Below are 230686 nucleotides of genomic sequence, written 5' to 3'. Positions count from 1 at the left end.
GCGGTACATGGAGGCCTCAGAAGCAAGGTATTTTCCTTGATCCGCCAGCTCGGCAACAATCTGGTGAGGTGTTTTATCCCTGAATTCTGCACTGCTCAGAACTTTTAAGATCCTTTGCCGCTCTATTTCGCTGATCTTATTGCTTGGGAATATATGGAGCCTTTACGCTTGTCCTCGATTGTTTCAGGCTGCCGCCAGCGCTGGAGAGACCTGACTGAAATGCCTAATATTTCACAGGCTTTTTTCATTCTGGCTCCAGCCCTACAAGCCTCGTCTATCAAGGTAATCGCATACTTCTTCATTTCAGGGGGTATCAATCGTCCTCGTTGTCCCCCCAGATTGCATCGGCTTTTTTTTTCAGCACCAACAAGGCGCTGGTTTCAGCAAGGGCCTTATCTTTTCGATTTAATTCGCTTTTGAGTTCTTTGATCTCTTTTTTCAGTTGTTTGGATGTTGCCTTTTCGGCGCTAGGTTGTTCTTGGGCAAGTTCTTTGCGCCATTTTTCCAGATGGTGGGTGTGTAGTCCTTTTTGCCTACACCACGCCCCCAATTCTTCATCAGAGAGCTTAGCCGCTTCGAGAAGGGCATTGAGTCGCTCTTCCCTGGTCCAATCTTTGGGGCGCTTTTCTTTCTGGGCCATGCCAGGGGCTCCTGAGTTTTTTGCATTTTTGATCCAGCGATTTAGACTGGACTTTAACCGGTCAGCCGATTTTTTTCTTAAAAGCGCAATAATACCAGCTTGTTATTTCGATAGGCCCTGGTCGCGATAGGAACCGCCCTTTCGGGCGGCCCCCCGCACAGATCCCAGCGTGCGGAACTACCGCACTGGGCTCCTACCTCGGGTATTTAGCGTAGAAACGCTCGTTTGGATACGGATGCATGACTCTGGGTCTGGATATCCACCTTTTCACGATCGGACCGTAGCCCCTCCAGTTGATTCGCCGCTTCTGGCCCCGTCGCCGTAGCACCTTATACCAATAGCGGACGAGATCATCACGGAAGGCTCTCATAGCATCAAGATTTCCCGGAACAGCGTGGTATCTATAATAGCCGAGCAAAACGCGCTGCAGCCACTCACCTACGTCGTTGATGGGATCATGCATCCGGCTACGTAGAATCGTCTTAACCCTTTTCAGTGCCGCCCGTAGCCGTTTCTTCACCGTCTTGCGGCGCACGAGGAACCTCTTTCGTATCCTGGTTATCCCACACATATGGGTAAATCCCAGAAAATCGAATGTCTCCGGTTTGCCCTGTCCCCGTTTGCGCCGACTCTCGGTAGCAAATCGACCGAATTCGATAAGCCGGGTCTTTTCAGGATGCAGGGACAGGCCGAAACGATCTAGTCGTGCTTTGAGATCAGTGAGGAAGCGCTCTGCTTCGTGGCGGTACTGGAATCCCAAGACATAATCATCGGCATACCGCACGATGATTATGTCACCACGGGCGTGTCTTCGCCTGTGGTGTACCCATTGGTCCAGGACGTAATGGAGATAGATGTTCCCCAGAATCGGCGAGATCACCGCTCCTTGGGGAGTGCCCATACTTGTCTGGGACCATACACCGTCCTCCGATACCCCAACCCGGAGCCATTTGCGCACCAAGCGAAGTATCCGAGGATCGGCAATCCGGTGCTCAAGGAAACGGATCATCCATTCATGGGAGATGGTATCAAAGAATCCCTGAATGTCCGCATCAAGCACCCAGCTCACCTTCCTGTGGGTCAATCCGACATTTAGGGCGTCCAGGGCGTCATGCGCCCCTCGCCTTGGCCGGAACCCATAGGAAAAGCCGAGAAAATCCTCTTCGTAGATAGCTGAAAGCACCTTTCCAACTGCGTGCTGTACGATCTTGTCTTCCAGCGCCGCGATCCCAATTGGACGTTTGTGCCCATCGGGTTTCGGAATATGGATTCGCTTTGAGGGTTGTGCTCGATACGAACCCCTATGCACCCTCGCATGCAATTCTTTCAGCCCTTCGCGGAGGCCATCCTCATATTCTGCACAGGTGAGACCATCAACGCCCGGAGTTGCTTCTCGCTTCAGTTCGCGGAAACTTTGGCCGAGCATATCAATACTCACATGGTGCAAAAGCGCAGTGAACCGTGCATCCTTATCCTTGCGAGCCATATCTCGCACGCGTTGCAGTCCGATTGACGCAGCTGTCCGGCTCTGTGTCCGGACTGCGACCGCCTGCCTCGCGTTCCCCTTGGTTGGCCGCCTTCCCTCCACCGCCTCCGCAGACAGGCTTCCCATGCCCTTGTTCAACGGCTTTCCCGGTACTATGCAGCCATCCGACTTCCCAGAAACATGTTTGTCGGGCTTCTGGCCACCAGCCTTCCCCGACCGTCCATCTCCACCATCAGGAGAAGGAGTTCCCGGGACCTCCCGGTTCCCGCGCAAGGAGTTTCCGCACGTGCACAGGGTCTTCGACTGCGCGGGACCCTCGGACGGCTCGCGCATATCGCCATCCTTGGTGTTGCCTTCCGCTTGTCTTAACAGCGTCGGCGTCCCGGACCATTTTATTTCGCAGCTCAATGGCTGGCCCGTGCGTGCCCCTGTCAACGCTTCGCCGCCGACCTTACGGCCGTCAACGCATGACTCGGGGTCGGTGTGGGGCGCTAACCCTTCACCGTAAGGCTCTTTCATCCTCAACTCCTTACCGGTGTGACCGGCGCTCTAAGACCCCATTGCGAATTTTGTAGCCAAAAGACTTCAATATCGCCGCTTGCTCCTCACTGGGTTCTTCAATGATTCGAGTTGGCTTCCGCTTGCCCTTGCTCCAGCATAAGCAGCTGGAAAGATTGCGCATTGATTTCATTGCTTGATCTACGGAATAATTCAGTCCAGCTTTTTTCAGGTGCAAGGCGATCAACTGCAAATAGGTCTGTGCGATAAGGCAGGCGAACAAGTGGCAACGGATCTTGCCATCCGTCCAATGCCATACGGGACGAAAATTTCCGAATTCATTGCCCTTGGATTGGCGAAAGGCATTTTCGACTTGGTAACGATCCAGGCTGGCCTGTACAATGGCCTCTTTATCCCAGTCATCATGTGACGTAATGATGATATTTTTCCCGAAGCGTTTGACATGTTTGCTGATTTGATAGTGATCCTTGCGAAAATACATTTTCAGCTGTTTGCCAGTGGTCACAAATTCGATTTTGTAAAGATTCTTGGGAAGATATAGCGATTCGCAAAGGTCTTTGTACCTGGCTTTAACCTGCTCTTTGCTTTTCAAGGCCTTATTGCCTGCCCGGACTCGAGCGCGTAGCTCGAAAAGACCATTTTGGAGCTTGCCGAGTTTTTGATCGAAGCGATACCGCTGTTTTGCCGCTGTCCTGGGGTTGTAGGTAACCACCACTGTTCGGGTGGCGCCCCAGAAGAACCCAGTGGTTCGCCAAGCCACCATCTGATCGTCTTGGCGACCCCTTGCAGCGAGTTCGCGGTTTTTCCGGGTATCAACAGGAGCAAAATTTTCCAGGTCGGTTTGGGCTAAATCCTCAGCGAAGGCAGGAGAATAGGTGGTCACAAAGTCCACTTTCGCTTGTTTGTCGATAGCCTGCATATTCGCCTCGGAATTCATCCCCTTGTCGACGACCACGGTCAACGAATCGGTTCCTCGGCCCAGGTCCTCCAAGGAGGCGAAAATGTTTCCCAGTAGCCGGTTAAACAGCTTGGAGTCGTGGCAGTTGCCCTCGTATTCTTTATAAAAAAGAGGCAACTGCGAGCCCCTTGAGACAAGCAACGCCAAGCCGACCTGTCGGAGCCAATTTTTGCCGTCTTTGTTCCGCCCCCGCTGGGCTAGCTGGGACGAAGTCTTGCTGTCCATGTAGTTGAAGTAGTTGGTGGTATCGAAAAGAAAACAATCCGATTTAATGGGATCTAATTCACTAACTTTTTTGAATAAAGCTTTGGAAATATCTTCAATAGACTCCTGATCAACACGCTCCCAACGCTTCCAATATCGCTGAGAAGTCAAGGCACTGGTATCCACGGGTCGAATCTGATGGACAGCGAAATCTTTCAACCAATCCGAAAGGCTATGCTTGGAGCAAGGGTCGATCATACGGTTAAAGGCCGCATACAGAAAAAATTCTCCCAAACTCGGACCTGAATCCCTGGGATCTGGCGGGATGACTGAATCGATAATCTCCACGATCCCAATTTGTTTTTCCATGAGGTTAGCCAGAAAAAGAGAACCGAACTCCTGGACTTGGATTCTGCTCAGGTCAGCTTTTTCCTGGCCCATGGCCATTTCCATGATGCGCTCAACAGACCCCAGATAGATCTGGTTAACGACTTTGGGCTTCCCGTTCACCCGGGCCATCTCCCGGATATAGTAGTAAGGCTTGCCCTGTTTAACTTTTTTATGCAGGTGTGCCATGGCTTCCGGTTAAGCCAAAAGGGTCTTACAAGTCAACCGATTTGCCCTAATTTTGTTACCTGGCATGAGAAAAAAGATAAAAGCAAGGCTTTAAATTAGGGTCTTACATCTCGCGACAGTGTAACATTTTGAAATAACGACGATTTCTCGAAAAATCCGGGCTGACCTGCTAAAGTCGAGTTAAAGTCAAAGCTCGATCTTGGGACCCTAAATACCTGTTCACTGATTTTTGGGCTAATCGAGTTTTACAGCAGGCTCTTCAATCCAGCTTTTGGGATTGAACCCCGATAATGTGCAGAAAATTTAGAGCGTTATGACAACAAGGCTATCTCCGAAAGTTGAGTATACCCCAATAAGTCATTTCAGCTTGTTCCCAGTCCTCCTGTGTATCAATATCTATAGCTAAATATTTTGAAATAATAATAGGGGAAACTGATTCAGTGTTATGACTTGGTTCCATCAAGGAATCTACATGATACCAGTGAAACTGTCCGGCGTTGTAGTATACTTGGAAAAAATCCTGGGATCGAGTTTTGAAATTTTCCGGCCATATCATTTCCAGATGTCCTTTCCTGTTAATTTTTAAAGCCCGAAAGATGGGTGAGGGGAAAGGAGCAACTGTAAAAGCCCTTTCAGATTTACCTTTGCGAATCATATCATACCCTTGGACCAAATGTTCTTTTTGAACAAAAAGGGCTGTTGCATACATGCCGCATATGAACTTGGGATCCATTTGATTATTACGCATCCATTGCACTACATGCTGAAAGACATTTGTCACCGGTGTAAAATCATCCGCCAATTCTTGTGGGCGGAGAAAAGGGGTTTCGGCACCGGTCTCGCGGGCTATGGCAGCAATTTTCTCGGAGTCTGTGGAAACGATAATCCGGTCAAAAAGGTTTGAGTCCCTGGCCGCCTGAATCGGATACCAGATAACCGGCTTGCCCAAAAAAAGACGGATATTTTTGTCTGGAATCCTTTTGCTGCCGCTTCGAGCGGGTATAATGCAGACTGTTTGTGGATTTTCCGTGTTTTGGCTGTCGGTCATATTTTTCAGCAAAAAAAACAGTTAGATGTTTTCATGTACGAATCTTTACTGTACTCACAGCCTTTTCAGCTATAGCCACAGCCTCATCCCTGGTATCGGCAAAGGCCATTACGCTGGCGATCCTTTCGCCCATGAAGGTCGGGGCAGGAATGACTGTACCCATTGAAAGATTGCGCCAGCGGGGTTCTAACTGGACAAAATCAACCCCGGGAATGGAACGCGCCTCTTCAAAGCCCTCAATGGACACAACTCTACCTGGTTTAGGCCAGACGTAGCGCAAGGCCACGCCTTGATTATGTTTGGGCTTTAGTGCTTCTGGTGAGACCGGAAACCCCACGGATAGATCCATGGTAGCTTCCAAGAGATTAATTCCATTATGCAAGGGTATGGTTTCGTAGCAAAAATAGTCACCTGATAGCCTAGCCGCCATCTCCAGCACGCGGATACCTTTTTGAGGATCGATGATGATATCCCCTTTGACCGGCCCCCAGTCAATGCCCAGCGCATGGACAGCCTTGGTTGCTTCGGCCTTAACTTCCTTGATGGTTTCTGGACCAAGGTTTGAGGGCATGGTGTCCCCGTCTTCCAAAAAATAGGGGGGATAAGCATGTTTGTGGGCATAATTTCGATCTGAAAGTCCAGCCCAAATTACCCGACCTTCCAGAACAATCCCTTCAATACTATGTTCTGTCCCGGATAAATACTCCTCTATAAGACATTGCGGCAAAGTTGAAACCGAGCTAATTTCGTCTAAAGCGGATTTCATATCTTCTGGCGAATCAACTTTCTGTACTCCTCTGGAACCAGCACTATCTGCCGGCTTGACCACGACTGGCCAACCAATTTTTTGAGCCTCTCTACATGCTTCATCGAATCCACAGGCAAATGAAAATTGCGGGGAGGAAACCCCATTTTCCTTAAATAATAATTGCCGCTTGACTTTATTAGTGGCATTTTCAGCAACAGTTGGCGTTATCCCAGGAAGCTCCAATGCCTCGGCAACTCCGGCTATTGTCATGGCGCTTTCCGAAGCCATGGTCATGACCCCGTCTATTGGCTTTTGCTTATGTATCCGTTTGGCAAAGGCGATGGTCCCTTCAATGTCACGGGTGCTGACAAGGCCAGTTTGATCGGAAAGAAGAAAGCCCTCGGCTTCAGGGTCCATATCAGTTGACACCACATAATAGCCGCGCTGCTTTGCGAGGTTGATCGCTGGAAGCTGGTTAGGGCCGGCGCCTATTATTAGAATTACCTTGTTAAACAATTGATATTACTCGATTAAAATTGTTAAAACTTATGTTAAAAGATTATATGCAAGTTCAACATACCGGCCTAATTTTTTTTGAAGAATCGAAACATTGTCGTTGATTTTACTGACTATGTGCTGTTTGTTTTGCAATACTCCCATAATCTTATTAAATATTATTTCTGATTCTTCATCCCATTTTAAAGCTAATTCAGGACAATTTAGTTGTCTAAAAAATCCTTTCACTTTATCTTCATAGCAAAGACCTATAACTGGTGTCCCCATTTTAGCTGAAAATACTGAACCGTGAAGTCTTGTTGCTAGTGTTATATCAGCTTCACGGTATAGACATTCAATGTCTGGTGCTTGATATTTGTTTTTAATATGAAAACATCTATCCGGAAAGTTGACTTGTTTTGACAATTTATGAGCAACATATCTATCATCTGTTAAGCTATTTTCAACATCATAGGTACATTGTGGAATAAATAGAATAACATTTTGGTTATCGCTATAAAGCCATTTATCTATAGTATTCTTGAGATTTTTTTGATATTTCTCATCCGCATTCATCCAGGATAAATCTCTAATTGATATGGCTAAGACCTTTTTGTTTGATAAGTCAATATGTTCATTGCGAAGTATTTCTTTACTTCGATTGATATTTGCAACAGGAGAGCCAAGGGCAGCATCAGGCAGTAATTCGTATTGAGGAAGAGAAACATCGCTACTTATTAAATTTTCAACTGCATTTTTTTCACGAAATGTTACGCATGATGCTCGATGAAGCATCCATCCGGCCGCCTTGGCTGTCCAGGGATTTTTCAGTTTATTCGCACTTAATCCAAAAAGCATACAAGGTGTATGGCACATATCTGCAATTAAAGTCAGTACTACAAACTGTGCAAAATGCCCTCTTAATACATCCAATGAGACTTCAGTTATAAAATTACCAGCACCAAGGATGATTAAGTCCGATGCTGAGATTTCTGTAGCTATATCAAGCAAATCTTTCCTATTATCAGAAGAATTCAACCCCCTCATCCATCTTCCAGACGACAACTCTTTTGTTTTGTATTCAAAGTTTTGTTTTGTTTTTACATTATAATATGTATCAAATTCTGTATTAGGATGTCGGCAAAATACAGTAAATTTAATATCCTTGTCAGTTTTATTTTTAAGCTGTGTGGTGAGAAAGTGCATTGGTGCATCATCGCCAGCACTCCAAAGAGTATATCCACCATATAATAAAATATTATAGCTCATATGCAATACCCTTTATTTGTTAATCTTTTATTGACAGACTCCATATATAATTGCAGTCCTTCCTACATTGCATTCAGAGTAAAAATGTTCCAATTGCCTTTTTAGTTGCGATAGACCTGATTGGACGAGGGTCTGTTCATAATTTTTTCTACGAGTATGACATTCTCGACCCAAAGAATCATTGCCAATATAATTATCACCCATTAATAAAAATAGCTCCATTGGAAACGAAGCTTCCTTTCTTAAAATATTATAACCTACCTTTTGTAGTAATGCAGTCAAGGAATCGAAATCAAAATAGTTGATATGATGCGGTGGAGCTACCCACCATGGGTCAAATCCACATTCGACTCTAAGAGCGTATTGTAATGGGTTATAATCATTTGGGACACTTATGCATATTATCCCCCCGGGCTTCAGCAATTGATACATATTTTTCAACATTTCTTCAGGATCGGGAATATGCTCTAAGACTTCGCTTGCGTGAATAACATCGTACTGATTGAATTTTGGGAGGGATTTTTGGTCCAGAAAATCTTGATAAATCTTTGATCCCAGTGAGCGACTGTGTTCGGCTGCCTGTCCGGAAGGTTCAATGCCTTCAACATGCCACCCTCTTTGTTTCCCGCGCAGCAAAAAATAACCAGGGCCTGAGCCGACATCCAGAATATTTCGCCGTTCGTTGGGCAGCTCATTTTCAAAAAAATCATACCTTTGGTCGTAGACTGTGTTCCACCAATCAAGGTCTTCCTGATGCCTTTCAAGATATAACGGCTTTTCTGTACTATAATAATCGTGCTTATAAACTTCCTCAAGTTCCTCGATTGTGGGAATTGGGACGATATGCTTGAACCCACATGATTCACAGTCAATCACGTGAAACCCATCCTTAACATCAAAAATTTTTCCACGATGACCATCTTTTTCGAATATGCCATCAGTAGGCCAATTTACATTCAATTTGTCATCTCCTGCTTTGAATTGCCAGGTTTGAATAAATTAAGAACCGAGCTAACTGAAAACACAACTTGATCAACCTTTTTGCCTACGCGATACTCGACACTGGATAGGTTAAGCCTTTTTCCCTGGCCATTCATAAGCTTGGAAAACCGGGACGAGATGAGGTTCTGGTCAACATTTCTGTAAAAACCAATATGCTCAGCGGCCCTATAGTTTTGGACATACTGTTCCGCTGCTTTTGCGTTTAATTCTGAGCTGGAAATAATACAGACCGGCAAGCCGGTATAGGCCATTTCATAGGTTGTCAGTCCGAGACCGGAAAAAGCGAGGTCAGCAAGGCACATTCTCCTATACAAATCTGAAACATTCTGACTGACATCGCCGTTTAGTCCTGACGCTTTCAGACTTTTCTGAACAGATTCGAAATGGAAGCATGCAGAGCCTAGAACCACATCGACATAGCCTTTAAAGTTCGTCTCAGCCAAGGCTTTGACAACCATTTCCGTGAGATTGGGCTTGTCCGCACCACCCATGGCAATCAGGACCCTTTGGACACTAGATCTTATCACTCGCTCAGGTGGTGAGCCTTCAAATCCTGGAATAAAATATTCCAAACCATCAAGACAGGCCGGGTGTCTATTGGGATCGTATCCATTATATTCCGGATGGGGCAGAGCGTTGATCAAAAGATCCCCCATCTCCCATGAGGGGGGCAGGGGATTGTCCATGAATATAAGCTTTAGGCCGCTTTCTTTTATGGCTTGAAAATAAGTGGTATATCTTTCCAGATCCTCTTTGCAGAAATTGATGACCACGCCTGACAAGTCTGATTCAAGCTTCTTTTCAACCAATCGGCCGATATCATCTTCGGGTGATATTTGTTTGGGCAGTACTTCCATGGCGAAGCCTGCCTCGTGGATGAGATTTTGGGTTGCCTGGTTTTCGCGAACCACGAATTCCACCCCGAGACCAAGCTCTTTGCTCAGCAACCTAGCCAGGCGGATGGAGCCCACAACATGCCCAAGACCTATTTCCGTTCCACCGTCACATCGAAATCCCAGCCGAGCACGCTCGTGTCTTGTGCTTTTGCGGCCACTTGAGGCGTTTATGCTTTTAAGCTCCGGTTTTCTATTCAGCACCTCCACAATATCTTGCGGGGATATTGTGGCGATATTTTCTTCCTGTAGCTCTTGAAAGAGCGTTTCAAAAAACTCAAGATCAGCGGGCGTATCAATGGTCAGCCTGATATCCCCGCGGCGCAGTTCAGGGGCGCTTTGAACGTATTGGACCTTATATCGGTCAGGATGCTTATAAAGGAGGCTGGTGACATGCTCTCTATCCATGGACGTCGGTTCAGGATCATTTAAAGCTCGCAGCAAGGCATCGGCTCTCACCACCTCCAGCCCTTTGTCCACATATTCATAGCCGGGCTGGTAATTGACTATATCGGCACCTGAATTGAGTAGCTCAGTCAGCATATTGTGCATGGCGTCAATATTGACAAACGGGCAATCTCCTGTAGCGCGGACAATGATATCTGCACCGGTTTCATCAATGGCAGTCTTGAACCTGGACAAGACGTCATCTTCTGCTCCCCTGATGATTTTAACCTGCGGCCAGTGGACAGCTACATGATCTACCAAGGGGTCATTGTTTTTTTCAGTAGATGTAGCCAGGACCAGGGAATCAAGCATGCCCTGGGGGCGCAAGGCAGTGGATAACCGCATCAAGACATAGTCAATAATTGGCTTGCCTGCCAGGGGAAGCATCATTTTGCCGGGCAGTCTTGAAGAGCCCATACGGGCCTGGATGATGGCGATTACAGAACTCATATATTTATTTTAGCTCTTGCTTTAATTTAGCTACCTGATCTTGAAGATCTTGAATCTCTTGTTTTAAATTAACGATTTCTTCTTGGGGGTTAAAGCCAAGTTTTTGTCCAAGTCGTAAGACCTCAGCAGCATTTTTTGTATTTCTTTCTCCTTCAATTAGGACTTCTTGAACAACAAGACATATATCGCCTGTTTTTATCCAAGCATGTCCAGATTTTGTGATGCGCACAACTTGCCCTGGAGTACAGTAGTAAACAGGACATTCTGCTGCAGAAGCTTTGGAAATGACAATCTTCTGGTTTCCAAAATAGGTGAAGGCACCGGGATATTTTGGTAATGGCAAAGCTGCTACCAGACCTTCTATCCGGGATGTAGGCCATTCCCAATTTATCAGTCCGTCTTCTGGTTTCCTTTGCGGCACGTAGGTGGCTTTGGCCTCATCTTGAGAATGTGTTTTCCACTGTCCTGTTTTCAAATAATCGTTAAAAACATCTAAAACACAGGATGCTTGTACCTCGGCAAGTTCTTGATGCAAGTCATTAATAGATTTGTCTTTTGATATTTTTATTTTTCTTTGGGCGAGCACGTCGCCAGTATCAAATTCTTCTTCCATAAAATGCACTGTTAATCCGACATGTTCATCACCATTGATAATGGCCCAGGCTGTAGGATGAACCCCCCTCCACCGTGGCAACAAGCTCCAATGTGTATTTATACACAGATATCTTTGAAGATACTTTTTGGATATAATTTTAGGGTAATTGGCTGCCAATATGGTATTTGGACGATATTCATTAATATCGGAAATCTCGTAGGTCCAAGGCACTTCAGATTCATGAATAGCCTCTAACAACTCGTCATTTTTATAACCTGCTTCTTTGGGTAAAACAGCTATACATATCCAACCTTTGGTAGCTAAGGCTTTAAAGGTGGGTACCGCAGGATGAAATGTCCCGAGAAAAGCAACTCTGGGCATTTTGAATTGATTTTTATGGGTCATAAATCTATCTCTATATCATTTCTGAATTTCTTCAGGGGCCTCAATCCATCTTCCGGATCTGCCCGCCAGTTTCGATCATCTGCTTCACTTGCCATTGGTTCTTTTCGGCCATTGCCATCAGCTTGAAAACCTTTTTGCACTGTATCAATCACAGGCTTTATCTCATCAGGCAGCCAGCAATGCCCAGCGCTGTATTCCTCCCCTTCGCCTTCCAGATCCAAATGAAATTCGATCATCTTCGCTCCCCATCGGTGTACGGCTCGGTGTATGACGCCCGGCGAAACACTGTGGTCTGACCAGCCGACCTGGATCGAGGCCGGTGCACCGATGTCCGGTGTCCGCGGTCCGTGGTCCGGGGTTCGAGGACAGGGTTCAGAGAGCTGCGCATAGGCGTTTCTTATGGTTTCAATGGCAGCCAGGTTGCATTGGTTCGGAGGTGCAGGATAGCCGGATACGCAGTGAAGCAGGGTCAAGGGGGGGAGGTCTGTAGTCCGAAGTCCGTGGTCCGGGGTCCGCTGTCCTGGTTCCGCAGTCTGAGGTGTAGAATCCAGAATGACATTCACGGCGTGTTCGATTTCCTGCATGGTGGCCATGCCAGTAGAGAGGACAAGCGGTTTGCCCGTTTGAGCGCAGGCCTTGAGCAAATCATCCCACAATAATTCATACGAGGCTATTTTGTAGAAATCCACATAGGGAGACAGCTCTTGTACGGCCTGCAGGTAAAAAGGAGTGCAGGAAAAAGAGATTTTGTTATCATGACAGCGTGTGGCCAATTCAGGCAAAAAGGCTACAGGTAGCTCCCATTGTCTGCGTTTGGCTACATCGGGCTTTGCTTTAAATACCTCTGGTGCAAAGAGTTCGTCCACCTTGAAAAGCTGAAATTTGACCCCTGAACACCCAATACGGGCCGCTTCATCAATAAATTGAAAACAGCGATCCAGGTTTTGATGATGGTTGCTGGAGACTTCGGCGATGAATTGTACTGACATAAGCATCTCTTAGGGCCTTATTGAACTTGGCGGCCTGGATATAGTAGCGGTGGCTTCAGATCGTGCGCTTTCTTGGACTGCTTCAGCCATGGCAGTCGCCCACCACGCGTCTTCCAGAGAAGGCAGTGCAGCCTTGGGCGAATGTTCAGGGTCATATAGGTAAATCAGGCTGTCCTCCAGAAAAGACGCTCCATATCCGGAAAGGCCGGCAGGGGTTTCCTGCAAGAAATAGGGATTGGCATAAAAATACCCTTGCGGACCAAAATTGGACATGCCTCGGCGCATACCGTCCAGTTCCAGTTCACCCTCCTGGAAATGCAGAGTCATGCGTTGCTTGGTCAGAGCAGGTACATTTTGGGGAAGATTCCAAGCCAGCAAAAAGGATAGTGAAGCGTTGTTTTCAAAAATCATATCCGCTTTTATTGCGTCTGGTACGTTGTATCCCAAATCGCGTAGCTTTCCATAATACTTGCGGGCATATACTGAAGATGGGTTCAGGCCGGTAATATACCTGAGCAAATCGTAAAAATGAGTCCCCAGAAACCAATTGGCATCGGTCAAGGCCGTCATATCGGAGGTAAAATACGAACCTGTCGGCACGGTTACAGGATTGGAAATTTCCGCCCAGCCCATCTGCAAAGGGCCGTAGGCACCGGGCCGGGCAATTTGCCTAGCCTCGATCCACAATGGATCGGCGCGTTTATGATAGAGGGTTATGACTTTTCTGCCGGTTTTTTGGGCCTTTTCCCAGATTCTTGAACACTTATCGGTACTTGTTGCCAGGGGCTTTTCCACTATGACATGAGCGCCTGCATCCAGAGCCATCAGGACATAATCGGTATGCAGCGAATCAGGAGTACACACGGCCACGACGTCCAGACGTTCCTTGCGCAACATTTCCGAATAATCCGCATAAGCATTTTGTATTCCATATTCAGCACACCATTGTCTGGCTTTGTCCAGACTTCGGCTGCAAAGAGCGCTGACCTGAACAAAAGGCTTGAGGCGCGATCCCAGATATACTGGGAGGTGGCCCTTTCCGGCCCAGGTTCCCAGGCCGACAAGCCCCAGCTTTAATTGTGGCCTGGCCATCAGCACGATCCCTCTTGGAGCATGGCCAGCAATATGAGGCCTGCGGCCTTGAAAATATCTTCGACCTGAACGAACTCGTCCGGGCTGTGGGCATGTTCCAAAGCTCCGGGGCCGAAGGTCAGCACATCCGGACATTGTCTGGCGTAAATGCGGGCATCGCAGCTCGCTTGCCAGCCCTGAGATTGAAGAGGTTTTTCTAGGCCTAGCAAAAAATCGGCAGATTTAAGCATTGAGTGCGTGCCAAGAGCTTCTAGGTCGCTGCAAAAGGCTTCGTTATGGATTTTATCAAATCCGACCTGCACTTGAATATCCTCCTCGGAATAACCCAACGCATTGCAGGCCCGTTTTGCGGCCTTGAAGACGGCCTTTTTCAATCTGTTCTGGATTTCCTGCATACTGTGCCTGGGAGTGAATCCCTGCCCGCCTTCAATTGTCAAAGGAGAGTGGCCAATCCAGGATATATCGCCGTACTGTTTTTGTTTGATTGCGGAGATCAAAAAGGCGGATTTGGTGAGAGCATCGGTGTCCCTGGTCATTGACCCCATATGGCCGCTATCCGCTTGAACCTGCACCCTGTACCATCCGCTATGACTCTGGTTTTCAGGTTGGACCCGGACGACGCCCTTGTGGATTTTTAAGCCATTTTTTTGGGCCTCATTATACAATATTTCATTTAATTTAGACGTAATGTCCTGTTTGTTCAAGTTGAGGTGATTGTCTGGAGCAAACAAAAATTCAAAAAAACTGCAGGCCGAGGCTGGAAAATCACCCCAGTCTCCCCAAATTCCGAGGCAGGTCTGCACATGTTCAGGGCAGAAAAGTGGGTGAACACCTTCATGGCGAAGTTCTTTTCCAAGCCATTGGATTTCCATTATTATTTCCGCGGCAACAAGCACCAGGGCTTGGTCCCCGACTCGGGATTCAGGATCTATGGAGATCTGAAACCAAAGCGCACCACGATTTGCAGGATGCGGCAGAAGCCGCGTTGGCTCCAGGACAAGTATTGTATCCGGTGTTTCAGCAAGACTTGTGGCCAGGGCCAAAGAACCGTTGCCCCCTGCTTCCTCGTCAATGGTGAATGCCGCGTCTATAGGCGGGAGTTCTTTGAATCCCAATTCCCTTAATTCATGTAACCAGCGCAAAACCAGGCCAATGGCGGCAATACCGGCTTTATCGTCTACTGCTCCGCGCCCGAAGACCTTGGAACCGTCTATTTGTGGCGGTATATGTGGCGGGACGGTATCAATATGAGCGTGCAGCATCCAGCGATGTTTTTTTTGCAAGTTGCTTTTTTGAGAAATTAATAAATTATAACGATTGTTGTAGACATAATCAAAATTTTTATATTCTGTCCCGGAATAACGAGGCCATGTATAATAGGAATCAGAAAAGACAGCTGACTCTATTGCGGGTTTCTCTATACCGTGAGAATGAGATACATAGGGCTTGAATGAACTTATAATGCACTGAAAAGTACGCTCCTCATTTTGTCGAACGGCTGAGACATCCTCTTTGAGGGAAGTATCTATAGAGCACATTTCTAACAAAAAGCTTGTTACCCACGTCCATTCTGGAAGTTTTTCCAGCTTTGTTTTGACCCAGCCGCGGATATCAAATTCTGTTATTTTGTTTTGAGACGAACAACTATTCATTTATGCCTCGCTGCAGCACAAAGGCTTCAGCAGCCTGCCTGCCAATCGTTCTTCCCCACTGCCTGGCCCTGTCTCGAATCCCTGCAAAAGATCTGGGATGAGGATCTTCGCAAATCTCCGTAGAATAGTGAGTAAGCAAATCCATCTTTTCTTCCAAAACATCACTGATATCCACAAAAACATTGGGCACAAACGGCTCTTTTTGAAGGGGGGTGCCCCAATCCGTGGACGAAGGCATTTCAATGCTGTAAATGTTATTTATAGATTGATTTGCGGACGGTCTGGAAGCTGTAATAACAGCTTCAAAAGTGCGACGGTGATCAATATTTAAATCGCCTGGGTGGTGGGTATAGATCGTTTTTGGTCGATGCCTTTTGAAGATTGTTTCTATAACCTTTACCAAATCCAAGAGATCATGCCTGTCGAAACGATTGTCTTCAAATCGATAATAATACCAAGTTGTTAGATTAATCTTGTCAACAACTGTTTGCAGAGATGAACGAATTTCTTTCCTGGCGGTAATAATAAAATCTTGGCCATCTTCTTCCCTTTTTCTACTGCTTACCCCTTCGCCCAGGATAATCAAACCGACTCTCTTGCCAGCCTTTATTTGCTTTAAAAGTGTGCCCCCGCCCCCGAAAAGCTCATCTCCGGGATGGGCTAGGACGTAGACAATGTCCAGCTGCTGATTGCCCTTTTCTTCTTCCAGCTGTTCCAGTATATTTGCGATTCGCTTTGCCCCACATCCATCCACTATAGATCTTCCTTTATCAGACATTTTTGCTGCAGCCTCATTATCTGATAGAAAATGAGCAACTTTATTTGTAAGAGAAACCGGATTTATTTCATATTCCGCACAACCAAGGTAAATACAGCATCCCAGTTTTTCAAAGAGTTGAGCTGAAGGGGACTGCCATGTATAGTGGGTAAAGACCATGGCTGGCAGACGCTGACTCATCATTTCATACGCAGTGGTTCCAAAGGCGGAAAAACCAAACGCAGCCTGCCTCATTCTGGACCGCATGTCTTTTACGTCGCGTTCTAGTTGGACAGAGAAAGCATATTGAGAAGATTTTTGGCGTAGATTTTTTTCATTAATCTCAGAATATCCAGGTCCCAATATGGCTCGAACTTTCCCCTTAAAGCTGGCTTGATGTAAAGAGTCAAGAGCCATTGCTGTTAAATCATGGGGATCGCTGCCCCCCATGCAGACTAAAACTTCATTTGCATTCTGAGCATGACCTGGGTCTTCGCTAAACTCGGGTCTCAGGATGAGAAAATCCGGGCCCTCAAGATAATTGGCTGCATAGATTGCCTGATGGGGGTAGAGGTCTATAACTGTTCTTATAAAATAGGCATTTTGAGAAATATGACCCAAGGTAACGATATTTATCCCTGCTTCGTTCAATTCTGATAATTTTCTTATATTACAGTTGTTATACAAAAATGGTTGAACAGATTGCGGAGTGTCTAAAATTAATGTATTAATATTTTCAAGAAAATTATTTGGCAGCAGCGTATCTGACAATACATAATCCGTTGTTAGAGAAAACGAATTACATATCTTCCGTGACAAATCATTGTCATCTGTAACTATACATACTGTTCTTTCTTGATCTCGAAAAATTCGAGCCAAAATTAAACACCGCTGGAGATGTCCAGTTCCCATAAATGGACTACAAGATGCTCTAAACACAATCATAAATTTGCAAATAGTTTTATATATAAATCGTAAAATTTATTTATATTTCAACAAATAAAATAAAGTATTATTTTAAGATATTTCAAGACAAAAAACTTAGAAATTGTTTATTTATGTGCCATTCTATCTATTTTGTGAGCAATTTTTTTTAAAGCATTCACGACTTGATTTTGTGTTTCCTTGGTCATTGTCGGAAACAAAGGTAAGGTTATTGCCTCCCAGTAATATTTCTCAGCCGAAGGAAACATTCCCCAGTCAAAACCTATTTTGCGGTAATAAGGCTGGGTATGGACCGGGATATAATGCACGTTTACGCCAATGCCCTGTTGGCGCAAAAAGTCGAAAACTTTTCTACGGTTCGGTTCAATCTCCTCAAGATTGAAGCGGATTATATAGATATGCCAAGCAGATTCGGTATCGGGATTCTGCCAGGGCGTATGAAAGGGCAGATCGGCCAGCAGCTCGTCATAGCGGTAAGCCAATTTCCGGCGCTTGGTTACGTAGGTTTTCAGGCGCTCCAGTTGCTTGAGGCCCAAAGCGGCCTGGATGTCGGTCATGCGGTAGTTGTACCCCAAATCGATTTGCTGGTAGTACCAAGGTCCGTGGTCCGGAATCCGGGGTACGGTTTTCGAAGTCGAATATTGGACGTCAGCAAAAAGGTTTGGGTCTCGAGTAATGCCATGACTGCGGAGTAATTCCATCTGTTGGGCTAGGCCCGGGTTATTGGTAACCGCCATGCCGCCCTCTGCGGTGGTGATGATTTTTACCGGATGGAAACTGAAGACCGTAATATCACTGTAGTGGCAATTTCCGACAGGCTTCTGCTGATAATATCCGCCTATGGCGTGAGAAGCGTCTTCGAGCACAAAAAAGCCGTACCGCCAAGCCAATTCTCCAATCTCCTGCATCTCGCAGGATTGCCCGCACATATGCACCGGGATCACCACCTTGGGCAGGGTCCCGGTACGTTCTGCCGCATCCAGCTTGGCTTCCAAGGCCTGGACGCTCATATTATAGGTATTGGGGTCGATATCCACAAAATCGACCTGGGCGCCACAATATAAAGCGCAATTAGCCGAGGCTACAAAGGTGATAGGCGAAGTCCAGACCCGATCGCCCGGGCCGACCCCAAGTGTACGGCAGGCCAGATGCAGCGCGGAAGTGGCGCTATTGGTGGCCACGGCGTGTTTTGCACTCACCTGTTGCGTCACAGCGCGCTCGAACTCAGGAACCTTAGAGCCTTGGGTGATCAAATCCGAACGCAAAACCTCGACAACAGCTTCAATGTCCGCTTCTGTAATTTCCTGACGTCCGTAAGGGATCATGCTTGCGCCAAGTGATTGTATTGTTTGATGGCTTCGCTATCAAGAAAATAAGAATTATTGCCAGAGTTATATTCAAAACCCTGGGCGACAGGCTGTCCCTTTTCCTCCAGAGCATTTATCGTGTACCCATTGCTCTGACCAAAAAATTTGATGGACGGGGAAATGACATAGTGGTTGTTGAACTCGAAAGTCAGGTGGGAATCGTCGCTGGGGCACATGACCTCGTGGAGCTTTTCACCGGGCCGGATGCCCACAAATTTGTGGGGCAGATTCGGGGCCATGGCCGAGGCCAGGTCCACGATCCGCACCGAGGGGATCTTGGGTACGAAGATTTCCCCTCCCTGCATGCGCTGGAAATTGGTCAGCACGAAATCCACGCCCTCTTGGAGGGTAATCCAGAACCGGGTCATGTCCTTGTGGGTGATCGGCAGGTGATCGGTGCCGTTGTAGATAAGCTTTTGGAAAAACGGCACTACCGAACCCCGCGATCCGACAACATTGCCGTAACGGACCACGGCAAAGCGGGTGTCGCGCCCGCCGGCAAGATTGTTGCCGGCCACAAAAAGCTTGTCTGAGCAAAGCTTGGTCGCACCGTAGAGATTGATTGGGTTGGCGGCCTTGTCCGTAGACAGGGCAATAACCTTCTCCACGTCGTTTTCCAGGGCGGCGTGGATAACATTTTCCGCGCCCTGGATGTTGGTGCGGATGCACTCGGTGGGGTTATATTCCGCAGCTGGAACTTGCTTGAGCGCAGCGGCGTGGATGACATAGTCTATGCCGCGCATGGCCATAGATAAGCGCTCTTTATCCCGCACATCGCCGATAAAATAGCGCATGCATGGATCATTAAACTCTTGCTGCATATCGAATTGCTTAAGCTCGTCACGGGAATAGACAACAATTCTGCGGGGCTTATAGCGATCAAGAATAGTCTTGATATATTGCTTTCCAAACGAGCCTGTGCCGCCAGTGATGAGGATGGATTTGCCGTTAAACATCTATCGATTTTCCTAAGGTTAGTAACTAGTAGAGCCGAGGCAATTTTTTTGCCCACACCAAGTCTTTTGGCAAAGCCACCTCGTACCGGAACCAATCTAATGCTGTGGCTCACCAAAAACCCTTTTTTCTACCTCTTATTTCGACATTGCCCGCTCAATCTTTACCCTGCTCAACCTGACAACAACTCCAAATTTAATATTTTTCAGTAACTATTTCGTGAACATAGCAAAATGAGCATGGTTTTTCTCGACGCAGCATGCTGCCTAATCAGCATGCTAAGCAAATATCAAGCCACCCCTCTCTTCTGAAAGACTCATAACCCTTTCTCCACTAGGCAGACGTTTTTTCATTCGGCTTCCGAGCTTTCAGGCCCTCCCTCAATAAAACCTCTTGAGCTGAGTCAATAACATACTGTTGCAACGAAACAGCAACTCCGGACCATCCCCATGTGTCAGGCTAGTTGTCGTTTCGGGGCGCTACCGGTTTTCCGGCCCTTCGTGTGTCATCCTCACCGACACCGCAGGACAGAGGGTTGCTAGTATCGCATCCTCCGTCACCTATGGGCACCCGGACATTGACAGCACCCCCGAAACTGCCTACGAAAAAAACAATCGACATACATTGCAAGCGACATGGTGAGCCATGCAGGGTATTTCCTCCCTCAATGCTTTTTTGCGCATGAGCGCCAATACGAATGCCGCAACTCAAATGAGCAGCGGCTCAATGCGTTCGACGCCAAACGAGTTCCCAGTGGCGCCGCCTTCTGGCAGTACCTCCCAGGACGCCTCGCGTAGACCTTCGGCAACTCCGACATTCCGGCCGAATCTATCACCGCAGTCGGCCTCTCCTCCCTCTCCGCACGGAGACAAAGTCCACCTCTCCAAGCAGGCCCAGGAAACCAGTCAGGGCGACCCCCCGACAACCGCCAGCGCGCAAATGAGTCGGGCTGAGCGTCAGATTTTGGATCAACTCCAAGCCAGGGACCGGGAAGTTAAAACTCATGAGCAGGCCCATATCGCTGCCGGTGGGCCGTATGTCAGTGGTGGAGCCAGCTACTCCTACCGCATTGGTCCGGACGGCAAGATGTACGCCGTGGGCGGTGAAGTTTCCATAGACGTCTCGCCAGTGCCAGGAAACCCTGAAGCGACTATTGAAAAGGCCCAGGCCATACAGCGTTCTGCCACCGCCCCGGCCGAGCCCTCGGCGCAGGACGCTATTGTCGCATCCAAGGCCCGGGCCATGGAAAGCGAGGCTCGAGCGGAGTTGCGGCAAGAAGAACACAGCGAAGCCCCGGATTCTACTTCTGTAGCAAATGAGAGAACAGGGCGTGTCGCCGCTGGTGTTTCGGCAGGATCGGATGTGGCGCCACTGAGTGAACTCGCCCCCTCTGCCGGGCCCCAGCGTGCCACAGAAGCCAACTCCCAAAGGCCGGACAGACTCGAGGCTTCCGACCTGGAACTCCTCCTGCAAGCCGCCGAGAGCTATACATCCATGGCGATCCCTCCTGCTCACCTTCCTTCAGCCGGACTCAGCCTCCACGCCTAACTGATTGTTGAAAAAGACTTTATAACGCAGGTCGTTCAAAAATCCCAAGGGACGGCGACACAAAGTTCAAGGTTGCAGCGTACGTATTCGTACGAAAGGGGTGGAGCGTCTTACATCTTTGCTGCCATTGGGACATTTTCAACGGCCTGCTCCGTTGCTTTTCTTCCATGCCCCCGCTTATCGTTGCCTTCGACCGTGTCAAAATGCCGTCAACAAAAACCGGGTCGTCCAGGCTTTTCGGCGCTTCGCCCAAAGGCACCACAGGCCTCAAAGCCAGCCGCTTCGCCCTCCATCGGGCGCTGGCCACCTCCCTGACCATATGCAAAACAAGCCACTTTCGCCAAGCACAAAGGGGCTGTATTAGCGGGACGAAGAACTGGCAGTGAGCGTGCTTTTCCAGTTTTACAAACGGGCCCAGTGTAGCAGCTTCTATATCACGAAATCGTGGTACTATACTTTTCCCCGGGTGCAAATCCGAGCTCGGTCAATGGCTTTTCGCCGTGCTCCCGGGAGAGCCTATGGTTTGTCTGTCACGAGGCGCTGCAAAACGCCCTCAGGATTTCGCGAAATGCTCCGCTGTCTCCAGCCCACTGCCGACAAGCCTATCGCAAAAATTCTTTTTTTCATATGTGACCTTCGCGGAAGGATCGGAACGCCGCAGGGAAGACAATAATTTGACAGGCGCCCTCGGAAGAACTCGCACGTTGTGTTGAAATTTGAGCCCAGGTTTTTGTATTTCTCACCTTGATGAGAAAGATCGTAATGACGACCCTAAACCCAACTGGGTATGGCTCCCACGCTTGCCTCGGCTGTCGCTCCGCTCTCAGCCGACCTACGCGATCGTCCCTACTGTGCTGAGATATTCCCAATATGCTGCTCGCCAAGACCAGCGCCGGATTCTTGATACACCCAGCCCGAGTCCACCACAAAAACCACCTGCCATCGGAGCTTACCAACACGTAGGTCGGCTCCGGCAAAGCTGAAGCCGACCTTCCACCGGGCCTATACAAAACCCAATACCCCCAGCTCAACCTCGGGCTCTCTTGCCTTGCCGCCGACCGTCCACCATTTACCGCCCCCCTGCCCCGACCGATAAAGAATTCCCCCTTCCAACCGATACAAAACCAGGACATCCGAACACCGAAACTTTACTGCAAGGACTCCCGTATGGACGGTCTGTACATTTCCGCGCAGACACAACCAGCCCAACCCCAGGCTCCGGCATCCAAGGCTTCGGCCTCATCGTCAACGGACCGCTTCCAACGCCTCCTGGACGAGGCCCAGCCGACATCGGCGGTTCAGCCAGGCAAGGCAGAGGTGACCAATGAAAATCTGGTTGCCCTCGGTCGCCTAAACCGGGCCGCGCCGACAGTCTCCCATCTCTTGGTCCAAAACCCCGCCACCCGGGAGCAGGTCTGGGACATCGTCCACAGCCAAGCCAACCAGACCAAGGACTTCCGACACATCACTACCGGCGAGACGATCTATCTCGATACAGCGACCCAGGAGATCGTCTGGGGCCAAGAGGTCCCCAGCCACGCAACTGCCGTTGCGGCCCCAAGCTCGCTACCCGAGGAACACCCTTCTGCCTCCCCACCTGCCCTAGCCGGCGCACCCGACCAGGCCCCGCCCCAAGCCGCGACGCCCGCTTCCACGCAGCCAGAGCAGAGCAAACCGGCTTCAGCCGCCTCCCTGTTCCGTGCTGCTGGCGCCGAGCGCTTTCTGGCCGCGGCTTTTGATTTCAGCGAGCCCTATACGGCGCAAGCCACACAGCACGCCGGCTCGAGCCAGACTCTGCCCGAACTCAACCAAGCCGTGGCCGCGTATTGCGGCAACTCCTACAACCAAATGGACTGCTATGAACTGGTTGTGCAGGGGCTCAAGGACCTCGGCGTGGACTACGGCGGCCGGGAAGGTTTGCAGCAGGCCTTAATGGCCAAGGCCGAACAGGAAGGGCGCCCGAGCAACGCCTATCTGACCGGCGAGGGCCTCATCAGCGCCTCGGGCCGGCATGTGTATCAAGCCGCCTTCCATCCGCCCGAAGACCCGCAGGCCAAAGCCGACGCCTTGTTCGCCGAACTCAGCGGTAACTTGGAGCCGGGCATGGTCCTGTCCTTCTCGACCCCGAATCGGGGTCATACCGGCGTGATCGGCAAACAGGGTCAGGCCTGGACATTCATCAATTCCGGCGTGATCGACAATCCTGTCGGCCAAGCCGGAACCGAATACGGTGTTGCCGAGGAAGATTTGCGCAAGGAACTCGCCAATTGGCTGCGGCGTAGCGCGGCTGACGGACAAACGCTGCAGGTCAGCGTCGGCGTCCTCGATCCAGGCAAACTGGCCGCGTTTCAGGCGGGCCGGGGGATAGAGGAGAGAGTTTGAATTGGTGCGTATTACGCATGAAGAAAGAAGGGAGATTCGAGAATCGGTTTATAAACGAAATCGGGAGTAAACTTCACGTTCCAGCCCACTTGGGGTAAACGAACATCGCTACCATGCGGGGCGGTCAAGCCTGACAAAAGCAAACCGGGTAGAATGCCGGACCACCGGCTCTTTTTCTTGCCCGCCCTCTGCCACCAAACAAAAAAACCGGCGAACCACTATGGTCCCGCCGGAAATTGCCGTTCACAAAAGGGAACAAGATTACGCGCCAGTCGAGGAAACCGTTTCTGGCTCTTCTCCTTCTTTGTGCACTGGAAGTGGCGTACGGGTGGAAAACTCTGTTGTCTCTAAGACCTTCTGGAAAGCGCACTTGGTGTCCGGGGCGTATAACACTGGGGCTGCCAAATTGACAGTGATTGAGTCATCCCCGTGCACAGTGATCATAGCCAAAACAACAACGGACGCATCAGCACCCACTCCGAGGACCTGCCGCTCAGCTTGAGCAACACGCACCGTGTACGACGGGAAAAAGTGCCCGACGTCCGCAAGAAGAAAAGCAAATGCGCCCTCATCCACACTTTGCAAGCATACCAAGGGCTCATCCTCTTCACGGGGCATAACTACAAAACGCCGTAACTGTTCAAATCCCACGAGGCCCTCAGGGAAATGAACGATTTCTTCGGGGGTGTACTCAACCCACCCAAACCTGGTCTCAATCTGTTCCACTGCTGGACGCCTTTTTCGGTGGTTTCACGAGCTGCTGGGCTAAACTCCGCCAGTCATCGGCCTGCCACTGACTCGCGTGTTTGTTTTCCTGACGGATTCGCTCGTAGACTTCTTCGCGGTATATTTTTTTTTCCTTCGGCGCCTCTATTCCGACCCGAATCCGCCCGTCATTGTCCTCCAGTATGCGCACGGTGATATCATCACCTATCAAAAATCCCTCACCGGGCTTGCGCGTAATAACCAGCATAGGCCCTCCCTGGCTTCCATGGCTCTGTCTCGATTCTGGCCAGGGAAGAATGCGCCACATTCCTACATATAGTCAAGCAACGACAATTGCCCGATTTTCGTGGTCACGGCCAAGGCGGCCTTCAAAGAGGTCTCTTGCTGCATCAATTGTGAGGAAACCTCAACGATGTCCGCGTCTTCGTAGTCGGATAAAAATTCCTTCATATCCAATACGGCTTTCTCCCGATAGGACACCGCGGACTCGAGGCGGTTGATTCTGGTCCCCACATCTGCCCGCGTCGAACTCACGGTATCCATAACTTCCTGGAGAGATTCAACATCATTTGAATCTATCTCTATCGCAGGATCCTTCATTGCAGTCGAAATATTCTGCAACGTTTCGAAAATATTGTCTGGAGTTGTAGAAGCGAACACCTCTTTTCCTGAAACGGAAATGTCGACTTCTTCCCCGGGAGCGATCTCAAGTGTGCGTGTATTGTCATCGCCGTTAAACGTTCCATCATCCGCAAACGGCTTGGTGTCTTCTTCATACCCGGCAAAAATGTACCGCCCGTCACTCTGGGAATTGGCAACGCCGAGCAGTTCCTCCCTTAGCCCCTCCACAATCTTGCCCATAGTGGCCATATCTTCATCACGCAATGCCCCGTTCCCTGCGGCCACAGTTTGCTCTTTGGCCTGCACCAGCAAATCAAAGGCCCTTCCCAATTGGTAATCGTAGTTCTTCAATCCGGTTTTGGCCGCATCCATATTTCTTGTATAACGGTCACTGCTTTCAATCTGGGTCCGATAATTGAGAATTGGGCGGACTGCGGTGGGATCATCCGAAACCTCATTGATTTTCTTGCCCGTGGCTGCCTGCTTTTGCAGATCTGCCGTCTTTTCGTTGATCCGCCCGATTTCAGTTTGCATGAACTGAAAGGAACTGGCTAGGGTCACGCGCATGGCTACCTCTTGATATTGAGCAGGGTTTGCATCATTTCATCAGCGGTGGTCAAATATTGGGCAGAGGCCTGAAACGCTTTCTGGTACCGCTGGAGCTTAATCATGGACTCGTTGATCGAAACCCCGGAGATTTCCTGACGCCGGGCCTCGAGCTGGTCAACAGTATTTTGGAAGCTGGAGCGGTTGAAATCATTCTGTTGCCCCGCAACACCCACGTCCGCGGCCACCTTTCCGTAGAAATCAATAGCCGTATAGCGGCCGTTTACCATCTTTTCATTTTTCAGACCGGCCATCTTTTGGGCATTGCGGTTGTCACCGGGCGCATCGCTTTCGCCAGCGGCTATGTCACCAGTGTTCTCAATGGCAAGCTGTAGGCCACTGTCACCACCGCCCCCATCTTGCGTCCAAGAAAGCAGAGGCGATTGTAAATTACTAGATGGATTCGTGATCGTGGTTATCGTCGTATCCGGGTCCGTTGAGGCGATTCGCAGTTCATAATCACCGCTCGTTCCTGCTACCGTCGCCTTGACTCCAACATTGGCGTCATTGATAGCTTCAGCAACACCCTCGAAGGTCGTACCGTCTGGTATGGTTATTGATTTGTCCGTGCCATCACTAAACTCAACCTTCACATCCGAATCAGACCCTGTTGTGTTTGCAGGAGCGGTTTTAGTCCCAAAAGACGCACTCTTAAAATGCGTGACCGGCTCAAAAAAATTATTCCCCGTATCTCCATCTAAATCTGTTCCTTGCGTATGCTGGCCGTTTACGGCCTGGATCAGACTGCTGCGCAAATTGACCATCTCATCCTGAACGCCCGTCACCACCTCATCACGCACATTGAGCAGCCCACCAAAGCCGCCGCCGAAATCTTCCCGGGACAAGTCGATCGTTGTGCTGCCAATCTCAAGGGAAAAATCCTGGACCACGCCGCCGCTGTTTGCGGCTTGCAGCGTAAAGGCCGAGGTGTCCTGCACCAATGTCTGCCCTCCGGCCAACTGCACGGAAACAGCGCCGTTATCCCCTTCCACCGCTGTCGCCCCAAGGCGTTGGGCGAGTTCTTGGAGCAACACATCGCGCTGGTCCAGGGCTGTATTAGGATTTTTGCCCACGGCCAAACCTTGCTGTACGGTCGCGTTCAACTTTGCTACCTGTCCCAACTTCGCATTGATGCCCGCTATTTGCGTATTGAGTTCGCTATCTATGGATTGACGGAGTTTATCAAGAGAGGTCATTTTTTGATTGAATTCGGTCTGCAGCACCTCGGCACTGCGCAACACGATTTCCCGTTCTGTTTCCCCTCCGGGGTTCAGGGAAAGGTCTTGCCAGGCTCCAAAAAAATCATCAATACTATCCGAAAGCCCCCCCTCATCAATACTCAATATCCGCTCAAGGTCGGTGAGTGGGGAGGCTTTGGCCTCGGCATTCCCCAATTGATCAGCAGCCGCACGCAAGCGCTCCAGAATAAACATATTCGATTCGCGCTCGATACTGGATACCTCCACCCCTTGACCAAACGACAAACCGCCGCGTTGCAGCGTGGGCAAAGCAGAAGATTCGATCGTTTGTCGCGAGTATCCTTCCGTGCTCACGTTGGAGACATTGTTACCAACGACCTCCAACGCCTTTTGACTGGCTGCCATGCCCGTCTGGCCCAAATGGAGCGCACTTAAGATCCCAGCCATGCTCACACCTTCCCGTTAACAAGACTGCCACTACTGCGGCTTTCAATGACATCCCCGCCATACCCATACGCCGGCGGCTCCGGACTGCCCTGGATGAGATCCAGACTGTCCTGCACCCATTGCAGAGTAAAGGACAAAAAATAGGCATTGCGCTGGGTCTCCAGGCGCACCATCTCAGCCGCGTCACGCTCTGCATCCGTCAGCGGAACTGTTTCATCTTCCAGCGTGGCCAGCAAATCGGTTTTAATCTGGGTGGCGGCCTCCAAGGCTTGCCAGTCCAGAGATTTGGCTGCCTCGCGCTCTTCACGGGTCACGTCGATGACGCGCTGGAGCCGCGACAGACGGGAATCCGGCGACGACATAGTGCTATTCTCCCTTAGCGATGTGTGTCAGCAAACTGGCCGCCACCTTGTTCATATCCGGCTGGTAGGTACCGTTTTCTACTTGCGCCTTAAGCTCTTGGACACGCGCGGCGCGCTCCGTTTCCGACGCCTGCTGCACATCGGCAGAAAGTTGGACACTGTCACTGGGCTGGCTTTTTTCCGGCTTGGGCACTTCCTGAATCCGGTTGGCCTTTCGAGGCCCCTGAAGTTGGGTTATGCGCGGGTCGCCATCGATTTTGATGGTCATGGTCTACTCCTGGAACGCGTTCTCGGCGCCTCGTCAGGCGCGGTTGTCTTCCGTGACAAGCCTCAGTACTGATATGGCTTATATATTGTATCGGCTGCCGAGGCTAGGGGTTTAGCTTCAGGGATACAGAAATGCGGGGGACAGGGAATTGGGGTGTTGAAAAATTGCGGAATTTCGGGATCCAGGGATGGAGGGAGTGAAGAAAGAAGAAACAAAATACATCAATTGGTGAAGCTGGTGCGGCGTCTGCGGTCCGAGGCGGGAAACGGAGGACGGAAGGCCGAGGACGATAGCTGGCAGGAAGGATGAGGTAGCTTCCGTAAGGAAAACTTGTACAAATCAAAATCGGGATCAAAATCGGGATCAAAATCGAATATTCATCACCCTGGCTTATGGCATTAAAAAATTGCGAAATTAAAGAATTTCGGGGTTCCTCACACAAATCTGTGCCTGACTTGAGGCCAAAAACTTGAAAAGCATGAGCCCTCTCGGGTAGTTAGGTAGTTACCACACAAACCTATCACCCAGGAGGAACTCATGCTCGTGTCCCAGTTAACCAAATTGACGCTGGATATTCAAGGATTTCGTGTCGGTCGGGTTCAGGGTGATACGAGCGGGATCACCGTAGATATAGCCCCAGACCGGCGTCATCTGCTCTTTTGCAGCCGCTGCGGTAGCGCTGCCAAGTATCGGGATACCCTTACAAGTCGCTATTTTCGCCATGTCCCTCTTTGGGGGATCCCTGTATGGCTCCGGTACAGCCCCCGCAGAGTTCGGTGCGGACATTGTGGCGTCAAGGTGGAGTATTTCCCCTGGAGCACAGGCAAACATCGGTTCACAACGGCTTTTGCCCACTTCCTGGCTTCGTGGGCCCGGTTACTGCCCTGGAAACATGTAGCACAGCTTTTTGGTTGCTCCTGGGGTACCGTGGCCGCTGCTGTTGACCAGATTGTCGAGTATGGTCTGGCCCATCAAGATCTCTCGAATCTGACGCACATTGGGATTGACGAAATCTCCCGAGAAAAGGGCCAAGTATACCTAACCAATGTCTACGACCTGAATACCTCCAGACTCGTATGGAGCGGGGAAAAACGGACAAAGGCAACAATTACCAACTTCTTCACCTCGCTTGGCCCTAGCAAGATCGATAAGCTTGAAGGGGTCTGTTGCGACATGTGGGAGCCGTATACCCAGGTCATTCAAGACAAGGCCCCGAAAGCGACGATGGTCTTCGACAAATTCCACATTGTCCGGCATCTCAATGAAGCCGTTGACCAGGTCCGTAGAGACGAGATCCGGGAGAAGGGCCAAAAGCACAAGGATCTGGTTAAAGACACCCGATATATCTGGCTCAAGAACCCGTGGAACCTGACTGACAAGCAGGCATCTCGGTTGAATGCACTGGAAAAACTCAATCTCAAAATCAACAGGGCGTATTTACTCAAGGAATCATTTCGCCAGTTCTGGTCGTATGAGTGCAGGACTTCAGCCAAAGATTTCCTCGACAAGTGGTTCTGGTGGGCGACGCATTCCAGGCTGAAGCCAATGCGAAATTTTGCTTGGATGCTGCGCCGCAAAGAAGAAAATATTCTCAGTTATTTCGATATGCCCATCAGCAATGGCTCGGTGGAAGGCCTCAACAATAAGGCTAAAGTCATTAGTCACAGAGCATACGGGTTCAGGTCGGCCAAGAACTACATCCGGAATCTGTACCATTGCATGGGCGGGCTACCTGAACCCCAAATTATGCACAGATTTGTGTGAGGAACCAATTTCGGCATCGAAGGATTAGGAAATTGCAGAGGTGAGAAACAAGATACATTAATTGAAAATTGATGACGGCGCCTGGCGGTCCAAGAAAGAAAGATGGTGGACGGGAGAGGGAAGCCAGAAGACAATAAACAGCATCTCGTGTTCATTAGACGGAATCTATATAAAAATCAAGGAATGTGAAAACATATCGAGCAGCATCAATTCACCCTTTAAGTTTATCAAATTCAATAATTTTTCATGTCTTTAATTCTTGAATTCCTAAATTCTTCAATCCCTCAATACCTCAACCCTTCGACTCCTCAATTTGTGTATTCCTCAATAACTCCCCAAAAAACCGCTCCCGGCGTCGCCAGAAGAATCAGGGCCTCCGGCCATTTCCCCATAAAGCGCCTCGGCCAACCCAACGCCGCGGCCGGTGGACACGGATTGAGCCACTTCCACGTCAAAGGCTTCTTCAAACCATTGCTGCCCATTGCTGCGCTCGATGAGCCCTCCCTCGGGAACCGCTGCACGCATGGACTTGAACATGGACTGAAGGAAAAAGGCTTCAAACTTCTGGCAGGTCTGTTTGAGTTGTTCGGCACTGTTTGTATCGGCCTGCCGTAGCTGACTGATCCCAATTCGCGGGTCTATGCCAAGTCCCATTTATTCCTCCTTCGGCCGGAGCACCACCGGCGTCGTATGCCTGACTGGCTACAGCAGCACTAATTCCGCGTGCAATGCCCCAGCTGCCTTGATGGCTTGGAAAATAGCGATCAAATCCCGGGGCGTGGCACCAATGGCGTTCAGGGCGGCGGCCACATCACCGATATTGACGCCCTTGTTCATAACCATCAAGCGAGCCTCTTCTTCCTCAACCTGCACTTCCGTGCGCGGCACCGTGGTGGTCTCTCCCTGGGAAAAGGGTTGCGGCTGCGAGACCTGCGGCATTTCTCGAACCATGAGCTTCAAGTTGCCATGGGCTACCGCCACCTTGTCCAAGCGCACGTCTTGCCCCATGACGATTGTGCCGGTGCGTTCATTGACCACCACACGCGCCTTGCTGTCCGGCTGGACCGTCAGCCGCTCCAGGTCGGCGATAAACTTTACCCGGTTCTCAGCAAAAGCATCGGGAATTCGCACTCGGAAACTGGCACTATCCATGGCGTGAGCCGTTTTCTGCCCGTATTCCTCATTGATCACGCTTGTAATCCGCGAGATGGTCGTGAAATCCGACTCTTGGATGTGATAGGTCAAAGGACCTTTTTGCGGAAAACTATACGGCACTTCCCGCTCCACCGTGGCACCATCAGGAACCCGGCCAACTGTAGGGTGATTTTTCTGGACCTGGCCAGCTTGGCCACTAACGGAAATACCGCCTACAGACAGCGGGCCCTGGGCCACAGCGTAGACCTTGCCATCCGGCCCGCTGAGCGGGGTTTGGAGCAAGGTGCCGCCTGACAAGCTCTCGGCGTCGCCGATGGAAGACACCAACACATCCACAGGACTTCCAGTTTTGACAAAAGGCGGCAATTCCGCAGTGACCATAACCGCGGCCACGTTGCCTACATTAATATCCTCGCGGTTGGACGAAATATTCAGCCTTTCAAGCATGTTGGCCAGGGTTTCTTTGGTAAACCCTGTACCGGAACTGTCACCGGTGTCGTTGAGGCCCACCACCAGACCGTAGCCAAGGATCTGGTTCGTGCGCACTCCTTTGAGATCGGCGATATCCTTGATACGCGCAGCTGTTGCCGGCAAAGTCCAGACCATCGCCAGACAGAGCACAAGTATCGCACCTATGAAGCGGCTCCAGGAGAGCATGGGAAGTATCCTTTCCAGGTTCACGGATCCTGAGGGCAACTAAAACGGCCAGACATTGTCAATCAGCCGCATCAGCCAGCCGGGCTTTTGTTTGTCGCTGATAGCGCCTCGACCAGTATAAGTGATCTCAGCGTCCAGCACATAACTTGAATCGACCACATTCTGAGCACTGATATCCTCGGGGCGAACAATTCCGGACAAACCGATAAATTCTTCTTCGTTATTGACCATGACCCGCTTACGACCGAAGATTCGCAAATTGCCGTTCGGCAATTGTTCAATAACCTGGGTGGCGATCGTGGCCGATAAATTCGCATTCCGGCTAGTTTCGCCGCTTCCGACAAAAGAATTGTTGAAATTGGCACCGACCAAATTTTTCAAATCCACATTGGGATTGCTCAACAGAGCTTGCGAATTGGGGATCCCAAACAAGTTGTTAATACCAGCATCGACACTCGATGTGCGTCCAGTATCAGTGGTGGCGTCTTTGCTGGCCTGCGCCTGTTCAGAGATAGACACGGTAACGATATCGCCGGGAGCTTGCGCCTTATTGTCCGAAAAGAGGTTGGCCTCACCTGTATTCCACAATGAACCCTGACTGGCACGTTGCGGCTTTTGGGGCACGACTTTTTGGGGTGCATTGGCCTCCGGCCCCCATTGCGGCTCGTGCTTGGGTGCGCACCCACATGCCAAAGCGAACACACAAAAGACTATAATATATTTATACATCAAAATCGAACCCTTACAGTGTCTGCCGACACAACGGTACCGAAAATTTCTTTTCCAGTGCGTCTATTTTCCACCCGTATAGTTTCTTGCAATCCGCCGTCTTCCTGGGCCACGCCACTGGCGGTGATCACCAGGGCCCCTCTGACAGCTTCCAAAGTCACTGGCTTGCCCCGCTGAACGAGAATAGGGGCGGCCAGGACCGAACGATCCAGAACCTCCCCGGCCCGCACAGAGCGTACCACACGCTGGCCCACGGCAACGGAGGCTTCGTATACCGGATCGTCCAGGCGGGACAATTGCCTGCTTTCCCGGCGCAGATCACTGGCCTGCACAATACTTTCTCGGTCCAGATTGCGCCGGGCTGTGACGATCTCGGCTTCGGCCCGGACACGCCCAGAGACAGAGACCTTGTGCACCAAACGCCCGTGCCGGCGGAACAAAAGAGTAAAACGCCTGGCGGACAAGACCTGAGACGATGAGGGAACAACCTCACACTCCCATTTCGCGTCAGCTACGGTGAACGCTTGCGGAAGCCTGCCGGGCTCGAAACTAACCGAGGTGATCTCTGGCCGGTCCAGACGCTCCCGGAGAAAATCATTGACCACCTGCACCATATCCTCTTGGGCAATAATAACCCCGTCGCGACGGACACGAACGTGTTCAGCACCCTTCCACGCCACTTCCGCTTCCTGGGGGGCCTGCTGCTGGATATAGGCTTTCAGGGTTTGCGCACGGTAGGTGCGGACGCTGCCGTAGTCCGGCACCTGAAACAAGGCGATCTCCCCCCATTCTTCCGCCCTCCATTCCGGGGTGATCCGAGCCACATCACGCAAATGCAATGTTTCCCCCTGCACGGTCGCCTCAGGCAAAAATGTAATCTGCACCGGAGGAGCGGCTACGGCAGGGACAGCCAGCCAGCAAAGCAGCGGCACAATGGCCAACAGGAAAATTTGCAAACGAAGGGCGGCAATCATACTCATGCTTTTAGGCGAGTTGGTTGGTCATCTGCAGCATTTCATCAGCTGTTTTGACTGCTTTGGAATTAATCTCGTACGCCCGTTGGGCTGAGATCATATTCACCATTTCCTGCATGGTGCTCACATTAGAGTCCTCCAGAAAATTTTGCGCCAACGCTCCAAGTCCGTCTTCACCGGGCAAATCAACGATAGGCGCTCCGGAGGACTGCGTCTCCAAGTGGAGGTTGTTACCGATATTTTTCAGTCCGGCCGGGTTGCTGAAACGGGCCAACTCTATCGTACCCAGATCACTTGGCGTGGCCGCTTCGCCCTCTAAATAGGCCTGCACCGTGCCATCCTTACCGATAACTACATCAGTGGCATTTTCCGGGATGACGATCTCCGGCTCCAGGGGATATCCGTCAGAGGTCACCACTCGGCCGTCTCCATCTTTCTTCAACGCTCCGGCCCTGGTGTAGGCTGTTTCCCCATCTGGTAAGGTAACCTGAAAAAATCCATCGCCTTCAATGGCCAAATCCAATTCATTGCCCGTACGGTTGATGTCACCGATAGTGTTGATCTTATAAACAGCTGCCGTACGCACCCCGTGTCCGATCTGCGTCCCGGTGGGCACATCGTTTTCTTGAGTCACTGCACTACCAACATTCCTGGCATCCTGATAGAGAAGATCCTGGAAATCGACCCGGCTTTTCTTGAAACCTGTAGTGTTCACGTTGGCCAGGTTATTAGCGATGACGTCGACAATGGTCTGCTGGGCTTCCATGCCGGTGGCGGCTGTGGACAAAGCGGTGGTCATATGCGTATCTCCTTATGGATGGGAATACGTGCTTTCGTTTGCTCGAACAACAACTTACCCGATCCGGCCGACTGTGTTCGTTTTCTGGGCAACGGTATCGTAGGCTTTTATAGCTTTCTGGAAGGACTGAAATCCTCGCTCAGCTTGAATAAGCTCCGTTGTCATTTCAATGGCACTTACGTTGGAAGACTCAAGCTGGCCCTGGTGCAAGGTACTCTCAGCGACGACTCTTTCCGAAACACCCTCCGGGCGGCGCCAGAGATTCGCCCCTTGTTTTTCCAATTGCTGGAGATCGTCAACGGTGTACAAGTCCAGCTGCCCCTGCTCCACACCGTTTTCCCCGAAAACAGAGCCTTCTTCACTGATCCGGACATTGCTGTCCGTGAGATTGACCGGACCGGTCTCCCCAACCACTTGCTCCCCAGTGGGAGTGACCAAGGCACCGTCTGGCTGGAGCACAAAACTGCCGTGACGGGTATAGGCAAAGCCATCATCAGTAGCGACCTTGAAAAACCCCCCGCCTTTGATGGCCAGATCCAGCGGGCGTCCCGTGTGCTGCAGCCCCCCCTGGGAAAAGTCGGTGTGCGTGCTCGTCATCTGGAGCCGGCTGGTCCCTTCACCCGTCCTGCCAGCCTGGGCATTGTCCAATTGCGTTTCAAACAGCAGCCGGTCCTGCTTAAATCCGGCATTATCGATATTGGCCAGATTGTTGCTCAAAACCTGCAGCCGGGTTCTTTCTAAAGCGGCCCCAGACAACGGGGCGGCAAGTCCGGAAAAAATGGGCATCGTCAGTTCCTGTGCGCTGTGGTCGAAATATGGAAAACATCTGTCACCAGTGACCGAAAACGGGCGACCGATTCAGATATCGTATCGGATTGCCGGGGATGAACTTTAGGTGGATGGATGCGCCGCAGGCAGACAGGACGAGGCCCGGGACGGCGTGGCAGCAGGGTCTACTCCTAATGGCCCCACCCTTGCCCAGAGGCATCCTGCCCCATAGGCTGAGAAATCTGGGCCAGGGAGGCCAATTGCTGGGTTTCGTGGGCCGAGAGGCCGAGCATCTCAGCGATCTGTTCCGAATCCATACCAGTGCCGGCCATATTCACAGCCGCCTTGTACCGGTCTGGCATCTGTTTGGGCTGATTCTGGACCATTTCCAAACGGTTCTTGATCTCGCGCTCGGCCACCACCGATTCTGAAGTTGAGCGCGCTTGCGGAACAGGGCACGCTTCAAGGTCCGACACCTCTTCGGCCAGTTGACCAAGACGCTGCCGGGCTTGCTCCACTTCCTGTCGCAATGTCCTGTTTTCAGCCTTAAGCCGCTGTTGAGCACGCCAGAGCAAGACAAGACCGAGGGCCAGAACTGTATTCATCCCCAATAAAGCAGCGAGCATGAAAAGTAACATCACAAGCGCTCCATTTTGACCCGCAGCTTGGCTAAGGCTTGGCTGTGGAGTTGCGATATCCGTCCCTCGGTCAGACTAAGCACGTCGGCAATCTCTTTTTGACTCAGTCCCTCGTGGTACAAAAGGGCGATGACCTGCTGCTCCTTTTCGGAGAGTTCGTGCAGCATGCCGGCCACTTCCCGAGTTAATTCGGCCTGCTCAACAGCTTCTTCCGGGGGCATCCCGTCGGTATCCTCCAGAACGTCCAAAAAACTTTGCCCGGTGTCGCTGTCGCTCAAAACTTCCTGGAGACTCATACACCCGAGATGGCTGACTTCACCGAGCATACGGTGGTACCCAGTCAGGTCCATATCCATGGCCGCAGCAACTTCGTTTTCGTTTGGCGCGCGCTCCAGTGAAATCTCTAGTTCACGGATGGTCTCGGCCAACCGCTGGTGCTTGTCGCGCATGGAACGGGAAAACCAATCCAAACGGCGCACCTCATCGAAGATTGCGCCTCGAATGCGGTGTTCAGCAAAGGTCTTGAACAGCACCCCTTGATTGGGATCGAAACGGTTTGCAGCGTTAATCAGACCCTCCATGGCCGCACTTCTGATTTCGTCGCGGCTCATAAACGCTGGGACCTGTGTAACCATGCGCTCTACCCAATAGGAAACCATATTCATGTGCTCCCGTATCAACTGAGTGCGCGCATCTTCACCGTTTTGAGTGTAAGTCCACAACATAGTGCCCTCACCTCTTGCGATCGCACAAGTTGAGGAGTTTTTCCCAAAAAAATTGCGGTGTGCCTTTATCGGGCTGGACTGCACTTTCATTTTGCAGATTGTTCGCCACCGCCAAGCAGGCCTCAGTCAATTTGGCCTTAGGAAACATGTCAATGTACGGCTTTTGTTTTTTCAACGCGTCGTTAATCCGCTTATCAAAGGGCAACCAACCAGTGAATTCCACGGAAACATCGAGAAAACGGCTGGTGACAAGGGTCATTTTCTCGTAGACCTGGAGTGCTTCACGTTGCGAACCAACCGAATTGACCAGCAGACTGAAGTTCTTTTCCTGATATTCCAGGGCCAACAGTTTCATCAGAGCGTAAGCGTCGGTGATGGCAGTGATCTGCGGCGTGGTGACGACCATAATGGTCTGTGCTGCAGTGCTGAAATAAGTTACGTTCTCCGAAATCCCCGCCCCGGTGTCGATAAGTACAAGGTCAAAATCTTCGTTCAGCGCCTCAAGTTCCTGAAGAAATCGCAGTCGCTGTTCCGGACTTAACTTGGTCATATCCTGCATACCGGATCCAGCGGGCATGACCTTAATACCGTAGGGCCCTTCGGTCATAACCTCGTCCAGTCGGCGCTGTCCCCTGAAAAAATTGTTCAATGTATAACGCGGCGAAAGCCCAAATACGACATCAATATTGGCCAGCCCCAAGTCAGCGTCAATAATCAGCACCCGTGATCCTTGCTTCGCCCACGCCACGGCTAAATTCGAGACCACGGAGGTTTTACCCACCCCGCCTTTGCCGCTGGTGACAGAGATAACCTTGGTGTCCCGCCCTGTCTCCGCAACAACTGCTTGCGGCTCAGGAGAGCGCAAGCTGCGCAAAGTTTCGGCTTGGTCGCGGGGACGCTCGTCAGCCATCATAATACACTTCCTTCTGAGGGTTGGTGATCAACTGCGAGAGTTGAACCGAATCAGCCGGCAGCAGATCTTCCGGAACACGTTGCCCGTTCGTCAGGTAAGTCAGCGGACATCCTGTTCGGTGCTGCACGTTCACAATGGAGCCGTAACTTTGCGTTTCGTCGATTTTGGTGAAAATCAATCCGTTGATTTCGAGGTCACCGAAACGGTCTACGATGGACTGCATGTCCTCATCCCGGGTGGTAGCAGAAAGCACAAGATGCTTGTCAAAAAGTTGGCTGTCGCCCAGAAACGCGTGCAGCTCCTGCATTCCAGATTCGTCTCGCGGGTTGCGCCCGGCGCTGTCGATAAGCATCAATTTTTTGTCTTCATGTCGCTGCATCACTGTGCGCATCTGTTCCGCCGAGGTGACCACCTCCAGGGGCACATTCATGATTTCCGCATACACCCGAAGTTGCTCCGCCGCAGCAATGCGAAAATTATCCATGGTCACCAACAAAAGGCCCTGCCCGTACCGCCGGAGATACTGGGCTGCAAGTTTGGCGATCGTTGTGGTTTTGCCCACTCCGGTAGGGCCGACCAAGGCGATGCGCTTCGGGTGACGCAGCGATTGGGCCATCCAGTCATCGGTGCGTAACCATTCAGCCAAAGCCTGCTGGCAATGGGCGACGGGGTCGCCAATCTCACCGCTTTCCCCAGTCACGGCTCCGATTTGATCCAAGACAGCCCGCGCTGCCTCCGGCTGCACACCGAGCCGCCCCAACACATTTGCTTCCGGAGAGCCAAAATCTTGTCCTCCCTCTGTCCCAGGTCGCTTTAACGCGGCTTTGGTCAAATTCTGCTGGGCGGCGATCAGTCGTTTGATCTCCCGAACCTCACTGCGCAAGTGGTCCATTTCAGAGATGTCTGTGCCCGCGTTTGAAACAAAGTCTTCTTTGTCTGGTCGCGGCATGGACAAGGACGTTGGTCGCCGCGGGGCGGTTGGACTGGGTTGAGCCTGCTTTGCTGATGTGGACAAGGACGCGGAATCCATGGATTCGGCCTGGGACATGAGTTCCTGCAAAAACCCATCGCCGTTTTGTCCATTTTCCTGACTTTTTTCGAGGTGGCCCTTTTTCTCCCCTGCCTGTTGGCGATCCTTGGGCTCCACTGCCGCAGTCACCTCCAGTTCCGGGGGGCGCAAAAAACCGAATCGTTCTTTACGCACGGTGCGGGTGGACAGAATGAGGGCGTCTGGCCCAAAGGTCGCCTTGACTTGCTGCAAAGCGCTCTTCATGTCCTTGGCGCGAAAAACTTTAATTTGCATACAAGCTGACCGTTCCTACTGATCGGACCTTCATGTCCGGTGAGATCTCGGCGTGGCTCAAAACCGCGAGCCGGGGCAAATACCGTTCCGTCAACTTACGGACATACAGTCGGATATTTGACGGACAGAGCAGGACCACCGGAGCGCCCTGCCCCACTTTTTGTAAATGTTCACTCACCTGCTGAATGATGCTCTGTGCCTTTTGCGGATCCAAGGCCAAAACCGGACCTTGCCCGGTCTGCTGCACGGATTGGCGCACCGTTTCTTCAATATCCTGGCCCAATGTGAGCACCGGGATGGTATTATCTGGCTGGGCAAATTTGCTACTGATGTGACGGGCCAGGGCTTGACGAACAAATTCGGTCAATTGATCCAGATCTTGAGTATGTCCGGCGTGATCAGCCAAAGTTTCCAGAATAGTTCGCAAATCCCTGATGGAAACGTCTTCTTTGAGCAAGTTCTGCATTACCCTCAGGACCCCACCCAAACTGAGGAGATTCGGCACCAACTCCTCCACAAGTTTGGGATAGTCCTTGGCAACAGTATCTAGCAAATTCTGTACCTCTTGCCGCCCAATCAGCTCGTGGGCATAGGCCTTGATGACCTCGCTAACGTGAGTAGCCATGACCGTTGGGCAGTCAACCACAGTGTATCCAGCCACTTGGGCGCGTTCACGCTTGTCTTCGCTGATCCAAGTCGCCGGAAGGCCGAAGGCGGGTTCTGTGGTCTGCGTGCCCTGGATCTTCTCCGTGGCCGTGCCCGGATCCATAGCCATGAATTGCCGGGGATAGACCTCCCCCCGGGCTACCTGTTCGCCTTTAAGGTTGAGCACATATTCATTGGGTTTCAGTTGCAAATTGTCCTTGATATGAATGGGCGGCACGATGAATCCATGCGAGAGCACAAACTGCTTACGGATAGACTTGATACGTTCCAACATTTCGCCGCCCTGACTCGCGTCGACTAAGGGGATGACCCCGTAACCGATCTCCAATTCCAACATTTCCACCTGAAGCATGTTCTCGTAGTTTTCCTCTTGCTCCACCGCTGGCGCCTCTGGCTCGGCAGCTGCTTCCAACGCCTCAGCCTGCAGCGCCTGTTTATGGAGGGTATAGCCCAAAAAGGCCAAAAGCCCACTCAAAATCAAAAAGGGCACAAAGGGCAGCCCCGGAATAAGGGCGAACAGCAACAGGATGCCAGCAACAACCCAGATCGCTCGGGGGTTGAACGTGATCTGTTTGGACAGTGCCGAGCCAAGATCCCCAGTGCCACCAGCCCGAGAAACCAGGATGCCTGCTGCAGTAGAAATGATAAGCGCCGGAATCTGACTAACTAGACCATCGCCTACAGTCAGGGTGGTGTAGTTCTGGGCCGCCTCCATCATGGGCATGCCTTTCTGGGCCACGCCAATAATGAACCCGGCCACGATGTTGACCATGGTAATAATAATCCCGGCGATGGCATCGCCACGGACGAACTTGCTCGCCCCATCCATGGCTCCGAAAAAATCTGCCTCCTGCGCGATATCCTCTCGACGACGACGGGCCTCGTTCTCATCGATCAGTCCGGCATTGAGATCGGCGTCGATGGCCATCTGCTTCCCAGGCATAGCATCCAGGGTGAACCGGGCCGACACCTCAGCCACCCGGCCCGCCCCCTTGGTGATAACGATAAAATTGATAACCACCAAAATCATAAACACGACGATTCCGACAACATAATTGCCACCAACCACAAACTGGCCAAAGGAATAGATGACTTTGCCTGCGGCATAGGGGCCGGTGTCCCCATAGAGAAGGATGAGTCTGGTCGAGGCCACGTTCAGAGACAGGCGAAACAACGTTGTGGCAAGCAACACCGTGGGGAATATGGCAAATTCCAGGGAACGGTGGGTGTAGAGGGTGATAATCAGGATCAACAGGCCGGCGGTGATATTCAGTGACAAAAAGAGGTCCAACAGCATCGGCGGCAGGGGGATGATCATGAGCATCAAAATGGTCACCAAACCTAAGGCGACCATAATATCGCTGCGTAGCAGAATCTCCACCCATTTATTGTGCCGAAGCGCCTCTATCATGCGGTTTTTCCTTTCAGGCTGTAGACATAGGCCAGGATCTCGGCCACAGCCTTATACATGGATTCCGGGACTGTTTCCCCGAGCTCAAGACCGTGCAACACTCGCGCCACCGGCGGATTTTCCACCAGAGGCACCCCACTTTCTTCGGCGATCTCTCGAATGCGTTGGGCGACGATATTGCTCCCCTTGGCGGTCACCTCCGGGGCTTCCATGCTTGAGCGGTCATAGCGAAGGGCCACGGCGTAGTGGGTTGGGTTGGTGATAACCACATCCGCCTGGGGCACTTCAGCCATCATCCGCTTGCGGGCCATGTCCCGTTGAATAGAGCGCATGCGCTGCTTGAGCTGCGGATCCCCCTCGGTTTCCTTATGCTCATCCTGCAGCTCTTTTTTGGTCATCTTCATCTGTTCTTCCATTTCCCATTTGGTATAGGCAAAATCGATGACCGCGATAAACAGCAGAGCTATGCAACACTTAAGCAGGATCTCCGCCGCCGTCCAACCGATAAAGACAAAAATACGCTCAATAGGTTGGCCTATCAGCTGGATAGCTTGCTCAAAATGATCCGACAGTGTCCAATAGGCAACTGAGCCCACCACCGCGACCTTGGCCAGGGATTTGAGCAACTCCATGGCCGAGCGTTTGGAGACAAATTTTGCTGCGCCCTGGATGGGATCAAGCTTTTTTATATCCGGCTGCAACGCTTTCGGGCTGAAAAGCCACCCGAACTGGATATAGCTAGACAAAAAGCCGACGACAATGGAGAGAATCAGTATCGGCGACAAAAGCAGACCGAGATGGATCAGCCCCTTGCCCAACCAGCCGACAACAGCTTGGGGAGTTACGTTCCAGTAGCCGGCCTGATCCCAAAACCCAGCCAAAAATCGCTCCAACCCCTCCACAAAATTCGGGGCGTACCAAAACCACAATAGCAACGCCGTGGACAGGAGCAAGGCGGTATTAACTTCCTTGCTCTGGGCAACCTTGCCTTCTTCTCGAAACTCCCGCCGGCGTTTTTCCGTTGGTTCTTCTGTGCGTTCCTCGTCACCTTGTTGCGCCATCACTGCCTCACGAGTTCGAAGAATTCCACCAAGCGCTGGGCAAGGCCGTTAAACTCGGAAATCAAAATACTGACGATGAACTCCGCCGAAAGGCCCAAAAAGAAAAAGGCCACACCGATATTGATGGGGAACTTAAGCATAAAAGCGTTGAGTTGCGGAAAGATGCGGGACATGATCCCCAGAATAAAATCCGATAAGATCAAAATTACATAAATAGGGGCAGTGAGTTGCAAACCGAGTACGAACATCTCTCCGGTCATAGCCACCATGCTCGGCACCGCATCCTGCAAATGCAACCCACCACCCGGGGGAACGACCTCAAAGGAACGGGCCAAGCTACGCAAGAACACATGGTGACCATCCACCGCCAGGAAAACAAGCGATGCCAGCACATTCTGGAACTGGGACATGAGTTGGATCTGCTGTTGGCTTTGGGGGTCTAAAATGTTGGCCGCAGCAAACCCCATTTGGAATCCCAGAATCGTGCCTCCGAATTGGGCAGCCAAAAAAAGCAGACGGCCGATGAAGCCGAGCATGAGCCCCAACAGTACCTCTTGACTGCCCAGCACGAAAAGCCGCAAGGGGGCAAAGTTGATGTCCGGGATTGTTCCGTCAACGGCAGGAAAGATGATTACCGCCAGCACCAGGGCCAGCCCTGCCCGGAGCCGCGCCGGGGTCTGCCCTCCGGACAAGACCGGCATACTGCCGATAATCGCGGCCACGCGAATAAAACAGAGCAAAAAGGAGGGCCAGTGCTGGCTGAGCAGCGCTTCTAAATCCATGTTCAGCCCTCACCATCCGCGCCCGGTGGCAAGCGGCGACCCCAGCTGCTCATGCCCCAAGGCCAGCAGACTGCATTTTTGCGATGCTCCCTCTTGACGGGCCACTACCCTCCGCCCCCGATGGAGACCGCCATACGCAGTACTTCTTCGGTGTAGGTCAAAACGATTTTGATGATCCATGGGGCAAAAATCGTAAGGGCCACCATAACCGCAGCGACTTTCGGGGCGAAGCTCAGCGTCTGTTCTTGGATTTGTGTGGCGGCTTGGAATATACTGATCAAAAGTCCCACCACCACTGCAGAAATCATCATTGGGGAAGTGACAAGCAGGATTGTTTCCACACTCTGTCGCGTCAGCGCAACGACAAAATCAGGTGTCATTGAGACTCCTTTGCGCCATGATTTTCATGACACCTCACAACCAAGGGGGCCTTACTGGAAACTGCGTACAAGTGAACCGACCACCAAATGCCAGCCGTCAACGAGAACGAAAAGCAAGATCTTGAACGGCAAGGAAATGATCACCGGCGGTAGCATGAGCATCCCCATACTCATAAGTACACTCGCGGTCACCATATCAATAACCAGAAAGGGCACAAAAATTAAAAAACCGATCTGGAAGGCCCGTTTGATCTCCGAGAGCATAAATGCTGGCACTAACAACATGGTCCTGATCTCTTCCCGAGTCTCGGGTTGATCTGATCCGGAGATGTCTACAAAGAGCTGCAGATCCTTCTGGCGGACCTGGTTGAACATGAATTCCCGCATGGGTGAAACCGCCCGTTCGATGGCCTGGGCGTCCCCAATTTCCTGGTCCAGATACGGCTGTAAAGCGTCCTGGTTCATCTGACTCAGAACCGGGCTCATGATAAAAAAAGTTAAAAACAGGGCTAAACCGATGATGACCTGGTTCGGGGGCATCTGCCGCACGCCCATGGCTTGACGAATAAACGAGAGCACAATCACGATACGAATAAAACTCGTGGTCATGAGCAAAATGGCTGGCGCCAAAGACAAGACAGTGAGGAGGAAAAGGATCTGGATGCCGGTAGCCACCTGATCCGGATCGTTGGTACCGTCTACCCCTAAGGTCAGGCGCGGGATTTCAAAGCCCCAGCCCGCCTGTGGCAAAAGCAGAATTCCCACTGCCGTCGCGAAAACGACCCCAAAAAGTGCCCGGGACATGGTCATTGGGAATGGCGATGTTTGAGTTCAGCGTCAAAAGAGGAAGTTTCATGGTTCTCCTCGGTGACCTCGAGGTGACACAACGGCTCGATACGATCCGGCGTCACCCCCAAGAGCACCTCACGTCCCCGAACCTCGACGAGACACAACATGCGCTTGGCGCCCAAGGGACGCGATTCCTTGATGGAGATAATTCCCTGCCTGGAATTGCTGCCGCCAAATTGCCAGCGCCGCAACAGTGCCGAGCCCATGTACAACAGGCCGAGAATGATCAAAAGCCCGGCCACCATTTTGATCATGGCGGGCCATACTGGCTCTGTTGTCAAACCAGCTGTCGCATTTGAAGCGGCAGCGGTTACGGCATGGGCCACAGTCATCGATACCGATATCATCCGAGCTTCTCCAAGCGCTCCGAGGGGCTCACCACATCAGTGAGCCGCAGGCCGATCTTTTCATTGACCACCACTGCCTCGGCCCTGGCGATCAGCCGGGAGTTGACGAACACATCCAACGGTTCGCCAGCGAGTTTTTCAAGTTCGATCACCGAGCCCTCGCGCAATTGCAGCAGATCCTTCACCAGGATTCTGGTCGTACCCAACTCAGCCGAAACTTGCAGCGGCACATCAAGCAGCAAGTCCAAGTGACTCAAATCATTGCCGAGTTGACCTTCCTGTTCGTGTGTTTCAGCGCTATTTTCCGGTTTTTCATTCACTGCCATTCTCGTCTCCGTATTGGCCTGTGGTCCCGGTAATGCGCACTGCCTTTTTGCCTTTGCGCGTGCCGGCCACGGCCTGAAATTTGGGTTTCTGCTCCACGAGCACTCGTTGCCCGGCCTGTCTATCCATATTGAGCTCGATGATGTCCCCAGCCTTGAGGTTGAGGATCTCGCGGATGGTCAGCGAGGCTGTGGCGAATTGGGCCCGGACCTCGGTCTCCATTTCCATCATTTCGTCGTGAATGGTTTTCGTCCAGGCCTGCCCCCCAGAAACAGTAATGACGTCGAACATCCTGTTTTTCAATTTTTCCTTATAGGGCTCGATGGCAAAAAATGGGATGACCAAACTCATTTGGCCGAAAATATTCCCGGCCTTCACAGAGAATCGAGAGACCAAGACCTCGGTCTCCGGACTGACGATGCTCACCAATCGAGGATTGATTTCGGCCTGAACCAAATTCGTTTTCAATTCGTCGAGGGGTTCAAAGGCGGCCTCCCAATCTTGACAGGAGTCGCGCATAACATTTTTGAGCACATTGATCTCGATGGAGGTCAGCTCCCGGTCCGGGATGGAGATACCGGCTTCGCTATTGCCACCGAACATGACCTCCAAGAGACAAAAAGAAAGGGGGCAATCGAAGATCAACAATCCCCCGCTACGCAGCGGTTCAAAACTGACAATGCCGATCAGTGACTGCTCCTGCAGATCCTGCAGGAAATTCTCAAACGTCTCCGTCTCGATAGCCACTCGCTTGACTGAAACGCTCCGTTTCAGCCTGTTGGCCATAGAGATGCCGCTGTTACGGGCAAAGGCGTCCAAAATAATGTCGAAATTGGCTACCCGCCAGCGGGCTGACGTCTGGCCGCGAAATAAATCCAGGCGCTGTAAGTCCCGGTTCGAACTCGAGGGCTCGTCCGCTTCGGCGTCAATATCAACCTCACCGCTTTCAATGGCCTCGAGCAGGTCGTTGATTTCGTCCTGGGTCAGCAGCTTATCCACGTCGGGCTCCTATTGGACCACAAATTCCGTGAAAAAAATGCGTTGCACAAGCCGCTGGTCGACAATACCGTTCAGTCGCTTGGTCAATTCTGCCCGCAATTGTTTCTTGCCCTGCAAGTCACGAACTTGATCAAAGGTTTTCGTCCCCAGGTGAAAAATGATCACATCGCGGATCTGAGGAATACGTTTATTGAGCTCGTCCTGACTCTTCTTGTCTGTCGCCTCCACTGTAATGCTCGCCTTCAGATATCGAGTCTGCTCTCCATCAGCGATATTGACTAAGAAGTCATCCATTTCCACAAGGGGGCCAAGTTCTCCCTTGCTGTCAAACGAAACGCTTTCGGAAGAAGGAGTGTTTTCCTGTGCCGCTTCACTCTCACTTCCCCATTGGGTGCCGATGTAATAGCCTCCCGCCCCTATAGCTGCGAGCAGGAAAACACTGGCCACAATCAGCAAAAGCTTGAACTTTCGATCGCCTTTTGCACCCTGTTTTGCAGCGTTCTCATCTTTTTTCGCCATGTATGGGTCCTTCGTGTAGGTATTTCGGTCAATGGTCCGGTTTTATTGTCGCTAAAAGAATGATGCTTCCAGAATATTGAGCCTCTGAACTACATGCAGCTAAAAGGGGTATTGTTCGCGGGAATCGATCAGATACGGCAGTTGCTCCCGATAATGTTCGTCCTGCTCCAGATAAAAATCCACCCGCCGATTCTTAGCCCGGTTCTCAGGAGAATCATTGCGCACGAGAGGACGCTGGTCTCCGTACCCGGCTGCGGAAAGTCGACTGGGGGGCAGTAAATCACGGCTGGTGAGGAATTTGACCACAGAGACCGCCCGTTCAATGGAAATGTCCCAATTGGAGATCCCGGGCCGAGAAACGGGGACATTATCGGTGTGTCCCTCTACGCGCATGTCAAGATGCAGGGGACGCACCAATTGAGCAACCTCGCGAAGCAAGGGAGCGGCGCGCGGCTTCAGGGCAGTCTCCCCGGAGTCGAAAAGTAACGAGTCATTCAAACGCAATACCACCGCTCCACGGTCTTTAACCAACTTGATGTTTTCGTTGACTTCTAAGTTGTCGATACGGTTTTTGATATTTTGATACACGCGTTGCAAGGACTCGTTCAGATTATTTTGCTGAGCCATGAGGTCCAGCGGCAGCACGTCTTCATACTCCTTGCTGTCCAGAACCCCGAGGGCTCCTCGGAGAGAGCCGATGGCCTTGGTAAACTTAATCTGGTTGATATCCGCCATGGAGAGCAAAAGAACAAAAAACGTCAGCAACAGCGTCACCATATCACTGTAGGTGACCATCCAGGCCGGACTTCCGCCGCCTCCGCCGTTTTTTTTCTTTTTTCGAGCCATTTTTCCAATCCGCCTTAGCGTTTTCGCTTATTCGAAGCGCTCTCCCGCTGTTTGGGCGCCAAGAAGGCATGAAGTTTTTGTTCCATAATCCGCGGATTCTCGCCTAATAAAATTGATTTCATCCCCTCGAGTACCAAGGATTTTTTGAGCACCTCCGCTTTGGATTTATTTTTAAGCTTCCCGGACATAGGGATGAAGATGACGTTGGCCATGACGGAGCCGTACAATGTAGTCAAAAGGGCCATGGCCATGGCTGGGCCGATAGTTGATGGATCCTCCAAGGTCTGCAGCATCTGCACCAAACCGATGAGGGTTCCGACCATGCCCATCGCCGGGGCGTACATGCCCAGCGAAGAGAAAATTTCTGCACCCTTTTCGTGGCGATCCTCAATATACTCAATTTCCCGATCCAGGGTATCGCGGAGCACATCCGGCTCGTAGCCGTCGGCAGCCATTTGCAATCCTTTGGCCAAAAAATTGTCAGAGGCCTCGTTGGTGGCCTGCTCAAGGGCTAAGAGTCCCTCTTTGCGGGCCCGAGTGGCATAATCCAGCAGCATGGCCATAACTTCGTTGGGGGCGGCTTCGCGGTACAAAAAGGCGTTTTTGCCCACAGAAAATGCGTTGGCCACATCTCGTAGCGGATAGTGCACCAGCAGGGCGCCAAAAGTTCCGCCGGTGACAACAAAAAGCGCCTGGTAATCAATGAAGACTTCCAGGCCGCTACCGGACATGATGGCATACCCCATCAGGCCGAAGGCGCCGATGATGCCAAGAAAAGTCGCTAGATCCAGGGTTTTCATGTACGTTCCCGAAACAGTTTTACTGGGTCTTATAGCATAAATTATGCCAGCGCCGTGATTTCCCGCTAGCACCTCCAACACGATGACGGTAAGCGAACGCCTCCCTGCAGAGCCTAAATATAGGGGTCGCACTCTCGCGGTGCGTCTGCTCCCCATTGAGTCCGACCGCTTTTGCCTCCTACATATCTCGCTCTTTCAGCCCTTCCCCTTGGCCACTGAAGCCACTGGAAATGCGCTTCAACGCGACACATGCGCACTGCCAAAATTCTGACTATTGTCCACTGCTCTGATGTCGGAAGGGCACTTCAATCACCTTGAACGCAAAAAAGCCGGCCTTCGACAGGCCGGCTCAAAAGCAAGTCAGGAAATTGACAAGCTTAGCGCTTCAGATTGACCACTTCCTGGAGCATATCGTCCGTAGTGGTGATGGTCCGGGAGTTGGCCTGGTAGGCGCGCTGGGTGGTGATCATGTCCGTGAACTGCTTGGCGATATCCACCGTGGACTGCTCCAAGGCGTTGGAGCGGATAGTGCCCACCCCGGCGCCGGGGGTGCCGATGGCCGGCAGGCCGGAGGCATTGGTGGCCTCGAACAGGCTGTTGCCCACCTGGGCCAGGCCGTTGTTGTTGGCGAACTTGGCCAGGCCGAGCTTGGCCAAATCTTTACTCTCGCCGTTGGAATAGCTGCCGATAACCATGCCTTCCTGGTCCACTTCAATGCCGTTTAAAGCTCCGGAGCTGAATCCGTCCTGTTGCTTGGACACGAGTTCGGATTGCCCGGCGTATTGGGAAAGGTTGAATTCCACATCAAAGACGTGGCCATCAGACCCATTGCCCCAATTAATAGGATTCCCAGTATTTTTCACAGTTATAACATTATTCCCTTCCTGCCCAGCAGGGATTTCCCCTTTTTCGTTCATATAAGAGTTCCCATCAACCTCTTTGAGATATCCTGTACTAGTAAATTTTATTTGATGACTTTTAAGTACCGTATTTGTGCCACCAACATCGGCAGTAACATGATAATTCCAGGCATTGCTTCCAGCTTTTGTAAAATACACGTTTGCTAAATGCGATGTCCCAAGAGAATCATACACATTAATCGATGTAGAAAAATTTGATGTCCCAGCGGGATCATTTATATCAAAAGATGCGCCAACTTCAGCTGACGCATTCAGATTCGTACTTAATGAAGCCCTACCTGTTTCTTGCGCCGGGACCGATCCACTCAAATCCGTATAGATATCTTTGAGGTTACCCACAGTGTTGCCGTCGCCATCCACATCATAGCCCTGCACCCGATAGCCCTGGGGATTGACCAGGAAGCCCTCGTCGTTGAAATTGAATCCCCCGGCCCGGGTGTAAGCGTCCGCTCCAGTATTGGGATCGCTGACCTTGAAAAACCCCTCTCCCTCGATGGCCAAGTCCGTACTCGATTCCGTGGGGTTGAAGCCGCCCTGGGAAAAGACCGTGTCCACGCTGGCCAGCCCGACACCCGTGCCCACCTGGGAAGTGCCGCTGGACGAGGAGACATCGCTGGCCAAAAGATCAGAGAACAGCGTCCGGCTGGCCTTGAACGCGGTGGTGTTACTATTGGCGAGGTTGTTGCCGATGACATTCATGGCCTCGCCCGTGGCGCCCAGGGCGCTCACGCCGGTATACAAAGCTCCTTGCAAACCCATATTCCTTCCTCCTTACTGGGACGTCGCTTGCGTTACGTTGCCAATATCCGCAAGGGCGATACTCCCGGCGGAGGTGAGCAACTTTTGCCCGCCGGAGCCGTAATCCACGCCCTGCACTTTAGCCATCACCTGCGGGGTGGGCTGCAACACATTGCCCCCCGCGTCCTGGGCCCCGACCACGAATTGGTATTCGCCTGCCGGGACACTCTTACCGTCGGCATCCGTGCCGTCCCATTGGACAGTGTGTTCGCCCACTGTCCCTTGCAATCCCTTGATGGTATCCACTGTTTTGCCGCTGGCGTCCATAATTTGGATTTCAACGCTTTCTGCGGCTCGCTCAAGATTGTAGCCCAATTGCACCGGCTCGTTCTGAAACGTGAAGGTGTTGCCCTCCAACTGGACATTTCTGCCCAGCATGGACAGGGCCGCGTTTTGCTCATAGGCCGTCTTCATGGCGTCCAGTCCTTCCATGGACTCGCTGATATTCGTCAATTGCTCCAGTGAGCTGAACTGGGCCAACTGCGCGGTCATTTCCGTAGGGTCAGAAGGATTCATTGGATCCTGGTTCTCCAGTTGGGTGACCAGCAGATTGAGGAAATCCATCTTGCCCAGGGAATCATCTTGGGACCCAGTACGCTCCGGACTCTGAACGGACTGCGCAGCTAGCGAACTATTAACACTTGGAATCGCGGCCATATCGGTCTCCTTGACTTATATACGCAGGCTCAACGCGCCGGCTCTACTCCCCCACGCTGCAGCCCGCGCCTGCCTATATTGCTCGTCATGATCGTCTTCGTTGGCGGCGGCTTCCGGTTGCCCCTTAGTCCTGGAAGCGCCGTCCTCGGCCGTCTGCCATTCGGACTGACTTTCTTGGCCACCGGCGTCGTCGCTGCTCACCAGCACATCGTCCAGGTCAATTCCCTGTTCAGCCAGGGCCTGGCGCAGTTGCGGCGCATGGCGCTCCAACACATCGTGCACCTGCTGGGACTGAGCGTGGAGATGGGCCCGCAAAATCCCATCCTCAGAGGTCAGATTGAGTCGGACTTCGCCCAGTTCAGGCGGCCGCATGCGCACCACGATTTCACTTTGCCCCTGCCGAGCCCCGGATTGGACCCGCACACGGATCTGATCCAGAATCTGGGTTTCAAAAGCGGAAGCCCCCTGATAGGCTCGTCCGCCCCCCCCCGTTTGGACCACACGGTTGGCCTGGGTGGCCTGTTCACCAAAACCAGTACTTGGCGTGCTGTCACCGTTGCCATGCGTTGAACCGCCTTGCCCCGAACTGCTCCGTGCCTGCCCTGCGCCATCCTGCGCTCCATGCGCTGCGGCTTGCGATTTCTGTTTACCCTCTGCCAACATGGCCGCAAGGGCTTGCCGCAACTGCTGTCCGCTTTGTCCCTGCTCCATCAAGCCCTGCTCAGCGTTTTGCTGCATGAGGCCGGACAGGGACTGCTCACCTTGAGTGTTTGCGCTGGTCATAGACGCAAAAGAGGCCAATTGCTGCCAAGGGGCATTCTTCAACGCCTCTTGCCCCCCTTCCGCCCGCACGATTCCCTGCTGCAGGGCCCGCACAATAGCGGCCTCGGGAGAGGCGGTCGCCTCTGCTCGGGCGCCGCTCAAAAATGATTGTATCTGGGAAGCAGATTGCCCCCATGCCTGCGAGGAATCGGCAGACCGAGCATCAGTTCCCGATGCCCCCTGCCCGTTTTGGGGACCCCCTTGGCTCGACTGGGCTGAAGCAAGCAACTGTCGTAATCGGGCCGCCACCTCAGCAGAGCCGGGGCCCTGTCCTGCACCACTGGCACCGCCCTGTTGCAACAGGGCCAACTGCTCCAGCAATTGCTGCGCAGCTGCTGCGCTTGTGTAATCAAACCCCAAACGTGCTGTTTGGCCCTGCAAAGACTGCAATTGCTGCAATAGCGACTGCACTTCGACTAGGGCCTGTGTCTCAAGAGTGCCTTGCTTGCCCTCAAGCGTCGCCTGCAACGCAGCCAAAGCGGAAGCAAGACCCTCCTCGGAGGCGGAAGCCAAATCTTGAGCAGCAGCCTGCTGCTGGGGCGGGAGATGAAGAAATGGATTGCCGGCAAGCACTTGTCCCACCAGACTTTCCAGCACGGTTCCTGAATGACCAGAAGCCTCTTCCGACGTTTCACGGCCGGTCGCGCCTGTCCCCCGTATCCCATCTGCCCCTGGAGTTGATGTCAAGGATCCGGCCTGGCTCCGGGAACTTTCCGTCGCGGGCTGGCCCTGCACGGTCTGCAATTGGCGCAAAAAACCAGAAGCGTCTGAAGATTGAGTTGAGGAGGTTGTCGAAGGATGCTGGGGGGAGGTATGCGGAAGTATAGTGGTCGTGGGGGGTGCTTGGCTCATGATCGTGCTCCGGGCCTGCGCCTTACGGCGGGCTGGCAGTGTCGAGTCGGGTAAATGCGCGGCTTAGCTCCGCGGCCTTCTCTTTCGACATTTCATTGAGTATTTCTCCGGCGCCTTTGCTTCGCATTTGGGACAAAATGCCGATGGCAAGATCCTGCTCCATCGTATCCAAGGCAGCCGCTGCCCGGCCTGGGTCCATGCGCTGATAAATACTGCTTAAATCAGCGACCCGTTGGCCTTCAATGCGCTCTTTCTGGTTCAGGAGCCCCTCCAGGGCGACACGGGCCTTCTTTATCCGGGCAAGCTTCTCTTCGACCTCGTTTTGCAGAATCTTTAGCTCATTTTCCCACTCATCCAGCCGAACCTTGCGCTCGGAAAGCTCCTCACGCTGCTGCTGGAGCAAAGCAATGATTCGGCGCTGCTCCACAGTCTCCGGCTCCTGAGGCAGCCCCTCTGCACCTTCTTGGGCAAAACCTGAAGAGACCGCCACGATTGTAAGCGCAACGATCACGGCTATAGCCACCATGCCAAATCGCTCGCCTCGTAAGATCATTGCTGCTCTCCTGTCACGACTCTTTTTCGAGCCACCACACCGCTGGCAATCTCGTCCATCAGATTTTTTTCCGCGCGGCGCATTTCTGCAGCCCATCGTTCCAGATGCCGCTCGTGAAGCTTTTCGACAACTTTTTTCTCCCGGCATGCCGCAGAGAGATGCTCCTGACGCTCTTGAATCACTACCTCGGCCCGGGCCAGATCCTGGTTCAAATCCAAGCAGTATTGGCGGCTGCTTTGAATGCAGTGCTCAAAGAGTTGCAGGGTCTGAGGGTCCACTCCCTTCGTTTGCAGGTGGTGCATATCCGTATGCAATGAGGCCAAGCGGTCCTTTTCGGTTTCAAGCTGCGAACAAATCTCTTGTTGCAGACGCTGAGCTTGAGCCAAATGCTGCTGGGCCTGATCTTCACGTTGTTTGCGGACCCGCCATACAGAGTGCAATCGGAATTCACTCATATAGTCTCCTATTTCTGGTACCGTACTCTCAAGAATAAATATGGCATCCCACCATTGCCTGTACCAGCCACCCCAGGTGACTTTTCATCTCTACAGACATATAACAGTACAGTCTCTTGTATGGAGTCTAAACATCTGCCCAATTTACCGAATTCTATCAAGAACACACCTGTTGCATTACCGCCCTTGTTTCCTCCAAAGAAACATGCTCATCCTTGTCCTGAGTCAGAAACTCATTAACCGATTCAATTCGGTTCAGGGCATCGTCAAGGGCTCTATTCGTCCCTGGAGTGTATGCCCCGATTGTCACCAAGTCCTCGGATTCACGATACGTAGCCAAAACATTTTGGATCTGCGCACTGTATTGCAAGTGTTCTTCATCCACCACTTGGCGCATAAGTCGACTAGCGGACTGCAGGACATCGATGGGCGGATAATGGTTTTTGTTCGCCAGCCGCCGGTCCAAAACGATGTGCCCGTCCAAGATGGAGCGCACCGTGTCCGCGACCGGTTCGTTCATGTCATCGCCCTCAACCAGAACCGTATACAGTCCTGTAATGCTACCACCTTTTTTAAAATTTCCAGCACGTTCCAAGAATTTTGGCAACTTAGCAAACACAGATGGTGGATATCCCTTGGTAGTTGGAGGTTCACCTACAGCCAAACCAATTTCCCTATTGGCCATGGCGTAGCGAGTCACAGAGTCCATAATCAACATGACGTCTTCACCCTGATCCGCAAAATGCTCGGCCACAGCCGTGGCCGCAAAGGCGCCACGCATGCGCAGCACTGGTGATTGATCTGATGTCGCGACTATGACCACGGAACGCTTGAGGCCTTCAGGTCCCAGGTCATTTTCAATAAATTCACGAACTTCACGCCCCCGCTCACCAATAAGTGCGATGACGTTGATAGAAGCCTTGGAATCCCTGGCGATCATCCCCATAAGTGTACTCTTGCCCACCCCAGAGCCCGCCATGATGGCCAAGCGCTGTCCCAGCCCACAGGTAAGCAATCCGTTGATGCTGCTCACACCAACATCCAGAGGAACGCTGATCTGCGCCCGTTCCATCGGCCCCGGAGGCTGGGCGTAAATCATGCGAGATCGGGGCAACGATAGCGGGCCCTTCCCATCAATGGGATAGCCCATGGCGTCCAGTACTCGACCGAGCATGTCCTCGCCCACAGGAAGTGTGGCGCTGGAATCCAACACCTTGATCAGGTTGCCTGGGGCAAGACCACGTAATTCCCCCAAGGGCATGAGCAAGGCCATGGCGTCACGAAACCCAACCACTTCGGCTTGAACAGGGCTTTCTCCACCCTCAGGTACGATCTCACACAGTGAGCCAACGGAAACATTCGGGCAATAGCCTTGGACCAAAACCCCCACAATATTCGTCACTTTACCCCATACCTGCATCGCAGGAGCTTGGCGCACGACATCAAAAAGTGATTGCATCATCATTGCCGTACCGCCCCTTGCAGTTGGGCTTCTATGCCAGCCAAACGGGTTTCCACCGAGGCATCGACTTCGCCCATATCCGATTCGATAACGCACCCCCCGCGGCTGACATTTTTGTCGGCCTCCACAGAAATCTCCTTGAGGCCGTGGACATTGGCCAGAAAAAGCGGCCTGTGTTCCTGGACCACTGCGAGATCGTCGGGATGGACTCGAATATGATGCGAGTCTGTCTCCAAGGCGGACTTCAACGCGTTTTCGACCACTCCGACAATCACCTCTTCGTTTGTCTGCAATTCCTGTCCAATGACCTGCTTCGCGATGACCAAGGCCAAACTGATCAGATCGTCTTTCTGACGTTCATAGAGAGTAGTGCGCAATCCATCGAATTTCTTGGCCGCATCCAACAAGAATTGAGTGGCGCTATGGAGTTCATTGTGTGCCTCTTCCCGGCCATGAGCCAGCCCGATTTCATAGGCCTCCTGACGCTCGGCCTCAACATCCACTGCAAGAAGAGATTTTTCGCCCCCAGATTCTGTTTCCGACTTCGATTCCTCAGTGGGCCCGCTTTCTCCACGAAAAGAAGTCGTATCAGAGGGAAACTTCCTTTCCTGCTGTGGCATCGCTGCAGCTTCGAAAATTCCTTCCTCCGTCTCGTCCGGCAAGGCATCCAAATCCCGTAGTTGCAGGGGCTGGGCCTGATATTCACTTCCGCGAAGAATTCTAGACAAGGACTTCCTGACCTCCGCGTCCGGGGATAACTAAACGCCCTTCCTCTTCCAAACGCAGAGCCTGCTGGACAATGCTCTGCTGGGCCGACTCCACCTCGGAGAGGCGTACAGGCCCCATGCTTTCTAAGTCGTCCTGGATCATTTCCTTGGCGCGTTCACTGATATTGTTGTAAATCTTATCTTGGATTCGCGGCGAAGCGGTCTTCAACGCCAAGGTCAGTGTTTCATTACGAACTTCACGGAGGATGAGTTGCATCCCGCGATTGTCGATGGATTCCAGATCCTCAAAAGTGAACATTTTCTTACGGATCTCCTCAGCCATATCCGGATCCTGAGACTCAATCTTTTCCAGAATTTTAAAATCCCCGCCCTTATCGATTTGAGACAATATGTCCACAACCTTGTCGACACCGCCGACTTGCTGCTGCTCTTTATTCACCACACCACCGATCTCCCGCTGCAAGGCCTCTTCAATATGCGAGAGCACATCCGGAGAGACCTTGTCGATCTTGGCAATACGGTAGACAACATCAGCCCGCATCATCTCAGAAAAAAAAGATAAAATGGCTCCGGTCTGGTCCGCCTTCTGGGTCGAAAGGATCAGAGCTATGGTCTGCGGGTGTTCGTTTTCCAACAAACTGGCGATGGTGCGTGGATCCATCATGGCTATAGTCTCCAAAGGCCTGTCCTCCGAACCGAGCATAACCTCTTCCAGAAGGCCGTCCACACGTTCTGGATCCCCGGTTCCGTAAATCGCCTTTTGCATGAAATCCCCGCCGTCCACAAAAAAACCGGCGTATTCCTGCATGGACTCCTTATAGCGGTCCAGGACTTTGCGGGCCATGTCCGCCGGCACATGATCGATCTGCATCATGCTTCGGCTAATGAGCCGCACTTCGGTATCGGACAGTTCTTTGAATACTTCCGCGGTGGTTTTCTCACCCAGACAAAGCAGGAGAACTGCAGTCTTTTCTACCCCGGACAGGTTATCAAAATCGCGTTTACTCATGCGTTTTGTGGCCATACTACCGCCCAATAACCGCTGATACGCTTGTTGTAGTTCTCTCGCTCCAATCCATATTTCTCTCTACGAAAGCATGTATGGGAAAAATCTATCCAAAATCAAAAGAAAACGTTCTACTTCAGTTCTCTTTGAGCCAAGCCTTAACGATTTGTGCCGGTGTTACCTCCGAATGGTTAATCTCCTGCCGTAATTGTTCTGTGGGATCAGTGACCTTCTCTCTATATTCTCCTTCTAATTCATCCACAGTCTTATAATGCTCAGTGACTTCGCTGCGAAAGGTTTGCAAAACAGGCCGCACTAACAAAAAGTAGGCAAGAATAAATCCCAGAGCGATGAGTCCGTATTTGACGAATGGGAGATAGTCGTACAGAGAAAACCCTGCATTCGCACTCGTGCCACTGGACAGCCCCGCCTGTTCCTGAACAGGCATGGCCACCACTTCGATACTGTCGCCTCGGTCAGGCTGCAGCCCCAGGGCACTGGAAACTAAACGCTGCAAAGACTCCACACTATGTCCTTCGGCGGCCCCGCCATTTCCCTTGTTTTGAAGGAATTGCTGGCCCACCAAAACGGCCACAGAGAGATTTTTTACCCCCCCCATAGTTTTAGTAATTTCGTTCACTGTCCGGCTTATCTCATAATTCACTGTTTCCGTACTCTCACTGGAGCGCTGCCCCCCGGCATTCCCTTCCGTTTCTTCCCTCGCAGTGGTTCCAGAATTGCTTTCGGAGGTCTTCTCACTACGCGGCACGATACTGTCTGGGTCGTAAAGTTCCTCGGTGGTATGCTTGGAAACAAAATCAATAGCCGCGGTCACTCGAACAAGGGCCTTGTTGGGCCCGAAAACCCGATCAAGAAGCGCTTGAGCTCTTTGTTCGTACTGACCCTCGACTGCCTGCTTGTATTCGAGTTTTTCCGGCGAGATGGGGGAGCCACTATCCTCCTCTTCTCCTCCAGAGAGGACATTGCCCTGAGAATCCACCACGGTCACATTATTCGCCGCCATCCCCTCCACACTGCCGGATACCAAGCGGATAATCCCCTTGATCTGATTTGAATCTAGTCCCTGGCCTGGAGCGAACTCGACGACCACTGAGGCTTTGGCTTTTTCCTGCTGTTCCCGTAGAAATTGCCTTTCCGGCAACACTAAATGGACCCGGGCGCTTTGCACCGATGTTAAAGTTGCTACGCTACGGGCCAACTCTCCTTGCAAAGCACGCTGGTAATTCACCTGCTGTGTGAACTGAGTCACCCCAAAGCGCTGCTGGTCAAAGATTTCGAACCCCACCCCCTGGCCCTGGGGCAAGCCATCACCCGCCAAATCCAAACGGGTTTTATAAACTTGTCCGGCCGGGACATAGATTGAACTCCCCTGATCGCGCAGTTGGTAGGAAACATTGCTGTCCTGAAGCCAGTCCACAACAGATGATGCTTCCTGTTGCGTCATATCGGCATAAAGCAACTGGTAGTCAGCCACCCGCGCCTGGAGAATCAAAAAAGTAAAAACCGCCACACAGAGCAGCCCCACAACCAGCAAACTCAGTTTGCGTCTACGTGGCCAATCCTGGATGCGTTGAATCAGGGACGGCGAGGAAGAAGGGGCTGTCTGCGATTGCTGCGCTTCATTGGCCATGTGTCAATCATCCGACTCATTGGATTTGTGAAAAATATCTGGTTGTTATCGCCTCGGGCGCCCGATGCCCATTGCATCGATCCGAGAGCTCATAGAATTGTCGAGCCATTAATGCAAATACCACGCCATACCCCATCCATGGGCAAGAGAGACTCTGCCTAAACAGTACAAGGCGAGCAACCCAGCCCCATTCCCTGCTCGAGAGCTAAATTCAAGGCTTAGCCCCTACCAACTCAAAAAGGTTGGGCCAGCTTAAGCGACCAGCAAACATGAGCAAAAAGTGCTCCAATCGATAAAGACAAACGACGAGCCATTTTTCTGACACTTCTTCATTTCATCGCTCCATCGAAACCAGAAATGAGCTATCACTTCTGAAAAACAACAAATGTTTGTCTTTGGCTACCAACCCTTCTCCCTCTGCCCCCCCTACGAAATATTGGCCAACCCCTTCCCGACACGAAGACTCGTCGACGCAGATCCTCTCGCAAGATCAAATTGTTATCCTCACTTAAAAAAACAGCGCTAGCCGCACAGTGCAACATCATGGGGAGCAAAGCTTGGTAGTGTTCAGGCTTTGTCTCTGTCTAGAACAACGCCGTGAACAAGCTCAATTCCAACTCATTATTTATTCTCGACATGTACACGTTCGAAGTGCAGGTGATGGTTATGGAGCGGTGTGTGTAGGGGGGAGGGGGATAAGCAAGGCAGAGAACACCAAAAAAACACAGGCGGCGTGGCCATTCTGACCATACCTAACTGACCGTAAAAACACACCTATGTGCGCCGGCTTCCTTGCTAAGAGAACTTCTTGACCAACTGAATTCGACTTGTTAAGGCATCCAACATATAAAGAATACGGAAAAACGAATAGTGAACCTTACAGGATAAGCTAGGTTGCCGAAAAACTGGTGACCCGGCTTTTTTTTGCCTGCGCATACCTACAAAGTTAAACTTACGGCCTCTTCCCCAAGGTAACCGGATTTGGCGCAGGTCCTGACACTAAAACCATCGAAAAAAAATGCCTATCTTCAAAAAAATGCCCTAACCTGTTATGGTAGAGAACCGGAACACTTGAAGGAACCGAGAAACGAGCCAAAAAAAGGATGACAGGCAATTTATATTACAACCCAAACACCCTCTCATTTCCTTTATCGGCAAAGTGGCAATGCCCTTTAGCCGATATGGAACTGTAGCTTGTCAAACTAGGCAAGAAATCCCCTACCTTTGCCGCAATTAATGAACCGAATTCCTTACCTGAGCGCATCCTCCAGCTAGGAACAACTTCCCGCATCGAGCGGTGTCGTTGGATTTGGTATTACATGAAGGAATACAAGTTTTATGAATATACCCTCCTCCCAGCACACTCTAATCATTACCGACAACCACGCCGAAGGGGATCGGCTCAAAGAAGTATTGCGTCAGCTCTTACCCGGAACAATCACCATAATGCCTCTATCCACGCCGCACTACAGGGTGTTGCGCGAACAAAATCCAGACTTGCTGCTTGTCGCCCTCCAGCAGGAAAACCCCTCCGGCTTAAGACATCTGCATCGCTTCCACACGGAAAAAGAGAATAGCCTGTCTATTGCCATCGTGCCTGAAGGAGATCGTGAACTAACGATTGAAGCCATGCATTCCGGGGCTCAGGCCCATATAGCTTCGCCTCTGCATCCGGAAGAGGTCGAGCTCGTCGTTTCTCGAGTAATGCCCCGCACTCATCTCGTCAGCAAATCAGAAATACCGGCCCCAAAGCTCCGAGAAAGTGATGGTTTCCACGGCATAGTCGGCAACACCACCGTCATGCGTGAACTTTTTGACCTCATCGATCGCATCGGCGAGGAAGGGGAGAGCACGATCCTGCTGCAAGGGGAAAGTGGGGTCGGTAAAGAATTGGTCGCTCAGGCGCTGCACGCCTGCAGTCCACGCGCCGGGCACAATTTTGTCCCCGTCAATTGCGCGGCCATTCCGGACAGCCTTCTGGAAAGCGAACTCTTCGGCTATGAGAAAGGCGCTTTCACTGGCGCGACCCAGGCGAAGAAAGGACGCTTCCAACACGCAAACGGCGGGACTCTGTTTCTCGATGAAATCGGAGAAATGCGGCCGGAGTTGCAGGCCAAGCTTCTGCGGGTCCTGCAGGAAAAAGAATTCGAACCTGTCGGCGGCATGAAGCCGGTCCAGGCTGATGTGCGCGTCATTGCCGCCACGAATATCAACCTTGAACTGGCAGTCAACGAAGGCCGGTTCCGCACCGATCTCTACTACCGGCTCAATGTGGTACCCTTAGAAATACCGCCGCTCAGGGATCGGGTTGAAGACATACCGCTTCTGCTCGACAAATTCACCCGGCTGTTCAACAGGGGCAAGCAATCACAACCGAAGCGGTTTTCGGCCAATGCGCTCAAGGCGCTTCAGGAGTATCCATGGCCGGGTAATGTCCGGGAACTCAAAAATATCGTCCAGCGCTTGTGTGTCCTGCACCGCAAAGCAGTGGTCAGGGTCCAGGACCTCCCGCCCCAAATCGTCTCCGATCCGGAACTGCTTCATACCCCCGAGGAGGAGGAGGAAGAGGCCCTTTCCGCGGCTGTGCAAGATCTTCCGGACATGCCGGATATGGAAGAGGAAACCGATTTCAATACCCGGGTCAGCGAATTTGAAGACCGCCTTATCCTGCAAGCGCTGATCGCCACCAATGGGAACAAAAAACAAGCAGCGGAAAAATTGAATCTCAAACGCACGACCCTTCTTGAAAAAATCAAGAAGAAACAGCTTGATAAAGTCTTCAACTCCCTGCAGAAAAAGCAGGCCTGACTCTCGACGTCCCCGCTGCGGGCCTGCAGCCAGAGCACGTTGTCGCCCCTAGAGACGCTTCTTTACGCGGCCACTCGCCCTGAGCCAGTCGAACCACGTCAGGTTCATATGCGCATCACTCGGTGCTCCCCCCCACTCCTTCCAGCAGCTCAAATCCCGCATTCCGCGCGATACGTATCCTGTTTCGCCTGTTCCAGCAGCCTCTCCCCCTGACGCGTGTTCAACACAAGCCGTAAGTTCTCCAAGACTCTGCCGTCGTATATGGTTCCGGCATGCTGTTCTAAAACAGCCAAGGCTTGGCCGACCTGCATGGCCGGGCGGTAAGCTCTGGGACGGATCATGGCGCAAAAGGCATTGGCAACCGCCAGTATTCTGGCTGGCAAGGAAATCTCCTCTGCCATCTTCCCGGATGGGTAGCCGCTGCCGTCCAGATGCTCGTTCATTTGGGCGAGCAGGTCCAGAACCGGCATCTCGAAATCGATCCCACACAGGATGCGCTCAGCATGTTCGACATGCTGCTGCATGATCTCACGCTCCTCGTCGGTCAAGGTCCCGGTCTTGGTCAAAATAGACTCGTCGATGAACAACTTCCCGATCTGAGAAAGATTCGCCGCCATTTCCATTGCCGTCCGATCAGAAGAGGAAACCTCCATATAATCTCCCAGAGCGACGGCCAATGCACCCATCAATCGGGAGTGGCCCGCCAGATAGGGGTCACTCATCTCCACGGTCCGGACCAGGGCTTCAACGGTTTTGCGCACCAATCGCTCATGGCGCTCCTGAGCAGCCACCATGGCAGTGATATCCTTGGCGATGGAGACAATACCGACGATATTCCCCTGGCTGTCGCGGTGAGGCGCTTTGGAAAACTGGAGGGTATGTGCCTGGGATTGGAGATAGACCTGTTCGATGACGCTGACATCCTGCCCATGAGCGTAGACATTGTGGTCTGAACGTTCCAAACGTTTGCCGGTATCATACCCGAACAGGGCCACATCATCCTGACCGACCACCTGATCGGCATCACGCCCCAACGCCCCAGCCATGGCCGGATTGACGTATTCATACGTTCCCTGGGCGCTTTTCAGAGCAATAAAATCCGGAGCGGTTTCATAAATACTTTTCAAAAGCGACCGCTGACGCTCTAACTGGCTGTTGAGATCTCGAAACCAGGCTCGGATGCGTTCACTTTCGGCAAAGCTCAAACGCCACCAGACCGCGCCAAACGCCGTGCCCAAAAGCAGGGCCCCCAGAATAGTCATAAAAATGGCTGTCCGCCGATAGGAGTGCAGGTCGGCGCGGGCGACACGGTAATCCTGCTCCTGGATGATCCACCACCCCGGTTCCGGTACTTTGACACCCAAAGAATAGACCCGTTTGCCGTTTTCGATTTCCTGACGCACGGCAAAGGGAATCTCTTCACGATTTTCAGCCGCGGGCAAGGAGGGAATAGGGCGCAGCCTGTCGGGCAACCAGGGAACAATCTCCTGGTGGACACCGTTGTTTGTCTGGACAAGTCGCGTCTGATGCCCCTGATCCGTGTAGGGAATTCCAGCCAGAATTTCGGAAATCTTGTCCGTTACCGCACGATTGAGCAATAACGCCGCCACCGGCTTGCTTTCGGCAAACCGGTTGTGTTGTTGCGGCGGAAAAATGGGCAGGGCCATATCCAGAACAAGGCCGCTGGCTGTAAATCGCAGAGGAGCGAACACCCCCCGCTTTTTCTCCAGACACTGCGTCACCAGATCCTTTTGATTTCCAGTCAGGGGAGCTATGGAAGATTGCGTTGAGACATAGGCTTTGCCGCTGCGGTGGACCACGCGTCCGGCCAGAAAACCGGAATACTCCACGAATTCCTTAAGTAGCGTCTCCATCATCGGCAATTGGGCCGCCAATTGCTGCAGCCCATCGCTGCCACTTTGCAGTGGAGCCCCCCCGACCAGGCGGGAAATATCCTCTTCAATGGCATCGGCTTCGGCTGCGTACAATTGGAAGACTTCCGAACGGACCACTCGATCTCCCTGTCGCTCCAACCCGCTCAGCCACGTGGAGATGACCTCCACCCGTCCCTTGCCAAGAATCTCCAGGCGGGTTTCCAATTCCTGTTCCAAACTGGCTTCTTTCTCAGCGGTACTCCATTGGATGAAGACAATAGCGCCGAGGAGAACAAGCAACAGGAGAAAGATACCCAATTTAAGGGTCTTGGTCTTAATGGCCGTTTCTTTTCCCATAAAAGCCTCACCGCGGTCTCAAGGTAGAGAGGGAGGTGGGGGAATGCTGACGCGGAATGACATGTGCCCACCGGTAGTGTTCATTCACTGAATATTGAGGGTGGTAATGGCCATATTTGTCCTGAGACACAACGAGATCTGACAAATTGTCGAGGATCACGGCCTTGTCGGCAAGCTGGACGCGGAGCACCGCATGGGTGACATTCCGGATTGTATCCCGAACCACGACAATGCGGAGCCTTTCAACCGCAAAGCCCATCTCCCGTAGCGCATAATATTTGACGATACAGAAATCCTCGCAATCTCCGGATTGACGGAGGAATTCCAGCGGCGTCGCCCAATAATCAAACACCCCATAGGCTTCAGGATCCATCCGATAGGGCCAACGGTTCAGTCGGGCATTCACCTTTTGGAGTTGTTGTCGTTCAGACAGATCGTTCCCCTGTTCCAGGAGTGCCTGCCAGGTTGTGGCCGCATCAGGGCAGCCTTGAGCGCCCACAGTGCAATTTCCGAGCAGGGACACCTCTTGCGGAGCTTCACGGACGACCCGTTTCCATTGCGGCAAAGCGCTCAAGGAGCCACGAAAGGACAAGGCGCCCAGCACTCGCCCCGCCGTTTTTGGGGCCGCACCGGCTGTGTCGGCCAGACCCAAGACGCCCAGAAGAAGGAGGACCCACACAATATGCTGCGTCAAAAGTGAAACAATCCGTTGCGGTTGTTGCTGAGCACCCATGGAGAAGGCCCGTACGCCAAGCTCACCGCTCTCGCAAGGCGTTTTGTTTGGCCTTGAAGATCGGCTTGAGCAAATAGTCGAGAACGGACTTTTTCCCGGTTAAAACATCTACTGTGGCCGTCATACCCGGAATGATGGGCAAAGTGTTGCCCCTGTACGTCAACGCATTGGTTCTGGTCCGCAATTTGACCTTATAAAAACTCTCCCCTTCTTCATTGGACAGGGTGTCAGCGCTTATTTGCTCTACCACACCTTCAAGACCGCCGTAGATGGAAAAGTCATACGCCGAAACCTTGATCATCGCCTTTTGCCCTGGATGGATAAAGGCGATATCAGCCGGGCGGATCGATGCTTCGACCAATAAGGTGTCATCCACAGGAACGATTTCCATGATGGGTTCGCCGGGTTGGATCACGCCTCCGATCGTGTTCACGAGAAGTTGCTTAATAGTACCGCGCACGGGGGAACGGACATCTGTGCGTTGGACACGATCCTCGCCTGCAGTCAGCAGTTCCTGAAGGGAATTGAACTGCACCCGCTGCCGGTTCATCTCCTCCAGCGCCGCGGCCTCAAATTCGGCTCGACGCTGTTCAAGACGTTCGCGGACTTCGATTGCCGCATTATTGGCCCGGGGAATGGAAAGTTCCAATGTCTCCAGGTTGCCGCGCAGGCTGATAATCTCCCGTTCAAGCTGGAGGAATTCTACCCGGGGGTAAATCTGTTTTTTAACCAGCGGTTCTGCGATATCGCGCTGCTCCAGGGCCACGGCAAGATTCGCCTCCATTTGCTTTTTACGGCTTTTCATCTCGGCAACTTCTTGGAGCTTTTGCGTATATTGGGAGCGCAAAACGCGAACTTCCTGCTCTAACTGCCGTTTTCGCGCTTCATAGATGGCGCGCTGGTCCTCGACAATATCCGGGGCTTCCCGAAGCAACTCTTCTGAGAATTCAGGCTCTTTTCCCTGAACCTCTGCTTGCAGACGAGCGATTGCGGCGCGGTGTTGCAGGGATTGGTGGTAGGCGTCCTGCACTTGGCTGACGGCCGTCACATTGCTCAGTCGCACGAGGACATCGCCCTCATCGACAAGCTGATTTTCATCCACCAGGATATCTTCAATAATCCCCCCCTCAAGATTCTGGATAACCTGTGTTCGTCTCGACGAGACCACCTTCCCGACGCCGCGGGTGACTTCATCAAGGATGGCGAAATGGGCCCAGGCAATCAGGGCGCAAATACAAAGGATTATGGCCGCAGAAAGCACGTACGCCGAGCGGTATCCTTTTCTGTGGATCGCCGCATCACCGACATGGAGAAAATCGAGCTCGCTCGTTTTCGGTGCAACCGCTTTTCTTCGCTTTCTGGTCATCATATCCCCAAACAATATAGACAGATGGAACTATACTCCAAAGGCTCCTCTGCAGCGGGCCTGAGACAACCGTCGGTCGAACACAGGCATAATAGGTGGTGAGCAATTCCAAAAAGATGACAAATGCCTATTGGGCCCATTTCAATCCGCTTGCGTTCGGCCGGTTTTCGGAGGACGCATCAAAGCCCCTTGCTGCAAGGCGCGCAAAATTTCTTCCTTGGGGCCGTCAGCCGCGACACGCCCTTGATCCAGAACAACCAGCCGGTCAACCAGCGCCAGCATGCTCCGACGATGGGTGATAAGGATCAGCGTCTTATCGGGGAGAATCTGCTGCAGGCGGGCCTTGATTTGGGCTTCGGTCCTGTTGTCCATCGAACTTGTCGGCTCATCGAGCACCAAAAGATCCGGATCTAAAACCAACGCCCTGGCCAAGGCCACGGACTGCCGCTGTCCGCCGGACAAATACCTCCCCTCTTCCCCCACCGGAATGCCGAACCCGGCCGGATGCTTGTGCACAAAATCCAGCACCCCGGCCAGCGACGCGGCCCGCAAGACGCTATGATCGTCCAAAGCAGGCATGCCAAGCACAATATTGTCCCGAACACTTCCATACATCAGCCGGGGGTCCTGGGGCACGTAGCCGACACGGCGACGGAGTTCGGAGGGATCCAATTGCCTGATGTCAATCCCTCCCAGCCGTATAGATCCTTTCTGGGGCTCGTAGAACCCCATGAGTAATTTTGCCAATGTGCTTTTTCCCGACCCCATGGCCCCGATAATACCGACCCGTTCCCCGGCCTGGATATGAAACGAGACATCGTGAAGGGATTGGATCTGTGTCCCCGGGTATTCAAATTCGAGCGAATCAAAACCAACGCTGGGTTCGAGTTCGCCGGCGGCCAGAGTTTCCTTTTCTGCAGACCGTTCATTGGGCACGCGCATGAGCATGTCCAGACTCTTGAGCGCCATGCGTGACTGTTGCAGACGCGTCAACATGGCGGCAATCGCGCCCAGGGGAGCCATAGCCCGTCCGACCAGAATATTGCAGGCAATCAAACCGCCTAGAGTCAAATCCCCCTGGGCAATACGATAGACCCCCCAGACAATAATGCCGATACTCGCAAAATGGGCGGCAAACTGGGAAAAACTGATCGAAAAATTGGACAGGGATTTCGCCTTGGCCGACGAGACCGCGCTCATGCCCACCGCTTCTTCCCACCGCCCCTGAACCTGGCCCTCGGCCATATTGGCCTTGATGGTCTCCATGGAATTCACGGCTTCGACGATAAGAGCATTTTTTTGAGCATTTTCTTTATAGCTCTGGGCCACAACACGCTGAAAGGGCTGCTGTATGACGACGCCAACAAACAAAACAATCGGCACAGCCACTGCTGGAGCGATAGCCATCGGTCCGCCGATATACGCAATAACGACAATGAACAGGGCGATAAACGGCAGATCGATCAAAGCAAGAAGGGTTGTTGAACTGAAAAATTCCCGCAGGGACTCGTATTCTCGAATATTGTTCGCCAATGTCCCGGTCGATTCCGGGCGATGGTCCATACGCATGGCCAATAGCTGCTGCATGAGCTTGCTGGCAATAAGCACATCCGCATTCTTGCCCGCAGTATCGACAAAATAGCCACGCAAGATGCGCAGCAAAAAATCAAAGCCATAGGCGACCGCGACTCCGAAAGCGAGGACCCATAATGTGTCCAGGGCCGCATTGGGCACTACCCGGTCATAGACGTTCATTATAAAAATAGGGCTCGCCAAGGCCAGCAGGTTGACCATAATACTGGCGGGGACCACATGCTTGTAGATCGGCCAGAACCGCTTGATGGTTCCCCAAAACCAATCCTTGGTCTCCAACAGCTTGATATCACTAGCCCGTTTATCGGCCCGGTAAGCGAGCTGACAAAATATGGCATAGCCGGTGTACTGCTTTTCGAATTCTTCCAACGGCAGTGTCTGCGTCGCTTCCGGAACTTCAGGGAAAATCGCCTTGACCCTCCCGTCCTCAATGCCAGTCACAACAGCGGCATTGCCTTCCTGCAAAAGGGCAACGCACGGCAAGACCAGGGAAGAAATCTTGCCCAAATCCCGGCGGACAAGACGGGCGTGCATGCCGGCCTGCTCGGCAGCCCGGATACACTGCGAAACGGTCGGGTCCTGAGCCTTTTGGGGCAACCCTGCCTTGAGGACATCCTGGCGAATGGGACGCCCTAACTGGGAGGACGCAATGGACAACGCCTGAACAAGTGGAGATTCATAATCAACGGTTCCAGGAGAAACCACATGCTCTCGTTGCTTACGCGACGTCCCAGAAGACTGGGCGTGGATTGCGGCGGAAGGGGAAGCCTTTTGGGTCATACGATACTGCAAGCTCCTGTGATAAAGGATATGCCTTTCTAAAGAGCAAAAAAACGGCCTCCTGGCAACGGGAAAATACGCTTTTCATGGTAAAAATCTTTTATTTTTCCATACGTTGTCCGACAGATACGTTCGCATTCTCCCCTAAAAGCACATAACTCCCAGACAATACAGATCAAAAACATGACTATCGAAAATTTCTACCCTTTTGCTGAGCGCAACCTTATTAATCATCGTGGCCGGAATCCCTGCATTTGTCCAAGTATGTAAATTCATTCTCTTCAATTCTTTTAAAACAAAATCGGTGGTTTCTGCTTGACATTTTCCCCCTGCTTTGTAGTGATACCATCAGATACAGAAGCCACATTTCTTCACTGGAAATGAAAAGAGGCAAAAATAATGGGGAAAGGGGTTGCACTTAAAATTAATAATGATTATCAAAATAATCATGACACTGACTTACCGGCTGTCATCACGCAGCCGAGTTGTCTTGAAGCCACGTCTCGACCGTGACCGCCTGCTTTGCGGGTGAGACCGGCGGCAACTGAATAGCTCCGGGGGTGGGTTATGGCCGAAAACACAATGAACGTAGCGCAAATGGAAGGGCAGATCGAGGAAGGGGGGCGCGAGACATCGAACGCCGCGGCCGAGAATCTTCAGACCTCGCAACAAACGCAACAACCGATCCCCGTCCCTGAAGCGGGAGAAACCCGTGTTGTTCAGGTCGCCCCAGGTGATGTTATCCAACTCGGTGCTGATGTCACCGAAGCTGAACTCATTCAGCAGGGGGGAAGTGTCCTCCTCCGTTTTTCAGATGGAGGAGACCTGCTTTTGGAAGATTTTATCAATCAGACAGACGCGGGCGAACCACCCACGTTGATTCTTGCTGACGGCTCTGAGGTAACCGCCGACCAGATCATTGCTGCCATGACACCAGCACCTGATGCGGCTCCTGCTGCCGGAGAAGGGCCGACCAGCGGTGGAGCGGGCGAATATAGAGAAGATGTTGGCAATCTCATAGAAGGCGTAAACCGGTTGGACGGCCTCGGACCGGATGCCTTGGCAGCCGATGCCGCTTTGGTCCCAGAGGCAGAAGGAGAGGGGATTCTCCCCGAAGTGGAGGAAGACGCCCTTCCTCTGGCCGCTGATGACGCCTTTACTATTGAAGAGGACCCGGAATCTCCTTTGGAAGGCGATCTGAGCCTCAACGACGATCCTGGTGATGCCCCGGCGACATTTGCCATTTTGGACGGCCCCGAAAACGGCACGGCGACCGTCAATCCGGACGGGACCTTCTCCTACACTCCGAGCGACAACTATAACGGTCCGGATTCGTTCACCTATACTATTACTGACAGCGATGGTGATACGGATACAGCCACCGTGACCATCGAGGTTACACCGGTCAACGACGCTCCCCAGGCCCTGGACAACGAGTACAGCACCGACGAAGACTCCAGCGTGGGTGGCAATGTCATCACCGACACCGGATTTGATGATGAGCTCAATGTCACCGGCGTCGATTCCGATCCGGAAAACGACCCCCTCACCGTGACCGCGGTTAACGGCACCGCCATTGAGTCTGGCGACACCATCACGCTCGCCAGCGGCGCCCTGTTGACCATGAACAGCGACGGGACTTTCACCTACAACCCCAACGGGCAATTTGAGGGCCTTGGCGGCGAAGGCAGCGAGAATTCCGCCGGTTCAGACACCTTCACCTATACCATTACCGACGGCGACGCGACTTCGACCGCTGACGTGACCATCAATGTCAGCGGCCTCAACGACGCTCCCCAGGCCCTGGATAACCAGTACAGCACCAACGAAGACTCCAGCGTGGGTGGCAACGTCATCACCGACACCGGATTTGATGATGAGCTCAACACCACCGGGGTCGACTCCGATCCGGAAAACGATCCCCTCACTGTGACCGCGGTCAATGGCACCGCCATCAACTCCGGCGACACCATTACACTCGCCAGCGGCGCCCTGTTGACCATGAACAGTGACGGGACCTTCACCTACGATCCCAACGGGCAATTTGAGGGCCTTGGCGGCGAAGGCAGCGAGAATTCCTCCGGTTCAGACACCTTCACCTACACCATCACTGACGGCGACGCGACCTCGACCGCTGACGTGACCATCAATGTCAGCGGCGTCAACGACGCTCCCCAGGCCCTGGACAACGAGTACAACACCAACGAAGACTCCAGCGTAGGTGGCAATGTCATCACCGACTCCGGATTTGATGATGAGCTCAATGTCACCGGGGTCGACTCCGATCCGGAAAACGATCCCCTCACTGTGACCGCGGTCAACGGCACCGCCATTGAGTCTGGCGACACCATCACACTCGCCAGCGGCGCCCTGTTGACTATGAACAGTGACGGGACCTTCACCTACGATCCCAACGGGCAATTTGAGGGCCTTGGCGGCGAAGGCAGCGAGAATTCCTCCGGTTCAGACACCTTCACCTACACCATCACTGACGGCGACGCGACCTCGACCGCTGACGTGACCATCAATGTCAGCGGCGTCAACGACGGTCCCCAGGCCCTGGATAACCAGTACAGCACCGACGAAGACTCCAGCGTGGACGGCAATGTCATCACCGACATCGGAGTTGATGATGAGCTCAACACCACCGGGGTCGATTCTGATCCGGAAAACGACCCCCTCACTGTGACCGCGGTCAACGGCACCGCCATTGAGTCTGGCGACACCATTACACTCGCCAGCGGCGCCCTGTTGACCATGAACAGTGACGGGACCTTCACCTACAATCCCAACGGACAGTTCGAAGGCCTTGGCGGTGAAGGCAGCGAGAATTCCTCCGGTTCAGACACCTTCACCTACACCATCACTGACGGCGACGCGACCTCGACCGCTGACGTGACCATCAATGTCAGCGGCGTCAACGACGCTCCCCAGGCCCTGGACAACGAGTACAGCACCGACGAAGACTCCAGCGTAGGTGGCAATGTCATCACCGACACCGGATTTGATGATGAGCTCAATGTCACCGGCGTCGATTCCGATCCGGAAAACGACCCCCTCACCGTGACCGCGGTCAACGGCACCGCCATTGAGTCTGGCGACACCATCACGCTCGCCAGCGGCGCCCTGTTGACCATGAACAGCGACGGGACCTTCACCTACGATCCCAACGGACAGTTCGAAGGCCTTGGCGGCGAAGGCAGCGAGAATTCCGCCGGTTCAGACACCTTCACCTATACCATTACCGACGGCAACGCGACCTCGACCGCTGACGTCACCATCAATGTCAGCGGCGTCAATGATCCGCCTATTGCAGTAGACGATGTACCTTGTCCTGAGTCGGAAGACTTCACCGCCAGCTTGTTTTTAAACGAAGGTCAAAACGGCTCCAGTGCTTCAAATTGGTCAATGACAAATCTGTCTATTATTGCCTACGAATTCAACGGAGATAACGAGTCGGACACTTTAGCATACACCCAACAAGGAGTTGGTGTCCTGAGTGATGGGGAAAACAACCCTCCTAATAGATTCAATGAACTGGATTATAACAGAGGTGAAGACAAATCGGAATCGCTACAAATAAAATTCGATGGCTTTGTCAACACCTCGACTGTTACATTAGGCATGTTTTTTGAAAATGAAGGCCCCAATAATGGTGAAGAAATAGGGCATTGGCAGGCATTATTGAACGGACATGTGATTGCTGAATCTGACTTTGACTCCACAAATGACTCATCTGGCACAAAATCCATTACTATAGACACCGGCGACAAGCTATACAACGAGCTTATTTTCACAGCTAAAGAATATAGTGAAGGAGGGGGAAATCTTGGTGTCAATTCAGACAGCTCTGATTACTACATTAAATCCATTTATTCCTCCGGCCCATGTGACTGTAATGGCCCCTTAGCCACAACCGAAGACGCTCCGACTTCATCTTTAACTACACACATTCTTTCCAACGACTCTGATCCTGAAAATAATACGCTTTTTATCACTAACATCGATACCAATCTAACGAACGGCAAGGTTTCCTTCGATGTCGACACCGAAGGAAATATAACCAATGTCGTCTATGATCCTGATAATTATTACAACTACTTAAATCCTGGCGAAACTGCAACTGACACATTTTCATACACTATCAGCGACGGATATGGGGGCACTGACACAGCGCAGGTTACAATCAAGATCATTGGTATCAACGACTACCCCTCAGCTGAAAACGATATGCAATCTCTCAACTATGGCCACCTCCTTGCTACAAACAATACAGGGGCTACGATACTCTCCTCAGTCAATCTAGACCCTGATGCAGAGACAACATATACAGCTATAAACGAGGACATAGGCATCAAACCCGATGAAATGGCCTATGATGGATCTGGATTACTTTGGGCTTTCGACAATTCCAGCAAAAACTTTTACACCATCAACCCGTCTAATGGCGATATAAAATTCCAATACGAAGGAGTCATACAATCTGATGTCGACGGCATATCTTTCCTTACTATAAATGGCTCCGAGTATATGTTTGTTCTTGCAGGAAAAGATCTGTACACTCTCAATCCTGACAATGGCAACACGATAATTCCAGAAAGCTACTCCATAGAAGGAGCTTCTAGTAATCTTGCAGACTTAGTTTCTCTCAACGGTAAATTATACACCTATGCTTCTAATAACAATCTTTTTGAAATATCGCTTAATCCAGACGGAAGTGTTGATTCAGTAAACACCTTTTCTTTACCGAGTACTATATCCAGAGTCGACGGAATGGTTGGCGGTGACGACGGTAGCCTATACCTTGTTTCCTCAAAAGGTCAGAGTGGTGGGACAGTGACCCCTCTAACCATAGATAATGATGGAAATATCACCATTGAAAGTCCTTTCGATATAGATGGGGCGCCACTTGGCAATCTCTGGGCCATGGCTGGGATGATAAATTTCAACACAGAAGTTAATGGAAACGTTTTAGACAACGACACCGATCCGGAAAACTCATTGTTGGAAGTCACTCTGGTAGACGGCCAAAGCGCGAACGTCGGTACCACTGTTGATGGTGACTTCGGCTCGTTGACCCTGAACAGCGACGGGACGTACACCTACACACTGGACACGGATATAACCGCAGCCGGCCAGGACAGCTTCACGTATACCATTTCTGACGGATACGGAGGACTTTCCAGTGCCACGCTGACCTTCAACGTCAACGGTTTTATCCCAACTGGTTCCGGCTCGGTAATCACCGGGGACGAAAACGACAACATCCTTACCGGCACAGTGAACAATGACATCCTGTTTGGAGATGAAGGAAACGACAGCCTCACCGGCGACGATGGCGCTGACACCTTTGTCTACAGTGCTGATGGCGGCGAGGGTCAGGACACGATCCTCGATTTCAATCCTGGAGAGGATATCATCCGCCTGACCGATGTCCTGGATAGCGATACGGACGGACTGCCGGATCTCAATGAACTGGCTGGATCAGCGCAAGAAGTAAGTGTTGCGGTCAATGGCAGTGATGTCACCCTGACCATCGCGGGAACAAATGGCAACATGGACAGCACCGTCACCCTGGACGGGATCAACTCGGGAGCCTACGACTCGTACGACGGCGGAACGCTCCAGGACCTCATCGACAACGACCTGATCAAGGTCCAATACGAATCCGGTTCTTTTGACAGCTAATACCTCGGGAGGGGACTCCCCCCTCCCGACTTGTTCTCAAATTCCATCTGTGGGGAGGCTCCTATGAACACAAAGGAAATATGGAAATGGATTGGTTTGGCATTGATCGGGTGTTTTCTTCTGCCCGCCGCGGCGCTTGCCCAAGATGGACAGATGCAGACCCCGCTGAACAAGAGCGTGGTCTCCACGCTCAAAAACAACCCGCGCCTCGATGTCCTCAAAAACAATCGTGAAGCGGTCAAGCACGATGTGCGCAAAGCCAAGGGCGGCTATCTCCCTGATCTCGACGCCCGGGTCGGCTTCGGTGTCGACCGTCACAGCGACACCGTGAGTCGGGCTACTGATTACTACAACGATTGGGACAAACGTGAGGAATACAGCCTGGTCCTGCGCCAACTCCTCTGGGACGGCTGGGAGACCTCAAGTTTTGTCGGTGTGAGCGAGTCCAAACTCGATTCTGTCCAGCACCGGGTTTTTGATAATGCTGAATCCCTGGCCCTCGACGCGGTCATCGCCTACCTCGATGTCTACCGCCAGCGAGAGTTGGTCCGTTTTGCTGAAGACAATATGGATGCGCACAAGCGTATCCTGCGCTCCCTGCGCGAGCGCCAGGAAATGGGAGCTGGCAGCCTTGCTGATGTCCGCCAGACTCAGAGCCGTCTGTCCCGCGCCCGTTCCTCCCTGGCGGATGCCCAGGGCGGACTCCGTGTTGCTCTGGCAAATTATCGCCGGGTTGTGGGAGAAGCCCCTCCTGAAGACATGATTCTCCCGGTCAAGCCGATAGGTGCCGTTCCAGAGACACAACAAACAGCTTTAAAACGGAGCCGAACCGGCAATCCCAAACTTTCGGCAGCGACCTCGGACATCGAGACCGCACGGCAGAATATGCGACTGAGCCAATCCAAACTCTATCCCAATGTCTACGCCGAGGCGAGCACCTCGTACGATCATTGGGTGGAAAGTTCTCGAGACTGGGAACACAACACCGCGCTTATGCTGCGGATGAACTGGAACCTGTATAATGGCGGTTCGGATGTGGCCGAACAGGATGCAGCCATGTACCGTATGCGCCAGGCGGCTGCCGACCGCTACGACCTCATGCTTGAAATCGAGGACGAAACCAGAGCGACCTGGAGCCGGTATCAGACCGCCCAAGACAAGATACAGAACTTCCGTCAAGCCAAGAAATACAACCAGCAAACCCTTGAAATGTACCTGGAACAATTCAATGTCGGCCAGCGGAGTCTGCTGGATGTGCTCGACGCTGAAAACGAATACTTCCAGACTTCCGGTCTGCTGGTCACTTCCCAGGCGAACGAGATCATCGCTGCTCACAGACTCCTGGCCCTGGAAGGTTCATTGCTCTCCGCTCTGTCCGTCGACCCCGCTTTATACACTGGACCACCGAATAAATAGCTTGACCCGCTGAAAAGAAACAAGGCGCCCCTGGAAGACGACAGTTCGTTTCCAGGGGCGCCTTTATATGGCAGAATGGTGCAATTGGAACCCACCCGGACAAGAGTCCCGTGACCTCAATCCGTGCCCGAGGCCAGTCATATGGCCGGTGGACACATCCAACGTCGCCACTCAACCGTCGCCAGAGCCGTACCCCCCACCTCCCGGGGTCACAATCCTGACCTTGTCGCCTGTGCTCAGCCGGGCCTGAAATTTTCCGGGCATGGTCTGCGTCCGGCCATCCGCGCGGAGAATGGTGTTCGCGCCGCAGGCTCCTGGACCGCCACCTTGGAGTCCGTACGGCGCATGCCGACGTCGCTCCGAAAGAACCGTTATTTCAGCTCCGGACAAAAGTTCGATTTCCCGAACAAGACCATCGCCCCCTGGATGCCTTCCCGGGCCTCCGGTTTCCGGGCAAATCGCATACTGCAGCACGCGGAAGGGATAGGTATACTCGAGGGCTTCGATGGGCGTATTCAAGGTATTGGTCATATGTGAATGGACCGCGCTTTCACCAGGAACGCGCTTTGAGGCCCCCATACCGCCGGCCAGGGTCTCATAATACGAAAAAGGACGTCCGTTGCGTTCATCCATGCCGCCAATGGCCACATTGTTCATCGTGCCCTGACTGGCAGCCGGGATTCGCTCAGGGAGTGCCCGCGCCAAAGCTCCCAACACGACATCCACGATTCGCTGGGAGGTTTCCACATTCCCCCCGGCCACCGCAGCCGGATAGGTGGCGTCAACAATGGAGCCGGGACGTGTCGTGACGGTCACTGGTCGCAGGCACCCGCCATTCGTGGGGATGTCCTGGTCGATCAGCGAGCGGACAACATAGAGTACTGCGGAAAGCGTGATGGAGCGCACGGCGTTGATACTCCCCCGGACCTGATCGGCGGTATTGGTAAAATCAAGTTGCAGTTCACCGCCCTGCACCATGGCCACCAGATCGATCAGAATATCCTCAGCCCCGGCCCCATCGTCATCCATGAAGTCCCCAAAACGGTACTCCCCGTCAGGAATCGCGGCCAGGGTCTTGCGGGTCACGGTTTCAGCATACTCCATCAGACCAGTAGCGTAGCGGGTGACCGTGTCCAGGTCGTACTTTGCAATGAGTTCACCGATACGTCGAACGCCGGTCATATTGGCCATGACCTGAGCAGCAAAATCTCCCTCGCGTTCCTGCGGAGTACGGACATTGCTCAAGATGAGCTGAAACAATTCCTCGTTGCGTTGCCCCTTCCGAATGAGCTTCAAGGGCGGGATGATCACCCCCTCTTGATACAAGGAAGTCGACAAGGGCATGGAGCCGGCGCTCATCCCACCGATATCGGCATGGTGGGCCCTGTTGGCGACGTAAAAAACCGGTTTATCGCTCGTTTGATGGAAAACAGGCGCCACGAGAGTCACATCGGGCAGATGCGTGCCCCCCTGAAAAGGATCGTTGAGAATGACCATATCCCCCGGTTCCATCGGGCAGGCTGCTATGGCCGACTGCACCGACAGGGGCATTGAGCCAAGATGGACCGGAATATGGGCCGCCTGGGCGATCATCTCTCCCTGGGCATCAAAGAGGGCGCAGGAGAGATCGCGGCGCTCCTTGATGTTCGGCGAATACGCGGTCCGGGTCAGCGTGACCCCCATTTCTTCGGCGATCGAGGTAAACCTGTTTTTAAAAACCTCAAGTAAAATCGGATTGATATCCATACAATCTCCAGCGTTTCGATCTGGATGCGAAAATGTTCAGGCCGGAAATATGGACCCTGAATCTCTATTCATGCCCACGTATCAAGACGTCACCAGTTCTCCAGCCCAGGTTCCACGCAGGCGCCTCACCCTGGTAGAAACTGTAGCAACCTGGCGTCAGGAGCTGTCAGGAGCGGATATGTAAAAGCAGATTGCCGAATGGATCGACTTCAGCGCAGGCAAAAGGCGGCACGACGATCGTCGACGTGTATTCAACGACAATGGCGGGGCCCTCAAAGCGATTGCCGGGCAGAAGCCGGTCGCGCTGGACGACCCATGTCTGCCGGGACTGCCCCTCAAAAACCACGTCAAGGGTATCCAGCCAGGCTTCTTCCGGGATGCGCTCGCTCAACTCTGTAGTGGCCGAAAAAACAGGTTTTTCTGGCACGCCCCTGGCCCGAAGACGCAGATTGACAATCTCGGTCGGTTTTCCCGGATGGCAATAGCCGTATTTTTGTTCGTGCATTTGCCCAAATCGCTCCAGAAACGCTTCATCAAAGGGAACGATAATCTCAAACGATTGACCTTGATAGCGCATGTCAACGAATCGCTCCAGATACAAGGAAGCCCCTGCAAAGCCCTCATCGGCCATTTCCGTCGCGGCCTGCTGCTCCAGAGGCGCAAAAGCGTTTTCCACGTCGGGACCGCTATGGGTCATCCCGGGGAGCATGACCGTTTGGGAATAGTCCTTGATGACATCTGCCATGGACATACCCACAGCAGACAGGATGCCTGGATTTTTAGGAATCAACACCCGGGGCATGGAAAGGAGTCGGGCCAGAAAGGCGCAATGCAATCCCCCGGCGCCCCCGAAGGAAAACAGGGTAAATTCCCGAGGGTCAAAGCCACGCTCAACGGAGATGACCCGGATGGCCCGTTCCATATTGGTATTGGCCACATCCAGAATTCCCTCCCCCAAAGCCAGGGCGGAGAGCCCCGCCTCTTCAGCCATGTCGGCAAAGGCCGCGTCCATCCTTGCCCCGTCCAGTTGCATTGCCCCGCCGAGAAAGCGGTCGGCTATCAAACGGCTCAGAAACAGGTTGGCATCGGTCACTGTGATCTGCGCCCCTTTGCCGTAACAGATGGGGCCGGGGTCTGCTCCGGCACTTTCCGGCCCCACTTTCAGGGAGCCCCCGGCATCAAGGGTAGCAATGGAGCCGCCCCCAGCCCCCACGGTATGGATATCCAGCATAGGGACCTTCAGGGGATAGCCTGACAAGGTAGTCTCCAGCGACAAGGGCAATTCGCCGTTAATGAGACTGACGTCGGAAGAGGTGCCTCCCATATCAAAGGTGATCAACTTTTCGAAACCGGCGGCCCGCCCCAGTTCCAATGCCCCAACAACCCCGCCGGCCGGCCCGGAGAGGATTGTGCGCACCGACTCTTGCATGGCTGTATCCACCGAGATGCTTCCGCCGTTGGACTGCATGACGCGCAATCCCTTTTCCCCGGTGAACTCCTTCAACACATCAAGATACCGGGACATCTTCGGCGAGACATAGGCGTTGACCACCGTGGTCGACAAACGCTCGACCTCGCGAAACTCAGCCAGGATCTGGTGCGAAGCTGAAACCGGGATTTCCAATTCCTCGAGCACGGATTGAACGGCCTGTTCGTGGCTCGGATTGAGGTAGGAGAATAAAAAACACACGGCCACGGATTCAATTCCAGAAGACTGCAATTCCTGCACAACCTTTCGTGCAGCCTCCAAATCCACGGGGTCACGTTCCTCCCCGTTGCTGTCGATTCGTCCCGGCACCCCATAGCAGGCACACCGATCTACAATAGGCGCGGGCTTGGTGTAGGACAGATCATACAGATCACCCCGGTTTTGACGCCCGATATGCAACAAATCTTCGAAGCCGGCATTGGTCACAATCGCTGTGGGGACACCTTTACGCTCCAAAACAGCGTTGGTGGCTACGGTCGAGCCGTGCACCACTTGCATTTCCCGCCCCTGGGCTATGTGTTTCAGCCCCTCAATAACGGCACGGGCTGGATTGTCCGGAGTCGACAATGTCTTGTAGACTCCCCACTCGCCGTCTTTCTTGTAGATGAAATCCGTGAATGTCCCTCCGGTATCCACACCGATAATGACCATGTCCTCTCTCCGTTGTACTCAATCCACATCCATCTGTAATGGATTGTATGTTCAGTTGTATTTCGAGCCTGGCAGACCTGATCAGCCACCAACCATTTTGGCTGGGAGATAAAAAACAAGTTCCGGAAACAGGGTTACCAGCACAGCCATAAAGATCATTATCAGAAAAAATGGGAACGTCGCCTTAAGAATTGTCGGCAAATCCTGCTGGGAAATATGCTGGATAATAAACAAACTGAAACCTACCGGTGGCGTAATCTGGGACAACTCGACCATAAAGACCAGGTAGATCCCGAACCACAGCGGTGTAAAACCGGCCTGGACCACGATGGGCAAAACAATCGGCAAGGTCATAACCACAATCGATATTCCGTCCAGTATCATTCCCAGAAAAAGATACATGATACCGATTACAAGGATCAGAACATACGGCGACAGATGGAGAGAGGCGATGTATTCGCTCAACGCCCTGGCGATTCCCACAAAGCCGACAATCTGGGACAAAAATGCGGCTCCGGCGATGATGAAACAGATCATGGCGCTGGTGCGCACTGCAGCCAGGCACGCTTCTTTGAAGCTTTCCCAGGTCAGATTCCGGAAATACAGGGCCAGAGCCAAAGCCCCGACCACGCCGATGGCGGCCGCCTCCGTCGGTGTGGTGATCCCCATATAGATCCCGCCGAGCACGAGCGCTATAAGCAGAAAAACGGGCAGGATCTCTCTCAGCAGGCCAAGGCGCTGTCCCCAACTGTACGATGCCTCTTGCTCTTCTGGAACATACTCAGGGTGCAGGAGGGATTGGCTGATGATGTAGAGTGAATACAGCAGGGCGAGAATAAGGCCTGGAATGATCCCGGCAATAAACAATTTGCCGATCGAGGTGTCCGACAACACACCGTAAATGATCATGATCAGGCTGGGAGGAATGAGAAAGCCCATTGTCCCGGCGCCGGCCAGGGACCCCAGAGCGAGACTCTTGTGATAACCGCGCTTCGTGAGTTCATCGAGGGTGATTTTGCCCACCGTGGCCGTGGTCGCTGCACTGGATCCGGAAACAGCGGCAAACAGAGAGCAGGCCACGACATTGATATGGTACAGCCGCCCTGGAATGCGTGTCAGCCACGGCACCAACCCGTTGAGCAGTTTGGTGGAGATCGCCGTGCGATACAGGATCTCACCCATGAAGACAAAAAGCGGCAATGCTGAGAGCGCCCAGGAATTCATTGAATTCCACATGGAGTTGGCCAACAGATCGCCGATCTTGTCCCAGATGGACAATGTCGGCGGCAAATTCAGATCGTACATCAAGAGCCCGGCGATCCCAGTCCCGATCAGGGAAAAGCCGATCCATGTGCTGGACAGCAATAGGACAAACATGACCCCGACCATGGCCAGGGCGAGCACAAGAGGATCACCGATCATGACCGTGCCCTCCTGACGAGAAAAGCGAACAATTGCAGGGCAAACAGTCCCAATCCGACCGGAATGACGGCCTGAGGCATCCACAACGGTGTTTCAGCCACGGTGTCGGCACGCATTCCCAGCGATCTGGTGTCGAGGACCATAAGAACCGTAAAATACAGGGCGAATAAACACAGACAGAGGCCGAGGCTGCCGACAACGAGATCCAGACGCTTTCGTCCAACTGGCCCCAGGCGTCCTCGCAAGAGTGTGATACGGATATGCCCTTCGTGATGCAGGGTGTGACCAAGCCCCAGGACGACCAGAGCCACCAGAAAATAGCCGCTGAATTCGCTGGTGATCATGGTCGAGGTGTTGAAAAGCGATCGCATTACGACTTCGATCATGATCAAGATTACGATCCCGATCATAAACAGGGCCGAAAAGAAGGCCCCTGCAGTGCAGAGGCCTTCCACGAAACGACTCAAGCGCTCCATGCTTACATCCCGATGGCCTGAAGGGCCTTTTTGGTATCTTCGTCCGCCTCGGCTTTGAATTCCTCAAAAATGTCCGCGGCAGCCGCGTCCAATTTTTCGGCCAGAGCCGCATCCACCTCAGTGATTCGCAGGCCGTTGTCCTCCAAGACCTTCAACGAGTCACGATTGCTCTTTTTCGAAGCTTCCCACTGGAAGGACTCGGTCTCTGCGGCCGCTTTTTCCAACGCCGACTGCTGTTCAGCGGACAAGGCGTTCCAATAGTCCATATTGATGGTCAGCATATTGAGCGGATACGCGAAATGCAGCGCGGTGAAATGGTCCAGGACTTCCCAGAACTTGCCGTCCTTGCCGGAGGTAGCCGAGGTCAAAACGGAATCGATCAGACCGGTATTCAGAGCCGACGGCACCTCGCCCCAGGGCATGGACACCGGGTTGCCGCCAAGCTTCTTCAAGAATTGCGCTCCATTCTTGTCGTAGGTCCTGGTCTTGAGTCCATCGATATCCGCAGCGGATTGAACCTTGGACTGGCTGAAAAGACCGCTGGGCGGCCACGGAGCGGCGTACAGGAATTTTTGGTTCCATTTTTGGCAGGCTTTTTTGTACGCAGGCAATGCAGCCTCATACAATTCCCGTGCCTCGGCATACGAACTGACGATCCGCGGGTATGTGCTCAAACCGAAAATTTCTTCACTGCCGGCAACCACGCCCATCAGGATATCCGACATGGGCACGGAGGCGTCCTTGACAGCTTTGAGCAGTTCGCTGCCTTCAAACCCCAGACTCCCGCCGGAGTGGACCGTGATCTGGATATCGCCGTCAGTATATTTGTGGACCAATTCGGCGAAATGCTCAGCACCTTGGGTGTGGAAATTCGACGCTGGATAAATAGCATTGCAATTCATTTTCATGGCGGCGCCATACGCTGGGGCGGCTAACGCGAGGCTGATTCCGAGAAAACAGATCAATTTCCGCAACATGCTCGACCTCCTGGTCTCAAGGTGGCTTGGGGTGAACAGTAATTGAGCCAACGGCGTCTATAGAGCACTGCCTGATTTGTGGTCAAACTGGTTCGCTCGGCCCTGGCTCACAGACTTTGCAAACACGTACAAATCGTGTTCCACATCAAAATAAATATTATATTCTAGATGCTTACCTAGAAAAACACCCTCTAAAACCTCCCGCGCAGAGATGACATTTTCACAAAAAAAGAAAAAAAGGCCTGCGGCCCGTCTACTGAAAAAGGCTCAAAATCCAGTTTGTTGGCGCCCCTCAGCCTCCAAAAGACTTCAATCACCAAGTAACTAGATTTACCGCAAATAAAAAGAAAATCTTGCGGGACGCACCCTGCTCCATCCCCCATTTTAGCCCCCAGGGATGGCCTGAATTTTCTGCACCACCCATTTTTTCACCACCTGAGGCAGAATTCCATTTTTGTCATCGTCTGGGATATCCAAACACGTTGGGACGTCCGCAAGCTCAAGGCCACAACGCCACAAAAACGCCCCGGCACAGATCCAAACAGTGCCGGGGCGTTTTTGTGGCCAAAGGCCAGCAAGCAGTAAAGCAGCCCTGAAGCCCTCAAATCCCTTGCGATACCCTGGAGCCAGAGCGCCGCTTCGGGCAAGCGCAACGGATTGTGTTCTCTAGAGGATATACCGCGTCAAATCACGATCTTCTTCGAGTCCTTCCAGATGCTGACGGACATATTCCGCATCCACGACCACTTCGATTCCAGCCTTGTCCGGGGCCTCAAAGGACAAGGTGTTCAAAATCTTTTCCATGATCGTATACAACCGGCGCGCCCCGATATTCTCGGTCTCTTCATTGACCCGCTGGGCAAATGCCGCCACTTCCTGCAAAGCGTCGTCCGTGAAGGACAGGGCAACCTGCTCCGTTCCTAGCAACGCCTCGTACTGGACGGTCAGGGCGTTTTGCGGTTCGGTCAGGATGCGATAAAATTCGGCTTTTTCCAAAGCCGCCAACTCCACGCGCAAAGGGAAACGCCCCTGAAGTTCGGGAATCAAATCAGAGGGTTTGGCATAGTGAAAAGCGCCGGCAGCAATAAACAGGATATGATCGGTGCGGACCATGCCGTGCTTGGTGTTCACCACACATCCCTCGACCACCGGAAGCAGATCCCGCTGGACGCCTTCCCGGGAAACATCGGTCTGGCCACCTTCGCGCTGACTGCAGACCTTGTCGATTTCATCAAGAAAAATAATCCCGTTTTGCTCGACACGTTCCCGTGCCTTCTCACTGACCTTGTCCATATCGATCAGCTTGTCGCTCTCCTCTTGGACCAGATGCTCGTAGGCGTCACGGACCTGCATTTTCCGGGTCTTGCTCTTTTTGGGCATGATCTTGCTGAACATGTCTTTGAACTGCGTCTCCATCTCCTCCATGCCGGGCATGGAGGCCATTTGCAGCTGCGGTCCCTGAGCCTGAACCTGGACTTCGACCAGACGGTCATCGAGCCGTCCCTGCCGAAAAAGGGTCCGGAATTTTTCCCGTGTGGACTGTTTGGCGCCCTCACCGCTCGCGGCTGCATCAGAAAAGGTCTGCCCCGATGGGGCCGTGTCCTCTTTCCCACCGCGGGGCAGGAGCAGATCCAGGAGTTTTTCCTCGGCCTGCTCTTCAGCCTTGCCGCGCACGCGATCCATTTCTTCCTGACGAACCAGGGTGATTCCGATTTCCATCAAATCCCGGATCATGGACTCGACATCACGTCCCACATAGCCCACTTCCGTGAACTTCGAGGCTTCCACTTTAAAAAAAGGCGCCCGAGCCAACTTGGCCAGCCGACGGGCGATCTCGGTCTTGCCTACCCCTGTGGGGCCGATCATGATGATATTTTTGGGGGCGATCTCTTCGGCCAGTTCCGGATCCAATTGCTGCCTGCGCCACCGGTTGCGAAGGGCAATAGCCACCATGCGCTTGGCCTCATCCTGACCAATCACGAATTTATCGAGTTCGGCAACAATTTCACGCGGGGTAAGGGGGCTATTGGCACTCCCTTCCGACTCAGTCGGCCCCAAAGCTATCGTATGAGATGTCTCGGTATAGTCCATGCCATATTCTCCATCGCCTCTTGGCGTTCAAGTCGTATTTTCCGTGCCGCTTGTCGGGGTCCTGAGAGCGGACCGTGGCGTGCACTGCGATCAAACAAGGGGGGCAATACACACAAAGTCTTCGCAGGCCGTTGGAATTCTCCCAATGACAGCAAAGCTGCAATACGTTCAAACTGGTCCCCACGAATCAGTACGCTGCGACCTTGAACTTTTTATCGCTGTCCCTTGGGATTTTTGAACGATCTGCCTTAGAAGGAATTGTTCAACAGTCAGGTAGGGGCACCTGTTTCAGCGCCCTGAGGCACTCAGGAACCAATCGTCTCCAATACCAGAGAATCGTTCGTATACACGCACAATTCCGCCGCGATATGCATCGCCTGCTCGGCGATATCCTTGGCCGGCAATTCCGAATGGCGCAGCAGCGCTCTCGCCGCAGCCAGGGCATATGACCCGCCGGACCCAATGCCCACAACGCCATCATCAGGCTCTATCACGTCACCGGTTCCGGTCAGGACAAAGATATTCTCCGCGTCGGCCACAACCAGCATGGCTTCCAGGCGACGAAGGTATTTGTCCGTTCGCCATTCCTTGGCCAATTCGACACTCGAGCGCAGAAGATTGCCTCGAAACTCTTCCAGTTTGGCTTCGAAACGCTCAAAGAGCGTGAAGGCATCGGCCGTCGAGCCGGCAAAACCAGCCACGATTTTCCCATGGTACATCCGCCGGACCTTTCTGGCCGTGTGTTTCAAGGCCACGGCCTGTCCCATGGTCACCTGGCCATCGCCGGCCATGGCCACGCCATCACCCCGTCTCACAGCCAGGATGGTTGTTCCTCGTAACCCTCTCTCCACGTTTTACTCCTCATGTTCAGCACCGATCAGGCGCTGGGCTTCATTATACCACACCGCGTAGGATGGGTTTGAATACAGGTACAAAGCGACACTGGAAACAGCATCGCGCTCTAAGGCGGCGACAATGACGGGAATGGCGATTGCCGCGGCACGCTTTTCCGGAAATCCGTACACGCCGCAGCTGATGGCGGGAAAGGCAATACTCTGGATCCCCTGGTCTTTGGCCACCTGGAGACAATTGGCATAGGCCCGTTCGAGCAGGGCCTCCTCATTGTGCCCGCCTCCACGCCAGATGGGGCCGACCGTATGAATCACCTGCGACGCCGGTAACGCAAAACCGGGCGTCACGACGGCATCTCCAACAGACAGCGCACCATGCTCTCGAACATATTCCTGGCCCGCCTGCAAAAGCTGCGGTCCAGCTGCCCGCTGGAGCGCACCGTCTACCCCGCCGCCGCCAGCCAAACGAGAATTAGCGGCATTCACCACTGCCCCAACTTCGGCGGCGGTGATATCACCCTGCCGAATCTCCAAACGGCCATGACTGAGAGCAAAACAAACAGCTGGCATGGGCCTTACTCCTTGCACATTCCACCCTCCGGCACACGAAAGACTGCGGAGGACCTGAGTAACCGTGAGCCGAAAGCGTGGCGTGGTGAAAGATGTGGTGAACCGATTCCAATAAAATATCTTTTCTAAATGGACATTTCCGCTGTGCTGTCAAGACCCGATGCCCTTTTTCGATGCTCAAACAGCGGGACCAGCCCCAATTCACTCAAGCGCAACCACCCCTGAAAACACTCTCTCGAAAGGCCCCTGACTCCAGACACGGTTCAAAAAAATGAAAAAACGTTAAACTCATCCTTGACACCCGAAACCGAGAAACGTATAAGCCATTTTCTCGGACGCGCCAGTAGCTCAGTTGGATAGAGCGCCGGACTACGAATCCGTAGGTCGGGAGTTCGAATCTTCCCTGGCGCACCAAAAAAAGCAAAGAGGTATGACCCCCGGTCATACCTCTTTTTTTTGCCCTTTTGCAAAACGCCTTCTTCAGTAAAGGTCGATTTCAAGAATCGAACCCGATACCGATCCCGATAGCGATTTGGATTCGGCACCCTCAGAGCGTTCCTGTATTTCCAGCGCCTCAAACACACCAACCAACGCTTACGTCGGCTGACGCTCCGCTTTCAGCCGACCTACGTGAATGAAAACGCTTTACGCTTCAGATAGTAAACACCAAGGAAGATTGGAAAATTGAAAAAATGTAGAGCGGAAAAATCGGACACGAAAAACAGCCCCTCCTCTCCAAATCGGGATCGAAATCGGTACCGGGACCGGAGTTGCTGATTCTTGCCACGTCTTTATCCGTCTTTCGTATTCCGGCAACCGTCTTCCCTCTTCCGGGCCCGCCAGGCGCCGGCCTGGCTCTAAAAAGATGGGGAACTGCAACGGACCACCATGTCCTGGACCAAGCACTCCTGAAAATCAGCAAAGTAACGAATAACGTACCTGCTGAAACGGGAAAAAACGTTGGGCCCTACTCGTTGGCCAAAACGTGATCCTCCAGGACATAACAGGTGAATTCGCCTTCGAAGACGGTACTCTGCGCCTGGAGCACCTCAACCTGTACTTCGTAACGGCGCCCGGTCACCGTTTGCACCTCAGCCCGGGCCAGCAGGCTCTGTCCGACCTGAACCGGTACAAGAAATCGGGAAGCGGCCTTGCCCAATACGACATTTGGATGATTGACGGCCAGCATGGCCGCATAATCCGCGAGCCCGAAAACAAATCCGCCATGCACCAAACCGGTAGCATCGGCAGCCATGGTCTCGCTGGCAATCAGCTCCACTTCGCTTCGTCCTTGTTCGACAACGAGGGGTGTGCCGCACAACGAACGGTCAATTTGGGAATGAGTGGCAATCTCCATGGTCATCCTCCGATATATTGCGGATCCTTGGAGTTCAGTGCATTACAGAAACCGATGTGCTCAGCGCCAGCCCCACCCGGGGCACACCTTGCCCAGGGCGCTGGCTTTCTATACCATTTCGCGGACGCGAGCTTCTCCACCTCTCACGCCCAAAGACAAACCAAAACCGCATGGTGAGCTGAAGCAGAGTCCCGGACCATCTTTCCGCCGCATTCTTTTTCTGTTATGGGGGCTGTATGTCAACCTCAAGATCCTCGCCATACATCCATCCAGGCCGATCCATGGGTCTGATCCTCTGCCTGGTTCTTGTCCTTGCCGCAGGAGGCTCATCCTCTTTTCGTGCGCAAGCTTCCGATGAGCCGATACGCCTCCAACGTATAGCCTATGACCGCAACGCCACCGCACAGACCGAACAACTCGGCTTTGTCTTTTCGCGTCACATCATTCCAACATTGCACAAACTCGCCGGCGACAAGCCGAGACTGTTTTTTGATATTGCACCGGTCACCTCGTATACTGGCCCCGAGGAGAAAAAACTGCAAGGGCCGTGGTTACGGTCTGTGCGCGTCTTTCTCCACGAACCTGAAAACCGTCTCCGTGTCGTCCTTGATGTCAATCCGGAGACCTCCTGCTCGGTAGAGCAGACGTTTGTTGAGGACAAGAACCTCTTCCTGCTGACTATTTCCGGCGTGCAATAAAGCGACCTCAAAGGTCTGGGCAAGAAACACCGGTTCCTCACACAAATCTGTGCATAATTTGGGGTTCAGGTAGCCCGCCCATGCAATGGTACAGATTCCGGATGTAGTTCTTGGCCGACCTGAACCCGTATGCTCTGTGACTAATGACTTTAGCCTTATTGTTGAGGCCTTCCACCGAGCCATTGCTGATGGGCATGTCGAAATAACTGAGAATATTTTCTTCTTTGCGGCGCAGCATCCAAGCAAAATTTCGCATTGGCTTCAGCCTGGAATGCGTCGCCCACCAGAACCACTTGTCGAGGAAATCTTTGGCTGAAGTCCTGCACTCATACGACCAGAACTGGCGAAATGATTCCTTGAGTAAATACGCCCTGTTGATTTTGAGATTGAGTTTTTCCAGTGCACTCAACCGAGATGCCTGCTTGTCAGTCAGGTTCCACGGGTTCTTGAGCCAGATATATCGGGTGTCTTTAACCAGATCCTTGTGCTTTTGGCCCTTCTCCCGGATCTCGTCTCTACGGACCTGGTCAACGGCTTCATTGAGATGCCGGACAATGTGGAATTTGTCGAAGACCATCGTCGCTTTCGGGGCCTTGTCTTGAATGACCTGGGTATACGGCTCCCACATGTCGCAACAGACCCCTTCAAGCTTATCGATCTTGCTAGGGCCAAGCGAGGTGAAGAAGTTGGTAATTGTTGCCTTTGTCCGTTTTTCCCCGCTCCATACGAGTCTGGAGGTATTCAGGTCGTAGACATTGGTTAGGTATACTTGGCCCTTTTCTCGGGAGATTTCGTCAATCCCAATGTGCGTCAGATTCGAGAGATCTTGATGGGCCAGACCATACTCGACAATCTGGTCAACAGCAGCGGCCACGGTACCCCAGGAGCAACCAAAAAGCTGTGCTACATGTTTCCAGGGCAGTAACCGGGCCCACGAAGCCAGGAAGTGGGCAAAAGCCGTTGTGAACCGATGTTTGCCTGTGCTCCAGGGGAAATACTCCACCTTGACGCCACAATGTCCGCACCGAACTCTGCGGGGGCTGTACCGGAGCCATACAGGGATCCCCCAAAGAGGGACATGGCGAAAATAGCGACTTGTAAGGGTATCCCGATACTTGGCAGCGCTGCCGCAGCGGCTGCAAAAGAGCAGATGACGCCGGTCTGGGGCTATATCTACGGTGATCCCGCTCGTATCACCTTGAACCCGACCGACACGAAATCCTTGAATATCCAGCGTCAATTTGGTTAACTGGGACACGAGCATGAGTTCCTCCTGGGTGATAGGTTTGTGTGGTAACTACCTAACTACCCGAGAGGGCTCATGCTTTTCAAGTTTTTGGCCTCAAGTCAGGCACAGATTTGTGTGAGGAACCGAAACCAAGTGTGATGGAGACCATTCGCTGACAAGCATAAAGAGAGACTTATGGAACAGGAAATCGCCAAAGCCAAAATCCTTTTAGAATCCCTTCCGTATATCCGCGAATTTTACGGGCAGACCATCGTCATCAAATACGGCGGCCACGCCATGAAAGACGAGACCCTCAAACACGCCTTCGCCTTAAATGTAGTCCTGCTCAAATATATCGGTTTGAATCCGGTCATCGTCCACGGTGGCGGCCCTCAGATCGGACATATGCTGGAACAACTTCAGATCGACTCCCAATTTCGAGAAGGTCTGCGTATTACCGATCAAGCAACCATGGATGTGGTGGAAATGGTTCTCGTGGGCAAGGTCAACAAGGAAATCGTCAATCAGCTCAATCTCAGCGGGGGCAAAGCGGTCGGCCTTTCCGGCAAGGATGGCGGCCTGATCCAGGCCAGACAACTGGAAATGGTCATCTCCCGGAAAGACGCGCCCCCGGAGATCATCGATCTGGGCAAAGTCGGGGAAGTCGTGCACATCAACACCACGCTGATCGACTCCCTCCAACGCGACGGTTTCATTCCCATCATTGCCCCGGTGGGCGTCGATGCCCACGGCGAAACCTACAATATCAACGCGGACTCCGTGGCCGGGGCTATTGCCGCTGCCATCAACGCCAAGCGTCTGGTGTTGTTGACCGATGTCCAGGGCATCCTGGATCCTGCCGGCACACTTATTTCCTCGTTGACCAGAAGACAGGCCGCGGAAGCCATCGACAACCATGTCGTCCGTGGCGGGATGATCCCCAAGGTCAAGTGCTGCCTGGAGGCAGTCGAAGCCGGCATTGAAAAGGCCCACATCATCGACGGCCGGGTCGAAAACTCCCTTATTCTGGAGCTTTTCACCAAAGCCGGCAGTGGTTCCGAGATTGTGGCCTGACAAAGCGCAAAAAGCGTGCGCGGGAAATCGCTCCAGGCCACCCCGTGGCAGCGTGTTGCTCCCGACGCACAAACTCGCAAGGAGGAGCTCCATGGCAACCCAAAAAATTCTCATGCTTGTCGGTGACTATGTCGAAGACTACGAGGTCATGGTCCCGTTTCAGATCCTGAACATGATCGGACACACCGTCCACGCCGTATGTCCGGACAAGAAAGCGGGAGAAACCGTGGCCACCGCCGTCCACGACTTTGACGGGGCGCAAACCTACAGCGAAAAGCCCGGGCACAATTTCACCCTGACCGCCTCCTTTGATTCCGTGCAGGAAAGCGACTACGACGCTTTGGTCATCCCCGGCGGCCGGGCCCCGGAATACATCCGCCTCAATCCCCGGGTATTGGAAATCGTTCGCCATTTTGCTGCCAACGACAAGCCCATCGCCTCCATCTGTCACGGACAGCAGGTCCTGGCCGCCGCCGATGTGCTCAGGAACAAATCCTGCACCGCCTATCCCGCCGTGCGTCCTGACGTAGAGCAAGCCGGGGGCACGTGGGTCGAGGTCAATGCCACGGCCAGCAACGCCGTGGTCGACGGCAATCTGGTCACAGCCCCGGCCTGGCCGGCGCACCCGGAATGGATGCGCCGCTTCCTTGAGGTTCTGGGCAGCACCATTGCCCCTTGAAGCTTCGCCTTGACAAGGCAAAGCAGGCCAACCTAAAAGACCATCTTCCTGGCCCCAGTAGCTCAGGAGGATAGAGCGCGGGATTCCTAATCCCGGAGCCGGGGGTTCGAATCCTCCCTGGGGCACCACAAAAATCAAGGGGTTGCCGCGCACGCCGTGGCAACCCCTTTTTGTTTTGCTCACCTATTCCTCACCAGACCGCAAATACAACCAATCCCGAGCCTGGGAACGAAGCAAAAAGACGCGTTGTGGTGCCGCTTGGACCGGGCGTGTGGCGCACGCCCATTTTCAGGCGGAAAACAAGGGTCCGGAATCAGATCAGCCCGTAGCCTTTGAGTTTGCGATACAAATAGCTCCGCTCCAGGCCGACCTGCTCGGCGGTCTGGGCCACGTTGCCCCCGCATTGTTCGAGCTTCTGGGTCAAAAAATCCTTTTCAAAACGGGCCCGGGCATTCTTGAAATCATCGTCCCAGCCGACACCTCGTTCATGTCCACCGGCCATTGGCGCTTCCACATCGCCGGGAAGGTGCTCCGGACCAACCTCGTCTCCGGCGTACATAATCAGCATGCGTTCCACAAAATTCTTGAGTTCCCGGACATTGCCCGGCCAGCTATAGGACTGTAACCGTCGCAGGGCCTCCGGGGTGAACGAGAGCGGTTTGAAGCCGTGCTCCCGGCTCAAAAGCGCTACAAACTCCTGCAACAGATCCGGGACATCCTGCATACGCAGTCGCAAAGGCGGAACTTCCAGGGGAAAAACTTTGAGCCGGTAGTACAGATCCTCGCGGAACCGGCCAGCCTGGATCTCCTGAGGCAAATCCTTGTTTGTCGCGGCAATGACCCGGACATCGACATTGAGGGTCTTTCGCCCTCCGACCCGTTCAAAGGATTGCTCTTGGAGGATTCTGAGGACTTTGGCCTGGGTCTTCAGGCTCATGTCGCCTATCTCGTCCAGGAACAGCGTTCCCTTGTGGGCCAACTCAAACTTGCCCCGCTGAGCCTGTTCCGCGCCCGTGAACGCCCCTTTTTCATGTCCAAAGAGTTCGCTTTCTATGAGTTCTTCGGGGATGGCCGCACAGTTCACGGCGATCATCGGGCGCTTGGCCCGCCGGCTTTTAACATGCAGCGAGCGGGCCACGATTTCTTTGCCGGTTCCGTTCTCGCCGCTGATGAGCACCCAGGCATCGGTGGGCGCCACCCGATCGATCTGGGCGCGCAAGGAGGCGATGGCCCCACTGCTACCGCTGATCTCTTGGACGACATCGGTTTTTACCCGTGAACGCAGATCCCGATTTTCCCGTTTGAGTTTGCTGAATTCCAGGGCCTTGTTGGCTGTGATGACCACTTTTTCCAAAGAAAGCGGTTTTTCGATGAAGTCGTGGGCCCCGTTTTTGATCGCGCTGACCGCAGTCTCAATCGTGCCGTGCCCGGAAATCATGATCACGGGAATATCTGGCCACTCCTGGCGCAAACGTTCCAGTACAGCCAACCCATCCATGCCCGGCAGCCAGATATCCAAAAAAACAAGATCGATTTCCTTCCCGGCCATCGCTGTCAGCCCGGCTTCGCCGCTGTCGGCCTCCATGACGGTGTGCCCTTCATCTTCAAGAATTCCGGACAAAGAGACGCGGATATCGAGTTCGTCATCAACGACCAGGATACGTGCTTGCATGCTGTACTCCTCACAAATAGCAAATTCGGCGGTTTCGCAGCCCCATTCTTGGATCAGACAAGCGGCAGTTCAACCACGAAGACGCTGCCGTGTGGGGAATTGGGTTTGATGCGAACATAGCCGTGATGGTCGTTGACCAAGGATTTGACGATCGTCAGCCCCAGGCCGGTGCCCCCTTTCTTGCGGGAAAAATAGGGTTCAAACAGACGCGAACGTTCTTCTGGCGAAAGTCCCGGCCCATTGTCCGCGATCTGCAAACGGACCCATCCGCTGCTGACATCGCAATCGACACTGATGTCCACTGTTGAGCCGTTGCCGCCTTGAAGGGCCTCAGCCGCGTTGGTCAGCAGGTTCATCAAAACACGCTTGATCGCCTCGCGATCGAAACGGAAAGGAGGGGTCTCGTCCTGCTCCTCCACTGTCCACTGGATGGTATTGTGACTTTGGCGAAAAAGCGCCACCACCTCCTGGACGAGCGGGGTGATCTCGTCTCGCTTCGGGTGCACTTCCGGCAACTTGGCGAAGGCCGAGAACTCGGAGACCATCTGTTGCAGATGCTCGACCTGCCGGATTATCAATTCCGTGGATTGGGTGAAGACCCCGTCTTGAACCTGGTCACCGAATTTCCGCTGCAGGCGCTGGGCCGAGAGCTTGATCGGGGTCAGGGGGTTCTTGATTTCATGCGCGATACGCCGGGCCACTTCGCGCCAGGCGGCCATGCGCTGCATCTTGTCCAGCTCGGTCACATCTTCGAACACCGCCACCAATCCGGCCCGTTCCCCTTCACCTGTTTGCAGGACCACAGCATTGACCAACAGCTTGCGCACCTGGCCACCCAATTCCAGATCAAGCTGCCGCTGCCATTGGGAATGGGGCGCCTGGGTCAGCTGACTGAGCATTTCCTGCACCAACTCGGCCTGCTCGCCCTGGAGCAATTCCAGGGGATTTTGCCCCACCAACTGCTCCGCTGCAGTCCCTAAAATGGTCTCCGCCGCGGCATTGACCGTGTTGATCTGCCCATGACTGTCCAGGGAGATGACCCCGGCCGTGATGTTGTTCAGCACGGCTTCCATATACCGGCCCCGCTCTTCGAGTTCGCGGTTTTGCCGCGCCAAGCGGTCATTGGCCAGCCGCAACCGGTCCTGACTCTGCTCCAGGTCACCGGCCATCTTGTTGAACGATTGGACTAAAAGCCCGATCTCATCTGAAGATTGGTCCTCAAGGCGAACACTGAGGTCACCGCGGGCAATGCGTTGCGTGCCCACGGCCAGGGCCTGGACCGGAGCGGAAATCTCCTTGGCCAGCCGAAAACCGAACCACATCGCCCCCAGAAGAATCAGCAGGGTCATGACCGCCAGGATGAGGTACAGGGCCACCTTCAGGGGGAATTTGAGGGTTTTCAGTTGCTTGTACTCGTCCATGCCCTGGATGATATTGTCCAACTGCCGCAATAGCCCCTTTTCCATACTCCGGCCGACAACGAGAAAACCGGTCTTGGCTTCGTCCACCGGCACGATTCCCACCACCAGATCGGCCTCCGGGCCGGGTCGCATCCCGGACCAGAATCGGGGATTTTGGCGCAACGTCTCCCAATCGACCGAGTCTTCAAACGCGGACCACGACTGTTCCCAATTTTCGGAGCCGTGCCAATTTTGTTGTTGCAAATCATCCTGCAGGACGCCGACCAACGACAGACCGTATTCATGGCGCTTGAATTTCAGGAAATCATCCATGCCTTCCCCGCCCCAGGCAAATTCCCGGCGCCGGATCGACTCCAGAATGAATACCCCTTGTGTTTCCAATTGGTTCTGCATTTGACGGTAGTATCCTTGGCCAACCTTGACGGCCTGGTCCAGGGAACTTTCGATCTGGCTTTTGAACCAGAAATCCACAGAGGTCTGCACGAAACGCACCGCCACCAGAAACATGAGGATGGTCGGGATAAGGGACAAGGACATGAAGGCGAGCACCAGACGTGTGCGCAATCTGGCGCCGAGGACTCGTCGTCGCCGCTCAAGCAGCAGTTTGACCCCGTTTCGCAACACAAGAAACAGGATCAGCAGCAATAAGATGAGATTGAGATTGAAAAAGGCGAGAAAAAGGTAGGAATTGACACCGAAAAACTGGAGCTCAATCCAGGTCAGAAGGACGATCAGGCCGACAGCCCCGGCCGCCAACAGCAGTTCTCGTTGCCGGCGGCGCCGTTCCCGCGTATCCGGGCCGCTGATGCGGATAGGGTCTTGGGCCATGGATCAATACCTGAAGCGCAGTCTATATGTCCGCGGCGGCAGGACATCCCAGGACCAGAAGAACAGGGCCCGCCGCAGCCAGACCGGGACATCGGCCCGATCACATTCTATTCGCAAGTCGACAACATACTCGGAACCGGGCTGGAGTTGGTGCCACGCCCCCAGGTCCATTTCCAGGGTCGACCAGGCCTTGTCCAGCAAGGGCGCAAGCTCGGTTCCGACCAAAGGCTTGTTCAGGCCTTCGCCCTTGAGCTCATATTCCTGACTCAGTGCCCGGCTTTTGAGATAATACAGCCGCCGCGCCACAGCCTCCTGCTTCTCCCAGAGCAGGAGCCGCTCCCGGCGCAACGCGGCTTCGAAGCCGACCCGAACCGTCGCTCCCTCATCGGTCAGCAATTGCTTCAACGGTTCAACCGGGCATTGCACCCCGAACCGCACCCGAACGTGACCGCCTTGGCTGCTGTCCAGGACGAGGTTGTCCAGTTGCCATTGCTGCCCGAACGCTGCCGTGACCCCACCGGCAACACACGCGGTCAGGATCGCCACGAAAAGCCAGCATTGGACCGTGGTCCTGATAGTCTGCACACCCACTTTCAAATATATTCCTTGTCGTTAATGACGGCTCAGTAAGCCTATCGGCAGACACTATCGCGCTGCCACATCCGAATTCGGGTCAACGGTCCCGCTGGGCGCGGCCTCCCAGAAGGGGGACAGGCGCGGCGGCGCCAAGGTTTATAACGGGTTGTCCTCTTTTTCCCAACCACTCACAGAGGGGACTGGAAAAGGCTTGAGAATCGACCCTGGCCTTCTGGCTGTACTGAAAGCACCGCATTTTGACAACCACTGCCCTTTGCAGTAACCGCTTTTGGCTATGAAATGCAACGAACACCAAAGCAAGTCCTTGTTCAAGAGCTGCGGCATTCCGGTGCCACAGGGGGATCTGGTCACCCCGGAAATGGCTGCCGTCTACCGCCCCGATTTTGCACCGCCGTTTATGCTCAAGGCCCAGGTCCTGCGCGGGGGGCGGGGAAAAGCTGGGGGGATCCGCAAAGTCACGGCTCTGCAGGACTTGCCCGGGACGCTTAAAGAAATCTTCGACATGCGAATCGGCGACGAGGCGGTGCCGCTGGTGCGCGTTGAACCCGCTGCCGGTATCGCCAGGGAATTCTATCTCTCCATCAGCATCCAACGCGCTCTTGCCGCGCCTGTGTTGACCGTGGGGCGTGAAGGGGGCGTCGACATAGAAGCCAGCGGAGCGGACAATCTTCTCATTCAACCCCTGGACCCCTGCCTGGGGCTCCGGGCCCACCATGTCCGCAGCGCCTTCTTCCATCTGGGGGTCGACAACGATCACTGGAAGGATTTCGAAGCCCTTGTACACCGGCTCTATGAGGCGGTCTCGCACCGCGGGGTGACCTTGGCTGAAATCAATCCGCTTATCCTCACTGATCACGATCACTGGCTCGCCCTCGACGGCAAGGTCGAACTCGACGACAATGCCGTCGAGCTCCAGCCGGAGCTGGCCTCCCTCTATCAACCCGAGCACGCCACCGACCAGGAGAATACCGCCCGGAACGCCGGGCTGAGCTACCACACCCTCAATGGGCGGGTTGGGCTCATGGTCAACGGGGCGGGACTGGCCATGGCCACCATGGACATGCTCAATTTTGCCGGTCTTCCGGCGGCAAACTTCTTGGATGTCGGAGGCGGGGCCGATGAAGAGCGGGTCGGGGCCGCGCTGGACCTCCTTTTCGGCGATCAACGGGTGCAAACGGTCCTGATCAACATCTTCGGCGGCATTCTGTCCTGCAGCAAGGTCGCCAGCGCCTTGATTGCGGCCTTAGAACACCGGGAGGTGGTCAAGCCGCTGGTTGTGCGCTTTGACGGCCACGGCGCTGAAGAGGGGCGGCAGCGGTTGCGCCACGCGGGACATGCGACCGTCACTGTCGTGGAAACTTTGCAGGACGCGATGGACGCTTTGACCCGCCAAACAGGCCAGAGCGATGCCGCTGAACGTCTCCTGCCCCCCCAAGCCTATCCCGCACGGCCGCCGGCCAAGGGCTCGGCCGCCCTGGTTCCGCCAAGCGATCCGGGGCTTGCGGCCCTTAGCCCCAACGCGCCAGTCCTGGTCCAGGGCCTCACCGGCCGTGAAGGGCGTTTGCACGCCAGGTTGATGCGTGAATACGGCACAAATATCGTCGCCGGAGTGACCCCGTTTAAGGGAGGAGGCACTGTTGATGGACTGCCTGTCTACAATTCCGTGGCTGAAGCCACCCGTCACCACAGTATTGCCGCCAGCATCATTTTTGTCCCCGCCCGCTTTGCCACAGAAGCGATGCTCGAAGCACGCCAGGCCGGCATTCCGTGGGCCGTGTGCGTGACAGAAGGCATCCCGCAAGCCCAGATACTGCCTGCTTTGCCCCAGCTGAACCAGGGTCCGACACGATTTATCGGCCCCAACACGCCGGGCTTTATCCGGCCGGGGCATATGAAAGTCGGCATCATGCCGGTCACCGCTTTTACGCCGGGTCCGGTGGCGGTCCTCTCCCGCAGCGGCACCTTGACCTATGAATGTGTCGCCCGTTTGACCCAGGCCGGACTGGGCCAGTCGTTTTGTTTCGGCATCGGTGGCGATCCCTTTGTCGGCAGTTCTTTTGTCGATCTCTGCGCCTTGCTGGAAAACGACCCGCAGACTGAAGCCGTCCTTATTCTTGGAGAGATCGGCGGACAGGCCGAACAGGATCTGGCTGCCTGGGTCCAGAAAACAGGCTTTCCCAAACCTATTGTCTCCTTTATCGCCGGTCAGACAGCTCCCCCCGGGAAAAAACTCGGCCATGCCGGAGCCATTCTGGAAGGAGCCCAATCCAACGCCGAAAAGCTGGAATCCATGCGGGCAGCGGGCTTCGGCATCTGCCCCGATCTGGCCTCCATCCCGGAAGCGCTCCGTCAGGCTTTGTCATGAACCGCCTGAAATGCATCTGGACCGGAGCGATGAAAAAAGGCATCTGGCGTGACGCAGCCGAACTCTACTGGAAACGTTTGTCCGGCTTGTACACCAGTGACTCCGTATGCGTAAAAGACGGGCCCTCCCATTTGGCACCTGGCCCGCGCAAAGAAGCCGAGGCCAAGGCCATCCTGGCCAAAACCACCCCCCGCGACCGCGTCATCGTCCTTGACGAACGAGGGAAATCCCGCACATCTGCCCAGTTGGCCCAGGATCTCACCGGATGGTTGGAGGATCCGGCCAGGCAGCCCTGTTTTATTCTCGGCGGGGCATACGGCCTGGCGGATCAGGTCCGCGACCGCGCTGACGATCTCTTGGCGTTTGGCCCCATGACCCTGCCCCATGAATTGGCGCGGGTTGTCCTTTTCGAGCAGCTGTACCGCGCCGCGACCATTCTGAAAAACATCCCCTACCACCACTGAGCCCGGCAAGCTTGACGCGGGGAGCGGTTTTGCCGGATACTTTCTCCGTGGAGCCGGCGATTGCCGGCTTCGCTTGTTTTCTGGACCGTTTCCAGGATCCCGGCCCCGAAAAGGCACGAGGCGTCCCTTGCCCTGTTGCCCTCAGCCGAACCGTTCTGGTTTCCCAACCGCATGCCTTGTTATGGAGACCCTCTGATGCCCAACGAACTCTTGTGGATTGGATTTGCCCTGCTTGACCTCAGCCTTGTGCTGCTCGTTTTTCGCCTCTTCGGCCGCGTCGGCCTCTACGGGCTGATTGTTTTCAACCTCGTTATTTGCAATATTCAGGTCTTGAAAACGATCCATCTCTTCGGCCTTACGACCACCCTGGGCAACATCCTTTACGCCAGCATCTTCCTGTCCACCGACTTGCTGAGCGAATTTTACGGCAAAAAGGAAGCCCAGCGCGGCGTCCTTCTCGGATTTTGCTGTCTGATTCTGGCCACATTGTACATGCAGATCGCCTTGCAATTCGCGCCGGGCCCAAACGACTTCGCCCAACCCCACCTGGCAGCCATATTCGACTTCATGCCCCGTGTGGCCCTGGGCAGCATGGCCGCATATCTCTTGTCCCAATGGCATGATGTCTGGGCCTTTCATGCCATCCGGGCTAAAACCGGCGAACGGTGGCTCTGGCTCCGCAACAATGCCAGCACCCTTGTCAGCCAGCTGATCGACTCCAGTGTCTTCTGCGTGATTGCGTTCTGGGGTGTCTTCCCCTTCTCGGTCTGGCTGGAGATCCTTTTGACCACCTACCTGATCAAGGCCTTGACAGCAGGCCTGGACACCCCATTTATATACTTGGCCAAGCGTTTGCAGCTTGCCCCTCAGACGCAAACCGCAACCCAAGGAGAAGCCCGATGAAAAAATACGAAGTGGCCGTAGTCGGACAGGGCCCGGCCGGTCTGTCCGCCGCCATCTACACCGCCCGGGCGGGCATGAGCACGCTGGTGCTCGGGTGCGAGCCCAAGGTCTCAGGGGACTACGATATCGACAATTACTTCGGTTTTCCGGAAACCATCACCGGTCGCGAACTCTTGGAACGCGGCAAACGGCAGGCCAAGCGGTTTGACGTTCAAATGCGCTGCGACCGGGTTTTGGGCATCCATCCCACTGAAAACGAAGAATTCGAAATCAAAACCGAAACCGGCAAAGTCCGGGCCTGCAGCGTTATTCTTGCCACAGGAGTTTCCCGCATTCGGCCGGGGATTGAGGACCTGTCTGAATACGAGGGCAAAGGCGTCTCCTATTGTGTCAGTTGCGACGGATTCTTTTTCAGAAACAAACAGGTCATGGTTGTGGGCGAGGGCATTTTCGCCGCCAACCAGGCCCTGGAATTGACACAATACACCCCACACGTCTCGGTCTGCTCTCAAGGCAAACCTTTGACCATGACCGAGAGTTTTCAAGAAAAACTTCAGGAGGCGGGCATTCCTGTCAAGCAACGCAAGATCGAGCGCGTTGAAGGCAACGACGTCCTGGAACGGGTGATCTATGACGACGGCAGCGAAGAAGCGGTGGACGGGCTGTTTATCGCCCTGGGCGAGGCGTCCTCACTGGATTTCGCCTATTCCCTGGGCGTCATGCGCAACGGCGTCTTTCTCCAGGTCGATGAGGAACAAAAAACGAGCTTCCCCGGTGTGTTTGCCGCTGGAGACTGTGTCGGTCGCTTTTTGCAGATCAGCGTTGCTGTCGGCGAGGGTGCTATTGCCGGCCGGTCAGCCATCAATTTCGTCAAGAAGCAATGCCGTGAAAAAGGGAAATCTTGACAAAATCTCTCTGTTGGGGTAGTCTGAGAGTTTATGTGAGTGCGGGCAAAAGGCATTCCCATCGTACGGCGACACCACCAGGCATGGGCCTATAGCTCAGTTGGCAGAGCCACCGGCTCATAACCGGAAGGTCCCAGGTTCAAATCCTGGTAGGCCCACCAAATAGAAGTACGTCCTTGACCCGATCCAAAGGCCGTTTTTCGGTCCCATGCTGTTTGACGCTTTCCGACGGTGCTTCCTTGCCCGCCAGCAGGGAAGCACTTTTTTTTCAAGCGTGGCTCCGGCTTCGCCGACACGGAAAAAGGGGCACGTATGCGAGTCCAAGACCTCCTGGCGCACATTGAGACGGTGGCTCGGCCGGACCTGGCGGCCTCCTGGGACCAAAGCGGGATCCAGATTGCAGGCACGGCCCAACACATCACCAAGATGGCCGTGACCCTCGACGCTGTTCCGGCGACAGTCACCGCTGCCCTCGACTGGGGGGCCGACTTCATTCTGACCCATCACCCGCTGAGCCTCAAACCAACCCTCCCCAGTGCCTGCGACGCCTATCACAGGATTCTGCGCTCGACCCTTGAGGCCGGTGTCTGGATGTACGCGGCCCACACAAGCCTTGACGCCCAGCCCAATGGGCCCGTGGCTTGGCTGGCGGACGCGTTGGGCCTGCAGCAACGAAGCGTTGTTTCACCGAGTTGTACGGAACGGGCCCGCGTCTATCAGATTCACGGCTTGTCCAATGGATCCGGGCTCGAGGAACTTCCGGGCGTTTTTGATATCCGCCAGACCGGTACCAGTGAGTGGGAGGTTACGGCCTGGCCGCAGGCTGAAGCCGCCATCAGCGCTCTGCCCGCCAGACGGGTACATGTTCAGGAAGCGCTGCATCCCTGCAAGGTCTACGGTTTTGGCTGTGCAGGACGCCTTGCCACCCCGGTTTCTGCGGAAAGATTTACCGAACAGGTTGCGGCCCTTCTCAATATCAGGGGGTGGAACGAAATTGGTCTCCGCCCGGAAACTCTCAGTACAGTCGCCTACTGCCCCGGTTCCGGGGCGGATTTCGCCTCAGCCGCCTTTGGCGCCGGGGCCGACGTCTTCCTCACCGGTGACGTCAAATACCACCAAGCCCAACAGGTGGAATCCCTGGGGTGGACTCTGGATGTCGGCCATTTCAGTCTCGAGGAGCATATGATGTCTTCCTGGGCCGAACGCCTGAGCGAAGAACTCCTGGACGAGCATATCGCCGTGGCCTTTTTTCCAGGGAACAACCCCCTTACATTGTCTACAGGATAACACGCGCCGCGAACCGTTTCGGCAAACGGACTTTGTTGCCTGGTCGCGAGATCGGCATTGTCGCCCTCTTGCTTCCTGTCTCAAACAGCCGTTGCCGGTTCCCTCTATTTGGATATGCACCGCCACTGCCATCGGCCAGTATCGAGCCGTGGGAAAGGAGGTTTCCCTTGAGTCTGTATATGAAACAAATCGAACAATTGGTGACCCTGCAACGGGTCGACGATGAAATCGTCAAATTGGAACAAACCCTGGAAGCGACTCCCAAAGAGTTGGCCCGGCTGGAAGAAAAGCTCCAGACCCTTCTTGATCAGGAACAAAAGATCAAAGACCATATCGATATCCTTGAAAAACAAAAAAGCAAACTCGAAACCGATATCGAGGCCGACAACAGCAAGATCAAAAAGAGCAAAAACAAGCTCATGATGGTCGAGAACACCAAAGAATACCACGCCATGCTTCGCGAGATGGACAATCTCGAAAAGACAAACCGCATGCGCGAAGAAGAACTCGCCTCCTTGGCTGAAGACCTGCAAACCCAGAACAATCTTTTACAGGGTGTCAATGAGCAGGTGGAGAAAATGCGGGCCCAGGTTGAAGACAAACGCGAGCATATGCAATCCGAACTTAAAGAAGCGGACCAACAGCTCTCCGGGCTCCACGATCAGCGGGAAAACGCCAAAGAGGTTGTGCCGACCCCCATTCTCAAACGCTATGAATTTATCCGCTCGCGCCTGAACAACCCGGTTATTGTCCCCGTGGCCGAAGGGATCTGTTGCGGGTGCAACATCTCCATTCCCCCGCAAAAATTCAATGAGCTCCAGCGCGGCGAACAGATTTTCAATTGCCCCAACTGCCAGCGGCTGATCTATTGGGAGGAGCACTTCCCCAAAAATGGGGATCAGTAGCACCGCGGCAAGCGGGGAACCCGTTCAGACCGCTTTTGGCATTTTGAACTCGATCCGTTCCTTTTTTCCCGTAGCCGAAGAAAGCGATTCGGTTTTTCGCGACCCTTTGTGCAATCACGGTTGAGGGGGAAAACAAGCGCCCCTGCTATGAGCATAAGGCGTGGCGAAAATCCCGAACTCGGATCACGGAACGCTATTTTTGGAGTTGGGCAGACCGTCGCTGCCGGTCGCGTTCGCGCGGCCGGGGGAGGAAAGTCCGGGCTCCGCAGGGCAGGGCGCTGGGGAAATCCCAGAGGGAGTGATCCCTGGACAGTGCCACAGAAAACAGACCGCCCGTACCTTGGCTCGCGCCAGGAAGTGCGGGTAAGGGTGAAACGGTGGGGTAAGAGCCCACCAGTTGTCGCGGTGACGCGGCAAGCTCGGTAAACCCCGCCCGGAGCAAGACCAAATAGGGGAGTGTTTGAGGTTTGCCCGACCGAAACTCCCGGGTAGGTCGCTTGAGGCAGGGAGTAATCTCTGTCCTAGAGGAATGACGGTCCTCGATACAAAACCCGGCTTACGCCCAACTCCATTTTTTCAACGTATTTGCTCCCAGGAGCGCGACAAACACCCATGTCCACCTGGACCATCATCCTCGCCGGCGGTAGCGGCTCACGCCTCGCCGAAGCCACAAGCGGGGTCAAGAAACAATTCCTGCACTATCTTGGCCGGCCGCTATTGTGGCACAGTGCCGCCACGTTTGCCGCCATGCCAAGCATCGAAGGCATTGTCATGGTTGCTCCGGCAGAGGAATTGGAAACCGCGCGCGCGCTGTTCAACGAGTGTGCGGCCCAATCGCCCCTGGGAGTCCCGGTGCGGTGGACCGTTGGCGGCAGACGCCGCCAGGATTCCTCGGCCCAGGGGCTGGCTTCCCTGCCGGCCGAGTGCCGCCGCGTCCTGATCCACGACGCTGCCCGCCCCTTTGTCAGTGCCCCCCTCACGCAACGCGTCCTGGACGCCTTGGAATGTTTTGACGGTGTCGTGCCCGGGATTCCAGTCACCGACACCATCAAACAGGCCCAACAAGACTTGGTCAGCACCACCCTCCCTCGCCATGAACTCTTTGCAATTCAAACCCCTCAGGGGTTTCGCACCGCTGCGCTTGACCAGGCCCACAAAACAGTCGCTGACCACGGCATTGACGTTACCGATGACGCCTCCATGCTCGAGTATAGCGGCGGTCGTGTCGGGGTCGTTGCCGGAGAGCGGAGCAATTGCAAAATCACCACCGCCGAGGACTTGCGTATGTTGACCGCTTCTCCTTCGACCCGGATCCCGTGCACCGGTTGGGGCTACGATGTACACCGCTACGGAGCGGGCAGGCCCATGAAACTCGGCGGGATCCCGATCACCAATGGCCCGGAGATCATCGCCCATTCCGACGGCGACGTCCTGCTCCACGCTCTGATGGATGCCCTGCTTGGATGTTTGGGGGCCGGAGATATTGGCGAACATTTTCCCGACACGGACCCCCGGTGGGACAACGCCAACAGCAGTGCCCTGCTTACCGACGTTTTGGACTGGTGCCGTTTCAACGGACTCATCCTGCGGCACGTCGATATGACTGTGGTTTGTCAAACCCCGAAACTGCAACCCTGGAAACACCAGATCCGAAAAACCGTGGCCGCGCTCCTCGGTCTGGCTGAACACCATTGCAATCTGAAGGCGACTACTGAAGAAGGGCTCGGATTTACTGGACACAAAGAAGGCATCAAAGCGATCGTCCTGGTGACAGGAGAACGGGAAACCCCGACCCACGAATCCACTTTTCCAGAGTCCCGGTAACGGCCAACTCCCTGGAACACGTCCAGTCTCGGCCGGACCTGCGGCACCCATGAGCGACAAGAAGGATAGTTGAGATGCAATTATACAACTCCATGACCCGGCAGAAAGAAGAGTTTATCCCCCAAACCTCCGGTGAAATCTCCCTCTACGTCTGCGGCATCACCGCCTACGACTACTGCCATATTGGCCATGCCCGTGCCGCTGTTGTTTTCGACGTCCTGGTACGGTATTTTCGCGACCAGAATTTTGCTGTACATTTTGTCCGCAACTTCACAGACGTGGACGACAAGATCATCAAGCGTGCCGCGGAAGAGCACCTTGAGGCGGACGAGGTGGCCCAAAAATATATCGCCGCCTATTACGAAGACATGGAGCGTCTCGGGGTCCAGCCCGCCAATTTTGAGCCCAAAGCGACAGAACACATTCAGGACATGATCGGCCTCGCCGAAAACCTTATCGCCAAAGGACACGCCTACGCCACCGCCTCAGGCGATGTCTATTTCCGGGTTCGCTCCCTGCCGAGTTACGGAAGCTTGTCTGGACGGGAATTGGACACCATGCGTGCCGGAGCCCGTATTGCGCCGGGTGAAGAAAAAGAAGATCCCCTGGATTTTGCGCTATGGAAGCGGGCCAAGCCGGAAGAGCCTTCCTGGCCCAGTCCGTGGGGCAATGGCCGTCCGGGCTGGCATCTTGAGTGCTCAGCCATGAGCGAACGGTTCCTGGGCCTGCCTCTGGACATCCACGGCGGGGGGCAGGATCTGGCCTTCCCCCACCACGAAAACGAGCGGGCCCAATCCTTGGCCGCCAGTGGCAAGGAATTGGCCCGATTCTGGGTCCACAACGGCTTTGTTCAAGTTGAAGCCGAAAAGATGTCCAAATCGCTGGGCAACTTCATTACCATCCGGGACATTTTGTCCTACTATCTCCCTGAAGTCCTGCGCTATTTTCTGGTCACCAAACACTATCGCAGCCCTCTGGACTTCAATTGGGAGGTCATGGACGAAGCTGAAAAAGGACTGCGGCGCCTGTACCAGACGAGACAACACATTGCCGAGGCCCTGTCGCGCAGCAATTGGTCCAAAACCGAGCTGCCCTCGGAGTTGAGCGCTGAAATCGACGATCTGGATGCAAAATGGCGCCAGAATATGGAAGACGATCTCAACACCGCTGGTGCTTTGGGCCATGTCTTCACGCTCAACCGGTTGGCCAACCGCATCCTGGAAGACAAGACCTGGCGCAAAGCCGAAGCTGGGGGGAAGCTCCTCGAACGGATCCAGAGCATCTTCGAGCATATCGGCAACGTCCTGGGCTTGTTTCAACAGACTCCAGATGCCTTTCTCGATGATCTGCGCACCCAAAAGGCAAAGCGCAAAGGCATAGACACCTCCGCGGTGGCCCAATTGATCACCAAGCGCCAGGAGGCCCGGCGCGCAAAAGATTTCACGACCGCTGATTCCGTCCGCCAGCAACTGGAGGAAATGGGCATCGAAGTCCAGGATACCCCCCAGGGGCCGGTTTGGGACATCCTGTAGGTAAACGGATCAACGAAATCGACTGAGTCGTCGAACCGTGTTTACCGGGCGTGCCCGGATAGTAGAAACCCCAAACGTCGCAGCCAAAGAAAATATCCCGGAAATGGGGCAGGAGTTTTGACGACTGGACACCTTTTGGGTATGCAGGGTACTGTTCAACCGACCAGTCCGGTCAGCCCTGCTGGATAGCCATTTCACTCCCAACGATAGAAGGGGAACGTCATGTCCAAGACTGCAAGCAACGACGTCCAATCCACACGCCGCTCTTGTCTGAAATTCCTTGGTCTCGGCGCCTTGGGGATCGCCACACCTATGCTCGCCGCGCGCCCCGGACAAGCGGCCCAGGATCTGCCTCAGGCGCAAAGCACTCGTCCCTTGATGGGGACCATGGTCACGGTCACGGTTCTGGATTCCTCCCGTGACAAGGCCCATGAAGCCGCGCAAAGCGCCCTGGACACCATGCAGGCCCTAACCCCGGTGCTGGACCGCCACGCACCCGGGACACCTTTGAGTGAACTCAATGCCCAGGGCCGGTTGAAGGATGTGCCGCCGCAACTCGCCGCCGTATTGTACCAGGCTGGCTATTTCTATACTGTCAGCCAGCGGGCCTTTGATGCGAGTATCCTGCCCCTGTTGACCCTGACCAAAGAGACCTTTGCGAACCACGGTGAGGCCCCCTCGGAGACGGCCGTACGCCGGGTCCGCGACCGTATCGGGTTCGATAAGGTCCACATTGGCCCCGACGGCGTGCAACTCCAGGACGGCATGCAGCTGACCCTGGACGGTATCGCCAAAGGGCATATCATCGATCAGGCGGCCAATACCTTACAACAAATGGGGATCCGCTACGCCCTGATCAACGCCGGAGGCGATATCCGGGCCCTGGCTGGCAAAGGCCCCGGTGCAGCGTGGCGGGTCGGGATCAAAGATCCACGAGGCCGCAAACCGTTTATCCAGACCATGGCTCTTAATAATGGGGCTCTGGCGACGTCCGGCAACTACGAACACTATTTCGACCGCAATAAGGCCCACCACCATATTATTGACGCCAATTCCGGCCATTCCCCGCGGGCAGTCAGCAGTGTCAGCGTGGTCGCGCCTACAGTGGCAGAAGCCGACGCCCTGTCCACCACCCTGTTTGTCAAACCGCGTCCAGAGGCCGTCGCCTTTGCCAATTCGCTTCCGAATACCGAGGCCCTGCTTCTCGACGACGAACTGCGTGAAACGCACACGCAGGGATGGCTGGGGGAGTGGGCCTAATTCGTCTCCCAACTCGCTTGACGCCAAAAGCCCCTGCCATGGATCCATGGCAGGGGCTTTTTTTCTCTTTCTGTCGCTCGGTGGGAGAGTCAGGACGCGATGGGCGCCTCGTCTTCCGTGGTTTTTGGGGGGCTTGGATATCGCTCGATAACCACCGGCCGATACTCCGCGTCAGATTCGAGGCGATTTCTGCTGTACCACCGGATCCCGATAAAGGCCGCCAAGGTTGCGGTAAGGCTTAAAACCACTCCTGAAAGGTCAGCGCTGCCAAAAAGCGCCAACTCATTGCCGATAATCGCGCCCAGTAAAAATGCCAGAAGCGGAACGCCATATAAAACGGCCATGGCCAGTTTGCGGCCCGTTGCTTCAAAGGCCACGTCGACCTCATCGCCGACCTGGGCCTGGAAGGCATCATGGGCGGAAAAGGCCATTTTCTGCGTGCCGACGGGGTTGCAAGTGCACCGCATTGAGCACCCCTTGCAGGCATCGTTTTTATCCACCTTGACCTGGACTGTTTGCGGTCCAAGACGCTCGACCACGAGCCCGCGTTCCGTGCGCGAATTATTCAATGACCCAGACCGTGACGTTTTTGAGGTTGTTGACCACTTTCTGCGACACACTCCCCAGGACGAATGCCGAGGCGGCGGACAGGCCCCGTTTGCCGACCACAACCGTATCGTAGTTTTCACTCTCGGCTTTGGCCATAATATCCCTGGCAACACCCTGACGCTTCTTCTCGGTCACAGACTCCACATTCTGGATGCCGGATTGCTGCAGGATTTTGGTGCACTCCTCCATGGTCTTGGTCAGGATCTGCTCCTGCTGGGCGTCCAGCCCCTTTAAAACCCCCATCTTCTCGGCGAACAAGGGATGGTAGAGTTCACGCTCCATCTTGGACGAAACACTCGGCAACACGGAAAACAGGGTCACTGCCACATCGGGACGCGCCACCGCAGCGACGTATCGCGCGATTTTCAATGCATAGTCGGAGGGGTCGACGGCGACGAGGAGCTTCATACCTGTTCCTCCTGGGTTTCAGAGGCCGTTTCGGATTGAACGGCATGCATCGGGTGCTGCCCTTCCGGGAGCAAACTGCGCATCACGCCCGTGGGACAGACCTCGATACAGGCACCGCAACCGGTACATTTTGCCGGATCGACCACTGCGAGGAAGTTGTCCATGGTGATGGCCTCTTCCGGGCACTCTTTCTTGCATTTGGAACACCCGATACACCCGGCACTGCAAACGCTTTTCACCACTTTGCCCATGTCGTGGGAGCAACACAGACACGCGGTCGATTGGGATTCTGGAGTCAACTTCGGGATGTCGCGCGGGCAGATCTCAACGCATTTGCCGCACCCAGTACATTTGACGGGATCGACTCCCGGCAGTCCGTTGTCCTGCATGTACATAGCGTCAAACGGACAATTCTTCACGCAGGTGCCCAGTCCCAGGCAGCCCCAGGAACATGCCTTATCCCCACCGGCAAGTCGGGCGGCAGCCCGGCAATCCTCGATGCCGTCGTAAACGAACTTGCTTTTCGCGGCATCGCGAGTGCCTACGCAAAAGATCTTGGCGATCTGCCGTTCCCCCATGGCCGCCTCGAGACCGAGGCATTCACAGATGGCCGTGCAGGTCGCCTCTCCGCCGGCAGTGCATTTATTGGCTTCGACCTCGCCACGGACAACCGCCGCTGCATAGTCGCTGCATCCCGCATACCCGCAGCCCCCGCAATTCGCTCCAGGCAGGCAGTCAGCAACCTGTTCGATACGCGGATCCACGTAGACATAAAAGACTTTGGCCGCCACACCGAGCACAGCGCTCAGGCCCAGTCCCAAACCGGCCATGGCCAAAATCGCAGTTATGGTACCCATGTTGTTCTCCTTAGGCCAAACCGATTAAGCCGAAGAATGCCAAACCCATCATACAGGCCGTCACCAACGCGATAGGAAACCCCTGCATCGCCTGGGGTATCCGCGAGATGGTAAACCGCTCGCGCAGTCCGGCCATAAAGATCAACACCAGGCTGAAGCCAAGTGCTGTGGAAAAGGCATACACCACGGCCTGCATAAAGGTATGTTCTTCACGGATATTGAGGACGGCCACACCGAAGATCATGCAGTTCGTGGTGATCAGCGGCAGATAAATACCGAGAGACCGGTACAATGGCGGCGCAATTTTCTGCAGGACAATCTCAACCAATTGGACCAGTGTGGCGATGACCACAATAAAGGCCAAGGTCTGTAAATACACGAGATCCAACGGGACGAGCACATATTTTTGGATAATCCAGCAGATGGAACTGGCCAGAACGTTAACGAACATGGCCGCAGCAGACATCCCGATTGCGGAGTCCATTTTGTTGGACACACCCACGAACGGGCACAGTCCGAGAAACTGCAACAGGATGATATTGTTGATGAAGACCGCGGATACGATCATCAAAAGGTATTCTTGCATGCGTCTACCCCTTTACGCTTGAGCTGTTAGGCGGTCTTCCTGGCATCAAGCCGTGCGGAAATGACATTGATCAAGCCCAGCATAATCCCCAAGCACACAAAGGCACCGGGAGGCCGAACGAGAAACTCGAAACCAAGATACCATCCCGGCATGACCTGCGCCCCGAACCATGTCCCGGCACCGACAATTTCCCGAAATGAGGACAACACGACCAGGGAAAGGGTGAACCCCGTGCCCATGCCCAAAGCATCGGCCGCTGCCAAGTGGACGGGATTTTTCCGGGCAAACGCCTCGGACCGCCCCAGGATGAGGCAGTTGACAACGATCAATGGAATCCAGATGCCCAAGATTTCATAAATGCCGTAAAAATAGGCATGCATCACCCGTTCAACAATAATAACCCCGGAGGCGATGATACTGATAAAAACCGGAACGCGCACCTTGTCCGGAATAACATTGCGCAACAGGGAGACCAGCACGCTGCTCATTGTAATAACGAACAACAAGCCGCAACCGAAGCCGAGGGCGGACGCGACACCGCTGGTCACGGCCAAGACCGGGCACAGCCCGAGAACGACCCGAAACGGCGGCAACTCCGCCCAGAGTCCTTTTTTGAATTCTTGCACCACACTCGCCATGGCTCACTCCTCCCCCGGGCTAACCGAGGATCTTCGACTTATTGGCTTTGTAGATTTCTATCGCTTTATCCACGGCCTTCATCACCCCATGCGACGAGAATGTCGCTCCGGAGATGGCATCGACGGTGCCGCTGCCAGGCGCAAAGCTCTGATCGATGGACTTGCCCTCGAACTGCTTGGCGAAGCCGGGGTCCTCCTTGACCTTGCTCCCAATACCGGGAGTCTCGGTATGGGTGGTCACGGCAACCCCCTCCAAAGTATCCTCATCCGGGTCAAAGGCCACCATCACGCCAATATCGCCGTCATAGCCGCCGCCATAGGCTTCCAGGGCCACGGAAATAAGGGTCCCATCTTTTTTGGCATAAAAAACCGGACGTTTGATGGGCGTGCCCCGTTCGTCCTCGCCAACAACTATTTCCTTGCGATCCGTCAAGGGATCGTTCGTATAGCCGGACAGAACCTGTTTCAGTGCCGGTTCCTTGACGTTCTTCAACTTCTGGTACTGAATTTGTCCCTCTGTAGCCATTTTGACCAAGGATAAGCCGCCGCCGCAAACGGCGGTGACCACCGTGAGTACCAGCATCATGCGGAGAATTTCACGTACTGACACGGCCCTACCTCCCGTAAACTCGCGGCGCGATTTTATCCAAAAGCGGTGTGAGCATGCTCATCAAAAAGACCGCAAAAAAGGCTCCATCCGGCCATTGTCCCCAGATACGGATGACCACGGTCAACACCCCGGCGCTAAAGCCGTAAAGCAGCATGCCCGTTTTGGTCACCGGGGAGGACGGAAAATCCGTGGCCAGGAAAAAGGCCGAGATCATGGTCCCGCCGGCCACGAGATGGAAAAGCGGCGAGGCATGGGCCTCAGCATTGATCGCCCAAAACAGCCCGGCGAAAGCCACCACCCCAGCCAAAAAGCTGACCGGAATATGCCAGGTGATCACTCGGCGGTAGAGCAGAAACAACCCGCCCAGCAGGAGAAACAGGGCCGAAGTCTGCCCGGCAAAGCCCACTGTGCGGCCCATAAGCAGATCGGAAAAACTGAAAAATTCATTGACAAAAAACGGCCCGTCTTCCTGGAGGACCTGAAGCGGGGTATTGATGGTCATCAATTCCCCAGGGGGGTAGGCCCATGAAGACATCGCTGCGGGAAAAGAAATCTGGAGCACGACCCAGGCGATCAATACGCCGTTGAACGGGTTGTTGCCGTATCCGCCGTAGATTTCCATACCCAGCAAGACCATGGTCAGGGTCCCGACGCAGACGGCCCACCAGGGCAATCCCGGGGGCATGATCATGGCCAGCAAAAGCGCAGAGACCACTGTAGTCATATTGGCAAGACAGACCGGCTTATGCATGGCTTTTTGTAAAAGCACCTGCCAGACCAAGGCCGACACAACCGCTATGGCTGCCACCTGAACCACGCCGAACCCATAATAGGCCACACCTATAAGCAAAGCCGGAATCAGCGCCAGAAGGATCTGCCGCATCATCTTCTGCAGGGTGTTGCCGCTGTGGGCATGGGGAACGGCGGAGACGACAAGTTCCGGAGTGTTCATTCACTGCTCCTTTCAGCTCTGATCTCGGATTTACCCAGCTGAATCCATTGGACCATGGGGATCTGCGCAGGACAGACATAGGCGCAACAGCCGCACTCGACACAGCTCAATATGCTGTTGTTCTCAGCCAGATCAAAACTGTCCGCCTGGGAAAACCCGGCTATGAGAAACGGCATGAGATTCATCGGGCAGACACGGACGCACGCTCCGCATTTGAAACAATCTTCCGGCAACGCCCCGCCGCCGACATGGTCTCGGTCTAAAACATACAAGCCGTTGGTTTCCCATGTCACCGGCATATCCAGATCCGGCAGAGGCGGCCCCATAAGCGGCCCACCAACAGCGATCTTGGCTACCCGAGTGGGGTCAATCTTGCAAAAACGCAGCACCTCGCGCACGGGAGTCCCCAGGGGCACGGCCACATTTGTTGTTTCCGGAACAGCAGTGCCGGTCACCGTGATATACCGGTACTGGCATGCCTGTTTGTCAACCACGGCCCGCTTGGTGTGCAAGGCGGTTTCAAGGTCCAAAACCAGTATCCCGAGATCATCTGCCTTGCGCCCGGCCGGGATTTCCTTGCCCCAAAGTCCTTTGACAAGCAATTCATCAAGGCTCTGCGGGTGCTTCTGAGGCAATGGCGTCACCTCAATACCCTCTCCAGCCTCGGCAACCCCCTTTGCGGCGGCCTCCGCGCCCGTGCTGACAGCCAGCATCACGGTCTCAGCGCCGATCGCGTCCTTCAAGACACCAATTCCCTGAGCGATTTCCTCAGGAAAAGCGCGCATGAGGCTCCGTTTGCTGCTCAGGACCGCTTCCCACTCCACACCGTTTATAAGCAATGTCGAGCAGCCTTTTTCCTTGGCCCGCATCAATTTCGTCGACAACGGTTCCGGGCTCCGGCCACTGTCAACAATGCCAGCCTTGGCAGCCAACTCCGAGGGGGCGTCCCCTTCGAGGGGAACAACTGGGCTGGATTCAGCCTCTCCCCGCGCGATAGCCACCGCCGGAACGACTGTGCCGTCTAATTTGGGGAACTGTTTGATGACGTCCGTGACCGAACCGGCCGCCGGGGAATACAGGCACAGGGTCTCACTTTCTCCAAGGAGATCTCCACCTTGAAGTTCCGCCTTTTTCTTGACCCCGGCCTTGAGAGGAGTCCCATCGTGCTGTCCCATAGGGACGACCAGCTTTTCGGCAAGGGGAACCGTCAGAAACGATTCCGTCACGCCGGCGTCGCTGGCTGGCCAACGCAAGCCTCCGGCAAAAGTTTCACCTTTCATTGCTCACTCTCTTTTCAAGATCGTCTGTGTGACCAATCATTCCGACCAAACTGCGTCCTGGAGGACGCAATTTGGTCTTTTACAGAATCATGTAACAAAATCAACCCCATTGAAATCACGCCTTTTGGAGGTCGTGCTAACACAGAACCTCGCTTATCGCCAGGAAAAATTTGAGGGCAAGAAAAGGGGGAAGACAATGTTCAGGCAGGGATGGAACAAAGTTTTTCAGCGGGCAAAATAACCGTAACCGCATCCCCGGGGGAGCACCCGAGTTCTCTGTATTCCCGGGGACTGAGATGCGCGGTCACTTCGCCCAGGGCGCACTCGACCCTGACCGCACAATGGACCCCATGATACGTAACCGCGCTGATGCTTCCCGGGTAGGCATTGGAACTTGGGGCGCCGGGATGGGGAGGGGCAAGCAGAACGTCTTCCGGACGGATGCCGAGGACCTGGTTGTTCGTCTCGCGACCGGGCCCAATCGTGCGGACCACGTGCCCTGCGACTAGGACTCCGTCCTGCGTCGGTGTTGCGGCAAGCAGGTTTTTCATGCCCACGAAGCGGGCCACAAAAGGGGAACGAGGCGTGGTGAACACCTCCTGAACCGCCCCTTTTTGCAAAAACCGCCCTTGATGGATGACGGCGACCTGCTCGGCCAGCATGACGACTTCCTCGAAATTGTGGGTCACCATGAGCATGGTCAACCCCATCTCCTGATGCAGGCGCTGCAACAAGTACTGGATTTCTTCACGAAAAACCGGATCCAGGGCGGAAAGCGGCTCATCCAGAAGCAGCACCGAGGGACGCACGAGCAGGGCCCGAACCAGAGCCACCCGTTGGGTCTCTCCGCCGCTGAGGGTCCGGACATCGCGCTGGAGCAAATGGGTGATCCCCAGGCGTTCGCTGAGTTCGTTCATTTCCCGGACGACTTCAGCCTTGGCAAGATCCGTGTAGCGCCGTGCAAAAAGAAGATTCTCGCGGACGTTGAGGTGGGGGAACAAGGCCGCGTCCTGGTACACCAGACCGAAGCCGCGCCGTTCCGGAGGTAGCCTGGTAATCTCGCCCCGATGGTTGAATATCTGGCCCCGTTTCACAGGTTGCAGGCCGGCCAAAGCCTCCAGGAGGATGGACTTGCCGGAACCGGTCGGTCCGATCAGCGCACCAAATGCGCCTTGCGGCACACAAAGCGAAATATTCTCCAGGGCAAAGCCGGGCAAACGCACATCAAGATTCTGGACCTCGATCATGCCCGCCCCCCGAGATTCGGACCACTGCGTCCAGCCATTCCTCCCCCTCTGGCAGTCACAATGCGCAGCAACAGGAAAAGGAACAGGGAAACCAGAATAAGCCAGACCGCCACCGGCTGAGAATACTTGAGCCCATAAGCAGTGAATCGTTCATAAATCAGCACCGGAGCGACCATCGGATGATACGCAACGATGACAACTGCTCCAAATTCACTGATTGCCCGAGCCATGCACATGATTGTCCCTGCAAGCAGGCTGCGAAACGCCAATGGCAGAGTCACCCGATAAAAGGCGCTGCTCCGGCTCGCGCCCAGTGTTCGAGCCACATGCTCCAGGCGGGCGGGCACAACCTCAAACCCGGCCTTGGCAGCGTTGACGTAAAAGGGCACGCCGACGAAGGTCAAAACGACGACAATCCCCGTGGTCGTCCCCATAAGCTTAACGCCCAGTGCTTGGAGCACATCCCCGAGCCAATGGCCCCGTCCGGCCAGACTCAAAATGGCAATGCCAATAACCGGATGCGGGATCATAATCGGGAGATCAATGACGCTCTCCACCACCCGTTTGCCCCAGAAATCCTTGCGGGCCAGAATATAAGCCAGCGGCGTGCCAAGAACCAAGGCAATCACCGCCGCCATCCCGGAGGTGAACAGGCTCAGACCAATGGCTTTGCGCACCGCGGGGTCACGAATGGTTTCGGCCATATCCGGCAATGACGGCTGCACGACCATCTGAAGCAGAGGCAGGAGGATAAACAGCAGGATCGTGCTTCCGGAAAACCCGACAGCGAGGGAAAATGGATCGCGTTTCAGCATGCTCTTGGGGGTGAAAAAACAGGCGCCCGGCGAGGCCGGACGCCTGTTGGCTCATGTTATTGTTTGACCACAACCTTGTCCTGCAGGGATGTGGGCAGGATGTCGTACATCTTTTGGCTCGGCACACGGGCCGGGACAAAGGGGGGCTGGCCGAGTTCCTTGAGGACTTTGAGTCCGCCCTCTTTGGAAAACAGGTATTCCAAAAAGGCTGTCGCGGCTTCAGGATTCGGGGCATCATCGGTCATGGTGATGCCATACGTGATAGACTTGCCGGTGCGAAACATGGTTTCGCCCGGCTCTTCGCCGCTGACTTCAACCTTGGCCTGTTTATAGAAAGGATCGAATTTGTAATTCCCGAGGTTGATATGGTCGTCCAGCGTCACGAATTGCAGATCATGCTGAACGGCTACAGAGCGGTACTCCCAGGCGTAATCCATGTTGCCGGTTTTCAGCAACGAAACCAACTCCACCGATTTCGGACGGACATTTTCTTCGGGACGGTTGGCGATCAGGCGGTCGTACAGCCCGGGCTTGTCATGGAACTTCTCCGCAAGCTGCAACACCATCAACGACCGGTAGCCACAAGGATCGAGGTTGGGGTCCGAATGCCCCCAGACCACACCGTCGCGTTGCAGGATCTCGTACCAGTTGTCAGCCGTGATCTCGTCGGCATATTGGCTCTTGTCCGTATAGCACAGCACCAATTGGTTGCTGGCGAAACGCACGTTCCAGGAGGCAAAATCCGGGATCAGGCTCTTGTCGATGACCTGGTAGTCAGCAGAGGCCATAATGTCAGCGGTTTTGCCCACGTCGGAAATCATACGGGCCATTTTGGTACTTCCGCCGCCTTCGCGCAGGATATCGACTTCGGGATGCGCGGCTTCAAATTCCTTTTCCATCTTAGCAAACGGCACGGTCAGGCTGCCCGCATGAAAGATGATCACATCACCGCTTGGTTCGGCAGCAACCGGACCAGCAGCGAGGCACAGGCACAACGCCGCCATAAGACCGAGAGAAAGGGAAAGACATTTTCGCATGGCGCAAACTCCTTTGCTAAAAAAGACATATATACACTTATACATAGCTTTTCCACCGGTACGCCAAAGCGAAAACCAGGTCAATATCACCCCGAATTTTTTCCTTTTTCCCACAAAAAAGGGAGGAATTATCTCCCCTCCCCTTCAGCTGCCAGCTGAAGCCGCCGGTATCGGCTGATGGCCGCCAGGACCTCCTGAGACCGGACCATGGCCAGATCCCCGGGATGTCTGCCCCTCTTGGCCCCCAAACTGTCCACCCCCTGCTTGACCACTTGCGCCAGGATCTCCTCCACGGCTTCTCGAATTTGTCCCCCGTTTGGCTCCAAAAAGGCCGGCAACATCCTGAGGATAGCGGCGACCGACCGGGTCTGACTCGGATCGAGCAGTTGCTCCACACACGCCAGGTCAATCGAGGACTTGCCAAAAGTAACCTGGGAGGTGCCCTTGCTCCGGACCTTGTCTCGGGGCCCCAATGCCAGACAGGCGGAGGCGACCAGACGAGATGATCTCCGCGTGAGGGGTGCAGAAATCTCACGGCGCCGTTGTCGAGGGAAGCGGTCCATGACCGCCCGGGCCTCTTCGGTCACCACGCTGGCCTCATAGGTCTGCAGCTTCAAGACCGTGTCCGCTTCGCTCAGGTAGTCCCCAGAGCCCCCCATGACCAGAATCGTGGAGACCCCGAATGCCGTATACAATTCCTGTATCCGGTCAAGAAAAGGGGTTATCGGTTCCTGCTCCTTGGCTACCAGGGCTTGCATCCGGCTGTCGCGAATCATGAAATTCGTGGCGCTGGTGTCCTCGTCGACCAGGAGCAATCGGCTCTGGGCTTCCAGGGCTTCCATGATATTTGCGGCCTGAGAGGTGCTGCCGCTGGCATTGGAGGTGGCGAAAGATCGCGTCGACTGCTTGTTGGGCAAGGCGTTGATAAACGGACTGATATCCACGCCGCGCACCGCCCGGCCGTCCTCGGCCCGGATCTTGACGGCTGTGGGCTCGGTGACCACCAGATCCCGTCCGTCCCCGGGCACATGGTTGTACACGCCCCGTTCGAGAGCTCGAAGCAAGGTCGATTTGCCATGATAGCCGCCGCCAACAATGACGGTGACTCCGGCCGGGATCCCCATGCCATATACCCGCCCGGCATGGGGCAGATCCACGGCGAGTTCCAGTTCAGGCGGGCTGGAAAACGGCACAACCTCCTCGCCTTGCATGGGGGCGTCGTTGACGCCGCTGGACCGGGCCAATCGAGCGCCATTGCCGACAAATCCGACGCAGCCCAGCTCGCCGATACGTTGACGCAAGACCTCCTGATCTTCGGCCCGCCAAACGTGCTCGAAGGCCGTCTCCTCGTCCAATCCGGAAAAAACCAGCCCCCTGAGAGCGATTCGGGGCAGAAGAGCAGAGAGAAGATATGCGGCCTGACGCCCCAGAATGCGGCGCCCCCTTGCGGGCAGCCCCACTGCCAGCCGGAGTTCTATTGTTTGTGCATCGATCCGTACCGCGGTCCGCTCCAGAATTTCCTGCCTACCGACATCGACCTCTATGCGGTCCTTGTCGCCTGCCTCCGCCTGGATGACGCGGGCAACACTCCGTGACAGATAATCCTCCAACGCGATATGACGGACCCGATTGGCCAGCAATTCCTCGGGCAGGCCCGCCCGGTGCCGGTCCATGACCACGCAGACCTTGCTCGGCGGGGCATAGGGGTCGCTTTGGACATGGTCGACAACGACCCGGCACTCCCCAAGATCATATTCGCCGCGCAAATCCTTATACGCGCCGTATCCCTTGCCATCGAGCCGTTCACATTCGTTTTTGAGGTGGTTTTGCGTTGTCATTGCGGCTCCCTTGTGCGCATTGCCTGAGTTCTCCCTGTTGGCCCTCTGAAAGGGGGCTTACGCCCGGGTGACAGCAGGCCCAGCCACCTTGCCGATGCTTTCGCTTTCGTCTACATACGGACTCCGCTACCGAATCGGCGACTTCCAAGGAGAACACAATGACCGAAGCGCTTGCAACAACAGCCCGCCTGCTCATCACCTGTCCAGACCGGCCCGGCATTGTGGCCGCGGTGACCGGTTTCCTCTACGCCCACGGCGCGAATATCAACACCCTGGACCAGCACACGACCGATCCGGAGGGCGGAACCTTTTTCATGCGTCTCGAGTTCCAGACCCCGCATCTCGATCTCTCCCGGCCAGCCCTGGAGCACGCTTTTGCCGAGGTCGTGGCTGAACGTTTTGCCATGGATTGGCGTATTGCCTATGCCGCGGACCGCAAAAAGACTGCCGTCCTAGTTTCCCGGCACGAACACGGCCTCATGGACCTCTTGTGGCGCTGGGTTCGCGGCGAATTATATACGGATATCAGCATGGTCATCAGCAACCATCCCGATTGGCGGGAAGCCGTGGAGTCTTTTGGGGTTCCCTTTCACCATATCCCGGTCGATTCCGCCTCGAAGGAAGAAGCCGAACAGCAGATGCTCGAACTCCTTGACGGTCAGGCCGATTTGGTGATCCTCGCGCGGTATATGCAAATCCTGAGTCCAGACTTTGTCGCCGCCTTCCCCCAGCGGATCATCAACATCCACCACTCCTTTTTGCCCGCCTTTGCCGGGGCCGATCCCTACCGGCAGGCCGCTGAACGGGGGGTCAAATTGATCGGTGCCACGGCCCATTATGTCACGGCCGAGCTTGATGCCGGTCCGATTATCGAACAAGATGTCATCCGCGTCAGCCACCGGCACACCACGGCCGATCTCAAAGCCCTCGGGCGAGACATCGAGCGCCAGGTCTTAAGCCGAGCCGTGAAATGGCACCTCGAAGACAAAATCATCCCCTTCGCCAATCAGACCGTTGTTTTTACCTAGACAACCGCACGGAGGTTGTATGACCATTACCCTGACCACCCCGGCTTTGCTCTTTCCAGCCATCTCCCTCTTGCTTCTGGCCTATACCAACAGATTTCTGGCCCTTGGGGCCCGGGTCCGGGAATTGCACTCCCAATACCGGGACACCCCGGACATCCAGCTCCAGGGGCAAATCGCCAATTTGCGACACCGGGTGGTTTTGATCCGCAACATGCAGATCCTGGGGGTCAGCAGCCTGTTTTCCTGTGTTTTCTGCATGCTGATGCTTTTTGCCGGGTGGGAGATTTTGGGCAAGCTCGTCTTTGCCCTCAGCCTTGTGCTGATGATGTCCTCGCTGACGGTTTCGCTCCGCGAACTCCAGATTTCGGTTCGCGCCCTGCACTTGCACCTCAGTGACTTTGACGAACTCACACCGACCTCCAACAAGTAAGACGCCATGACACATATCGGTTCATTTCAGATCCACCACACAGATGGTCCCGCCCGGAGCGGCGAACTGGTCACCGCACACGGCGTGGTGCCCACGCCGATCTTCATGCCGGTTGGTACCCAGGGGACCGTGAAGAGCCTGAGCCCGGACGACCTTGAAAATCTCGGGGCCAGAATCATCCTCGGCAACACCTACCACCTCTATCTCCGTCCCGGAGACGAACTTGTGGCCCGGCGTGGCGGCCTGCACCGTTTTGCCAATTGGCCTCATCCCATCCTCACCGACAGCGGGGGCTTTCAGGTTTTCAGCCTGGCCGGACTCCGGGAACTGTCCGAAGAGGGCGTGACCTTTCGCTCCCATATCGACGGCTCGAAACACTTTTTCTCTCCAGAAAAAGTCATCGATATCCAGCGCAATCTGGGCTCGGACATCATGATGGTCCTGGACGAATGCGTTCCCTACGGCGCTGACCACGCCTACACCGAAAAATCCCTACAGCTGACCACACGCTGGGCAAAACGGTGCCGTGAGGCCTATCCCCGCGGGGCAGGCGACCAATTGGTGTTCGGAATCGTTCAGGGAGGATTTTTTGAAGACTTGCGGCGGCAAAGCGCTGAACAGATCTGCGCTTTGGATTGTGAAGGGTTTGCCATTGGCGGTCTCTCCGTCGGAGAATCCAAACAGGAAATGCACGACATTTTGCAGTGCACCGCCCCCCTGCTTCCGTCGGCCAAACCCCGCTATCTCATGGGCGTCGGCACACCGCTGGATATCCTCAACGGCATCGCCGCGGGTGTGGACATGTTCGACTGCGTCCTGCCCACCCGCAACGCCCGCAACGGCACGTTGTTCACCTCCCAGGGCAAGGTGAATATCAAACGCGCCGAATATCAAGAAGATGATTCACGCCTGGATCCCGCCTGCGGCTGCTATACCTGCCGCACCTTTTCCAAGGCGTATCTGCGCCATTTGTACACAAGCCGGGAATTGCTCTCCTACCGACTGAACACCATCCACAACCTGACTTTTTTTCTCGATCTCGTCTGCGGCGCGCGGGAAGCGATTGCTGCGGGGACCTTTGCAAGCTACAAAAAAGGATTTGAAGCGGTCTACGAGACCTGATCCGTCGGCATCCCGGACCTGAGCGTAGACCTTCGCAACCACGATGCGTTTTGCACGCAGTCACGACACCGCCGTGGGCCCGCAAAGGAAACGATGAACAGGCAATCAGTCCCAGCTGCTCCAGAACTTCTCGCCGTAGACCTCGGCCTGCGCATGGGCTGGGCCCAATACGGTGCCAACGGTCGGCTCCTGCACTACGGAGCCCACAATTTCGGAGCCCGCAAACGTCTCCGCAGCGGGTGCAAATGGCTGCTGAACCGGTTTCCCGGAACCCAATGGCTTGTTCTTGAAGGCGGCGATGCCTCCAGCCGGGTTTGGAAAGCCGAGGCCGAGCGCCGGAAAATCCAGACCCTGCACGTCGGAGCCGAAACGTGGCGGGAGGTGTTGCTCCCCTCCGGCAGCCCCCAGACTGGTGCTGTAGCCAAGGGCCGAGCCGACACCCTCGCCCGGTCCATCATCGGCTGGTCGGAGGCCAAGCGCCCCACTACGTTGCGCCACGACGCGGCCGAAGCCATCTGCCTGGGCTTGTGGGGCGTTCTGGAAATCGGCTGGCTGGACGAACATCCCTTTTCATTCCCGGGGCCAAGCCAGATTCTGTAAAGCTCCCCTCCCCCCAACCCCTTGCGGTCTCAGCCAGCATCGGCGCATCGCCGCGTCCCGTCTGAAGGGCCGCCCAAGGCACGCGCGCCCTCGGCTTTCCCGGCTCTTCAAAACCCCATTCCGGACCCAGGGTCATCCGAAAAGCGTTTCGTCTCCGGGGAATCAATGTCCCCAAACTTACATCATCAGGACCCGATATCCCGCGTCCTGATACATCCCCACCGCTGGATGTCCCTGCATTTCATCAAGCAGGGGAATATTGTTCGCGCGCACCGCGCCCAATACCCCCATTTTCCCCGAGCAGGCTCGGCAGGCCCCAGCCAAGAGACCGGCATCCACGACCTTGGCATACAGGGCGTGCATAAAATGCGTCTCGTTCACCAATTCAGGCAACAACGCCGTGGCCTTTCCTTCGACGACCACCCGGACTGTTTCACCGCGTTCATGAAGATCCCAGGCATTGAGCAGGACATGCATAAAACACATCGGCTCGCCGTTAAAGGCAAAGAGCGCTGTTTTGCTCATGGCGCCTCCGTAGAGAGATTTTCCAACGCCTCGATCAGTGGTTCCAGGCGCGGCCGGCTATTGATGTCATGGACATCGATGTAGCGGATGATTCCCTGGGTATCGATGAGGAAAAGGGCCCGTTCCGTAGTCCCGTCCGAGCGCAGAACCCCGAAACGGGAAGCGGCTTGGCCATGGGGCCAGAAATCGGACAGGACCGGAAACCAGACCCCGCCCATTTCCTGAACCCAAGCATATTGCGACGGGGTGTTGTCTGCACTGATTCCAAGAATAATGGCATTGTGGGCCGTAAAAATATCCTGCATGAGATCATACCCGGGCCACTGGTCTGAACACACCGGGGTGAACGCGGCCGGGACAAAGGACAGGATGACGTTTTTCTCCCCTTCAAAGGAGGACAACCGCACTGTTTCGCCCTGCAGATCCGGCAAGGCGAAATCCGGAGCGGCGTCACCGACAGCGACTTTGAGTTCGCTGTCCACCGGCTTGAGCTGGCCGACCGAATACACCGTTTCCACCTGGGCAGGAACGGATCCAGCGACCAGACAGGCGCAGACGAAAACACCTATCGCGACCATCATTTTGCGCATCGTTTTCTCTCCTCTCTCAGGCCACCCGGATCCGCAAACCGTTGCGGTATTGTTCCCGGATTTTTCCGAACACAACAAACCACCTACAAGTGGGTCGCCTTGAGGATACGGTTCCAAAATGCTTCCGGAGATTCAAACGGCCCCAGATGTGAAATCCGCACCCGCAGTTGATCGCCATCTCGTTCCAGAACAAAGAAATACGGGGTCCCGACTTCGCCAACAACCTTGTGCCATGTGTAGTCCCGGTCGGGAAACAAGGGAAACGGGACGCTGAACTTGTCCCGAAAGATCCCGACCTCATACGCTGAGTTCCCGGGGCCAATGCCGAGCATCTTGATGGAATCCCCGAGCCCTTCCTCCTGGATACGCTGGAAAAGAGCGTTGACTTCCGGGGCCTCCCGCTGACAGTACGGGCAATACATACTGAAGATCTCCACAACAATGACCGGGGCCTTGAGATCCTGGAGCCGGAACTGTTCCACCTCTGGCCCCAGGCCGAGGTAAGCGCGCTCTTTTTCGGATTGCGGCGCCTGCAATGCCTGTTCAGGAAAAGCGTCGCCAGCCTGGGGCGGCGAGGCGGCCCACACCCACGTGGATGTCAGCAACAAAACGGCAACCAGACAGAGAAGTCGTGCGGTTCGCATACAATCCTCCTTGTATCCGGCCGGGGCTTCAGGCAAACGTGGCCAGAAGATCCCGCACCGTGGTCTGCCCGGGATTGGGATGGGACAACGGTCCCTTGGACAATACCGGAAAATGGTCTTCAAACGTTGGACGATCGGTGGCGTGGTACACAAGGCCAATGGGGATCGTCTCTCCCCATTGCCGGGCGATCTGCATGGCCTGCGCCCAATCCGTAGGGTCATGATCAGCGGTGAGTTTCGTGCACCGTTTCTTGTACCACCCATACGTATTGGCTGTATTGAAAGAGACACACGGTTGCAAGATATCCACCAGGGCGAATCCGGGATGGGCAATGGCCTGCTGGATCAAATCGGCCAGGTGCTCCTGTTCTCCGGAAAATCCCCGGGCCACGAATCCCGCCTCCATGCTCACGGCCACCGCCAGAGGATTGAAGGGCGCCGAAGGAGCGCCGCCAGGCTGGGCCTTGGTCGTGTGTCCGGTTTCGGTGGTCGGGCTCGCCTGACCTTTGGTCAGCCCATAAATCTGGTTGTCATGGGCTAAAAGGGTAATATTGACGTTGCGGCGGATGGCCGCAAGAAAATGGTTGCCTCCCTCACCATAATTGCAACCGTCACCGCTCTCGGCGATAACCGTCAGCTCGGGATTGGCCAGCTTGATCCCGGTGGCCGCCGGCAGGGCCCGGCCGTGCAGTCCGTTAAAAACATTGGCCCGCAGATAATGCGGGGCTTTGGCCGCTTGGCCGATCCCTGAGGCAAAGACAACCTCATGGGGCGCGATATCGCTTTGCGCCAGGGCCATTTTCACGGCCTGCAAGATAGAATGGTTGCCGCATCCTGGACACCACGCGGTGTCAAATTCACCGTAGGCTTCGATAGATCCCATGCAAGGACTCCTTTGGCAGTCTGCAATAACACCTTGAGCGTTCGCTGAGAACACGTCCTTCCTGCCGGTTATGCTCCGCTTTCAATCATTCCTGCCTCGGCGAGCTGATTCCAGATAAAAGCGGCTGTCAGCGGCAAGCCGTCATACCGCAAAACTTTCCCGGAAACCTCGATCCCCATCTCCCGTCGCAACAGCGCTGCAAATTGTCCGGTGGCGTTGCCCTCGACCACGACCACCGATTGCGCCTTAGCCGGATCGACAGGAAAGGTCTCCGGCACAAGCGGCCAGACCTGGGAAAAATGGAGCACTCCGACTCGTTGTCCGGCTTGGCGAAGCAATGTAGCTGCCTCCAGCACCGGCCCCTTGCTCGACCCCCAACAGATCAAGAGCATGCCACTCTCCAGAGGATCCCCGGTATAGGTCGGGGGCGTGACCTCCTGCTTCAACCCTTCACGTTTGCGGAGCCGTTTGTCGACCATTGCCACTCGGACCGCGTGATCTTCGGTGATATGCCCGTCCGGGGTGTGTTCATCGCTGTCATTGACGACCAGGGCTTCGCTTTGGCCCGGCAGACACCGCGGCGAAACACCGCTTTCGGTAACCGCATACCGCTCATAGGAGTCCGCCGCCACCTGGGCGCACGCCGAGTCAGACGGGGGGTCGGCTTCGTATTCCAATTCTGGAGCTGAAACGGTTTGCCAGGCATCAGCAAGATACTGATCGGAAAGAACAAACACCGGACTCTGCCAGCGTTCAGCCAGCCCCATGGATTTCCGGGTGAGGTGAAAACACTCCGGGATGTCGCCGGGCGCGAAAACAGCCCGGGGGAATTCGCCATGTCCGCCGAAGAGCACGAATTCCAAATCTCCCTGTTCCGTCTGGGTCGGCAAGCCGGTCGCCGGCCCGGGGCGCTGGGCTACGACCAATACGAGGGGCAATTCATGCATGCCGGCCAGACTGACGCCTTCGGTCATCAGGGCGTAGCCTCCTCCAGAAGTCGGCACCAAAACCCGGGACCCGGCATAGGAGGCGCCCAGGGCCATGTTCACTGCCGCGATCTCGTCCTCGGCCTGTTCGGTGACCACGCCCATGGCCTCAGCCTGGGCGATGAGGTTCAAAGCCACTCCTGTGGCCGGGGTCATGGGATAAAAGGAACAGAATCGAACGCCCCCGGCCAGGGCGCCAAGCGCGACCGCCTCGCTGCCGTTGAGCATCAGGCTGGATTCAGGCGGTTGTGCCGCCGGCAATGGTGGAAAATCGCCACGATTCTCCTCGACCCATGACAGTGCCGCCTCCAAGACACCAAGATTGCTGGTGATCACCTCTTCTTTTTTCTTGGCAAACTGTTCCCGCAACAGGGCTTCAAGAGTCTGGGGACGCACACCGAGCAGTCCCCCCACAACCCCGAGGGCCGCGGTATTGGCATACAACGGTTTGCTGGCCAAATCAGACGTCGGTACAGCCAGATGGGGAAGTTCCCCGAAATCGAGGTCGGTATCGCCAACCAGGCACCCCCCTGTGGTCAATGCCGGTCCGTCCTGCTCGATGGTGTCCTGGTTGAGGGCGACCAAAACATCGCAGTCCTCGCGCGGCGACAAAACAGGTTCGGTGCCGACCCGGATGGAAAAGGTGTTGTGCCCTCCCCGAATACGGGACATATAACTCTGGCTGACCAGAATCCAGTATCCGTCGCGAACCAGGGCCTTGGAGAGCAAGTGCCCGATTGTCACCAGGCCTTGCCCTGCTTCACCGCCAATACAGATCTGAACGCTCGGGTCGTGGTCGTGCATATCATCTTCCTTGGCTTGCCCAACGACAGGCGGGATTCAAAAAAAACAGGGCGGTCCTGTCGAACCGCCCTGTTGGAAACTCACTCTGTGTTCACCGGGTTTTCCTCTTACTCTTCCGTCGCCGAGGGCATGGTAAACGTGCGTTGCCCAAGCTCACGATCGATCATGAACAGGCCGCCGGTCGCCTCACCCATGAGCTTGAGCTTGTCGACGACAGCTCCCACACTGTCTTCCTCTTCGACCTGTTCAGCCACAAACCATTGCAGGAAATTGTTAGTGGCGTGGTCTTTGACTTCCAACGCCAGATCGACCAGCCCGTTGATCAGGCTGGTGACCTTTTGTTCGTGGGCCAAAGAGGCTTCGAAAACCTCCAAAACCGAACCCCACTCCCTTGGCGGCGTTTCGATCGCCTGCAACTCGACCCGGCCGCCACGCTCGTTGACGTAGTCGAAGAATTTCATGGAATGAAAGAGCTCTTCCTGGGCCTGGGCTTTCATCCACGCCGCGCACCCCGGAAGGGACTTGTCCTCGAAATAGGCCGCCATGGCCAAATAGAGATACGAAGAATACATTTCGGCGTTGATTTGTTCATTCAGGGCTTTTTCCATTCTTTCCGTAAGCATGCTTTTCTCCTTGTAGGCGGTCATATGAGTATGGAAGTATTGAAATCACGATCGGGCTCGCTGTCAAGGAGCGAAGTGCTACGCAAGACACCAAGTCTTTTCGTCTGTGGCTGTTTTTTCTTGCCCCAACAGCCCGATACCGGCCACTGTTGGCATGCAGACCGACTCGCGGCACACTCAAAAAAAAGGCCGGGCGTACGCCCGGCCGAAATGGTGCTAATGCGTGGGAGGCAAGGATTCCTCCTTGCGCAGTCGCCGTGCCAGAGGAATATTTTCGTCGTCACGACCGCAGAAAAGATTCTCTGCGGGACTGTCCAGCAGGGCCAGAGGCAACACATCATCCATGTGTTCCACGGGCAGAATCTCCAGATCACGGCGGATCGCTTCCGGGACCTCCTTGAGGTCCTTTTCGTTATCCTTGGGGATCAACACGGTACGAATCAGTCCGCGGTGGGCGGCCAAGAGCTTTTCCCGCAAGCCGCCGATGGGCAGCACCCGGCCCCTGAGGGTGATTTCGCCGGTCATCGCCACATCATTGCGTACCGGAATGTGCAGCAACGCGGAGATAAGGCTCGTCGCCAGAGTAATTCCAGCGGAAGGGCCATCCTTGGGCGTGGCCCCCTCGGGCACATGGACATGGACATCAATCCCTTCGTAAAAATCAGAGCGCAACCCAAACAGATCCGAACGTGACCGGATATAACTGAGTGCGGCCCGAGCGGATTCCTGCATGACGTCACCGATCTTGCCGGTAATTTCTACCTTCCCTTTGCCGGGCATGAGCGCGACTTCGACAAGCAGCAATTCGCCGCCCATCTCCGTCCAGGCCAAGCCGGTGGCCACACCAACCTGGGGTTCTTTTTCTCGTTGGCCATAGCGATAATCCGGGACTCCAAGCAAACTACCGACAGAGGTTTTGGTGACCTTGGAGGAACGGATCTCCCCTTTGCCCTCAACCTTTTCCTTGGCCAGCTTGCGGCAGATAGAAGCGATTTGCCGCTCCAGATTCCGGACACCGGCTTCCCGGGTATAGCGACGGATCACTTCCAAAAGCGCTCCGTCCGAAACGGAAACCTGTTCAGGGTCAAGTCCATTTTTATGCAATTGTTTGGGAAGCAGAAATTTCCGGGCGATCTGGAGCTTCTCCGTCTCCAGATATCCGGAAAGCTTGATGATCTCCATGCGATCTCGCAAAGGAGCCGGGATAGCCTCCAGATAATTCGCCGTAGTGATGAAGAAAATATGCGATAAATCGTAGTCCAGATCGAGATAATGGTCGTTGAAGGCCACATTCTGTTCGGGGTCCAGAACCTCGAGCAGGGCTGCCGACGGATCGCCCCGGAAATCCATACTCATCTTGTCGACTTCATCGAGACAGAAGACCGGATTATTGGATTGCGCCCGCTTCAGGGACTGGATGATCTTGCCGGGCAAGGCTCCCACATAGGTCCGCCGGTGCCCCCGGATTTCGGCCTCGTCGCGCACGCCTCCAAGGGAGAGGCGCACGAACTCTCTGCCCGTGGAACGAGCTATGGACTTGGACAGCGAAGTTTTTCCCACGCCAGGGGGCCCAACAAAACACAATATCGACCCCTGCATCTTCTCCACCAGGGTCTGGACGGCAAGATATTCGAGAATGCGTTGTTTGGGCTTTTCCAGACCGTAATGGTCTTCGTCGAGAATCTGCTCCGCCTGTTGCAGATCGAGTTCGGTCTGCTTGAGATGATTCCAGGGCAGGTCTAAAATCCAATCGATATAGTTGCGAACCACAGTGTATTCCGCGGATGAGGGCGGCATCTGCCGCAATTTTTTGATCTCTTTTTCCGCTTTCTCCCGGGCGTGGTCCGGCATATCCTTGGCTTGCAACCGTTCGAGAAGCTCATCGAGTTCGGCCTGAGGGTCGTCCTCCTGGCCCATTTCCTTTTTGATGGCCTTGAGCTGCTCATTGAGATAATAATCCCGCTGATTGCTCTGCATCTGGTCTTTGACCCGGCTCTTGATCTGCCGTTCCAGGCTCGAGACCTCGATCTCCCCTTCCAGCAGAGCATAGGTCTGTTCCAGACGTTCGAGCGGGTCCTGGACCTCCAGCACAGCCTGCTTCTGGGTATATTCGACCTTCAAGTGGGGCATGATGACATCAGCCAGGCGCCCCGGGCGATCAATGGACGAGATGGCCATCAAGGTCTCTTGGGCCAATTGTTTATTGATCTTGCTGTATTTCTGAACGGCTTCCTGGGTGGTCCGGATCAAGGCCCGCGCTTCAGGATTGTCCGGATCATTCTCTTGCAGCATCTGCACTTCGGCCAGGGCCACACTTTCACCTTCAAACGAAAACCGGTCCTCGACCGGACGCCAATAGGCCCGATTTTGCCCTTCAAAAAGGACTTTGACCGTCCCGTCGGGCAGACGCAAGAGTTGCAGAATCTTACAGATCGCCCCCATGGCAAACAGGTCGTCCTGCCCAGGGGTTTCCACTTCAGGTTCTTTCTGAGCCACCAGGAGGATACGTTTGTTGTATTGTTCCAAAGCGTGTTCGACAGCTGCAATGGAAGCCTTGCGGCCCACAAAAAGCGGCACGATAGCCCTGGGAAACATGACCACTTCCCGTAAGGTCATCACTGGCAGTTGCATCCCACCAGTCCCTGTCGTGTAGGTATCCGGCATATAGTCTTCCTCCTCGGCCTCGTTCCCGGCTGCTGTGCCTCCGGAAACGCTCAGCCCAAAGGGGGTTGCGACACCCATCTTTGCCCGCGGGCGAGGCGTCGGGACGACCCGCGGGACTGCATTGCGATAAAACGGGATCAGGCTGTTTTGACTGCCTGGCGATAGAAGACCATGGGATCCTTGCCCTCTTCGACCACCGCCTTGTTCACCACACACTCCTTGACATCGGTCATGGATGGGAGTTTGTACATCAGATCCAGCATGATGGTTTCCATAACGTTGCGCAGACCGCGTGCCCCGGTTTTTTGGGCCAGGGCACGTGTGGCGATGGCTTTCAAGGCGTTGTTTGTGAACCGCAAATGGACTTCATCCAGTTCGAAGAGCTTCTGGTATTGCTTGACCAGCGCGTTTCTCGGTGCCGTCAGGATGTGGACCAGATCGTCCTCGCTGAGTTCATCCAGCGTGGCGACCACCGGGATACGCCCGACAAATTCCGGTATCAGGCCGAATTTGAGCAGATCTTCGGGATGGACCTGGCGCAGGACATCCCCAATGCTCATCTCCTTCTTGCCCACGAGACGGGCCCCAAAGCCCATGGAACTGCCTTGAAGGCGCTGCTGGATGATATCCTCCAGCCCGACAAACGCCCCGCCGAGAATAAACAGGATATTCGAGGTATCCATGCGGATAAATTCCTGCTGGGGGTGCTTGCGGCCGCCCTTGGGCGGGATATTAGCTTCAGTGCCTTCGATAATTTTCAACAAGGCCTGCTGGACCCCTTCCCCGGAAACATCACGGGTGATGGAGGGACTGTCCGATTTGCGGGCGACCTTGTCGATCTCGTCTATATAAATGATGCCCTTGGAGGCCTTCTCAAGGTCATAATCGGCGTTTTGCAGCAGCTGCACCAGGATGTTCTCCACATCCTCGCCGACATATCCGGCCTCGGTCAGGTTCGTCGCATCGGCAATGGCAAAAGGGACGTTCAGGATGCGGGCCAGAGTCTGGGCCATTAACGTTTTCCCCGAGCCGGTCGGTCCGACAAAGAGGATATTGCTCTTGTCCAGTTCCACATCGTCACTGCCGCCAGCATAGTAAACCCGCTTGTAGTGATTGTGCACGGCCACGGCCAAAACCTTTTTGGCCATATCCTGGCCCACGACATAGTCGTTCAGGGCTTCCTTGATCTCCGCCGGAGGCAGGAGCTGCCCCTCCTCAACGCTTTCACTGACATTGTCCTGGGCGATGATCTCGTTGCACAGTCCGATGCACTCGTCGCATATATAGACATCCGGACCAGCAATCAGCCGTTGCACATTGTCCTGGGATTTCCCGCAAAAAGAGCACTGCACGTCCTGGCTGTGCTTGGTATCGTCACTCATGGTTGTCCTTTTCTCCTTATCGCTGGGTGGTCTTTGCAAACAGGTAAGACCTCCAGTCGTTCTGTCCAGTGGCTATCCGGTCATTTCCCGCCGCGACGCCAATACTTGGTCGATCACGCCATAATCGGCGGCTTCGGTCGCGCCCATGAAATAGTCGCGATCAGTGTCCCGTTCCATCTTTTCCAGCTCCACCCCGGTATGCCGGGAGAGGATCGAATTCAAGGAACTCTTCAACCGCAGGATTTCCCGGGCCTGGATATCGATATCGGTGGCCTGACCTTGAAACCCACCCATGGGCTGGTGGAGCATGATCCGCCCGTGCGGCAGGGCATAGCGCATTCCGGGTTCGCCGGCAGCGAGGAGCACGGCGCCCATGCTGGCAGCCTGCCCCAGGCACAAGGTCGCTACGGGAGCGGAAATGTATTGCATGGTGTCATAAATCGCTAACCCCGAGGTCACGGAGCCTCCCGGGCTGTTGATGTAAAAATTGATTTCCTTGTCCGGGTTTTCCGATTCCAGGAAAAGAAGCTGGGCGCAGATCAGATTCGCCACGTTGTCGTCGATCGGGGTGCCCAGCAGGATGATCCGGTCTTTAAGAAGCCGGGAATATATATCATAGGCGCGTTCCCCGCGTCCCGTGGATTCAATGACAATAGGTACATTCATGAGCGGTTTCTCCCATATGTCCCGCTGTGAGCGGGGCCGGTTGTGTTCAAGGGGCGGCCACCCCGCAGGAGGTGGTGGAGTCCGGTCGACAGCACCGCACAGTCCGTCGGGATACGGACTTCTCTGTAGATCTTGGGCTAATGGTACAGGAAGCAAAGGGGCGGTTCAAGTAGGCGGGGAAGGGACCCGGGGCGCCTGAGACGCCCCGGGGTGGTCAAATTTTATTCGTTCTCAGTCGCGGCCGAGTCATCCTCATCGGAGGATTCCTGATCAGATCCACCGGCAGGGACTTCGGTGACCTCGGCATTGTCATAGATCAGCTCCATGGCTTTGTCGGCAAGAAGCTGATCCCGCAAGGCGTACATGAGGTTATTTTTCTCATGGTATTCCTTGAGGGTCTGGAAATCCTGGCCACTTTGCACCGCCATCTGATACAGGTGCTGCTCGACCTCCTGCGGCGAAACCGACAACTCCTCTTTATTGGCAATGGCCAGCAAAACAAGGTGGGATTTGACCAGGGATTCGGCTTCGGGACGGTACTCCTCGCGGAGTTGCTCTTCACTTGTTCCAGTCGACTCCAGGCTTTTGCCCTGGCGCTCCAGCCGCTCACGCTGCTGTTTGATCTGGGCCTGGATCTGATTTTCTACCATGGACGGCGGTAAGGGAAAGTCGACCTGCTCAAGAATCTTGTCCAAAATCGCCTTCTGGGCTTCGGACTTGGCCACCTGGTTGCGACTGTTTTCATAGGACTCGCTGATTGCCTTGCGCATTTCCTCGGCGCTACCAAAACCGCCAGCCTTTTCAGCAAAATCGTCATCCACTTCCGGCAAGACCCGCTGCTTGATCGCCTTCAAAGTGACCTTCATGTTGACGGTCACATCGGCCAGATCCTTGTTCAGGAAATCGGACGGGAAAGTGATATCCTCTTCAGCCTGTTCCCCAGGAGTCAGGGTTTTGACCAGCTCCTCGAACTCCGGCAACGATTGCCCTTCACCGAGAGGAAGGTCAAAGTTCTGGGCCTCCCCCCCTTCCACGGGCTTGCCGTCATACTCGGCGGTAAAATCGACAACCGCTACTTCGCCGTCCTTGGGAGTCCGGTCCTCATCTACCTCTTCCATAGAGGCCATGTTCTGGCGTACGCGGTCCAAGACTTCCTGAATATCCTCTTCCTTGGCCTCGACCTTCTCTTTGGTTCCGCTCAAACCTTTATATTCGGGCAAATCAATGTCCGGGACATTTTCAAAGCTGAAGGTGTAGATGTAATCCTGGTCCCGGACCATCTCCTTGGCGTCCACATCTAGTCCGGACAGGGGCTGCAGATTGAGTTCGCCCATGATCTGGTTGATATGCACGTTGAGCAGGTCGTTTGTGGCTTCCTGATAAATCTGGCTCTTGAATTTGCTCTCGACAATGGAACTCGGGACCTTGCCCTTGCGGAAGCCGTCGATCTGGACATCCTTGCGATACATGGCAATGGCCGCCCCCAGAGCCGCATTGACCTCCTCTGCGGGCACCGTCACCGTGATCTTCTTTTCCACCGGGGAAATATTCTCCACCTGGTATTCCATTTCCACCATCCTCCTTGGCTCGGACATAAAAAGAAAGCCTGGCGAGCCAGGCCCTCTACAATACCACACTCAAATTACAACAAAAACGGTCGAAATCGCCCGTCATCGCATCAGGGACTCCGCCCTGCTGAAAACAACTTGGTGCGAGAGGGGAGATTCGAACTCCCACGGCTCGGCCGCTGGATCCTAAATCCAGTGCGTCTACCAATTCCGCCACTCTCGCAAAAAGGGAAACGAATAGGTAATCACTGACCAAAAGGGCTGTCAATAGGGAATGTCGTTGGCCGCGTCTTGGAGCCGGTAACGGAGGTGGGTATAGCGCTCTGCGCCCCGTTTGTGGTTCAGGGCGATGCCCAGGGCCTTACTGCTGCCAACAAGCACAGCCAGAGACTTGGCCCGGGTCAGGGCGGTATAGATCAGATTGCGCTGCAAAAGCATGAAGTGCTGGGTCACGACCGGCAGGACAACGGCCGGATATTCACTGCCCTGGGATTTATGCACACTGACGGCGTAAGCCAAGGTGAGTTCATCAAGTTCGCCCTGTTCATAGGTCAGATCACGGCCCTCGAAATCGATCTGCATGGTCTGCGAGTCGGCGTTAATCGCCGTAATCCAGCCCAGATCTCCATTAAAGACATCTTTTTCATAGTTATTGCGGGTCTGCAGGACCCGATCTCCCTGGCGAAACATCCGGTTGCCCCGCGTCAGGGTCGGCCCTGAGGGATTGAGTTCCTGCTGCAAAAGCGTGTTGAGCTGCTGGGTGCCGACTTCCCCTTTGTGCATCGGGCTCAACACCTGGACGTCGCGCAGGGGATCAAGGCCGTAAATTGCCGGAATCCGCTCGCAGACCAGTTGCCTGATGATTTCCTGAACCCGGGCCGGGTCATCCTGTTCGACCCAGAAAAAATCGGCCTCCGGGGGCTCCTTGGCTGAGGTCGTGGGAAATAAGCCTTCGTTAAAACGGTGGGCGTTGACCACGATCAGGCTTTCCTGGGCCTGCCGGAAAATGTGGGTCAGATGGCGACTGGGCACGGCGCGGCTCTCGAGCAGGTCTTCCAGGATGTTGCCGGCCCCGACGGAGGGCAGTTGGTGCACATCGCCGACCAGGATCAACCGGCACGTCAACGGCAGGGCGCGCAACAGGTGAACGCACAGCTGGCAGTCCAGCATGGAGGCCTCATCGACCACCAGCGCGTCGACTTTAAGCTTCTTTTCCTCGTTGTAGGCGAAGGCGCCGTCCGGGGAAAATCCGAGCAGGCGGTGCAGCGTGCTCGCCGAGGCACCGGTCGCCTCTGAAAGCCGTTTGGCCGCTCGTCCCGTGGGGGCTGCAAGCTTGATCTTGTACCCCAGTTTCCCCAACCCGCGGACCACGGCCTGGGTGATGGTCGTCTTCCCGGTTCCCGGGCCGCCGGTCAAAATAAACGTCTTGTTGGCACACGCCTCGAAAACGGCTTCCTTTTGTTCAGAGGACAAGGCCACGCCGATTTTCTGCTCCAGCCCCGGTAAAATAGAATCCAATTTTCCTTCGTTGACCGGTGCCGGATGGGAGACCAAAGCGGTGAGCCGGGAAGCGATCTCGGCCTCCCAATTGTGGAAATGACGAAGAAAAACAGCCCGAAGGACCGCCTGTTCCGGCAGATCCTCTACGACAACCCGCTTTCGCTCCTCCAGTCTGGCCAGCGCACCGTCGACCTTGCCGGTATCGCCGACCCCCAGGGTCTCGGTCACCTTGTGCACGAGTTCATCGCCGGGGTAGAACATATGCCCCTGCTCAGCGAACTGGAACAGGGTGTAGACCAGACCGGCCTCCAGGCGTTCGGGGCTGTCCTCCTGAAAACCGAGTTTCAAGGCCATGGTGTCCGCGGTCTTGAAACCGATGCCCCGGATTTCGTAGGCCAGTTCGTAGGGATTTTGCTGCAATTTCTCCACGGCCTGATTGCCGTAGCGGGCGAAAATACGCCCGGCATAGGTCGGGGGCACATCATGGCTTTGCAAAAACAGCATGACGTTACGCACTTCGCGCTGTTGATCCCACGAGGCCTTGATTCCCTCCAGCGTCTTCTTTCCCAGCCCCTCGACCTCCAAAAGGCGCTCCGGGGCGTTGTCCAGGATATCCAGCACGTCTTTGCCGAAAAACTGGACCAGCCGTTCGGCCATCACCGGGCCGACTCCCTTGATCCGCCCCGAGGCGAGATAGCGTCTGATCCCGTTGATGGTGGCCGGCAACTCCCGGGTATGGGACACCGCATGGAATTGACGGCCGAATTTGGGGTGCTCCCGCCACTCCCCTTCCAGGCGCACCTGCTCCCCGGGCATGACCTGGGGCATGATTCCTACCACGGTCGATTGACCGGGTTCCCCTTCAGCCCGGGCCCTGGCCACAACATAGTCATTTTCCGGATTGTGGAAGACGATACTGACGATTTCAGCCTGGAGGGTGGTAGCAGACATGGGGCCCTCAGAGGGATTGGCGGTACTGCATGGATTGTTTCAGGGTCTCCCGGTCCATGAACTTCAGGTGGGCCCCCAGCGGAATCCCCTGCGCCAGGCGAGCGACACGGAGGTCGGGATACTTGCGATGCAGGAGGTTTTTGAGGTGGGATTCAGTGGCTTCGGCCTCTGTGGTCGTCCCCAGGGCCAGGACAACCTCCCGGATTTCGCCCTGATCCAGCCGCTTCTCTAGGCGGTCCAACTCCAGTTGGTCAGGATTGACGCCGTCCAACGGCGAAAGCAGTCCGCCGAGCACAAAATACTTGCCCCGGAAGAACCCCGCCTCTTCCATGACCAAAAGCGAATCCCAATCCGGGATCAAACAGAGCACAGAACCATCGCGGGCAACGTCGGCACAAATAGCGCAGGGATTCTGGTCCGTCAGGCTGGCGCACTGCTCGCACAGACACAATGTCCGCCGCAGCTGCTTGATCGACTCGCCCAACCCTTCGGCCTTTTCCTGGGGCCATTTCAAAAGCGTCAGCCCCATGCGCAAGGCGGACTTGGGGCCGACTCCTGGTAATTGAGCCAACTCGTCGACTACCTTGCGCAAGGGGGCAGGGAGTTTATTGCTTTGCATTCTAGAACAGGCCCGGAATGTTCATCCCGCCGGTGACTTCGGACATGGAATCTTCCATGAGCTTTTTGGCTTTTTTCATCGCCTCATTGACTGCGGACAAGACCAGGTCCTGGAGCATGTCCACATCGTTGGGATCGACCACGGAAGGATCAATCGCGATGCCGGTGACTTCCTGGTTCCCGGTCACCGTGACCGTGACCATGCCGCCGCCGGCGGAGGCCTCAACAGTCTGGTTGCCAACCTCTTCTTGTATTTGAGCCATTTTCCGCTGCATCTGTTGCGCTTGGCGGATCAGATCATTCATACTCGCTTCTCCTGGGAGCTTGTTCAGTGATGGGGCGCGGGCGCTGGTCCGGTGTGGAGCGATCGGCCGCGTCCCCTGGTTCTACCTGCCGGATTTTGGTCGCACCTCTACGAGTTGCGCCTGGAAGGCGCTCAGGGCTTCTTGGATGGCCGGATGCTCCAAAACCTCTTTTTTGAGTGTATTGCGATCCGGTGGTGCCGACTCCTTCGGCTGGTGCACCTCGAGTTCCATATCGGTTTCGAAATACTGGCAGGCCAGATCGTGCAGAAGATTTTTTTTTTCCGTTACAGCGAACCGCTCGGCCTGGACCCGGCTTTGGCACTGGATGCGCAAGCATCCACCGTCGATTTCGCCCTGGACATGGTTGAGGCCAGGCAGTTTTGCTGCCTCACCTTCCACGGCCTGCTGGCAATAGCGGACAAACCCCTCCCAGGTCTTTTCCTCAGAGGATTCGGCCGCGGATTGAACGGGAGATTGCGGCTTTTGGGGGGCTGCTGTCTGCGATCCGGCAGGGGCTGCCCCTGACGCCCGGCGTCCTGACGTGCCCCCTGCGCTTCCCGGGGCCGGACCAGAGGATCCCGATCCCGGTTGCCCAAGCGGCACCAGATCCTGCATAAACGCCAGGTTGAGCAGCAACAGTTCCAAGGCCAAAGCGGGTTCGACACTGGTCAAGACCCGGCGTTGCCCTTCCAGGGTCATCTGCCAGCAGGCGTGGATGTGGCTGGCGCTGAAGGCCTCAGCCCACTGCAACCATTCCCGCGCCTCTTCCTGGGGCAGATCAAGAAGGGAAAGGGCGCCCTCTCCAGACTGTTTGAGCAAAAAGAGATTGCGCCATGTAGCTGTCAGCTCCCGCAGAAAAAACGCGAGATCCAGCCCCTGGTCCAGTACCGAACGCAAGACGGTGTTGATGGCGATGCAATCTTGGTCACGCAGGGCTTCGAACAGAGACAGCAGGGTCTCCTGCCCGGCCAGCCCCAGTACCTCCCGGACATGCGCACTCTCCAATCGGCGCTGGCCCAGGGCCAGCACCTGGGCCAGCAAGGACATGGCATCCCGGACGCTGCCGGCCCCTTTGCGGGCGATCAGCCGAACCGCTTCCGCGTCCATCTCAATCGCTTCATTCTCCAGAACCCGGCGCAGATGATCGGTGAGTTCCTCTTGGCGCAGTCGCTGAAAGATATGGTGCTGACAGCGGCTGATGATCGTCGCCGGAAAACGGTGTGGCTCGGTGGTGGCCATGATGAAAATGGCCTGGGGAGGCGGCTCTTCCAGCGTCTTTAAAAGGGCATTGAACGCCGCCTTGGACAACATGTGCGCCTCATCGATAATGATGACCTTGTAGCGGCAGGACAGTGGGGCATACCCGACATCCTCCTTGAGCTTGCGCACATGATCGACTCCGGTGTGAGATGCCCCGTCGATTTCGACCACATCCACGCCAGTGCCCTGGGTGATCTCCCGGCAATGCCGGCACTGGTTGCAGGGCTCGCTGGCCGGTCCCTGTTCGCAATTGATGGCCTTGGCCAGGATACGCGCGACTGTGGTCTTGCCCACTCCCCGCGTGCCGCTGAACAAATAGGCCGGTGCGACCTGGTTTTCAGCTGCGGCACGGGAGAGGATCGTACGCACTTGCTTTTGGCCGACAACAGTGCTGAACGTCTGCGGCCGGTAGGTATGGGTCAACGGTCCTGGAGACATGACTGCCTTCCGTCCGGATTAGCTGTCAAAGTGGTGCAGCCACCCGGCGTATTTCAGATTTTCCCCGCGCACGACGCGAAAATATTCCTGCTGGAGCAATTGGGTTACCGGCCCGGCCTGCCCGGCTCCGATCTGCCTGCGGTCCACTTCACGGATCGGGGTCACTTCGGCGGCGGTGCCGCAGAAAAAGGCTTCTTCAGCATTGTAGAGCTCATCACGGGTGAAGCGCTGCTCGATAACGCTATACCCCATGTCCCGCGCCAGCGTGATCAGGCAGTCCCGGGTGATGCCGCCCAGGATGGGTCCCAGCGGCGGCGTCTTCAATACCCCGTGCTTGACGATAAAAATATTCTCTCCGGTGGCCTCGGCGACGTAACCGTCCACGTCCAGCATCAGGGCCTCATCGTAGCCGTCGGCCACGGCCTCGCGCTTGGCCAGCACGGAATTCACGTAATTGCCGCAGACCTTGGCCTTGGTCATCATGACATTGACATGATGGCGGCTGAAACTCGATGTCCGGACCCGAATCCCCTTTTGCAGGGCGTCGTCTCCAAGATATGCCCCCCAGGGCCAGGTGGCGATGATGACCCGCACCGGATTAGAGCCGGGATGGACTCCCATGACCCCGTCACCGATAAAGGCCAGGGGACGGATGTAGCCTTCCGCAAGATTATTGACCTGCACGGTCTGTTCAATGGCCTTGGTGATCTCGTCCTGGCTGAAAGGAATCTCCATTTCCACGGCCCGAGCTGAATCGAACAACCGTTCGACATGCTCCCTGAGGCGCACGATGCCGGGACGCCCATCCGAGCCTTTATAACACCGGATGCCTTCGAACACCCCGACGCCGTAGTGCAGGGTATGGGTCAGGACATGGACCTGCGCCGCATCCCAGTCCACTAATTCCCCGTCGAACCAGATCTTCTCCGCTTTCTGGACCATCATCTTCTCCTTGCTGTGGCTGTTCGTCTTGGACTCTTTTCGCGCCAGGACAATTTTATCCGCGGCTGGTACGAAAATATAATTGAATAGGGGTCATACGTAATTGAAATCGCTTTCGCAATTGTTTTTCGAGATACCGCGCGTAAGACGGCTTGACCAGATTTTTGTCGTTCACAAAAAAGACAAACGTCGGCGGTGTGGTCCCGGTCTGGGTCAGGTAATAAAATTTCGCCCGCCGGTGCTTGACCACGGGGGGCTGATGCCGGCCGATCATGTCTTCCAGACCGCGGTTGAGCTGACCAGTCCCGATCCGCGTCGTGCATTCGCTCCACAGCTTTTCCGTCAGCGGCAACAATCCGCCGAGCCCAGCCTTGCTCACCGCCGAGGTATAAATGCGAGGCACATGGGAGAGAAACCGCAGTTCGTTTTCAAAATATTTCTTGAGTTGCCCCAGGCGATCACTCGGCACCAGATCAACCTTGTTCACCGCAACAATGAAGGGAATCTTTTCCCGGTCCAGAAACGAAAGGAGTTTTTTATCCTGCCCCACGACCCCCTGCAGGGCGTCCAGGCACAGGACCGTAACCTGAGCCCGCTTGCTGTTGCGCAGGGCCCGCAGGACACTGAAGCGCTCCAGACTGTCGTCGATTTTGGAGCGGCGCCTGACCCCGGCGGAATCGAGAAAAATATAGCGTTTGCCCTTTTTTTCAAAGAGGACGTCAACGATATCGGTAGTCGTACCAGCCTCCGGGCTGACCACGAGCCGTTTTTCCCCCACTAACGCGTTGATCAGTGAGGATTTGCCGACATTGGGCCGCCCCAGCAAGGCCAAGCGCAAGGTGATATCATCCTCCTGTTCCCCCTCCTCCACCGGCACGGCCCCAAGCCCCTGGAGAGTCTCCTCGATCTCCTCCTGCAGGGTCAGCGTCCCGTAGCCATGGGCTGCGGAAACCGCACTCAGGGGAAATCCCAGGGCATAGAATTCCGCACTCAGGGTGTCTTCGAGTTCAGCCCCGTCGACTTTATTGATCACCAGACGGACCGGTTTGTCTGTCTGGCGCAAAAAAGCGGCCAGTTGTTCGTCGATGGTGGACACCCCCTGGCGCCCATCGACCACAAACAAAATAAGCTGCGCCCCTTCCATGGCCTCCCGGGCTTGTTCGAAAACGTCGGCTTCTACCCCGTCGCTCTCGTCCAAAACCAGCCCGCCGGTATCCACCAGGGCAAAGGGCGGCTCACCGTGGGGCACTTCGGCATACAAACGGTCCCGGGTCACCCCGGGACGGTCGTGGGTCAGAGCCTTTTGCTTGCGGATAAGGCGGTTGAACAATGTGGATTTGCCCACATTGCGGCGTCCGATCAGTGCGACGGTTGGGAGCATGGAGATATTCGCCTCGATGGGTTCACACGGTTGAGGAAAAGGCGTCGGCAATGGACTGGGCGAAAGGCGGGTTCAGAATCCCTCTTTCGGTGACGATGCCGGTAACAAATGATGCCGGAGTAATATCAAACGCAAAATTCAGGGTGGACACCCCTTCGGGGACGATCTGCTGCCCTCCGTAGCGGGCCACTTCCTGCTGCGGCCGTTCTTCAATCGGGATCTGGGCCCCGGAAGGACATTCCCGGTCGATGGTTGATAGAGGCGCAGCGACATAAAAGGGCACGCCGTGTTCCCTGGCGGCCAGGGCCACGCCGTAGGTGCCGATCTTGTTCGCTATGTCGCCGTTGGCCGCGATGCGGTCCGCGCCCACGACCACCGCGTCGATCTTGCCCTGGGCCAGCAGCAAAGCGGCCGCATTGTCGCAGGCGACCTGAACCGGAATGTCGTCCCAGGCCAGTTCAAAGGCGGTCAAACGGGCTCCCTGCAAAAAGGGGCGGGTCTCATTGGCGATGACCCGGATGGTCTTGCCCTGTCCCACACCAGCGCGAACCACACCCAAAGCCGTGCCGTAGCCGCCGGTGGCCAGAGCGCCGGCATTACAATGGGTCATGACCGTGGCAGTCTCGGGGAGCACCGCGGCCCCGTGACCGCCGATAAGCTTATTGATCCGGATATCTTCGGCGTGGATATCTTTGGCCATCTTCAGCCAGACCCATTGCAATTCCTCATTGGCCATTTCCGGATCCGCCTCCTGGGCAGCGCGCATCCGGCGAATGGCCCAGCGCAGATTGACCGCCGTGGGCCGGGCGTCTTCGAGGCGTTCCAGCAAACGGTCCAATTCGACCCGCCAATCGCCGTTGCTCGTCAGCTCGGCCACCTGCCGGGCGCCGAGAAAGCAGCCGTAGGCCGCACAGACACCGATAGCCGGAGCGCCGCGGACAACCATCTCCTTCAGCGCGGTGATGACGTCCTCCACCGTGCGGCAGACAAACCACTTTTCCTGCAGGGGCAGGAAACGTTGATCCAGCAGCAAGAGGGCATTTTCATCGTCCGAAAAGCGAATATGGCGTTTCATCAGCTCACCCTCCTCGTTTCTTGCCTGAACCCTTGAAAATCTCTTGCAAAAACCGCTTGCGAGAGGTGTGCCGCGTTCTGCCGCCTTCCCAGCACGTCCCGAGGGCACAATCCTGGAACCGGTTCACGAATCCAGCCGCTTGGCCAAAAGCTCATTGACCAGCTTGGGATTTGCCTGTCCCTGCGTCTTGCGCATGACCTGGCCGACAAAAAAGCCGACGAGTTTTTTCTTGCCGCCCTGATAGGCTTCCACCTCGGCGGGGTTTTCGTCGATGACCTCCTGGACCACGGCCTCCAGGGCGCTGGTATCGGAAATCTGCACCAATCCTTTGTCCTGGACATATTGCTCGGGATCCAGTCCCTCCCGGAAAATTTCCGGATAAATATCTTTGGCGATCTTCCGGCTGATGGTCTGCTTCTCGATCAGATCCAGCAATGCGGCCAGTTGTTCAGGCCTGAAACAAACCTCGCCGGGGGCCAGCCCGGCTTCCCGAATTTCGCGCAGCATCTCCGTGAGCATCCAGTTCGCAGCTGCCTTGGCCGAAGCACCGGCGGCGACAACCGCCTCGAAATACTCGGCTAATTCCCGTTCACCGGTCAGGGTCTGGGCGTCATCGAGGGAGAGTTCGTAGTCATCGAGAAACCTGCGCCGTTTGGCTTCGGGCAATTCCGGAAGCTCTGCCCCCCACGTCGTCAACCAGCTTTCGTCAAGGCACAAGGGCACCAGATCAGGGTCCGGGAAATACCGGTAATCATGGGCTTCTTCCTTGCCCCGCATACTCCGGGTCACGCCTTTGTCGACATCAAACAGCCGGGTTTCCTGGACCACGGCATCGCCATCGTCAAGGATATCTTCCTGGCGGGCGATCTCGTATTCCAAGGCCCGTTGCACATGACGGAACGAATTCAGATTCTTCAGTTCGGTCCGGGTGCCGAACGCTTCCTGTCCCTGCGGCCGCAAAGAGATATTGGCGTCGCAGCGAAAGCTCCCCTCTTCCATGTTCCCATCACAAATATCAAGATAGACCAGGATGGCTCGTAACGCCTTCAGATACGCCACCGCCTCTTCCGGAGAGCGCATATCGGGTTCGCTCACGATTTCCAGAAGCGGCACCCCCGTACGGTTGAGATCCACATAGCTTGTCCTGTCCCCGGTGCCGTGCAGGGATTTACCGGCATCCTCCTCCATATGGATGCGGGTGATGCCCACCTCTTTGATCGCCTCGCCCATGGAAATGGACAACCGGCCGAATTCCGCCAGCGGCTCTTCGTACTGCGATATTTGGTACCCTTTCGGCAGATCGGGATAAAAATAATTTTTTCGTGCAAATATGGAACGCGGATTCACCCGGCATTCCACTGCCAGGGCCATCTTGGCTCCGAATTCAACGGCGCGCTTGTTCAGCACTGGCAGGACGCCGGGCATCCCGGTACACACGGGGCAGGTGTTGCTGTTCGGCTCCCTTCCAAAGGCAGTGGAACAGGAACAAAATATCTTCGAGGCGGTCTTGAGCTGGGCGTGGACTTCCAGCCCAATAACGGGCTCGTACGCGGACATGGACTACTCCTTCACATCCGGTTGCGTGGCGTTGGTGGCGAGTAAAAAGAAGATGCGGCCGCGGTCCTTGAGCCGGCCGGCCAAAGCGCCGGCTTGATCCCCGCTGCCGCAATACAGATCGAAATGGTGGCCGGTGATTGCTCCGCCCACATCCTGGGTCAGTCCCAATGAGGTGAAGGGGACTGTACTGTTCGACTGAGCAGCTGGCAAGTCCGCATTCCAGACGGTCAGCCCTCCCAGGGGCAAAACGGACCGATCCGTGGCCAGGCTGACAAAGGGGGTCAACCGTCTGCCCATGGCCCCATACGGCCCGTCCGCGGCCTTCTCAAAAAAGACATAGCTCGGGTTGGTGTTCAAAAGAGACTGCCGTCTCTCCGGATGGGCATTCAAAAACCGCCGGATGGACTGCATGCTGACGTTTCCGGAATCCAGCAGCCCCTTTTCGATCAGGACCCGCCCCAGGGAGACGTAGGGGCGGCCGTTGGCTCCGGCGTAGCGCACATGCTGGATGCGACCGTCGGGCAGACGCAGCCGTCCGGATCCCTGAATCTGAAGAAAAAAGACGTCCACAGGATCTTTGGCCCAGGCCAGTTCCAGCCCCCGTCCGGACAACGCGTCCTGGCTCTCGATCGCCTGGCGGTCAAAATAGGGCGCGATGCTTCCGTTGACCACTCGGTATCGCAAGGTTTGCCCGTCCCAGCGCGGATGGAAGCGCCCCAGGTCCACCTGTTGCAGATCCTCGGGACGGCGGTAAAGCGGGGTTTCGTAACCGGGACGCTTGTCCAGGGCCGCCTGCAATTCCGGTTCGTAATAGCCGGTGAACAGCGGCCCCGGGCGCAGGGCGTACCACTCGAAATGGCGGGCCAGGAGCTCTGGCTGCCGCGCGATGCGCGGCAGCAGCTCCAGAAAAAGCTCCAAAGAGCGCTGCAGGCGGTGCCAGGTCACGCGCAGGTTGGAGGTCTCCAGAGCCATGGCCCGGGGCGGCCGGGTCCGGACATAGGCCAAACTCCGGCGTGTTGCTGTGGCCAGTTCTTCCTCGGTGGTCGCCGCCAATAAGTACTGTACCGCCTGCCGGCTCAGGGCCGCAGCCTCATCCCGGGAAACGGCGACATACCCCTTTTGCAGGGGAGGCTCAGGGACCGGCCCGCGACACCCGCTCAGGACCAGACTCAAAGCACAACACCAGATCCCCACAGCCATCCACCGCAGTACGCGGTGTTCATACCATTTCGCAGGACGCATGCGCCCTCCTTTAGCGACCGATCGAGGCGTTGATCCGGGCATCGAAGAATTTTCCCACGCCGTATTCCCGCCGCCGAAAAAACTTCTCCGGATTGGGGCCGATGATCTGCAGCTCCGGATGCTGTTGTTGCACGTCCAAGGCGATGTGCATTTCCTTGGTGCACCCCGTGGAATAGGTGGCGTCCTTGCCGCTCCAGGCCGCCGGGACTTTCTCACCCATGAGTTCAAAACTCGTCTCGATATCTTCCACAGTCTGAAAGCGCCAGACATCAATAAGTCCGCTACGCTGCACCCGTTCCCACATATACATCAAATCATCGGCGTCCATGCCGTGCTCGAAGTACTCGGCTGGATTGATGATCAGAGTATTTTCCAGACGCTGGCGCAAGTAGGCCACAAAGGTGTTCAAGATCTCCAACGCCTTGCGGGTCTGCCCGGGAAGACTCCCGATAATGGCGCTGTAAAACATGACCGACTTGCCGCGGGATTTGGCCTGACGCATGCTCCGGATGATCCCTTCGCTGAGTTCTAAAAGCTGCGATTCCGTAAACTTGAAAGCCGAATCGCTTTTCGGTTTATGGACCAATTGGAGCGGCTCGCCGTTTTGGCGGTAAAAGCAGAGCACGTCCCGGCTCAAAGCGTGGCCGTTGCCCACCAGACGACGATAATTGGGAATGCCGCGAGCCATGACCAGGTCGGATTCCTTCCAGGCCCGGGCAAAGGTGACACTGGTACGGTAGAGATTGAGGCGTTCGCGGGTGCCGTCGGAGATGACCACAAACTGGTTCTCCCGCTGGACTTTGAGCAGTTCGTTTTTCGTGACCTGGCTGTTGTTCAGGAAATGGGCCCCTTCCAGCGCCTGAGCCAACACCTGATCGTGCTCAATATCCCAAAACGTCGGCGAATAGAAATCAAAGCCTTCCTTGAGCGCTAGAATGACCCGGTGGCGTTGCTGCAGCAAGGTTCTGATGATCAGCAGATCGAAAATGATCCCGCCGCTGTCATGGGGCAGATACAAAATCTTCATCGGTTCCCGGCGCGCCGGGCCGAAAACCTCGGCCAGAAGGTCGTCGGCCTCGGGGCACACGGCCTGCAGATTGTCTTGCTGCAACGGGGCTTCACTGCAATCCGGGGTCCGCCAGATCGTCTCCCATGTCGCCAGGCACAGCAGGCGTCGCAATTCCAGGCGGTCCAATTGCCAGCGCAATTCGGAAATATGCGCGCAGCCCATCAAGGCTGACGGGCAGGCATTGAGGGTTTCATTCAAATCAGGACTGTCGATAAAGTCCTGTGCTCGTCGGTTCCAAAGCTGTTTGTGTTCGCGAAGAGGGTCCTCGACCGCGGTCTGGGCCAGGAAAATCGTCAACAACTGCTTGAGAAGGCGCGAGGGGATAGTAAACGAGGCGTGCAGGGACTGGCGAAATTTATGGCGACACAAGGCAGCCACTCGTTTGCGCAAATAGGGGTCCGGAACGTGGTCATGGATCAAGCGGACTAGCGCCCGCCACACAGAGCGATACTCTGAGAGCAACCGTTCGGAGAGGTCGTTTTGCAAAAGCTCCCGAAGCATTTCGTCGGAGCAGGGAGCGAACACCTGTCCTTCATCCAGGACAACCATGAACCGCAATTGTTCAAGCGACGCGTTCTCTTCTGGTTTTGTAAAATATTCCAGGTGGTTTTCGATCATGAAATGCAAAAGCCAAGCATCCAGGTACGGATCCCGGCCGTAGCGCAGTTCCAACACAGAAGAAAACGAGGGGAGTTCAGGCATAGTTCCTCACTGGCCACCGTCGACAATCGCCCGTCAGCGCCCGGGTTCCTCCGGCCACGAGACGAACAGGAGACCGGGACCACCACGCCCTGGTCGGGCTTGGAGGGACAACAGGGTTAAAAATACCCTTTCGAGCGCAGCTTGTCCAAATAGGCTTTGGGGTGCAGGTTGATAAACCGGGCATCAAATGCGGAGCGCTGGAGATGGATGGCGTCCCCGGGCAAAAGGTCGAAACCGACCTGACCGTCCAGGGTCAAACAGGCCTCCGCGCTGTGGGAAGTGATATCAATACGGATACGGTGCCCAGCGTCGAGCACCATCGGCCGGATATGACTCATAAAGGGACAGATCGGGGTCATGCAGATCGCTTCCAATTCGGGGTGGACCAGGGGGCCGCCGGCGGAAACGGCATAGGCCGTGGTTCCCGTCGGGGTGGCCACCACGATCCCGTCGGCCCGAATCGGCCCGACGGGCTGGCTGTCAATGGAAATGTCCAGCCCTATCAACCTGGCGATACGCCCCCTGTTGACGACCACGTCGTTCAGGGCCCAGCCGCTGTGGATGGTCCGGTCGCCGCGCTTGACTTCAAATTCCAGGGCCATGCGCTGCGAGATCCGCCCCTGCTGGGCAAGCAATTGTTCCAGTGAAGGGTGCCAGTCCTCTTCTTCGACTTCAGTCAAAAAGCCGACGTGACCGAGATTGATCCCCAGCAAAGGGATCTGATGGCGGCGTAGCTTTCGGGCTACGGCCAGCAGAGTGCCGTCACCGCCGAGCACCAGGGCGGCATCCGGAACAAAACCGTTGAGATCCAGATTGTCCTGGTCCAAGGAATTTTCGACCAGCAAGGTGCGCACTTCTCTTTCGCGAAGCCAGAGCTGGACCTCCCGGGCGGTTTGCTGCGCGTCGTCCTGACCAGGCTTGGTCACCAGAAGTAAGGCGTGTACAGGGTGTTGCATCCGCATGCCCCTAGACGAATCAGGCGCTGCCTTCAAGTGCGAATCAGACGCCGTGAGCAGTTCCCGGGCCCAATGCCCTTCGTGAGAAAAAGTTGCCTTGCTAATAACCTCGAATCAAAGATGAATTTCGTTAACGCCTTCCTACAACCCGGATCGAAAAAAAACAAGCGCCTCCCCCTTGACAGAACGTCCATAATACCGCAAATAAAGAGATCTCGCGAGCGGGCGTAGCTCAGTTGGTAGAGTACAAGCTTCCCAAGCTTGGTGTCGCGGGTTCGACCCCCGTCGCCCGCTCCAATATCTCTGCCAGAATGATAAGGGGTGGACCTTCTGGTCCACTTTTTTTTTGTGTTCGCCCGAACTGTCCGGGCGATATGGTCCGTTCAGACCGCGAGCCACACAGCGAGTGATATGCACGAAAAATTATACGAACGCCTGAGTGAACTCATCAAGCCCCTGGCTGCCTCCTGCGGCCTGGACGTGTGGGGGATGGAAATCCCGGCCTCCCGGGGCGGGGTGTTGCGCGTGTACGTTGACAGCCCCAACGGGGTCTCTATTGATCAGTGCGCGACCTTGAGCCGCCACATCAGTGTCACCCTCGACGTCGAAGATCCCTTGCCGGGTCCGTATACCCTTGAAGTCTCCTCTCCGGGGCTCGAACGTCCCTTTTTCACCGTCTCGCAATTGCCTCCCTATATTGGACAGCCTGTCGCCCTCAAGCTCCAAGCTCCCATGCAAGGCCGCAAAAAATGGCGGGGCGTGTTGATCGAAGCCGAAGGGGACCATCTTACCCTTGATGTCGATGGTGTCGAACACGTGTTCGCCTGGGAAGATGTGGAAAAGGCCCGTCTCGTTTTTCAGGAGCCCCCCGCGTCGGGGAAATAACCACGCCTTGCCGCCCTCAAAGGGTGGCGCCTTTCGGGCATCGATGGAGAAACGGTCCATTCTGGGGCCGTGTGTAGCGTATTTGGAGGTCGCCAATGAGTATGGAATTAAAAAAAGCTATTGATCAGATCAGCAAGGACCGGGGCATCGATCGCGATTTGCTCATCGACACCCTGGAAGAAGCGGTCCGGTCCTCTGTAAATAAAAAATTCAAAAACAAATTGGACATCGAAGTCTCGTTTGATGAAGAGGCTGGGGACATCGAAGTCTATCAATTCAAGGTTGTTGTCGAGGAAGTTGACGACCCGAATACCGAGATTTCGCTGGACGAAGCCCGCATCGAAGATCCCAATGTCCAGTTGGAAGACGAACTCGGCTTCCGCATGGAAATTTCCGACTTGGGGCGTATCGCCGCCCAATCGGCCAAGCAGGTTATCATCCAGCGCATGCGCGACGCCGAGCAGGAAATCATCTACGAGGAATACAAGGACCGCCGCGGAGAGATCATCAGCGGCATCATCCAGCGCCGCGACCGGGCGGGATGGATCATCAACCTCGGGCGCACCGAGGCCATCCTCCCCAAGCAGGAACAGATCCCGCGCGAACGGTTCCGGCGTGGCGACCGGGTCCAAGGGTATATCATCGATGTCCGCAAGGAAGGCCGTGGTCCTCAGATCGTGGTCTCCCGCTCCCACCCCGACTACATGGCGGCGTTGTTCAAACGCGAAGTGCCGGAGGTCGGCGACGGGACCGTGACCATCATGGGCGTCGCCCGCGATCCGGGCAAGCGGGCCAAAGTGGCTGTGCTTTCTCAGGATTCCGATGTCGACCCCGTGGGCGCCTGCGTCGGTGTCCGGGGATCCCGGATTCAGAACATCGTTCAGGAATTCAAGGGAGAACGGATCGATATCGTGGTCTGGAACCACGATGTGGCCACCTACGCCATGAACGCCCTTTCCCCGGCAAAAATTTCCCGGATGACCGTCGACGATGTCGAAAAAACCCTGGAAGTCGTCGTGCCAGACGACCAATTGACCTTGGCCATTGGCCGCAAGGGGCAGAACGTCAAGCTGGCTTCCAAACTTCTGGGGTGGAAGATCGATATCATCACGGAAAGCCGCTACGGGGCGGACCCGAGCGATCAGGCCGATCTCGAACAGGCAGAACATGTGACCGGGATTCCGACGGACCATTTTGTACAGGCGGGCCTGGGCAGCTTGGACGCCTTACGCGAGGCCAGCGACGAGCAATTGGCGGCCGTAGACGGCATGGACACGTCCAAAATGGCTGACTTGCGGGCCGCGCTGAATCTGCTGGCCCCGAATCGGGACACGCGTGAGGACGACGGAATCCAGGCCTCCACTGCCGACGCGCCCAGCCACGATACTGTTGTGGCCCCGGACGACAGCACCGAATAACCCGGCATCCGGTCCTGAACCGGTTGCCCGCATCGTGAGACAATACAACACCAGCGGTCCGATAGAGACGACGTTTCGTCGGACCGCTTCACTCGGTAGCCGCAACCGACACCGGTTCGGGGCCGGGTTCCAGAACAAATGACCAGGCGAGTATAATGCAAAACCAGCCCGTGAACCATTCACGACAACACGGCCACCAGCCAGAACGCATGTGTGTCATCTGTAGGCGCCGTTTCGCCAAACATCAGTTGCACCGGCTAGTGGCCTCAGCGGACTGCGACCGCCTGCTTGACGATCCGAAACAGACCAGGCCTGGGCGTGGATATTATATCTGCCCAGACCCGGCCTGCCAAAAACGAATTTCCAAATTCCGGGGCTGGCGGAAGAAGTGCAAGGGGGGACGGCATGACAACTAAAATGCGCGTGAGAGAATTGTCCAACGAATTGGGCCTCTCCAATAAGGAACTTCTCCACCTGCTCAGAGAACTGGGCATTCAGGTCAAAAGCCATATGAGCGGGCTTTCAGATGACGAGGTGGATCAGGTGCGCCAACGTTTCCACGCAGGCAGCCAGAGCCAGGATTCGGTGCAAAAACGGACTACCCGCTCCGGGGTCATCGTGCGCCGCAGACGGCGCGCTGCGAAAAGCGAATCCGAGCCCGAGCCGCAACCGGCCGAAGAGCCGGAGGCCGAACCGGAAGCCGCGGCAGAGGCCGCGGCAGCGGAACCCCAGCCCGAACCCGCTCCCACCGCCCGGATTGTCGAACCGCCGCATGCGGACGAAGAGCCCGAGGAAGGTGAACCGGAAGCTGAAGAACCGGAAGCTGAGGAGCCCCAACACCCGGAGGAGACGACTCAGGCGGAACCTGCACAGGACACTGGCGTAGCCCAGGAGCCTCAGGAGACCGAAGAGACCATTCAGGAGCAGCCCGCCGAGGACTCAGAAGAGCCCTCTGAGACGGAAGCCGGGAAAAAGAAGAAGAAAAAGCGGAAAAAGAAACCGGAATCGCCGGCAGTCAAGGTCATCTCCAAACCCGAGGTCACCGCTGAAGAGCCGGCACCAAGCCCTGCTCCTGCCGAGGCAGCCGATACCGAGGCCGCTTCAAAGAAGAAAAAGAAAAAAGACAAGCGGGTAGTCGATTTCAGCAGCACGCCTGCCGAAGCCGAACCGCAAGACAAACGCAAGGCCTCGACCCAGTGGAAGAAAAAGAAAAGCGCCGGGGTCAAGGACAAAACCGGAGGCAAGGAACGTCGCCCGGGGCGCAAGCGTCAGCAGCAAGGCGGCAAGGCAGAACCGGTTCGCCCCACGACCCAGCCGACCAAGGCCTCAAAGCGTAAAATCAAGATCGACGAAGCCATCCGTTTGGGCGACTTGGCCAGGCAGCTGGGCGTCAAGGTGCAGGAACTGATCAAGTCCCTGATGCAACTCGGCATCATGGCCACTATCAACCAATCCTTGGATATCGAGACCGCCACAGTCCTGGCTGAAGAATTCGGCTACGAAGTCGAAAAGGTCGGTTTTTCGGAAGATGAATTCATCCTGCCCAAGGAAGAAGACAACCCCGAAGCTCTTGAACCACGCTGGCCGGTGGTCACCATCATGGGCCACGTCGACCACGGTAAAACCTCGCTTTTGGACGCCATCCGAGAGTCCAAGATCACGACAAAAGAGGCCGGCGGCATCACCCAGCATATCGGGGCCTATTATGTCGGCACGGATCGCGGCGAACTTGTCTTCCTTGATACGCCCGGCCACGAAGCTTTCACGGCCATGCGGGCCCGCGGAGCGCAGGTCACGGATATCGTCATCCTCGTGGTCGCCGCTGACGACGGGGTCATGGACCAGACCCGTGAGGCCATCAACCACTCCAAGGCCGCTGGCGTTCCGCTTATTGTAGCGGTCAACAAGATGGACAAAGAAAACGCCGACCCCGAGCGCGTCAAGCGCGAACTCGCCGAGTTCGATCTGGTCCCTGAGGAATGGGGCGGCGACACCATTTACGCCTATGTCTCGGCCAAGTCCCACTCCGGTCTCGACGATTTGCTCGAGATGGTTCTCCTGCAGGCCGAGGTCCAGGAACTCAAGGCCAACCCCGCCAAACGGGCCCGGGGCCACATTGTCGAGGCCAAACTCGATAAGGGGCGCGGCGCGGTCGGGACTGTCCTGGTCCAGGAAGGGACCCTGCATCACGGCGACGCCTTTGTCTGCGGTCTTTACCACGGGAAAGTCCGGGCCTTGTTCAACGACCGGGGCAAGAACATCAAATCAGCCGGCCCCTCCATGCCGGTTGAGGTCCAGGGATTTGACGGCGTCCCCGAGGCTGGCGACGAATTCGTGGCCGTGCAGGACGACAAGGTTGCCCGGCGCATTGCCGAAGAACGGCAAACGAAGCAGCGGGAAAAGGACTTGGCCAAGGAAACCAAGGTGACTTTGGAAAGCTTCATGGCCGCCAAGGCCGACGAAGAGGTCAAATCCCTGAACCTGGTCATCAAAGCCGACGTCCAGGGTTCCTTGGAGGCCTGCATCGAGGCGGTTCGCAAATTGAGCACCGACGAGGTCAAAGTGGAAATCATCCACGGCGGTACCGGGTCCATTTCCGAATCGGACATCATGCTCGCCTCGGCCTCCTCCGCCGTCCTGATCGGCTTCAACGTCCGTCCCACGGCACGGATCAAGGATATCGCCGAGCAGGAAAAAGTGGACATCCGCTTCTATGACGTCATCTATCAGATGGTCAACGAAGTAAAAGACGCCATGGCCGGCATGCTGGCCCCGGTGGTCAAGGAGGTCTACCTTGGTCAGGCCGAAGTCCGGGACACCTTCAGTGTGCCCAAGGTGGGCACTGTGGCCGGTTGCATGGTCGTGGACGGCAAACTCCAACGCAACGCCCACACACGGCTGTTGCGCGATGGAGTGGTCATCTACACCGGCAAAATCGATTCTTTGAAACGCTTCAAAGACGACGCCAAGGAAGTCCAGAAAGGCTTCGAATGCGGTGTCGGCCTGGAGAATTTCAACGACATCAAATCCGGCGACATCATCGAGGCTTTCGAAGAGGTCCAGGAAAAAGCGACCCTGGATTAGACGCGCCAACCACCAGAGAACAACGCCGGCCGCTTGCCCTGCGAACCAGGGCAGCGGTCAGCACGACATCATATGCATATAGGCCTTCTCAGCATTGAATTTTATCTGCACGGCATCGGCTCGCTCAAGGATAAGCGTCGCATTGCCAACAGCTTGAAACAGAAGTTGCGCAACAAATTCAATGTCGCCGTAGCCGAAATCGACACCCAGCACAGCCACACCTGGCTGAAACTGGAGATATTGACCCTGGCCAATGAACGCGCTCGCGTCGAAAGCGTTCTGAACAAGGCCCTGGCTATGGTCGAGGCCATCTCTGACGAAGAGATCACCGACGTGCACACCGATATATTTGGAGTCTAAGGCATGCATCGAGGGACAACCCGCCGCGCCCAGCGCATGGGCGATACCATCATGCGTGAAATCGGGCACCTGCTCGTTGAAGAAGCCAAGGACCCGCGCCTGCAATTGGTGACCATTAGCGGTGTGCGAATGAACCGGAACCTGCAGGTCGCCGAGGTCCTGTTCACGCACCCCGAAGGACGGGACAAGGAACAGGAGATCATTACCGCCCTGGAATCGGCCAGCGGATTTCTGCGCACCGCTCTTGGCAAACGATTGCGGCTTCGCTTTGTCCCGCAACTCCGTTTCACCTGGGATACGTTCCTTGAGGATATGGTCTATGAGCACCCCACTCCGGTTGGTGACCCAGACACTGACCCAAGCTGACACATTTCTGATTGTCTCCCACGCCCATCCGGATGGGGACGCCATTGGTGCTTCCGCCGCCCTGGGCTGGCTGTTGCAACGGCTTGGCAAAGAGGTCATCCTGTATAACGAATCGGGATTGCCGGAACAATTCGATTGGCTGACTCTGCCCGATCGGGTGGCGACCGAACTGCCGCCCAAGCCGCCCCAGGTCGTAGTGGTCCTCGATTGTGGAGACAGCTCCCGGGTCCATACTGACGGCAGTTTTCCCTTTGCCGAGTCCACGGTCGTCAACATCGACCACCACCTTGGCAACCCGGAATTCGGAGATATCAACTGGGTCGAACCCCACCGTTCCTCGGTCGGGGAAATGATCGGCCTGCTGGCGCAAGCCTGCGGAGTCTCCCTCAGCGGCGCTCTTGGCGAATGTGTCTATCTGGCCATGATCACGGACACCGGTTCTTTCGGCTTCAGCAATACCGGATCTGACACGTTGCGCCTGGCCGCGGATATTGTAGAGGCTGGAATAGATCCCTCGCGGATTCAGGCCCGGTTGCAAACCCAATTGACCCTGGCCAGGGTGCACCTCCACGGACTGGCTTTGCAACAGGCTCGGACTTACGCTGGGGGACGTCTGGCTGTGGTCAGCACGAGCCAGGAGATGTTCGCGGCCACGAACACGACAGCCGCGGACTGCGAAGGTTTGGTCACGGCCATGCGCAACATCAAGGGGGTCTTGGCGGGCATCAGCCTCCGGGAAACTCCGGAGGGACAAATCAAATTCAGTTTGCGCTCCTGGGGCGAGACTGACGTGCGCTCCATTGCCGCCGCATTCTCAGGCGGCGGCCACCGCAACGCTGCCGGCGGCCATCTCGACGGCCCCCTGGACACTGCTGAGGCCCAACTGATCACCCACATCAAAAACGCCTGGGGACTCGACGAAGGACGGAATACTGTTTATGGCTAAAAAGAAACCGGCCTTTCCCCAGCAACACGGCTTGCTCATTCTGAACAAACCCCAGGGACCGACCTCCTACGGCTGTCTGGACCAGATCAAACGCCATCTCGGACAGCGCAAGATCGGCCACGCTGGGACTCTCGACCCCATGGCCAGCGGGGTCCTGGTTGTATTGCTCGGGCAAGCCACCAAACTCGCCTCCTATATCAGCGGCGGGGACAAAATATACCGCGGTCACCTGCGTATCGGCCTGGCAACCGATACGTACGACATCGAAGGGGCCGTGGAACACCAATTTCCCTGGGAACACATAACACCTGAGGATGTAGGCAAGACGGTCGCCGAATGGCGCGATCTCCTGGAACAGGAGGTCCCAGCGTATTCGGCGGCCAAACACAAGGGCAAACCACTGTACGAACTCAAGCGTACCGGGCAGGAAGTGCCGGTGAAGACCAAGCCGGTGGAGATCTTTGACGCCCAGGTCCTTGACATTGCCCTGCCGGATGTCCAATTTCGGGTCTCGTGTTCCCAAGGAACGTACGTGCGCTCCCTGGCCCACAGCCTGGGGAAGCGACTTGGCTGCGGCGCGACGCTTACCGCCCTGGTCCGGGAATTCAGCCATCCGTTCGCTCTCGAACAGGCCTATTCGCTAGAAGAGGTCCTCGGCGAACCGGACTCTCTGGCTGAGAAGATCCTGCCTCTGGACAAATGCCTGCCGCACTGGCCCTCGTTGCCTCTGGACGGAAGCCAAGCCCGGGAAGTCCAAAATGGGACTCGTTTGCTCGTCCGGGACGTGACAGCCGATTTTGCTGTCCACCCGGGGGACCGGGCCCAGTTTGTTGACGCCACAGGGCGTTTATTGGCGCTTGTCGAGGCCAAATGGGAAGGACCAGTACTGGTCTGGACAATCCTGCGCGGGTTCCAGCCGCCCAAAAAACATGACGTCGCGCCCGAACGAACAAACCACGAGTAGGAGGAACCGCTGTGGCTTTGACGCAAGAGAAGAAGACAGAAATCATCGAGCAATTCAAGCAACATGAAGGCGACACAGGGTCGCCCGAAGTCCAGGTCGCTTTGCTCACTCACCGCATCACCTACCTCACCGAGCACTTTAAAGAGCACAAGCAGGACAATCACTCCCGCACAGGCTTGCTCAAGCTGGTAGGAAAGCGGCGCAAACTGCTGGACTATCTCCGGCGCAAGGATGTCCATCGCTATCGCGATCTGATCAAGCGCCTCAATCTGCGCAAGTAGACGCATAAGCGCCGGAAGCCACGACGCTTCCGGCGCTTTGCGTTGCGCCATATATTCCTGACAGATAGGAATAACACAAGATTACAAGGATTTACATGACTATGAGCAATATATTTGGCAGCACCAGCGTCAGCACCACATTGCAGGGACAGGACATTCTCATCGAAACAGGACGCTTGGCCAACCAGGCCAACGGTGCCGTCTGGGTCCAGAGCGGAGGAACCGTGGTCCTGGTCACTGCCGTGACCCAGCCCGTCACTCGCGACATCGACTTTATGCCGCTGGTGGTGGACTACCAGGAAATGTCCTATGCTTCGGGCCGTATCCCCGGCAATTATTTTCGCCGCGAAATCGGACGGCCCAGCGAGCGTGAGACTCTGGTCTCACGCCTGATCGACCGCCCCATCCGTCCCTTGTTCCCCGCCGGATTCCGGGATGAAGTGCAGATCATCGCCACCGTCCTTTCCGCAGCCCCGGAGGTCAATCCCGATGTCCTGGCTCTGACCGGGGCCTCGGCGGCGATGCACATTTCTGACATCCCCTTTGACGGCCCTATCGGCGGTATCCGCGTCGGCCAGGTCGATGGCGAGTTCGTGCTCAACCCGTCACAAAACGAGTTGGAAAACAGCGACCTCAACCTCGTCCTGGCTGGAAGCCGCGACGCGGTGACCATGGTTGAAGGCGGCGGCAATTTTGTTCCTGAAGACCGCATGGCCGAAGCCATCACCTGGGGCCACGAACAGGTTCAGGCGCTGCTGCAACTCCAGGACGAGTTGCGGGAGAAAATCGGCGCACCCAAGATTGCCGTTCAGGCCCCTGAGGCAGACACCGAACTCGAGTCCCGCGTCCACGACCTGGCCGGTTCCGAATTGGCCGAAGCCTTGCAAGTTCCCAACAAATTGGAGCGCAAGACGGCCAAAAAAACGGTCAAAGACAAGGTTATGGCTACCCTGGAGCAGGAATTCGCTGAAGAGCCGGAACGCTTGAAAGGCGCAGGCAAGATCTTTGAAGCCCTGGAAAAAGATATTGTCCGCAAACGGGTCAAAGAAACGAAGACCCGCATCGACGGCCGGGACCTGACCACAGTCCGGGATCTGAATATCGAAACAAGCTCTCTGCCGCGTACCCACGGCTCGGCCATTTTCGCCCGCGGCGAAACCAAGGTCCTTTCCGTGGCCACTCTTGGCAGCTCCCGCGACGAGCAACGCATCGAGATGCTCGACGGCGAACTCAACAAGCGGTTCATGCTCCACTACAATTTCCCGCCGTATTGCGTGGGCGAAGTCAAAATGATGCGCGGTCCGGCCCGTCGGGAAATCGGACACGGAGCCCTGGCCGAACGCGCTCTGACCCCGGTGTTGCCCACGGAAGATGAATTCCCGTTCACCATGCGTGTCGTGTCCGAAGTCATGGAAAGCAATGGCTCTTCCTCCATGGCCACGGTCTGCGGCACCAGCCTGTCCCTCATGGACGCCGGTGTCCCGGTCAGCGCCCCGGTGGCGGGCATCGCCATGGGCCTTATCAAGGAAGAGGACGAATTCCTTGTCCTCACGGATATCCTGGGCGACGAAGACCACCTCGGTGATATGGACTTCAAAGTCGCCGGAACAGCTGAAGGAATCACCGCCATCCAGATGGACAGCAAAATTGCCGGGATCCCGCCCGAAGTTCTCAAGCGGGCCCTCAACCAGGCCATGGACGCCCGGTTGCACATCCTGGACAATATGAACACCGTCTTGCCGGCGGCGCGGGCTGAACTCTCCGAGCACGCCCCGCAGTTGGAAATCGTCGAGGTGGACACCGAGCGGATCAAAGATGTCATCGGTCCCGGCGGCAAGAACATCAAGGCCATCACCCAGGCCACTGGCGCCTCCATCGACATCGAGGATTCGGGCCGGATCTCGATCTTCGCCCCCAATCAGCAGGCGTTGCAGGAAGCGGTGGACATGGTCCTGTTTTACGATCAGAAGGCCGAAGTCGGTAAAGATTACGAAGGCACGGTCAAGCGCATCATGAACTTTGGCGCGTTTGTGGAAATCCTGCCCGGTCTGGAAGGCTTGTTGCACATCTCGCAGCTCGACCAGCAGCGCGTGGAACAAGTCGAGGATGTCGTCAAGGTCGGCGACTCCGTGAAGGTCAAGGTCATTGAACAAAGCGGTGACGGCAAAATCCGGCTGAGCCGCAAGGCGGTTCTCATGGAAGAACAGGGACTGACCTTTGACCTCGCCGCAGAGGCGCGCCCCAGCGGCCCCAAAAAAGGCCCCGGAGGCGGAGGCCGCGGCGGACGGGACAACGGTCCCCGCGGAGGCGGCGACCGCCGGTAATTCCGCCAAAGGCGTCATCGCGGCTTTCCAAGAAAACCAAAGGCACAATTGCTCAGGCAGTTGTGCCTTTTTTTCCCATTGCCAAAGGAGTCACCGTGACCGCGACACCGACCGTCTGGATCAGTGCAGTGGAAACCTCGGCAGACATGCACGGAGCCAGAGTCATGCGCAGTCTGCAAGCCCGGTACCCCGGCCTGCGCTTTCGCGGAGTCGGCGGCCCGGCCATGCGCCGGGCCGGGCTCGACGCCGTGGCCCGGGCCGAAGACTTGTCGGTCATGGGGCTGACCGAAGTCCTCGAATTTCTGCCACGGATTCTCAAAATCCTGCGCCGCGTCAAACGGGAACTGGCCGCCACAGCCCCGGTGGCCGTGGTCTGCATCGACGCGCCTGATTTCCATTTTCCGGTGGCCAAACGGGCCGCACGCCTCAAACTCCCAGTGGTGTATTATGTGGCGCCCCAGGCCTGGGCTTGGCGCAAAAATCGGGTCACATTCCTGCGCCGGTACGTCGACCGGCTCATGTGCCTGCTCCCTTTCGAGGAATCTTTTTTCCGTGACTACGGGGTCAACGCCCGATTCGCCGGGCACCCCTTGCTGGAGGACATGGCCGAGCACAACGCCGCTCCTGGCCATCCGGAGTCTGCCGTCCTGGCAATTCTGCCCGGGAGCCGGCACAAGGAAATCCACTCTCTGCTGCCCCCCTTTCTGGACACGGTCCGCCGCCTCCACCACGCCCACCCGGATCTCTCCTGCCGCCTCATTCAGGCACCCGGCATAGCCGCAGAAACGTTGCTCGAACACTGGCCGGAATCTGTGCCGGTCGAACTCGTTACAGCCGAGGCGCGGTGGGCAGCTCTGTCCACGGCCACTGTCGCCCTGGCCGCATCAGGCACCGCAACCCTGGAATGTGCCCTGTTGGGCCTGCCCACGGTCGTGGCCTACAAAGTGTCCCAGGTGAGCTACGCCATCGGCAAACGATTGGTTGACGTCCCCTATATCAGCCTGCCCAATCTGATCATGGACAAACCGTTATTTCCTGAATTTTTGCAGGACGATGTCTGTGCCGACCAACTCAGCCAAGCGCTCGAACAGTGGCTGGTCTCGCCAGAAGACCGCATGCAGACCCGCTCCGAACTCCAAGGGTTGCGCCACAGACTCGGTGGCAGGACCGCCTCTGAGGAGGTGGCCGAAGCGGTCCTGGAAGTCGCCGGACTGGCCACACCCGGCACAAGACACCCCTAGTTGAGCGACTCGTCTTTGGACGACACACAAAAAAAGGCCCGCTCCGGGCGAATCCGGTGCGGGCCTTTTGTATTACGGTCGTCCTCGACCTCGCCAATTGTCAGGAATCGGGGTTATTGCAGATAGCGCAAGAACTCGTTCTGATTGTCCATGATCAACCGGGTGCTGTTGGAGAGCCCTTTTTCATAAGCCTCCAGACTCCGGACAAAGGAAAAGAATTCCTTATCCTGGCCCAGGGCTTCGGCAAAAATACGTGCCGCTTCCGCGTCACCTTCACCGCGCAGGATCTGGGCCTTGCGTTCGGCCTCAGCAAGCATGATCGTCCGATCCTTATCAGCCACGGCTCGGATTTTCGAAGCCTCTTCGTGCCCTTCCGAACGGTACCGTTTGGCCTCACGCTCCCGCTCGGAGCGCATGCGCCCGAAAATGGCCATCTGGTTCTCCTCGGGCAAATCGGTGCGTTTGATGCGCACGTCAAAGATCTTGATGCCGTATTCGTCAAGCAGGGCATCCGCTTTGTCCCGCACAGCGGTCATGATATCCCCACGTTTCGAGGAGACCACTTCATTGAGCGTGTATTGTCCCAACTCAACCCGCAATTCGGAGTACACGATATCGTCAATCCGGGACACACCCTGACTGACGGTTCGTACGGTACGGTAAAATTTGAGCGGGTCTTCGATACGCCAACGCGAATAATTGTCGACAACCAGATTCTTTTTATCTTCGGTCAAAATCTCGGCCGGATTGGCATCATAGTCCTGAATCCGGTGATCAAACAACAACACATTTTGTACAAAAGGCAGCTTGAAATGCAGTCCCGGACCCACGGTTTCTCCAACCGGTTTTCCTAACTGCAGGATAACTCCACGCTGCGTCTCATCCACGGTGTAAAAGCTCTGTCCTATGCCCACGAGCAAGAGGACGAGCACCACCGCCACAGCTATTCCAGTACGCTTTGGCATACTTATTTTCCTCCCCCGGCTTGGGTGTTGCGGCCGGAACGCGGCAGTCGTTCCAGCGGCAGATACGGCACCACGGATTCCATGGCGTCTTTGGAAATGATGGTTTTTTCCGTACTGGGGTTCGCCAGAACTTTTTCCATCGTTTCCAAGTACAGCCGTTCCGAAGTGATCGCTTCAGCCTTTTTGTATTCCGCGAGCAACTTCAGAAAACGGGCCGAATCACCCTTGGCCTGACGGATTTTCGACTCTTTAAAGGCCTCGGCTTCACGGGTTATTTCAGCGACATCCCCTCGGGTACGAGGAATAATATCATTGCGATAGGCCTGAGCTTCGTTGATAAAGCGGGTCTTATCTTCCCGAGCACTGGCCACGTCCTTAAAGGCATCCACGACCTGATCCGGGGGATGGACATCCTGCATCTGCACAGCCACGACACTGATACCGCTGTTATAACTGTCCAGGATCTCCTGAAGCAGTCCCCGGGTGTCGTTCTGGATCTCGGTCTTGCCCTCGGTCAGAGCAGTATCGATCCGGTTGCGACCGATAACTTCACGCATCGCTGCTTCAGCGGCGTCCTTGACCGACTTGTGTTGCTCGACAATATTAAAGAGATAATTTCTGGCGTTTTTGATCTGGTACTGGACGATAAACTGAACGCTGATAATGTTTTCATCCCCGGTCAGCATCAAGGCCTCTTCAGGGATTTGCCTGAATTGCGTTTGACTATAGGAGCCGGGCTCACCCGCACCGCGAAATCCAATTTCAATGCGGTTGACTTGACTCACAGCTGGAGTCTGTACCGTTTCAATAGGAAACGGCAGATGGTAATGCGGACCAGGTTGGGTCATACGGGAAAACGCCCCGAATCGCTGGACAACCCCTACCTCTGCCGGCTCGACGATATAAATCCCGGTGGTCGCCCACAGCAACAGGGCGAGCAATATGCCCACCTTTATTCCTGAACCCTTGAAATTTTTAAACTTACGTAGTTTCTCTTCCCAATCGAATTGAGGCATCTGCGGCCCGCCACCGGAACCGCCCTGTTGCCTCTGCCGTCGCTCTTGGAGTTTTTCCCAATCCCAATTCATGCACACTCTCGGCAATGGATTACATAGACAGACTTCCCAACCCCGTCCAGGACGGGGGGCCTTTTTCCAAGCTGATGTCACCAGTAATAGGGGACCCCAGCGGCAAGGTCAAGCAGACACGCTTGCACGCCCGACAGGGGTGCTGTAGAAACAGGAACTTTGCCGTCCAGGCAGGCTTCCTGACCGAGCAGAGAGTTGCTTTGCTGAGTGCTCTCTCCGCAGACAGGCCCCGACCTCATCCGAAACCCTTTGAACCGTGGTTCAGTTTGCGCATTTGTACTGGATTTTCAGGGACTCAAGCAGATAGCCAAAGGTTGTCCGATCCAGAGAAAGGAGTACGCCGTTCATGCTTCCCATCCGTCCTGACGTCTTTCGGGCTTACGACATTCGAGGCCGTGTAGATACTGATTTCGACCCCGAATGGGTCCTGACCCTGGGGCGCGCCTGCGGCACCTTCTTCCGCACGCACGGCTTGCGCCAATGCGTAGTCGGCCACGATTGCCGGCACAGTTCGCCGCTGTACAACGACCGCCTCATTGAAGGCCTCATGGCCGCGGGCATGGACGTCACCGCCCTGGGGATGGTTCCGACCCCGGTCTTGTATTACTCGATCAAGACGCTTCACCGTCAGGCCGGGGTGATCGTGACCGCAAGCCACAATCCGCCTGAATTCAACGGGTTCAAGATCTGGCACGGACAGACCACCATGCACACGGATCAGATTCAGGACCTCTATGCCATCATGCGTGAAGGGGTTTTTGAAAACGAACCGGGCACGTACTCTGAACTCGATATCGTCCCCGCCTATCTGGAGGAACTCAGTAGCGACATTGCGTTGTCCAGACCGGTCAAGGTTGTCGTCGATGGCGGCAACGGCTCCAGCGGGGACATCTGCGCCCGCTTGCTGGAAAAGGCCGGAGCCACAGTTGTTCCACTGTATTGCACCCCGGACGGCTCGTTTCCCAACCACCATCCGGACCCGACTGTGGCCGCCAACATCGTTGACCTCCAGGAGGCGGTCGTTCGTGAACAGGCCGACTTCGGTGTCGGCCTGGACGGCGACGGCGACCGCATCGGCGTGGTCGACGCCCAGGGCGCCCCGCTGTACGGCGATCAGCTCCTGGCCGTTTTCGCCCGGGACGTCCTCACTCGCCAGCCCGGGGCGACCATCATCGGCGAGGTCAAATGCTCCCACCTGCTCTATGAAGACATCGCCCGCCATGGCGGGACCCCCATCATGGGGAAGACCGGCCACTCTCTGATCAAGGCCAGAATGCTGGAAACCGACGCGGCCCTGGCCGGAGAGATGAGCGGCCACATGTTTTTCGCCGATCGCTACTACGGCTTTGACGACGCCCTGTATGCCGCCTTGCGTCTGGCGGAAATCGTGGCCAAAACGCCTGAAACGCCGCTGGGGCACATGCTCGACGATTGGCCAGAAACCCAGAACACGCCTGAAATCCGCATTTTCTGCCCTGAACAACACAAATTCCGCATTGTGGATACGGCCCGGGAATCTTTCCGCGAGCAGGGCCTGTCCATCAACGAAGAGGATGGGGTGCGCATCGAGTTCGGTGACGGTTGGGGGCTTCTGCGGGCCTCGAACACCCAGCCGGTGCTCGTGCTCCGCTTCGAGGCCCAATCGGCCAACCGGTTGCAGGAGATCCGGGACATTGTGGAAATCCCCCTGCAACGCTGGATCGAGGCCCTGCCAGAAACGCCCGCATCCGACAAGGAGTCCTGCTGATGTCCGAGACTTCTGTTGTGCGCCTGTATACAGACGGTGCCTGTCTGGGCAATCCGGGCCCGGGGGGCTGGGCAGCGGTTCTGCTCTACGGTGGCGAAGCCCGCAAGGAACTCAGTGGCGGTTACGCGAAAACCACGAACAACCGCATGGAGATGCTCGCGCTGATCGAAGGGCTCAAGGTTTTGAAGCGGCCGTGCCGGGTCAAGGTCTGGACCGACTCCCGCTACCTCCACGACGGCCTGACCAAAGGGTGGCTGCAAAAGTGGCAGAAAAACGGCTGGAAAACCGCAGCCAAGAAGCCGGTCAAGAACAAGGATCTATGGCAGGAACTCGCCGCTTTGACCAGCAGGCATCAGCTTGAACTGCATTGGGTGCGGGGCCATAGCGGCGACCCCGAAAACGAGCGTTGCGACGTCCTGGCCAAGGCCGCAGCAAACCAACCCGGCCTCGCGAAGGATCCGGGCCACGAATAAGTCCCATGTCAGCCACACCGCTTGCTCCTTTGGATCAGCCACTCGCTATAGGGGACAAGTCCCTTACAAACCGATTCCTCCTCTCGCCTATGGTCGGGGTGACCCATGTGGCCCTGCGCCGGCTGCTCCACGACTTTGGGGGATTCGGACTGCATTGGACGGAAATGTGTTCCGCTTCAGCTGTGCTCCAGGAGGATCCCCGCATCTCCCCGGTCTTCCGTTTCCACCGCGATGAACTTGCTACCCTGGTCTGCCAGATCATGGGCAGCGAGCCCGAGACCATGGCCGCTGCAGCACGCCGGATACAAGACGAGGGCTTTTTCGGTGTCGACATCAATATGGGCTGTTGCGTGGCCGCAGTCCGTCAACAAGGGGCTGGAGCGGCCCTGCTGCGCGATATTTCCCGGGCGGCGGCGATAGTCGATGCCGTGCGTCAGGCCGTGGACATCCCCCTCTTTGTCAAGCTCCGTAGCGGCTGGACTGACCAGGGGCCGGTCGTCGTCCACGCGGCCCGAGCGTGTGCCAAGGCCGGAGCCGACGCCTTGATCGTGCACCCCCGCCTGGCCCCGGACCGCCGCACCCGGCCGCCCCAATGGAGAGACATCCGGGCTGTCTGTGAGGCGGTGGATCTCCCTGTTTTCGGCAACGGCAACGTTTTCACTGCTGACGACGCAACAGCCATGCTCCGCCAAACTGGCTGCCAGGGCATCGCCCTGGGCCGCATGGCCGCGGCTCGTCCCTGGATCGCCGCCGAGTGGCTCGGCCATTTTCATCCTGCCCCTGAAACCTATCCGAAAGTGGCCCAACGCATGGTCGAGCTCCTGTGGACGTCATTTCCCGAGGGGCAAGCCCTGCGATTGTACCGCAAATTCATGAATTATTTCGCGGCGAACTTTGCTTTCGGGCACCGGCTGCGCAGCGACTTGACCCGCTCCGCAACCCCGGAGGATCTTTACAAGGAGATCGCACACCACCTGACGCCGCTGCCGCAGCTCACACTGCGCCCCAACAGCCTGCTGTTTGCCGCGTGACCGGCATCTTGAGCCCGCTTTTCAACGTGCTGCATGACCGCAGCGAGAAATGCGCGGGCGGAACTTCCGACAAAGGGACCCTGCCATGAGCCTTCTTCTCCGCAACGCCGTGCTCGGCGAAACCCCTACTGACCTGTTCATCGACCGCGGCGTCTTTCAACGCATCGGCCCAGATCTGGACATCTCGGCAGACAAAACGATCGACGCCGCTGGCAAGGCCATTGTGCCTCCGCTGGTCAACGGCCACACCCACGCGGCCATGACCCTGCTCCGCGGCTACGCGGACGACATGGAATTGCACACCTGGCTCACGGAACATATCTGGCCCCTGGAGGCCCGGCTGAGCGAGGAGGATGTCTATGTCGGATCACTCCTGGCCTGCCTGGAGATGATCAAGTCTGGAACGCTGTTTTTCAATGATATGTACTGGCATTTCGAGGGCACCGCCAGGGCGGTGACGGAGATGGGTCTGCGGGCGGCCCTTTCGTCGGTCTTCATTGATTTCGGGGATGCCCGGACGGCTGAGGACAAACAGCGACGCTGCCTGGACCTCCTCGCGACCTACAAAGAAGTTGACCCGCGCCTGCAATGCGCTCTCGGCCCCCACGCCGTGTACACGGTGAGCCGGAAATCCTTGGAATGGATCAGAGATATAGCTGAGGAACACGATCTGCTGATCCATATGCATGTGGCCGAGACCCGCAAAGAGGTCGAGGACTGCATGGCCGAGCACGGCAAACGCCCGGTCGCCTATCTGGACGAACTCGGCCTGCTTTCCCCGCGTCTTGTCGCTTGCCATGCAGTCTGGCTCACCCCTGAAGAAATGGAGCTCCTGGCCAAGCGCGGCGTGAACATCGTGCACAATCCGGTCTCGAACATGAAGCTCTGCTCCGGAACCAGTCCCGTGGAATCCATGCGCCAACATGGCCTGCGGATCGGACTCGGCACGGACGGCTGCTCATCCAACAACGCCCTGGACATGTTCAGCGAGATGAAATCCGCGGCGTTGGCAGCCAAAGTGGCGACCGGATCACCCAAAGCCCTCCCGGCTGATGCCGTGTGGGAGATGGCCACTGCCCAGGGGGCTGCCATATTCAATCTCAACCACGGGATAACCGAAGGGGCCTGGGCCGACTGCCTGCTGGTGGACCTCGATCAACCGGCAATGGTGCCCTGCTACAACCTGACCTCCAATCTGGTCTATGCCGCTTCCGGAGGCTGCGTGGACACAGCCATCTGTAACGGCGAAGTTCTGATGCAAAAGCGCCATATCCCAGGAGAAGAGGAAATTATCGCCCGGGCCCGGGCCTGTGCCCGGCGTCTTGTTGCTGGGTGATCGCCCATCGCTTCCTGAAAAAAGCGCTTGCCCTTGACGGCGTTCCGGTTTTCATTATGTATGGATAATGAAGTGCCCTTCTGGGATGCGCGTCGAATCCTGCCTGCTTTTCTCTACCCTTCGAATAAGGAGGTGAGTGCGATGTTTAGAAATCTTCTTCCCAGTTTACGCCGTGAACAAAGTGGTTTGGCCTATCGCGAAGACCCCTTCACAGAGATGATGGAACGCTTTTTTCGCAGCCCTTTCGAAGGATTTCCCCGTGAATTCGGTGACTTTCCCAGTATCGACCTCAGCGAGACCGACAAGGACATCGTGGTCAAGGCAGAGATGCCCGGCATGGAACCGGAGGATATTGATCTCTCCGTCGAGGGCGGCTCGCTGATCATAAAAGGGGAAAAGAAAAGGGAAACCGAGGATCACAACGAGAATTACCACCGTATCGAACGCAGTTACGGCAGCTTCTACCGCACCATTGCGCTACCGAGCCAGGTCGACGAGGCAAACGTCAAAGCCAATTTCAAGCGCGGGGTGTTGCAGATCACCCTGCCCAAAAAAGAAAACACTCAAGGCAAAAAGATTGCCATCGAGACCTGAGTGCCTCCCCCTGTCGCTATAACGCCCCGGCAAGGTCCACCTTGCCGGGGCGTTGTGCATTTCCGTCGGAGGCCACGATCACTGCGGCCGCGGATCAAACTTCAAAGCCCAGGTCAATTTTTCAGGCTGTGCAAAGGCGCCGGGATGCGACCGCCATGCCGGATAAACCCGGCCGATCCGTCCATGTCCCGCACCGGCATGATGTGTGCCTCTCCCAGGAGCCCGCCGAAGACCGCCTTGTCACCGGCCTGTTTCCCCGGAACAGGGATAAGCCGGGCCGCAGTGGTCTTGTGATTGATAACCCCGATGGCCATTTCGTCAGCGATGATGCCGGCCAATGTCACCGCTGGAATGGCGCCCGGCAAGGCAACCATGTCCAGGCCCACCGAACAGACTGCGGTCATGGCTTCGAGCTTTTCCAGCCCTAGATGCCCCTGATGGGCTGCTTCAGCGATGTTCAGATCTTCGCTGACCGGAATAAACGCCCCGGACAGTCCTCCCACAGACGAACTGGCAAAGGCCCCCCCTTTTTTCACGGCATCGTTGAGCATAGCCAAAAGCGCCGTCGAACCGGGCACTCCGATATGGGAGAGCCCCAGCGACTGGAATATCTCACCGACGCTGTCCCCCACATTCGGGGTCGGCGCCAGGGACAAGTCGACAATCCCGAACCCGACGCCAAGGCCCTTGGCCACTTCCCGACCAACGATCTCACCGACCCGGGTGACCTTATACGCCGTGCGTTTGATGGTTTCGGACAATTCCCCCAGCGACAACTCAGGATTTGCGGCCACCGCCCGGTCAATGGCCTTCTTGACCACGCCGGGCCCACTGACGCCGACATTGATGACCGCGTCCGGTTCTCCAGCTCCCAGATAGGCTCCGGCCATAAAGGGAACATCTTCAGGAAGGTTGGCGAAGACGCACAATTTGGCGCACCCCAGCCCATCCCGGTCCGCCGTGGCCGCCGCTGTTTCCTTGAGCACCTCTCCCATACGCGCGATGGCGTCCATATTCAGCCCGGAACGTGACGAAGCGACATTGACCGACGCGCAAACACGCTCGGTCGACGCCAGGGCTTCAGGCATGGCTTCCAGCAGATGCGTGTCCCCGGGTGCCATCCCTTTTTCGACCAATGCCGTGAACCCGCCGATAAAATCGACGCCGACATCGTGGGCGGCCCGGTCCAGGCACCGGGCCACTTCGACAAATTCCTCGGGCCGGCATGCAGCGGCGACCAACGCGGCCGGGCTCACGGCTATGCGCTTGTTGACGACCTCGATACCGTATTTTTCGCCGACCTGATCGCATAGAGCGACAAAGGACCGGCCGAGCCGGTAAATCTTGTTGTAGATATTCTGTGTCAGACGCTGCACATCATCGCTCTGACAATCATAGAGACTGACCCCCAGCGTCACGGTCCGCACATCGAGATGTTCGTTTTGGACCATCTGCAGGGTTGAAAGGACTTCACTTTCGGTAAGCATAAACGCTCCGCATGGTAGGAAACTGCTGAAAAGCCGACAGGAACTGTCCGACCGGATCGTGCCTCTGGTTCGCGAGTCGGCAGTATGGTTATAGCCGGTGAATCTCTTCGAAGATCGCCTTGTGCTGGACGCTGACCTCCAGTCCGTCACGGGCGGCGCGCTGCTGCAAAGCGGTCCGCAACGCCGGCAGCGAGGTGTCTTCAGGCACGGTGACTTCGTAAATCATGACCATCTGATCCGGATAGGCCTGAGACCGATTGACCGCCTGAAGATTACAGATATTGACCGCATGGGTTTTGAGCACCCCGGCCATGGCGGCGATCAGGCCCGGGGCATCGGGCCCGATGGTGATGATCACGAACGACGCAGCCTCCCGAGGCGAAGGCGCAGCGCTTTCCTCGAATTCGCGAACGACACAGTTCAGGCCCTGAGGAGCCAAACGGTCTTCGAGGCTGGTGCGGACCTCGTTGACGGACTGCGCTCCTGGAATACTGGCAATAAACAGGGCCGCAAATTGCCCCTGGAGGATCGTCTGGGAGACATCCTCAATATTGCATTCCAATTCAGCGAGTATGGCCGCAACATCAGCCACTATTCCTGGTCGGTCCTGCCCCACCACACTGATAATACTCTTGTGCATGTGTTTTTCCATGGGTCTTGCATCATTTTGGGCCGTTCGGCCTGCTAACTGCCTATTGACAAATTCCCTCTGACGCAGGTCTTTCAAAAAACCCAAGGAACGGCGCAAAAAAGTCCAATATCACAGCGTGCGCAATCGCACGCAAGAATTTGAAATTTTTGCAGTCTTGCCGCAGTTGGGAGATGTGCAACAGCCTGCTAATCCCGTTTTTGAAGGAAAACTTCTATCCGCCTGGCTAGAAGCGAACAGCTGAAGGTCAGCAGAAAATACAGAACCGTGACGGTAATCCAGACCTCAAAGGTCAAATAGGTAGCCGCCATGAGTTCCATGCCTTGAAAAGTCAACTCCGGTACAGAAATAACAGAAACAATTGCGGAATCCTTGATCGTAGAAATAAACTGTCCGGTCAGGGGCGGGATCACACGCCGCACGGCCTGGGGCAGGATAACATACCGGAGTTGTTCGAACTTGGACAACCCCAGGGCGTACGCCGCTTCCCACTGACCACGCTCAATGGATTGGATCCCGGAACGGACGATTTCGGTGATATAGGCCCCCTCATACAGGGCCAGGGTGACCACGGCGGAAATCGTGGTCATGAGTTGCGCGGGTTCGGCAAAAACGAGAGCGATGATCTTTTGGGCCAGAGGGGGGAACCGCCCCACCATCTCCTGCAATCCAAGGCTGGGCAACAATTGATCGCTGAAAAAATAATAGAGCAGAAAGACCAGGACCAACGGGGGCAGATTCCGGCTGAGCACGACATAGCTCTGGGCGATGAGCCGTTTGAACAGGCTCGGGCTGACGCGAAACAGCCCCATGACCACGCCAATGCACGTCGCCAGCAACGTACTCCAAAAGCTCAGCCGAATGGTGGTCAAAAGCCCCTGTAGCAAAAGATTGGGAACCCAATGCCCGGCCTGCTCATCATAGCGGACCAGATATTGGGGAATGACCTCCCACTGCCATTTATAGGCCAGTTCCGTGGCGGCGTTGTGTAACAGCCAGGAACCGCCGCCCACGACAACAGCCAGAAACAAGGTGTCAAACCAGGTCCATTTGGCAGGCCGTTGCCACAAAGCGTCCTCTCCGAATGGTCAATCGTTGAAAAAAGAGGGCGGCCATTGGCCGCCCTGTGCCGTGTGCTGTCAATTCCGTCACAGACCGCACCATCTCGGCTCGTGCAGAACACCATATCGCGCGGACCGTTCACAGCCCCATGCAAACCACCGCTACAAAGTCCACAACGGCAATCCCTCTCTTGACCCGCAAAACCTGAAATCTTTTGCGGCGTCACTGTTCAGGGCAGATGGGCAATTCGCTGCGCTGAAGCTATTGGATCTGGTCCTCCCAGTCCATGGTCGTGAACCAATAGGCGTGGCGCTCTTGCAGCCAACCTTCAGCCTTTTTGACCCGGACCCAATTATTCAAAAAGTTCAGGAAGTCAATATCTCCCTTGCGGATCGCGAAACCGATGGGTTCGGTGGTGAATGTCTCGCCGTCAAGGGGCAGGTACAGCCGCTCCTTGTGCAGTATCGCCTGCTGTTCAGGCAGGGGCTGGCTGGCCACCATAGCGTGGGCCCGCTGAGTCAACAACTCCTGAAGGGCTTGGGCTTCGTCATCAAACAATCGGATGGTGGCCTCGGGCATATGTGTTTTGGCTGCCTGGGCCGCGGTGGTCCCAATCCTCGCAGCGATTGTCACCGAGGGTTTATTGAAATCCTCCAGACTCTCATACCCAGGGGCGACTGATTTGTGGGCCACAATGGACATCCCGGAATGGTCGTAGGGAACACTGAAGTTCACTTTGAGGTTGCGCTGAGGCCGAATTCCCATGCCACCAATGATGATATCGAACTTCCCGGTCAACAATGCCGGAATAATACCGGACCATTTCGTGGGCACAAATTCCGGTTCGACCCCCATATCCGCGGCCAATGCCTTGGCCACATCAATCTCGAAGCCGATGAATTCCCCTTTCTTGTTTTTCATGGCCCACGGCTTGAAGGTCGAGAATCCGACCCGCAAATTTCCTCGTTTCTGGATCTGTTCCAGTGCGCTTGCCTGGCTCAGGGCTTCGCGCACATCCGCTGACTGGGCCGCCGTCCCCAAAAGGGCCACTGCCATCACGCAACCAATCATCACTGCCAATAGCTTGCGTACACGCATCTCCGCCTCCATTGTCGTTGTTGAGTTCACGCTATGTGCTCCTGTCCACAGGAAACTGGTGCCTCGCCGTGGTTCTGCCCGCAGACTCAGACTGTCCAAATCCCGTCCATTGATTTCGTCACCGCAGTCCCGGAGGCGGATCAAAGAATCTTACTCAGAAAGAGCCGGGTGCGCTCCTTGGCTGGCTGCGTAAAAAACTCCCGGTTCCGGCCCTCCTCCACCACCTGACCATCTTCCATAAACACGAAACGGTCGCCAACCTCTCGGGCAAAGCCCATTTCATGGGTCACGACGACCATGGTCATCCCTTCGCGAGCCAGGTCCTTCATGACCTCCAGGACCTCACCGATCATTTCCGGATCCAAGGCCGACGTCGCCTCGTCAAAAAGCATGACCGCAGGACGCATAGCCAGGGCACGAGCGATGGCCACCCGCTGCTGCTGCCCGCCGGAAAGCTGGCCGGGAAAGGCTTCCATCTTATCGGACATCCCGACCTTCTGCAGCAATTCTTCCATGAGTTCACGTGCTTGGGCCTGACTCATCTTTCGCACCCGTTTCGGGGCCAGCATGATATTTTCCGAGACCCGCAAATGGGGAAAGAGATTGAACGACTGGAAGACCATACCGACTTCGGTTCGGATCTGCAGCCGGTGCTGGGGGTTTTCATCCAAAGGGATCCTATCGATGACCACGCTTCCGGAATCGATATCCTCCAGGCCGTTCAGACACCGCAGAAGCGTCGATTTCCCGGACCCTGAAGGTCCGATGACCACCACGACTTCACACCGCTCAATGGTCAGATCGACTCCTTCCAAGGCCACAACCCCATTGGGGAAACGCTTGGAGAGGCCGTGCGCCTCGATGATCGGAGCTCCGGTAGACGAAGCGCCGCACGGCGCATGGTGGGCAGGAGAATCCATGGAATCCTCATCGCGCCCGCTGTCGGGCGATTGGTTTGGCTGCTCAAGAGCCGGAAAGAATGAATCGGGCCGGCTGGGGAAACCAGCACCCCATCCCTCACGCCGAATCGGCGGCCATTTTGCGTTCCAGGCCCCAGGCCAGCGCGGAAAGGGTAATGGTCAGAACAAGATAGAGACCTGCTACAGTGAACCAGACTTCAAAAGCCAGAAAGGTCTCCGCAACCAGGGCCTGGCCCCGCATAGTCAGATCATAAACCGCAATGGTGCTCACCAGCGCCGAATCTTTGACCAGGGACACTGCCTGGCTGGTCAACGGCGGGATAATACGCCGCAAGGCTTGTGGCAGGATGATCTTCCGGTACATGTCCCAATTGGACAGCCCCAGACAATAGGCGGCTTCCCATTGGCCTCGATGGATGGAGACAATGCCAGCCCTGAAGATTTCCGAGGCATAGGCCCCTTCAAACAGACTGAGAGCTAAAACTGCCGAGAAAAAACGGCCTATCCCAAAAAGAGGACCGATCACAAAATAGATGAAAAAAATCAGGATCAACAATGGGGTATTGCGAACCAGCTCTAAATAGATCCGGGCCACGAGGCGGCCCATGACCGATGGCAAGAGCCGGAGCAAGGCCGCCCCGAGCCCAAAGACCAATGACAGCAAAAGACTCACCCCGGTGATTTTCAAGGTCACCAGCAAGCCCTGCAACAAAGGTCCCAGGCTCAACTCCCCCTGTTGCACCGTCCCGATATATTCCGATATGCGGTACCATTGCCAGTTGTATCCCAGGTTGCCGGCTCCACGCCCTCCGAGCCAGAGCAGCGCCGCCATAACCAGCACATACCGGAGAATACTCCACCACGGCTCCCAAGCCTGCAGTCTCTGGTGGATCTGGTGTCGGTTCATGACGCTCCCGCCTTCTACAAACACAGATGTAGTCAATCAGGTCATCCCCCGGCCTGTTGAAAAGACCGGATCTCTCAGACTGCTCCACGCCCAAAAACGCGGCGCACACGTCCAGGTCTGCCGGCGTGGTCGGCGTTCGCTAAAGCGCGCCATGCGAGGTGTTGAAGCGCTGTCTGCGGCGAGAACAAGGACAGATGGTCAACCGGGAGTCGCCGGGCATGGCGGGATACAGGATCCCTTGCGTGCTGTACCACCGCGCTGGAAAGGGCGCTGTTGCAGTGTATCGACAAAGATTCATCAGATCCTTGATACCTGAAGCACAATATCAGGCGAACGCACCCAGAAGAGGAACAAAGGCGACGGCCAGAAAATGCTCTTGTGCGTAGTCCTCCTCCGATGTCCGTGTCATGCGCACGATCACCTGCCTGCCGCGATCGTTTTCCACCGGCATGATAAGGCGCCCTCCCACAGCAAGTTGCTCGACAAGGGGTTGCGGAACACGTCGCCCCGCGGCCGTGACGAGGATAGCCTCAAACGGGGCCGCCTCCGGCCACCCCCTGGTTCCATCACCAATGCGGCAAACAATATTGGTATAGCCCAATTCGTGAAACACCTCGCGCACACGGGCGTCAAAGCTTTCCACCCGCTCGATGGTATACACCTCCTGGGCCAGGCGACTGGCCACAGCCGCTTGGTACCCGGACCCTGTCCCCACTTCCAGCACCCGGTCTGCCGGCTGGAGTTCAAGGAGTTCGGTCATATAGGCCACGATATACGGCTGAGAAATGGTTTGCCCGTCCCCGATAGGCAAGGGGGCGTCGTCGTACGCCGCGTCCTGGTACTGCGCGGGGACAAAACGGTGCCGCGGGACATCGCGCAGAGCTGCAAGCACCCTGGAATCACGTATCCCCCGGGCAACGATCTGCTCCTGTACCATGATTTCGCGCTCTGGACGCCGCTGGAGATTTGTGTCGAGGCTGACCATACGCAAGACTCCTGTCTTCCAGTCTGGCCCGAAGATACACAATCTCCAGGCTGGAGACAACAGACAACGAACTTGCGGCGTCGGGGCTCCTTCTATAAAGTGCAGTCAGAATCAGAGAGAGTGACCCTCAAGGAGGCATGTATGGATGAAGGCAAAAAAAAGTGGAAAGCGCATCTTGACGGCGCCGAGGCAGCCAAAATGTTGCGGAGCCTGGCTGATGATATCGAATCCGGGCATTTCAGCATCTTTGCAAGCCAATTGGACATTGCCCCCGAGGCCGACTTCAAAATCAGCCTCAAGCAAAACGAAGGCAAGCAGAGCCTCGAATGCAAATTCGAGTACCACGGCCGCCGCAAGGAAGGCGGAAGCGGGGACTCGACCGGAGGCGAAGAGTACGACGACCTCAAAGACCGCATGAAAAGCGATTTTAAAACGATCAAAGAGGCCGTGGCAGCCACGACCCTTCCCGGCTCAAAAACCGCTGAGCGCTTTATTCGCGATTCCCGGATCATGTGCACCTATCCCGGTATGGGCGATCCCTACTACCCGGAATATCTCAGCGTGGTCGACCAATTCGCCCAGGCCCTGGCCCAGGAAGATGCCGCTGCTGTGTCCACAGCGGTCACCGAGTTGGAACGGCTCAAACGGGAGTGCCACGACCGCTACAAATAGGGTCGGTGTCGCCTCCAGGAAGCCAGCGTACCAACCGGCATACAATACATACACTCGAGTTGCCCCCACCTGTGACGACAAAAAGAGGCAGGAGCATAAGCTGCTCCTGCCTCTTTTTGTCGTCAGCCGCCGCCTGGCGGTTATCGCCCCCAGCCACGGCGTATTCCCTATCCGCCGAGGCCATATCGGGACGATAGCCCTAGGAATCGTGATCCGCCTTGGGGCCGTGCTCGTAGTTGAGATAAAACAAAAAAATCCCGATCAGTCCTAAACCCAATACAACCATCAGACCTTCAAACATCGTCTCCCCCTTCTCGGAATCGCAGGTCGTTCAAATGCCATCCTCCTAGCCCAGACAGGGCAACCTTGGCAACCCAAAGCTGCCAGGAATACTGGCACAATAGCCGGCTCGCCGGCCAGAAACAAAACGGCGCGAAATCAGCCCCCCAGGAGCTGCTGCAAGAAAATCGTCGCCAATCCAAGGAAAATCAAAAATCCGCCGACATCGGTGGCCGTGGTCACCAATATTGAGGATCCCAAGGCGGGATCAAGTTTAAGCTTGCGCAATGTCACCGGGATCAGAGACCCGAAAAAACCGGCCACCACCAGATTAACGGACATGGCCACCAGGATGATGAGGCCAAGCCAGACGTTATCGTACCACGCCCAGGCGATGGCGCCCATGACACCGCCGATGAGCATGCCATTGACAAATCCAACGCCAGCCTCCTTGAGTAGCACCCGCCAATTGTCCCGCAAGGGGACCTCGCCCAGCGCCAGAGCGCGAACGACCACTGTCAGGGACTGGTTGCCGGCATTGCCTCCAAGCATGGCCACGATAGGCATCAAAGCCGCCAGGGCGACGAATTGGGAAATGGAGTCCGAAAAAAGATCGACTGTATAGGCCACGAAAAGCGCTGTGCACAAATTGACCAAAAGCCAGGGAGCGCGCATTTTCACGGAACGCCCCACCGGGGAATTCAGGCTCTCGTCAGCGTCCAGGTTCGCCAAAAGGTACATGTCCTCGGCTGTTTCTTCCTGGATAACGTCATAGATGTCGTCAAAGGTAATGATCCCCACAAGTCGTTCATCCTCCGAGACCACCGGAATAGCCAGAAAATCGTAGTGCTGCATTTTCTTGGCCACTTCTTCGATGTCTTCATTGACCCGCACCGAGATGACACTTTTGCTCATCACGTCGCGCACGAGTTTGTAGCGCGGCGCCATGATCAACTCCCGCAAAGAGACGAACCCAATCAACCGCAGCGCTTTATCCACGACATAGATATAGTAAATCGTCTCTTTCTTGGGTGCCTGGAGGCGAAGCTGTTCCAGCGCGGCACTGACAGTGTCATCAAAACGGATCAGGGCGTAATCCGTGGTCATGTACCCGCCGGCACTGTCTTCGTCGTAATTGATGAGCTTGATAATGTTTTGACGCTCCGCGCGAATAAGCAGCGACAGGATCCGCTCCTGCAGGGCGTCTTCCATATCGTCCAAAAGGTCCGCCCGATCATCGGGGCTCATCTGGGAAACCAGATCCGCCAACGTCTCCCGGGACAACCGGAGCAGGACTTCCTTTTGCAATTCAAAGGAAACGAACTCAAAAAACGGAAGGGCGTGCGAGGCTCCAACAAGTTCGATATATTGCGCCAGGGCATCGACGCCCATCGGTTCGACGTATTCGGCCCAATCGGCCGGGTGCGGCGAATACGTGTCGTAGAGGGTCACAGCCTGTTCAGCGTCGCCGCTGGCTATGCACTCCAGTAAGTGTTCGACAACTGTAGTGGATTCGGTCATGGCGACCTCCCTTTTCACCGGCATCTCAGGCACTGAGGACGCAGCATGGTCCCCCGTGCCGGACATGCCGATCGCGGTATACTTCATCGTTCTCTTCTGCCACCCGAAGCAGGCACAAGCCCCCGGGTGGTTCTTTGCCCCGGGCAAACAGCGGCCACTGCCTGCGCTGACTGGCGAAAAGCGCTGCGCCCTCCAGCCGGTTCAAAAACCAGGGCTACGAATGGTGGCCAATCAAAGAGCAGCCTCGTAGCACCATATCCCGAACCCGAGGGCCAGGGTATAAAAAAGGGGATGATCCCGGCGGATCATCCCCTTTCATAGACAAAAGCCGGCCTTGCCCTTTTCAGCGGGGATCCAATTGACAATCATGTCGGATGTCTTCTCCCTCGTCAATAAAGACGACGGTCTCGGAGATATTCGTGGCCAGATCCCCGACCCGTTCCAGGCTATTGGAGGCCAAAATCGTGTGTACGGAGCGCTCGATGACAATCTGTTCACAACACATGTAATCGATCAATTTTTTGATGATCTTGATGTTCTGCTCGTCAGCTTCACGGTCCATCTTGCAGACTTCCACGGCCTGGTTGGTATCCAGATTTGTGAAGGCCTGGATGGACTGCTTAAACATCCGGAAAACAACATCGCTCAAGGCCTTCAAAATATTATGAAACGGGAGCGCCGGCCGCTGGTTGAGCAACAAGGCCCGCTCAGCGAGATTCGTGGCCTGGTCGCCGATGCGTTCCAGATCCACGGCAATGCGCGAACAACCGACGATAAATCGCAGATCATGGGCCACCGGCTGCTCCAGGGCCAGCAAGCGCACGCACCGCTCGTCCACGGCAACCTGTAAACGGTTGATTTCTTTATCCCCGTCGATAACCGTTTCAGCCAATTGGTCATCGCGGTCAAAAACCGATTGGAGCGCTTTTTCCAGAGCCCGCTCTGAAAGCGCGAACATATTCATGATTTCATTTTTGAGTTTATCCAACTCACGCTGTAAATGCGTCTGCATACTCAGCTCTCTTTCGGCAAAACGTTACAGAAACTCCTCTGGCGGTATCAGCCAAAACGTCCGGTGATATACTCTTCCGTTTGTTTTTTGCTCGGCTTGGTGAACATGGTCTCGGTCTCATCGACCTCCACCAGTTCGCCCATGTAAAAAAAGGCCGTATAGTCGGAGACCCGGGCTGCCTGTTGCATGTTATGGGTGACGATGATGATCGTCAATTTTTCCTTGAGTTCGTGGATCAATTCCTCGATTTTCTGGGTCGCGATCGGATCCAGGGCCGAGGCCGGTTCGTCCATGAGCAGGACTTCGGGTTGGACTGCCAAAGCACGCGCAATGCACAACCGTTGCTGCTGCCCTCCAGAAAGAGATGTCGCCGGCGCTTGAAGACGGTCGGCCACCTCATCCCATAATCCGGCTTTCCGCAACGAGGTCTCCACCAATTCATCCATTTCCGGACCCTTCTTGGCCACTCCATGGATCCGGGGAGCGTAAGCGATATTTTCATAGATCGCTTTAGGAAACGGGTTCGGTTTCTGGAATACCATCCCGATGCGCCGCCGCAGGTCCACAACGTCGACTTTATTGTCATTGATATCGGCGCCGTCCAAAGCGACTTTCCCTTCAAGGCGCGCTTCCGGGATCAATTCGTTCATGCGGTTCAAACAACGTATGAACGTACTCTTGCCACACCCTGAGGGGCCGATAAGGGCGGTGACCCGATTCTCAGGAAAAATAATATTGATATCTTTGAGGGCCTTGAAGTCGCCATAGAAAAAATCCACATTCTCAGCGGCCATTTTTGCCTGAGTGGTCATGAGAACACCTGTGCCTGGAGGTTGGAAAAAATTGCCCGCACTGGACACAATGCCTTGTAGCCTGACTGCGCCCCTGCCGCCTCATACAGCTGGGCAGGCGAAGGGACGCTTCATTGCCGAAAAAACGGCTTACGCAGAAGAGCATTCCCGCAGTGTAAAGCGAAATGCTGACCCTTCTATTTGACCGGGGACGGGGCTTTCGACCCAGATTCGTCCAACGTGATTGCGCACGATATGCCGGGCGATGGCCAGTCCCAATCCCGTCCCGGCGACCTGCTTGGAGCCGTGCTGGACGCGGTAGAACCGCTCAAAAATCCGCTCCTGTTCCCGTTGCCCGACCCCTGGACCGCTGTCCACAACGCTTATCTGCCATATCGGGCCGTCCTGCTCCGCTTCTATGCGGACCTCAGTATTTTCCGGGCTGAATTTGATCGCATTTTCAAACAGATTGCGTAGCACCTGGACCAAGGGGTCGTATTCGGACCACACGCACACCCCGGCCGGGATCTGACTCTGGTTGAGTGAGACATGGTGTTCCTCGGCCATGGGTTGACAATATTTCCACGCCGCCTGGATGGCGTTGGTCAGCAACACCGGGCCGAGTTCCCTGTCGCCAGCGTTGGACTCCAATTTCGAGAGCTGGAGCAGATCTTCCAGTAAGCGGGACATGGCGTTGGCATTTTTGACCACGACCTGCATATAGGCGTGGACGGCTTCGGTCTCCACCTGCCCCATATCAAGCAGTGTCTCGGCATACCCTTTGATCGAGGTCAACGGCGTTCTGAGCTCATGCGAGACATTGGCCACGAAATCCCGGCGCACCCGCTCGAGCCGTTTGAGTTCGGTGATATCGTGGAAGACCACGATGGCGCTGATGTCCTGGCTTTCTGCTGGCAAGGGCAACAGATTCACATCGTAAATCCGCTCCTGCATTGTTTCGACCTGCAATTGGGCGGGCTCCATGCTCTGCTTACCCACCGTTGCAGCGACCATTGCCTCGCAGGCGCCTTGCAGTTCCGGACTGCGGATGAGCTCAATCGGGGCCCTTCCCACCGGAGAGGTGACCTCGAGAATATTCTTGAGTTCGGTATTGACCATGCTCACCTTGCCTTGACGGTCAAGGACCATGACCCCTTCGTGCATGCCATTCAAAATGGATTCGAACTGCCGGTTCTGATCGCTGATGGTCGTAATATGGCTCTGAATGCGCCGGGCCATGCGGTTGATGGCCTGAGCCAGGGGTAAAAATTCCCGTGCCGGAGTGAATGCAATCCGCTTGTCGTATTCCCCATTGCCGATGGCATCGGCGGTCTGCCCCATGCGCAGCATGGCCCGGCTCACGCGGGAAGCGAGCCAGAAACTCACCACCGCGCACACTGCCAGCCCAATAACGAAGAGGATCAGGTACTGCTGGAACAGGCCGTCCAGACGTTTGTCCACAGCGCTGAGATGCACGGCCATGCGGATGAAACCTTCCGGGATTTCCGATGTGGCCTCCATGGTGCGGGCCACATAAAGCAAATCGGTTTTCAAGGTCTCGCTGTAGCGCAGACTAGAACCGAAACGGCGCTGCATCGCCTCCTGGACTTCCGGTCTTTGCTTGTGATTTTCCAGTTGGCGCACTTTGCGCAGGGGCAGCGAGGAATCGGCGAGAACCGTCCCGTCCTGGCGGATATAGGTAATCCGGACATCAAGCTGTTTCCCGATCTGGCGAAACTGCTCGTTCAAACCCGCCGGGCCTTCCTGTGCCAAGCCCTTGCGCATGAGCCACTGCATGTGCCCAAGCTTGAGTACTGCCTCCCGCTTGGCTGCGGCCAGCAGTTCCTCATGCAGAACCTGCTTGGACAAAAAAAGCGGCACAAATGAGGCCAGGAACAGCAGCCCCAACAAAACGCTCAACAATTTGGTACGCAACGACACGGATCACTCCTCCTGACCGTGGAGGCGGTAGCCCACCCCGCGGACGGTCTCGACAATGGCAGCATACGGTTCAATCTTGTGCCGCAAGCGGCGGACATGGGTATCCACGGTTCGGGCATAGCCTTCGAATTCATACCCCCAAACCTTGTTCAACAATTGATCACGGGTCTGGACCTTGCCCCGACTGCGGATGAGATGGACCAAAAGCCGAAATTCGGTGGCTGTCAATTCCCGGTCTTCGCCGTCGACGGTCACTTTGTAGGTCCCGAAATCGACGCGCAACCCTCCCGACTCCCATAGGGTTTCTTCTTCCGGCTGCGGTTTGCCGCGACGCATGACCGCCTTGGCCCGGAGCAAAAGCTCCCGGGGACTAAATGGCTTCACCACATAGTCGTCAGCGCCGAGTTCCAGTCCAACGATGCGGTCGACCTCGTCGCCTTTGGCTGTGAGCATGATCACCGGTAAATGTTTCGTGGACTCCCGGGAACGCAATTCACGGCAGACTTCCAAGCCATCCTTGCCGGGCAGCATCAGATCCAGGACGACCAGGTCAACTGGTGCGCTGCTCAAAACATCCAGGGCCTGGAACCCATTTTCCGCAGTCAAAACTCGAAAACCGCCGTTTTCAAAATTGATGCGCAACAGATTCAGGATATCCACCTCGTCTTCCACGAGGAGCACAGTATAGGTGGTCATAGTCGTTCTTCCTCTAGGGGTTAGATCCGCCTACCAACGGCGCTCGTAGCGTTTGCGCAGAAATACAGCCGCTGCATTCAGGGTCAATAAGACTGCCAGCAAAACAATGATCGCCGCGGCCGTGCGCTCGGCATAGGCCCGCAAGGATGCCGCAGACCAGGTGTAGATCTGTGCCGGAAGAACGGTGGCCGCATCGGTCACCCCGCTTGGCGCTTCCGGGATATAGGCCATCATTCCGACAATCAAAAGCGGGGCTGTCTCGCCCATGGCCTGGGCCAGTCCGATAATCGTGCCGGTCAGGATCCCGGGCAGCGACAATGGCAGGACATGGTGCCAGACCACCTGCCACGGGGAGGCTCCCACCCCGTAGGCCCCTTCACGGATCGAATCGGGCACGGCCCGCAAGGCCGCGCGGGTACTGATGATGATGATCGGCAGCGTCATCAGCCCCAGCGTCAATCCGCCGGCCATGGCCGACGATCGCGGCACCCCGAAAAAATTGATGAAGATGGCCAGCCCCAGCAGCCCGAACAGGATCGAGGGGATTGCTGCCAGATTATTGATATTGACCTCAATGGCCTGCGTGAATCGGTTGTCCGGAGCAAACTCCTCAAGATAGATCGCGGTCATGACCCCAATGGGAACACTAAAGAGCAGGGTCAGCGACAGGACGTATATCGAGCCGACCACAGCGGCGAAGATACCCGCAATTTCTGGCAACTTGGAATCACCACGGGTGAAAAAACCGGTATTGAAGGCGAGCTTGACCCGGTCGTTGGCCTTGAGGGAGTCGATAAAACGCTTCTGTTTCGGTTTCAGGCGGTTGGACTTGCCTTTGAGGTATTGATCGACTTCAGCGTCGGCTATGACCCATTCCGTCTGGGTCGTGCCCATGAGTTCGGGGTGTTTTTCGATTTCCAGGGGGATCGTCCGCAAACGCCCCCGGCTGACAAAATAGCGTATATCTTCGTCCACCGCCGCCAAAGGAAGTTCGGCGCTTTGTTCCGTATAATGGATCTCGGCCTTGATTCGGGCCTGAACAAAAGCGGTATACCCTTGGCTGATGATGTCGAAAAAGAAAAAGACCAGAAAAGCACAGGCCAGAACGACCGCGCTCAGGGCGTAGAAACGAAACCGCTTCTCCGCCCGGTACCGCCGTTTATTCATGGTCTTGGCCGTGTCGGCTGAGAGTGCCTGCCGCATGGATTCGTGCCTCGTCGTCTGTGGTTATTCGTATTTCTGCTTGAACTTGCGGATCACGATGGTCGACACAATGTTCAGGGTCAGGGTCACCATCAACAACACCAGGCCCAGCCCGAACGCGGATAGTGTTTCCGGACTGTCAAAGGCCTGGTCCCCTGTCAGGGCGTCGACAATGCGCACTGTCACCGTGGTCATGCCCTCCAGCGGATTCCAGGTCAGATTCGGCCGCAGACCGGCAGCCATGACCACGATCATTGTTTCGCCCAGGGCCCGGGAAACAGCCAAAAGCACGGCGGAAACAATGCCGGGCAGGGCAGCTGGCAAGAGCACCTGCTTGATCGTTTCCGAGCGCGTGGTGCCCAGGGCGTACGACCCTTCCCGCAAACTCTGCGGCACCGCACTGATGACATCATCGGAAAGAGAAGAGACAAACGGAATGATCATGATCCCCATGACCAGACCCGGCGTCAGGGCGTTGGTATAATCCGCTTCCAGACCGAGCGATTCGGCCAGTTGGACCACCAGCGGACTGACGGTGATGGCCGCAAAAAACCCGTAAACGACTGTAGGGATACCGGCCAGGATCTCCAGCATCGGCTTCATGGCACCACGCATGCTGTGCGTGGCGTACTCGGACATGAAAATCGCCGCAAAGAGGCCAATGGGCACGGCGACTACCATGGCAATAGCCGTGATCATGAATGTCCCGGCGAAAATCGGGACCGAGCCGAAATCAGGCTTGGCGACAGCTTCCCCGCCGCGCCCGGCACCACCGAGAAAAGCGGTATCCGGACTCCATTGGGTTCCAGTCAAAAAGTCCCAGAAACTGACCAATTGGAAAAATTTAATCGCTTCGAACAAAATGGAGACCACAATGCCCACTGTGGTCAAAATCGAGATCAAGGAAGCCGCCAGGAGAAGGCCACGTATCCACCGCTCCACAATATTGCGGGCTTGCAGCCCAGGACTGATGGTGCGCAGGCCAAGCCCCAGCCCCGCAATGAACAGAACGCCGCTGGCAGGCACAAGGAGCTCACTGGGCAGCGTCACCAGGCCAAACCAATGCAATAAGGCGGCAATGCCGTTCAAGGCCACAGCAGGGGCTGCCATCCAGATCACCGCATACCAGCCGTAGGCGCCGGGACGGGAATGCAGGCGGCGGCCTTCTTGTGATTCTTTGGCCGATGCCTTGTTTCGCCCGATGTAATAGGCCATCGCCCCCAGCGGCAGGACACCCAAGAAGCAGACAATGATCAAATAGCTACTCACACCAACCCCGATGTACGGGCAGCGGCCAAGGCACTACCCTGTTTTGTTCACATTCGTGGAAAGACAAATCCGGCCCGTTTGCATTCCATACCGCTGTTCAGCCTGGAATGCGCGCGGACTGCGGGGGCCAAACCTAGTGCATTGTATTCAGCACTCGTTGAATAGCAAGTCGCCGGAATGCAGGACCGAGAAAAGGGCCGGCCGGTGCGTACCGGCCGACCCTGACAGACATCCAACTGTTCAAAAAAACCCTCGGGTAATTGACTATTGGATATCGCTCAACTGCAGATTATTGCGATTCTCCCAGTTGGCGCGCTGGGCTTCACGTTCTTCCTTGGGCAAGGGGATCAGGCCGATGCCCTTGAGGTAGCCCATGTCACCGATCATTTTTTCACTGAGGAACAGATCAACATACTCTTCCATGCCGTCGACTTCGCCCAGGTGGGCTTTTTTGACGTAGAAGAACAGGCTCCGGGAAACAGGATACTCGCCAGAAGAGATGGCAGCCGGTTTCGGGGCCACACCATCGATAAGGGCGCCCTGAATGCGGTCGCTGTTTTCTTCGAGGAAGCTGTAACCAAAAATGCCCAGGGCTTCAGTGTTTTTGTCCAGCTTCTGCACGATCAGGTTGTCGTTTTCCCCAGCCGGGACATACACGCCGTCCTGGCGGATCTTGGTGTATTCACCGCCGTAGCCGTCAATGTCTTCAGAAGCGGCTTCCATGACGAGTTCTTCAAAAGCGTCACGGGTACCGGAGCTGGTGGGAGGGCCGTAGACCAGGATTTCACGGTTCGGCAGGTCCCCGTTGATCTGATCCCAATGGGTGTAGGGGTTCTTGACCAACTTGCCATCCTGGGGCACTTCAGCAGCCACGGCCAGGGTCAGCTCTTCGCGAGTCAACGCCAGCTCGGGATTGTCGATATTGTGCGCAATGGCAATGCCGTCATAGCCGATGACGACCTGCACGATGTCTTCAACACCATTTTCCTGGCAGCGTTTGAACTCGCTGACCTTGATCTGGCGGGAAGCGTTAGAGATGTCTGGAGTGTCGAGGCCAACACCCTGGGAGAACAACTTCATGCCGCCACCGGAACCGGTGGATTCGATAACCGGGGTCGGGTAGTCGGTGGTTGCACCAAACTCTTCAGCAACATAACTGGCAAACGGAAAAACAGTGCTCGAACCAACGATGCGGATCTGGTCGCGAGCAGAAGCGGTCCCCAGACCGATAGTCAGGACCATGGCCAAGGCCAAGGCGCAATACAAAACACGTTTCATAACTTCCTCCAAATTCGTGAGCGTTGTGTTTCGTCTTGGAACGCATACCCAAAACAGGGACAGGTCTAGGTGCCTTATGTGACAATCCTGCGACAAGGAATTGCTTTTTATGTGACACGATCACGAAAGGAAGAAATGGTTGTTCAAGGCGGCTTCACTCCTCAAAAAAGGTTTTGGCTCACCTCCCGTGCCAGCCGCCCCTTGGCCGCCGCAGCAACGGCGCTCCCGGCAGCCACAAAGGCACCCAGTGTAACATTGCGGTAACAAACGCCACGTCGGCCACCACCGGCCCGGCCGCTCGTGAAAGGACCCCCATGCTCTCTCAGCCCAATCTGCTCGACAATCTGACCGTTGTTCTTTTTCAGCCCAAGTTCGCAGAAAACGTGGGCAGTACTGCCCGTGCCTGCGCCAATCTCGGTTGCCCCAACCTGAAATTGGTCCAGCCCCCGGCATGGGATCTGGAGCGGGCAGCCCCCCTGGCTACGGGACGGGGAAAAGAGGTGCTGCACTCCCTGACCCTGCATCCCGATCTTCCCAGCGCCTTGAGCCCGCACCACACCGTTTACGGGACCACCGCCCGGACCGGCGGATGGCGCAAAGCCATCCGGACCCCGGAACAGGTCGCGGAGGACGTCGCTGGCAAGCTCGCTGCCGGGCACCAGGTGGCGGTCGTCTTCGGTCCCGAAGACCGGGGACTGTCCAATGAAGAAATCGATATCTGCGGTCAACTGCTGACGATTCCCACGGCCAGCGAGGCCACCTCGCTCAATCTCAGCCAAGCGGTTTTGCTGGTCTTATACGAATGGTTCAAAGCGAGTTCGGGGAAACGGTTTCTCCGGACCACTCCGCCCCAATCCCGCTTGTGCACCCACGAAGAGCGAGAGACCCTGCTGACTTCAGTGCAGGAGGCGCTCCTCCGCCTCGATTTTTTCAAAGACGACAACGCCGCCTATTGGATGCTCCCGGTACGGAGGTTCTTCCAACGCTTTGAACTCCGGCGCCACGAATTCAATCTCCTCATGGGCATTTGCCGTCAGGTCAAATGGCTCGCGACCCGCACGGACACCGACCGCCATGACCCGTAAACGTCTCGAGCCTGAATCCGCACACCTGACACCAGACGCAATCACGGTTCGGGGGCACGGCCTCAGGCTCGAGGTGCAGACTGCAGCGTTTTGGGGCAACGTCAGCGTGAAAACCACATGCCGCCTGCAAGGAGGAAGATCGCCAACGGGCTGCTAAAAAACCTCGGCTTCAAAACGGTAGACCTGGGTCTTCTTGCTTTTCCAGGCCGTGGGAGGCAACCCGGCTTTCACGCAGGTCTGCCCCAAAAAGGTCTCCCGGTCCCACCCCTGCTCTGTGGCCACCTGGGGCAGCAACAGCCCCGAATGGACCGAACGTTGCACCAGCAGGCCATGGCGTCCCGGCTCAACCCCCTCCGGATCGGTCACCGGCTCCAAGGGACCCAGCACGGAAATCTCGATCTCCAGGTCTTTGATTTCACCTTCCTGCAGCGAAGGGAAACGGGGGTCGTCAAAGGCAGCGGCCTGGGCCATATCCGCAATGGTCTGCCACAAGGGCCGGTCTCCGATAACATGTCCAATGCAGCCGCGCAGATGCCCCGCCTGCTTGAGGGTCACAAAGGCGCCCAAATTTTCCTGCATTTGTTCGCTCGGCGCTTCCGGCAAGTGCTGCTGGGGATCAAAACGGCTGCGGATGCTCCGCTCGGCCAGATCTTTCAGGGCGCGTCGTTCCTGCTCATTCAAAGCCAACTGCACGATACATTCTCCTTTCGTTTATTTTGAGGTGCCCCTCCAGCCTGCAATCAAGCCGAGCACCTCCTATCCGACACTCTCTGTGTCCCCCCCGAAAAACAATTCCAGTTCCGGAGCCCGAACATCCCAAGACGACCACAGCTCCGGAACTGGGATTGTGAACACGGTCTGGAAGCTGCCTTGAGCGCCACAGGCAACCGTTATCACTAAGACAACGCTGTATCGGTCACTTCGTAAACCGTCTCCGGAACTTCACCCACGCTATTGCTCCAGACCGAGGACACAATTCCAGTTCCGGAGCCCGAAATCCCAAAAGAATCAATCTGTTGGACCGTCTGTAGTCCCTGAGCGTTGCAAATCCAAGCTCAGTTCAACAGAGGCGCCCTCACGCTTGACTGTGATCTGCATCGGTTCTTCGGCCTGGACTGCGTCCATGGCGGCCTGATGCAAGTCCCACAACCCGGTGAATGGCTCACCGCCCACTTTCACCAGAAGATCACCGCTTTGCAGTCCGCCCCGAGCGGCACGACTGCCGGGCTCCACAGTCATCACTCGAGCCCCTTCAGGACGCATCTCCATGGTAAACCCCAGGCGGCTGGTATGCTGCAAGGGGCAATAAAAAAACCAGTCGGCGGCCTCAGCTTCGGGCAGCGTCCCGCCACGCCATCCTATCACGCTTACGATCTTCGCTTGGGGGTCCCAGCGGTGCAGTCGGGAGACAATCCCCCAATCGTATTCAACATGCCCGGTCCCGGTCAGGATAACCACCGGTCGCCCGGTCTGCGCGTGCACCCGCCGGGCCCGACTAGCCATCTGGGTATCCCAGATGGACTGGATCAACATGAACCGCTCCAATGAACCGCTGGTAGCGTTGCCCATTTGCTGGAACAGTTTCTGGTGCCCGGAAAATTCTTCCTCGAGGGCCTGCCGCTGAGGTTCTGGCGGATCCAGGATCGTTACGGGGAGCCGCGCCCGTTTCTCAGGCGCCATCCCCTCAAGTCCCTTTTCCCGCACCTCGTCCAGGACGGCCTGCTCGATATTCAGCGCGTACAAATCGACCCCGGCGTCGGAAGCGACTTGGAAAACCGGCTTGTACAGCGAATACGGGTGGCCCCAGCTTGTCTGCCAATCAAGGGCCTCAGGCAACTCCTCCACGGAGAGCCGGCCCTGGTTGAAACGGTCCAAAACAGGCTGTTTCGCTGCCGGCACCATTTCCAGGCCAAGCACAGGCTGCAGGTCCTGGGAGGCCAAGACCTGCAGCACGTCCGCCTGCACCGCATGATCGCAGGCGTTGGTGTGGGCCTCGCCCATGAGGAGGTAGTCGACGTGACGGGCCTGCTGCGCAAAAGCAAAAAGGGACATTGGCTCCCCGGCGTGGGTGACCAATGTCCCTTTGCGCAAACCCGCGGCCGGATCGCTTTGCAGGGCTGGCGGCCCGCCACAGGCCGCCAGCAACAAAGCGCCAACCACAACAGAGATGATCGGCATCAATCCCATTTGCGCTTGTCCTCGATGGGTTTGACATTCGGCGGCAACGCGCCAGGGGCCAGCACTTTCAACGTCGGCCGCAGTTTGATCCGCTCGCGGAACATGTGCTGCAATTCGTCGCCGCGCTGAAAATCCGTGGCCTCGACATACAAGGTCATCTCGTCGATGCCACCGGGGTTGGTGACTTCGATCTGCCACCGCTTGATCTCGTCAAATTTGGAAATGACCTGCTCGACCTGGTGGGGATAGACAAACATGCCCTTGATGCGTGCGGTGGTATCCACCCGGCCGACAATGCCGCCAAGTCGCGGCGAAGTCCGGCCGCAGGGGCACGGAGTGCGGTCGATATAGGCCAGATCGCCGGTGGCCAGACGGATCAGGGGATAGGTTTTATTGAACGCGGTGACCACGATCTCTCCGACCTCGCCGTCCTTGAGCGGAATCCCCGTGTCCGGGTGGCAGATTTCGACAAACGCCCGGTTGGCCACGTGCAACCCTTCGCGATGGAAGCACTCGTAACCGATACAGCCGACATCCGCTGTGCCGTATCCCTGGCGCATGATCATGTCGAATTTTTTCTCCAGAGTGGAGCGCATCTTTTCCGAGAGCTTTTCCCCAGTCACGAAGGCGACTTCCAGGAAAAGATCCTTGCGCAGGTTGTGCCCGGCCTCTTCGGCCTTTTGAGCCAAGTGCATCAGATAACTCGGAGTCCCGACGTAGCCGGAGACACGCAGCTTCTGCATGATCTCCAACTGCGTGTTCGTCGACCCTGGACCGGCCGGCACCACGGAACACCCCAGATTGCGCAACGGTTCTTCAAACATGAGCCCCGCCGGCGCCATATGGTAATTGAAGGTGATCTGCGCGATATCGCCGCTGCGAAATCCGGAAGCGTAAAAAGCCTCGGTCCAGCCCCAATAATCGTCGCTGCGGTCCTCGGGATCGAAAATCGGGCCCGGGGACATGAAAATACGGCGCAACTCCCCAAGATCTTTGGTCAACAGCCCGCCAAGACGCGGCCCCATGGACTGCAGAAAGATCAATTCCTTCTTCTTCAGGATCGGAATGTGCTTGAGGTCAGAAAGCTCTCTGAATTTATTGACATCGAATTGCGCCCGATCAAACCGCTTCTTGACGTCCTCGGAATACCGGTACGCGTAGCGGAGCAATTCTTTGAGCTGGATCAAATAATATTGTTTGCGTTCGGATTCATCCAGCACCTCTCTGCGGCTGAAGATCCCTTCTGTGCGATCCTTACGGGTCATCGACTCCTCCCCCTTTTCTCCTCGTTCGCACCGGGCGCCTTGGCCGCGTCGAACTTGGCGGCACCTTTGCCCCGGCGCTTTACATCCCTTCGGCCTTGGGCCCAAGGGGATTTATTGACACATCTCGCCTCAAACCGAAAATCGGAACACAAATGATCACGCCCCACTCCAAGTACTCAACGTGCACCCCGGCTGAGAAGCGCGTCGAACCTGGAAAGGGCCCCCTTCGCGAAAAACCGAGACCTGCTGCACTTCAGGCGGCCGGGTCCTGATTCAGACGACGCTGAGACCACCCGCCGCTTTGCCGGCAAAAGACTGCAAACCGTTTTTCCTCTCCGGACTCGGGCGCAACGGCGGGCTTTCGCCGGAAAAGACTCCCACAAGGCGCCACAAAGGCCACTGCCCCGAAAAGAAAATCACTAGACGTGGAAAACCAAGTCTAGTGATACTAAATACACTTCATGCGCTTGACAAGGCGCAATCAGGAGGCGCTCCGCTTTCCTGAGTCAAGCGGGAAAAACGCTCGTATTGTATAGACAGCTTGAAAATCAAAAATCGCAGAAAAAGCACAACCGTAACGCAGTCGGTGCCTGAACGCATTTGCAAGCGGTGTTGCCCCACCACGATTGGGTAACCCCCAGCGGTCTGCTGCGCTGGCACCGCCTCTTGCCCCGCCTTGCCGAGGAAGACGGTTTATGCCGGACCATGCCCAAAACTCTTTTTTCAGACTGGGATAGGACCCTGAAAGCGGTTCACGTCTCCAGGCAAGCCAACCAGAATAGAACCAGCCGCTTGGGAATCACTCAAGAACGGTGTCCTCGGGTTCGGCCGCAGCAATGGCAGGGGCGGCAAGTTCCTCGCTACTCGCAGCGCCACGATTGCGGGCAAAGACAAGGTAGCCGGTGTGGGCCACCATGCGGTCTTCAGGCCGCAGGCGGTCGGAGACCGGTTTATAGCGCCGCAAAAGGATCTCCACCACCTCAAGATCGGTCAGCAGACCGGTTGTTTCAATCTCGGCGAGCAGATTGCTGATCTGATTTGTGGTGGGCAATAAAAAGCCCACTGGAGCGCCGGGTTTGACCACGGCCGCCGCCTGGGGGACGTACATATCGGGAGTACGCACGTCGAGAAACAAGGCATCAGCGTCTGTTTGCTCAAACCCCTCTTCGATATCCCGGATATAGCGCTGAACGCGGTGGCCCAGGGCAACCTGGTCGAGATTTTTTGCGCACAATTCGGAAAATTCCGCACGCCGCTCATAGGTATAGACCTTGCCGGTGTCGCCGACGTACCAGGCCAGGGCCATGGTCAGACTCCCCGATCCCGTGCCGCATTCCACGACGCGACTGCCTGGCCCAACCCCGAGTTTCATCAGGATGTACCCGATCTCTTTTGGGTAGATAATTTGCGTCTTGCGCTTGATCCCTTTGATCAAATCGTAGATGGTAGGCTTTACAACCCGATAGGGACGCCCCAAATGGGTCTTGATGGTCGCTCCAAAATCGGCCTGCCGGACCTCGTCCATCGAAAGAAGTCCGTCATGGGTCTGGAGCACTTCTCCGTCCTGGAGCAGGCGCAAGTATCGCTTGCCCTTTGGGCTGACCAATTGTACCAATTGCCCTGGCTCTATCATACAACCTCCAAACATTTAAGAATAGACCGGTGCCCAAAACGAGTCAAGCACAACCCGCCCCCCCGTCCTACCGTTACCTCTTTGGTCCGGTGGCTTCGAGTCGTCTCGGCCGCTCCCTGGGACTCGACCTCCTCGGCGGACCGATCTGCAGCTTTGACTGCGTGTATTGCGAAGTAGGGCGCACCAAGCTCCACACCTGTCAGCGACGGGCGCATGTCCCCGCATCGCGACTCGTGCAGGAACTGCGGCAGTGGTTCAAGGAGGGGCACCAGCCGCCGGATTACATCACCCTCGGCGGGCAGGGGGAACCGACCCTGAACAGCGAACTGGGTACGCTGGTCCACCAGGTGCGGCAGCAGTGGCCGACTATTCCAATTGCCGTCCTGACCAATTCCTCCCTGTTGCACCGCGAGGACGTCCAGGAGGAACTGGCAGAAGTCGACACGGTGCTGCCGTCGCTGGACACCCTTGTCGATACGGAATTTCACCATCTCAACCGGCCTTGCACCGGGGTCGACCTGAGTCGCATCAGCCAAGGGCTCTTGGAATTCCGTCGCCGCTACAGCGGCAAAATCTTTCTTGAAATTCTTCTGGTCCATGGCATAAACGACACTGCAGAAAATAAAAATCGATTACGGGAATTTATTGCAGAATTTTCCCCGCAGCGTGTAGATGTCGTTACCATGACACGGCCCGGCGCCTTCAGTGAGGCCCGGCCGATCCCCAATTCAATACTTCGTTCCTGGCGCGAGGCACTTGGTGCCTGCCAAGATCCCGTGGCGCGGTCATCCGCACCCGAAACACACACCACCTCACCGGTACACCTGGACGGGCAAGCCATTGCGGCCACAATCACCAACTCATTGGCCAGACGACCGCAAACTGTGGACCAGCTGGCTTTTGCCTTGAATTTTGCCCGTTCCGACGTCGCCGCGACCCTGGATGCCCTTCAAAACCAGGGGACTGTCGTGGTTCTCACGGGAACGGATGTCCCGTATTACGGGCTCGCGTCAAGCGAACGCAACTAGCAACGAGGAGCGACATGGCTCAAAAACGCAAACGCAAAATGTTTATCAGTGTCCTGCCCGGCGAACAGATTGAAGTCGTCATCGCCCAGGACGCCAAGGTCCAAGAATACTACGTCGAAATGCTCAACCAGGCCAAGACGAAGGGCAATATCTACAAAGGGACCATCAACAACATCGACCCCGCCCTGCAAGCCGCCTTCATCCAATACGGGGCCAAAAAGAACGGGTTCCTCCAGGTCGACGAAGTCCACCAGGAATATTACCAAAACGATATCAAGCCCAAAAAAGGCTACAAGTACCCTCCGCTGCACAAGGTCCTCAAACCGGGGCAAGAGGTTCTTGTCCAGGTGGTCAAGGAACCCACTGGGTCTAAAGGGGCCTTTTTGACCACCTATCTCTCCCTGCCCGGTCGCTATTTTGTGCTCACCCCGGGCCGTGAACAGACCGGGATTTCCCGCAAAATCGATGATGAGAAGGAACGGGAACGGCTGCGCAAGATCATTGAAGACTTCAAGCTTGATCCCGGTATAGGGCTTATTCTGCGCACCGTAAGCTCCAACCAGACCAAGACCAATCTCTCCCGCGATCTGCAATTTCTCAAACGGCTCTGGAAAGAGGTCCGCAAACGCGGGGTCTCTGAAAAAGCGCCCAGTTTGATCTACGAGGAAAAGGATCTCGCCTTTCGGGCGGTTCGCGACTACCTCACCGATGATGTCTCCGAGGTCTGGGTTGATCATCAGGAGACCGCCAAACAGATCAAAGAATACGCCTCGCTGGCGTTTCCCCGGAGAAACCGCCTCGTCAAGCAGCACACCGACGCTGACCGCTCCCTGTTCGAACGCTTCAATCTCATCGACCAGCTCCAGTCTGTGTACAGCCGACAGGTCACCCTGCCCAGCGGGGGCAGCCTGGTTTTTGACCAGACTGAGGCGCTTATGGCCATCGACATCAACTCCGGCAAAATCGGGGGCGAAAGCAATTTCGCCGAGATGGCCCTGAAGACCAACCTCGAAGCGGCCGAAGAAATCCCCCACCAATTGCGCCTGCGAGATATCGGGGGTCAGGTTGTGATCGATTTTATTGAGATGAAGGACAACAAACACAGCCGGGACGTGGAAAAGACCCTGCGCGCGGCTGTCAAAGACGACAAGGCCCGCACCAGTGTTGGTCGGATCTCCCGTTTCGGTCTTTTGGAGATGGTCCGCCAACGTATGGGGTCCTCGGCCCTTTCTACGACCATGGAACCATGTCCCTGCTGCCAGGGCGCCGGCATCCGGCGTAATCTCGAATGGCAGGCCATGCAGGCCTTGCGCGACATCCGCTACCAGTTGAACAAAAAAAACGGCGCATCCACTCTGGATTTCCCCATTGGCAAAGAACTCGCCCTGTATCTTTTGAATACGAAACGGGACCGATTGACCGAACTCGAACAGGAATTCCAGACCACGATCACCATCTCCGCGACCGACAATGCCCTTACCTAGACGCCTTCTTCTGCATATCTGCTGCGGCCCGTGCGCCATCGTTCCCCTGCGCCGTCTGACTGAACAGGGGATCGAGGTCACGGGCCTATTCTCCAACCCCAATATCCACCCGCTTCAAGAGTATCTGCGCCGGCGCGACGGGGCCTTGGAGGTCGCGGAGCGGTTTTCCGTCAAGCTCATCTGCAAGGATGCCGACTACGACCCCGCCGAGTTTTTGCGGCGGGTGGTCTTCCGCGAAGCGCACCGCTGTTTTCTCTGCTACCAGACGCGGCTGGAGCGAACCGCCTCCATCGCCCGCAAGGGGAGCTTCGACGCCTTCAGCTCCACCCTGCTCTACAGTAAGCGGCAAAATCATGCCGCGCTGGCCGAACTCGGGCACCAGATTGCCGGCAATGGCGCCTGCCGGTTCTGGTACGAGGATTTCCGCACCGGCTGGCGTGAAGGGATTCAGACGAGTCAGGAGTGGGGAATTTACCGGCAATCGTATTGCGGCTGTCTCTACAGCGAATTCGAGCGCTTCCAGAACGAACTCCAGTCCGGCTGAGCCGCCCCTGTGCTTCAAGCCTGCCGCCGCCCGTTTATGCTGCTCTATATCCACTTCCCTTTCTGCCGCAGCAAATGCGCCTATTGCGCCTTTGCCTCCGGCCCCGGCTCCCGCGAGGACATCGCCGCCTGGACCCGGCTGGTCTGCGCCGAAGCCCGTCTCTGGGGCCGACGTCTCGCCAAGCCGGAACTGCAGACGGTCTATCTTGGCGGCGGCACCCCGAGCCTGCTTCCTCCGGAAAGTCTCCACCGTCTGGTCCACACCCTGCAGTCCGCTTTTGTCTGGCCGCAGGGCATCGAATGGACACTTGAGGCAAACCCGGATTCGTTCCAGGACCCCGCCTACGCCAAGTCTCTTTACGACCTGGGAGTCAACCGGATCAGTTTCGGCGTCCAAAGCATGGCAGACAGGGAACTCGATCTCCTGGGACGGGCGCATACCGCCGCGCAGGCGGTCCGGGCCGTCACCCTCGCCCGGGAAGCCGGAGTGTCCAATATCAGCCTGGACCTCCTCTGGGGGCTGCCCGGGCATACGCTCACCCAATGGGAACACACCCTGGAACAGGCCCTGGCGTTAAAACCGCGTCATCTCTCCTGCTACGGACTGACCCCGGAACCCGACACCCCATTGGCCGGGGATCTGGAGGCCCGGGCCATTCCGCCTCTGCCCGATGAGGACATGCTCACTGCGATGTACGACCACACCGTGGACGCGTTGGGCCAATTCGGGCTGGAGCAATACGAGATCGCCAATTTCGCCCAGCCCGGCTGGGAAAGCCAACACAACAGCGGCTATTGGCAAGGCTGGCCCTACCTGGGCCTGGGCCCGGCCGCGGTATCCACCCTCGAGGGCAGCCGTTGGACCAATCCGACGCATCTAGCCGCCTACGCCCGGGCGGTCACCCAGCAAACCCTCGGCCAGTCCGCCCACCAGCTCACCTGCCGGGAGCGCTGCCTGGAGACGCTCATGCTCCAGCTGCGCACCCGCGCCGGTCTGGACTGCTCCACCTTCGCCCGCGAATTTGGCACCGATCCGCTGACCGCCTGCCCCGAATTGTGCGCTCAACTTCAAAACCAAAGATTGGCGGATATCGCCGCCGGCACCCTACGCCTGACCTCCGCCGGCATGCTGATGGCCAACAGCATTACCGAACGCTTGAGTAGCGTCCTGCTGCCCTCGCACTGAATTTGTACTCCCCACGCGCCCTATTTCCTGGCCGGAGGCACATCCCGGCACCGGGGCCCAAACACATCCTAAAAACTCCGCGCCCCGGACCGCCCCATCCGCCCGTGCAAACGCGAAGGCGCCGGCCCTTTCCGCAGAAAGAACCGGCGCCCGAAACGCTTTTCCGCGAGCGCGGTTACGGCTTACGAACCGTCCCCGTCCTCCAGCAATTGGGTATTACGGAAGTCCCGATAGATATTGGGATGGTGCATATCGAAGCCCATATCCATGGTGTGGCAGACCGCGCAGTTCTTGTTCGAGGAAATTGGTAGCGAATTGCCTTGATATTGCTGCGGCTGGATATTGTCCCGATTTTTGCCGTACATATTGGTGGCCGGATAGTTGGCGTGGGTCGAGCCGTGGCACGCTTCGCACATGATGGTTCCGGTCTCCTCGTGACGCAGGCGGAAAAGTTCGTCGGCGCCGGAGGTCCACTTGTTGAATCCGGAAACATCCTTACTTTCCGGCTTGCCATAATCCACGTGGCAATTGAGGCAGTCCGGTTCGTTGATCCACGGAGTCCGCGGGCGGATGTGCTGGACCTTGTCCACTGTATTGGGTTCGAGATGGGTCATCATCCGGGCCGCGCCCTTTTTCCCGGCCCGTAATTCCTTTTTCAGCAGGCTCAGAGCATGATCCTCCAGGCTGCCGTGACAACTGGTACAATCCAGACCAACCCCGGCGTGCACCCCGCGCAGGCATCCGGTCGGCCCTGCGGCGGACGACGGATGGCAGGAACTGCACACCTCGGCCCCGCGGTCAGTCAGGTAATTGGCGTGCCAGCCGTGGATCGCGGCGGGGAAGTTCATGATATTGGGGTAGTCCGGGTTCTCCTCGGTTCCCAGCACCGGATCGGGATGACAGCTCTGACAGAGTTTCGGCTCGCCGTTGCGGGCGGCAGCAAGAAGATCGGTGCGGTTATTCTTGTCGTGGGTCGCCAGGATGTCCATGGAGGTCGCATCAGTGAAGCCGGCCTTGCCGTCCACCCGCCAGGAACCGCCGTGACAATTTTTGCAGCCCATTTCCGTACTCGTTGGCGCGACCATCGAGGTCCGGGCCAGGACCTCGCCACTCTGGGCATCCTTGGCCGTGACATGGAACAGCGGATACGGCATATATCCGCCCTCTTCAGGATAGGGGACAACCGGCACCAGAGAGGCCTCAAAAGCGGACAGCTCTTTGCTCAGATGCATCTTGCCGCGCATGCCGTTTCCGGACAGGCCGACATTGTCTTCCAGTTCGGTACCGAAAAGGGCCTCGACATTGTCCCAAAACGGGACCTTGCCGGCAGGGTTTTCAAATCCCTCTTCCACGGCGTATTCGATCTCCACACCTTTGGTGACGACCTCGGGGATCGGTCCCCGCCGGATCAGCTGAGCAAAGAGATCGTTGGCCGGAGGCAGCAGCACCCACCAGTCGGAACTGTCGGAGATGCAGTGCATGCCCAGGTTATTCCAGGCCAAAAGGACATAGTCGTCTGAATCGGGGTCAAACGGGGGCACAGCATGCTGCCGTTGCGCAATGGCTCCGGCTTCGTGCGGTTCGGCCGGTTTCTTGCCGTGAAGATCAGAGACGATGTAGGCGGCAAGGGCCTTGCGTTCCTGTCGCGTGCCCATAAACCGGGGCATGTAGTCGTTGAGTTTACCAAGCCCGTCGAGTTGGGCGTCCATGGCGAACAGATCATATTTGGCGGTCAGCGGCAGAATATCGTTCTGCGGACCGTCCACAGAATGGCAATTCATGCATTGCAAGCGGAATATTTCCCGGCCCGCGGCCTGGCGGTTGTCCGGGGTGACCGTATCGAAACTGGTCCATTTGGCGCTGGCGAGAAAGCCTTGGGCGTTGATGCGCTCTTCCTGGGAGGTCAATATCCCGTTGGAGTACATGTAGTCGTAAATCAGATACGGGTGGCGCCCGGCTTCACGGATATATTCAAAACTGCCCATATATCCGAGGGCCAGGGCCATGAGCACAAAGGCCAGCGGGCGTTGCCACCTCCGTCCCCCCCGGGCGGTCAGGAGCAGGCCGCCGAGAAACACGGCCCCAGAAAGCCAGAGAAAGGCTTTGAAATACGGCACGAGCTCCGGAGAACGGTCAAGAATGAGTTCCCGGGCCGGCTCCGGAACCGATTGCAGATACCACCAGCCGGAGGCGACCAGAAAGACCATCGGCACCAGGAGCCACCGTGCGTTGTAACGGATCAATTGCGCCCGTGCCTGCTGATCTTTCATGAACGTGGCGGTCACAAATCCAAAGACGCCAGCCAGGACAATGGCCATGAAGGTCCGGAAGACGAGCGACGACCAGAAGGTGGGATTGAAGAAGCCGTGCCAGAAATTGCCGGTTTGCAACCACTCGCCCGGCGTCAGCATAAAGGCGATGATGCCGTTGATCAGAAACAGGGAAGCCCAGGCGGCGCCGAAATAGATCCAGCCCACGGTGAGGTGGCGTTGCTGGTCCATTTTGCCGAAGGTGTAGAAATAAACGAACAGGGCCACGATTTCGACAACAAAAAAGACCCATTCCGTGGCCCAGCCATACAAAAAGTTGTGGATCAGGACCGAGGTCGCGCCCGGACTGAGCACCGAGATGGTAAACCAGATCCCGACGCCGGTCAGGCCCCCGAAGACCATGGTCAAAAGCAGAAAAAACTTGGCGTGCTTGCGTGTGTATTCCAGGATGGACTTCGAGTTTTCCCGATACGCCTTGCGCTCGGTCAAGACGAGGAAAAGTCCGCCGCCAACAGCGAAGTGGGCTACAAAGACATGGACGATGGCCATCAGCGCGATCGGCAAGCCGCCGCCAGCCGCAAAGAGTTCCCAAACCGGATAATTCATGGCCTAGACCTCCTTCCCTGTCTTGGCGGCCAAACGGAGCAGATACACGACCATGGCCATTCCGGCGACAAAGACGAGCAAAAACAGGACCAGCGGCGAATATTCCGGATCGAGCCTGAGATCGGAGAGGGTGAAATACGGCTCCAGGTAGCCGGCCCGGACGAAGTCGCGCATCACGGCCATGATGGAAATGGTGGCGACCAGGGCTACCGCAGCCGGGACCGGACGGCGCTGAAACCCAAGCAAGAGCAACAGTACCGCCCCGCCGATACCGAGAACCAGCAGCGCTGTGGCCAAGGAATCTCCGCCCATGAACTGGAGCATGACCTCCCGTTTCAGGGTGATCAAAAACCAGATCCCAATGACCATCTGGGCCAGAGTAGCATAGGTAAACCACTGCATGCCCCGATTGATGCGTTGCTCACGCTGCTCCGTGGAGGGCTGGGCGGTCTTGGCGGCCCACAGGGCGACGAAAAGCCCCCCGACCGCCACCGAGGCGACCATGAAATGGAGATAGCGCGGAATCAGCGTCGGGTCGGAGAGATTCAAAAGCATTCCGCCGGGGGAGGCGAAATACCGTTCCCAGGCCTCGGGCCGGAGCATGAGGGTCATATTGTTGGTAAAGACAAAGCCCACTGCCAACAACAAGAAAACCGCCGAACCGATGACCCATTTCCGCGCCCCCGCCAAACGCTGGTACCGAAAGTTATAGAGATACGCCAGATAATATGCCAGAATAACGAGAAAAACTACAGCGATCCAGTACACTGCGATAAGAACTGAACTGACATAAATGAACTGGCCATAGAGGACCTGCAGGAATAATAACGGGGCCACGCCCAGATTGACCGTAAAAGCAATGATGTAGGTCAGCTTATGGGACAGGGCTTCGGCCACGGTCCCCTCGCCGCCCTGCGCCCCGCCGCGGAGTTCATCGACAAAGGCGATGATCCCGGCACCGAGCATGGTGTTCATGAACAAGAGATGAAGGACAAATGTCACCAACAGCAGGACATAATGCCACCCCCACGGCACAGGGATAGCGTCGGCGACGGGAACAAGGGATGACGGGTCCATACCCCCTCCTGAGAACCTTGAGAAATGAATGGAAAAAGTGGACTGGACGGGGGCGGCCGGACAACGCCACGGCAACAGCAAAGCGTGTCTTTCGTTTGCCCCCTTGCAAATCTGACCGGTCCCCGCACTTGCCACCATAGGGGCGATCGCTCCGGGGATGGGGGATCTTCCCCACGCCCTGGAAGCGATGTGCGCCTGGCAGGCGAAAATCCTGTGCGAGGTACAAGTCCAGTCCGACCGATCGCAAAGGCCTTGAATGCAAGAGCCAGATTCTCGAATCCAAGGTTTTCGGCGCAGCTTCAGGCTATACGGAGATCCCGTCCGGAGGTCAAATCCCGGGCTCCTGGTGCTGCTGGAGGCTTGCCAAAGCCGAGGAAAGAAGCCACAACACCCCCATGTCCACCATGTATCTTCTTCTTTTTGATGTAGGCAACACCAACACCAAAATCGGGCTCTCCCAGGACGGGCGACTGCTCGGATCGTACAGTTTCCCGAGTTCCACTGCGGATACAGCCGACACCTGGGGCTTTCGCGTCCTGGAGATCTGCCGCTACTGGGAACTGGCTCCAGAAAAGCTCACTGCCTGGATCATTTCCTCGGTCGTGCCGCCGCTCAACGACGCTCTCAAGGTTGCCGGGGACCGTTTTTGTGCCTGTCCCGTCCATTTTGTCCCCAAAGATATCGGCGTGCCGCTGGAGAACCACTACGCCCGGCCCCAGGAGGTCGGTGCCGATCGCCTGGTCACAGCATTGGCCGCCCGCCGCCGTTTTGCCACCCCGGCGATCATTGTCGTGGATTTCGGCACAGCCACGACATTCGACTGCATTCAGGACAAAGCCTATCTCGGAGGGCTGATTTGCCCCGGGGTCTTGTCCTCGGCCAAAGGCCTGGCCCTGCAGACAGCCAAACTGCCCCAGATCAGCCTGGAGCTCGACAGCGATGAAGTCCAGATCGGCATGTCGACCTCCACAAGTCTGAACCACGGTTTCCTCTTCGGTTTTGCCTCCATGATCGAGGGGTTGTGCGCCCGAATCCAGAAACACCTCTTCGGCGAGGTCACCGTTGTGGCCACGGGCGGCTTTGGGCGTCGCCTGCAACCGGTCTGTCCCTGTCTGGAGCATGTCGAACCCGATCTGTTGCTGCAGGGGCTGCAATACGCCGCCGATCAGCTCAGCTGCGACATCCTGGGCGGACAGCCGTCCTCATCCCAGCGCCGGAGTTGATGCGGCCCCGTTCCAAACCCCCAACCGTCTCCCCTCTGGCCCTGTCCGCGGACCCGGGTTCCGGCCAACGTCCGGAGTCGCGGTCTGTGTACCGGCCAGGTTTCACATAATCAGCAATCATAAAAGGAGCGATCCTATGCGTAGCAGCACTATCACCTCGGTCTGGGCCAGGGAAATCCTGGACTCCCGGGGCAACCCCACCGTTGAGGTCGAAGTCGGTCTGGAAAGCGGCGACACCGGTCGGGCCGCTGTCCCTTCCGGGGCATCGACCGGCGCCAGAGAAGCCCTGGAATTACGGGACAAGGACGCCAAACGGTATAACGGCAAAGGCGTGACCAAGGCGGTAACCAATGTCATCGAGGAAATCGGCGACGAGATCGCCGGGCTGGACGCGGTACGCCAAAACGAAGTCGACGAACGGCTCCTGGAACTCGACGACACCGACAACAAATCCCGCCTCGGCGCCAACGCCATGCTCGGGGTTTCCCTGGCTGTGGCCCGTGCTGCCGCTGCCTTTGTCGGCCTGCCGTTGTACAGGTACCTCGGCGGCGTGAACGCCAAGATCCTGCCCGCGCCGATGATGAACATTCTCAATGGCGGGGCCCATGCCTCCAACAACCTGGATATCCAGGAATTCATGATCATGCCGCTGGGCGCGGACAGCTTCTCCGAAGCCCTGCGCATGGGCGCCGAAACCTTCCAGGCCCTCAAAGGGCTGCTGGCCCAGGACGGGCTGGTCACCGCCGTTGGCGACGAAGGCGGTTTCGCCCCCAATCTCAAATCGAACAAGCAAGCCTTCGAATACATCATGCGGGCCATTGAAAAAGCCGGATACGTCCCCGGCAAACAGATGGCCCTGGCCATCGACGCCGCCGCCTCAGAATTCTTCAAGGATGGCAAATATGTTTTGGCCGGCGAAGGCAAGACCTTGAGCGCTGACGAACTGGTCAAACTGTACGCCGAATACTGCAACGAATTCCCCATCGTCTCCATTGAGGACGGGCTGGCCGAAGGCGATTGGGACGGCTGGCAGCGGCTGACCCACGAACTCGGCCACGCCGTCCAGCTTGTAGGCGACGACGTCTTTGTCACCAACCCCTCTCTGCTCGCCGACGGGATTGCCGAAGGGGTCGCGAACTCCATTCTCATCAAACTCAACCAGATCGGGACCCTGACCGAGACCCTGGATACCATCGAGATGGCCCGGGAAGCCTCGTACACCACGGTCATTTCCCACCGCTCCGGGGAAACCGAAGACCACTTCATCGCCGATCTCGCTGTGGCCACGAACGCCGGACAGATCAAGACTGGCTCGCTGAGCCGCTCCGACCGTTTGGCCAAGTACAACCAGTTGCTGCGAATCGAAGAGGAATTGGACGAACAGGCTCTGTATCTCGGCCCCGCCCTGGCCATGACCTGGTTCGAAGCAGACTGAACCGGTCTCAGTGTACCGACCAAAACAGAAAGGCCCCGCCGGAGCGCGCTCCGGCGGGGCCTTTTCACTCCACTTCCCTGGAGCCAGGAACAATATGCCTACCGGCCCTCGAGTCCCCCTGTCTGACGCAGGGCCTCGTACAACAGCACGGAGGTGGCGTTGGCCAGATTGAGACTGCGCACCTGCCCCCAGATCGGGATGCGCACGAGTTCTGCGGCCTGCTCGCAGATCGCGGAGGGCAACCCACTGCTCTCCGGGCCGAGGACGATATAATCTTCTGTGCGAAACGCAACAGTATGGTAAGCGGCTCCCTGGCGGGCGCTCGAAGCCACCAGACGGGCCCCTGATGGCAGAGAATCGCAAAACGAAGGCCAGTCCGGCCAGACCGTAAGGTCCAGGTGTGGCCAATAGTCGAGGCCGGCCCGCTTCAAATACCGGTCCTCCAGGCGAAACCCGAGGGGCTCGATAAGATGCAAGGGCGTTGTGGTCGCGGCACAAAGACGCCCGATATTGCCAGTATTGGGAGGGATTTCAGGTTCAAAAAGAACAATCTGCATGAGGGGGTCCCAAGGGATTCACGGAATGGAAGGGTCTGCACCGGACGCTGCGAACGATTCTGCCATCCCCAAGAGAGGGTACGGCCATTGCCATACCGGCTGCATGGCTCCGGGTGTCGGCATAAAAAAGACCCTGCCGGAGCAGGGCCTGGGAAGAACAGGATGGTGGGCGGTACTGGATTTGAACCAGTGACTTCCACCGTGTGAAGATGGCACTCTGACCAACTGAGTTAACCGCCCAATGGAAAGGCTTTATAGCCAAAACAGCTTTGGCTGACAACCACTTTTTTGACACAGACATGAACCGGTTCTGGAGTTTTGCTCCCGGCCTGCAAGCTGCCTTCAGCGCCCCAAGAGCCGTTGCTTCCTGCCAACACCCTGACCGGCAAACACCCTGCAAAACCCTAAAACTACGCCCACGCTCTTTTTGCAGGCCAGGGGCAAAATTTCAGAACTGGAGTTCCGAAATTCACACATTCGAATCCCCCCGTGCGGGCCCCCTCTTTTGGCCGGGGCCTGGACGCGAGGCCGCTTTTGCAGTAGAGGCGTCTGCATGCATGAAATGTCAATCGCACAAAGTCTGGTGGAAATCCTGCAGGATGAGATGACCAAACACGGCGTCAGCCGCCTCAAGCGGGTCAAGGTCAAACACGGCCGCCTCGCCGCTGTGGTCCCCGAAGCGCTGGACATGGCCTTTCAGGCCCTGACAGTGGAGACGGATATGGCCGGGGCAACGTTGGAGTTAGAGGAGGTGCCAGTACAGGTGCGCTGCAGCGCCTGCGGCGCCGAATTCGCGCCCGAAGAGGCATCCACGCTCTACCTCCCCTGTCCCCAATGCGAGGAACCGTTTGGTCACGAGATCCTGAGCGGCAAAGAATTGTACATTGATGAGTTGGAGGCGGAATAAATGCAGATTCCCGTGGTACGCGATATCCTGGAACAAAACGACCAAGTGGCGGAAGAACTCAAATCGCTGTTTGCCGAAAAAAATATCCTGGTCTTGAACCTGATGAGTTCGCCGGGGGCAGGGAAAACGACCCTGCTGGAACACACCCTCCACGCCTTGAAGGAGGAATTCGGCATCGGGGTCATTGAGGGCGACCTCCAGACCTCGAACGACGCCGAGCGCGTCGCGGCCACTGGGGCCCAGACCATCCAGATCAACACCGACGGCGGCTGCCATCTGAGCAGCAACATGGTCAAAAAGGCCGTGGAGCAATTGGATCTGGACCGGCTGGACATCCTGTTCATCGAAAACGTCGGCAACCTTGTCTGCCCGGCTGAATTCAACCTCGGCGAGGATCTCAAGGTCACCTTGCTCAGTGTCACCGAGGGCGACGACAAGCCCGAAAAATACCCCTACATGTTCGCTCTGTCCAAGGTCGTGCTCCTGAATAAGGTCGATCTTCTGCCCTACGTCGATTTCAGCCTGGAACGCGCTGAGCACTTCGCCCGGGCGGTCAACAAGGAGACCCAGGTCTTCTCCCTTTCCTGCCGCGAGGGCGACGGGCTCGACGAGTGGTACGAATGGCTCCGCGGCGCGGCCAAAGACAAGCGCACCCACTCCTGATTCCAGGGGCTACCGGCGAGACCACGTTGCGGTGTCATCAAAGACCGTGTTCCGGATTTGAACGGCCTGTGGGGTGCGGTGGATTACGCCAGTCAGCCAGGACAGCGTCCGACTGATTGACCACCGCCCCGCGGACCGCGATACGCCATTTTTTCCAGGCCGAGGCGAAACTTCGGAACCGGGTCGCCCGAGGCCAGCATTTGAATTCTCTTGGACGCAAATTGGAAGAACACCATGGCGTTTCCCGACAATTTGCCCTGCGAGGCCATCCTGGACAGCATTGCCGACGGGGTGTTCACCGTGGACCTCGAATGGACGATCACCTCGTTCAACCGGGCCGCCACTCAGATTACCGGCATCGCCCGCCAGGATGCCGTGGGGCAAAAATGCTGGGAGGTCTTGCGGTCTTCGCTGTGTGACGGCTCTTGTGCCCTGGAGACCTGCCTGCGGGATGCCACCTCCATCAGCAACAAATCCATTTTTATTATCCGCCCCGACGGGAGCAAAGTGCCCATCTCCATCAGCGCGGCCCCATTGCACAACCACCAGGGCGAATGCATCGGCGGCGTGGAGACCTTTCGGGACCTGAGCGCCATCCAGGTCATGCGCCAGGAGATGGAGCAACGCTACACCTTTGAAGACATCGTCGGCAAAAGCGAAGCCCTGTCCAAGATCTTCCGCATCTTGCCGCAGGTGGCCCAGAGTCCGTCCTCGGTTCTGCTGACCGGCGAATCGGGCACAGGCAAGGAATTGTTTGCCCGCGCCCTGCACAACCTCAGCCCGCGCCGACAGGGCCCTCTGGTTGTAGTCAACTGCGGCGCCCTTCCCGAGCACCTCCTGGAATCCGAACTTTTCGGCTACAAGGCCGGTGCGTTCACCGACGCCAAAAAAGACAAACCCGGCCGATTCCAACTCGCCGATGGCGGGACCCTGTTTTTGGACGAGATCGGCGATCTGCCTCTGGCCCTGCAGGTCAAACTGTTGCGGGTGTTGCAGGAAAAACAGGTCGAACCCCTCGGCGCTGTGGCTCCGGTGCCTACGGACGTGCGGATCATCGCCGCCACCAACCGGGACCTGGAACACCTTGTTCGCGAAGGCCGGTTCCGCGAGGACCTCTTCTACCGTCTCAATGTCGCCCAACTCCGACTGCCCCCACTGCGCGAGCGGCAGGAAGACATCCCCTTGTTGGCCAACCATTTCATACGGCGCTTCAACCTCCTGCAAGGTAAAGAGGTCCAGGGCATTTCCGAGGACGCTCTGGCCACCCTTATACGTCACGATTTTCCCGGCAACATCAGGGAGTTGGAAAACATCCTCGAATACAGTTTCATCCTGTGCTCTTCAGGATTCATCCAACTCGAGCATTTGCCGGAAAAATTCCATCCTCAGGAGGCAAGTTCCCCGAACACCAATGCCCCCATGACCATGGAAGAGGTCAAGGTCCAAGCCGCCCGGCAGGCCCTGGCCCGCAACCAGGGCAAAAAAATGGCCGCCTGCCGCGAACTCGATATCAGCAAGGATACCCTGCGCCGCCTTTTGCGCCAGGGGTAAACAAAAAATTCGCCCTCCATACACCCAAAAGACAAATAATTCGCCCATCCTAGCCCACCGAACCACTCCTTCTTTTCTCTAATTGCCTGACAAAAATAGAAAAACAAAATCGGCACGGACATTGCTATAAGTAACTCACAGAGCGCAAATCGACCCGTTCTGAAGAGTACTGCCAATGAAAATTTGTCTGGCCATATACCAATCACGCCTCGCGGCGTTGTTCGACAACGCCACCGGGTTGCAGGTCTACACTTGTGAGTCAGACAACACTATTTGCCCCGCAGGTGATATCTCCCTCCCATTTGGCGACCCTACGCTCCGGGTTTCAGCCCTATCTTCCTGCGGGGCAAATATTCTCCTTTGCGGCGCCATAAGCGGTTGCACCACGCGCATGATCCAGGAACACGGCATCAATGTCTTCGGCTGGCTCCGCGGAGACATCTCCACTGTGCTTGAGGCTTGGCGCGAAGACAGGCTGGAAACGCTTTTGATGCCGGGATGCCGCGGATTTCGCTGCTGCCGCCGCTTCCGCGGGCCGCATACGACGCAATAACGGGTAAGGAGGATTCCCCCATGAAAATTGCTATCACCGCCCAAGGCCAGGATCTCAATGCCCCGCTTGATCCCCGCTTCGGACGAACCGGCGGGTTCATCATCTACAATACCGATTCCGGTGAGTTTTCCTACATGGACAACCAGCAGAACCTGGCTGCCACTCAGGGAGCAGGAATTCAAACCGCGCAAAACGTCGCCGACACCGGGGCTCAGGCGGTCTTGACCGGCCATGTCGGCCCCAAGGCCTACACCGCTCTGCAGCGTGGCGGGATCGACATCTATCTGCTGCAAAGCGGTACCGTGCAGGAAGCGATCACCGCCTTTGAAAACGGCGAACTGACCGCCGCAGCCGGTGCCGACAAACCAGGCCACTGGTAATACATCGGTTTTCCACAGGATCTCAGACAACAACAAGCGGCCCCTTTGCGATTCACGCACACCGGACCGCACTGACGACCCTTCAATTGAAGGAGGTGCTCCTATGCCAGGACTCAATGGAACAGGCCCGTTTGGCGAAGGCCCCATGACTGGACGTGGTGCCGGACGGTGTTCCGGTGCCGTTCAAAACCAGGGATTTGGTTTCGGCCGTGGCCTTGGCCGCGGTTTTGGCCGCGGCTTCGGTAGGGGATTCGGGCGCGGATTCTGTCGCTGGGGTGTCAATGCCGCTCCAGGTGTTCCGGCCCAGCCCATGACCGCGCAGGACGAAGAACAGGCCCTGAACACACAGCTCTCCTGGCTCCAACGCCAGGTGCAAGCCCTTCAGGACCGTCTCGCCCAACTCCAGGGCGACACAAAATAAGTCCCCACGGACACGCGGCCTCTTGAAAATGACGCTCCTTTGATCAGCAAGGGAGCGTTCATTTCCGTGTGGCCCGCACAGTCCCCAACCTTCCCGCCACACACAGCAGGGTGCAAACGCGGGTGCTTGGAACAGGAGGGATGTCCTATGGCGCATCCACGTTCATGTCCCCAAACAATGGCCAACCAAGGCCACCAAGACAGCTTTTCCCGGTCTGTCCCTGAAGCTGGGGGCGCGTGTTTTTGTCCATGTTGCGGCGAGCGCTTCCCTCGCAAAAGGGGGACACCTTGTGTGGACTCCCATTGTCCCGTGTGCGGCGGCCCCATGACCAGTTGCAAATCCTGACTGAGGGATCCCGCAGTCCGGGCAGCAATCCCCGGGGCCGTCACAGAATACCTGCGAGACCGCAACTCCCCCTTGAATGCGCTCGTATTGCCCAGGAACGCACCCAGGATACGCAGCATTTTAAACGGGTTGCTGCTTTATACCCAAGAGGAACGTTCAACGGGCTCGAGCCCCATTTTGAGTTGTATCCAACGCGCCAGACTCGGCCCCACCCAGGCAGATGCAGGCAGTGAAATCCGGCACACTGGGGGCGCTGACCTTCACGGCCACGCCCGGCTGCGGTCTGGCAAGGAGAAGCATATATGCGTATCGCCATTGCCAGCGGCAAGGGAGGCACGGGGAAAACAACCGTGACCACCAACCTCGCCGCATATGTATCCCAAAACACCCATGGAGTGTCGCTTGTCGACTGCGACGTCGAAGAGCCCAACGCCCAATTTTTTCTCGATGCCCACTGGGAATACGAGGAAGCACAACATGTCCCTGTTCCCGCCATTGACCAGGAAACCTGCCTTGGAAGCGAGTGCCGGCAATGTGTCGAGGCCTGTCGCTTCAAGGCCCTGATCTGGATGGTCGATGAAGTCATGGTCTTTCCGGAACTCTGCCACAGTTGCGGCCTGTGCGAGACCATCTGCCCCGTCGGGGCTGTCGGCCAGAGCCATCGCACCATTGGCGACGTCAGACAGGGCAGCGGTCACGGCGTAACGCTGACCGGCGGTCTGATGCGCGTCGGCGAAGCCATGGCGCCTCCCTTGATCCAGCGGGTTAAAGCCAAGGCCCCGGAAACGGCCGAGGTGACCATATACGACTGCCCGCCCGGCACATCCTGTCCGGTTATCGAAGCCCTGGACGGGGCCGACTACACCGTGCTGGTCACCGAACCCACGCCGTTTGGTCTCTATGACCTCCAATTGGCGGTCGGCCTGCTGCGCAAACTGGGCAAACCGTTCGGGGTCGTGCTCAACCGTGACGGCATGGGCGATGACCGGGTCTTGGACTACCTTGAGGCCGAAGGGATTGATCTTCTGGCCCGCCTGCCCCACAGCACCGAGGCGGCCGCAGCATACTCCAGGGGCGAACTCCTCGTTGAGGCGCTGCCTGAAATGCAACAAGCCTACGCGGATCTGTGGTCAGGGATTGTGGAACACATGGCGGCGGAAAAGGAAACGGTATGAAGGAACTCGTTATCATCAGCGGCAAAGGCGGGACCGGAAAAACAAGTATTGTTGCCGGCCTTGCGGCGGTCGGCCCCAAAATGGTGCTCGCCGATTGCGACGTGGACGCGGCGGATCTGCACCTCATCCTGGATCCCGCCGTGGAGCAGACCCACGATTTTTATAGCGGCGAACTCCCGGCCATCGATCCGCAAAAGTGCACTGAATGCGGGGTTTGCGCCTCCTCCTGCCGCTTCGGCGCTATTTCCGAGGACATCGAAATCCGCCTCGAACAGTGCGAAGGATGCGCCCTGTGCAGTTATGTCTGCCCTGAAACGGCCATTTCCATGCACCCCCGACTCTGCGGGCAATGGTTCGTTTCCGGGACACGCTTCGGTCCGCTGGTCCACGCCAGCCTGGGCATCGGGGAGGAAAATTCCGGCAAACTGGTGACCACGGTCCGTCAAAACGCTCACACCGTAGCCGAAGAACGCGGCTATGAATGGGTGGTGGCCGACGGGTCCCCGGGAATCGGCTGCCCGGTCATCGCCTCCTTGACGAACGCTTCGGCGGTCTTACTTGTAGCCGAACCCACAGTCTCGGCCATCCACGACCTCAAGCGAGTCAGCGAACTCACCCGCCATTTCCAGTTGCCGACCATGGCCGTGATCAACAAGACCGACGTCAATCAGGAACTCGTCCAGGAAATCCGAGAATTCTGCCGCGCCCATCGTATTCCAGTCGTCGGCGCCCTGCCCTACGACCCCCGGGTGACCAAAGCCCAGATCCAGGGCCAGAGCGTCAGCGAATACGATCCGCAGGGCCTGGGCGAATTGATGCGCGGTATATGGAACCAGATCGAAACCCATATCTAAAAGAGGAGACCCCCTATGGCCGAACACGGATGCTCCAGCTGTTCCTCCGGCGGCTCTGGCTGCCAGGGCGGCAAAAACGAACAGGAAGATCAAAAGCTCCAGAACTGCCTCTCCCGGATCAAGAACAAGTTTGTAGTCTTGTCGGGCAAGGGTGGGGTGGGCAAAAGCACGGTCGCTGTCAATCTGGCGGCTTCCCTGGCCATGGCCGGACAAAAGGTCGGCCTCCTGGACGTCGATGTCCACGGACCGAGTGTGCCGCGCCTGCTGAGCCTTGGGCAGAGCAAACCCCATCTCGACAACCAATGCATCGAACCCATCCAATGGGATAAAAACCTCTGGGTCATGTCCCTGGGGTTTATGCTCCCCAATGCCAATGAGGCCGTCATCTGGCGCGGTCCGGTCAAAATGGGGCTCATCAAGCAATTTCTTGAAGACGTCGCCTGGGGCGATCTCGATTACTTGATTGTCGATTGCCCTCCCGGAACCGGAGACGAGCCCCTTTCGACCCTCCAGCTTTTGGGGCAGGACGCCGAGGCCGTCATTGTCACCACGCCGCAAGGTGTGGCCGTGGACGACGTCCGCCGCTCGGTCACCTTCTGCCAGCAACTCGGCAACCCGGTATTCGGCATTGTCGAGAACATGAGCGGTTTTGTCTGCCCCAGTTGCAAAGAGACCGTGGATATCTTCACTTCCGGTGGCGGCGAAGAACTTGCCTCGGAAATGCACGCCCGCTTTTTGGGCCGCATTCCCCTGGACCCGGAAATCGTCCGCGCCGGCGATGAAGGATATGTCTTTGTCAAAACCCACCACGAAAGTCCGGCGGCTCAGGCTGTGGGCAGTATCGTCAAGCCGATGCTCGCCAAACAGGAACTGCTGCAGGAAAAGCCCGCCGGACAGACCGCGCCGGCTCCGGAAGCAGACGGTGAAATGCTCATCGCCGTTCCGGTCGCTCAGGGCCAGCTCTGCATGCACTTCGGCCATTGCGAACAATTCGCCCTGGTCCGTGTAGACACCGCCAACAAGACCGTGCTCGGCACTGAGATGCACACCCCGCCGCCGCACGAACCGGGAGTGTTGCCCAAATGGCTTGCCGACCAGCAGGCCAACCTGGTCATTGCCGGGGGCATGGGCTCACGGGCGCAATCCCTGTTCACCCAGCACGGCGTCAAAGTCATCACCGGCGCTCAACCCGGTGCGGCAGAAGAGGTGGTCGGCTCCTATCTGGCTGGCACGCTACAAACAGGACAAAACATCTGCGATCACTAGCATATTTGTGATCCGGGCCCCTGCGCTCGGAGGCATGAACACAGGGCCGCTCTTTCCTCTCCTCCCTCTCATGTGTCACGCCATCCTCACAACGTCGAAGCCCCCGCCAGATTGGCGGGGGCTTCGACGTTGATATGACCTTGGAGCGTGAACCACGCTCGAGCCCTGTCTATTGTGCGGCGTCTTCCACACCCTGAAGAATCCGTTCCCCAAATCCCTGGCAGCCAACAGTCTTCGCGCCGCTGATCTGCGAGGCCAGATCCACGGTCACCTCCTTGGTCGCCAGCGCGGCTTCAACCCCGGCACGCACCAGCCCAGCCGCCTCATGCCATCCAATGTGGTCCAGCAACAGCGCCCCGGACAGGATCAGGCTTCCGGGATTGGCCTTGTCCTGGCCGGCGATGGTCGGGGCCGTGCCGTGGGTCGGCTCGAAAAAGCCGAGTTGGTCGCTCATATTCACGCCCGGCGCCAATCCCAGACCGCCGACCTGCGCTGCCAGCGCATCGGAGAGATAGTCGCCATTGAGATTCGTCGTGGCGATGACATCGTATTTTTCCGGAGAAATCAGGACCTCCTGGAACATGGCGTCGGCAATGCGGTCCTTGACCACCAGTTTGCCGCCAGCGTCCTGGCTTTCGGTCACCGTCTGCGTTCCGAATTCCTCTTCGGCCAATTCGTAGCCCCAGCCACGAAAGGCGCCTTCGGTGTATTTCATGATATTGCCCTTGTGCACCAGGGTCACGCTCTCGCGCCGCTGGTCGAGAGCGAATTGCAGGGCCTTGCGCACCAGCCGCTTGCTGCCTTTTTCGGTCATCGGCTTGATGCCGATCCCGGCCAGGTCATCGATCCGAGCCCCGAGTTCCTCGCGCAAAAAGGCCGCCAGCTTCCGGGCCTCTTTACTTCCAGCCGGCCATTCGATACCGGCATAGACATCCTCGGTATTTTCCCGGAAAACGACCATATCCACCTTCTCCGGGGCCTTGAGCGGCGACTCGATCCCCTGGAAATACTGCACCGGCCGAATGCAGGCATAGAGTTCCAGGGTCTGGCGCAAAGTCACATTGAGACTGCGAAAGCCGGTTCCCACCGGAGTCGCCAAGGGCCCTTTCATGGCCAGATCCGCCCCCTGCAGCGCAGCAAGGGTCGCCTCCGGGAGATAGTTCCCGGTTTCGGCGTAGGCCTTTTCTCCAGCCAGCAACTCTTCCCAGACCAGCCGGCGCGATTCCCCGTACGCGGCTCGGATTGCCCCGTCCAATACCGGGCGCGCCGCACGCCAGACTTCAGCCCCGATGCCGTCGCCCTCAATCCAATAGACTTGACGTTCGTCCATTATCTCTCCTTGTCATGTGTTCCTGGGTCCTCCAGGAGTTCAAAATCCCCGATTGACGTGTTCTTGCGCACATTGTCCCAATAAAAAATCCGGCCATTCATGGTAATATAGACGCCGTGGCCCATGACCTGCACGGTGCTGAAGGCGCACCCCAGATTGAACAGGGCGTCGGAGCGTCCAAAGGTGTAAGGGATCATCGCCCCGACCAGGGCAATGGTCTTCTCCAGTGCATTGCCGCCCAAAAGACGGGCGGTCTCAACCATCGTATCTGTCCCGTGGGTGATGATGATCCGCTCTTCGGGAGCATCAACGCACCGCTGGAGCACTGTCTGCCGGTTCTCCTCGGTCATCTCCAGGCTGTCGACGAGCATGAGCTGTTCCACGCGAACAGGCACCCGGCACCGGGCCTGCTCCAGGATATCCTGCAAATGGGTCTTGCCCAAAACGAGCTGACCGGCTAATTTATTGTAATCCTTATCGATGGTCCCGCCGGTAATCAAAATACGGATCGGCTTTTCCGGGTGCTGCGCCATGGAGCCCTCGTGGGTTTGTGCTGCTCTGGTTGCCGCTGTCTACTAGCCGCGACAACCATGCCAGGTCAAGGCGGCGCGCTTGACCCGTGGCAGATCTCAAACTAAGACGAAGCCTGCTTCAGCAAGCAGACGCCGGTTGTCGGCGCCGGTTCTTGTGGCTCACGCGGACTCCCCATGACCTTGAAAGCACGCCTCCTCTCCACTCTATTCATCAGTTTCGGCCTGATGGCGATCCTGCTCACGCTGATCTCCCACTGGGTCATTCTCAGTGATTTTGATCAGCTTGAGGTCAAGACCATGCGTGCCCATATGGAGCGTCTGGACCGTGCGATGGATAAGTCCTTGCAAAAAATCGACCAGACAGCCCAGGCCTGGTCTCAATGGCGAGCCGCGGCCAATTTTGTCACTGACCGCAATGACAAACAAGTCTTTGCCTCCCTGCTGAACAAGCAGACCATGCAGACCCTGCATCTGAACCTGCTCATGCTGAGAGACGCCTCCGGCGATATCCTCTTTGAACGCTACTACGACTACACCGAGCGCAAATGGATCGAACCCATTTCAGGCACCCGGGGGCACCTGTTCCATCTTGCCAGAGAAGGCTCTCCAGAGGTCAAAAAAGGGATCTACGCGCTGCCCAAGGGGCCCTTGCTGGTCAGCGCCAGGACCATCTCCTCGGCCGGGGAGCCGGTGGGGACCCTGGTCATGGGGCGCATCTTTTCCCAGCAGGAGGCCAAAAGCATGGCCTCGCTCACAAATCTGGACATTGCGGCCTACGATCTCAAGCACCCGCCCCTGCCTCGCGACGTCAGCTCCGCCTTGTACCACCTGAGCCTCAAATCCCCCCGGCACATCAAAGCCACGGACAATGGCCAATTGCACGGCTATATGCTGGTCAAAGACCTTTTTGATTTTCCGGCTATCTTGTTCAAGGTGAGCCTGGAACGCTCCATCCACGCCCAGGGAATCCGGGCCGTAGCCATGCTCATGGCTTTTTTCGTGGCTGTCTTTGCCCTGTTCGCCTTTGCCAATCGGTTTGTGTTCCTGCGCTACCTGATCCGCCCCTTTCGGTTGTTGCGCGCTGATCTGGACAAGATCGAGGACCTCAGCGACCTCTCCAGGCGGGTCTCCATCCCCCAGGAACCCGAATTCCAGGCTGCGTCCCGGGCCATCAACCGGACCCTGGCCAGTCTCGAGGCCAACCGCAAGGAACTCACCGAGGCCCATGAACGCTACAGCGCTGTGGTCAACCAGAGTTCCGAGGCGATTTACATGTACGACGCCCGGACCAAAAAAGTCCTTTTCGGCAATCCGGCCATGGCCAATCTGCTTGGCTACCGGAGTGAGGAATTGCTCCAGTGCACCGTTTACGACCTGGTTGAGGCTTCCAAAACGGATATCGACGCCACGATCCAGAATATCCTCTTTGGCACCCCTTTCGTGGGCGAGCGCTCCTACCGAACCAAGTCCGGTCATCTGGTGCCCATGGAAATAACGGCCTCCCTGGTCCATTACCAGGGCCGGCGGGTGGTCAGTGTTGTCGGTCGCGACATCAGCGAGCGCAAAAAATCCGAAGAACGCATCCGGTATCTCGCCTACCACGATCAGCTCACGGGACTGCCCAACCGGACCCTGTTTCTGGACCGACTGGAGCAGTCCCTGAAGGAGGCCCGGCGCAACAGGGACAAGCTGGGACTCTTTTTCCTGGATCTTAACGATTTCAAACACATCAACGATTGCCACGGGCACAAGGTCGGGGACCGGCTTTTGCTGCAGGTAGCCGAACGTTTGCAATCCAGTCTGCGGGAAATGGACACCGTGGCCCGCTTGGGAGGCGACGAATTCGTCGTCATTGTCAAAGGCGGAGCCAGTCGGCACAATTGCCGCAAGGTCGCGCGGAAGCTTATCCAGTCCATCGATACCCCCTTTCTTGTGGAAGAAATCGATCAGGAAGTCCGCATCGGCCTGAGCATCGGCATCAGTATTTTCCTGGACGATGCCGCTACGCTGGAAGAACTTATCCAGCACGCGGACACGGCCATGTACGCCGCCAAGCGCAACCCCAGCAGCAGTTGGGAATTCTTTGCAGCTTCATCGGCCCCTGGAACCTGTCAAACCTCAAACGCACCGGTCGAGTCCGGAGAGAACCAGTAAATATGACCGAACCCCACTCGCTCATCGGCCATCTCGAACGCACCGCCCAAACCATCCGCGACCTGGAGGCCAAGGCGCAGCAGGCATTGAACAGCGGCGACCCTGACGAATACAAATCCTTGCTGGAACGCAAGTGCGAGACCCTGGAAGACCTGCCGCAACGCCTCGCTCCAGCCCTCAACGATCTCCCGCAGGACCAGCAGTCATCGGTCGAAAGCCAGATCGCAGGGTTTGCCCAGCGGGCGGCCCAGGCCCTTGAACTCGACAGCGTTTTTTTCATGTACGCCCTGCTCTACCCGGAAACGTACCAACCCGGGGCTCCCAACGACCTAGAGGCCTTTATCCTCACCTTACGCTCCTCACTCTAGCCCACTGGAAGGCGTGTGGGGCGTGCGCTGATTGTGGAGCGCAATGCCGAATTCGAGTCAGGAATCCCGGCAGGACCCTTTTGGGACCACCAGGGCGGGGAGGTCGGTGATGGCGGGGACAATGAAGTCAGCTCCAGCAGCCGTCGGACTCCCAGCTTGGGCTATCCTGCAGCCAAGTTGGTGTGGTCCCTGAAAATCCAGAGACCGGGTACCGACGGCGAGAGTCCGGGCCGGGTCGAGATGGTGGGCGTCCAGAAATTGGAGATAGGGGGCGGGGTCGGGTTTTGGTGGAGTCACGGCCTCCCGGGTCAACCATTGGGCCACGCGAAAGGCGTCCTGCGGAACAACCGCCTCGACAAAAGGAAGAGACGCCAACGTGACAACCCCGACTGTCAGTCCCTGGTCTGCGAGGTCCTGAAGCAACGAGGAGACCGGGGCCAAAAGCCGGGTCTGCGCTGCGACGGCCATTTCCGTTTCCAGCAGGGCAAAGCGGCACCTGGTGTGAAATTCCAGGGCCGTCTGGCGGTCGGTCTGGACCAGCAAGTCCCGGGCGCGGTCCACTGCCGCCCAGATTGTAGGCGCTTGAGGAAGGGCAATATCAAAGGCCGCGGCAATCGCCGCGGCCTTTTTGTGCATCTGCGTCGTGTCCAGGGGGATTTGCGCCAGGGTTCCCCCAAAGGCGAAAATTATTCCCTGGATGCAAGGAATACTGGACACAAAACGGCTCCTTACTCCACAATCTCTTGCAGGGTAAGATCAAAGTTCAACGTCTTTCCGGCCAGAGGATGGTTGGCGTCCAGGACCACCTTCTCCTCACCGATCTCGGAAACCGTGACATGGGCTTTGTTCCCGTCATTGAGGGTCACTTCCAGGACCATCCCCAATTCGGGTTCGAGTTGGGCGGTGATCTCTTCTTTAGGAACCTCGATGAACAACTCGTCCCGGGTCTGGCCATAAGCCTCGTCGGGATCAACAGCCACAGCCTTGTTTTCGCCGATCTCCATGCCGGTCACGGCCGACTCGAATCCAGGAATGATCTGATTTTCGCCAAGAGTGAATTCGAGGGGTTCGCGTTCCGACGAATCGTCAAAAACAGTGCCGTCGTTCAGGGTGCCTTTATAATGGACCCGGACCTTGTCACCCTGTTGGGCTGTACGCATGGTTCCTCCTTGTGGGATTAAAGGGGCTTGACGGCATCAACGCCCGCCAAGCAGTATGTCTACAGAAATGGACTTGGCTCAACCAAGTAATGCAAAATCGTAGCTGGAAAGGTGAGGCATTGTAAACCGTGCAGCGCAAATTCTCTCCCGGCCCGCTCGGGCTCCTCATCCTTTTGTTTTGTCTCTCTTTCTGGCCCCAGACGGCCGGGGCGGAACAATTGCGGTACACAATTTCCTGGCACGGTCTTGAAGATACTGAATTGGAACAGACGTTGCGAGCCGTCTCGAACACAGCACAATATATCGAGACCCCACCAGCCTCCCTCGGACTGCTCCGACAGCGTATCAAGGAGGATATCCCCCGCTTGCAACAGGTATTGCAGGCCCGGGGCCACTTCAAGGCTCAGATCTCGCATCAGATCGACCTGCAGGCCTCGCCCATCGAAATCCGCTTCCGGGTCATTCCTGGGCCCCAATTCGCTTTGGAAAAAATCGTCTTTCGGTCCGAACGGCCATTGCCGAAACAGGTGGGCTTTCCCACCCCCGAACAACTCAGGCTCTCCCCCGGCTCGGGCATCACCACCGAGGCCCTCGTGCGGGGACGCCGCTTGGCCGAATCCTATTTTCGCGACCGCGGCTGGCCTTTTGCCGAAGTCCAGAAGCCAGAGGCCACGGCTGATCACGCCACCGCCACGGTCAGTGTCGTCTATCCCGTCTCTCCCGGCCCCCGCCTGCGTTTCGGTCCCCTGCGGCTGGAAGGGCTCAACCGGGTCAATCCGGTCCATGTCCGGCGACAAGTGGCCTGGGAAAACGGGGCCTGGTATAACGCCACCCAAGTCGATGCGACCGAGCGGGCCCTCCTGCAAAGCGGTCTGTTCACCACGGCCGCGATCCGGCGCGGTGAAGCCGGAGAAGGCGACATGGCCCTGCCGCTTTCTCTCCAACTCCGAGAACGCAAGCCGCGCACGGTCAAAGCCGGGGTGGAATACACCTCCGACTTCGCCTTTGGAGCCCAACTCAGTTGGGAACACCGCAACCTTTTCGGGCGTGGGGAACGGTTGCAGACACAAGCCAAATACAACGCTGCGCAGAAAACTCTTGAATCCTCCCTGCGCTTCCCCTCCTTTCTGGACCCCGCGCAGGAACTCGTCCTGTCCAGCGATCTGACCGAAGAGGATACCGACGCCTACACCAGCCGCCACCTGCGCAACAGTGTCCGCCTCGAGCGGCAATTGACCACCTCCTTGCGAGGCGGACTCGGGATTGGACACGAATACCTCGAACAGGAAGAAGATGATGCCACGGACATTTTCAACCTGATCTCCGTGCCCCTGTTTCTGGATTGGGACCAACGCAACGATATCCTCAATCCGACCCACGGCTACCGGCTGCAAATCCATGCCACGCCCTACCAGGATATCGCTGATGAAACCGGCAATTTTTTTAAATACAAGGCCACCGGTTCCCTGTATATTCCTCTCATGGCTGGACCACGCCTGGTCTGGGCCGGGCAGGCTGGCTTCGGACAAATCCTCGGGCGCACCGGCGCGGTTCCGACCAGCAAACGGTTCTTTCCCGGCGGCGGGGGGTCCATTCGGGGTTTCCGGTACCAAAGCGCCGGGCCGTTGGCCTCCGACGACACCCCGCTTGGCGGGCGCAGTGTCCTGGAACTCTCTTCGGAATTCCGGATCGCCCTGAGCGACAAGTGGGGAGGCACCGTTTTTGTCGATACCGGGCGGGCCTATTCTGGCATCGAACCCGAAACCCGGGAGGAGCTGTTCTGGGGGGCAGGTATCGGCCTGCGCTACTATTCCGGAATCGGTCCCCTGCGGCTGGATGTCGCCACCCCGCTCAACCCCCGGGAGGGCACGGACGATCCGCTGCAATTCTATTTCAGCATCGGCCAGGCCTTTTAAACCTGCCCCATACCGAGCAGATGGAGCAAGAAAACCGCTCTGGCTGTTGCAAGGCACCATCTTCCCAGGCCGTCGACAAATCCCCAAAAACGGCGTGCAAACAATTCTGAATCGCTGAGCGCTGCTCACTAGGCAAGGATTGGGCCGCTTTACCGCCATGAGCTGACTCTGGCTTCCCCTGCCTCGTCCAGGCAGGGTTCCAGGGCAAGAGAGGCGATATTTGTGTTGCAACGACTTTTCCGTGTATTCATCTTCGGCCTCGTTGCAGGGCTGCTCCTTCTCGGTGGGATCTGGGCCGGTCTGCAGACCGAATACGGCCGGAGCACTCTGCTGCACGCGGTGGAATATATTACCGCCCTGACTTCCCCGATCGAACTCGAACTCGAAGGCCTTGGTTCGGGATTTCCGGGATCGGTGCGCCTGGAACGCCTTGAACTCGCTGACGCCAACGGCACCTGGATGGCAGCCGAGGCCATTGGACTCGATTGGGATTGGTCGGCGTTGTGGCACGGCCGCCTCCATGGCGAACGGCTTTTTGCGCGGGAAATCGTCTGGTACCGCCCGCCGCAGACCCCACCGGACCCGGAGCAGGACACCCCGCCCTGGTGGCTTTTGTCCCGCCTCAGCCTGGAGAGTCTCAGTATTCCCAAACTCACCGTGGCTGGAGACCACCCAGCCGCCTTGGCGGTGAAGGGCCAATTTGACGGCCGCCCCGAGGCACTCCGGGCGAACCTCGCCGCCAAGGCCCTGCAGGGCAAGGACACGCTGCGGCTGAACGGGCGCTTCACCCCGGAACAGGCGGCCTACGAGCTGACCCTCGAGACCACGGCTGAGGCCCAGGGGCCGTTGGCCCGGCTGACCCGCCTGCCTGGACCGTGGCACGGTCGCCTCCAGGCCAACGGGACCCGCCGGCGCGGCTCGGGAACAGCCCGCTTTAAAGGCGAGCACCTGGGTCAGGCGACCGTTGACTACAAAACGATCCCGGAAGCCTCCGGGGTCAGGACAACGCTTCAAGGCCGCATGGCCCCGGCCGCCTCGGTTGTGCCGAGTACCCTCGCCCCCTGGCTCGCACCCGGCGTGGACCTGCGACTCACAATGGTCGTGCCCGAATTGGTTCCCTCGACACTCCAGCTGGAATCGTTCGAACTCCGCAGTCCGGAGTTCAACCTGGACGCCTCCGGAAGCTGGCAGCGTAAGCAGCGCCAATGGCAAAGCCAGGTGGCCCTGAGATTGGGCTTGGGCCCAGTCGCCCCGCCACAAGGGCTCATGCTTCCCGATACTCTCCATATCAGCGGCGATCTCTCCGGATCATTCGCCGGCACCCCCACCTCGCTGCGTTGCACTCTGGATACCGATCCAACAACACTCGCCTACAACCAGCCCGGCGACCTCCGGAAACTCACGCTGCACAACAGCACCGTGAGTCTGACGGCCGAGTCCACCACTTTGACCGACTGGCGGGTCCGGGTCAGTGCCGCTGGCACCCTGGAAGGAGACTCCAAGTCAGGCCCAATGACCCCGCTATCGTGTCTTGGCGAACTGCACACCGACGACCGTTTGCTGTGGACGATCCCTACAGCGAGCCTGCGTCTGGATGACACCGAAGCCCTGACCCTCGAGGGCCGTTTCAATACCAAGGAAACCACCGCTGAAGGCCGTCTCAGTCTCACCCCGGAGGTTCTGCGCCGCCTGCCTCTGCCTTCCGGAGTGGCGCCTTTTCTGCCGCAGGGCATGGTGACGACCTCTTTCAGCGGTCGAGGCTTCCCGCTCGATCTGCAGGGACAGCTCAAAGGCGATCTCAGCTGGCCCCGGCTGCCCGCTCGGATCCGTCGTCTCGGCGGAACACACGATGTCGCGCTGCTGGCCGACTGGGGCTGGCATTCGCCGCAACAGCTCCGCCTGGACAACCTGGATATTTCCACGCCCTCAGGCCGCGTGTGGGGCGGCGGGACCCTGAACACCGCCTCCCAACGTTTTGCCGCCAGGCTCAACCTCAGCCTGAAGTCAACATCCTGGCCGGCTGGCAACCTCGCGGTGTCCACAGCCCCGCTCAGCGCAACCCTGGATGCGACCGGGGCTGTACCCCGGCCCGTGTTTGATTTCCGTCTTGATTGCCCTCGAATGCGGGTCGGCAATCTTCCTGCCCTGGAGGCGTTCCACGCCGAGACCCGCCTTGTCGCAGATGCCCGCGGCATTGCCGGCCCCCTTGCGCTCCAGGCCCGGCTGGGCCAGGACCGTGCCGAGTTGCGGTCCGCGGTGGCCTGGCGCGACAGGGTGCTCTCGCTGAGGAATCTGAACGGCCAGTGGGGAGACTCGAATATCACCGGGAGGGTGCGCTGGCCCTCCGCCAATGGTCTGCCCAGCGCTTCGCTCAGCCTGGATGCGGTCCTGGGCGAACTGGCCCAGTATGCCACCCTTCCGGTCAAAGGCCGCCTCCAGGCCGACCTGGACATCGCCGAGCGTCCGGAGAATCAAAAATGGGCCCGGTTGGATTTTACGTGTCAGGACGCCGAATGGGGGCCCCAGTGGACGGCCCAGCGACTCGAAGGTCAACTCGCCCTCGACGCCCCCGAACCTCCACTGCGGGGCTCAGGCTCCCTCAATCTGACGGAAGTGAAGCGCGGATCCTGGCGGATCAATTCCGGGCGGCTCGCGGCCCAGGGAAGTCTGGCTGATCTCGCTTTCACCTCTTCCCTCAAAGGGCACTCCGGTGTCGCCCCGTTCGCTTTGAGCAGTTCCGGTCTTCTTACCAAGGATGACACGGCCACTCGGGTGCGCCTGGACAGCTTCAACGGCACCGCCACTCCACGTTTGCCTTTCCGGTTGGCGGAAACAGCCCGATTGAGCAAAGAACCTGGCAAATGGACACTGACAATGCCCCACCTCAACCTGGGACCGGGGAAACTCACTCTCGAGGCCAAGACCGAGCGCAACAGGGTGGAGGCGCGTCTGAGCGGGCAAAAGCTGCCTCTGGCCGGGCTGAACCCGTTTGTGCCCTGGTCCCTGGCCGGCAGCATCACGACCCGGGCCGATCTGACAGGGACCCTGCAGTCCCCTCGCCTCCAGGGCACCCTGGCCATCAAGGACAGCAAAATCCGGCAGGGTCGCTGGCGGGAGGTCCCCACGCTCGAGGCCGAGGCTTCCTGGGATTGGCGGCCGGGAACCTTCCAGGCCGAGATCGGTGCACGCCAGGCGAGCAACGGCACCCTCAACGCCTCGGTCTCCCTGCCCCTGGATTTGGCTCTGGCGCCTTTCACCATAGCCCCAGACCCCGCAGGGGCCTGCCGTGGCAGCCTGAGCAGTTCCCTGAGCCTCAATTTTCTGCCTCGGGTCTTCAACGCCGACGGTGTTCTCCTTCAGGGCCAGCTTGCAACCACGGCCACCCTCGACGGAACATGGGAACGTCCCGATATCCAGGCGGAAGCGGCCATGGACCAGGGACATCTGGAACACGTCTACCACGGCATTGTCCTTGAGGAGATTGCCGGGCGTTGTGAACTCGATACCAGCGGCATTTCCGAGCTCCGGCTCACGGCCACCGACGGCGCCAAAGGGAATTTGACCCTGGAGGGGACGATCCCCATACAACCGGAGCCCCGGGCCGACCTCAGGGCCCGCTTCGAGCAGATGGCCCTGGTCCGAAAGGACCAGCTGGAAGCCATAGCCTCCGGCACTGTCGACCTGAGCGGCCCCTTCTCTTCGCCCCGGCTGACCGGTTCCGCTACCCTGGAACGCACCGAGATCCGCATCCCCGAGCAGTTGCCCCCGTCGGTCACCGGTGTCGAAATCGTCGAAGTCAATGCTCCGCAGGAAGAGACCTCCGCCGGCTCATCCCGGAGCCGCCCCCCTGCGGCTATCGATCTGGACCTGGAATTGGATATTCCCCGCCGCTTTTTTGTCCGCGGACGCGGGCTGGAAGCCGAATTCAAAGGCGGCTGCCAAGTCACGGGCACGACCCGAAAACCCCGTTTGCAAGGCGAACTGGAAGCCGTCTGGGGCCGTTTCACCTTTTTCAGCAAGACGCTGACCATTGAAACCGGACAGCTCTTCTTTGAACAACGCTCACCGCCAGCGCCGCGGATCAATGTCGCCGCCGTCAACAGGCAGGATGATTTTCTGGCCCGGATCTGGCTCACCGGTAAGATCGACGATCCCGGGATCCGCATGGAATCCGAGCCGGCCCTGCCCCAGGAGGAAATCCTGGGCCGGGTCCTGTTCGGGCGGTCCATCACCACCTTGACGCCGTTGCAGGCCTTGCAACTGGCCCAGGCGTTGCGGGCCTTGAGCACCGGTCAGACCGGAGGCTCTCTGACTACACGCTTTTTCGAAAAGACCCGCCGGCTGCTGGAGCTTGACGAATTCGGTGTCACCGGGGGCGACGGCGGCCCCTCCTTGGGAATGGGCAAATACATCCAGGACAATGTCTATATCCGGGCGCAAAAAGGGTTGGAGAGTGAGGAAGACAAGATCGAAGTCGAGGTCGAACTCTCGCCACACACCAGTGTGGAAAGCCAGGTCGGCGGGCAGGGCCGCAGCGGGGTGAGCCTGAACTGGAAACTCGATTATTAGTGACTGAGGCACTTCGGGAGGTCGGGAATCATCGTCCTCTTGAAGTTTCCCGTGCATCTGTCGTCGTCCCGAGCCAGAACGAAAACGCCCCCGATCTTGCAGGCAAGGCCGGGGGCGTTTTCGTTGTGCTTGGAAAACAATTGCTACGGTGCGATGGACCGCTCATAGAGCGCGGCAATGGCCTGACGTCCGTTTTCCTGCAAAAACCGGGTCCCTGTGCCGGTGAAGTGGCGCTTGGTGATCAATGGCTCGGCGATCTGATTCCACTGATCCTTATCCCACTGAAACCATGCGTCTTTCTCCTGATCAAAAACATAGGTCGGCTTGTTGCAGATTTTGGCGAATTCCGCCCCCCAGCCGGTGCCCCCCTTGACCGTGTCGTCGGGCTGGATAATGCCGACAATAAAAATCTCCTGGCCGCTGGAGACCTGCCAGCCGATGGACTGCAAGACCCTGCGGAACAAGGGACCTCGGGAATAACTCCGGCGCATGATTTTTGAAACATAGGTCAGGCTGAAATCCTTGAGTTCCAACTCTTCGGTGGTCAGCATGCGGATACCGCGTTGCCGCTCGATCCGGTGGCCCTCAAATGAATAATTGACTTCCTGGATGCCGTATTGCTCGGCCAGGGCCCCGAAAGCCGCTTCCGTTCCGGTTGCTCCGCCACTGAAAAGAATACATTCGTTGGGATTCAGCATAACCGCTCCTTACAAGAGATTCGAAGACTACACAAAAAGGGCCAGGTTCAGTCTGAGCTGGAAACGTGAGGCGCCCGGGCCAAGACGGACGCGGCGTCCCGACGGCAGGAGCTCATCCTGGGCAACGGGGCACAGAACTTGACGTTTCCCAGTCCAGGTAGCACCCGCCCGGGCCGTTGACAAGCCTCAGCCTCGGGCCTAGAAGCGCCCTTCTGGCTCCCGGCACCGTGCTCAAGGTTCTTGCTTCGCGCTCGGCCGGCGGCACACCCATCCACCCCCGACACCCTGCTCGAGTCCCCATGTCGTTTCGCCGCTCCCCAATGTACCTCTTTTTGCTCGTCCTGACCGTGTCCGTGTGGGCTGGGTTTCAGGGCTGGCGGACGCTTTTGAACAATTTCGCCGTTGAGGTCGCCCACCTCGGCGGGCACCACATGGGCGTCATCCAATCGGTCCGCGAGGTCCCGGGGTTTCTCGCTCTGCTGGTCATTTATATCCTGCTGATCGTCAAAGAACACCGCTTGGCCGCGGTTTCCGTACTCATCCTCGGCCTCGGCGTGGTCCTGACCGGATTTTTTCCCTCGTTCTGGGGCGTTCTGCTGGCCACTTTGCTCATGTCCTTCGGCTTCCACTATTTTGAAACCGTCAACCAGTCCCTGACACTGCAATACTTCTCCGTGGGCGACGCCCCGCTCGTTTTCGGTCGATTGCGCGCAATCGGCGCTGCGACCAGTATCGGCGTCGGCCTCTCCATCTTCGCCCTGGCCAACTGGCTGCCCTATAAGCTCCTTTTTGCCCTGCTGGGCTGCATCAGCATTGCCGGCGCCATGTGGTGCCTGTTCCAGGACCCCACGGACACCAATATGCCGTCGCAGAACAAGCATATGGTCCTGCGGCGGCGGTACTGGCTCTTTTACACCCTGACCCTGCTCGCCGGGGCCCGGCGGCAGATCTTCATCGCCTTCGCCGTATTCTTGCTCGTGGAGAAATTCGGACTCAGCGTCCAGGAGATCACCTTGTTGTTCGTGGCCAACCAGGCCCTGAACTACTTTGTCAGCCCCCTGGTCGGACGGGCCATCAACCATTTTGGCGAACGCTCGGTCTTGAGCGTGGAATACGCCTCGCTCATCGTCGTCTTCCTGGTTTACGCCCTCAGCGATTCCCAATGGCTGGTCCTGGCCATGTATATCGTGGACCACGTGGTTTTCAATTGCGCCATGGCCATCCGGACCTTTTTCCAGAAAATCGGGGATCCCGGTGACATCGCCCCGAGCATGGCCGTCGGCTTTACCATCAACCATATCGCGGCGGTGCTCATTCCGGCCGCAGCCGGCCTGATCTGGCTCGTCGACCCCGCCTGGGTTTTTCTCGGTGGCGTGGGGTTGAGCCTGTGCTCGCTGCTCCTGGTCCAGGCCATCCCCTGGCAGCTCAAAAGAAGCCGCACCGCTTCATCCGGTTAGATAGGAGCGGACCGTCTCCACTTTCCGCCGGAGGCGTCCCGAATCTCCGGCCCGGCTGTCGATCTTGACGGTCATATACACCCGGTCGCTGTCCTGGCGCAGACGATCGTGACATGCCTTGACCACGGCCATGACCTCGTCCCATTCCCCCTCCAGGCAGGTCCCCATAGGATGCAATTCATAGGGCACGCCGCTGCTGCGAATAATCTCCAGCGCCGCGGCCACATATCTGCCCACACTTTCGCCCTTGTCCATCGGGAAAAGGGACAATTCCGCTAATACTGACATGGTTCTCTCCTTGTTGCTCTGTCTCTGCCCCATTCTGAACCAGGTGTCCCAAACGTAGCCGTGCCCCTCCAAGCGGGTGGGAACGCTACGCAGCCTGTGAGCGAGTTTTTCCTCGCCGCTGGGACCAATACCGATACCCCACCTTAGCACACCCACTTCTCCATGCGGGTATCGGTGTTGGGAACAACGGCGAGGAAGCTGTCTGAGCGAGCCAGGATGCGTGCCGTTCCCACCGGCGCAGATTCCTCAACCTCCTCGACTCCCGCAAAAACCAGCCGTCTGCGAGGCCCTTCCCGGCGGGTGGGAACGCTACGCAGCCTGTGAGCGAGTTTTTCCTCGCCGCTGGGACCAATGCCGATACCCCACCTTAGCACACCCACTTCTCCATGCGGGTATCGGCGTTGGGAACAACGGCGAGGAAGCTGTCTGAGCGAGCCAGGATGCGTGCCGTTCCCACCGGCGCAGATTCCTCAACCTCCTCGACTCCCGCAAAAACCAGCCCTACTGCGAGGCCCTTCCCGGCGGGTGGGAACGCTACGCAGCCTGTGAGCGAGTTTTTCCTCGCCGCTGGGACCAATACCGATACCCCACCTTAGCACACCCACTTCTCCATGCGGGTATCGGTGTTGGGAACAACGGCGAGAAAGCTGTCTGAGCGAGCCAGGATGCGTGCCGTTCCCACCGGCGCAGATCCCTCAACCTCCTCGACTCCCGCAAAAAACCAGCCGGTCTGGGAGGCCCTTCCCGGCGGGTGGGAACGCTACGCAGCCAGTGAGCGAGTTTTTCTTCGCCGCTGGGACCAATGCCGATACCCCACCTTACCACACCCACTTCTCCATGCGGGTATCGGTGTTGGGAACAACGGCGAGGAAGCTGTCTGAGCGAGCCAGGATGCGTGCCGTTCCCACCGGCGCAGATCCCTCAACCTCCTCGACTCCCGCAAAAAACCAGCCGGTCTGCGAGGCCCTTCCCGGCGGGTGGGAACGCTACGCAGCCTGTGAGCGAGTTTTTCCTCGCCGCTGGGACCAATACCGATACCCGCCCCGCCCTTCGCCTTACCTTGCCAACGGGGCACAATCATGCCAAGAAAATAGAAAAGAATTGCTGATCCTGCATACGAGGTTTCCTCCTGAATCCGCCAACCGGGCCGCGGTATTCCGCGCTCTACTGTCCAGGACACGGATTCAGGCCCCCTTCCTGGCTGCCCAAACGGGAGGCGCAATGTCTGCAAGCACCGTCAACAATCGCACCCAACTCCAGGCCTTTACTCCGGAACGGATTTACGACCCTGCCGAATTTGCTCCCTATATTGGCAAAGACAAAGTCGAGGGGCTGAAAAAACTGGCTGCTCCCCTGGAGGGGGCGGGATGGGCCAATGTCAATTCCACCCTCATCGGTGGCGGGGTGGCCGAAATCTTGCGCTCCGCCATCCCTCTGGGACTGGGACTGGGATTGGATGCCCGGTGGCACGTCATTCAGGGCAACGACGCCTTTTTCCAGGTCACCAAGAAATTTCACAACATGCTCCAGGGCATGGATCTGGACATCAGCCTGGACGAGATCTTTGACGCCTACCTCGGCACCATCGACCAGAACGCCCAGAACACCTTTATCGCCTCCGATCTGGTCGTCATCCACGACCCCCAGCCGGCGGCCATGGTCATGAACGGCTTTATTTTCGGCAATGTCCTCTGGCGCTGCCATATCGACACCTCTGAACCGAACCGGACCGTCTGGCGCTTTCTGCTCCCGTACATCAACCACTGCGCCGGGGCGATCTTCACCACGCCGCAGTTCGTCGGCCCCGGTCTGCAGATTCCACTCTACCAGATCACCCCGTGCATTAATCCGCTGACGGACAAAAACCACCAGTTCAGTGAAGAGGAAGCCCTGGACGTCTTGCGCCCTCTGCTCAACGAACACGATGTCGACCCCGAACGCCCCATCGTGGCCGCCATTTCCCGCTACGACATCCACAAAAATCAGGAAACAGTGCTCAAGGCCTTCCAGACTTACAGAGAACAGAGTGCTCCCGATCCGGCGCCCTACCTCATTTTTCTCGGCAACACGGCCACAGACGACCCTGAAGGCGACGCCATGCTGGCCCATCTCCAAGAGGTGGCGGGCGATGACCCCGATGTCCGTTTTTGGGTCAACGTCCCGGACAATGACCGTGTAGTGGGCGCTTTAAACCGCATCGCCAAAACCTTTGTCCACGTCTCAACCCGGGAAGGCTTCGGGCTGGTCGTTTCCGAAGCCATGTGGCAGGGCACCCCGGTTATCGGCTCGCGTACCGGCGGGATCGTGAACCAGATCCGCCACGGGGAAACCGGGTTCCTGGTCGATCCGATGGACACAGCCACGATCAGCAAACACCTCGGCACCCTTCTCGACGATCCGGACCAGGCCCAGCAGATGGGCGAACGGGCTCGGGAACACGTTCGCGAACACTTCCTGCTGCCCGAACTGGTCCGCCGCTATCTGATCCTTATCAGTTATTACACTGGACGGTGCAACGAACCGCCCCATTTCCGGCTCAACGACCTGAGCTACAGTGAGGTCATCTGCATCATGCGCCCACGCCACCCGGCCCTGAGCCGCTAAAGACGAGGGGAAGCGTCGCAATAACCAAAACATTCCGCGGCAGGCGGAGAGCCGACGGTGCCCTGCGTCAATACGATCGAGACATCCCAAGCCACCAAAATCATTACAACATCCCGCGGCAGGCGGGGGTCATACGGGACCTGCGAGCGAGTTTTTCCACCCGTTCTCCTCTTTTCTTCCCTGCACTACACCACCACCTTAAAGCGTGTCGGCGGGGGCGGTGTGAACGGGTGGAAGCTGTCTGAGCGAGCTAGGCACCGTCGGCTCTCCGCCAGCGCCCTGCGTCAATACGATCGAGACATCCCAAGCCACCAAAATCCTTACAACATTCCGCGGCAGGCGGGGGCCATACGGGACCTGCGAGCGAGTTTTTCCACCCGTTCACACCGCCCCCGCCGACACGCTTCCAACCACTCCCCCAACTTACCAGCGCGCCGCCAACGGCATCCGCCACCCGGTGCCAAAGGCACGATCGGTGATTTTGATGCCGGGCGGAGCCTGCCGGCGCTTGAATTCGGCCCGGCGAACCAAACGCTGCACCTCGCGGGCCATACCCGCGTCATATCCCGCCTCCACACATTGCTCCACCGAATAATGCCGGTCCACCAACAGCCCCAGCAGCCCGTCCAGGGTCGCATAATCGGGCAAGCTGTCCGAATCTTTCTGGTCCGGGCGCAATTCAGCCGAAGGGGCTTTGTCCAGAATCCGCTGGGGAACGACCTCACCGCGCTCCCTGTTGAGCCAACGACAAACCTCATAGACCAGGGTTTTGGGCATATCCGCAATCACGCCCAGCGCCCCAGCCATATCGCCGTAGATCGTGCAATAGCCCACGGCCAATTCGGATTTATTGCCCGTGGTCAGCAGCAGGGATCCATATTTATTGGACAAGGCCATCAGGAGATTGCCGCGGATTCGCGACTGGATATTCTCTTCAGTCACGTCCGGGGTATAGCCGGTAAAGGCCGGACGCAGGGTCTCTTCAAAGGCGTTCATCACCGGTTCGATAGGCAGGACCTGCTGGGCAATGCCCAAGGTGTCGGCCAGGGCCTGGGCGTCTTCAATGCTGGCGGCGCTGGTGTAGGGAGACGGCATGAGCACGCCCAGGACATTTTCGGCACCCAGGGCCTCCACGGCTACAGCCGCGCACAGGGCCGAATCCACCCCGCCGGAGAGGCCCAAAAGGGCTTTGGAAAAGCCGGATTTGCGGACATAGTCCCGCGTCCCCAGAACTACCGCGGCCCAGGCCTCGGCGGGGCGCTCGAAGTCGTCGGCTGGAAGCGGTCCTGAACCGGGGGTTTGTTCCACGATGACCAGGTCCTCGACAAACCCCCGCCCGCGGCCGATGACCTGCCCTGAGGCATCCAGGGCCAGACTGCGACCGGGAAAGACAAGATCGTCATTGCCGCCGACCTGATTGGCAAAATACAACGGCACTGCATACTTGTGTGCCAGAGAGGCGAACATCTCCTCCCGGACGCGGTGCTTGCCCAAGGAAAAGGGAGAGGCGGAAAGGTTGATCAATCCATCGATACCCTGCGTGGCGAGTTCCTCGACCGGGTCCGCAGGATAGCGGTGTTTTTTCCAGAAATCTTTATCATTCCAAGCATCTTCACAAATGGTCACCCCGAAGCGCCACCCATCAAGTTCAAATACACCTGGGCCTGGCCCGGGACTGAAATACCGGGTCTCGTCAAAGACGTCATAGGTCGGCAAAAGGGTCTTGGCGAAGACCTGACGCACCGCTCCTCCCTCGAGCAAGACCGCGCCGTTATAGACGCCTCCTTCAGGCAGTTCGGGCGCGTTGTCCGTGCGCAGTGGCGTTCCGAGGACAAAGGCCAATCCCGTCGGCAATCGTGCGGCCAATTCCTCCACAGCGCGCCACGCGGATTGGAGAACCGCTTCATTGAGGAGCAGATCCCGGGGGGGGTAGCCGGTGAGTGCCAATTCCGGGGCGAGGGCCAACCGGGCGCCCTGGGCAAAGGCCCGCTCGCCAGCTCGCACCAGCGCCTGCATATTGCCGTGGATATCACCGATAATGGGATTATTTTGGACAAGGGCCAAACGCATGTGCGGTTCTCCTCTCTGATTGTGGGCATGAAAAACGGGGTCCTGTAGATTCGTGACAACGGTCAGCAACACCGCCCTCCAAACCTGGCCGTTGCCCCCGGCCTGACGGATCCCCTTTTCTGACTGACCGAGCAACAACAGCACAGAACGGATCCCAAACAACCAAGGGCCAGGTGAGCCGGCATTCTCAAAAAACTCAATTTACTAACGATTCTATACCATTATACGGTCCTCAATGCACCACAGCAAAGACCCCCTCTGGTCCCCTCAAGAAGGGTTGAGTTGCGGCCGAGGTCCTGATAGCCAAGTCTGTGCTTTTTGCCCGGCGGTTGTCCAGCGCAGTGTGGCCGAGACCCCCATTGCCGGCAAGACGCGGGGCAAACAAAAAAAATTCTTGACAGCCCCGTTTTTCACTTGACACTGATCAATCAAACAGTTACTGGTTTTCTCGAACTGAATGCCCGTTCAAACAAAAAGGCGCGCCATGACAAAAAAAGAGGCCATTCTAAAAGCAGCAGAGGAGTTGTTTGGAGAGCTAGGATATACGGAGACCACCTTTAAGAAAATCGCCGCGCGTGCCGGAGTCGCCCTTGGTCTGGTGGCTCACCATTACGAGAATAAGGAAAAGCTTTTTATTGCGGCTGGTCTCGATGTGCTCTCCGACTTGCGCCAGAGTTTGCGCGAAGAGATGGCGAAGGCCAATAACGGCCTGGAGGGAGTTCTGCATTTCGCCCGGCGGTATCTAGAATTCTCTCTGGAAGAAGGCTCCCATTTCATGGTTTTGATCCGCTGTTCGCCGTTTAGCGACATGAAGGACAACGTGAACAAGGAGACCATCGGCGCCAAATTCACCGAACTCTACACCGATTTGCAAAACTGCATTGCTCTGGGCATTGAAGATGGATCCATCCATCCCGAAGTGGATCCGGAAACCACTTCGTATAATGTCCTGGCAAATCTGTCCGGTTCAGTCCGGACCCAGCTCCTGCACCCGTATGCGCCGCCCAAATTCTATCCCTGGGCCCTGCGCTTCATCGAACGGAGCCTGGCCAACGGGAACCATGCAGGAAATCCGCCGGAATAATTCAGGCTAAAAAAGGCCCGGGAAGGAGCACACCACCCGCAAGCACCCCTTTGCTTCGCCCTCCTTACCGTCCCCAATTGTCTCTGATCTCGGGCCTTTTTTATTATACAAGGGGCATGGCAGCCAGTCCCGCAAGCACCTGGCTGTCCCTCCAGCGCATCAAGGGCGTTCGGTGAATGGGCCGAACGCCCTTTTTCTTTGCTGTGAACGGTCCTCCTCCAGACATTGGACTCTCAACAGCGGCAAGACGCCTGCACTCCCTCCCCCCCCATTGCAATCCCTTCTATCTGCGACGCGTATGCAAACCACGCCCTGCTGATTCCATCACTCGTTACGTGACCGGCCCTCCCGGGAAATCCCGTAGTGTTTGAGCAGGGCGTAGAGCCTGGCCCGCGACAGCCCTGCCACCTCGCAGGCCGTGGCAATATCCGCACCGTGGGCGGCCATCAACGCCTGGAGATAGGTCTGTTCCACGCGGGCGATTTCGGTCTGCCGGTATTCGGAAAGAGGCGGCAGCCCGTCGGCTGGATCCAGGCCCGTTTCGGGATTGGACAAGGCTTCTGTTTCCTGGCGCACGGACTCCTTGGCCAGGTGGGCCCGGATCGCGGTCGGAAGATGCCGGGGGAACAGGGTGGGTTCCTGCCAGGCCGAAGACAGGCAGTGGGCCACGCAATTGACCAGTTCCCGGACATTTCCCGGCCATTCGTACTGCAGCAGGGCATCGAGAAACTCGGCGCTGTACCCCTTTTTGCTGATGCCCATTCTATTGCAGTATTTCGCTACATAATGACAGCACAACATCTCGATATCGCCCTTGATCCGGCGCAGTGGCGGCAGATCGACCTGGATGGATTTCAAGCGGTAGACGAGGTCCTGGCGGAACCCCCCCGCCGTCACAAGCTGATCGAGGTCGCGGTTGGTGGCTGCAACAAGCCGGAAATCGCTCTGCGCCTCCCGGGTGCCGCCCACCGGACGAAACCGCTTTTCCTGCAACACACGCAGGAATGTCTTCTGGATACCAAGCGGCAGTTCTCCCACCTCATCAAGGAACAGCGTCCCGCCATGAGCCACCTGGATCAATCCCTTCTGGGCTTTATCGGCGCCGGTAAACGCTCCGCGTTCGTGACCAAACAAGGTGCTCTCCACCAGATTCTCGGTCAACGCTCCACAATCGACGACGACAAAAGGGCCTTCAGCGCGGTTGCTGTTGACGTGGATGGCCCGAGCGAACAATTCCTTGCCAGTTCCGGTCTCCCCGGCAATAAGCACCGGAGACTCGGTATTCGCGCTCATGGCGATCACGTCCAGACACTGCACGAGGAGCGAACTTTCTCCAACAATGCCCTCGCGTCGCAGGGAAAAGGCGGGCATTTTTTGCCGCCTCTCGAAGCTCTCCACGGCCCGCTGCACCGGCAAACGGAATTTGTTCAAGGTGGGCGGCTTGGTGATATAACTCCACGCCCCGCTGCGGATAGCCAACTCCGCCCCGTCCGGATCACCGGCACCGGTCAGAATAATGATTTCAGGCGGCACCCGGTCGGTGCGAAACCCCTGCAGCGCCTCCAGGCCATTGCCGTCAGGCAGCCAGACATCGAGGATGACCACTGCATAGTCGTATTCCTGTTGCAACCGCCGCCCTTCGCCCAGAGTGGAGGCGCACATGACGGTATGCCCCATCCCTTCGAGAACAAGGCACAGGCTGCGACACAAAAACCGGTCGTCATCAACAATCAGGATCTGGGCCACACCATCCTCCTGTCAGCCCGTGTATCTCCGCCGCTGGTCACAAGGCCACGCCCGCTGACGCATTCCCCATTCGAGCGCGAGTCTCCCTGGTTCTGGAGATTGTTGTCGTGGCCCTTCGCAATGACGGACCCTTTTTGAAAACGCTTCTCCTTCGCTGGCCGGTGCCCGTCACTCGTTTATAAACGCCTCCGCCGGGGCCAGCGGCAGGTACAAAGCAAAAACACTGCCCTGACCGGGGGCGCTCTGCACGGTTACTGTCCCGCCGAGTTGGGTGATGATATTCTGGACCACCGGCAACCCCAATCCGGTGCCCAACCCGTCGTTTTTTGTGGTGAAAAAAGGATCGAAGACCTGGCTCAACACTTCCTCGGACATCCCCCGGCCAGAATCTTCAATGGCCAAACAAATATACGGACGGCCGACGTTGAGTTGGGGCTTGGTCCTGATGGTTTCCGGATCGGCCGTTTGGAGGACAAACCGCAAGACCCCCGGCCGCCGATCCATGGCGTGCACTGCATTGGTGCACAGATTCATGATTGCCTGGTGGATCTGGGTTGGATCGGCGACGATGGTGTCCTGCTCTGTATGCAGACGGTGTTCGATGCGCAGGGTCTCGGGCAAGGTCGGGCGCAGGAGCTTGCAACACTCCTTGATAATTGTGCTCAAGCGGAAAGGCACCGGCTGCTCTGCCTCCCGTCGGCGCCCCAGGTGGAGAATCTGCCGGACCAAGTGGCGGGCCCGCTCAGCGGCATCGTTGATTTCCTGGAGCAGATCTCGCTCCTCGTCACAAAGCGGAGATCGCTCCAGGAGGAGTTGGGCATTCAAGAGGATCGGCCCTAAAATGTTATTGAAATCATGAGCGATCCCACTAGCCAAGGTCCCAATGGCCTCCATTTTCTGGGCCGTACGCAATTGCCGTTCCAGCTGTTCCACCGGTCCCAGATCCCGCCACACGCTCACATACCCGAGGATAACCCCGGATTGACCACGTATTGGGGCCACGGTCTTCTCGACCCGAAACAACCGGCCGTCCTTGCCGGTATTGCGCGTCCGTCCGACCCAGATCTCGCCCTGGCTCAGCGTCGCTGAAATCGCGGCATACCAACGCCGCTGCTCGCTATCCTGGTACAGGACATCCAAAGGCAGCCCCTTGGCCTGCTGCTGGGAATATCCCGTCAGATCCTCAAAGGATTGGTTGACGTACTGGATGACCAGGTTTTCATCCATGATAAGCACGGCTTCAACCGCCTGCTCGATGGCCGTTCCCAGCCGGAGACGCTCCCGCTCCTGCTTGCGGGCCTGGGAAATATCGCGCATGCAGATCACCCGGCCCACCACCGAGGCGCAGGCGTCAAATAGCGGCTGGATACGGACATCAAAGACCAGCCCCGGCTCAATGCGGTCCTCATAGTGGAGCATCTCTTTCTGGTTCCGGGCCATGGCCAGGATCTGTCGCCGCCGCTGCCCGACCTCATTGTCAAAGAGGTCATACCACGGCCTGCCCCGCAACGTTTCTAACGGGGCTCCCCTTTGCACGGCCGCAGGGGCATTGAGCTCGACAACGAGATCCTCACTGTCCAGGACGTAGATGGCATCCGAGGTCGTCTCGAGCACCGCCCGCAAAAGATCAAGTCCATAAGTTTCAAGAAGCCTGTGTTGAGCCATCCATCCTCCTGCCAAACGCCACACCGCTCCAACGGATTTCCTCCGACCGCCCCTGATCCACCACGTCCCCTGCGCCCTTTGTCTTGTCGTACAAGACAGTTTCCCAGTTGGGCGAGACTCAACTGCACGAACTCGGTCTGGCCCCGGCTTTGACCTGCACCAACCTTACTGCCCCCCCCTGAGGGCGGGAAAAAGTTTTTGGTTCTTTGACGGATCCTGTGGATTTTTGGAGTTTGCCGTCTGAAATT

The 230686-nt window shown here is 56.4% G+C and carries 196 protein-coding genes, 6 tRNA genes, 1 other RNA gene and 1 pseudogene; 67 read left to right on the top strand and 137 right to left on the bottom strand.

Annotation, left to right across the window (positions count from 1 at the left end):
* Nucleotides 1–313 precede the first annotated feature (313 nt).
* The 15 genes from DRET_RS03125 to pseB all read right to left on the bottom strand — a co-directional run bounded on the left by DRET_RS03125 (nt 314) and on the right by pseB (nt 19493).
* Nucleotides 314–640 carry a transposase gene (locus DRET_RS03125; RefSeq protein WP_083777096.1) on the bottom strand — a complete coding sequence of 109 codons (327 nt, stop codon included), beginning with the start codon at nt 638–640 and terminating at the stop codon, nt 314–316.
* A gap of 193 nt (nt 641–833) precedes the next feature.
* Nucleotides 834–2066 carry a group II intron reverse transcriptase/maturase gene (ltrA, locus tag DRET_RS03120; protein ID WP_244147937.1) on the bottom strand — a complete coding sequence of 411 codons (1233 nt, stop codon included), beginning with the start codon at nt 2064–2066 and terminating at the stop codon, nt 834–836.
* A gap of 589 nt (nt 2067–2655) precedes the next feature.
* Nucleotides 2656–4383: an IS1634 family transposase gene (locus tag DRET_RS03115; RefSeq protein ID WP_015751076.1), complete on the bottom strand. Its 1728-nt coding sequence runs from the start codon at nt 4381–4383 to the stop codon at nt 2656–2658.
* A gap of 325 nt (nt 4384–4708) precedes the next feature.
* On the bottom strand, nt 4709–5431 hold the full coding sequence (gene pseF / locus DRET_RS03110) for a pseudaminic acid cytidylyltransferase (RefSeq protein ID WP_015751075.1): 723 nt from the start codon (nt 5429–5431) through the stop codon (nt 4709–4711).
* 31 nt (nt 5432–5462) lie between these two features.
* Nucleotides 5463–6695, bottom strand: a complete 1233-nt coding sequence (locus tag DRET_RS03105; RefSeq protein WP_015751074.1) for an ATP-grasp domain-containing protein — start codon at nt 6693–6695, stop codon at nt 5463–5465.
* A gap of 30 nt (nt 6696–6725) precedes the next feature.
* Complete coding sequence (locus DRET_RS13275) at nt 6726–7943, bottom strand: polysaccharide pyruvyl transferase family protein (RefSeq protein WP_015751073.1); 1218 nt, start codon at nt 7941–7943, stop codon at nt 6726–6728.
* Nucleotides 7944–7970: 27 nt separating this feature from the next.
* Complete coding sequence (locus DRET_RS13270) at nt 7971–8903, bottom strand: class I SAM-dependent methyltransferase (protein WP_015751072.1); 933 nt, start codon at nt 8901–8903, stop codon at nt 7971–7973.
* Nucleotides 8900–10735 carry a cytidylyltransferase domain-containing protein gene (locus DRET_RS03095; protein WP_015751071.1) on the bottom strand — a complete coding sequence of 612 codons (1836 nt, stop codon included), beginning with the start codon at nt 10733–10735 and terminating at the stop codon, nt 8900–8902. Before DRET_RS03095 ends, DRET_RS13270 begins: the two co-directional genes overlap by 4 nt.
* A gap of 4 nt (nt 10736–10739) precedes the next feature.
* Entirely contained in the window at nt 10740–11735 is a 996-nt protein-coding gene (locus DRET_RS03090; RefSeq protein WP_015751070.1) for a methionyl-tRNA formyltransferase, read from the bottom strand.
* A complete protein-coding gene (locus DRET_RS03085; protein ID WP_148214005.1) occupies nt 11732–12724 on the bottom strand; it encodes an N-acetylneuraminate synthase family protein in 993 nt (330 codons plus the stop codon). Before DRET_RS03085 ends, DRET_RS03090 begins: the two co-directional genes overlap by 4 nt.
* Nucleotides 12725–12733: 9 nt before the next feature.
* A complete protein-coding gene (locus DRET_RS03080; RefSeq protein ID WP_015751068.1) occupies nt 12734–13816 on the bottom strand; it encodes a Gfo/Idh/MocA family protein in 1083 nt (360 codons plus the stop codon).
* The gene (locus DRET_RS13265) at nt 13816–15468 is read right to left on the bottom strand and encodes a M20/M25/M40 family metallo-hydrolase (protein ID WP_015751067.1); all 1653 of its coding nucleotides are present in this window, start codon (nt 15466–15468) and stop codon (nt 13816–13818) included. Before DRET_RS13265 ends, DRET_RS03080 begins: the two co-directional genes overlap by 1 nt.
* A complete protein-coding gene (locus DRET_RS12850) occupies nt 15461–16996 on the bottom strand; it encodes a PIG-L family deacetylase (RefSeq protein WP_167317785.1) in 1536 nt (511 codons plus the stop codon). The genes DRET_RS13265 and DRET_RS12850 overlap by 8 nt, the downstream gene beginning before the upstream one ends.
* Nucleotides 16997–17277: 281 nt before the next feature.
* Nucleotides 17278–18495, bottom strand: coding sequence for a UDP-4-amino-4,6-dideoxy-N-acetyl-beta-L-altrosamine transaminase (pseC, locus tag DRET_RS03060; protein ID WP_015751065.1), 1218 nt, complete (start codon nt 18493–18495; stop codon nt 17278–17280).
* On the bottom strand, nt 18492–19493 hold the full coding sequence (gene pseB, locus DRET_RS03055; RefSeq protein ID WP_015751064.1) for a UDP-N-acetylglucosamine 4,6-dehydratase (inverting): 1002 nt from the start codon (nt 19491–19493) through the stop codon (nt 18492–18494). Before pseB ends, pseC begins: the two co-directional genes overlap by 4 nt.
* 724 nt (nt 19494–20217) lie before the next feature.
* Between pseB and DRET_RS03050 the strand changes: the two genes are divergently transcribed.
* Together DRET_RS03050 and DRET_RS03040 are read left to right on the top strand one after the other, a co-directional pair.
* A complete protein-coding gene (locus tag DRET_RS03050; RefSeq protein ID WP_015751063.1) occupies nt 20218–21039 on the top strand; it encodes a putative metalloprotease CJM1_0395 family protein in 822 nt (273 codons plus the stop codon).
* A gap of 1167 nt (nt 21040–22206) precedes the next feature.
* A complete protein-coding gene (locus tag DRET_RS03040) occupies nt 22207–23421 on the top strand; it encodes a hypothetical protein (RefSeq protein WP_015751061.1) in 1215 nt (404 codons plus the stop codon).
* Between the two features lie 261 nt (nt 23422–23682).
* Here the strand turns inward: DRET_RS03040 and DRET_RS03035 are convergent, their stop codons facing one another.
* From DRET_RS03035 to flgM, 6 genes are all read right to left on the bottom strand, one after another.
* A complete protein-coding gene (locus DRET_RS03035) occupies nt 23683–24147 on the bottom strand; it encodes a flagellar assembly protein FliW (protein ID WP_015751060.1) in 465 nt (154 codons plus the stop codon).
* Complete coding sequence (csrA, locus tag DRET_RS03030; RefSeq protein ID WP_015751059.1) at nt 24134–24394, bottom strand: carbon storage regulator CsrA; 261 nt, start codon at nt 24392–24394, stop codon at nt 24134–24136. The genes DRET_RS03035 and csrA overlap by 14 nt, the downstream gene beginning before the upstream one ends.
* A gap of 62 nt (nt 24395–24456) precedes the next feature.
* Entirely contained in the window at nt 24457–25335 is an 879-nt protein-coding gene (flgL, locus tag DRET_RS03025) for a flagellar hook-associated protein FlgL (RefSeq protein ID WP_015751058.1), read from the bottom strand.
* Between the two features lie 2 nt (nt 25336–25337).
* Nucleotides 25338–27020, bottom strand: coding sequence for a flagellar hook-associated protein FlgK (flgK, locus tag DRET_RS03020; RefSeq protein WP_015751057.1), 1683 nt, complete (start codon nt 27018–27020; stop codon nt 25338–25340).
* 2 nt (nt 27021–27022) lie between these two features.
* The gene (locus DRET_RS03015) at nt 27023–27382 is read right to left on the bottom strand and encodes a flagellar protein FlgN (protein ID WP_015751056.1); all 360 of its coding nucleotides are present in this window, start codon (nt 27380–27382) and stop codon (nt 27023–27025) included.
* A 4-nt stretch (nt 27383–27386) separates the two neighbouring features.
* Entirely contained in the window at nt 27387–27650 is a 264-nt protein-coding gene (flgM, locus tag DRET_RS03010) for a flagellar biosynthesis anti-sigma factor FlgM (protein WP_015751055.1), read from the bottom strand.
* Nucleotides 27651–28187: 537 nt separating this feature from the next.
* Here flgM and DRET_RS03005 point away from each other — a divergent pair.
* Complete coding sequence (locus tag DRET_RS03005; RefSeq protein WP_015751054.1) at nt 28188–29414, top strand: ISL3 family transposase; 1227 nt, start codon at nt 28188–28190, stop codon at nt 29412–29414.
* 324 nt (nt 29415–29738) lie between these two features.
* Here the strand turns inward: DRET_RS03005 and DRET_RS03000 are convergent, their stop codons facing one another.
* The 30 genes and pseudogenes from DRET_RS03000 to fliF form a co-directional block, all read right to left on the bottom strand.
* Nucleotides 29739–30068: a rod-binding protein gene (locus tag DRET_RS03000; protein WP_015751053.1), complete on the bottom strand. Its 330-nt coding sequence runs from the start codon at nt 30066–30068 to the stop codon at nt 29739–29741.
* 48 nt (nt 30069–30116) lie between these two features.
* Nucleotides 30117–31226: a flagellar basal body P-ring protein FlgI gene (locus DRET_RS02995; protein WP_015751052.1), complete on the bottom strand. Its 1110-nt coding sequence runs from the start codon at nt 31224–31226 to the stop codon at nt 30117–30119.
* A 39-nt stretch (nt 31227–31265) separates the two neighbouring features.
* The gene (locus DRET_RS02990; RefSeq protein ID WP_015751051.1) at nt 31266–31955 is read right to left on the bottom strand and encodes a flagellar basal body L-ring protein FlgH; all 690 of its coding nucleotides are present in this window, start codon (nt 31953–31955) and stop codon (nt 31266–31268) included.
* Entirely contained in the window at nt 31955–32929 is a 975-nt protein-coding gene (flgA, locus tag DRET_RS12845) for a flagellar basal body P-ring formation chaperone FlgA (RefSeq protein WP_052293261.1), read from the bottom strand. Before flgA ends, DRET_RS02990 begins: the two co-directional genes overlap by 1 nt.
* A gap of 10 nt (nt 32930–32939) precedes the next feature.
* On the bottom strand, nt 32940–33728 hold the full coding sequence (flgG, locus tag DRET_RS02980; protein WP_015751049.1) for a flagellar basal-body rod protein FlgG: 789 nt from the start codon (nt 33726–33728) through the stop codon (nt 32940–32942).
* 54 nt (nt 33729–33782) lie between these two features.
* Nucleotides 33783–34514 carry a flagellar hook-basal body protein gene (locus DRET_RS02975; protein WP_015751048.1) on the bottom strand — a complete coding sequence of 244 codons (732 nt, stop codon included), beginning with the start codon at nt 34512–34514 and terminating at the stop codon, nt 33783–33785.
* Between the two features lie 173 nt (nt 34515–34687).
* Entirely contained in the window at nt 34688–35134 is a 447-nt protein-coding gene (locus tag DRET_RS02970; RefSeq protein ID WP_015751047.1) for a hypothetical protein, read from the bottom strand.
* Nucleotides 35134–35799, bottom strand: a complete 666-nt coding sequence (locus DRET_RS02965) for a FliA/WhiG family RNA polymerase sigma factor (RefSeq protein WP_244147920.1) — start codon at nt 35797–35799, stop codon at nt 35134–35136. The genes DRET_RS02970 and DRET_RS02965 overlap by 1 nt, the downstream gene beginning before the upstream one ends.
* Before the next feature lie 67 nt (nt 35800–35866).
* Nucleotides 35867–36772 (bottom strand): MinD/ParA family protein, encoded by a 906-nt coding sequence (locus DRET_RS02960; RefSeq protein WP_015751045.1) that lies wholly within the window; start codon nt 36770–36772, stop codon nt 35867–35869.
* Complete coding sequence (gene flhF, locus DRET_RS12840) at nt 36762–38075, bottom strand: flagellar biosynthesis GTPase FlhF (RefSeq protein WP_015751044.1); 1314 nt, start codon at nt 38073–38075, stop codon at nt 36762–36764. The genes DRET_RS02960 and flhF overlap by 11 nt, the downstream gene beginning before the upstream one ends.
* Complete coding sequence (gene flhA, locus DRET_RS02950; RefSeq protein WP_015751043.1) at nt 38065–40152, bottom strand: flagellar biosynthesis protein FlhA; 2088 nt, start codon at nt 40150–40152, stop codon at nt 38065–38067. Before flhA ends, flhF begins: the two co-directional genes overlap by 11 nt.
* Nucleotides 40149–41213, bottom strand: a complete 1065-nt coding sequence (gene flhB / locus DRET_RS02945) for a flagellar biosynthesis protein FlhB (protein WP_015751042.1) — start codon at nt 41211–41213, stop codon at nt 40149–40151. Before flhB ends, flhA begins: the two co-directional genes overlap by 4 nt.
* On the bottom strand, nt 41213–41995 hold the full coding sequence (gene fliR, locus DRET_RS02940) for a flagellar biosynthetic protein FliR (RefSeq protein WP_015751041.1): 783 nt from the start codon (nt 41993–41995) through the stop codon (nt 41213–41215). The genes flhB and fliR overlap by 1 nt, the downstream gene beginning before the upstream one ends.
* Before the next feature lie 104 nt (nt 41996–42099).
* Entirely contained in the window at nt 42100–42375 is a 276-nt protein-coding gene (fliQ, locus tag DRET_RS02935; protein ID WP_015751040.1) for a flagellar biosynthesis protein FliQ, read from the bottom strand.
* 51 nt (nt 42376–42426) lie between these two features.
* Nucleotides 42427–43185 carry a flagellar type III secretion system pore protein FliP gene (fliP, locus tag DRET_RS02930; RefSeq protein WP_015751039.1) on the bottom strand — a complete coding sequence of 253 codons (759 nt, stop codon included), beginning with the start codon at nt 43183–43185 and terminating at the stop codon, nt 42427–42429.
* A complete protein-coding gene (locus tag DRET_RS02925; protein ID WP_052293260.1) occupies nt 43182–43478 on the bottom strand; it encodes a FliO/MopB family protein in 297 nt (98 codons plus the stop codon). The genes fliP and DRET_RS02925 overlap by 4 nt, the downstream gene beginning before the upstream one ends.
* 89 nt (nt 43479–43567) lie before the next feature.
* Nucleotides 43568–43819 (bottom strand): annotated as a pseudogene (gene fliN / locus DRET_RS02920) (flagellar motor switch protein FliN); the annotation flags it as partial.
* 64 nt (nt 43820–43883) lie between these two features.
* Nucleotides 43884–44894: a flagellar motor switch protein FliM gene (gene fliM / locus DRET_RS02915; RefSeq protein WP_015751036.1), complete on the bottom strand. Its 1011-nt coding sequence runs from the start codon at nt 44892–44894 to the stop codon at nt 43884–43886.
* 9 nt (nt 44895–44903) lie between these two features.
* Nucleotides 44904–45413, bottom strand: a complete 510-nt coding sequence (locus DRET_RS02910) for a flagellar basal body-associated FliL family protein (protein WP_015751035.1) — start codon at nt 45411–45413, stop codon at nt 44904–44906.
* A gap of 99 nt (nt 45414–45512) precedes the next feature.
* A complete protein-coding gene (locus tag DRET_RS02905) occupies nt 45513–46259 on the bottom strand; it encodes an OmpA/MotB family protein (protein ID WP_015751034.1) in 747 nt (248 codons plus the stop codon).
* A 14-nt stretch (nt 46260–46273) separates the two neighbouring features.
* Nucleotides 46274–47059 (bottom strand): motility protein A, encoded by a 786-nt coding sequence (locus DRET_RS02900; protein ID WP_015751033.1) that lies wholly within the window; start codon nt 47057–47059, stop codon nt 46274–46276.
* A 377-nt stretch (nt 47060–47436) separates the two neighbouring features.
* A complete protein-coding gene (locus DRET_RS02895; RefSeq protein WP_015751032.1) occupies nt 47437–48738 on the bottom strand; it encodes a flagellar hook protein FlgE in 1302 nt (433 codons plus the stop codon).
* Nucleotides 48739–48750: 12 nt separating this feature from the next.
* On the bottom strand, nt 48751–49434 hold the full coding sequence (locus DRET_RS02890) for a flagellar hook assembly protein FlgD (RefSeq protein WP_015751031.1): 684 nt from the start codon (nt 49432–49434) through the stop codon (nt 48751–48753).
* Between the two features lie 15 nt (nt 49435–49449).
* A complete protein-coding gene (locus DRET_RS02885; protein ID WP_167317784.1) occupies nt 49450–50838 on the bottom strand; it encodes a flagellar hook-length control protein FliK in 1389 nt (462 codons plus the stop codon).
* Nucleotides 50839–51130: 292 nt separating this feature from the next.
* Nucleotides 51131–51661: a MotE family protein gene (locus DRET_RS02880; RefSeq protein WP_015751029.1), complete on the bottom strand. Its 531-nt coding sequence runs from the start codon at nt 51659–51661 to the stop codon at nt 51131–51133.
* Complete coding sequence (fliJ, locus tag DRET_RS02875; protein ID WP_015751028.1) at nt 51658–52116, bottom strand: flagellar export protein FliJ; 459 nt, start codon at nt 52114–52116, stop codon at nt 51658–51660. The genes DRET_RS02880 and fliJ overlap by 4 nt, the downstream gene beginning before the upstream one ends.
* A gap of 157 nt (nt 52117–52273) precedes the next feature.
* Nucleotides 52274–53581 carry a FliI/YscN family ATPase gene (locus DRET_RS02870; protein WP_015751027.1) on the bottom strand — a complete coding sequence of 436 codons (1308 nt, stop codon included), beginning with the start codon at nt 53579–53581 and terminating at the stop codon, nt 52274–52276.
* Nucleotides 53578–54306 carry a FliH/SctL family protein gene (locus DRET_RS02865; RefSeq protein WP_015751026.1) on the bottom strand — a complete coding sequence of 243 codons (729 nt, stop codon included), beginning with the start codon at nt 54304–54306 and terminating at the stop codon, nt 53578–53580. Before DRET_RS02865 ends, DRET_RS02870 begins: the two co-directional genes overlap by 4 nt.
* A complete protein-coding gene (fliG, locus tag DRET_RS02860; protein WP_148214003.1) occupies nt 54299–55315 on the bottom strand; it encodes a flagellar motor switch protein FliG in 1017 nt (338 codons plus the stop codon). Before fliG ends, DRET_RS02865 begins: the two co-directional genes overlap by 8 nt.
* 133 nt (nt 55316–55448) lie before the next feature.
* Nucleotides 55449–56963: a flagellar basal-body MS-ring/collar protein FliF gene (gene fliF, locus DRET_RS02855; RefSeq protein WP_015751024.1), complete on the bottom strand. Its 1515-nt coding sequence runs from the start codon at nt 56961–56963 to the stop codon at nt 55449–55451.
* A 1338-nt stretch (nt 56964–58301) separates the two neighbouring features.
* Between fliF and DRET_RS02850 the strand changes: the two genes are divergently transcribed.
* On the top strand, nt 58302–59771 hold the full coding sequence (locus DRET_RS02850; protein ID WP_015751023.1) for a sigma-54 dependent transcriptional regulator: 1470 nt from the start codon (nt 58302–58304) through the stop codon (nt 59769–59771).
* A 149-nt stretch (nt 59772–59920) separates the two neighbouring features.
* On the opposite strand, the gene DRET_RS02845 is transcribed toward DRET_RS02850, so the two are convergent.
* The 4 genes from DRET_RS02845 to DRET_RS02830 all read right to left on the bottom strand — a co-directional run bounded on the left by DRET_RS02845 (nt 59921) and on the right by DRET_RS02830 (nt 66474).
* Nucleotides 59921–62002 carry an HD domain-containing phosphohydrolase gene (locus tag DRET_RS02845; protein WP_015751022.1) on the bottom strand — a complete coding sequence of 694 codons (2082 nt, stop codon included), beginning with the start codon at nt 62000–62002 and terminating at the stop codon, nt 59921–59923.
* A gap of 7 nt (nt 62003–62009) precedes the next feature.
* Nucleotides 62010–62735 carry a transglutaminase-like cysteine peptidase gene (locus tag DRET_RS02840; protein WP_015751021.1) on the bottom strand — a complete coding sequence of 242 codons (726 nt, stop codon included), beginning with the start codon at nt 62733–62735 and terminating at the stop codon, nt 62010–62012.
* Nucleotides 62736–62757: 22 nt separating this feature from the next.
* A complete protein-coding gene (locus tag DRET_RS02835; RefSeq protein ID WP_015751020.1) occupies nt 62758–64101 on the bottom strand; it encodes an HlyD family type I secretion periplasmic adaptor subunit in 1344 nt (447 codons plus the stop codon).
* A 141-nt stretch (nt 64102–64242) separates the two neighbouring features.
* A complete protein-coding gene (locus DRET_RS02830) occupies nt 64243–66474 on the bottom strand; it encodes a type I secretion system permease/ATPase (protein ID WP_015751019.1) in 2232 nt (743 codons plus the stop codon).
* A gap of 567 nt (nt 66475–67041) precedes the next feature.
* Here DRET_RS02830 and DRET_RS02820 point away from each other — a divergent pair.
* Both DRET_RS02820 and DRET_RS02815 read left to right on the top strand, forming a co-directional pair.
* Entirely contained in the window at nt 67042–72162 is a 5121-nt protein-coding gene (locus DRET_RS02820) for a beta strand repeat-containing protein (RefSeq protein WP_015751018.1), read from the top strand.
* Nucleotides 72163–72225: 63 nt separating this feature from the next.
* Entirely contained in the window at nt 72226–73578 is a 1353-nt protein-coding gene (locus DRET_RS02815) for a TolC family outer membrane protein (RefSeq protein ID WP_015751017.1), read from the top strand.
* 171 nt (nt 73579–73749) lie between these two features.
* Here the strand turns inward: DRET_RS02815 and DRET_RS02810 are convergent, their stop codons facing one another.
* The 8 genes from DRET_RS02810 to DRET_RS02775 all read right to left on the bottom strand — a co-directional run bounded on the left by DRET_RS02810 (nt 73750) and on the right by DRET_RS02775 (nt 83851).
* Nucleotides 73750–75324 carry a hydantoinase B/oxoprolinase family protein gene (locus tag DRET_RS02810; RefSeq protein WP_015751016.1) on the bottom strand — a complete coding sequence of 525 codons (1575 nt, stop codon included), beginning with the start codon at nt 75322–75324 and terminating at the stop codon, nt 73750–73752.
* Nucleotides 75325–75490: 166 nt separating this feature from the next.
* Nucleotides 75491–77464: a hydantoinase/oxoprolinase family protein gene (locus DRET_RS02805; protein ID WP_015751015.1), complete on the bottom strand. Its 1974-nt coding sequence runs from the start codon at nt 77462–77464 to the stop codon at nt 75491–75493.
* An 81-nt stretch (nt 77465–77545) separates the two neighbouring features.
* Nucleotides 77546–78886 (bottom strand): TRAP transporter large permease, encoded by a 1341-nt coding sequence (locus DRET_RS02800; protein ID WP_015751014.1) that lies wholly within the window; start codon nt 78884–78886, stop codon nt 77546–77548.
* Nucleotides 78883–79362: a TRAP transporter small permease subunit gene (locus DRET_RS02795; RefSeq protein WP_015751013.1), complete on the bottom strand. Its 480-nt coding sequence runs from the start codon at nt 79360–79362 to the stop codon at nt 78883–78885. The genes DRET_RS02800 and DRET_RS02795 overlap by 4 nt, the downstream gene beginning before the upstream one ends.
* 2 nt (nt 79363–79364) lie before the next feature.
* Nucleotides 79365–80339: a TRAP transporter substrate-binding protein gene (locus DRET_RS02790; RefSeq protein WP_015751012.1), complete on the bottom strand. Its 975-nt coding sequence runs from the start codon at nt 80337–80339 to the stop codon at nt 79365–79367.
* Nucleotides 80340–81005: 666 nt separating this feature from the next.
* On the bottom strand, nt 81006–82430 hold the full coding sequence (gene hslU / locus DRET_RS02785) for an ATP-dependent protease ATPase subunit HslU (RefSeq protein ID WP_015751011.1): 1425 nt from the start codon (nt 82428–82430) through the stop codon (nt 81006–81008).
* A 305-nt stretch (nt 82431–82735) separates the two neighbouring features.
* The gene (gene hslV / locus DRET_RS02780) at nt 82736–83281 is read right to left on the bottom strand and encodes an ATP-dependent protease subunit HslV (protein WP_015751010.1); all 546 of its coding nucleotides are present in this window, start codon (nt 83279–83281) and stop codon (nt 82736–82738) included.
* Nucleotides 83282–83284: 3 nt separating this feature from the next.
* A complete protein-coding gene (locus tag DRET_RS02775) occupies nt 83285–83851 on the bottom strand; it encodes a macro domain-containing protein (protein ID WP_015751009.1) in 567 nt (188 codons plus the stop codon).
* A 337-nt stretch (nt 83852–84188) separates the two neighbouring features.
* Here DRET_RS02775 and DRET_RS02770 point away from each other — a divergent pair.
* Nucleotides 84189–84265, top strand: a tRNA-Arg gene (locus tag DRET_RS02770).
* 553 nt (nt 84266–84818) lie between these two features.
* On the opposite strand, the gene DRET_RS02765 is transcribed toward DRET_RS02770, so the two are convergent.
* Nucleotides 84819–85208 (bottom strand): PaaI family thioesterase, encoded by a 390-nt coding sequence (locus tag DRET_RS02765; RefSeq protein WP_015751008.1) that lies wholly within the window; start codon nt 85206–85208, stop codon nt 84819–84821.
* Nucleotides 85209–85444: 236 nt separating this feature from the next.
* Between DRET_RS02765 and DRET_RS02760 the strand changes: the two genes are divergently transcribed.
* The gene (locus tag DRET_RS02760) at nt 85445–85906 is read left to right on the top strand and encodes an AMIN domain-containing protein (RefSeq protein WP_148214000.1); all 462 of its coding nucleotides are present in this window, start codon (nt 85445–85447) and stop codon (nt 85904–85906) included.
* A gap of 37 nt (nt 85907–85943) precedes the next feature.
* Here the strand turns inward: DRET_RS02760 and DRET_RS02755 are convergent, their stop codons facing one another.
* Nucleotides 85944–87170, bottom strand: coding sequence for an ISL3 family transposase (locus DRET_RS02755; RefSeq protein ID WP_015751006.1), 1227 nt, complete (start codon nt 87168–87170; stop codon nt 85944–85946).
* Between the two features lie 159 nt (nt 87171–87329).
* On the opposite strand from DRET_RS02755, the gene argB reads away from it, so the two are divergent.
* The 3 genes from argB to DRET_RS02740 all read left to right on the top strand — a co-directional run bounded on the left by argB (nt 87330) and on the right by DRET_RS02740 (nt 89015).
* On the top strand, nt 87330–88208 hold the full coding sequence (gene argB / locus DRET_RS02750) for an acetylglutamate kinase (protein WP_015751005.1): 879 nt from the start codon (nt 87330–87332) through the stop codon (nt 88206–88208).
* A 91-nt stretch (nt 88209–88299) separates the two neighbouring features.
* Nucleotides 88300–88887, top strand: a complete 588-nt coding sequence (locus DRET_RS02745; RefSeq protein ID WP_015751004.1) for a DJ-1/PfpI family protein — start codon at nt 88300–88302, stop codon at nt 88885–88887.
* Nucleotides 88888–88938: 51 nt separating this feature from the next.
* Nucleotides 88939–89015: transfer RNA gene (locus DRET_RS02740), tRNA-Arg, on the top strand.
* Nucleotides 89016–89200: 185 nt separating this feature from the next.
* Here the strand turns inward: DRET_RS02740 and DRET_RS02735 are convergent.
* From DRET_RS02735 to DRET_RS02725, 3 genes are read right to left on the bottom strand one after another with little or no spacing between them, the layout of a single operon-like run.
* Nucleotides 89201–90559, bottom strand: coding sequence for a sigma-54-dependent transcriptional regulator (locus DRET_RS02735; protein WP_015751003.1), 1359 nt, complete (start codon nt 90557–90559; stop codon nt 89201–89203).
* A gap of 53 nt (nt 90560–90612) precedes the next feature.
* Entirely contained in the window at nt 90613–92808 is a 2196-nt protein-coding gene (locus tag DRET_RS02730) for a sensor histidine kinase NtrY-like (RefSeq protein ID WP_015751002.1), read from the bottom strand.
* 3 nt (nt 92809–92811) lie between these two features.
* Nucleotides 92812–93399, bottom strand: coding sequence for a DUF4390 domain-containing protein (locus DRET_RS02725; RefSeq protein ID WP_244147934.1), 588 nt, complete (start codon nt 93397–93399; stop codon nt 92812–92814).
* A gap of 280 nt (nt 93400–93679) precedes the next feature.
* On the opposite strand from DRET_RS02725, the gene sucD reads away from it, so the two are divergent.
* The 11 genes from sucD to DRET_RS02670 all read left to right on the top strand — a co-directional run bounded on the left by sucD (nt 93680) and on the right by DRET_RS02670 (nt 104850).
* Nucleotides 93680–95770, top strand: coding sequence for a succinate--CoA ligase subunit alpha (gene sucD / locus DRET_RS02720; RefSeq protein WP_015751000.1), 2091 nt, complete (start codon nt 93680–93682; stop codon nt 95768–95770).
* A complete protein-coding gene (locus DRET_RS02715; RefSeq protein WP_015750999.1) occupies nt 95767–96234 on the top strand; it encodes a 23S rRNA (pseudouridine(1915)-N(3))-methyltransferase RlmH in 468 nt (155 codons plus the stop codon). The genes sucD and DRET_RS02715 overlap by 4 nt, the downstream gene beginning before the upstream one ends.
* A 195-nt stretch (nt 96235–96429) precedes the next feature.
* Nucleotides 96430–97137 (top strand): queuosine precursor transporter, encoded by a 708-nt coding sequence (locus tag DRET_RS02705; protein ID WP_015750998.1) that lies wholly within the window; start codon nt 96430–96432, stop codon nt 97135–97137.
* Complete coding sequence (locus tag DRET_RS02700) at nt 97134–98042, top strand: NAD(P)/FAD-dependent oxidoreductase (protein WP_015750997.1); 909 nt, start codon at nt 97134–97136, stop codon at nt 98040–98042. Before DRET_RS02705 ends, DRET_RS02700 begins: the two co-directional genes overlap by 4 nt.
* 85 nt (nt 98043–98127) lie before the next feature.
* Nucleotides 98128–98203: transfer RNA gene (locus DRET_RS02695), tRNA-Ile, on the top strand.
* A 151-nt stretch (nt 98204–98354) separates the two neighbouring features.
* Nucleotides 98355–99329 carry a Nif3-like dinuclear metal center hexameric protein gene (locus DRET_RS02690; RefSeq protein ID WP_015750996.1) on the top strand — a complete coding sequence of 325 codons (975 nt, stop codon included), beginning with the start codon at nt 98355–98357 and terminating at the stop codon, nt 99327–99329.
* A gap of 167 nt (nt 99330–99496) precedes the next feature.
* Nucleotides 99497–100234, top strand: coding sequence for a zinc ribbon domain-containing protein (locus tag DRET_RS02685; protein ID WP_015750995.1), 738 nt, complete (start codon nt 99497–99499; stop codon nt 100232–100234).
* Nucleotides 100235–100435: 201 nt separating this feature from the next.
* Nucleotides 100436–100808, top strand: an RNA gene (gene rnpB, locus DRET_RS13185) — RNase P RNA component class A.
* Nucleotides 100809–100846: 38 nt separating this feature from the next.
* On the top strand, nt 100847–102058 hold the full coding sequence (ispD, locus tag DRET_RS02680) for a 2-C-methyl-D-erythritol 4-phosphate cytidylyltransferase (protein WP_015750993.1): 1212 nt from the start codon (nt 100847–100849) through the stop codon (nt 102056–102058).
* A 74-nt stretch (nt 102059–102132) separates the two neighbouring features.
* On the top strand, nt 102133–103590 hold the full coding sequence (gene cysS, locus DRET_RS02675; protein ID WP_015750992.1) for a cysteine--tRNA ligase: 1458 nt from the start codon (nt 102133–102135) through the stop codon (nt 103588–103590).
* Nucleotides 103591–103812: 222 nt separating this feature from the next.
* Nucleotides 103813–104850, top strand: a complete 1038-nt coding sequence (locus tag DRET_RS02670) for an FAD:protein FMN transferase (protein WP_015750991.1) — start codon at nt 103813–103815, stop codon at nt 104848–104850.
* 89 nt (nt 104851–104939) lie between these two features.
* Here DRET_RS02670 and DRET_RS13260 read toward each other — a convergent pair whose 3' ends face one another.
* The 12 genes from DRET_RS13260 to DRET_RS02610 all read right to left on the bottom strand — a co-directional run bounded on the left by DRET_RS13260 (nt 104940) and on the right by DRET_RS02610 (nt 115727).
* Nucleotides 104940–105389, bottom strand: a complete 450-nt coding sequence (locus DRET_RS13260) for a SoxR reducing system RseC family protein (protein ID WP_167317783.1) — start codon at nt 105387–105389, stop codon at nt 104940–104942.
* 22 nt (nt 105390–105411) lie between these two features.
* On the bottom strand, nt 105412–105867 hold the full coding sequence (locus DRET_RS12835; RefSeq protein ID WP_015750989.1) for a universal stress protein: 456 nt from the start codon (nt 105865–105867) through the stop codon (nt 105412–105414).
* Nucleotides 105864–106724 (bottom strand): RnfABCDGE type electron transport complex subunit B, encoded by an 861-nt coding sequence (locus tag DRET_RS02655; RefSeq protein WP_015750988.1) that lies wholly within the window; start codon nt 106722–106724, stop codon nt 105864–105866. The genes DRET_RS12835 and DRET_RS02655 overlap by 4 nt, the downstream gene beginning before the upstream one ends.
* Nucleotides 106725–106734: 10 nt before the next feature.
* Nucleotides 106735–107310: an electron transport complex subunit RsxA gene (gene rsxA, locus DRET_RS02650; RefSeq protein ID WP_015750987.1), complete on the bottom strand. Its 576-nt coding sequence runs from the start codon at nt 107308–107310 to the stop codon at nt 106735–106737.
* Between the two features lie 26 nt (nt 107311–107336).
* On the bottom strand, nt 107337–107948 hold the full coding sequence (gene rsxE, locus DRET_RS02645; RefSeq protein ID WP_015750986.1) for an electron transport complex subunit RsxE: 612 nt from the start codon (nt 107946–107948) through the stop codon (nt 107337–107339).
* Nucleotides 107949–107967: 19 nt separating this feature from the next.
* Nucleotides 107968–108558, bottom strand: a complete 591-nt coding sequence (rnfG, locus tag DRET_RS02640; RefSeq protein WP_015750985.1) for an RnfABCDGE type electron transport complex subunit G — start codon at nt 108556–108558, stop codon at nt 107968–107970.
* A 4-nt stretch (nt 108559–108562) separates the two neighbouring features.
* The gene (locus tag DRET_RS02635; protein WP_015750984.1) at nt 108563–109510 is read right to left on the bottom strand and encodes an RnfABCDGE type electron transport complex subunit D; all 948 of its coding nucleotides are present in this window, start codon (nt 109508–109510) and stop codon (nt 108563–108565) included.
* Nucleotides 109507–110790: an RnfABCDGE type electron transport complex subunit C gene (locus tag DRET_RS02630; RefSeq protein ID WP_015750983.1), complete on the bottom strand. Its 1284-nt coding sequence runs from the start codon at nt 110788–110790 to the stop codon at nt 109507–109509. Before DRET_RS02630 ends, DRET_RS02635 begins: the two co-directional genes overlap by 4 nt.
* 200 nt (nt 110791–110990) lie before the next feature.
* The gene (locus DRET_RS02625; RefSeq protein WP_015750982.1) at nt 110991–112037 is read right to left on the bottom strand and encodes an ABC transporter ATP-binding protein; all 1047 of its coding nucleotides are present in this window, start codon (nt 112035–112037) and stop codon (nt 110991–110993) included.
* Nucleotides 112034–112852, bottom strand: coding sequence for an ABC transporter permease (locus DRET_RS02620; RefSeq protein WP_015750981.1), 819 nt, complete (start codon nt 112850–112852; stop codon nt 112034–112036). The genes DRET_RS02625 and DRET_RS02620 overlap by 4 nt, the downstream gene beginning before the upstream one ends.
* A 56-nt stretch (nt 112853–112908) precedes the next feature.
* Entirely contained in the window at nt 112909–113889 is a 981-nt protein-coding gene (gene wtpA, locus DRET_RS02615; RefSeq protein WP_015750980.1) for a tungstate ABC transporter substrate-binding protein WtpA, read from the bottom strand.
* 128 nt (nt 113890–114017) lie between these two features.
* The gene (locus DRET_RS02610; RefSeq protein ID WP_015750979.1) at nt 114018–115727 is read right to left on the bottom strand and encodes an ABC-ATPase domain-containing protein; all 1710 of its coding nucleotides are present in this window, start codon (nt 115725–115727) and stop codon (nt 114018–114020) included.
* Nucleotides 115728–115885: 158 nt separating this feature from the next.
* Here DRET_RS02610 and purU point away from each other — a divergent pair, with 158 nt between their 5' ends.
* The 4 genes from purU (at nt 115886) to DRET_RS02590 (ending at nt 118907) form a co-directional block, all read left to right on the top strand.
* Entirely contained in the window at nt 115886–116755 is an 870-nt protein-coding gene (gene purU, locus DRET_RS02605) for a formyltetrahydrofolate deformylase (RefSeq protein WP_015750978.1), read from the top strand.
* Nucleotides 116756–116774: 19 nt separating this feature from the next.
* On the top strand, nt 116775–117185 hold the full coding sequence (locus DRET_RS02600) for a DUF2721 domain-containing protein (protein ID WP_015750977.1): 411 nt from the start codon (nt 116775–116777) through the stop codon (nt 117183–117185).
* A gap of 6 nt (nt 117186–117191) precedes the next feature.
* On the top strand, nt 117192–118307 hold the full coding sequence (tgt, locus tag DRET_RS02595) for a tRNA guanosine(34) transglycosylase Tgt (protein ID WP_015750976.1): 1116 nt from the start codon (nt 117192–117194) through the stop codon (nt 118305–118307).
* Between the two features lie 93 nt (nt 118308–118400).
* A complete protein-coding gene (locus DRET_RS02590) occupies nt 118401–118907 on the top strand; it encodes a hypothetical protein (protein WP_015750975.1) in 507 nt (168 codons plus the stop codon).
* A gap of 177 nt (nt 118908–119084) precedes the next feature.
* On the opposite strand, the gene DRET_RS02585 is transcribed toward DRET_RS02590, so the two are convergent.
* From DRET_RS02585 to DRET_RS02480, 22 genes are all read right to left on the bottom strand, one after another.
* Nucleotides 119085–119432 (bottom strand): hypothetical protein, encoded by a 348-nt coding sequence (locus DRET_RS02585; RefSeq protein WP_015750974.1) that lies wholly within the window; start codon nt 119430–119432, stop codon nt 119085–119087.
* The gene (locus DRET_RS02580) at nt 119429–120022 is read right to left on the bottom strand and encodes a peroxiredoxin (RefSeq protein WP_015750973.1); all 594 of its coding nucleotides are present in this window, start codon (nt 120020–120022) and stop codon (nt 119429–119431) included. The genes DRET_RS02585 and DRET_RS02580 overlap by 4 nt, the downstream gene beginning before the upstream one ends.
* An 83-nt stretch (nt 120023–120105) precedes the next feature.
* Nucleotides 120106–120666: a peroxiredoxin family protein gene (locus DRET_RS02575; RefSeq protein WP_015750972.1), complete on the bottom strand. Its 561-nt coding sequence runs from the start codon at nt 120664–120666 to the stop codon at nt 120106–120108.
* A 28-nt stretch (nt 120667–120694) separates the two neighbouring features.
* Nucleotides 120695–121549, bottom strand: coding sequence for a 2-oxoacid:ferredoxin oxidoreductase subunit beta (locus DRET_RS02570; protein WP_015750971.1), 855 nt, complete (start codon nt 121547–121549; stop codon nt 120695–120697).
* Between the two features lie 68 nt (nt 121550–121617).
* Nucleotides 121618–123339 (bottom strand): 2-oxoacid:acceptor oxidoreductase subunit alpha, encoded by a 1722-nt coding sequence (locus tag DRET_RS02565; RefSeq protein WP_015750970.1) that lies wholly within the window; start codon nt 123337–123339, stop codon nt 121618–121620.
* A 107-nt stretch (nt 123340–123446) separates the two neighbouring features.
* The gene (locus DRET_RS02560; protein WP_015750969.1) at nt 123447–123962 is read right to left on the bottom strand and encodes a ferritin; all 516 of its coding nucleotides are present in this window, start codon (nt 123960–123962) and stop codon (nt 123447–123449) included.
* A 216-nt stretch (nt 123963–124178) separates the two neighbouring features.
* Nucleotides 124179–126626, bottom strand: a complete 2448-nt coding sequence (gene lon, locus DRET_RS02555; protein WP_015750968.1) for an endopeptidase La — start codon at nt 126624–126626, stop codon at nt 124179–124181.
* Between the two features lie 137 nt (nt 126627–126763).
* Nucleotides 126764–128008 carry an ATP-dependent Clp protease ATP-binding subunit ClpX gene (gene clpX / locus DRET_RS02550; RefSeq protein ID WP_015750967.1) on the bottom strand — a complete coding sequence of 415 codons (1245 nt, stop codon included), beginning with the start codon at nt 128006–128008 and terminating at the stop codon, nt 126764–126766.
* 72 nt (nt 128009–128080) lie between these two features.
* Nucleotides 128081–128674, bottom strand: a complete 594-nt coding sequence (gene clpP / locus DRET_RS02545; protein WP_015750966.1) for an ATP-dependent Clp endopeptidase proteolytic subunit ClpP — start codon at nt 128672–128674, stop codon at nt 128081–128083.
* 221 nt (nt 128675–128895) lie between these two features.
* Complete coding sequence (gene tig, locus DRET_RS02540) at nt 128896–130242, bottom strand: trigger factor (RefSeq protein WP_015750965.1); 1347 nt, start codon at nt 130240–130242, stop codon at nt 128896–128898.
* A gap of 139 nt (nt 130243–130381) precedes the next feature.
* Nucleotides 130382–130465 (bottom strand) — tRNA-Leu (locus DRET_RS02535).
* Between the two features lie 41 nt (nt 130466–130506).
* Nucleotides 130507–132693, bottom strand: a complete 2187-nt coding sequence (gene recD2 / locus DRET_RS02530; protein WP_015750964.1) for an SF1B family DNA helicase RecD2 — start codon at nt 132691–132693, stop codon at nt 130507–130509.
* A 7-nt stretch (nt 132694–132700) separates the two neighbouring features.
* Nucleotides 132701–133312 (bottom strand): recombination mediator RecR, encoded by a 612-nt coding sequence (gene recR, locus DRET_RS02525; RefSeq protein ID WP_015750963.1) that lies wholly within the window; start codon nt 133310–133312, stop codon nt 132701–132703.
* Between the two features lies 1 nt (nt 133313).
* Nucleotides 133314–133616: a YbaB/EbfC family nucleoid-associated protein gene (locus DRET_RS02520; protein ID WP_015750962.1), complete on the bottom strand. Its 303-nt coding sequence runs from the start codon at nt 133614–133616 to the stop codon at nt 133314–133316.
* Nucleotides 133617–133697: 81 nt separating this feature from the next.
* Nucleotides 133698–135314 carry a DNA polymerase III subunit gamma/tau gene (dnaX, locus tag DRET_RS02515; protein WP_015750961.1) on the bottom strand — a complete coding sequence of 539 codons (1617 nt, stop codon included), beginning with the start codon at nt 135312–135314 and terminating at the stop codon, nt 133698–133700.
* An 18-nt stretch (nt 135315–135332) separates the two neighbouring features.
* Nucleotides 135333–136256, bottom strand: a complete 924-nt coding sequence (locus tag DRET_RS02510) for a branched-chain amino acid transaminase (protein ID WP_015750960.1) — start codon at nt 136254–136256, stop codon at nt 135333–135335.
* A 55-nt stretch (nt 136257–136311) separates the two neighbouring features.
* A complete protein-coding gene (der, locus tag DRET_RS02505) occupies nt 136312–137637 on the bottom strand; it encodes a ribosome biogenesis GTPase Der (RefSeq protein ID WP_015750959.1) in 1326 nt (441 codons plus the stop codon).
* Between the two features lie 22 nt (nt 137638–137659).
* Nucleotides 137660–138712 carry an S-methyl-5-thioribose-1-phosphate isomerase gene (gene mtnA / locus DRET_RS02500; protein ID WP_015750958.1) on the bottom strand — a complete coding sequence of 351 codons (1053 nt, stop codon included), beginning with the start codon at nt 138710–138712 and terminating at the stop codon, nt 137660–137662.
* Nucleotides 138713–138835: 123 nt separating this feature from the next.
* Nucleotides 138836–140269, bottom strand: coding sequence for an Asp-tRNA(Asn)/Glu-tRNA(Gln) amidotransferase subunit GatB (gene gatB, locus DRET_RS02495; protein ID WP_015750957.1), 1434 nt, complete (start codon nt 140267–140269; stop codon nt 138836–138838).
* Between the two features lie 3 nt (nt 140270–140272).
* The gene (mltA, locus tag DRET_RS02490) at nt 140273–141511 is read right to left on the bottom strand and encodes a murein transglycosylase A (RefSeq protein ID WP_015750956.1); all 1239 of its coding nucleotides are present in this window, start codon (nt 141509–141511) and stop codon (nt 140273–140275) included.
* Between the two features lie 10 nt (nt 141512–141521).
* Nucleotides 141522–143282, bottom strand: a complete 1761-nt coding sequence (locus tag DRET_RS02485; protein WP_015750955.1) for an ARMT1-like domain-containing protein — start codon at nt 143280–143282, stop codon at nt 141522–141524.
* 116 nt (nt 143283–143398) lie between these two features.
* Nucleotides 143399–144238 carry an NAD(+)/NADH kinase gene (locus DRET_RS02480; RefSeq protein ID WP_015750954.1) on the bottom strand — a complete coding sequence of 280 codons (840 nt, stop codon included), beginning with the start codon at nt 144236–144238 and terminating at the stop codon, nt 143399–143401.
* A gap of 221 nt (nt 144239–144459) precedes the next feature.
* On the opposite strand from DRET_RS02480, the gene DRET_RS02475 reads away from it, so the two are divergent.
* The 12 genes from DRET_RS02475 (at nt 144460) to lpxB (ending at nt 156107) form a co-directional block, all read left to right on the top strand.
* Nucleotides 144460–144535 (top strand) — tRNA-Gly (locus DRET_RS02475).
* Nucleotides 144536–144649: 114 nt separating this feature from the next.
* Nucleotides 144650–145123, top strand: a complete 474-nt coding sequence (locus DRET_RS02470) for a ribosome maturation factor RimP (protein ID WP_015750953.1) — start codon at nt 144650–144652, stop codon at nt 145121–145123.
* A 95-nt stretch (nt 145124–145218) separates the two neighbouring features.
* Nucleotides 145219–146541: a transcription termination factor NusA gene (gene nusA, locus DRET_RS02465; RefSeq protein ID WP_015750952.1), complete on the top strand. Its 1323-nt coding sequence runs from the start codon at nt 145219–145221 to the stop codon at nt 146539–146541.
* Nucleotides 146542–146696: 155 nt separating this feature from the next.
* Nucleotides 146697–146957: a YlxR family protein gene (locus DRET_RS13255; RefSeq protein WP_015750951.1), complete on the top strand. Its 261-nt coding sequence runs from the start codon at nt 146697–146699 to the stop codon at nt 146955–146957.
* The gene (gene infB / locus DRET_RS02460) at nt 146947–149625 is read left to right on the top strand and encodes a translation initiation factor IF-2 (RefSeq protein WP_015750950.1); all 2679 of its coding nucleotides are present in this window, start codon (nt 146947–146949) and stop codon (nt 149623–149625) included. Before DRET_RS13255 ends, infB begins: the two co-directional genes overlap by 11 nt.
* 72 nt (nt 149626–149697) lie before the next feature.
* Nucleotides 149698–149985: a DUF503 domain-containing protein gene (locus DRET_RS02455; protein WP_015750949.1), complete on the top strand. Its 288-nt coding sequence runs from the start codon at nt 149698–149700 to the stop codon at nt 149983–149985.
* Nucleotides 149986–149988: 3 nt separating this feature from the next.
* Nucleotides 149989–150351 carry a 30S ribosome-binding factor RbfA gene (gene rbfA / locus DRET_RS02450; RefSeq protein WP_015750948.1) on the top strand — a complete coding sequence of 121 codons (363 nt, stop codon included), beginning with the start codon at nt 149989–149991 and terminating at the stop codon, nt 150349–150351.
* Nucleotides 150305–151297, top strand: coding sequence for a DHH family phosphoesterase (locus tag DRET_RS02445; RefSeq protein WP_015750947.1), 993 nt, complete (start codon nt 150305–150307; stop codon nt 151295–151297). Before rbfA ends, DRET_RS02445 begins: the two co-directional genes overlap by 47 nt.
* Complete coding sequence (gene truB / locus DRET_RS02440; protein ID WP_015750946.1) at nt 151290–152261, top strand: tRNA pseudouridine(55) synthase TruB; 972 nt, start codon at nt 151290–151292, stop codon at nt 152259–152261. Before DRET_RS02445 ends, truB begins: the two co-directional genes overlap by 8 nt.
* 11 nt (nt 152262–152272) lie before the next feature.
* On the top strand, nt 152273–152542 hold the full coding sequence (gene rpsO / locus DRET_RS02435; RefSeq protein WP_015750945.1) for a 30S ribosomal protein S15: 270 nt from the start codon (nt 152273–152275) through the stop codon (nt 152540–152542).
* A gap of 101 nt (nt 152543–152643) precedes the next feature.
* Nucleotides 152644–154866 (top strand): polyribonucleotide nucleotidyltransferase, encoded by a 2223-nt coding sequence (gene pnp, locus DRET_RS02430; RefSeq protein WP_052293256.1) that lies wholly within the window; start codon nt 152644–152646, stop codon nt 154864–154866.
* Between the two features lie 95 nt (nt 154867–154961).
* Nucleotides 154962–156107: a lipid-A-disaccharide synthase gene (gene lpxB / locus DRET_RS02425; protein WP_015750943.1), complete on the top strand. Its 1146-nt coding sequence runs from the start codon at nt 154962–154964 to the stop codon at nt 156105–156107.
* Between the two features lie 113 nt (nt 156108–156220).
* Here lpxB and hflC read toward each other — a convergent pair whose 3' ends face one another.
* Both hflC and hflK read right to left on the bottom strand, forming a co-directional pair.
* Nucleotides 156221–157072: a protease modulator HflC gene (hflC, locus tag DRET_RS02420; RefSeq protein ID WP_015750942.1), complete on the bottom strand. Its 852-nt coding sequence runs from the start codon at nt 157070–157072 to the stop codon at nt 156221–156223.
* A 2-nt stretch (nt 157073–157074) separates the two neighbouring features.
* Entirely contained in the window at nt 157075–158160 is a 1086-nt protein-coding gene (gene hflK / locus DRET_RS02415) for an FtsH protease activity modulator HflK (protein ID WP_015750941.1), read from the bottom strand.
* 346 nt (nt 158161–158506) lie between these two features.
* On the opposite strand from hflK, the gene DRET_RS02410 reads away from it, so the two are divergent.
* From DRET_RS02410 to DRET_RS02390, 5 genes are all read left to right on the top strand, one after another.
* Nucleotides 158507–159907 carry a phosphomannomutase/phosphoglucomutase gene (locus DRET_RS02410; RefSeq protein WP_015750940.1) on the top strand — a complete coding sequence of 467 codons (1401 nt, stop codon included), beginning with the start codon at nt 158507–158509 and terminating at the stop codon, nt 159905–159907.
* Nucleotides 159907–160380 (top strand): ribonuclease HI, encoded by a 474-nt coding sequence (rnhA, locus tag DRET_RS02405; RefSeq protein WP_015750939.1) that lies wholly within the window; start codon nt 159907–159909, stop codon nt 160378–160380. The genes DRET_RS02410 and rnhA overlap by 1 nt, the downstream gene beginning before the upstream one ends.
* Nucleotides 160381–160385: 5 nt before the next feature.
* Entirely contained in the window at nt 160386–161411 is a 1026-nt protein-coding gene (locus tag DRET_RS02400) for a tRNA dihydrouridine synthase (RefSeq protein ID WP_015750938.1), read from the top strand.
* 85 nt (nt 161412–161496) lie between these two features.
* Nucleotides 161497–162747, top strand: a complete 1251-nt coding sequence (locus DRET_RS02395; RefSeq protein ID WP_015750937.1) for an amidohydrolase — start codon at nt 161497–161499, stop codon at nt 162745–162747.
* 141 nt (nt 162748–162888) lie between these two features.
* Complete coding sequence (locus DRET_RS02390) at nt 162889–163341, top strand: Hsp20/alpha crystallin family protein (protein ID WP_015750936.1); 453 nt, start codon at nt 162889–162891, stop codon at nt 163339–163341.
* Between the two features lie 113 nt (nt 163342–163454).
* Here DRET_RS02390 and DRET_RS02385 read toward each other — a convergent pair whose 3' ends face one another.
* The 7 genes from DRET_RS02385 to DRET_RS02355 all read right to left on the bottom strand — a co-directional run bounded on the left by DRET_RS02385 (nt 163455) and on the right by DRET_RS02355 (nt 170449).
* A complete protein-coding gene (locus DRET_RS02385; protein WP_015750935.1) occupies nt 163455–164828 on the bottom strand; it encodes a PFL family protein in 1374 nt (457 codons plus the stop codon).
* A gap of 88 nt (nt 164829–164916) precedes the next feature.
* The gene (locus DRET_RS02380) at nt 164917–165468 is read right to left on the bottom strand and encodes a glycine cleavage system transcriptional repressor (protein ID WP_015750934.1); all 552 of its coding nucleotides are present in this window, start codon (nt 165466–165468) and stop codon (nt 164917–164919) included.
* A 197-nt stretch (nt 165469–165665) separates the two neighbouring features.
* Nucleotides 165666–166547, bottom strand: coding sequence for an amino acid ABC transporter permease (locus DRET_RS02375; RefSeq protein WP_015750933.1), 882 nt, complete (start codon nt 166545–166547; stop codon nt 165666–165668).
* Nucleotides 166548–166800: 253 nt separating this feature from the next.
* Nucleotides 166801–167637: a transporter substrate-binding domain-containing protein gene (locus DRET_RS02370; protein WP_015750932.1), complete on the bottom strand. Its 837-nt coding sequence runs from the start codon at nt 167635–167637 to the stop codon at nt 166801–166803.
* 140 nt (nt 167638–167777) lie between these two features.
* A complete protein-coding gene (locus DRET_RS02365; protein WP_015750931.1) occupies nt 167778–168557 on the bottom strand; it encodes an amino acid ABC transporter ATP-binding protein in 780 nt (259 codons plus the stop codon).
* Between the two features lie 97 nt (nt 168558–168654).
* Nucleotides 168655–169464, bottom strand: a complete 810-nt coding sequence (locus tag DRET_RS02360; protein ID WP_015750930.1) for an amino acid ABC transporter permease — start codon at nt 169462–169464, stop codon at nt 168655–168657.
* 325 nt (nt 169465–169789) lie between these two features.
* Nucleotides 169790–170449, bottom strand: coding sequence for a protein-L-isoaspartate(D-aspartate) O-methyltransferase (locus DRET_RS02355; RefSeq protein WP_015750929.1), 660 nt, complete (start codon nt 170447–170449; stop codon nt 169790–169792).
* A gap of 141 nt (nt 170450–170590) precedes the next feature.
* Here DRET_RS02355 and DRET_RS12830 point away from each other — a divergent pair, with 141 nt between their 5' ends.
* Nucleotides 170591–171121 (top strand): GAK system XXXCH domain-containing protein, encoded by a 531-nt coding sequence (locus tag DRET_RS12830; RefSeq protein ID WP_015750928.1) that lies wholly within the window; start codon nt 170591–170593, stop codon nt 171119–171121.
* Between the two features lie 438 nt (nt 171122–171559).
* Here DRET_RS12830 and mgtE read toward each other — a convergent pair whose 3' ends face one another.
* From mgtE to DRET_RS02305, 8 genes are all read right to left on the bottom strand, one after another.
* Nucleotides 171560–173008, bottom strand: a complete 1449-nt coding sequence (gene mgtE / locus DRET_RS02345; RefSeq protein WP_015750926.1) for a magnesium transporter — start codon at nt 173006–173008, stop codon at nt 171560–171562.
* Nucleotides 173009–173264: 256 nt separating this feature from the next.
* Nucleotides 173265–173933, bottom strand: coding sequence for a phosphate signaling complex protein PhoU (phoU, locus tag DRET_RS02335; RefSeq protein ID WP_015750925.1), 669 nt, complete (start codon nt 173931–173933; stop codon nt 173265–173267).
* 47 nt (nt 173934–173980) lie between these two features.
* Nucleotides 173981–174745 (bottom strand): phosphate ABC transporter ATP-binding protein PstB, encoded by a 765-nt coding sequence (gene pstB / locus DRET_RS02330; RefSeq protein WP_015750924.1) that lies wholly within the window; start codon nt 174743–174745, stop codon nt 173981–173983.
* Between the two features lie 129 nt (nt 174746–174874).
* Complete coding sequence (locus DRET_RS02325) at nt 174875–176665, bottom strand: ATP-binding protein (RefSeq protein WP_015750923.1); 1791 nt, start codon at nt 176663–176665, stop codon at nt 174875–174877.
* A 3-nt stretch (nt 176666–176668) separates the two neighbouring features.
* On the bottom strand, nt 176669–177361 hold the full coding sequence (locus DRET_RS02320; protein WP_015750922.1) for a response regulator: 693 nt from the start codon (nt 177359–177361) through the stop codon (nt 176669–176671).
* A gap of 30 nt (nt 177362–177391) precedes the next feature.
* Complete coding sequence (gene pstA, locus DRET_RS02315) at nt 177392–178564, bottom strand: phosphate ABC transporter permease PstA (protein ID WP_015750921.1); 1173 nt, start codon at nt 178562–178564, stop codon at nt 177392–177394.
* Nucleotides 178565–178588: 24 nt separating this feature from the next.
* Complete coding sequence (gene pstC, locus DRET_RS02310) at nt 178589–179833, bottom strand: phosphate ABC transporter permease subunit PstC (RefSeq protein ID WP_279614522.1); 1245 nt, start codon at nt 179831–179833, stop codon at nt 178589–178591.
* 264 nt (nt 179834–180097) lie between these two features.
* On the bottom strand, nt 180098–181111 hold the full coding sequence (locus DRET_RS02305; RefSeq protein WP_015750919.1) for a PstS family phosphate ABC transporter substrate-binding protein: 1014 nt from the start codon (nt 181109–181111) through the stop codon (nt 180098–180100).
* 314 nt (nt 181112–181425) lie between these two features.
* Here DRET_RS02305 and DRET_RS02300 point away from each other — a divergent pair, with 314 nt between their 5' ends.
* Entirely contained in the window at nt 181426–182196 is a 771-nt protein-coding gene (locus tag DRET_RS02300) for an RNA methyltransferase (RefSeq protein WP_015750918.1), read from the top strand.
* A 153-nt stretch (nt 182197–182349) separates the two neighbouring features.
* On the opposite strand, the gene amrA is transcribed toward DRET_RS02300, so the two are convergent.
* The 4 genes from amrA to DRET_RS02280 form a co-directional block, all read right to left on the bottom strand.
* On the bottom strand, nt 182350–182889 hold the full coding sequence (gene amrA, locus DRET_RS02295) for an AmmeMemoRadiSam system protein A (protein WP_015750917.1): 540 nt from the start codon (nt 182887–182889) through the stop codon (nt 182350–182352).
* 315 nt (nt 182890–183204) lie between these two features.
* A complete protein-coding gene (locus tag DRET_RS02290; RefSeq protein ID WP_015750916.1) occupies nt 183205–184383 on the bottom strand; it encodes a ChaN family lipoprotein in 1179 nt (392 codons plus the stop codon).
* Complete coding sequence (locus tag DRET_RS02285) at nt 184374–185639, bottom strand: phenylacetate--CoA ligase family protein (protein ID WP_015750915.1); 1266 nt, start codon at nt 185637–185639, stop codon at nt 184374–184376. Before DRET_RS02285 ends, DRET_RS02290 begins: the two co-directional genes overlap by 10 nt.
* Nucleotides 185640–186438: 799 nt before the next feature.
* Nucleotides 186439–187272 carry a tRNA (adenine-N1)-methyltransferase gene (locus DRET_RS02280; RefSeq protein WP_015750914.1) on the bottom strand — a complete coding sequence of 278 codons (834 nt, stop codon included), beginning with the start codon at nt 187270–187272 and terminating at the stop codon, nt 186439–186441.
* A gap of 29 nt (nt 187273–187301) precedes the next feature.
* Between DRET_RS02280 and DRET_RS02275 the strand changes: the two genes are divergently transcribed.
* Genes DRET_RS02275 through hemW form a run of 4 tightly spaced genes read left to right on the top strand, consistent with a single transcriptional unit; the run spans nt 187302 to nt 191513 of the window.
* Nucleotides 187302–188300: a radical SAM protein gene (locus tag DRET_RS02275; RefSeq protein ID WP_015750913.1), complete on the top strand. Its 999-nt coding sequence runs from the start codon at nt 187302–187304 to the stop codon at nt 188298–188300.
* A 14-nt stretch (nt 188301–188314) separates the two neighbouring features.
* Nucleotides 188315–189784: an Rne/Rng family ribonuclease gene (locus DRET_RS02270; RefSeq protein ID WP_015750912.1), complete on the top strand. Its 1470-nt coding sequence runs from the start codon at nt 188315–188317 to the stop codon at nt 189782–189784.
* Nucleotides 189771–190328, top strand: coding sequence for an epoxyqueuosine reductase QueH (locus tag DRET_RS02265; protein WP_015750911.1), 558 nt, complete (start codon nt 189771–189773; stop codon nt 190326–190328). The genes DRET_RS02270 and DRET_RS02265 overlap by 14 nt, the downstream gene beginning before the upstream one ends.
* 9 nt (nt 190329–190337) lie before the next feature.
* On the top strand, nt 190338–191513 hold the full coding sequence (hemW, locus tag DRET_RS02260) for a radical SAM family heme chaperone HemW (RefSeq protein WP_015750910.1): 1176 nt from the start codon (nt 190338–190340) through the stop codon (nt 191511–191513).
* 182 nt (nt 191514–191695) lie between these two features.
* Here the strand turns inward: hemW and DRET_RS02255 are convergent, their stop codons facing one another.
* On the bottom strand, nt 191696–194389 hold the full coding sequence (locus tag DRET_RS02255; RefSeq protein ID WP_015750909.1) for a cytochrome ubiquinol oxidase subunit I: 2694 nt from the start codon (nt 194387–194389) through the stop codon (nt 191696–191698).
* 3 nt (nt 194390–194392) lie between these two features.
* Nucleotides 194393–195466, bottom strand: a complete 1074-nt coding sequence (locus DRET_RS02250; RefSeq protein ID WP_015750908.1) for a hypothetical protein — start codon at nt 195464–195466, stop codon at nt 194393–194395.
* 395 nt (nt 195467–195861) lie between these two features.
* Between DRET_RS02250 and DRET_RS02245 the strand changes: the two genes are divergently transcribed.
* Nucleotides 195862–196689, top strand: coding sequence for a type III pantothenate kinase (locus DRET_RS02245; protein WP_015750907.1), 828 nt, complete (start codon nt 195862–195864; stop codon nt 196687–196689).
* A 136-nt stretch (nt 196690–196825) separates the two neighbouring features.
* Complete coding sequence (gene eno, locus DRET_RS02240; RefSeq protein WP_015750906.1) at nt 196826–198124, top strand: phosphopyruvate hydratase; 1299 nt, start codon at nt 196826–196828, stop codon at nt 198122–198124.
* Between the two features lie 98 nt (nt 198125–198222).
* Here eno and DRET_RS02235 read toward each other — a convergent pair whose 3' ends face one another.
* Nucleotides 198223–198681 carry a tRNA (cytidine(34)-2'-O)-methyltransferase gene (locus DRET_RS02235; protein ID WP_015750905.1) on the bottom strand — a complete coding sequence of 153 codons (459 nt, stop codon included), beginning with the start codon at nt 198679–198681 and terminating at the stop codon, nt 198223–198225.
* Between the two features lie 163 nt (nt 198682–198844).
* Nucleotides 198845–198921, bottom strand: a tRNA-Val gene (locus DRET_RS02230).
* A 313-nt stretch (nt 198922–199234) separates the two neighbouring features.
* Here DRET_RS02230 and DRET_RS02225 point away from each other — a divergent pair.
* The 9 genes from DRET_RS02225 to DRET_RS02185 all read left to right on the top strand — a co-directional run bounded on the left by DRET_RS02225 (nt 199235) and on the right by DRET_RS02185 (nt 206796).
* On the top strand, nt 199235–199588 hold the full coding sequence (locus tag DRET_RS02225; RefSeq protein WP_015750904.1) for a hydrogenase maturation nickel metallochaperone HypA/HybF: 354 nt from the start codon (nt 199235–199237) through the stop codon (nt 199586–199588).
* The gene (gene hypB, locus DRET_RS02220; RefSeq protein ID WP_015750903.1) at nt 199589–200251 is read left to right on the top strand and encodes a hydrogenase nickel incorporation protein HypB; all 663 of its coding nucleotides are present in this window, start codon (nt 199589–199591) and stop codon (nt 200249–200251) included.
* Between the two features lie 234 nt (nt 200252–200485).
* Entirely contained in the window at nt 200486–201802 is a 1317-nt protein-coding gene (locus tag DRET_RS02215) for a sigma-54 interaction domain-containing protein (RefSeq protein ID WP_015750902.1), read from the top strand.
* A 175-nt stretch (nt 201803–201977) separates the two neighbouring features.
* Nucleotides 201978–202355, top strand: a complete 378-nt coding sequence (locus tag DRET_RS02210; RefSeq protein ID WP_015750901.1) for a NifB/NifX family molybdenum-iron cluster-binding protein — start codon at nt 201978–201980, stop codon at nt 202353–202355.
* Between the two features lie 20 nt (nt 202356–202375).
* The gene (locus tag DRET_RS02205; protein ID WP_015750900.1) at nt 202376–202735 is read left to right on the top strand and encodes a NifB/NifX family molybdenum-iron cluster-binding protein; all 360 of its coding nucleotides are present in this window, start codon (nt 202376–202378) and stop codon (nt 202733–202735) included.
* Nucleotides 202736–202838: 103 nt separating this feature from the next.
* A complete protein-coding gene (locus DRET_RS02200) occupies nt 202839–203156 on the top strand; it encodes a DUF5320 domain-containing protein (RefSeq protein WP_015750899.1) in 318 nt (105 codons plus the stop codon).
* A 647-nt stretch (nt 203157–203803) separates the two neighbouring features.
* A complete protein-coding gene (locus tag DRET_RS02195; protein ID WP_015750897.1) occupies nt 203804–204676 on the top strand; it encodes a nucleotide-binding protein in 873 nt (290 codons plus the stop codon).
* On the top strand, nt 204673–205530 hold the full coding sequence (locus tag DRET_RS02190; protein WP_015750896.1) for a nucleotide-binding protein: 858 nt from the start codon (nt 204673–204675) through the stop codon (nt 205528–205530). Before DRET_RS02195 ends, DRET_RS02190 begins: the two co-directional genes overlap by 4 nt.
* A gap of 15 nt (nt 205531–205545) precedes the next feature.
* Nucleotides 205546–206796, top strand: coding sequence for an iron-sulfur cluster carrier protein MrpORP (locus DRET_RS02185; protein WP_015750895.1), 1251 nt, complete (start codon nt 205546–205548; stop codon nt 206794–206796).
* A 169-nt stretch (nt 206797–206965) separates the two neighbouring features.
* Here DRET_RS02185 and icd read toward each other — a convergent pair whose 3' ends face one another.
* The gene (gene icd / locus DRET_RS02180; RefSeq protein WP_015750894.1) at nt 206966–208126 is read right to left on the bottom strand and encodes an NADP-dependent isocitrate dehydrogenase; all 1161 of its coding nucleotides are present in this window, start codon (nt 208124–208126) and stop codon (nt 206966–206968) included.
* The gene (locus tag DRET_RS02175) at nt 208126–208659 is read right to left on the bottom strand and encodes an asparaginase domain-containing protein (protein WP_015750893.1); all 534 of its coding nucleotides are present in this window, start codon (nt 208657–208659) and stop codon (nt 208126–208128) included. Before DRET_RS02175 ends, icd begins: the two co-directional genes overlap by 1 nt.
* A 174-nt stretch (nt 208660–208833) precedes the next feature.
* Here DRET_RS02175 and DRET_RS12825 point away from each other — a divergent pair, with 174 nt between their 5' ends.
* Entirely contained in the window at nt 208834–210813 is a 1980-nt protein-coding gene (locus tag DRET_RS12825; protein WP_015750892.1) for a sensor domain-containing diguanylate cyclase, read from the top strand.
* A 2-nt stretch (nt 210814–210815) separates the two neighbouring features.
* Entirely contained in the window at nt 210816–211181 is a 366-nt protein-coding gene (locus tag DRET_RS02165; protein ID WP_015750891.1) for a hypothetical protein, read from the top strand.
* 57 nt (nt 211182–211238) lie between these two features.
* On the opposite strand, the gene DRET_RS12820 is transcribed toward DRET_RS02165, so the two are convergent.
* Both DRET_RS12820 and DRET_RS02155 read right to left on the bottom strand, forming a co-directional pair.
* Nucleotides 211239–211898: an HAD family hydrolase gene (locus tag DRET_RS12820; RefSeq protein ID WP_015750890.1), complete on the bottom strand. Its 660-nt coding sequence runs from the start codon at nt 211896–211898 to the stop codon at nt 211239–211241.
* 11 nt (nt 211899–211909) lie between these two features.
* A complete protein-coding gene (locus tag DRET_RS02155; protein ID WP_015750889.1) occupies nt 211910–212341 on the bottom strand; it encodes an FKBP-type peptidyl-prolyl cis-trans isomerase in 432 nt (143 codons plus the stop codon).
* Nucleotides 212342–212469: 128 nt separating this feature from the next.
* Here DRET_RS02155 and DRET_RS02150 point away from each other — a divergent pair, with 128 nt between their 5' ends.
* Together DRET_RS02150 and DRET_RS02145 are read left to right on the top strand one after the other, a co-directional pair.
* Complete coding sequence (locus DRET_RS02150) at nt 212470–214257, top strand: autotransporter assembly complex protein TamA (RefSeq protein WP_015750888.1); 1788 nt, start codon at nt 212470–212472, stop codon at nt 214255–214257.
* A gap of 222 nt (nt 214258–214479) precedes the next feature.
* Nucleotides 214480–218826 carry a translocation/assembly module TamB domain-containing protein gene (locus DRET_RS02145; protein ID WP_015750887.1) on the top strand — a complete coding sequence of 1449 codons (4347 nt, stop codon included), beginning with the start codon at nt 214480–214482 and terminating at the stop codon, nt 218824–218826.
* 143 nt (nt 218827–218969) lie between these two features.
* Here DRET_RS02145 and DRET_RS02140 read toward each other — a convergent pair whose 3' ends face one another.
* Entirely contained in the window at nt 218970–219524 is a 555-nt protein-coding gene (locus tag DRET_RS02140) for a hypothetical protein (RefSeq protein ID WP_015750886.1), read from the bottom strand.
* Nucleotides 219525–219823: 299 nt separating this feature from the next.
* On the opposite strand from DRET_RS02140, the gene DRET_RS02135 reads away from it, so the two are divergent.
* The gene (locus DRET_RS02135) at nt 219824–220981 is read left to right on the top strand and encodes an MFS transporter (RefSeq protein ID WP_015750885.1); all 1158 of its coding nucleotides are present in this window, start codon (nt 219824–219826) and stop codon (nt 220979–220981) included.
* Here the strand turns inward: DRET_RS02135 and DRET_RS02130 are convergent.
* Nucleotides 220970–221269, bottom strand: a complete 300-nt coding sequence (locus DRET_RS02130) for an MTH1187 family thiamine-binding protein (protein WP_015750884.1) — start codon at nt 221267–221269, stop codon at nt 220970–220972. The two genes, DRET_RS02135 and DRET_RS02130, sit on opposite strands and share 12 nt — an antisense overlap.
* Nucleotides 221270–221412: 143 nt before the next feature.
* Nucleotides 221413–221643, bottom strand: coding sequence for a hypothetical protein (locus DRET_RS13800; protein WP_015750883.1), 231 nt, complete (start codon nt 221641–221643; stop codon nt 221413–221415).
* A gap of 847 nt (nt 221644–222490) precedes the next feature.
* On the opposite strand from DRET_RS13800, the gene DRET_RS02115 reads away from it, so the two are divergent.
* A complete protein-coding gene (locus DRET_RS02115) occupies nt 222491–223873 on the top strand; it encodes a glycosyltransferase (RefSeq protein WP_015750882.1) in 1383 nt (460 codons plus the stop codon).
* A gap of 423 nt (nt 223874–224296) precedes the next feature.
* On the opposite strand, the gene DRET_RS02110 is transcribed toward DRET_RS02115, so the two are convergent.
* Nucleotides 224297–225943: an NAD+ synthase gene (locus DRET_RS02110; protein ID WP_015750881.1), complete on the bottom strand. Its 1647-nt coding sequence runs from the start codon at nt 225941–225943 to the stop codon at nt 224297–224299.
* A 484-nt stretch (nt 225944–226427) separates the two neighbouring features.
* On the opposite strand from DRET_RS02110, the gene DRET_RS02100 reads away from it, so the two are divergent.
* Nucleotides 226428–227027 (top strand): TetR/AcrR family transcriptional regulator, encoded by a 600-nt coding sequence (locus tag DRET_RS02100; protein ID WP_015750880.1) that lies wholly within the window; start codon nt 226428–226430, stop codon nt 227025–227027.
* 324 nt (nt 227028–227351) lie between these two features.
* Here the strand turns inward: DRET_RS02100 and DRET_RS02095 are convergent, their stop codons facing one another.
* On the bottom strand, nt 227352–228773 hold the full coding sequence (locus DRET_RS02095) for a sigma-54-dependent transcriptional regulator (protein WP_015750879.1): 1422 nt from the start codon (nt 228771–228773) through the stop codon (nt 227352–227354).
* A 168-nt stretch (nt 228774–228941) separates the two neighbouring features.
* Complete coding sequence (locus DRET_RS02090) at nt 228942–230438, bottom strand: PAS domain S-box protein (RefSeq protein ID WP_015750878.1); 1497 nt, start codon at nt 230436–230438, stop codon at nt 228942–228944.
* Between the last annotated feature and the right edge of the window lie 248 nt (nt 230439–230686).

The organism is Desulfohalobium retbaense DSM 5692 (assembly GCF_000024325.1).
In the GTDB taxonomy this organism is placed as follows: Bacteria; Desulfobacterota; Desulfovibrionia; order Desulfovibrionales; family Desulfohalobiaceae; genus Desulfohalobium; species Desulfohalobium retbaense.
This window is presented reverse-complemented; position numbering and strand designations above follow the sequence as displayed.

Excerpts from the sequence above, each read along its gene's own strand:
- DRET_RS03125 (WP_083777096.1), bottom strand. The coding sequence starts at position 640 with ATGGCCCAGAAAGAAAAGCGCCCCAAAGATTGGACCAGGGAAGAGCGA.
- ltrA (WP_244147937.1), bottom strand. The coding sequence starts at position 2,066 with ATGCTCGGCCAAAGTTTCCGCGAACTGAAGCGAGAAGCAACTCCGGGC.
- DRET_RS03115 (WP_015751076.1), bottom strand. The coding sequence starts at position 4,383 with ATGGCACACCTGCATAAAAAAGTTAAACAGGGCAAGCCTTACTACTAT.
- pseF (WP_015751075.1), bottom strand. The coding sequence starts at position 5,431 with ATGACCGACAGCCAAAACACGGAAAATCCACAAACAGTCTGCATTATA.
- DRET_RS13275 (WP_015751073.1), bottom strand. The coding sequence starts at position 7,943 with ATGAGCTATAATATTTTATTATATGGTGGATATACTCTTTGGAGTGCT.
- DRET_RS03095 (WP_015751071.1), bottom strand. The coding sequence starts at position 10,735 with ATGAGTTCTGTAATCGCCATCATCCAGGCCCGTATGGGCTCTTCAAGA.
- DRET_RS03090 (WP_015751070.1), bottom strand. The coding sequence starts at position 11,735 with ATGACCCATAAAAATCAATTCAAAATGCCCAGAGTTGCTTTTCTCGGG.
- DRET_RS03085 (WP_148214005.1), bottom strand. The coding sequence starts at position 12,724 with ATGTCAGTACAATTCATCGCCGAAGTCTCCAGCAACCATCATCAAAAC.
- DRET_RS03080 (WP_015751068.1), bottom strand. The coding sequence starts at position 13,816 with ATGGCCAGGCCACAATTAAAGCTGGGGCTTGTCGGCCTGGGAACCTGG.
- DRET_RS13265 (WP_015751067.1), bottom strand. The coding sequence starts at position 15,468 with ATGAATAGTTGTTCGTCTCAAAACAAAATAACAGAATTTGATATCCGC.
- pseC (WP_015751065.1), bottom strand. The coding sequence starts at position 18,495 with ATGATCCCTTACGGACGTCAGGAAATTACAGAAGCGGACATTGAAGCT.
- pseB (WP_015751064.1), bottom strand. The coding sequence starts at position 19,493 with ATGTTTAACGGCAAATCCATCCTCATCACTGGCGGCACAGGCTCGTTT.
- DRET_RS03050 (WP_015751063.1), top strand. The coding sequence starts at position 20,218 with ATGCGTTCGACGCCAAACGAGTTCCCAGTGGCGCCGCCTTCTGGCAGT.
- DRET_RS03040 (WP_015751061.1), top strand. The coding sequence starts at position 22,207 with ATGGACGGTCTGTACATTTCCGCGCAGACACAACCAGCCCAACCCCAG.
- csrA (WP_015751059.1), bottom strand. The coding sequence starts at position 24,394 with ATGCTGGTTATTACGCGCAAGCCCGGTGAGGGATTTTTGATAGGTGAT.
- flgL (WP_015751058.1), bottom strand. The coding sequence starts at position 25,335 with ATGCGCGTGACCCTAGCCAGTTCCTTTCAGTTCATGCAAACTGAAATC.
- flgK (WP_015751057.1), bottom strand. The coding sequence starts at position 27,020 with ATGGCTGGGATCTTAAGTGCGCTCCATTTGGGCCAGACGGGCATGGCA.
- DRET_RS03015 (WP_015751056.1), bottom strand. The coding sequence starts at position 27,382 with ATGTCGTCGCCGGATTCCCGTCTGTCGCGGCTCCAGCGCGTCATCGAC.
- flgM (WP_015751055.1), bottom strand. The coding sequence starts at position 27,650 with ATGACCATCAAAATCGATGGCGACCCGCGCATAACCCAACTTCAGGGG.
- DRET_RS03005 (WP_015751054.1), top strand. The coding sequence starts at position 28,188 with ATGCTCGTGTCCCAGTTAACCAAATTGACGCTGGATATTCAAGGATTT.
- DRET_RS03000 (WP_015751053.1), bottom strand. The coding sequence starts at position 30,068 with ATGGGACTTGGCATAGACCCGCGAATTGGGATCAGTCAGCTACGGCAG.
- DRET_RS02995 (WP_015751052.1), bottom strand. The coding sequence starts at position 31,226 with ATGCTCTCCTGGAGCCGCTTCATAGGTGCGATACTTGTGCTCTGTCTG.
- DRET_RS02990 (WP_015751051.1), bottom strand. The coding sequence starts at position 31,955 with ATGTATAAATATATTATAGTCTTTTGTGTGTTCGCTTTGGCATGTGGG.
- flgA (WP_052293261.1), bottom strand. The coding sequence starts at position 32,929 with ATGATTGCCGCCCTTCGTTTGCAAATTTTCCTGTTGGCCATTGTGCCG.
- flgG (WP_015751049.1), bottom strand. The coding sequence starts at position 33,728 with ATGACCACCGCTTTGTCCACAGCCGCCACCGGCATGGAAGCCCAGCAG.
- DRET_RS02975 (WP_015751048.1), bottom strand. The coding sequence starts at position 34,514 with ATGCCCATTTTTTCCGGACTTGCCGCCCCGTTGTCTGGGGCCGCTTTA.
- DRET_RS02970 (WP_015751047.1), bottom strand. The coding sequence starts at position 35,134 with ATGTTACTTTTCATGCTCGCTGCTTTATTGGGGATGAATACAGTTCTG.
- DRET_RS02965 (WP_244147920.1), bottom strand. The coding sequence starts at position 35,799 with ATGAATATGGTTTCCTATTGGGTAGAGCGCATGGTTACACAGGTCCCA.
- DRET_RS02960 (WP_015751045.1), bottom strand. The coding sequence starts at position 36,772 with ATGATGGCTGACGAGCGTCCCCGCGACCAAGCCGAAACTTTGCGCAGC.
- flhF (WP_015751044.1), bottom strand. The coding sequence starts at position 38,075 with ATGCAAATTAAAGTTTTTCGCGCCAAGGACATGAAGAGCGCTTTGCAG.
- flhA (WP_015751043.1), bottom strand. The coding sequence starts at position 40,152 with ATGATAGAGGCGCTTCGGCACAATAAATGGGTGGAGATTCTGCTACGC.
- flhB (WP_015751042.1), bottom strand. The coding sequence starts at position 41,213 with ATGGCGCAACAAGGTGACGAGGAACGCACAGAAGAACCAACGGAAAAA.
- fliR (WP_015751041.1), bottom strand. The coding sequence starts at position 41,995 with ATGGATTTAGAAGCGCTGCTCAGCCAGCACTGGCCCTCCTTTTTGCTC.
- fliQ (WP_015751040.1), bottom strand. The coding sequence starts at position 42,375 with ATGACACCTGATTTTGTCGTTGCGCTGACGCGACAGAGTGTGGAAACA.
- fliP (WP_015751039.1), bottom strand. The coding sequence starts at position 43,185 with ATGACCATGTCCCGGGCACTTTTTGGGGTCGTTTTCGCGACGGCAGTG.
- DRET_RS02925 (WP_052293260.1), bottom strand. The coding sequence starts at position 43,478 with ATGATCAAAATGGTGGCCGGGCTTTTGATCATTCTCGGCCTGTTGTAC.
- DRET_RS02910 (WP_015751035.1), bottom strand. The coding sequence starts at position 45,413 with ATGGCGAAAAAAGATGAGAACGCTGCAAAACAGGGTGCAAAAGGCGAT.
- DRET_RS02905 (WP_015751034.1), bottom strand. The coding sequence starts at position 46,259 with ATGGCTCGAAAAAAGAAAAAAAACGGCGGAGGCGGCGGAAGTCCGGCC.
- DRET_RS02900 (WP_015751033.1), bottom strand. The coding sequence starts at position 47,059 with ATGAAAACCCTGGATCTAGCGACTTTTCTTGGCATCATCGGCGCCTTC.
- DRET_RS02895 (WP_015751032.1), bottom strand. The coding sequence starts at position 48,738 with ATGGGTTTGCAAGGAGCTTTGTATACCGGCGTGAGCGCCCTGGGCGCC.
- DRET_RS02890 (WP_015751031.1), bottom strand. The coding sequence starts at position 49,434 with ATGGCCGCGATTCCAAGTGTTAATAGTTCGCTAGCTGCGCAGTCCGTT.
- DRET_RS02880 (WP_015751029.1), bottom strand. The coding sequence starts at position 51,661 with ATGATCTTACGAGGCGAGCGATTTGGCATGGTGGCTATAGCCGTGATC.
- fliJ (WP_015751028.1), bottom strand. The coding sequence starts at position 52,116 with ATGAGTGAATTCCGATTGCACTCTGTATGGCGGGTCCGCAAACAACGT.
- DRET_RS02870 (WP_015751027.1), bottom strand. The coding sequence starts at position 53,581 with ATGATGATGCAATCACTTTTTGATGTCGTGCGCCAAGCTCCTGCGATG.
- fliG (WP_148214003.1), bottom strand. The coding sequence starts at position 55,315 with ATGAGTAAACGCGATTTTGATAACCTGTCCGGGGTAGAAAAGACTGCA.
- fliF (WP_015751024.1), bottom strand. The coding sequence starts at position 56,963 with ATGGCCAATGAAGCGCAGCAATCGCAGACAGCCCCTTCTTCCTCGCCG.
- DRET_RS02850 (WP_015751023.1), top strand. The coding sequence starts at position 58,302 with ATGAATATACCCTCCTCCCAGCACACTCTAATCATTACCGACAACCAC.
- DRET_RS02845 (WP_015751022.1), bottom strand. The coding sequence starts at position 62,002 with ATGGGAAAAGAAACGGCCATTAAGACCAAGACCCTTAAATTGGGTATC.
- DRET_RS02840 (WP_015751021.1), bottom strand. The coding sequence starts at position 62,735 with ATGGGTGCTCAGCAACAACCGCAACGGATTGTTTCACTTTTGACGCAG.
- DRET_RS02835 (WP_015751020.1), bottom strand. The coding sequence starts at position 64,101 with ATGACCAGAAAGCGAAGAAAAGCGGTTGCACCGAAAACGAGCGAGCTC.
- DRET_RS02830 (WP_015751019.1), bottom strand. The coding sequence starts at position 66,474 with ATGACCCAAAAGGCTTCCCCTTCCGCCGCAATCCACGCCCAGTCTTCT.
- DRET_RS02820 (WP_015751018.1), top strand. The coding sequence starts at position 67,042 with ATGGCCGAAAACACAATGAACGTAGCGCAAATGGAAGGGCAGATCGAG.
- DRET_RS02815 (WP_015751017.1), top strand. The coding sequence starts at position 72,226 with ATGAACACAAAGGAAATATGGAAATGGATTGGTTTGGCATTGATCGGG.
- DRET_RS02810 (WP_015751016.1), bottom strand. The coding sequence starts at position 75,324 with ATGGATATCAATCCGATTTTACTTGAGGTTTTTAAAAACAGGTTTACC.
- DRET_RS02805 (WP_015751015.1), bottom strand. The coding sequence starts at position 77,464 with ATGGTCATTATCGGTGTGGATACCGGAGGGACATTCACGGATTTCATC.
- DRET_RS02800 (WP_015751014.1), bottom strand. The coding sequence starts at position 78,886 with ATGATCGGTGATCCTCTTGTGCTCGCCCTGGCCATGGTCGGGGTCATG.
- DRET_RS02795 (WP_015751013.1), bottom strand. The coding sequence starts at position 79,362 with ATGGAGCGCTTGAGTCGTTTCGTGGAAGGCCTCTGCACTGCAGGGGCC.
- DRET_RS02790 (WP_015751012.1), bottom strand. The coding sequence starts at position 80,339 with ATGTTGCGGAAATTGATCTGTTTTCTCGGAATCAGCCTCGCGTTAGCC.
- hslU (WP_015751011.1), bottom strand. The coding sequence starts at position 82,430 with ATGGACTATACCGAGACATCTCATACGATAGCTTTGGGGCCGACTGAG.
- DRET_RS02775 (WP_015751009.1), bottom strand. The coding sequence starts at position 83,851 with ATGCCAGCTGTTTGTTTTGCTCTCAGTCATGGCCGTTTGGAGATTCGG.
- DRET_RS02765 (WP_015751008.1), bottom strand. The coding sequence starts at position 85,208 with ATGGAGATTGCCACTCATTCCCAAATTGACCGTTCGTTGTGCGGCACA.
- DRET_RS02760 (WP_148214000.1), top strand. The coding sequence starts at position 85,445 with ATGTCAACCTCAAGATCCTCGCCATACATCCATCCAGGCCGATCCATG.
- DRET_RS02755 (WP_015751006.1), bottom strand. The coding sequence starts at position 87,170 with ATGCTCGTGTCCCAGTTAACCAAATTGACGCTGGATATTCAAGGATTT.
- argB (WP_015751005.1), top strand. The coding sequence starts at position 87,330 with ATGGAACAGGAAATCGCCAAAGCCAAAATCCTTTTAGAATCCCTTCCG.
- DRET_RS02745 (WP_015751004.1), top strand. The coding sequence starts at position 88,300 with ATGGCAACCCAAAAAATTCTCATGCTTGTCGGTGACTATGTCGAAGAC.
- DRET_RS02735 (WP_015751003.1), bottom strand. The coding sequence starts at position 90,559 with ATGCAAGCACGTATCCTGGTCGTTGATGACGAACTCGATATCCGCGTC.
- DRET_RS02730 (WP_015751002.1), bottom strand. The coding sequence starts at position 92,808 with ATGGCCCAAGACCCTATCCGCATCAGCGGCCCGGATACGCGGGAACGG.
- sucD (WP_015751000.1), top strand. The coding sequence starts at position 93,680 with ATGAAATGCAACGAACACCAAAGCAAGTCCTTGTTCAAGAGCTGCGGC.
- DRET_RS02715 (WP_015750999.1), top strand. The coding sequence starts at position 95,767 with ATGAACCGCCTGAAATGCATCTGGACCGGAGCGATGAAAAAAGGCATC.
- DRET_RS02705 (WP_015750998.1), top strand. The coding sequence starts at position 96,430 with ATGCCCAACGAACTCTTGTGGATTGGATTTGCCCTGCTTGACCTCAGC.
- DRET_RS02700 (WP_015750997.1), top strand. The coding sequence starts at position 97,134 with ATGAAAAAATACGAAGTGGCCGTAGTCGGACAGGGCCCGGCCGGTCTG.
- DRET_RS02690 (WP_015750996.1), top strand. The coding sequence starts at position 98,355 with ATGCGAGTCCAAGACCTCCTGGCGCACATTGAGACGGTGGCTCGGCCG.
- ispD (WP_015750993.1), top strand. The coding sequence starts at position 100,847 with ATGTCCACCTGGACCATCATCCTCGCCGGCGGTAGCGGCTCACGCCTC.
- cysS (WP_015750992.1), top strand. The coding sequence starts at position 102,133 with ATGCAATTATACAACTCCATGACCCGGCAGAAAGAAGAGTTTATCCCC.
- DRET_RS02670 (WP_015750991.1), top strand. The coding sequence starts at position 103,813 with ATGTCCAAGACTGCAAGCAACGACGTCCAATCCACACGCCGCTCTTGT.
- DRET_RS12835 (WP_015750989.1), bottom strand. The coding sequence starts at position 105,867 with ATGAAGCTCCTCGTCGCCGTCGACCCCTCCGACTATGCATTGAAAATC.
- DRET_RS02655 (WP_015750988.1), bottom strand. The coding sequence starts at position 106,724 with ATGGGTACCATAACTGCGATTTTGGCCATGGCCGGTTTGGGACTGGGC.
- rsxA (WP_015750987.1), bottom strand. The coding sequence starts at position 107,310 with ATGCAAGAATACCTTTTGATGATCGTATCCGCGGTCTTCATCAACAAT.
- rsxE (WP_015750986.1), bottom strand. The coding sequence starts at position 107,948 with ATGGCGAGTGTGGTGCAAGAATTCAAAAAAGGACTCTGGGCGGAGTTG.
- DRET_RS02635 (WP_015750984.1), bottom strand. The coding sequence starts at position 109,510 with ATGAACACTCCGGAACTTGTCGTCTCCGCCGTTCCCCATGCCCACAGC.
- DRET_RS02630 (WP_015750983.1), bottom strand. The coding sequence starts at position 110,790 with ATGAAAGGTGAAACTTTTGCCGGAGGCTTGCGTTGGCCAGCCAGCGAC.
- DRET_RS02625 (WP_015750982.1), bottom strand. The coding sequence starts at position 112,037 with ATGATCGAGGTCCAGAATCTTGATGTGCGTTTGCCCGGCTTTGCCCTG.
- DRET_RS02620 (WP_015750981.1), bottom strand. The coding sequence starts at position 112,852 with ATGCTGAAACGCGATCCATTTTCCCTCGCTGTCGGGTTTTCCGGAAGC.
- wtpA (WP_015750980.1), bottom strand. The coding sequence starts at position 113,889 with ATGCGAAAATGTCTTTCCCTTTCTCTCGGTCTTATGGCGGCGTTGTGC.
- DRET_RS02610 (WP_015750979.1), bottom strand. The coding sequence starts at position 115,727 with ATGACAACGCAAAACCACCTCAAAAACGAATGTGAACGGCTCGATGGC.
- purU (WP_015750978.1), top strand. The coding sequence starts at position 115,886 with ATGACCGAAGCGCTTGCAACAACAGCCCGCCTGCTCATCACCTGTCCA.
- DRET_RS02600 (WP_015750977.1), top strand. The coding sequence starts at position 116,775 with ATGACCATTACCCTGACCACCCCGGCTTTGCTCTTTCCAGCCATCTCC.
- tgt (WP_015750976.1), top strand. The coding sequence starts at position 117,192 with ATGACACATATCGGTTCATTTCAGATCCACCACACAGATGGTCCCGCC.
- DRET_RS02590 (WP_015750975.1), top strand. The coding sequence starts at position 118,401 with ATGAACAGGCAATCAGTCCCAGCTGCTCCAGAACTTCTCGCCGTAGAC.
- DRET_RS02585 (WP_015750974.1), bottom strand. The coding sequence starts at position 119,432 with ATGAGCAAAACAGCGCTCTTTGCCTTTAACGGCGAGCCGATGTGTTTT.
- DRET_RS02580 (WP_015750973.1), bottom strand. The coding sequence starts at position 120,022 with ATGCGCAAAATGATGGTCGCGATAGGTGTTTTCGTCTGCGCCTGTCTG.
- DRET_RS02575 (WP_015750972.1), bottom strand. The coding sequence starts at position 120,666 with ATGCGAACCGCACGACTTCTCTGTCTGGTTGCCGTTTTGTTGCTGACA.
- DRET_RS02570 (WP_015750971.1), bottom strand. The coding sequence starts at position 121,549 with ATGGGATCTATCGAAGCCTACGGTGAATTTGACACCGCGTGGTGTCCA.
- DRET_RS02565 (WP_015750970.1), bottom strand. The coding sequence starts at position 123,339 with ATGCACGACCACGACCCGAGCGTTCAGATCTGTATTGGCGGTGAAGCA.
- DRET_RS02560 (WP_015750969.1), bottom strand. The coding sequence starts at position 123,962 with ATGCTTACGGAAAGAATGGAAAAAGCCCTGAATGAACAAATCAACGCC.
- lon (WP_015750968.1), bottom strand. The coding sequence starts at position 126,626 with ATGCCGGATACCTACACGACAGGGACTGGTGGGATGCAACTGCCAGTG.
- clpX (WP_015750967.1), bottom strand. The coding sequence starts at position 128,008 with ATGAGTGACGATACCAAGCACAGCCAGGACGTGCAGTGCTCTTTTTGC.
- clpP (WP_015750966.1), bottom strand. The coding sequence starts at position 128,674 with ATGAATGTACCTATTGTCATTGAATCCACGGGACGCGGGGAACGCGCC.
- tig (WP_015750965.1), bottom strand. The coding sequence starts at position 130,242 with ATGGAATACCAGGTGGAGAATATTTCCCCGGTGGAAAAGAAGATCACG.
- recD2 (WP_015750964.1), bottom strand. The coding sequence starts at position 132,693 with ATGTCTGCTACCACCCTCCAGGCTGAAATCGTCAGTATCGTCTTCCAC.
- recR (WP_015750963.1), bottom strand. The coding sequence starts at position 133,312 with ATGCAAAGCAATAAACTCCCTGCCCCCTTGCGCAAGGTAGTCGACGAG.
- DRET_RS02520 (WP_015750962.1), bottom strand. The coding sequence starts at position 133,616 with ATGAATGATCTGATCCGCCAAGCGCAACAGATGCAGCGGAAAATGGCT.
- dnaX (WP_015750961.1), bottom strand. The coding sequence starts at position 135,314 with ATGTCTCCAGGACCGTTGACCCATACCTACCGGCCGCAGACGTTCAGC.
- DRET_RS02510 (WP_015750960.1), bottom strand. The coding sequence starts at position 136,256 with ATGGTCCAGAAAGCGGAGAAGATCTGGTTCGACGGGGAATTAGTGGAC.
- der (WP_015750959.1), bottom strand. The coding sequence starts at position 137,637 with ATGCTCCCAACCGTCGCACTGATCGGACGCCGCAATGTGGGCAAATCC.
- mtnA (WP_015750958.1), bottom strand. The coding sequence starts at position 138,712 with ATGAAACGCCATATTCGCTTTTCGGACGATGAAAATGCCCTCTTGCTG.
- gatB (WP_015750957.1), bottom strand. The coding sequence starts at position 140,269 with ATGTCCGCGTACGAGCCCGTTATTGGGCTGGAAGTCCACGCCCAGCTC.
- mltA (WP_015750956.1), bottom strand. The coding sequence starts at position 141,511 with ATGCGTCCTGCGAAATGGTATGAACACCGCGTACTGCGGTGGATGGCT.
- DRET_RS02485 (WP_015750955.1), bottom strand. The coding sequence starts at position 143,282 with ATGCCTGAACTCCCCTCGTTTTCTTCTGTGTTGGAACTGCGCTACGGC.
- DRET_RS02480 (WP_015750954.1), bottom strand. The coding sequence starts at position 144,238 with ATGCAACACCCTGTACACGCCTTACTTCTGGTGACCAAGCCTGGTCAG.
- DRET_RS02470 (WP_015750953.1), top strand. The coding sequence starts at position 144,650 with ATGCACGAAAAATTATACGAACGCCTGAGTGAACTCATCAAGCCCCTG.
- nusA (WP_015750952.1), top strand. The coding sequence starts at position 145,219 with ATGAGTATGGAATTAAAAAAAGCTATTGATCAGATCAGCAAGGACCGG.
- DRET_RS13255 (WP_015750951.1), top strand. The coding sequence starts at position 146,697 with ATGCAAAACCAGCCCGTGAACCATTCACGACAACACGGCCACCAGCCA.
- infB (WP_015750950.1), top strand. The coding sequence starts at position 146,947 with ATGACAACTAAAATGCGCGTGAGAGAATTGTCCAACGAATTGGGCCTC.
- DRET_RS02455 (WP_015750949.1), top strand. The coding sequence starts at position 149,698 with ATGCATATAGGCCTTCTCAGCATTGAATTTTATCTGCACGGCATCGGC.
- rbfA (WP_015750948.1), top strand. The coding sequence starts at position 149,989 with ATGCATCGAGGGACAACCCGCCGCGCCCAGCGCATGGGCGATACCATC.
- DRET_RS02445 (WP_015750947.1), top strand. The coding sequence starts at position 150,305 with ATGAGCACCCCACTCCGGTTGGTGACCCAGACACTGACCCAAGCTGAC.
- truB (WP_015750946.1), top strand. The coding sequence starts at position 151,290 with ATGGCTAAAAAGAAACCGGCCTTTCCCCAGCAACACGGCTTGCTCATT.
- pnp (WP_052293256.1), top strand. The coding sequence starts at position 152,644 with ATGAGCAATATATTTGGCAGCACCAGCGTCAGCACCACATTGCAGGGA.
- hflC (WP_015750942.1), bottom strand. The coding sequence starts at position 157,072 with ATGCCAAAGCGTACTGGAATAGCTGTGGCGGTGGTGCTCGTCCTCTTG.
- hflK (WP_015750941.1), bottom strand. The coding sequence starts at position 158,160 with ATGAATTGGGATTGGGAAAAACTCCAAGAGCGACGGCAGAGGCAACAG.
- DRET_RS02410 (WP_015750940.1), top strand. The coding sequence starts at position 158,507 with ATGCTTCCCATCCGTCCTGACGTCTTTCGGGCTTACGACATTCGAGGC.
- rnhA (WP_015750939.1), top strand. The coding sequence starts at position 159,907 with ATGTCCGAGACTTCTGTTGTGCGCCTGTATACAGACGGTGCCTGTCTG.
- DRET_RS02400 (WP_015750938.1), top strand. The coding sequence starts at position 160,386 with ATGTCAGCCACACCGCTTGCTCCTTTGGATCAGCCACTCGCTATAGGG.
- DRET_RS02395 (WP_015750937.1), top strand. The coding sequence starts at position 161,497 with ATGAGCCTTCTTCTCCGCAACGCCGTGCTCGGCGAAACCCCTACTGAC.
- DRET_RS02390 (WP_015750936.1), top strand. The coding sequence starts at position 162,889 with ATGTTTAGAAATCTTCTTCCCAGTTTACGCCGTGAACAAAGTGGTTTG.
- DRET_RS02385 (WP_015750935.1), bottom strand. The coding sequence starts at position 164,828 with ATGCTTACCGAAAGTGAAGTCCTTTCAACCCTGCAGATGGTCCAAAAC.
- DRET_RS02380 (WP_015750934.1), bottom strand. The coding sequence starts at position 165,468 with ATGCACAAGAGTATTATCAGTGTGGTGGGGCAGGACCGACCAGGAATA.
- DRET_RS02370 (WP_015750932.1), bottom strand. The coding sequence starts at position 167,637 with ATGCGTGTACGCAAGCTATTGGCAGTGATGATTGGTTGCGTGATGGCA.
- DRET_RS02365 (WP_015750931.1), bottom strand. The coding sequence starts at position 168,557 with ATGGATTCTCCTGCCCACCATGCGCCGTGCGGCGCTTCGTCTACCGGA.
- DRET_RS02360 (WP_015750930.1), bottom strand. The coding sequence starts at position 169,464 with ATGAACCGACACCAGATCCACCAGAGACTGCAGGCTTGGGAGCCGTGG.
- DRET_RS02355 (WP_015750929.1), bottom strand. The coding sequence starts at position 170,449 with ATGGTCAGCCTCGACACAAATCTCCAGCGGCGTCCAGAGCGCGAAATC.
- DRET_RS12830 (WP_015750928.1), top strand. The coding sequence starts at position 170,591 with ATGGATGAAGGCAAAAAAAAGTGGAAAGCGCATCTTGACGGCGCCGAG.
- mgtE (WP_015750926.1), bottom strand. The coding sequence starts at position 173,008 with ATGAAGTATACCGCGATCGGCATGTCCGGCACGGGGGACCATGCTGCG.
- phoU (WP_015750925.1), bottom strand. The coding sequence starts at position 173,933 with ATGCAGACGCATTTACAGCGTGAGTTGGATAAACTCAAAAATGAAATC.
- pstB (WP_015750924.1), bottom strand. The coding sequence starts at position 174,745 with ATGACCACTCAGGCAAAAATGGCCGCTGAGAATGTGGATTTTTTCTAT.
- DRET_RS02320 (WP_015750922.1), bottom strand. The coding sequence starts at position 177,361 with ATGACCACCTATACTGTGCTCCTCGTGGAAGACGAGGTGGATATCCTG.
- pstA (WP_015750921.1), bottom strand. The coding sequence starts at position 178,564 with ATGCGGCAGGCACTCTCAGCCGACACGGCCAAGACCATGAATAAACGG.
- DRET_RS02305 (WP_015750919.1), bottom strand. The coding sequence starts at position 181,111 with ATGAAACGTGTTTTGTATTGCGCCTTGGCCTTGGCCATGGTCCTGACT.
- DRET_RS02300 (WP_015750918.1), top strand. The coding sequence starts at position 181,426 with ATGCTCTCTCAGCCCAATCTGCTCGACAATCTGACCGTTGTTCTTTTT.
- DRET_RS02290 (WP_015750916.1), bottom strand. The coding sequence starts at position 184,383 with ATGGGATTGATGCCGATCATCTCTGTTGTGGTTGGCGCTTTGTTGCTG.
- DRET_RS02285 (WP_015750915.1), bottom strand. The coding sequence starts at position 185,639 with ATGACCCGTAAGGATCGCACAGAAGGGATCTTCAGCCGCAGAGAGGTG.
- DRET_RS02280 (WP_015750914.1), bottom strand. The coding sequence starts at position 187,272 with ATGATAGAGCCAGGGCAATTGGTACAATTGGTCAGCCCAAAGGGCAAG.
- DRET_RS02270 (WP_015750912.1), top strand. The coding sequence starts at position 188,315 with ATGGCTCAAAAACGCAAACGCAAAATGTTTATCAGTGTCCTGCCCGGC.
- DRET_RS02265 (WP_015750911.1), top strand. The coding sequence starts at position 189,771 with ATGCCCTTACCTAGACGCCTTCTTCTGCATATCTGCTGCGGCCCGTGC.
- DRET_RS02255 (WP_015750909.1), bottom strand. The coding sequence starts at position 194,389 with ATGAATTATCCGGTTTGGGAACTCTTTGCGGCTGGCGGCGGCTTGCCG.
- DRET_RS02250 (WP_015750908.1), bottom strand. The coding sequence starts at position 195,466 with ATGGACCCGTCATCCCTTGTTCCCGTCGCCGACGCTATCCCTGTGCCG.
- DRET_RS02245 (WP_015750907.1), top strand. The coding sequence starts at position 195,862 with ATGTCCACCATGTATCTTCTTCTTTTTGATGTAGGCAACACCAACACC.
- eno (WP_015750906.1), top strand. The coding sequence starts at position 196,826 with ATGCGTAGCAGCACTATCACCTCGGTCTGGGCCAGGGAAATCCTGGAC.
- DRET_RS02235 (WP_015750905.1), bottom strand. The coding sequence starts at position 198,681 with ATGCAGATTGTTCTTTTTGAACCTGAAATCCCTCCCAATACTGGCAAT.
- DRET_RS02225 (WP_015750904.1), top strand. The coding sequence starts at position 199,235 with ATGCATGAAATGTCAATCGCACAAAGTCTGGTGGAAATCCTGCAGGAT.
- hypB (WP_015750903.1), top strand. The coding sequence starts at position 199,589 with ATGCAGATTCCCGTGGTACGCGATATCCTGGAACAAAACGACCAAGTG.
- DRET_RS02215 (WP_015750902.1), top strand. The coding sequence starts at position 200,486 with ATGGCGTTTCCCGACAATTTGCCCTGCGAGGCCATCCTGGACAGCATT.
- DRET_RS02210 (WP_015750901.1), top strand. The coding sequence starts at position 201,978 with ATGAAAATTTGTCTGGCCATATACCAATCACGCCTCGCGGCGTTGTTC.
- DRET_RS02205 (WP_015750900.1), top strand. The coding sequence starts at position 202,376 with ATGAAAATTGCTATCACCGCCCAAGGCCAGGATCTCAATGCCCCGCTT.
- DRET_RS02200 (WP_015750899.1), top strand. The coding sequence starts at position 202,839 with ATGCCAGGACTCAATGGAACAGGCCCGTTTGGCGAAGGCCCCATGACT.
- DRET_RS02195 (WP_015750897.1), top strand. The coding sequence starts at position 203,804 with ATGCGTATCGCCATTGCCAGCGGCAAGGGAGGCACGGGGAAAACAACC.
- DRET_RS02190 (WP_015750896.1), top strand. The coding sequence starts at position 204,673 with ATGAAGGAACTCGTTATCATCAGCGGCAAAGGCGGGACCGGAAAAACA.
- DRET_RS02185 (WP_015750895.1), top strand. The coding sequence starts at position 205,546 with ATGGCCGAACACGGATGCTCCAGCTGTTCCTCCGGCGGCTCTGGCTGC.
- icd (WP_015750894.1), bottom strand. The coding sequence starts at position 208,126 with ATGGACGAACGTCAAGTCTATTGGATTGAGGGCGACGGCATCGGGGCT.
- DRET_RS02175 (WP_015750893.1), bottom strand. The coding sequence starts at position 208,659 with ATGGCGCAGCACCCGGAAAAGCCGATCCGTATTTTGATTACCGGCGGG.
- DRET_RS12825 (WP_015750892.1), top strand. The coding sequence starts at position 208,834 with ATGACCTTGAAAGCACGCCTCCTCTCCACTCTATTCATCAGTTTCGGC.
- DRET_RS02165 (WP_015750891.1), top strand. The coding sequence starts at position 210,816 with ATGACCGAACCCCACTCGCTCATCGGCCATCTCGAACGCACCGCCCAA.
- DRET_RS02155 (WP_015750889.1), bottom strand. The coding sequence starts at position 212,341 with ATGCGTACAGCCCAACAGGGTGACAAGGTCCGGGTCCATTATAAAGGC.
- DRET_RS02140 (WP_015750886.1), bottom strand. The coding sequence starts at position 219,524 with ATGCTGAATCCCAACGAATGTATTCTTTTCAGTGGCGGAGCAACCGGA.
- DRET_RS02135 (WP_015750885.1), top strand. The coding sequence starts at position 219,824 with ATGTCGTTTCGCCGCTCCCCAATGTACCTCTTTTTGCTCGTCCTGACC.
- DRET_RS02130 (WP_015750884.1), bottom strand. The coding sequence starts at position 221,269 with ATGTCAGTATTAGCGGAATTGTCCCTTTTCCCGATGGACAAGGGCGAA.
- DRET_RS02115 (WP_015750882.1), top strand. The coding sequence starts at position 222,491 with ATGTCTGCAAGCACCGTCAACAATCGCACCCAACTCCAGGCCTTTACT.
- DRET_RS02110 (WP_015750881.1), bottom strand. The coding sequence starts at position 225,943 with ATGCGTTTGGCCCTTGTCCAAAATAATCCCATTATCGGTGATATCCAC.
- DRET_RS02100 (WP_015750880.1), top strand. The coding sequence starts at position 226,428 with ATGACAAAAAAAGAGGCCATTCTAAAAGCAGCAGAGGAGTTGTTTGGA.
- DRET_RS02090 (WP_015750878.1), bottom strand. The coding sequence starts at position 230,438 with ATGGCTCAACACAGGCTTCTTGAAACTTATGGACTTGATCTTTTGCGG.